Genomic DNA, 183,944 nt, shown 5'->3' on the forward strand with positions numbered 1-183,944 from the left:
GTACGCGGAGCACCGTGAACGGGCGCGGCAGATGCTGGCCGACCCCGGGCTCGTCAAGGAGATGGAGGACCACTCCCTGCTGTACGCGCATCCGGACGCCGCGCGGCGGCTCGACTTCCTCACCGGGGCGCCCGGCCGTCGCAGGCCGGCCGACCTGGGAGCCGTCACCGGTACGGATCTGACGGGCGTGCTCACCGAGATGGTCAAGCGCTATCTGGACACCGGGCTCGACGTGATCGTGATCGACCAGACCGGCTCCGAGCACCGGGCGGGCGGGTTCGCCTGTGTGAAGGTGCTGATTCCCGGCACCCTGTCGATGACCTTCGGGCACGACCACCGTCGTCTCGACGATCTCCCCCGGCTCCTGACCGTACCGCGGCTGCTCGGTCATCGCGACCGGGACCTGGCGCCGGAAGAGCTCACCTCCGACCCCCACCCCTTCCTATGACGGCCACCGCCGTACTCCGGCGCATGTTCACCTGGTTCCGTCCGCATCGGTGGCAGGTGGTGGCCTCGCTGATCATCGTGGTGATCACCGTGCCCCTGGGAGTGGCCAACCCGCTGCTGACCCGCATGGTCATCGATCAGGGGCTGCTCAACGGCGACGTCGGGCTGCTCACGCTGCTGTGCGTGCTCATGGTCGTCCTGGGAGTCACGAGCAGCGTTCTGGACGTCGGCAACGTGGCGCTCACCAACATCGTCGGCCAGCGGGTGACGACCAGCCTGCGCGCCACCGTGTACGGCCGCGCCCAATCGCAGGAACTGGCCTTCTACACCGAGGAGAGCACCTCGGAGGTGCAGGCCCGGCTGGTCAGCGACATCGAGGGGATCGACCGGTTCGTCACCGGCACCGTCCACCAGGCGCTGGGCTCCCTCACCGCGCTGGTCGCCTCGGGTATCGCGATGCTGATGCTGAGCTGGCAACTGGCCCTGCTCTCCTTCTCCCTGGCGTACGTGCTGGCGCTGCTCAACCATCGCTTCGCCAAGCGGCGCCAGGACCTGGCCAGGCAACGGCAGCGCCACGTCACCTCACTGCTGCGTTTCGCCGCCGAGGATCTCAGCCTGGGCGGGGTGATCCTGGGCCGGACGCTGCGTCGTTCCGGCCGGCAGCTCGAACGGTTCGTCGAGGTGTGCAGGCAACTGGGTGAGATCACGGTGCGGCAGCGAGTCGTGGGCGCCACCGCTTATGTGATCATCGGCGCGTCGTTCGCGTGCGTGCCGCCCCTGGTGTACTGGGTGTCCGGTACGGCGGTCTCCGGACTGAGTACAGGGACCGTGATCGTCATGGTGATCCTGCAGACGCAGTTGTCCCAGCCCATCCAATCCCTTCTGCAATTATCCAGTGGCCTGCACGTCTCGCTGGCCAAGTTCGAGCGCGTCATCCAATACCTCGACCTGCCGGAGCCGCTGCCGATCGACGAGGGCCGCGCTCCCGTGCCGGGAGCCGGGATCAGCCTGACCCTGCGCGGGGTGGGCCACCGGTACGGCGACGGGCGGGACGTGCTCGGTGGCATCGACCTGGACCTGCCCGCAGGATCGGTCACCGTGGTCCGGGGACGCACCGGGTCGGGCAAGAGCACGCTGGGGTTGATCATCGCCGGTCTCCTGCGCCCGGCCACCGGAACCGTTCAGCTTGACGGCGCCGGCGACGCGGAGTTGCGCGACGTGGTGACGATCATTCCGCAGCACACCACCCTGTTCGACGCGTCGATACGGGAGAACCTGATGTTCGCCCGCGAGGCCGTGACCGAGGAGGACATCCATCGGGTGCTCGCCGCCGTCCGGCTGGACGACCTGGTGTCCCACCTTCCGCACGGCCTCGACACTCCAATCGGCGTGGAGGGACTCCAGCTGTCGGGCGGTGAGCGTCAGCGGCTGGCGGTGGCCAGGGCGCTGCTCGCCGACTGGCAGGTGCTCGTCGTCGACGAGGTCACCAGCGCCCTCGACGGCGTCACCTCGGACGAGGTGTACGACGCCCTGCGGGTTCATTGTGCGGGGAAGACCCTGGTGATCATCGCGCACCGGCTTCCACGCATCGACCCGACAGACCAGGTGGTGCTGGTGGACCGGGGCGCCGGGACCGTTACCCCGGGGTCGCGCGCGGGCTAGGGAGGCGGCGTGGATCTGTCCTCGGAGCCGGATCGCGGCCCGAGAGTTGTCGGTGTGGTCCAGGCCGTCGGTGGTGGGGGGCAGACCACGTACGAGAGAAAGGGATAGTCATGTCGCTGACCAGGGCGATCACACGGCCCCGCCCAGTGTGCCGCACGGCCGCGATGGGTGTGCTCCAGAGCTGACGATATTCACGCAGGTGCGGAGGCGGCGGTCGTGGTGGCCCACCACTGGCGCAAGGGGGCGGCGCCGCGTCCTTTGGCGAGGGAGCCGTCGGGGTTGCGGTCGGGGCACCCAGCAGTTGGCGGGTGATCGGGTCGAGGTCGGCGCGGTGCTGGAGCTGGGGGGCGGGGTCGTCGACAGGCTGCAGCCAGCGGGGTAGCCGTACTGGAGCATGAAGGCGATGCGGGGCTGGCCGGAGGTGTTGACGCCGCTGGCGTCTTGACTCTGTCGGGAATCTTGAAAACAGGCATGTCCCGAAGGGCGACTGATCAGTAACTGTGAGGCTTCTGGGGTCGGCGAAGTCGGTCATTCCCCCGAGGTGGTCAGGTGTCTCTACCGGTTCGTCCCCGGTCCGTGAGGGTCTCCGCGTAGCCGGCGCGGGTGGTGGCCGCGGTGCGGGACTCCAGGAAGCGCTCAATGGCTGCGGCGGTCGTCGAGCCGGCCGTGCCGGGGAGAGGGGCCGGAGGCCGAGCTGGGCGGACGTCGTCTATTGATGGCCAGCGTGACAGATAATTCATCTTCTGTGTCACATCGACGGGTGCGCGCTCGTCCACTCCAGATCAAGGATGTGGCCACGTGAGATGGATGACCCGCCGGGAAATGCGCCAGCCGTCATCGGTGCGTCGCAGGTCGTCGGCGTAGACGACGCTGGCGACACCGCCGCCCTCCAGCAGGCTCAGACCTTTGGATCGGGCCCGCACCTCGTCGCCCGGGCCTTCCGACACGACGATGTTCGTCGTGTGGTGGGCTTTCGCGTGTCCGGGGGCGTTCATGAAGGTCGCGATCGCGTCCAGCCCGACGACCGGGTCGCCGCCGAAGACGCTGCCATCCCACACCGCGTCTTCAGTGAGGCATTCGCCGAGACGGTCCAGTTCATGGTCGTCCATGATGTGCGCCCACAGCGCCAGGGCCCTGCTGATTTCGACGGTGTCTTCATTCGTGGGTTTCACGTTCGGCTCTCCATTGTGTGCGTTGCTGGATCAGGCATTGGCGCCGCTCAGCATGGCCAGCACCTGGTCGTAGGCGCCGTTGGCCTCGGCGATTGACTCCTTCGCCGCAGACTGCCGGGCGCGCCCGGCAGTCTCGACTATGGGGGTGTATCGGCGGGGGCGGGAGAGGATCACATATCCATGGACCGACGATCCTCCCCAGTCGGCCACCTGGAGATCGTGCACAAGAAGGAGCTGTGGACCCTAATGTCTTGTGATCCTGAAGCATTGCTTTGAGTTGTATTGACGAGTTTCTTCACGCTGGTCTGGACGAGTCGGACCTTCGCGAGGATCTCGTCGGCGGTCGCGGTCCAGCTGAAGGGCTTCGCGCTCGCGTTCCAGGAGTCGATGTAGTCGCGGATCTGTTTGACCAGGACGTTGACGCTGGAACCCGAAGACCTCGTCACCGACCGCGACGCCGGTCACGCCCTCCCCGACCTCGTCGAGTCGCCAGGACTTGAGGCGGGCGAAGGCGCGTTCGCCTGGAGCGCGGAGACGGGCGTGGTCGCGGTTGTACTGCTGGTAGTGCTCCGGAAGTTTCACGGTGGCCGTAGTAAGGGGTGCGGACGGTGGCGCCGGCGCTTCAGTAAGGCACGATCGGGCGTAGATGAGCCACGAGACGTGCTCAACCAAGCTCGTACGGAACGTCGAGCATGGGCTGCACAGGGAGCACAGCCGGGTCCCGGGATGCTCGGCGGCGTCCAGCGCCTGGTCCAGGGTCAGCAGCGGCGCTCCAGCGGGTGCTTCCTCGCAGTCGACGGCGTGGACGACGCCCCGGCCGGGACCGCAGCCGCCGTCCAGCTTCTGCAGGACCCAGTCCGACGGTCGGCGTTCTCTTCACGAGGCAGAGACCGCCGATCCATGGATAAACCTTCCTCTCCCGCCCCAGCGCGGGCGCCCCTACGGTCGAGGCTGCGGGCGCTCACCGGCCCGCCGCAACGAAGGAGCGAGACCCCATGAAGATGACCGGCAACACGATCCTGATCACCGGCGGAACCTCGGGCATCGGCCTCGGTCTGGCCCTGCGTCTGCACGAGGGCGGCAACAAGGTGGTCGTCGCCGGCCGGCGCAAGGAACTCCTCGATGAGATAACGGCCGAGCACCCGGGCATCGACGCGCTCGTCCTCGATGTCGCGGACCCCGACTCGATTGCCCGGGCCCGTGAGACCGTGGCGGTGAGCCACCCGGGGCTGAACGTCCTGGTCAACAACGCCGGCATTCAGCTGCTGGAGAACCTCCTCGACCCGGCCGGACTCCAGGTCGCCGAGGATCACGTCGCGACCAATCTGCTCGGCACGATCCGGATGACGTATGCCTTCCTGCCGCTGCTGGCGGGCAAGGACGACGCGGTCGTCATGAATGTCACCTCCGCGCTGGCGTTCGTGCCGTTCCCGATCACGCCGACCTACAGCGCGACCAAGGCCGCGCTGCACTCCTTCTCCGAGAGCCTGCGCATCCAGCTCGCCGGTGCTGACGCCGGCGTCCAGGTGATCGAGGTGGTCCCGCCGGGCGTGCGCACGACCCTGATGGGCCAGCAGGACAACGACCAATCCATGCCGTTGGACGACTTCCTCACCGAGGCCCTCGACCTGCTGCGTGAGAAGCCCGACGCGAAGGAGATCGTCGTCGAGCGCGCCAGGTTCATCCGCGACGCGGTGGCCACCGGCACCTACGACGACGTCCTCGCCATGATCAGCGGCAGCTGACCGACCTATGACAGACACGGAACAACAGCACGCGGGCGGGTCCTGTTGGGCCACATCATGGACGAACGCGAACTGGACCCGCCTCGGTGAGGTCCTCACCGAAGACGCGGAACGGTAAGGAAGCTCCTTCGGCTTCGCCCCGGTCGTCGCGCTGGAGGCGACCGGCTCCGTCCTGAGCGCCGAGGGGCACGCGAGCGCCCGTCTGACACGGCGAACATCGTCGTGTCGGCCGGGCCGGGCGACGAGGCCCGGGGCCGGTCAAAGCGTTGGGTCCAAAGCGTTGGGTGTCCTCGACGGGGGACCGTCGCGGCGGGCCGCCTTCCATGCCGACGGCCTGCGGCGCACCGCCGACAGCCGGCGAATTTCCCAGCGGGTCATGCAGGTCAGGTGACCATCGGGTCGTCTGGCTGCCAGCGCCCTCGGAGTCGGCCGTACGAGCGGCTTCGCGCGGGCAGAAGAGGAGGGCTCAGCCATGGATCGGCGGTCTCTGGATAGCCGGGCGGGATGCGGCGAGGATGGGGGCATGGACAAGAAAGAACTGGCGGAATTCCTGCGCCACCGGCGTGAGATGCTGCGGCCCCGCGACGTCGGGCTGGTCGAGGGGCCGCGCAGGCGTACGCAGGGGCTGCGCCGCGAGGAGGTCGCGCAGCTCGCCGGCATGTCCACCGACTACTACGCCCGGCTGGAACAGCAGCGTGCTCCGCAGCCCTCAGTCCAGATCACCGCGGCTCTCGCCCGGGCACTGCGGCTGACCCTGGACGAACGCGACCATCTCTTCGTCCTCATCGGCCACAACGCCCCAGCCCGCTTCCACCGCTGCGAACACGTCAGCCCGACGCTGCTGCGGGTCCTGGACCGCCTGGACGACTCCCCGGCCCTGGTAACGACCGACCTGGTCGACACCCTCGCGATGAACCCCTTGGCCGTCGCGCTGCTCGGCGACCAGACCCGCCACACCGGTCTGGCCAGTAGCGGCTACTACCGCTGGTTCATGGACCCGGCCGAACGTCTGGTGTACCCCGAGGAAACCCACGAACGCCACGGCCGCGCCCAGGCGGCACGCCTGCGGGCCGCGCTGACAGCCGGCAGCGACACCCCCCGAGCCGCCCGGATCCTCGCCGAACTCCAGGAACACAGCCCCGAGTTCGTCCGCATGTGGGAACTTCAGGAGGTCGCCCGCTACGGCGACTGCAAGACCATCCTCCATCCCGAACTCGGCCGCATCGACGTCGACGCCCAGCTCCTGTACACCGAGAACCGCGCCCAGACCCTGGTGGTGCTGACCACTCGCCCCGGCACGGAGAGCCACAGCAAACTCGAACTGCTCTCCGTCATCGGACACCAACAGCTCACCCCCTGACGTCCTGGACCGGGGACCGGGCCGGGCTCGGCGCGGGAGGGCCCGGACAAGGACACCCTGGAATCGTGCAGCCCGCACGGCTTTGCCCTGCGCTCTACGGCCAAATATGTCGGCCCCCTGCGCTGTCCGGGCTCCGCGCTCAGGCCGCCCATTTGACCGGATGCTCCCTCCGTTTTACTCTCGAATGCGTACGGAGGCAGCATCCGTTTTGATGCGGCCGCAGGATAACGGCAGGCAGGAGGGCGCATGAGCGCCGGTGAGCAGCGGGGACGCAAGCCCCGGGCGGACGTCCAGCGCAACCGCGTGGCTCTCCTGGAGACCGCGCAGCGTCACTTCCTGCAGCACGGGGTCGGCACCTCCCTTGAGGCTGTGGCCAAGGAGGCGGGCGTCGGGCCCGGCACCCTGTACCGGCACTTCCCCACCCGGGAAGCGCTGCTGGCGGCTGTGCTGCAGACGCGCTCCGAGGAGCTGGTGGCCCGCCAGGCGGACATCGATCAGCTCGGTGACCCGGCCGAGGCGCTGGAGCAGTGGCTGCGGGCGATGGAGGAGTATTTCAGCGCCTTCAGCGGGCTGCCGGACCCGCTCATGGCCGCGGCCCGGGCGCAGGAGCCGGACAACCCGCTCACGATTCCCTGCGACATCCTCATCTCCGCCACCGATCAGTACGTGCGAGCCGCGCAGCTCGCGGGGCGCGTGCGCGCGTCGGTGCGGGGGCACGACCTGTTCCTCGCGGCCTGTTCCGTTGCCTGGATCAAGGGCACCGGCACCGAGGAGGAGTCGCTCGACCGGCTCCGCACGCTCATCGCGAGCGGCTACCGCCAGCGGGACACCCAGGCGTAAACCGCCAGACACCCAGCCCCGCCCCCGCAAGGCCAGGTGGCACCACCACACGGCCATCACATCGCGCTGTCCTCAGGGGCCGCATAACCTCTCAATGGATAAATCATGAAAATTACTGTCATAGGTGCCGGTGCCATCGGCGGGAACCTCGCTGCCAAGCTCAGCGCGGCCCGTCACGACGTCCAGGTGGCCGACGCCCGCGGTCCCGAGGCCGTCCGGGCGGAGGTGCTGGAGTCCGGGGCCCGCGCGGCAGACCTCGCCGACGCCGTCCAGGACCGGGACGTCATCGTCCTGGCGATCCCCTTCGGGGTGGCGGGGAAGCTGGCCGGCCTGTTGGCCTCGGTCCCGGCCGAGACGGTGATCATCGACACCGCGAACTACTATCCGCACCTCAACGGGCAGATCGAGGCTGTGGACAACGGCGAGGTCGAGAGCGTGTGGAACGCCGAGCAGCTGGGGCGCCCCGTGGTCAAGGCGTGGAACGCCGCCCTGGCCCAAACTCAGCGGACCCGGGGCGTTCCGGCCGGAACGCCCGGCCGCCTCGCCATCCCCGTCGCCGGCGACACCGAGGAGGCGCGGCGTGTGGCCATGCGGCTCGTGGATGACACCGGCTTCGACCCCTACGACGCCGGCGTACTGGCCGACTCCTGGCGCCAGCAGCCGAACAGCCCCGCCTACTGCACCGAGCTGACCCTCGACGAGCTGCCGGCGGCCCTGGCCGCGGCCGACCGCGTCAAGGACGCGGCCATCCGCGACAGCCTCCCGGAACGCTTCGCCGCCCTCCCGGCCAACCCCACCGTCGACGACGTCGTCGAGATGAACCGCGCCGCCCACCGCTGAGACACCCGACGCGGCTCTCGTGCACGCAACTGGCTATGTCGGTGAGCAGGGGAGGCGTTTGTCGTCCGGTACGGGAGGCGGCTTCGTGTCGCGGAGGGTGATGTTGCCCAGTTTTGACGGCACTTGGAGCCTTGCAGTGGGACGATCGGTGTGCTTCTCCCGCTGGGGGTTCGAATGCACATATCGACGAGCAAGGTCGAGCTGTACGCGGCGATCCGCCGTGACCACCGTGCCGGTCTGCCGATGTGTGCTCTGGAGCGCAAGTACGGGGTGACCTGGCGGACGATCCGCAAGGCCCTGGACTCGAATTGGCCCGAGCCCCGCAAGAAGCAGGCGCCGCGTCCGACCCGGCTTGACCCGTACAAGCCGGTGATCGACGGGATGCTGCGGGCGGACCTCGACGCGCCGCCGAAGCAGAAACACACGGTGAAGAGGATTTTCGACCGGCTGCTCGACGAGCACGCGGAGCCGTGTGACCCGGCCTCTTCGTACCACGGCCGAGAAGCTGACGGTGATGTGCCGGTTGCGGACAGCTCGCGGGCGGTGACGCCGGCGATGTGCTTGGCCGCCTCGTACGGGCCGATGTTGATGCCGCCGGTGAACACCGTCAGCGAGTACCGCCCCAGCGGGTCCTTGATCTTGGGGTCGGAGCCGGAGGCGGCGCCGTGCGCGCAGTTCGCAGGCGTCCGCGGTGACGTTGCTGGCCGCGCTGTTGGTGGAGCGGGAGCGGAAGGTCACCGATGCGCCGGCGGATCCGCTGATCGCCATGGTGCACCGGATACCTCTCATTGTGCGAGTCCTTCCTGGGTGGGTGTGCCCTTCACCGTGCTCTCGGCGACATCTGTCACGCGGGTGTGGTGCGGCCCCGCCGCCCCGGTGGGCGGAGAGGCCGTGACCTGCTGGGAACCGATCTATCCGAGCACCGGGTAGTTCGCGCGGAACACGTTGTGCGGGTCACGGGCCCGCTTGATCTCCCGCAGCCGCGCGAGCGCGCTGCCGGAGAAGGACTTCGCCGCCGTGTCACCGGGGGACAGCACGGTGTACGGCTTGCGGCCGCTGACGTAGGCCTCCAGGTCGGCCACGACCTCGGCCTGCTTGGCGCGCGTCGCATCGGCCGCGTGCGGCAGGCCGGGACCCAGCAGGCCGAGCAGGTACGGCTCAGCCACCGCGCCGCTCGCGCCGGCCCCGCCGCCCGGCTCGGCGAGCGCCCCGCCCAGCTGCCTGATCTGCACGTTGATGAGCGGTTCGACCGGCTTGGCCAGCAGGAGCTCCACCGCGTCCGCGTCCAGGCCGGTGAGCAGCTCCGCACGAGCGATGGATGGGGCCGGATCGGTGGGCTCGGCGGCGATGTCACCCAGGTCGGCAACCGGGACGACGCCGCGGCTGTCGGAGATCGCGCCCTCGATCTTGTCGATGCGTGCCAGCAGGTCCTCCCCCTGAGCCGCCTCGCCCAGGTAGGCCAGATCCAGCGTCACCATCGGCGGCGCGCCGGGTGGCTGGAGCCGGTTGATCCAGACACTGAGTTCACGCGGCGCCTCGGCGGTGATCTCCAGGAACGCGTCGTACACCTCCCTGGTTCGGTGCTCCGGCCAGATCACGCGCCCGCCGTACAGGGCCGGCGCGGGAAACAGCTCGAGTTCGAGGGCGGTCACCACCGCGAAGTCCCCGCCACCACCGCGCAGCGCCCAGAACAGCTCGGGATCGGACTCGGCGGTCACCCGGCCCGGCTCGCCATCGGCGTCCACGATGTCGATAGCCCGCACGCTGTCGGAGGCGAAGCCGTACTTGCGGCTGAACCAGCCGACCCCACCGCCCAGGGTGTAGCCGGTCACGCTGACCCCCGGCGCGCTGCCGCACAGGCCGGTCAGACCCAGCGGACCGGCCACCGCCAGCACCTGCCCCCACTTCACACCCGCGCCCACCCGGACCACGCGCTCCTCCGCGCGTATCTCCACCTCGTTCAGCAGGCCGGTACGCAACAGGATCAGGCCTTCCACATCACCCGAGGCGCCATGCCCGCTCGGTTGCGTGGTCACCGTCAGACCCGCCCGCCGCGCGTAGCGCACGAGCGCCGTCACGTCATCGGCGTCCGCGGCCTCCGCCACGGCCGCCACCGGCTGCCTGACGGTCAGGTTCCACGCGGTGGCCGCCTGTTCGAAGCCGTCGTCATCGGGCAGGAGCACGCGCCCCTTGAGGACACCGCGCAGATCGTTGATCGTCACTGTCGTCTCCCTTTTCGAGTTGTCAGAGAATGCGGACGTCAGGCGGGCTGCGCGGCGGTCGCCGGGGTGGTGCTGGTCTCGCGGAGGGTCAGCAACCCCGTGACCGCGATCAGCGCCGCGGTCAGGCCGTGGATGCCGAGCGCGGCGGCCGTGGATCCGTGGTGGGCCAGGACGTTGACCATGTCGCCGAACGGAGCGACGGCCACCATCAGCAGGACCCAGCCCAGGGCGCGGCGGTGGCCCATCACCAGCAGGATGCCCATGGCCAGGCCCATCGCGATTTCGCGGCTGCCCTTCACGATCGGGAAACCGCTGTCGCCAGAGGGCCAGTTCGGCAGGCCCGGGAAGGACGTCTCGAGGGGCAGGAGGAAGGACAACCCGAGGTAGAGGGTGAACAGGACGACGGCGGTGGCCAGGACGGTGTTGAGCTTCTTCAGCGACATGGTTGTTCTCCTTTGATGTTCAGACCGGGCAGGGTTCAGCCGCGGACACGACGGATGTGGCGGGCGTAGCGGGGGCGGCCGATGACGTGCCAGATGACGCGGACCGGGGCGGGAAGGCCGCTGAGGACGATGGCGCGCTCGGCCGGGTTCGCGTCCTCCAGGACGGCGCCGAAGAGCGTGAACAGGGTGAGCTTGGGCGTGTTGTTCACCAGGTGGTCGCCCAGGGAGGCCCACTCCTGTTGGGTGATGTGCTTGGCCACGAGGGGGAGGACGGTGGCCTCCTCGTCGTCGAGGTGTTCCAGCAGGACCGCGCGGTGCTCGCAGAGGGCGGCCGCCAGGGTGTCGCGTTCGTCGGCGCCCGCGGTGGCCTCCCAGGCGGGGAGCGCGGCGTCCAGCCTGCTCAGGGTGACCGCGACGCGCTCGTGCTGGGCCTGCATGCGCAGGACGATGTCGGCCTCCAGGTCCACCCGGGAAAGGAGCGGCGGCCACAGCAGCTCGTCCTCGCCCTCGTGATGGTTGTGCAGGCCCAGCCGGTAGACGCGGAAGTGGCCGGCGATCACCTTGGCGCGAGCGGTGTCACCCGGGGCGACGGCCGCCACGAGCTCCACCAGCAGCCGTGACTCACGGCGGAGCACGCGGTGGACGATCTCCATGTCCCGGGTGTTGACGCTCATCTGTTCCCGCCCCTTCATCGGTTGCGATGTGTTCAGGCTGCTCCTGGGTGTTTGGAGGGAGTTTGGAGGGGACTTGGAACGTCCACGTAAGATGTGCGGATCATGGTCTTCATCCGGGTGCTGGGCTCTTTCGCGGCCGAGGTCGGCGGCGAGCCCGTTCCCTTGGGCGGGCCGCGGCAGCGGGGCGTGCTGGCGTTGCTGGTGGCGGCGCGTGGGCAGGTCGTGCCGGTCGACCGGATGATCGAGGATCTGTGGCGCGGGGAGCCGCCCGCGCGGGCGCTGATGTCCCTGCAGGCGTACGTGTCCAACCTGCGCCGGTTACTGGAGCCCGGACGCCCGCCGCGCACGCCGGCCCGGCTGCTGGTGAGCGCGGCGCCGGGTTATGCGCTGCGGCTGCCACCGGAGGCGGTGGACGCGTGGCGGTTCGAGGGCCTGCTGGGCCAAGCGCGTATGGTCACTGACCCGCGCGCCGTCCAGGCTCGGCTCGCCGAGGCGCTGGGGCTGTGGCAGGGACCGGCGTTCGCCGAGGTCGCCGACGAGCCGTGGGCCGCCGCCGAGACGGCCCGGCTGAACGAGCTGCGCCTGGTTGCCACCGAGCTGCACGTCGCGGCGGGTCTGCGCATCGGCGACCCCGCCGCGGTGGTTCCCGAGGCCGAGCGGCTCACCCGCGACGAGCCCCTCCGCGAGGAAGGCTGGCGGCTGCACGCCCTGGCACTGTGGAGCAGTGGCCGCCAAGCCGACGCGCTGGCGACGCTCCGCCGCGCCCGCGGCATCCTCGCCGAGGAGCTCGGGCTCGACCCCGGCCCGGACCTGACGGCGTTGGAGGAGGCGATCCTCACTCAGCGCACAGACGTCCTACGCGCGACCGTGCCCCCGCCCCCGCTGACCGCCCCGCTGCCGCAGGTGGCCCCTCTCCCGGGGACGGCTCCGATCATCGAGGCGCCGTTCGTCGGACGCGAGGCACAACTGTCGGCACTGGTCACGGCCGCCACCCAGGCCGCCACCGACGGAGCCCGTATCGCCCTTGTCACCGGCGAGGCCGGGCTCGGCAAGTCGACGCTGCTGGAACACCTCGGCAGGCGGCTCGAACGTGACGGGTGGCTGGTCGCCGTCGGCCGCTGCCCCGAGGTCGACAGCGCGCCGCCCGCGTGGGCCTGGACTGAGGCGCTCAGAGCCGTCGCCGCGTCCACGTCCCCGGGCGAGTTCGCCGACGACCTCGCGCCGCTGCTCACCGACACCGAGCCGGTGAACGCCGATGCCACCGCTGGACGGTTCCGCCTGCGCCAAGCCGTGTGGAAGTGGCTCGCGGCGGTCGCCACGGAACGCCCGGTCGCCGTCGTGCTGGACGACCTGCACTGGGCGGACGCCACCACGCTGGAACTGCTCGGCGGCGTCCTCGGCACGCGGGCCCCGATCCTGGCCGTCGCCGCGTACCGCGCGGACGAGAGCGGGCACCTCACCGAAACGCTGGCCTCCCTCGCGCGCGCCACGCCCCTCCGCCTAGCGCTGCCGGGGCTGGACGACGAGGCCGTCGCGGAGCTCGTACGGACCGAGTGCGAGGCCGACGAGGAGACCATCGCAGGGATCGCCGAGCGCACCGGCGGCAACCCGTTCTACGTGCGCGAAAGCGCCCGGCTGCTGAACGGCGAAGGCGCGCTGGTCGCCCTCTCCGAGGTCCCCGAAGGCGTACGGGACGTCCTGCGCCGACGGCTCGCGCGCCTGCCCGAGGGAGGCGTGTCCGTCCTCCGGCTGGCCGCGGTCGCAGGCCGGGAAAGCTCAGTGGACGTCCTCGTCAAGGCCGCCGACACCGACGAGGACGGCGTGATGGACGCGCTCGACGCGGGCGTCATCGCCGGGCTCCTCGACGAGCCCGGCCCAGGACTCATCCGCTTCGTCCACGCCCTCGTCAGGGACACGCTCATCGCCGACGTCAGCAGATTGCGTGCTACCCGGATGCACGCCCGGATCGCCGCCGCTCTTGAAGGAACCGACGACATCGCGGCGCTGGCCCATCACTACGCGCGCGCCGGCTCACCGAAGGCCGTCGGCTACTGCGTCCAGGCCGCCGAGCTTGCCGAGGCCCGCTACGCCCACGAGGTGGCGGCCGACCTCCTCACCGATGCCGTCACCAACTCGACCGGACCGGACGAACGCGTCGAATTGCTCGGCAGGCTGCTGCGCGCGCAGATCCGGGCGGGGGCCGTCGCAGCCGCCCGCGAGACACGCCGTGAAGCCGTGGAGTACGCAGAGTCCCTGGGCCGCGACGACCTGATGATCGCCGCATTCACCGCGTGGACAGAGCCGACCGCCTGGCAGGCCCGTACGTACGGCACGGTGGACCGGCCCGTCGTCGACCGCCTGAGCCGCCTGCTGAAGCGTGACCTGACCCTTTCGGTGCGGTCCCGGCTCCTGACGGCGTACGCGCACGAACTGGTCGGCGAGGACGACCCGACGGTTGTAGAGGCAGCGCAGGAGGCACTCGACCTCGCCACCGAACCCCGGTTGCGGGCCGCGGCACTCGAGATCCTGGCCGAAGTCCACGGCGACGCCGAGCTCTGCCGGGAGCTCGTGGAGATCGGCACCGAGCACGACCTGCCGGTCTACCGCGTCACTGGGCTGCTCAACCATGCCGGCGTCGCCGCCGCCGCCAATGACCCGGTGACCATGCACCAGGTGATCACTGAGGCCCTGGAACTCGCGCGTACCTACCGAATGCGCGAGGCGATCTCCGTCGCCGAGATCACGCTAGCGGGCCTGGCGCTCATCGAAGGCCGATTCGCCGACGCCGAGCGCCTCTACATCAAGGCCGACGAGGGCATGCGGCGCATCGGATCGGTGCACACGGGCTTTCTCCAACTTGCCCTGGCTACGATCTGGCTGAACGAGGGCACGCTCGGTGCGCACCTGGACGACGTTCGCGCCCTCCACGCCGTGCTTGGTCCCATGGTCTCCGACCTGCTCGCGCTCGCCCTCCACGCCAACGGCCTGGACGCCGAAGCTCGCGAGGTCCGCGCGTCACCCAGCCCGATCCGCCCCGACTTCTTCTTCACCTTCCTCACAACGTTGCGCGCGATGGCCATCGTCGCCTTGAACGACCGCGATGCCGCCGAGGAGATCTACGCGACGCTGCTTCCCCATCGCAACGGCCCCCCGGCGGGCGCCGCGAGCCTGTCGTTGGCGCTGCGCCCGGTCGCCCACACCCTCGGTGAACTGGCCGTCTTCCTCGGCCGCACCGACGAGGCCGCCGCCCACTTCACCCAGGCCGCCACCATCGCCGACCACTGGAACGCACCCCACTGGGCCGCCGAGGCCCGGTTGCGAACGACCACCTAGCTCTGCCCACGGCGCCGCACATCTGTGACAGAGAACGTGCATTATCTGTCACGCTGGCTGCTATCGGGCCGTGTCCGCACAGCTCGGCGTCTGCCGCCACGACGGCGACTCGGCTCCATTATGTGTCACATCGCCTGCCCGGAGGACGTCCGTGTCCGTCGTGTCCTTCCCCGGCCCGCCGACCCCGGCCGCCGGGCCCTCGCCCGCCTGACCGCCGTGGCCGGGCCGGACTATCCGGTCGCCGCGCTGACGCCCGAGCCGTACGCCGCGGTGATGGAGCGCTGGACGAGCGCGGCCGCTGCCACCTGGAACCGGCACCTGTCCGCCCTGGTCTCCTTCACCACCTGAGCCCAGCGCCAGGACCTGCTGGCCACCAACCCCGCCCGGCGGCTGGAGCGGCGCAAGAGCGCCCGGCGCGGTGACCTCGCCATCCCGGCCGCCCGGCTGGACAACCTGTTCACCGACCCCGCGCACGCCCTGCGGGAACGCCTGCTGTGGAGGCTCCTGTACGACACGGCCGCCCGCGCCGAGAAAATCCTCACCCTCAACGTCGTCCATCACGACGACAACGACGCCCTGCGGCAGAGGCTGGCGTCCTCGGCGTGACCGCGTCCGCACCGCCGGGCGGGGGCGTACGTCAGACGGTGACGTCGGCCCCGGGATCCGGCACCGCCATGGCCCAGGTCCCCATGGCCGCCAGGACGTCGCGCAGCCCTTCGCCGAGAGGGGTGAGTTCGTATTCGACGCGGGGCGGGATCTCCGCGTAGGTGGTGCGCGTCACGATGCCGTGCCGCTCGAACTGGCGCAGCCTGCTGGTCAGGGTGTGGGGGCTGATGCCAGGCAGTGCGTCGCGCAGTTCGGTGAAGCGGTGGCGGCCGTGCAGCAGTTCGCGCACGATCAGGGTGGCCCACGGGCCGTTGAGCAGGGTGAGGAATCGGGCGACACCGCACTCGGGAAGACAGGGATCAGTCACATTTCTGACCGTATCCCATTAGTGCAGTTGATGTAACTGGTACACCGTATGCACTAATGACGTCATGACCTACGTGATTCACGGCGCCACCGGCGCCCAGGGTGCCCCCGTCGTCGCCGCTCTCGCCGCCGCGGGCAAGTCCGTGACCGCTGTGACCCGCAACCCGGACGCCGTCGTGGACGGCGCGCGCGTGGTGGCCGCCGGATACTCCTCCACGGAGGAACTGACCCAGGCGTACCGGAGTGCCGATGGGGTGTTCGTCCACCTGCCGGTGGTCTCCGAAGAAGACCGCCAGACCTACGCGCGTCACATCGTCGCCGCCGTCCGCGAGGCCCGCCCGGCCCGCGTCGTGTTCTCCACCAGCGGTTTCACGATCGACCCCGTCGGCGACGACGCAGTCTCGGCGCTGGTCAGGGGCCTGGCCGACAGCGAGGTGTCCCACGCGGTAATCGCGCCCGAGCTGTACCTGGAGAACCTGCTCATGCCGTACGTCATCGACACGGTCCGCGAACGGGGCGCGCTGCCCTACCCGATCCGCCCCGACTTCCCCGTCTCCTGGGCGTCGCACCTGGACATCGCCGACGTCGCGGTCGCCCTGTTCGACCGCCTGGAGGTCACCGGCGTAGTCTCCGTCGGACAGGACCCGGCGATCACCGGACCGGACCTGGCCGAGGCGTTCGGCACCCACTTCGGCAAGAACGTGCTCTTCGAGCAGATCACCCCCGAGCAGCTCCGCACCTCCATCGCCCCCCTGATCGGCGAGGGCCCCGCCGCCGGCGTGGCCGCGGCCTACGCGGCCATGAGCGCACTCCCGGACCGCTCGATCACGCCCGAGAACTCCGCCCAGAAGCTGCTCGGCGTCACCCCCCGCACAACCGGGCAGTGGCTGACCGACATCGGCCTCTGACCGCGACCACCGCCGGTGCTGATGTCGCGCCGCCGGCGCCTCGGAGCCGGGCCGCTTCGCCTCGCCCCTTGTCTGCACTGGCCTGCCACTTTGCGGCCTCGCGGTGGAGGTCAGCCAGTTCCTAGCGGATCGGGTCGCGCTGCCCGGCGGACTCCTCTGCCACCTGCGGCTCTCAAGACCACGACCTCTTTCTACCGCGCCACCCACGCGTGCATCGGTACGTGGTCCGACCATCGTTTCCTGGCGTAGTCGACGAAGCAACCCCGCATGCGGCCGTCGCCGGCGAACACGTAGTCGATCTTCCGCTTGCGGGTGACGTAGGTCCAGCGGTTGCGAGGGTCGCATTCGTCGCGACCCTCGTAGGCGGTGGCGGCATCGCGCGGCACCAGGTTGAGGTCGCCGCCGACGACACCCCGGCCGAGCTTGAACAGCTCGCGAAGCTGTCTGTGCCGGTAGGGCGCGCCCTTCTGCCTGTCGTCGTAGATCGAGCCGGACGAGAAGTGCGCGGTGCATAATGCTCGGTCGGCCGTACAGACCGCGTACCTGCGGGTGCCCCACGGCGGCGAGGTCAGCGCGTGCACTTCGAAGCGGGTGTCCTGCTCGGCTACGGCCAGTGTGACGCTCTGCGTCCCGCGCGCTCTGCCGTTCCAGTCGGGGGAGCACTGGTACGGCGAGCCATCCGGGTGGGCGAACCCGGCCGACTTGATGCTCCACGCCCGGCCGGTGCGTGCCTCCAGCTCGCGCTCCAGGTCGGCGTCCGCGCCCGTACAGAATTCCTGGAGGAAGACCACGTCCGCCTTGGTGGCCAGCACGGCGACGTGCCAGGCCAGCTCGGCGGTGGTGCGGCGGAAGAGGGGGCAGCTGTTGTACGTGCCCGCGCAGACATTCCACGTCATCACGTGAAGCGCAGGGGCCTGTGCGGGCAGGTTAAGGGATAACAGCCCGGCGATCACGATAAATCTGATCATCACCGGTATTTCATCATGCGTGGGCGGGAGCGTCCTCTGATTCCGTTCTCACAAGCGCGCGTGGTTCAAAGACAGCCACCTGCCAAGACTCCCTGGTCCAGTGGAAGTTGGTCGTCTGGGCGGCTGTGACGCGGGTGCCGTACACCAAGTGCGCCTTGCGCTCGGCAGGGCCGGCATCATCAGCAAGGGCAGCGTTCTGCTCCAGCGCGGCGCGATGGAGCAGACGGGTCCCCGAGCTGCTCGCCGAGATGCACCAGCACGTCATCGGCGGTCCCAGCGCCCGGTCGAGCTGAAGATCAAATAGTTGGCTGGGGTCCCGCTAACGAGGTTTTCGTTCGGATGCTCGTCATTCCCCCGCTCCGAGAGGTCAGCCGCGCGGGCGGTAGACGACCTTCTCAGTGGAGCGGCCGGGATAGACGACGATCAGGTGCTCCTCCAGTGGCGCGTCTGGGTCGTTCTCGTCCCACGGCAGCGTGCGGGCGTGGACGCGCAGGCGGTAGTGGCCTGGACCGGCGACGGCCAGGTCGGGCAGCGGCCCGGCCGCCCCGCTGTCGCCGCCCTCGGGGTACGTCGGCACGCCCAGGCGGCCGCTGCGGCTGGCGATGCCCACCTCGACCACCTTGTCCCAGCCGGTGAGCCGGAGCGGCGGGGCGCTGTCGAATGCCTTGACCGTCAGGCACATCGCCGCGTTCTCCTCGAAGGTCACGATGGCGGCGCTGCTGCCTGCGGCGTCGATGAACCCGTCCTCGATGGCGTCGAAGATGTCGGCGTCGTCGCCGTAGATGTCCCCGGGATCGCCTGCGCTGTCGTCGCGGTCGTCGAAGACGGCGTAGCCACCCCCTTCGAACAGCATGTACGCGGCCGTACCCTGCCGCCTGGCCCGCACCCCGGGCCACGAGTCGGCGCACCGGGCGTTCGCCTCGGCCTTCCACGTGGCCTCCTGCAGGTCGCGCTCGGCCTGACGGCGGTGGGCATCGGCGTTCTGCCGGGCGACGATGCCGGGGCACAGGTACTCCAGGGCCGCGGCCAGCTCGATGGCGTCCCCCGTGCCGCCCGCCCGCTCGTGCAGCGCGTTCCGTTCCTGATCGCCGGGCAGCGCGCACAGCTGTGCGCCGTAGGCGAGGACGCGCTGGTCGGCCAGGTCTTCGGGGAACATCCTGTCCGCGGCGAAGGTCTCACCCCTGGCCAGGCAGAGGAACGATCGCCGCCGCTCCTCGAACCCGAGGCCGGCCGCGGGCCGGAGCCGGTCGCGGCAGTGCTCGTCCGCAGCCGTGTAGGTGAGCCGGGCGTCCCCCTCGGCGCCGACGATAGCCATCGGCAGCACAAGCACGACGGCGGCGGCAGCGAGCAGCCGCGGCGTCCGCCCGGTGCCGGGCGCCGCGACGCCCGGGCCGGGCGCGGCGGCGAGCTCGTGCGCGGTGCGCGCCGCCCACACGACGATCAGCCCGTCGAGCGCGCGCACGGCGAGCGACAAGCCGTCGATCGTCACCCGTCCCACCTGGAGCAGCGAGTAGACCTGCGGGACCAGGAGGGCGGTCCAGCCGATGGCGACCGTGACGGCGCTGAACCGCTGGTCGCGTCCCTGCCCAGCGATGATCATCGCCTTGCAGCCGAGGGTCGCCATCGCCAGCAGGAGCGACGCCGTCAGCAGCGGGATCTCGGCGAACGGCCGCAGCGCCGCGGCCAGGACCCCGGTCAGGCCGAGCCCGAGGGCGATGATCCGGAACCGGGCCGACACCCCGGTGAGGGCCCGCACCAGCAGGAGCATGGTGGCGGTCCACACGGCCCAGCTCGCGGCGTACTCCGCGACGCCGGACAGGTCGTCGAGGAGCTCCCAGAGCAGCAGGTCACCGGCCACGTCCGCGTAGAGCAGGCGCCGCAGCCACACCACGTCGCGGGGCAGCGCCTCGGCACGCGGCGAGGCCGGGCCGCGCAGGATCTGCCACAGCGCCCACGCATTGAGCACGCCGATCGCCGCGGGCAGGAGCCGTGCCCCGTCGTCCCACAGCCAGAAATCCGCCGTCGCGACGACGGCGAACCACCGCCCGCCGTCGTACCCGGCGGCGACGGCGGCAGCAGTCAGGTAGAGCGCGACGGCGACGGCGGCCGGACGCCCGAAGCGGTAGCGGGCGACGGCGGCCCGGAGTAAGGCGATGATGCGGATGATCTTAGAGGAATACCGAGAGCCGACCGATGAAGAGTGAACTGAGTTCCAGCAGCACTTCCTGTTGCGCCGCGTCGAACTCGGCAACTGCGGCCGCCCCTACGCGACCCCCTGCCACCATGAATTCGTCCCGCGTGCTCGTGCTTGCAGGGGGTCGCCGACCGGCGTATCAACGCCGATTCCACCATGATCGGATCGGCCTCCAGCTCCTTTCGTGCTCCACCTGGCCAAACGCTCAACGTCGCCATACCGCATCACGAGGCGTCCTGGCGTCCCCTGAGCGCGCGGTCGACCTCGGCGCTCCAGCGGGCCTTCCACTCCTCGTCGAGCCCGATGCTCCGGAACGGGGCCCGGCCACGCAGGCCCGCCGGGTCGAGGCCGGGGGAGTGGTGGCTCGCTATGAGCATCTCCAGCTTCGGCAGCTCCGCGACGCTGCCGAGATCGGCAAGGGAGGGCGCGTACAGCGCGAACAGGCTCTGCAGGCACGGGAGTTCGTGGCCCGTGCCGAAGGTGCGCAGCTTGGGGCACTCGCTCGCGGAGAGGTAGTCCAGCGCGGGCAGCGGCGGCAGCCCTTCGAGGGTGGTCAGCTCCGGGCATTTGCCGATGCTGAGCTTGATCAGCGCTTCGCAGCGCGGGATCGGCGAGGCGTCCCTGAGCTGCGGGAGGTTGATGAGGTTCAGCGACTCCAGCCTCGGCAGGGTGCCCAGCACGCTCAGGTCCCGAAGCCCGGGGCAGTCCCTGAGATAGACGTACTCGATCTCCGGCAGCCCCTCGATGCCGTCGATCGAGGTGAGCTGTGCGGAGCCGTGCAGCCCGAAGAACGTCAGCCCTGTGGCGCCGGAGACGGCGCTGACGTCGAGCAGCCCAGTGCAACCGTAGAGGTTGATTCGGCGGAGTACGGGGTGGCTGCCGAGGCCGTGCAGCGAGGTCAGCCGAGTGCAGCCACCCAGGTTCAGCGCGGTAAGTTGCGGCATGTGCGCAAGGCCCTCGAGAAACTCCAGCTCGGCGCACTCCGAGGCGTCCAGCTCGGTGAGGCCGGTGAGGCTCGCAAGCGCCGCGAAGTCACGGACGGACGTCCTGCTGACGCTGAGGGAGCGCAGGTTCGACAGCGCCTTGAGCGGGCCGAGGTCGCTCACGCCTGGGCAGTTGTCGAGGACCAGCTTCTCCAGGCCAGTGAGCGCGGCGAGCGGTCCGAGGTCGGTGAGTTCGCGGCAGCCGCTCAGCACCAGGGTAGTGAGGTCCGTCATCCCGGCGAGCGGCGTCAGGTCATGGACGGCGCTGTTGTGCAGGTTGAGGGTGCGCAGCCCGGTCAGCGTGGTGAGCGGGCCGATGTCGCTGAGGCTCTTGCAACCCTCCAGGTCCAGCTCCACGAGGCCGGTGAGCGCGGCGACTCCGCCGAGCTCGGTCAGATCCTTGCGCTGGAATACGCGCAGCGTGCGCAGCGACGTCAGGTGCCGGATGCCGCAGTCCAGGGTGAGCTTCCTACCGAGCTCGAACTCGGCGCGGCCCTCGCGCGCGAAGGCGGGCGCGACGAGCAGCCGCGCGAAGGCGTCGGGGTCGGCCGCGTCGCGCCACGGCTTCAGCAGCTTCTCCGACTCCTGCGGTGCGAACTCGGTAAAACGCGCGGCCAGTTCGTACGCCTCCTGCGTCTCAGGGCCCTGGACGGCGGCGAGGTCACGGAAGGCACGCCGGGCGCGCGCGGCGGTCGGCGGTTTCTCATCTCCCAACAAGGCGTGATACGGGGCGAGTCGGGACGTCTCGTAGCTGCTGCTGGTCATTCCGGAACTGTAGCCAGCGGCGCTGACAATGCCCCCCGCGAACGCCCTCACCCCGGCCCGCCTGGCCATGCACACCGGCCCGCACCATCCAGTCGCCGACCTAACCCCTGACATGCCCCGCATTTCTGGAGGATGTAGACACGAGCGCGGCTCCCGCGAGGATCCTCGGTTCAGGGCCCAGAAAGATCCCAAGAAGTCGCGCTTCTTCGTCTCCCACCTGCGAAACGCTCAACATCGCCATATCGGATCAGAACCCGAGAACGCCGGGGCCCTGCCGAAGCAGGGACTGACGCCCAGAACGGCGCCAGTGCAGGCATCGCCACGTGTCCAGGGCTGAGCCGGTGGCGATGTCGCGGACGGCGGTGATGGCCGCCTCGGCGCCGTCGCAGAGCTCGGCGATGGCCTGGGCGCGGTCGGCGGTGAACCTGATCTGCTGCTTGTGCAGCAGCGACAGTGCCCGGGAGTCGGCCATGCGGATCTCGGCCATGGCGTGACTGAAGCGATCCGGCCCGCGTACGTCTTCTCGGTGTTGAACGCCCGACCCGCCGCGCGCAGCCCCACCAGCTCAGCCGGTTGAAGGTCGTCAAGCCACGTAAGGCAAGTAGGCTGACCTTGATCGCCTGCGACAGTGAAGGAGCCGCCGATGACCGCCGACCCCACGATGGCCCGGATCGGCCAGGGGGTGGAGTTGCATCACCACCAAGGTCAGCGTGAAGCCGCTCGCGAGTTGTTCGCGCAGATCTGGGACGACATCGGCGGCGAGCAAGGCGACCCGCTGCATGTTTGCGTCCTTGCCCACTCGATGGCCGATGTGCAGGACGACGTGCACCAGGAGCTGATGTGGGATCTGCGAGCGCTTGCCGCCGTCGGCCTGATCACTGATGAGCGGGTGGCCCAAGCCGGGGTGCCGCTTTCGGTGGCCGGCTTGTATCCGTCGTTGCACCTGAACTTGAGTGAGTGCTATCGCAAGCTGGGCGATCTCGGCCGCGCCCGTGAGCACCTCCAGCAGGCGCGGGCCGGGGTCGGCGCACTTGGCGACGACGAGTATGGGCAGCTCATCAAGGGTGGACTGGAGCGGCTGGCCGAACAGTTGGGTGAGACCGTCTGACTGCGAGCCCAGGCAAGTAGGCTGCCCGCGGCCGTCGCGTCGGCGGGCGGCCGGCGGCGGCAAGGCCAAGCTGAACTCGTTCTTAAGAAATCTGGAGCGATCTCGCAAGCGCCAAGGTTAAAGATCAAGTTGGCGGAGCGGTGCGGCGGAGCCGTGCCACCACAAAGGCGAGCAGCCCGAGGGCGGCCAGCGCGAAGACCGCGTTGCCGATGAGGTCCACATGCGCGGGTGCTGGGAAACTCGGCGGCTGCGGAAAGCCGTGCCAGGCATAGGTGACCAGGCCGGCAGCGCTCATAGGTCGGTAAGGGGACGCTGTACCACCTCGCCGGCGTTGCGGACTATCGTGCCCTGAACCTGCATCCCGGTGATGAAGAGCGCGAGCAACATCTCCTGCGCCGGCACCGGCAGGCGCAACGACATCACGCGGTGTTCCATGCCGCGATCCTACGGTTCCCGCCCGCGAGAACACTCCGCCCGGACGCGCGACCGCCTACGACGACGAGCGTACGAGGGTCCGGGTCGTCTACGCAGAACTGCGTAGACGCTGCCATCCGCTGTCGGAGGCAGCGGCGCCTCGACGGCGCGATGATCGATTCCATGAAACCGGCCTGGCGCTCGTCACCGGAGCCTCGGCCGGCACAGGCCGAGTCACCGCGCTGCACACGCTGCCGGCGCCCGTCATTCGACCGAAAGGATCCTCAATGTCCGTCCTGTTGGTGCTTGCCGCACAGGCGGCCTCGCCAGTCTGTACGACGCAGGCAGAATGCGCGGGCCAGGGTGTCGATACTTTCCTTGGGACCCCTGAGCGAATTTGGGCCAGCGCGGCCGCACTGGTGGCGCTGGGCGGCGTGGTCATCGGCTGGCTGGCGCTGCGCTCCGTCCGTCGTATCGGCAACGGCGGGAGGAGGGGAGCCATCGTGGCCCTGGTGGTGGGGCTGACCGGCGGGCTCAACGGCGCGGTGAAACTGGCTGTCGCCGACGGTGGTCTCGGCACCGGAAACGGAGTATTCGGGGCAGCCGTGGCCCTGGTACTTGGGCTGGTCGGCGCGGTCCTCGGCGGGCTGGCCCTGGCCCGCTCCCGCCGCACCGAGCTGAGCGGCTGACCGCAGCGACCACAAGCGCGATCGAGGCCCTGATGACCGTACACATCTCGATCATCGCACGGCGGCCGCTTTGTGATCTTGTACATATGGACGTACAGGCGGAGAGCTCTCCATCAACAAGTGCGGCTGCCCTACTTGTCCGACACCTACGCCAAGGCCGCGGTCGACGTCTGCCGAAAGGTGAACGCCGCGGTCGCTGCAGCAGGAGGCTGACGTGTTACACGTGATCGGCGCGGGATTCCCGCGTACCGGAACCAGATCGATGAAGGCCGCGCTGGAAAGGCTGGGATTCGGTCCCTGCTCCACATGGCCGAAATCGGGAGCAATCCCGACCACGTCGACCGGTGGCTGCCCGCCGCCTCCGGCCTGCCGCTGGACTGGGACAGTGTGCTCGACGGTTACCGATCCACCCAGGACTGGCCGGCCAGTTTCTTCTGGCGCGAGCAGGCGGAGGTCTACCCGGACTCGAAGGTCGTCCTGACCGTCCGCGATCCGCATCGCTGGTATGTCAGCATGCAGGCTCTGATCGCCACCCGCCGGGACGTGCCGCCGGATCTGCCTGAAGCGGGGGCCGCGGTACTCAGGACGATGGAGAGGCTCCGCCCAATTCTCGATCTCATCGGAGAGTCCACCTTCGGCGACACCTGGGACTTCCAGCGGGGCATGCCCGACGAAGAGATCGCGGTAGCGGCGTTCCACCGTCACGTGGCCGTTGTCCAGAAGAGCCTGCCCGCAGATCGCCTCCTGGTGTTCGACGTCCGCGAGGGCTGGGAGCCGCTCTGCCGGTTCCTGGGCGTCGACGCTCCCGCCGGTGAGCCGTTCCCGCACCTCAACGACTCCGAGACCATGCAGCGCGCGCTGCAACAACTGTTGACCGATGGCAGCATCGACTCGGCTTTCATTTCCGGCACGCATGACTGAACGGCATCACCGCGCCTTTCCACGGGACCGTCCTGCGGAGGGGCGCGGAGGTCGTCCTCGTCCCCTACCACGTGCGATGCTGGTCCGATCACCAGAGGGAGAGGACCGACGGTGATCGGGCGTGAGGCAACCGTCGTACAGGGCGCAAAGGGGCAGTGCACCCGCAGGCGTAGGGGCTTGAGCAGCAACCACCCGGCGGCATCCGCGACCAGCGCGCCCGGACGCCGCCGAGGACGATGACGCCATCTGACCTCAGGTCGCGGAGCGGGCCTCGATCACCCGGTCGGGTACCTCCTCACCCGGCCGGGCTCACGCCGAGTCGGTCGGCCTGTGGCGCCGGCGTTCCCCTGCCCAGGTGGAGAGGGCGGCTGTCCAAGTGGGATGCGGAACAGGTCGTTGCCCTGGACAGGATCTGGTGAAGGGGGCAGGAGGTCCGATGCGTTCGTGCGGCTCAGGGATTTGGCCAGAGGATGAAGAGGGGGTAGGCACCCCGGCTGGGCCGGTCGCCGATCTCCTTGATCGCCGCACGGATCTCGTGCAGGTGCCCGATGGTCATCTGCAGTGGGGGCTCGTCGGGCTGGTAGGTGGTGCGGATCGGGTAGTCCACGCCTGGCTGCCTGGTCATCTCGATGTGGCAGCCGAGCACGTGGGTGACCGGTCGGCGGCCGGAGAAGTCGATCAGGCGGTCGATGGTCTGGGCGAAGGCCGGCCAGTCCTGGATGTAGAGACGGCCCGGGTAGACCGTGTCGCCAGTGAGCAGGAACCCGGTCCACCGGTCGTAGAACGTAACCGCCGCCTCGTGGTGGCCCGGGGTGGCCAGGCACTCCAACACACGGCCTCCCAGGTCGACCTGCGCCACGGCGTCGGGATCCTTGCTGAACCCGAAGTACTCCCAGGCGGTGGCCAGGTCCGCGCCGACCACCGTGGTATCGGGGCGGTCGGTGAACTGATCGTCGCCCGCGATGTGGTCGCCATGCGGGTGGGTGTGCAGCACCAGCAGGTGGTACTCCTCCCGGGGGTGGCGGGCGAGCCAGCCGGCGACGAGCTCATCGACCACCCGGCGCAAGGGGAAGAACGTGGCGGATGCCGTGGCGCCGGTGTCGATCAGCACCGCCCATGCGTTTCCGAACAGCAGGAACAAGAACGGCGCCTCGTAGTTGATCGCCATGTTCTGCCGCAAGATGAACGTGTGCTCGTCGTACGTGTGGACCTGGATGTCCGGATCGGTGTTGTGCTTGGCCGACGGTGAGCCGTGAATCCACCGGACATCCAGTGCACAAGGCTGTGGAGTCACTCCAGTGAAATCGATCAAAGGTATGCCTGCATCCATGACGTCTCCTTGGAGTGCGTCGTCTTTGCAGGCCGGGTACGGCGCACATCTCGTCCGGGGCAAGCGCTTACGGGCTTCCGCGGCGACGGTACCACGTCAGCGATCAGCTACTCGGACCTGGGCGGCGGGCCCGGCACCGGCGAGGCCGGAGTTCGCCAAGGCGATGGAGTACGCGCGCACGATCACGACGGCCGTCCCGCACCAGCGGGTGATCTTCACCGTGCGCGAGATGAAGCGGCTGGGCCGCGGCGCGGCCGAGCTCTCGGCCATCTCCGAGGAGTTGCCCGCATGACATTCAGCTGGAGCTGCTCACCGGCCCGCTGCAGGGCGTGTACGACCCGTCCGGGCAGGGGGCGGGGGCTGTTCGCCCTTCTTCGCCGGGAGCGCGGGGTGCCAGTGCCGGAGATCGCTCGCAAGCTGATCATCCCCGCCGGTAAGAACAAGGGCAGCAATCCGTCCCTGGCCGGCGTCTACCGAGTGCCGGCCGCTGAGGGCGAGGCCGCACCATGAACACCGCTGCCGCACCTCGGAAGCGGGCGCGGCAGCGGTGAGCGTGAACGTCAAGGCTGCAGGCGGGGGATCAGTGGCTGCCGGACAGTTCCCCCGACAAAGCACCGTGCATGCGGGCGCTGGGCTGGTTCAGCCCGATGATCTGTACGGTCTTGCCGCGGGCGGCGTATTTGGCCTCGACGGCGTCCAGGGCGGCGACGGAGGAGGCGTCCCAGATGTGGGCGTCGGTCAGGTCGATGACCACGTCGTCGGGGTCGCTCGCGTAGTTGAACTGGGAAACCAGATCGTTGCTGGACGCGAAGAACAGTTCGCCGGTGACGGCGTAGACGACCTGGCGGCCGTCGGGATCGACGACGGCGGAGACCTCGGCCAGGTGCGCCACCCGGCGGGCGAAGATGACCAGGCCGGTCAGTGAGCCGACGACGACGCCGATGGCCAGGTTGTGGGTGGCGACCACGACGGCGACGGTGACGACCATGACGCTGATCTCGCCGGCGGGCATGCGCTTGAGGGTGGCCGGGGCGATGGAGTGCCAGTCGAAGGTGCCGACCGAGACCAGGATCATGACGGCGACCAGGGCGGCCATCGGGATCTGAGACACCCAGGGGCCGAAGACGATGCACAGGACCATGAGCATGATGCCGGCGGTGAAGGTGGACAGGCGGGTGCGGGCGCCGTTCTTGACGTTGATCATGGTCTGACCGATCATCGCGCAGCCGCCCATGCCGCCGAAGAAGCCGGTGACGATGTTGGCGATGCCCTGGCCGATGGACTCGCGGGTCTTGGAGGACCGGGTGTCGGTGATGTCGTCGACCAGCTTGGCCGTCATGAGCGACTCCATGAGCCCGACCAGGGCCAAGCCGAGCGCGTACGGGGCGATGAGAGTGAGGGTGTCCAGGGTGAAGGGCACGTCCGGCAGCCCCGGCACGGGCAGCGAGGACGGCAGGGCGCCGCGGTCGCCGACGGTCGGTACGGCCAGGTGGGCGCCGATGGTCAGCGCGGTGAGCGCGGCGATGGAGATCAGCGGGGCCGGGATCGCCCTGGTCAGGCGGGGCAGGAACACCATCAGCGCCAGCGCCCCGCCGACCAGCGGGTAGACGATCCACGGGACGTCGATGAGCTCGGGCACCTGCGCCATGAAGATCAGGATGGCCAGGGCGTTGACGAAGCCGACCATCACGCTGCGCGGCACGAAACGCATCAACTTCGCCACGCCGAGCGCCCCGAGCGCGATCTGGATGAGGCCGCCGAGGATGACGGCGGCGACCAGGTGGCTCAGGCCGTGCTCACGCGTCAGCGGCGCGACGACCAAGGCGATGGCCCCGGTGGCGGCCGAGATCATCGCCGGACGGCCGCCGGCGATCGCGATGACCACGGCCATGGTGAAAGAGGCGAACAAGCCGACGCTGGGATCGACCCCGGCGATGATGGAGAACGAGATCGCCTCAGGGATGAGGGCGAGGGCGACGACCAGGCCGGACAGAATCTCGGTACGCGCCACCGAGGGCTTCAGCCATTCGGGGCGGCCGGGCCGCAGGCGAGCGGCCAGGGTCGGGGATGGACGGGCGGGCACAGGCGAGCTGGACAACAGGCGTCCTTCACGGTGGAACAGCCCTCACGGGGCAGCGGGCGGCGTGCCACCGGCGGGGGTGGACGGCAGCAGGGAGGTCTCGGCCGAGCGAGGGCCGCCGGGCACGTTCGGGAGCGTGCCCGAATCGAAGAAAGGCGGCAGGCCGGGCGACGACGACGGCGGTGCTATCGCGGGCAGGTCACGGCGGGCAGCAGGCGGTGGTGATCAAAGGCATGCGCGCGTCGATGTTCCTTACCTCGTCATGGGGCGGCGCCCGGCCGGCGCCGGTGCATGTCGCTGGGGGTCGACGTGTCAGCGTGGCGATATGTCCAGTTTGCGCCGGGACGCCCCAATGCGGTCTGGCCATCCGAAACTCTACCTTAACGTTAGGGTAGAGATTCGGCGGGGGAGGGTGTGGCCGCCCGCACCGCCCTGCCTGCTGAGCAGTGAGGTCGTGCAGAAGATGGACGGATCGGCGCTTCCCGCCACCGAGGGCGAGGTCCCGGCTTCGGCGGGCAGTGGCGGAGATCACATGCATATCGGGCAGGTGGCGGCACGGACTGAGCTGTCGCTGCGGACCATCCGGCATTACGACGAGGTCGGCCTGGTGCGGCCCTCGGCACGCAGCCAGGGCGGCTTCCGCCTCTACACCGAGGCCGACGTGGCCCGGCTGATGGTGATCCGCCGGATGAAGCCGCTCGGCTTCACCCTGGAGGAAATGGGCGAGTTGCTGGCCATCACCGACCGGCTCGACAACAGCGGCGCCGGGGCCCTGAAGACGGCCGAGCGCGAGCAGCTGCTGACCCGGCTGGGCCGCTTCGAGCAGGCCACCCGCGAGCGCTGCGAGGCGCTGCGCGCCCAGCTGAACAGGGCCGAGGAGTTCGCCGCCGCCCTGCAGCGGCGCGCCGGCCAGCTGATGACCGGCGGCACGGCCTGACCGGCGTCCGAGCTCGCCTGCCGCCTTGACCTTCACTGCGATCGAGGTTCGACGACGGGCATGAGGCATCGCCCGCAGGCAGATGCGAAGGGGGCCAGGTGTGATCGAGGTATGGCCCGGCGTTGCCGCGGTCCCGGACGCCGACGGCATGGCGTTGTCGGCCTGTCGGCCTGTCGGCCTGTCGGCAAGGCTGGCCCCCCAGCCGCCATCTGTGACGTTTTACAGGTGAAGAAGGATGGTGGCAGCCGGGGACTCGGGTGGTGGCACGTGTGATCGGGTAACGGATTAGGAAGCGGCACGAGCGCCCCGGCCTCGCAACCGGTCCATCTCTCGCGTCTCCGGCCGCATCGGCCAGGTTAGCGGTGAGGGCGTAGGCAGCCCCGCAGGTCAGCAGCACCGGCGCCAGTCCTGCGGCCGCCACCGCCACTCCGCCCAGCAGCCCACCCAGAGGGGTCCCAGCCCAGGCCAACGTGTCCTTAGCCCGAGCACGGCGGGACCGTGGCCCGGCTCCTTGACCCACACCGAGCGAGCAGCGCGTCTGGCCGGAGGCGCGCATGTGACCGAGCGTCCTGGTTGGCGGCCATCGCCAACCACGTGCCCAAGGCTCACCGCGTAGGCCTGCGTCGGAACCAGGGACTACGACCGGCGATGCCAATACATCAAACGGAAAGTGGCGGCTCAGTCGTCGTGGGCGATGTGCATGAGCTGCCGCCACAGCAGCACCACGAACACCGCGGAGCCGGCGAAGGCGAACCAGAAGGGCGCCGCGACACCGAAGCGGGTGGCCAGAACACCGCCGATCAGCGTGCCGACCACCAGACCGGTGTAGACGCAGATGGTGTTGACGCTGCCCACCCGGCCCTGTAGCTCGCCCGGGACCGCGCGCTGGCGGACGGTGACCGAGGTCGTGCCCCAGATGAACGCGTGCGCGCCGAAGATCAAGAAGATGCCCCCGGCGACCCACGGCGAATGGGTCAGGGCCAGGCCCAGGTGGGTGAACGTTTCGATGATGAGCCCGATCCGCATCAGGGCGCCGAGGCTCACCCTGCGGGTGATGGCCCCGTACAGGCCGGTGCCGATCAGGCCGCCGATCCCGCCGACGGTGGTCATCAGGCCGAAGCCCAGGGCGCCGAGGCCGAGCTGCTCCTGGGTGTAGAGGACGAGAATCGACCAGGCCGCGCCGAAGGTGAAGTTGAAGATCAGGATGGTGAGCGCCAGCGTGCGGACCGCCGCGTGCCGGATGGTCCAGCTGAACCCGGCGATGAGTTCCCGTACGGTGTCGGGCTTGGGATCGGTGCCCTGTCGGCCGTGCGGCGGCAACGTGAGCCGGGAGACCAGGACGATCCCCGCCACCACCAGGAGCAACTGGCCCGCGAACGGCCAGGTGAAGCCCAGGCCGAACAGCGCCGCGCCGATCGGCGGCCCGGCGAGCTGATTGAGCGTGATGAACCCCGTCCCCAGGCGGGCGTTGGCGATGACGAGATCGTCCTTGCTGACCATCATGGGCGTCAGCGTGGCCGTCGCGTTGTCGGCGAACACCTCGGCGATGGACCGGAGCGTGAGCGCCACCAGCGCCGTCGCCACGGTCACCGTGCCGGTCGCCATGAGCGCGACGAGCGCCGCCAGCACCAGAGCCCGCACCGCGTTCGCGACGAGCACGATCCTGCGCCGGTCGTGCCGATCCGACAGCACGCCCGCATACAGGCTGAACAGCAGCGGCGGCGCCCAGCCCACCAGGGCCGACAGCGAGATCATCAGTGGATCGCGGGTCAACGTCGCGATCAGCAGCGGGCCCGCGGCGGCCGCGACCCCGTCACCGAGATTCGTCAGCCAGCTCGAGGCCAGCAACCATCGGAATCCTGTCCCCAGCCGGGCAGGCAGGACCCTCTCCACCACTGTGATCACGAGCGCTAAACCATACGTTTTGAGGGGATCTGCGGCAACACGTTTTCGCGTCTACGCGCTATGCCGGAGTGTCACGGCAGGCGCGCGGAAATCCAGCGGTATGCGCGGACGGCCTCCGTCTGTCGCGACTTCGGCCATCACCTCACCAGGTCACGCGGCCGCTCCGGAGGAACCGGCGTGAGCGCGTGCCGGGCGCTGTTCGCCCGCTACGCGCAGACGCGCCCGTGTCTGGGATGAGCCGGTGGGTGTCGGACCTGGTGTCCATGACCGAGGAGTGAGCGGGAGCCGTTGTCGATCTCGTGAGGTTTCCAGCTTGGAGGGAAGCCGGCCTAACCGTCCACCAGCCGGTCTCGTGCTCAGGGCTCCGGGAACGCAGCGAGACCGCGCCGTCGTGAGGCGGCGCCCACTGCGCGGCCCGGCGGCTCAGCAGCACGTTGTGCTGGTGCAGGTTGGTCCAGCCGGGGCCGAACGTCGGTTCCAGCGCGGCCGCGGGCAACGGCGACAGGCCGAGTCGACAGGTGGAACGGCGTGGAACGCCCAAACAGTGGGAGCTGACGTAGGGGATCGAGCGAGATCCCTGCGGAGAATTGGAGAAAAGCTTGAAATCCCGAAACTGACGGCGGCGGTGCATCTGGCCGACAAGGGTTACATGAGCGCTCACAACTTCGCACGCGCCGATCGCCGCGGCATCGAACTGCTGGGACCGATGATGCCCGACAACGCCTGGCAAAGCGCCGAGAGCAACGGCTTCGCCGTCAGCGACTTCACCATCGACTGGGACAACCGCGTCATGACCTGCCCCACTGGAGCCACCAGCCTGCCCTGGGCCAACGAAACCGACCAAGGCGGGCCGTTCACGAATAGGTCTGAGCTGGGTGAACGCGCGGGCTCTTGTGATCGTTTCCCGCAGGGAAGCCCTGGTGCCGTGATCGGGTCGAGGGCGGGGTTCATGGAAAGGCGGGGTTTTACAGGCCGGTGGCGCCGTCGATGAGTTCACGCAGGATGTCAGCATGTCCGGCGTGCTGGGCAGTCTCCTCGATCATGTGGGTGTAGATCCATCTCAGCGACACGTTGCCAAGTCGCTTTGACGGCACCGTGTCGTCGAGTGTGAATCCGGCTGCGATCTGCCGGTTCTGCTCGCACACCTTGTCGTACTCCGCGAGGAGGCTGTCGAGAGTGTCGTCGGGGCTCAACTGCCAGCTCTGGTCGTCTCCGCGGGAGTTGCCGGGGATGTCGGCGGGGTCGCGCTGCGCCAACTGGCGTTGAAACCAGTTCCTTTCTACTGCGGTCAGATGCTTGATCAGGCCTGCCAGGGTTGTCATGGACGGCACGATCCGTCGTCGCGCGTCCGCTTCGGACACCCTAGTGACCTTTGCCTTGATCTGCCGGCGTTGGCAGTCGAGGAACGCCTCCAGAACCTCACGTTCGGTGCCTGTGCTGACAAGTTCTTCGGGCCACAGCGGCGTAGACACGATCGCACCTCCGTTGTGCAGTGAACGGGACGTGCTTACGGCGCCACAAGGCAAGACCTGCGATGTCGTGCATGCGGATCAGGAAGTTGACTGGTGGTGAGGGCTTTACTGATGGCGCTGGGGCTCGCGGTCTTGGTGGCAGTGGCGCGCGCATTGTTGATCTTATTGGGATTTCGTCAGGGATGCCGGGAGTTCTGTCTGATCAGAGTTTCAGGTGTCTCGCCAGGTTGGGGTGGATTCGCCGGTGAGGCGGCGGGCCATGAGGTCGATCATGGCAACGTGAATCATGGCTTCGGAGCGGGCTGGCAGGGCTTCGTAATCGCGCGCCAAACGGCGGTGGAGCATGAACCAGCCGAGAGTACGCTCGGCCACCCAACGCCGCGGAAGGACCGCAAATCCCCTCGTGGCGGGGTCTCGGCGGACGACTTCGACGTCGATGCCGAGGGCGGCACCGCCTTCGAGGACCTTGGTGCGGTAGGCGCTGTCAGCCCAGGTCTTGGTGATGGTCGGGTTCTCTGCGGCGACCTGGGTCAGCAGGGGGAGGCCGGCGGCGCCGTCCGACACAGATCCAGGCGCGGATGAACCCGTTGACGACCAGCGGCGGCGAGGCGTCGAGCCCGGCCACGTTCAGCACGCCCTCATCCCGGGGGCGCCGAAGGTGTGACCGCTCAGGGCCAGCCTCGCACCACCGCTCGTCGTGACCGGTATCAGCCCTTGTAGTTGAAGACCTGCCGCAGCGTGTGTTGAACGGTGACGAGGTCTTTCTGGTCCTCCATGACCTGGTTGATCGACTTGTACGCCTCCGGATGCTCGTCCACCAGGGATCCTGCACGGTCGGCGTTCCACGTGCGGTCGCCCATCGCTTCGGTGAGCGAGGCGGCGGTGAGCTTCTTACGGGCCTCGGTGCGGGACATGCGCCGGCCTGCGCCGTGAGAACAGGAGTTGTAGGAGGCGGCGCTGCCCAGGCCGGTCACGATGTAGGAGCGGGTGCCCATCGAGCCGGGGATGATGCCCTCGTCCCCGGTGTCGGCTTTGATGGCTCCCTTGCGGGTGATCCACATGTCCCGGCCGTGATGGCGCTCCATCTGCGTGAAGTTGTGGTGGGCGTTGATCGTGCGCAGCGCGGAACCGTGGCCGACGACCTGAAAGAGGGAGGCCGCCAACACCTCGGCCATGCGGGCGCGCGAGGCCATGGCGTAGCGCTGTGCCCACAGCATGTCCTCGATGTAGGCGGTGAACTGCGGGGTTCCCTGGACGAGGTAGGCCAGGTCCGGGTCTTCCAGCTTGATGAAGTACTGCGCCATCAGCTTCTTGGCCTCGCCGATGTGCTTGGTGGCGAGCTGGTTGCCGATGCCGCGCGAGCCGGAGTGCAGCACCGTCCACACCCGGTCGCGCTCGTCCAGGCAGACCTCGACGAAGTGGTTGCCGGAGCCGAGCGTCCCGAACTGGGTGATGACCGTGTGCTCCTGCTTGCTCGTCAACGACGTGTGGGGCGTGCCGACCGCGTCGAGTGAGACGTCGGTGTGCGGATCGTCATGACCCTGGCCGACGCCGGCCGGGATGCGCCGCTCGATGAGCGGCATGAGCGCGGCCAGGGTGTCGGGCAGGTCGGCGGCGGTCAGGTCGGTTTCGGTGGCGACCATGCCGCAGCCGATGTCCACGCCCACGGCCGAGGGGATGATCGCGCCCTGGGTGGGGATGACGGAGCCGACGGTGGCGCCCATGCCGATGTGCGCGTCCGGCATCAGCGCGACGTGGCTGGGGACGAAGGGCAGGCGGGCGGCGCGCGCGGCTTGTTCGATGGTGGCCGGCTCGATGTCGCTCGCCCAGGAGATGAGGCCGGGTGCTACCTGCTGCGGCATGACGGGCCGCCCTTCTGCTCGATGATCTCGTGGCAGAGTATGCGACTGGAAGGTGATGATCGCTACTGGTTTGTTCGAGGAGTGTGGGCCTGAGGAAGCAACTCCTGCCGGTGCTGACCGTCCCGCGCACCCCCAGCCGGTACGCAAGAACACAGGAGCCTGCCGTCCGCGATCTGCTAGCCGACCTGCACACCCGGTGGGAGCAGGCGGCGCGGCAGCGTTCTCAGGTGCCGGAGGCCTCCGGCGAGGAGGTGAAGCCGCCGCTCACGCAGGCCGAGATCGCTGAGCTGGTGCGTCGCTATTACGAGGACCTGGACGTGCCGGTCAGGCAGATCGCCGCCGACTTCGACGTAAGCGAGGCCACCGTCTACCGCATCGCGGCCGATGCGGGCGCGCACCGTCAGCACCGCGGGGGCCGCTCTCCCCGGGTGATCACGGCCAAGCAGTAGCTCTGTGTAAGAGATGAGCCTCAGGTTCCCTGAGGTCTCTGTGGCCTCACTACCCACTGAACCTGCACCTGCACCTGGTGCTTGGGTTGCCGACATCGGTGTCCTCGATCCCGGAACCGTCAAGCGTGGCACGATTCGCGACTATGTCTCTGGTCGGCTCGTGCTGGCTACGCCCGAGGCGCTTCATTGATCGTCGAGAAAGAGCTCTTCGATCTTCAGGTTGAACAGCTTGGCGAGACGGAAGGCGAATGGAAGGCTCGGGTCGAACTTCCCTGTTTCGATCGCGTTGATCGTCTGCCTTGACACGCCGACACGCTGCGCCAGGTCAGCCTGCGTCCAGGCGCGTTCGGTCCGAAGTTCCTTGATGCGGTTCTTCATCGGTATCTGATCTTGCCGACGACGAAGGTGATCGAGTAGACGACTCCCAGGAGCACGGGGAAGAGTGCGATATTGACGTCGTAGGCGATGAGGCCGGCGGCGTCCGCGACGACGTAGGCGAATCCGCCGACCCACCCCACTCCGAGGGTGACCTCCAGCGAGTCCTGTAAGAATTTCCGTTGCAACTCATCGAGTCCTCGGAGAAAGCGCGCGAAGGCGACGATCCATCCGATGCCGACGACAAAATTGGCGCCAACTGCGGTCCAGCTCGCCACCGGTTGCTGCGAACCCCATAGGAGTCCGGGACCGAACCTGGCCAAGGCAAGGGTCGCCGCCCAGGCGAGTGTCCAGAGTCCAAGTCGAACGGTTGTCTTGATCGAGTCCCCATAGGCCCCGGTCGCGTTGTGTGCTTGCACGAGTTGCCCTTCCTGCGGCGAGAAGTCAAGTACACTTGACACGATAGAAGACGCCCGCCGCGATGTCAAGTGAACTTGACAATGGCCGAGCCGACCCTCTTTTGGGCTGGGCGGACGATCGTGGTGTGCGTTCTCGCCCCGCCGCGCTCTGCCCCGGCGGCCTACGAGACGCGCCGTGCAGGTACGGGTGCGGGCCGGGCGTGCCGAGGCCCTTGTACTCGGTGGCGACCACGGCGTACCCGGCGCGTAGCCACGCGGACAGGTAGGTGATGTCCCGGGCCGAGCGGCCGCCGACCGACTGGGCACAGCCGTCGGCGATGCCGACCGTGCCGTGCGCCCAGCTGACGACCGGCCACCCGTGCCGCGGCGCGGTGCCTTCGGGTATGAACACCGCGCCGGCCACCGCTACGGGACGGCCGGACAGGCCGGTCGAGGTGTACCGGATGCGGTGCGCGGCGGCGGTGCCGGGCAGCCACAGCGACGCCGGCAGCGGCTGCGCGGACAGCACCCGGCCGGGCTTGTGGTGGTGGGCGCCGGCCTGGGCCGGTACGGCGGGCGCAAGGGCGAGTACGGCGGCGGCCAGCGGGGCCGCCATCCATTTGACGATCACAGCGGGATCTCCGGATTCTGTTGCGGCGGCCGGTGTAGCCGGCCGGTATGCGGGTGAGCAGGCGGTCGGGGCCGGACGTGTGTGGTCACGGCGCGAACGGGTCGGTGTCGTCGCGGCAGGTAGCGCCCACAGGTGGCAGGGTCGTGCCGTCGGTCAGGTAGGCCAGGGCGGGGCCGACCAGGCACGGGTTGCCGGACGTGAGGCTCGCGTGGCCGTCGGCCTGGTAGGTGAGCAGCCGGGCGTTGCCGAGGTCGGCGATAAGCTGCCGCGCGCCGGCGTACGGCGTCGCCGGGTCGTGGGTGTTGCTGATGACGAGGATCGGCGCGGCCCCGTCGGGATAGTGGAAGCGGCCGCGGAACGCGTCGCCGTCCTCGACCGGCCATAGCGCGAGGTTGAGGTTGACCAACCCGTTCACCCACCAGAAGTGCGGGAACATCCGGTACGCGTGGACGCTGTCGCGGACGTAACCGGCCACGGGTCCGCGGGCAAATCGCTGGTCGACCGCGAGCACCGCGAACTGCTGGTCGTCGGAGCCGAAGTCATCCCGGCCGGCCAGCAGGTCGAGCATGGTCGCCGGCTGTCCGGCCGTGGTGGCGGTGAGCGCGGCGGCGAAGTCGCGCCACAGCCGCGGGCTGTACATGGCGGCCAGCGCCGCCTCGCGGACATCGTCCCCGGTGAGCCGCGGGTGTGACGGGTTGCCGGTGGGCAGCGGCTGGCGGTCCAACCGCGCCGGCAGATTGTCGAAGGCGTCCTCTGGATCGGTGCCGCCGAAGCCGCAGCGGGTTCCGGCGGCGGCGCAGCGGGCGAAGAAGCGGTCGAGCTCGTCCTCGAACGCCGCCGACTGCTCCTCGCCGCTGTCAACCGGATGGTCGCGAAGGGTTCGCACGTCGACGGCGCTGGCGAGCACCATCGCCCGGACGCGCCCGGGAAACATGCTGGCGTATGTGGCGCCGATGTCGGTGCCGTACGAGGCGCCGATGGCGGTGAGCTTGCGGTCGCCGACAGCCTGCCGCAGCAGATCGACGTCACGGGCGACGTTCGCGGTGCTCATGTGCGGCAAAATTTCCCGGTTGTGGCGCAGGCAGGACAGCCCGTAGGCGCGGGCCGCGGCGGCATACGCGTCGGCGTCGACCGCGTCAGGGCGGGCGAAGAACGACGGCGGTGTCGCACCGCAGTCGACGGCGGGTCGGCTCGCGCCGGTGCCCCGCTGGTCGAAGCCGATCACGTCGAAGCGCGACAGCAACGCCAACAGTTGCGGCGGCGAGTCGCGCAGCACCTGCACACCGGACTGTGCGGGACCACCGGGCAGTTCGAACAGCGAGCCGATGCGGTGCGCGGGATCGGCGGCCGGCTTGCGGATCAGGGCGATGGTGATCGTCGGTCCGCCCGGGTCGTCGTAGTCCAGCGGCACGCGAGCATCCGCGCATTGAAAACCGTCGCCGCAGTCGATCCAGCGCAGCACCGGAACCGGCGGCTCCGGACCCGCCGCCACGGCGGGCGCGCCCGCAGCGAGCATGCCTAGCAGGGCCGCGCAGCCGGCAGCCGCGCGACGTAACAGTGGTTTCACCGCAGTTCCTTTCTCAGTGGTTGTCGGCTCAGCCCTACCTCGAGCTCGGCGAGCAGCAGGCCGCTGGCGGCCTCGGCGCGGAGGGCCCCGCCCAGCCGGGGCGCACCGTCGGCGAACGAGCGGTCCTCGAGCACTGTGCGTATGCCGTCGGCGACCCGCGTCGGTGACGCGGCCCGCGCTACCGACAGCCCGGCGCCATGGTGGACTACGCGCGCCGCGTCGTCCGCCTGATCGCGGCCGGGCGGCAGGACCACAATGGGCACGCCGGCGACGAACGACTTCACGAGCGTGCCGTGGCCGCCGTGCGTCAGGACGAGCGCGGCGTGGCGGAGCACGCGTGTGTGGGGTGACGGCCGCCACGACCGCGACGTTGGCGGCGCCGTGTGTGCCTGGGCCGATTACCGGCCCGGTGGTGACGAGAGCTCGCACCGGGAGCTCCGCGAGGCGTCCACGACCCGCTGCCGGGCCAGCATCGCAACGCCTGCCAGGGCCGTGGTCGGCAACTGGCCGCAGGCACCAACGCGAGGTACGTCCCTCACGTCTGGTGCCGGCGACGGGGTGGTGCTCATGCTTTCTCCTCAGGAGTCGGTACGGGCGCGACGGGACGTTGGGCCGTGGGGGAGTCGTCTACCAGCAACGGCTGCCGCTGGTAGACGACCGGGACGGAGGTGATGGGCTCGTCGAGCTCGACGTCGTGGCGTCGCCGCGCGACGGCGCGGACGTAGCCGAGGTAGCGCCCCCGGTCGGCCTCGAGCGCCTGGATCTCCGGCTCGTTGTCGGGGGCCACGGCGCGTTGCCACTGCAGCCAGAGCCGCCAGCCCTCGTCCATGGCGTCGGCCCGCTCGACGTCGACGATGCCGCTGCGGGACCAGTGCCGGCGCCACCACTGGGGTGAGTGCAGGCAGGCGAGGCTCGGCTCCCACCAGTGCCGCAGGTGCGGGGGCGGGTCGACCGGGGTCTCCTGCACCACGCCGGCGCCGACGATCCCGATCTGCCCGCCGGGCTTCACCAGGCGGGCCAGGTAGCCGAGGTAGAGGTCGTCGGTGCCGTAATAGACGTAGGAGTCGACGCTGACGACGACGTCGAAGAAGTCGCGGGCGAACGGCAGGGCGCGCGCGTCGGCGTGGATCGGGAAGACGCCGTCCTCGACGCCGGCGTCCCGGATCCGCTGGGCGCGGTCGTCGACGCTGAACCACAGGTCGGTCGACCACACCTGGACGCCGAACTCGCGGTGGAGGAACACCGAGGACGCGCCGCGCCCGCAGCCGAGGTCGAGCACCCGCAGGCCCGGCCGCAGGTCGACGACCTCGGACAGCCACTCGGTGAGCCAGAGCGAGTGGGCTCCGCCGCTGACGTTCGACCGCACCCAGTCGGGGTGGTAGCGGGACGAGCGCGGGAACCGCGGCGAGTCGAGCGAGCCGGGACGGGACGTCATGCCGCACTCGCCACGGTCGCGGCCCGCTGGTCGAGGACGTCGTCGACCGCGCGCTCGAGCTCGGCCACGGCCCGAGGCACGTCGGTCACGCGGTACCACCTGGCCACCGGGACGGCGTCCGGACGCACCAGCAGCCCGCCGCCGGCGTGGAGGCCGAGCGCGTGAGCGGTGGCCCGGGGCAGCGTCACGACGTCGACCGGCACGCCGCGCTCAAGGCAGGCGACGGCTGTCCGCCAGGCGGCGTCGTCGTCGCCGACGAAGAGGGTCAGCCCGTCGCCCACCAGGTCCAGCGTCGAGACCGGCGACCGGCCGGGGGCACCCGGCGCAATCCAGGCGTGCTGGAGGCGCCCGCCGAGGTCGTGGAGGAGCTCGGTGAGGACGGCGTGGCAGCGACCCTGCGGGTCGGCGGCCCGGGCGACGTCGGCGGCCGCCAGCGGCCGCACTTCCGCCTCGTAGGTGTCGAGGAAGTAGGCCGGCGCCCAGCCCCGGAGGACCCACGCGAGGCGCCACCCGATCGCGATCCCGTCGCGCACGGCCATGGCCAGGCCGTTGCCGCCCCGCGGCGTGACCCGGTGTGCGGCGTCCCCGGCCAGGAACACACGGCCGGACGAAAAGGTCGTCGACAGCTTGGCGTCGGCCGTGAAGGCGCTCTGACGCACGATGTCGACGGCCAGATCGGGCACCCCCGAAGCAAGCCGGATCCGGTCCGCGAGGGCCTCGGGCTGCGCGAGCGCCTCCACGTCGTCGTCGGGCCCGAGGACCACGCCGAACTGCCACCGGGTGCCGCCGCCGGAGGGGATGAGCACGCCGGCGCCGTCCGGGTGGCTGATCGAGTAGAGCGCGTAGCGGTGCGGACCGAGGACCGGCCACAGCGGGGCACGGAACTCGGCGCTGATCCCGCGCATCAGCCCGTCCGGCCCCACGGAATCGATGCCCAGATGTTCGCGGGTCGGGCTGTGGGCGCCGTCCGCTGCGACGACGTACGCCGCGCTGAGCTGTTCGACCGCCGCGCTGCCGTGGCTGCCGGCGACCCTGACCGAGAGCCGCACGCCCTCCTCGTCCTGGCTGAGCCCGACGACCTCCGCGCCCCGGCGGACCGGGCGGCCGGTCAGGCGGGCGAGGTGGTCGGCGAGTACCTGCTCGAGGTGGTCCTGCGGCACCCGGGCAGAGGCCGTCGGGCTGACCACGGAGCTCTGCGTCAGGTCGGGCACGTTGATCGGCACCCGGGTGCCGTCCCCGGCATCGGCGACGGTGCGGGTCTGCAGAAGGGCGAGGTCGACCTCGTCGGTCCCGGCCCGCAGCTCCTCCTCCAGCCCCCAGCCGCGGAAGGTCTCCATCTGCCGGACAGTCACCCCCACAGCCCGGGGCAGCGCGGACACCCCGGCCCGCTTGTCCAGCACGAGCACGTCCAGGCCGTAGCGAGCCAGCTGCGCGGCGGCGACCAGGCCGGCCGGTCCGGCGCCAACGACCACGACGTCGTGGTCGTGCGACCGGGTAGTGCGGTGAGCCATGTCGGTGAACCCTTTCATAGAACACGATGTACGGTTAAAGTGAGCATGGAGGTTAGCCGGACATGCTGTCAAGTGAATATGGGTGGCGTGGAGCGGAAGCTAGGACCCGCATAGGCCGAGCGAAGCCCTGTCGTACCGGGAGTCGGAGCTTGCTGGCGGGTGGCAGCGTGGTCGTATTGAGTCGCCAGTCCTGCGAGCCGCTGTCGCCCTCTGTTATCTGGAGTGACTCCTGATAGTCAGGCATGTGCGGCAAGTAAGGTTGGCGCTCACTTCCCAGACAGATATCTAGAGGTCTTCAGGCATGTCAGCCAGGTCAGGGGTCGATAACGCATCAACGGCGCTCGGTGCGAAAGTCATCCAGTGGTCGCGGACCACGGCGCCCAACGCGTTCTTCAACATCACGGCTCCCGTCGAACTGCACGTAACCGACTGAAGCCCTCGGCGCGTTCGCGGGCCCGGCGGCGCGTTCACCCGCGCGCCGGGCCACGCCGTGGGCCTCAAGGCCGGCGCTTGGGTTCCGCAGCCATCGGATCGTGGCGAACACCTCGGCGTCGACGACCGTGCACTGGCTCGCCGCGGCGGGGGTCAAGCTGCTCGCGATCGGACCCCTCGCACGCACCAGAGCCGGGGACCGGGTCCTGGTCATATCCGGCCGGAAATTCTTGCGGGCGCTGTTCTTTGGCCATGGTCTGTCCTCTCGGCGAGGGGTGCCAACGCCACCCCGCCAGGAGTCGTCACGACCAGCAGCAGCGGAGCGGAGTCTCGTCAGCGCGATCCGGGGACCTTGTCCTCGTTGCCGCCCGCCGCGTGGGGGCGGGGGTTCGGAAGCGGGGTCGCCCTCATAGAACACCCCAGCACTCTCAGCTCTATGACTTGATCACGCCAGCGCTGCGGCTCATCGCACAGGACCGAGCGGGAGGCCGTCATCGCAGGCCAGAAGCTACTTCGTTGGATTTTCCACCAGTCCGGGATCCCTAGCGGGCTCCGCCTCGGCCTGGCTCACGCCGAAGTCTGGGAGCACGATGGCACGACGGCACGAAGGTCACCGTCGAGACGCACGCCCCAGACGGCGACAGCACCCCTGACCCGCTGCCGTTCAGCCTCGTGATGGTCTGCAGACCCGGCCCGACTGGACGTCAGGCGCCCCGGCTGCGTGCAGCCGGGGCGCCCGGCGTCCGGCACACGGCTCGCTCGGCCATGTCCACCAGGATGTCGATCGCCTCGTCGACGGTGCGGCCGCGGCCAGTCACCAGCAGGTCGAGGCTCTCGAAGCTCGTCAGCACCCACAGTGCGTCGACTGCCTTGTCGACGGTGAGCCCTTCGCGCAGCTCACCCTCCCGCTCGAGGTGCTCGGCCAGGCTCTGCATGCCAGCCCGCCGGTCGGTCTCCATGTGGCGTACGGCGCCGCCGGCGGACTCGGGGTCCAGCCGGTCCATGGCATGGAGCACACGGTAGACCGCCAACTCCTTGCCCTTCATCCGGCTGGCCGCCCGGATGCCCTCGCGCAGGTGGTCGCGCGCGCCGGTGGCGCCCACCGCCCGGCCGAGCTCGCCCAGACCGGTACGCTCCCAGAGGTCGACCACGAACGCGTCGAACAGGCCCGACCGCGAGCCGAAGTCGGCGTAGATCGTCGACCTCGACACCTTGGCCAGCTCAGCCACCCGCCCCAGGCTGGGCTGCTCGGTCGGCGCCTCACGCAGGCACTGGCCGACCGCGTCCAGGATCCGACGCCTCGTCTCCTCCGCCGCCTCAGCGCGGAGCACCTGCTCGTACTTGCGGGGTGCCATACCCCCATCATGCCATATTCATCCGACAAACAGTCTGCTCAATGGCTCCTATCGCGTGCACATCCACGACGGCTACGACGACACCGAGCTGCGCCGCGTCTACCGCTCCGGCCGCCGCTGGCAGGCCCTCGCCCCCGACGGGCGCGTCATCGTGCACCGCGCCGCCAGCCGTGCCGAGGCTGTCGACCAGCTGCTCGCCCCGCCCGACCCGCTCTTCGGCGACCCCGCCGACCCCGCGGGCTGCGTGAGAAGGCCCCGAACGAGCACCCGTTGCGGTTCCGATGAACCCTGAATCTTGGGGCTACTTGCCTTACGTGCCTGACAGGCCTACAAGCGGCTGGCCAGCTACTTCGCTTGAGAACCCCAGATAATCGAAGAACCCCGCCGTGGAGATGATGTTGACGATGACGCCGCCCTTGCCGTCCTCGGTCATCCGGCGGGCCGCCTCTCGCGACCCGAGGAACACTCCGCGAGCGTTCACGGCGAAAACTTGCTCCCACATCTCATCCAGCATCTGCAGAACGGGCGCGTTGGGGAACAAACCGGCATTGTTTACCCAGATGTCCAGGCCGCCGAGTTCCGCGACGGCACGATCGGCGGCGGCGATGACCGAAGCGGTGTCGCTCACGTCGGCGCCCGCGTGGCGAAGAAGATCCCGCGGCGAAGATTCGAGGACATCACCCTGGTGCTGACCGCGCTGGCCGCCGGCGCCCTCCTCCTCTGACCCGCCGGCCCGGACCTGCTGTCCGACAAAGGCGGGGGAAGGTGCTGCCTTTCTAGGGGAGCCTTCCGCCTGCGGAGCCCCGAACCGCGCTGTCGGTCAGTTCCTTCACCCGCCCGGCGGGCGCCACGACCCCGGGCGTCTCGAGGAACCAGCGGAACGCCTCTTCCTGGCTGACGCCCTCGGGCGCCTGCCCCGGGAAGTACGGCTGGACGTAGACCGGAGTGCCGGGTTCGCTGCGCCAGCTGTCGGCAAGGGTGCCGACGTCCACCGCGTCGTAGCCGAGCACATCCAGCAGCCGGGCCACGTCGGCCTTGGCGGCCGGGTCGTCACCGGCGATGGGCAGGGCACTGCGGTCGGCGGCGCCGGCGGGCCGGGCGCTCGTGAACAGGCGGTGGAAGTCGATGTTGTTGAACGCCTTGGCCACGCGGGAGCCGGTCAGGTGCCGCTGCACCAGGGCGCTGGAGGTCAGCTCGCCGGAGTCCAGCTCGGCGATGCGGCCGTCGCGGTCGGGGTAGTAATTCATCGTGTCGATCACGGTCTTGCCCGCCAGGGCGGCAGCGGGCAGCCGGTCGTGGGTGCCCAGCGGGATGGTGGCCACCACGAGGTCGCCGGCCTGGGCGGCCTCGGCAGGAGTGGCCGCCCGGGCGTGCTCGCCGAGTTCGCCGACGAGCCCGGCGAGGGCCTCAGGACCGCGGGAGTTGCAGGGGTTCACTGACCTGAGAGAACCCCCGCTAACGCCGGATTCCGTTCCAGATCTCTCTGACCCCCAACTCCTCGCTGTCCAGGGACTCCTGTTGGATCTCCGGCTTGAGTTTCCTCAGCAGCGCGACCGCGGCGCGGTCCAGGTCTCCGTCCATCACGCTCTCCTGTCTGCCTGCGTGCGGGCGGTGGCCGCCGCAGGCGGGTCGTCGCTTTCTAGGGCCCGGTACAGGGTGGAACGGCCGACGCCGAGTTCGCGGGCAATGTCCGGGATGGACTGGCCGCGCGCGCGGCGGGTCCGGACGGCGGCGAGCTGCGCGTCGGTGAGGGCGCGCGGGCGGCCGCCGGCGCGGCCATGCGCGCGGGCGGCGGCCAGGCCCTCGTGGGTGCGCTCACTGCGCAGGTCGTGCTCCATCTCCGGGGCGAGCTTGGCGGCCGAGAACAGCCCCTGCTCGGCGCGCGTCCCGTGGGGTTGGTGCACCCCGGCGCAGACCCCGGACAGGACCTCCAGGGCGATGCCGCGCGGGGCCAGTTCGTCGGCCAGGAAGGCCAGCAGCGTGCTCGCGTCGGGAGCCAGCTGGCTGGGCCGGGTGACGACCAGGGTGTCGCCGGCGCGCATCCGGTCGACGGTGGCGCGCAGCTGGGGCCGGTCCTGCCGAGGGCTGACGCTCTCCGTCACGATCTCCGTGCAGCTGGAAGCGCCCAGGACCTCCTCGGGGTGGTCCTGGGCGCCGGTAAGGGTGCGGGTGTAGCCGATGCGGTGTCGCTGCATGGCTCAGGCAAGGGTCTTCGCGACCGCGTGCCAGTCCACGGCGCTGTGCAACTGGTCGTCGGTGAGCGTGTCGTGGAGCTGCGTGACGTGCTCGCCGGCGGCCACATGCGCCTCGTGGCCGGGGTACTTCCAGGGGTGGTGGATGGTGTCGCGCAGTTCGAGCAGGTAGAGCCACTGATCGTTCCGGTTGTCGGCGCTGAGGGCGCGTTCGGCGCAAGTCAGGGCCTCATCGCGGAGGTAGGTGACCTCGGGCGCCTGGAGCCAGTGGATGACGTACTCGGTGGGCGTCGGGGTGTCGGCCATGGAGAAGGATCCCCAAACACAAGCGGGTCGCTCATGATTTGCGGGACCGTTGTCGATTTCAGGAGTCCTCTGCAGTGATGTCAAAAGACATCTGCAAGAGCTCGGCGGGGAGGCGGTCTACGGCGATAGAGGTCATCCGCGCGTACCTTCCCGACGACTACCGCCGCTTCCCGACCCTGGCCTCGCCCGTGCCTGGACGCCGGATCTGGACGGAGTCGCCTGACATCCGCCTACTCCGCGGGCACTTGTCACCGACAGAACCACTCCCATGGCACACCTGACTCCTGTGCCCGAGATCACTGGCGCAGTGCGTATTTGTGCGCCGACCGACCGGCCCTGCGGCGGGTGTACTTCCCGAGGCCCGCAATCCGGCGGGTTCGTTTCACTAAGGGGAATACATGTTCGAGTCACGAAGATTGAGACGTGCCGCTGCGTTCGCCGCCGCCATGTGCGTGGCCGGAATCGGTGCCGCGCTCGCCGCGCCGGCGCAGGCCGCCCCCGTGTACAAGGAGCTCGAATACCGGGGCAACGCCTCCAAGCTGGTCCTGACCGCGCAAGCGAACTTCAACGGCTCCTTCGTCGTCCTGAAGGCCGACACCAACAGCACGCTCGGCCAGTGGGAGCAGACGGCGACCGTCTCCTCGGGCGGCGGGCAGCCCGCCTTCATCTACAAGCTGCGGGCCAGCGTGGAGTCGGGCTCTCCGCTGTGCCTGACCGCCGCGAGCACCGTGGATGTGGTCGTGGCCGCATGCAACAACACCGACAGCCAGAAGTGGTTCCACCCCACCGCGGTGTCAGGTCCTGGCGGCACCCTGCCGACCAAGAACGTCGCCAACCTCCGGCACCTGGGACAGCCCCAGTCGTCCTCGGCCAGCGCGCTGTCGCTGTTCGGGCCGATCGGCGTGCACTTCTGGGCCAAGCGCACCGCCTGAGCCATCGAGGTGACCGGGCGCAGGGCCCGGCACCGCGAAAGCCCCCGACCTTGGCATGCACAAGGTCGGGGGCTTGATCGATTTGGTACGCGCGGGGTTCTTATAGGCAGTCGCTCGTGCACATGACTCGGACATCGACACCCAGCCGTGGCTCGGCGGCCAGCCGGCCGATCACCTTCGCCTGGCGTACCGCCACGTCCCACGCCTCATCCGGGGCGGTCAGCACATCCCGCTCAATGATCTGCCCCCGCCCGCCGTCCATGCCGGGGACCTCACCGTCGCGCACACGAGTACGGAACAAACGCACCGTAGCGCAGAGGACTACAGACAAGCCCGGTGCTTCACAGTCCTCTGCACGGATATGCGAAAGCCCAGGACATCCGTGCACACGACTTCGGAAAGTGACAGGGGATGACGCTCCGGTGCTGGTCAGCCGCGCCGGCGCGCGGCGGGTTATGGCTTTATTGCCAGCGAGCCAGAGCTGCTGCCCCTCGCCCCAGCTGCCGTTTTCACACCGCCAGGCGCGGCGGGACCTTATCGCCGACAGCAGTCCCCCCATGTTCCGAAGGACATCTACTTGTGGATCCGCACGACACACCCAAGCAGCCTGGGCCTGATGACGCCACGCTGCCCGAGAATACGAACCCGAACGGCTTGTCACCCAACCCTCGACAGCAGTCGTCCGGTACGGGGCAGGCGGGTAATCTGCTTGCTCTCGTCAATGGCGCCATCGTTGCCGTTGGCGGTGTCTTCGTCACCACGTCCTCCGTGGTCATCACCGTGATCGCCAGCGTGGTGGCGCTGCTCATCGCGCTGATGATCGTGCTGAGGAACTGACGCGAACATCGTGTCCCCGAAAAAATCTTGCCTTCGTCTTTCACGCTTGGTCCAGGTACTCCCACCTGCTCACCCGCTGGACCGCGCCGCGGGCCAGGTCGTGCTGCAGCACGATCCGAGACGAGCGACCCATCTCCTCCTCCTCGACCACCGAGGGGTTGGTCGCCTCCCACGGCACGCCGGCCCAGGAGGCGTTCTCGGCGATCTCGACGGCCGCGCGGTGCGCGGGCGAGCCGGGCCGGCGCGGCCCGTCGGCCAGGGGCTCCCAGCAGGAGGCGCACCGCACCCACGCCACCGCCTCCAGCTGGGCGACGTCGGTGTCGACGACCACGTCGTGCACGCGGCCGGCCGCATCGGCGGTGTTGACCAGGGCGTGGACCACCGGCCCGGTGTAGGCGACCTGCAGGAAGGAGGACTTGCAGGTGGGGCAGACCGGCGCCCGGCGCCCCTGAGGCAGTCGCTCGCCCAGGGCCTTCTCCTGCTCGCGCCGCTGCCGTTCGGCCTCCTGCTCGGCGAGGTGGCGCTGCCACACCGCGGCCGCCTCGACCGGCAGCAGCACGGCCTCGTTGCGGCCGGGGCCGCGCCGGGTCAGGGTGACCGGCTCGCCGCTGCCGGCCTGTTCGATCAGTTCGGCCAGGCGGGCGCGGGCCTCGCGAATCCCGATCATCTTGGCCTGCCAGTAGGAGTGGAACGGCGAACCGGGTTTGGTGTCACATCTGGCGACGCTGTACGGGATGATGATCGGCGGCTGCCCCGTCGTGATCTCTGGCGGGGGGTCATTGACCAGCCGATATCTCTACAGGAGAGGTGCCTGATGGCCCTGCCGGCGATGACGGCGGAGCAGCGTGCGAAGGCGTTGGAGAAGGCGGCCCAGGCGCGTACGGCGCGTCGTGCGCTGTTGACAGAGGTGGCCTCCGGCGCGGTGAGCGTGGCGGAGGTGCTCGAGCGCGGCAGGCAGGATCTCGTCGGCAGGACACGGGTGGTTCAGGTCCTGCGGGCCGTTCCCGGATGTGGGCCGGCCCGGGTCGCGGCGTTGATGGCCATCTGCGGGGTGGAGGAGAAACAGCGTGTTGCCGCGCTGAATGAGCAGCAGCGTGAGCGACTTGTGCGGGCTTTGATCAGCTGATAGCGCCGGGGCTGATCGTGTGCGCTATCGGAGCTCTTCGTTCGGGTGAGGTTGGTTCTGCAGGCGATGGCGAAGTTCGGCCTGCTCCGCTGTCAGCGCCTGGCCCGGGCGTCGGATGCGGGCCGGGCGAGGCCGGGGGATGTCTTCGCCTTGCAGGAGGGCGAAGTCGGCGTGGGCCGCTTCGACGGCTTCGGGGTAGGCCTGTGTCTTCTCGTGCTCGGCGAGGGCACGGTAGATGCTGGCCAGGGACGGGTTCTCGCCCTTGCGTTTCCCTGTCGGGATGATCAGATTCTTGCGGATGTCTTCGACGCGTTCCCCGGCTGCCCTGCGACGCAGCACGGTGTGCAGCATGTCGTCGGTGATGACCGGGGGCCGGCCGCCGTGATTGCCCTTGCGGGCGGCGGCGTCCAGGCCTTCCAGGGTGGACTCGCGGATGGCTTCGCGTTCGGTCTCGGCCATCGCGGCGAAGAACGCGAACAGCATCCGGCCCGGCCCGGCCGGATCATAGATCCCGGCCAGCGGCCCGGCGAGCATCTCCAGCACCAGGCCGTGCGCGGTCAGGTGGTCGGCCAGCGCGGTGAGCTCGGCGGCGTCGCGGCCCAGCCGTTTCATCTCATACACCGTCAAGATGACCCGGCAGTGCGGGGCGTGCGCCTTGATCTGCCGCGCCAATGCGAGCGCCGCCTCGAACTGCGGGCGCACCTTCACCCGGGTCGAGATCTTCTCGGCGAAGATCTTCTCCCGCGGAATCCCGTGTGCGGCCAGCGCGTCCAGCTGCGACTGCAGCTCCTGGGTGAGCGCGGAGCAGCGGGCGTAGCCGATCCGGATGTCGGCCGTCGGCCCATCGTCGCTGAGCGGCGCGGGCGGCGGTGTGCCCGGCCGCCACGGCTGGCCCGGGTTCCCGATCGGCGGGGGTGGGCACCCGCAGCAGCTTGGCGAGCCGTGGGATCTTGGTGAAGCGGCCGGTGTGGTAGGTGCCGGCCACCGCGCCCGAACGCGACCGGCACGGCGAACCAGGCGCGACGGCGCATCGCGGGCACGGGTGACGTTCGACCTCATCGGCGTCACGGGTGCCTTCCTCGGCGATAGCGGACAGATGGGCTGATTCGGCGTGTTTGTAGGATTCTGGGGCCTCGGCCATGCCCCAGATGCTCTCACAAACATTTCCCAGAATCCGGAGGTCCGGTTGAGGATGACCGCGCACAGGGTGTCGCGGGGGCTGGCCCGCCAGGCTACGTCCATGGTCTGGCGGACGAGAGAGGGCAGGCGTCTGGCGATCGTGAGGAAGCGGACTTCGGCCATCTTGTCAGCGTGGCCGTACCAATCGGAGATCGTGATCTCGCCCATGTCGAGGGCCTCTTCTGCCATGACGGAGAGTATGAACGCGACCACTGACAGTTTCGTTCTGGGCTGGCGCGAGGCGCTGAAGGTATGTGACTGTGCGCCGTAGGTAGCGGATGAGCGCTCTACTTGGCGGAAGATTGTCGGCGCTCAGCCGGTGCGGGCAGCCAGTCCCCCGTCCACGGGCAGGCAGACCCCGTTGATGTACGACGCGCGGTCCGAGGCCAGGAACACGGCCGCGTTGGCCACATCCCACGGGCTACCCATCCTGCCTGTAGGACTCCTGGCATCACGAGCCGCCAGCTCGGTCTCGAGGCCGGCAGGATCGTCGACGAGTTGCCGGGCCACGAGCGGGGTGTTGATCAGGCCAGGGACGACCGCATTGGCGCGAATGCCGTGTTCAGCGTAGGTGAGAGCGAGCGAAACCGTCAGCTGGTTGACTCCGGCCTTCGCCGCGCTGTACGCGGGATAGACGTAACCCGTCGCGCGGATGCTGGACAGCGAGGACACGTTGACGATGGCGCCCTTGCCCCGTTCGAGCATGCGCGGCAGGACATGGCGAACGGTGAGATAGCAGCTGGTCAGATTGACCGCCATCGCTGCGTCCCAGTCGTCGCGGGCAAGGTCGAGAACGGTCCCGCGCAGGGCAAGACCGACGTTGTTGTGCAAAATTTCAGGAGATCCCCAGTTGTCTGCGACCCTGGCCACGGCGCGGGCCACCTCTGCCTCGTCGGTCACGTCAGCCTTGAGCGCCATGGCCTTCCCGCCCTCCGCGAGGATCTCTTTGGCCACGCGCTCGGCCTCGCCGCGGTTGCGGTCCACACAGGCCACCCAGGCTCCCGCCAGTCCGTACGCGTGCGCCGTCGCCGCACTGATGCTGAGCCCTGGACCGCTCGACCCGGCGCCGAAGACGATCACCGCGATACCCGCCAACTCCGTGCTCCTGGCGGGTTTCATAGCTGTCCTCCGATGCCCGACAGACGCCGGGCGGCTCGTGATGTCCGGCGTGGATCCAGGGCATCAGCGTGAATGCCGAGGGTGACGTCCCGGCACCGTCGGAGGACGAGACTCTTCAAGGGATTTTCCTCTGTTTGTAGGATGCCGCCGTGGGACACAGCACCATCCAGGACATCGTTGACGACCTCGCGGAGCGCCTGCAGCGATCGGTGGCGGTCGACGATGCCGGTATCCGCCTGCTCTACACCAGTCCTCACTACGGTGACGAGGACGAGGTCCGGATCCGGGCCGTGCTTCAGCGCGACGCGGGAGGTAAGGCGATCGGACACGTCCTGGCGCAGGGCGTGACGAACTGGACCACGGCGGGGATCATCCCGCCCAAGCCGGAGATCGGATTCAAGGCGCGGGTGTGCGTACCGATCCGCCGGCGCAGCGAGTTGCTGGGTCTGCTGATCGTCCTCGACGCCGACGGGACCCTCACCACGTCCGAACTGGCCACGATCTCCGCCACCGCCCGCGAGCTCGCCTCCCTGATGATCGACGTCCACGGGCCGACAGTAGACGCCGCGAGCCTGACCCGCGAGTCCGCCGTGGACGGCCTGCTGGACGCGGACGCCGGCGTACGCCGGGAAGCCCTGCGGGCACTCGCGGACAGTGGCGGCACACGCCTCGGCGAGCACGTGCGGGCCGTGGCCGTGGAGGTGCGCGACGATGACGAGCCGGCGACGCCCTCCCACATCACCATCGCGCTACGACGCGCGTTGTCGGCGCAGACCCGGGCGAATCCCGGAGGGAAGATCCTTTTCTGCGTGCACGACCGCCGGGCGGCGCTGGTCCTGTGCTCCCACTCACCTGTCCCCGCGCCGGACGTGGACCGCTTCACCGACCAGCTGATCCGCCAGGTCCACGACGTCTCCGACGGCCGTTTCACCTGCGTGGCCGGGATCGGCTCGGCGATGACCGGGCTGGCCGCGGCGTGGTCCTCCTACCGTCAGGCCCAGTTGGCCTGCCGCGCCGCGGGAGCCATGGTTCCCGCACCTGTGGCCCACTGGTCCGGCCTCGGAACCCTCGGCATCCTGTTGCGACTTCCTCCTGGCGAGATCCGGCTCGAGACCCTTCCCGACGAGATGCAACGCCTGCTGGCCGTTGACCGTGACCGGCGGCTCACCGCCACCCTGCGCGCGTACCTCGACACCGGCGGCTCCGGACCGGCCGCGTCCGCAGCCCTGCACATCCACCGCACGACCCTGTACTACCGCCTGGAACGCATCGTCGAGCTGACGGGACTCGACCTGGCCGACGGCAGGACTCGGCTGACGTTACATCTGGGACTTCAGCTACTCGATCTCATCGAGAATGACTTTCGACAATGAGAGGAATTCCGCCGGTCGATTTCAGTCATCGGACTGTAGTCCCCGCGCCACGATGACCCGATGCTCATGTGACGACGCTCACACGGTCCGAGCGCCGCTGAGAAGAGGGCCGATGCCCCGTGCACCGCGAGGAGGCGGACTCAGCATGCAGAACTTCACGACACGTGACGGGTGCACTATCGCATACCGCGACACCGGCGCCGGGGAGGAAACGTTGGTCCTGCTGCACGGCTGGTCGCAGTCTCAAGCGATGTTCGACCGTCTGCTCGGCCTGCTCGGACCCGAGCTGCGGGTCATCACCTACGACATACGCAACCACGGCGAATCCGGGCGCACCGACAACGGCGCGCGCATTGCTACCCTTGCCACCGACCTGAACGAGCTGCTCGATCACCTCGGCATCAGCCAGGCCCACCTGCTCGGGCACTCCATGGGGGCCTCCGTGCTGTGGTCCTACATCGATCAATACGGCACCGAGCGCCTCCGGTCTCTGGTGATCCTCGACCAGCCCAGCGTCTGCGTGACCATGCCCTGGATGGACCCGGCCGAGATCACGCAGTCAGGCGCCATCCTTGACTTCGCCGGCGCGGAAGGGTTCGCCCAGGCGCTCCTCGGCGCCGACTCGGCCACCGCCCGGCGCAGTTTCCTCACCTCGATGCTCACCCCCGACGTCCCGGAAGACGACTTCGCCTGGCTGTACGAGGAGAATCTCAAGCTCGCGATGCCGTACGGGGCCAAGCTCCTGATCGACCACGTGATGCAGGACTGGCGCGAGGTGCTGCCCGCCATCGACGTGCCGACCCTGGTGACCGGCGGCGAAGTCAGCCACGTGGCCCCGACCTCCCAGGAGTGGATCGCGAGCCGGATACCCGGCGCGAAGCTGCGTATCTTCAGCCGCACCGAGGGCGGCGCGCATTTTCCGTTCTTCGAGTCGCCCAAGGACTTCGCCGACGTGCTCGTGGAGTTCCTTTCCAGCGCGACCGAGCGCTGACCCGGCCGCTCGAGCTACAGCCCTTGGACCAGGGGTTACAGGGCCTGACCTGGACCGGACCGGGACGGTGCCGGCAATCGTGGCCCAGCTCCAACTAACGTGTCTCGGCTCGGGGCTTGTGCCGTGACACGTTAGTTGGAACCGAGGCGTTGCCGTGAGCTGCAGCCCCAACTGATCCTCAAGAGGCCGGCGCGGCGCCGACAAGGCGTCCAGCACGCTCAGCACGTGCGGTCGCCAGCCGGTCACCACCGAATACCGCCACCCACTGCCAGCGCCGCCTCACCCGTCGCCGCGAAGCGCGTCTCGTCCCGCTCCTTGATCAAACAAGCTGGGCGGACGTCGAACAACCATCTCGAGCCGTCCTGGAAGACAGCTAGTGTCATGCGCCTGAAATTCGTCGGCAATATTTAGCGAGGGATTCGAGGATCTCTTCGGCGGTCTTGGTCCAGACGAACGGCTTCGGGTCGTCGTTCCACTGATCCATCCAGTCGCGGATGTCCTTCTCCAATGCTTGGACGCTCTTGTGGACGCCGCGGCGGATCAGCTGGTCGGTCAGATAGCCGAACCAGCGCTCGACCTGGTTGATCCACGAAGAGCCGGTCGGCGTGAAGTGCATGTGGAAGCGGGGATGGCGGGCCAGCCAGGCTTTGATCGCCGGGGTCTTGTGGGTGCCGTAGTTGTCGCAGATCAGATGGACGTCGAGTTCGGCCGGCACCGTCTGGTCGATCGTGGTCAGGAACTTCTTGAACTCGGCGGCGCGGTGCTGACGGTGCAACTCGCCGATGACGCTGCCGTCGGCGATGTTGAAGGCGGCGAACAGGCTGGTGATGCCGTTGCGGGCGTAGTCGTGGGTGCGCCGCTCGGGCATGCCCGGCATCATCGGCAGCACCGGCTGCGACCGGTCCAGGGCTTGGATCTGCGATTTCTCATCCACGCACAGCACCACTGCACGTTCGGGCGGGTCGTGATACAGCCCGACCACATCGACGACCTTCTCCACAAACAGCGGATCCGTCGACAGCTTGAAGGTGTCGGCCTGGTGCGGCTTGAGCCCGAAGTCCCGCCAGATCCGCCCGATCGTCGACTTACTCAGCCCGCTACGCTTGGCCATCGAGGCCCGCGACCAGTGCGTGGCGTTCTTCGGCGTCTCCTCCAAGGTCGCCACCACCACCTCTTCGGCCTGATCCAAGGTGATCGAGGGCGGCCGGCCCGGACGCTGCTCATCAATCAACCCGTCCAGCCGTAACCGCAGGAACCGACGACGCCATTTGGACACCGTGTCCGGATGCACCCGCAGCTCAGCGGCGATCTGCTGGTTGTCCTTGCCGTCCGCACAACCCAGCACGATCTTCGAGCGCATCGCCAAGACCTGCGAGGACTTCGCCCGCCGCGCCCACCGATGCAACACCGCCCGCTCCTCGTCGCTGACCGTCAACTCCGCCTTGGGCCGCCCCGTGCGGGCCTCATCGACCAAGGCGTCCAGCCCGCCCCGGGCAAAGGCCGCACGCCATTTGCGCACCGTGCCGACAGCGATGCCCAACTCCCGCGCCACCTGCGCGTTACTGGATCCCGGCTCCGCACAGCACAGCACGACCTTTGCCCGGATCGCCAACCGTGACGGCTCCGCGGACATGCCGATCAGCCGGGCTCGCTCAGCTTCGGTCAGATGGATCTCTACTGCCGACGGTCCTGAATGCGCCATATCCACCAGCTTATGAACTTAACCGACGAATTTCAGGCGTATGACACTAGTGCTGTGACCGGAAACGATCGCCGGGTTGGCGCGTAAGACGGTCCTGCCGGTTGGATGGTGCTGATCATGGCCGTGAGCCCGCCGGCCACAACCCCGCCAGCTCGGCCGCCTCGATCCGCTCGGCCTGCGGTCGTCAGGTGCCGGGCGTTCGCCGATGGAGTGGGACGCCATGCTTGAGCAGCCATGCTCTGAGGGCGGTCTCTACCATGTCCTGCGGGCCGGTGGCGGTGTTCAGGCAGGCGACGGTGAGCCGGTCGTTCGTCTGTTGGGTGATGCGTGGACCGATGGGCACGTCGTCGACCTCTTCTTTGGCCCGGCGGTTGCGGCTCTTTACGCTGCGTTCCCGCTTGGGGCGGGTGCCGTCCGGGTTGAGAGGCGGCTTGGCGTCGTCGGGGATGCCGAGGAAGTTGAGGTAATCGACGAGGGCGGCTTCGACGATGCCGGAGATACCGAGGCCGGTCTCTTCGTTGGCGTGGGTGAGGCGTTCGTTGGTGTGGTAGCTGATGCGGACGGCGAGGGTGGGTTTGTCCTGGCGGCTTTTGGTGCGGGGGCGAGATGCCGCTTGCTGTTCCGCTTGCTTGACCAGTGCCTTGCGGGCGGCGGTGGCTTGGGTTGAGCGGGCCATGGCGACGGTGTCTCCTTGGCGGGCGGGCGTGATGTCGCCATATACCTTTCCGTGCTTCGGTTCTTTCTGCAAGTGAGGTTGCTTGCGTGTTGAGTGGCCATGCAGGTGGTGAAGCACGGGAAGCGCCCTCCGACGTGGCGCTGAAGCGTACGCGCGTGACGCTCAGAGCGAGCGTGAGCGCTGCTGATCATGCTCGGCGCGTAGTTGATCCTTCCACGCATTGTGGCCGCTCAAAGCGCGTTTCAGCACACTCTAAGGGTCGTTGCGAAAACAGAACGAACGTGCAAGAATGGCCAAGATCCAAAAACAAGCGAGCATGAGCACTACCAACTCATGCAAGCAAAACTGATAGCACCAACAACCCAGGAAGACGGACACGTGACCACCGCCCCCGAAAAGACGCTAGAGCGCATCCGCAAATACCTCGCCATCGCGGAGCACCCCAACACCGGCCCGGAAGAGGCCGAGACCTACCGCGATCGCGCCTACAACCTCATGGCCAGCTACGGCATCGAGCGCGCCCACCTCGCTGCCGCCGGACAGATCACGGACGAACTCAGCAGTTGGGCCCTCGCCATCGACAAAACCCACCAGGCCGAGCGCATCCAGTTCCTCGCCGCCATCACCAACGCCAAGACCTGCCGCACCTTGTCGTGGAAGGTCAACGACACGACGTACCTCATGGTGTCCGGCTACCAGAGCGACCTCGAGGTCGTGAAGATGCTCTTCGCCTCCCTGTCGCTGCAATGGCCAAGGAGGTCAAGACCGTCACCCGCCGCGGGCGCACGAGCCTCGCCAGCGCCCGCAAGAGCTTCATGCTCGGGTTCGCCTCTCGCGTCGGCGAGAAGCTGCGCGAGGCCAACAAGGCCGCCACCGCCGAGACTCCCCACCACCAGCACGGGCCGCTCCACCGAACTCGTCCTACGTGACCGCCAGGCCGCCGTCGACGACTACTTCAACCGCCAGGCCCCCCACACCCGAGCCTCCAAGGGCCCGAAGATCCGCGACACGCACGCCTACCTCGCCGGTCGCGAGGCAGGCGACCGCGCCGACCTCGGCGGCGGTGCGCGCCTCGGCTCCAGCGGCCAGCGCGCCATCAACGCTTAACCCCTCGGACGGCGGGCGCCACCCAGCGCCCGCCCTTCACCCCCAACCCAACGAAGGAGAACCGTGGAGAACACGGAATCGACCTGCACCCTCTGCAAGGGCCCCATCCGGAACCAGGCCGCGGAAGGCCGCCCCGATGTATGGATCCACACCACCGTCACGGAGCCCTACTGCTACCTGCCGATGCCGCCATACCAGGTCGAGGAGGCCCTGCCGCGCGAGACCCGCAAAGAGTCGAGGAGACGGTCACCTACGACTGGGAGATGGAGTTCGAGGTCCACGTTGGAGTGACCCCGGACGAGTTGTCCTCCTACATCGCCGCTCACGAAGACCGGTGGATCGACAACATGGAGGACAACTTCCACGACTCCAGCGACCGGATAGTCCTCGACGACCACACGTTCTTCGCCGACGACGCCGGCTAACTCGCCAACCTCGCCATCGGCATCCACGAGTGCCCCAAGCAGATCATGGAGTTCCTGACCATCACCTGCCCGGTCTGCGGGCGTCCAGCCCGCCGCCGACGACACCGCACACCAGAACGTCGGCTACTTCGTCGCCATCGCCTGCAACGGCATGCGCGTCGTCAACCCCGACTGGATCGGCATGGACGGCACCGACTGGACGGACTGGACCAAGGATCAGCCCACTGTCGCAAGCGGAAAGGCTGGCGACTATGGCCCCCCGGATCGTCGTGAAGATTGAGCCGGTCGAGGTCGACGGCGAGGGGCGGCACCAGGCCGTCTGCTACACCCCCGGCTGCACGCTCGGCGTCGACGGCAAGCCGTGGGCCAGTCACCCCAACGTGGTCAAGGCCGCTTCGGAGGAACTGGCCCGCATCCACCGGAGTGACCACCGCGACCCCGCCCGGCGGCCGATCTCCACCGCCTCGGCGGCGCGGCCCGTCCGAGACACCCAGCTCCCCGACTGACCCCAGGGGTGGCCCGGCTGCGCGCCGGGCCACCCGCCCCTCAACCCCCAGGAGCGTGACCGGTGAAGTGCGTCGACTGCAGCCAGAAGAACAAGCCGTGGACCAGGCAGCACGTCTACGAAAACAGCTACTGCCAGCAGCCGATCGTGTACTCCCGGGAATGCCACGACGTCCACGACCGGACCTGCGTGAGCTACTGCCGCGCCGTCGGCCGCACTCCTGAACCCCACCCGCGCGACCTCGCCCGCCAGGCCGAGGAAGCCGCCAAACCCCGACAGCTCGACCTGTTCGCCGAGCTGTGACCCATAGAAGGGCCACTCATGAAGTACGTGTATCTGGACACAGAGACGACCACCCTCGACCCCCGATTCGGCTCCCTGTGGGAGGCCGCTGCGATCGTCCGCGACACCGACTGTCCCGACCTCGGAGACCGGGAGTTCTGGTGGCAGGTCAAGCCTGATCTCACCTACGCCGACCCCAAGGCGTTGCAGATCGGCCGGTACTACGCCAGGAGCCAGGTCTGTGACCGAGAGGCCGGCGCCGGCGTGCAGCTGGGGTGCGGGACGGAGCGCGCCGATGCCCCACCCGCGGGCAAGGTGATGAAGAACGTGACGGCGGATCAGATTGCGCTCCGCCTCGCGCGGCACCTCGACGGCGCGACGATCGTGGCGAACAATCCCCGCCACGATCGGGACTTCCTGCAGGCGTTCCTGCACGCCCACGGGCAGGCGTTCACGGCATCGCACCGAATGGAGGACATTCGGGCCACGCTGACCGGCTATGTCTACGGCCGTCCGTCCGTCTACGACGGCAAGGTGGACGAGGCGTTCGGGGCCGAGGCCGCGCCGTACGTGCACGACTGGCTCGACGGCGCCACGGACTACCTGGCTTGGGAGATCGTCGACGTCACGCAGGAACGGGAGACCAAGCACACCGCGCTTGGAGACGCACGCCTGGTGCGGGACGTGTTCGACGCCATCACGCAGGAGGTTCGTAGGTGATACCCGGCGAGGAGGAGCCTACGGACGCCCCATCTTCTGGGGCCCGGCGGCTACCTGGAGAAGGCCGTCGACCTGGCCGCGAGGTTAGATGACTTGACAGTCCTGCAGGACGACCTTGTCACGTTCGAGCGGACCAGCCCTCTGCCGATCATAGGATGGCGAGCGATCGAGTGCGTGGCTATGTCCTGCGACTCTCGCCAATCCCTGCCGTTTCGATGGGCCAGATGGCCAGCATGTAGCTTTCGCCGCGTTCCCTGGCGGCCATCTCCGGTGACAGGCGGCGGGAGCGGCCGTGTACCCGTATCCCGTAGCGTCCCGCGCCCTGCCAGGCGATGTTGAACCGGGGGGTGACGTCGTCGTCGTTGGGAATGAAGTCGCGTAACTGCATTACGCCAGTGGTGGTGATGAATTCAGCATCCTGAGATGCTTGCCAGGTCGTGGCGGGCATCCGAGGCGCTTCAGGGCTGAAGTTCACCCGAATGTGGGCGATGTCGTTCGCGACAGCGGAGATGATCATAATCATGTCGGGTGCCGTAGCCACCAACCCGTTCCCCTCAGCTTCAGGCAGGCGGTCTGGTTGCTGGTAGGGGTTGCAGATCACGATGTGTCCTTCGCGCACACGGACCTGACCGATTAGCAGGCTCGGCGTTGGGACTAGCCCTTCTAGGACATGTCCCTTCGTAGGGTGGCCGGTAGTAACGGTGGTGGTTCCTGTCAGCCTACGGACAGCGTCCTCTTGTCCGGTTGGTGCCTCATCCAGCGGCCATACCGTAAGCAGGAAATGCTCAAGAGGTTCTTCGGTCGTGTCTTGCCCATGGCTTCGGCCTTTGGCTTGGACCCGCAATCGATAGTGACCCGCCCCGCGATAAGCCAAGTTGGGCAGATCCGATGAAGGGCTGGCCATCATGCCACGTACGAGGAGGTTGCCCGTTGTTGACGTCACTGTGACTTCCTCGGTCTCCTCCCATCCTTGCGGGGAAGGGGGCGGCTCGGACTCCGCCAGTTGCACCGTCACCCCGACGACGCCCGTGTGTACGCCGGCGAGGATGACACCCGTGTCGATCCCTGCGGCGACCAAGCCGTTGGGGACACTACTTGGGTGTTCCTTGCTGGCGTTCGGATCGGTGAGCAGCAACTGCTTGTAGGACAGCCATACTGTCGCTGAAGCGGCTGCTGGGGGCGTCGTCGAGGGCGATGAGGTCATGATGAAGAGACTACCGAGGCTTTCCTAGATGGTGACGACTTGGACCCAGAACTCGTCCTTGTTGAGGATGCGGTTCTGGTCGTAGGTGGACTGCAGCAGATTAGCGCCCGCTAGGTTCTGGCTTTCCCGGATAAGCCGCCAGCTGGCGTCAAAACCGCTGGTGTATGACCCCTCGTGGGTGGAGGCAAAGGGGTATTCATCGCACTCTTGACGCTCGCCAGTGGCCGGATCCGGCGGTCGGGGAGAGGGCGCGTACTGGCAGGACTGCGTCCGGTTTTCTTTGATGTCGGCCTTATTGGTGAGACGCGATAGAGGGACATTTCCGGGAGCCCCGATTGGCCAATTGGTGGACTGAGCGTCGGCTATATGTTGCGCGAACTGGGGCATCGTGGTTTTGGGAACGCGCATAATGGGGCGATACCCGGGGAAGACGCAGCCGTGGTAGGCGTTGGTGCCTGCCGAGCGGTAATCGCAACGGATGTCCTCGACGAGTTGGACCGCGTCAGACATGTCAACTGGGAAGGTCCCGGGAACATAGAACACATGTTCGACATCGAGCGAGATCTTGGCTTTCTGGCCGATCGTCGATCCCAGCGTGTCGACGAACCAATGATAGGCCCTAGTCCACCTGGCGCCGAAATCGACCGGAACGGTGACATTTGTGGTCTGCATAGCGCACAGGCCGACACAGTCGCCATTGGCTGTCCAAGTCATCCCAGTCCATGGACCGCCAGTTGGGAACTGTGGATGGAGCCACTGCTCCCAGGTCATCCGTTCAGCATTGGGAGTGGTGACTACCATATCCCAGGTGTCAAGTTCGAGGGTGCCGATGACTTTGCCCCGCGTGTCAATCATGAGGACGTTGTAAACCCAATGGCGGCAGGCTTGGGTGCGGTTGAATTCCCAGTGCGTGGCGTCCTGGCACCATTCGGGGATCTCCGCAGGGCGCGGTAGCGCGTTGGCCAGGCGGGGCGAGATTTCGCTCGCCGGGCCCTGGCTGGCGATACACACCACGTTCTTGCCCTCTGGGACCTTCGCCAACTTGGGAGATCCTGGCTTGAACTCGTCGCAGGACCCTGCCGATGATGTGGTATCCGCCTTCTTCGTGCTGGGGATGCCTTCTTGCTTGGCAGGGTCATTAAGCGCTATGGCTTGAGCCAGCGCACTGTCATTCGCACTTGGGGTGGGAGAGGGGGACGGTGATGGTTCAGCGTTCGCGGCTGGCATGTGCAGTGTAAACGCTGCCGCACTAGCTACTGCTGCGAGGAGGAGGGTTAATCGGTTCACGAATGCGCGAATCAACTATCGGTCCTTCCGGTCGGAAATGAAAGATTATTCCGACATGTGATCCTTACTCGGAGTTCGCGACAAATCAACCCCTTGATCTTGTCAATGGCGGCATGGTAAGTGCACACCTTTGTCGCATCTCGATGACAGTGCGTGAAGCTGCCGCTTGTGCCGTTGGATTGGAGCCTCCTCCATCCCGGACGGTGGTATTAGAACATCCCAGAGATGGTGACGGCCTTCGGTTACCTGCGCGCACGCCGCGTTTGGAGGCCGTTTGTCGCTCCCGAAATAGAGCAACCACAGGACTACCTGGCAGGAACTGCACCCGCCGTACGACGCGGTGGTGGAGGCGAACGGCGTCGTCACCAGGGAGGACGTACCGTAGTCCCTTAACGAGAGCCATATTGCTAGCGATAGTGGTACGGCTTGCTATCCCTCCCGGACTTCGGAAGGACAGCGTTGACCGACACAAACTCGCTGTGCATCGGCCCTCGCTGCGGACGGGGTGAACCCCGCCAGGCAGCGAACGGGCGTCTCATCTGCGCGACCTGTACGACCAGGCTGTGTCGCGACCTGGAGATCACCCCGCTGCTCATGCAGTGGCTCGATCAGCACAAGACGCCGGCCAGGGCGGCGGGGACAAGGTGTCCGGCTCTCAGGAGGCCGGCACGCCGCCGCGGCTCGATGTGCTGTCGATGCTGCATGACGGGGCGACGCCGATCCACGGCGACGATGACGACCAGATCGGCCCGCCGTCGATCCCGTCGACCTTGACGAACTGGGCGTGGCTGATCGCTGAGTACCGTGGCCTGGTCTACCCGGAGCGGGCCGACGTCGCCGAGCTGTCGGCGTGGCTGCTGCGGCATCTGGACTGGGTGACCGGCCAGCCGTGGATTGACGGCATGATCGGCGAAATGGGGGCGTTGCGCCGGTGGGCGCATGGGCTCGCGCCGTGGGCTGTTCACGTGCAGGAACTCGTCGGGCCGTGCCGGACGTGCGGCAAGCGGGCGCTGTTCCGGGTGGCGGGGGAGCGGTGCGTCGAGTGCGACGCCCGCGAGGACGTAGGCGGGTGCGGCAGCTTGTGGACCGAGGAGGAGTACGAGGAGCACGTGGCCGAGCTGGTGGGTCGGCGCCGCCAATCTCGAAAGGTTGGAGCGAAAACGAAACGAGGCACGGCAGAATGATGTTCATGAAGAACCCCGGGCGGCTCCCCCCGAAGGAGCAGAGGATCGCGGCGGAGAAGGCACTCCTGGAGGCGGCCCGCGCCTACTACAAGGCGATTGAGGAGCCGACGAGGAAGTTCAACGAAGCCCTCGCCGCCGCGGCGGGCCCACCCGAAGGGGTGCCCGCTAGCGACAAGAAGTCCCTGGTGACCCGCCGCCGCATGGTCGAGATCACCAAGGAGGCCGACCCCCAGGGGGAGGGTTTCTCTCTCTACACCCTTCTGAAGGTCGTGTCGGAACTCACGCAGCAGGAAGAGTAGATTCCCGTTGAACTGTCGCTTGGAAGCTCCGGCCGCCGCCGGAGCTTTCTGCGTTTCAGAGCTCGACGGCGCGGAATCGCCAGGGGATTCATGGCTGGGGGTCGCGATCGAGTCCCGGATGTCGATGCCGTGCTCTAATCCGGTCGCGTACGCCAGCTTGGGGTCGCCGATCATGCGTTTGAAGGCGCGCAGCACGACCAGCGCTACGGTGTTCATGGTCACCACGATCGTGAAGCTGTGCAGCCATAGCAGGTAGACCGCGGTCATATAGAGCACGTGCGGGTTGAGGGCGACCCAGATGGTGGCGACCCCCGCCGTCATCCAGCCGAGCACGGTGACGGTCACGGACGTTGCCAAGGCGCGATCGGCGCGCAGCACACGCAGCATAGGAAATCCCCCAGTAGTTGACGTTGGATTACGGCTACAGCCAGTTTTTGGTGGCGTAATGGATCAGTTGGCCTCGGGTGGACACACCTGCCAGCTGGCGCATCCGCGCGCGATGCGGCGGCCCACGGTCCATGGGGAGGCTTCGCACACGCGGGCGATCACCTTGTCGGTTTCGCCGGCGACGACCTGCTGCAGGATCTTGCGGTCCTGCGGGTCGAGTTCTGTGGGCGCGTCGGAGACGTCGATGTTGTACGGGATCGCCTTCGCCCACTCCTCCTCGAAACGGGCGATCTGCCCGGCGATGAGCGGGGCCGACTCGATCATCAGCATGGGCAGACTGCCCCGCTCCTCCACAGGCGTGAGCGCTACCACCCTGTGGTCGGCCGCAGCGTCGTAGGAGGTGGCGTCGGCAGGGACGGCAAGGGCGACAGCGGCAGTGGCGCGTCGGGCGGCGCGGTACCGGCCGCGAAGCCGCCCGTGACACCCCGCGTGTCACGCACCCAGAAGACCGTGCCACGACGCATGCGCGTCCTGGACGAGGAGACGGCGCGCGACCTGTTCCACGAGGGCATCGAGAACGTGGAGGAGCTGCGGGAGCTGGTCGACGCGCTGTGCGCTTCGGCGTCGGAAGAGGTGATGTGAAGTCCTGCTCGCACTGGATAGGCGCTGAGGCGCGTCGTTGCAGCGCCGCCCCTGCGAGGTTCTACTTGCAGGGGTGGCGCTGTGCTGATCACACGCCGTCGGCGTTGACCGGACGGCCGGAGCCTGTGGGTACTGCGCTCCCGCGCTCCCGCGCGCTGCTACTGCTCAGTTCGTCATCGGTGTCGGCGCGATTCTGCAGATCCTCGGCCCGTTCATCGCCGGGCTCGTGCAGGTCGCGGCTCAACTCCTGGGCCCGGTCCTGGGTGCCCTGCAACTGATCGTGCAGGCCCTGGCCGGGTCGCTGCTGTCCGCGATCGTGCAGGTCACCCCGACCATCTCCCTGCTGTTGGGAGCGTCGGCCAGCTGGTCGCCGCCGTGGCGCCGCTTCTGCCTCCGCTGCTGCAGCTCGTGGCGGTGTTCGCAACGGCGTTGATGCCAGCGGTCGTGCAGGCCGTGTCGATCATCTCCGGCGCACTGGTGCCGGTGCTGGTACGGCTGCAGCCGGTCGTCGGCCAGATCGCTGCCGCGTTCGGCCAGTTCCTCCTCGCCGTGGTGCCGCTGGTCGGCCCCTTGGCGGACCTGGTGGCGCAGATCGCGTCGGCGCTGCTCCCGGCCCTGGCTCCTCTTCTGCCGCCCGTCGGCCAGGTCGCGGCGGTCCTCGGCAGCGTCCTGGTGCAGGCCCTCGGCGTGCTCGTCCAGGCCGTCACGCCGATTCTGCCGCTGCTGTCGCAGGCCGTCGTCCTGTTCGGCGTGCAGCTCATGCAATCGCTGGTCACCTTGTCGCCTGTGCTGCTGCAGGTCGTCCAGACGTTCTCTGCACTGCTGCCCGCCGTGGCGCCACTCCTGCCTCTGCTGCTGCAGCTCGGAGCGTCGATCGTGCCGCAGGCCGTACAGCTCACCTCGGCGCTGGCTCCGCTGCTCATGCAGCTCGCGGCGGGGTTCATCCAGATCCTCCAAGCTGTCATGCCGGTCCTTCCGCCTCTGGTGCGGCTGGCAGGCGCGGTGCTGCCGCAGGTCGTCAGCCTGGTGTCCCTGCTCGCGCAGGGCCTGACGTCGCTGCTGGGCCCCGCGATCCAAGCGATCACAACAGTCGTGGCCACGATGGTGCAGAGCGTCGCCACGGCGTTCGGCTGGCTGTACGACGTCCTGATCGGTCACAGCATCATCCCGGACCTGGTGACCGGGATCGGCCGGTGGATCGGCGGCACTCTGGTCGGTTTCTTCGCTGATCTGCCGGGCCAGCTCGTGCGCGCGGTCGGCGACAACGGCACGGTGATGAGCGGCGTCGGCCAGGCCGTCATGACCGGCATCTGGTCCGGCATCGTCAGTATGTACGACTGGCTGAAGAACGCCATCTACGGCTTCTTCTCCAGCATCATGCCGGACTGGGTGCGGCAGGCCCTCGGCATCTCCAGTCCGAGCCGCGTGTTCGCGCAGATCGGCGGGTTCACGATGCTCGGCATGGCCCAGGGCATGCAGCAGTCGGCCGGCGAGGTGATGCGCACGGCCCGCAGCATCGCCGGGCAGCTCACCACCGCGTTCAACCCGGACCTGTCCGCGTCGGTCAGCTCAGGCGCGGCCGCGGTCGGCAGGCCAGGCCAGGGCGGGGGAGTGGTCGTCAACCTGACCACGATCAACCCGGTCGCTGAGCCGGGCTCGCAGACGATCAACCGCGGCCTTCAGATGGCCGGTGCTATGGGGGTGGTGTGATGTCCGCGACGTACTTCCTGGACGGGGTGCCCCTGGACCACCCGGCGGGGTGCTGGCGGCTGAAGAAGGGCACGAAGCGGCGCCCGCTGCCGGGGGTGCGGACGGTGAACCTGTCCGTCCCTGGCCGGGCAGGTGACCTGCCGGTGCTCGGCCTGGACCATGAGGCGACGACGCTCGCGCTGGCGCTCACCGTCTATCCGTTCACGCCGTCCGGCGCGGACGGCGGGGCGCAGCAGATGGAGCACAACCTGGAAGCGTTGGGCGCGCTGCTCGGGACGCGACATCGGCTCATGACGCTCAAGTGGGTGACGGGGTCGATCGTCCGCGTCGCCGAGGTCACGGTCGAAGCGACCAGCGAGCCGGAGTACTTTCCGGGCGCGGCCATGGCCAGGCAGACCGCCGTGTGCAAGATCCCCGGCGTGTACTGGCGGGACGAGGCCGACGTGACGTGGACCGGGACGCTGCCGGGCGCGGGCCAGATCGTCACTCCGCTGGCGGGCAGCTCCGGCCCTATCGTCGACTCCGTGCTGCGGATCACCGGCCCGGCCGTCCAGCCGTCCGTGCGCGACGTGGCGACCGGCGGGATGGTGGCCTACACGGAGACGGTACAGGTCGGCCAGCACCTGCTCATTGACTGCGGCGGGCTGAGTGCGGCGATCGTCACCACAGACACGTGGGGCCTGACCAGCGGGACGGACGTGACCGGCGACATCAACGCGACCGGCCCCGGCAGCGCGTTCAGGTGGCTCCACCTGACCCCAGCGATGGCGCTGGGTGACCCGCACTCGCGGGCCGTCCTGGTCGACGTCACCGCGTTGGGCACGTCGGCTTCTTCGGTTCTGACGATTCGGGCCCGCCGCTCCTACCTATAGAACCTCTGCTCGTAAGAGTCCGCACGAAAGCCGAGATTGCGAACATTATCCCAGATCTCTGGGTTAGGTATCGTGGCTGCCGGGCGAGCCGCCCGGCAGCCACGAGGTCTAACGTCACCCAGCGTTGCACAGCCTGCCGACGTAGACGGCGTAATAGGCGAAGGCGTCGAGCTTCGTCAGACCCGGCTTAACACACATTTCATAATGGCCTTCGGTATACGACTCGACTCTGATGATGATGTCAGTCCGCGGGCCCTCATCGCAGTGCCCGTACCAGTTTCCGGTCGCGTCTCTGTAGTAGCCGCAGCGGATCTGGGCGGTTGTTTCTGAATCGGCGATCGTCGAAGCTGAGACCGGAGTCCCGGCTAACGCGACGGTGGCGGCCACTAAGGCTACGATCGCCGACTTCGCGATGGTGGGAGTTGCGAAGCGCATGAATCCCCCTGGGGATGCAGAAGAAGATCCGACCCAGTTAGTCAAGCGCAGGGCGCTTTCGTGTCTCTGTCGTCAAGATTCCAGATCTCTGTCGTCAAGACGTCACGCCAGTTCAGATGCGCGTTGAGACCCATTGTCCGTGGGCACGGCTCAATGGTTTATCACGCGACGCTCGCTTGTGGCGCTGCCAGAAGGGGAACCAGTGTTCGACGTCCGCATCATCGCGTACGCCCCCAACGGCGACCGCCTGGGCCTGCTGCCGCACCCGCTCGCGTGGCAGACCGGGCACCCGCTAAACGACGTGCCGTCGATGACGTTGCGGTACAGCCGTCACGCCATCGGCGCTGACCTGCTTGCGCAGCCGTGCGAGGTGGCCATCGAGTGGTCGGAGGACGGACAGACGTGGGTCGAGCCGCCGGACTCGCGGTTCCTGCGGATCAGGCGCGGCACGGCCGTCACCGACGAGTCCGGCGTCGAGACGTTCGAGCTGCCCGGCTACGGCTGGCAGCTCCGCAAGATCGTGCTCTTCCCCGGGCCAGCACCGCTGGTCGACGGCAAGAGAGCGTTCACGTCCGCGACGCCCGGCAGCATCCTGCAGACGTTCCTCGCCGAGGCGAAGGTGCGCGGCGCGCTGCCCGAGCTCGACTGGACGTTCGACACTGAGCAGGACAGCGACAACAAGCCGTGGGCGAAGATCCTGACCATCTACTACCAGCCGGGCCTGGACGCGCTGACGACGCTGATCAACCTCGCCGAGCAGTCCGTCGTGGACTTTCGCATGGTGGGCCGGACTCTCCACGTCTACAACGCCGACAGCGCGCTGGCGCGCGACCGTACGGCCGCGCCGCGTGTGGACCTGCGGCTCGGCCGTGACGTGCTCGACGCCCCGGACACCGGCACGCTGGAGGATGCCGCGAGCGCCGTCCTGGTCGTGGGCGACGAGGGGTTCCGCCGGTCGTACAGCTCCAGCGCGGTCCTGCCGTGGGGCCGGTGGGAGAACTACATCGGGCAGGGCGGCGTCTCAGACGAGGGGACCGCGTTCCTGCTCGCTGAGTCGTCGCTGCTGCGCGCCGCCCGCGAGCGGGTGCAGCACACCCGGGAGATCACGCCGTACGGGGCGCGGTGGCTGCCGTGGCGGGACTACCAGCCCGGAGACAAGATCATCGCGCCCGCGAGCGGCGGCGCGCTGGCACCCTTGCGGGTCCGGCAGATCACGCTCACCAAGGACGACAAGGGCGTGGTCGGCGGCAACGTCGTCCTCAACGACCGCTTCTTGGAGCAGTCCATTCGCCTCGCGCGCCGCACGGCCGGCATCGTCGGCGGGTCGACCGCGTCCGGCGGTTCCGGCGCGCAGCCCGCGCCGCCGTCACCGCGTGGCCGCACCGCCGCGAAGCCCGTGGGCCTGATCGTGAACCCGATCACCTACGTGGACGCGACCGGGCACGCGCAGGGCCAGATCACCGCCACGTGGGGGCCGGTGCTCCTGGACGTGAACGGCGAAGCGATCGACATCGACTCGTACGAGTTGTTCATGCGGGACAACATCGTCGGCGCGCCATGGTTCCTCGTCGCGACTACGGAGCCGGGCACTACAACGGCGACCTACTCGCCGCTGCTCGTCGGCGAGGAGTACGCCTACAAGGTCCGCGCCACCAGCCAGGGCGTCAAAGGCGTGTTCTCCGACGATTACGCCGTACTCATCGAGAACGACGACACTCCGCCACCCGCGCCGACCGCTCCTGCCCTGGCCGCACGGCTCGGCGTAATCCATGTCGGATGGGACGGGCTCGGCGTCGGCTCAGCACCGATGCCGTCCGACTTCCACCGGGTGCAGGTTTGGATGCAAGACCCGCTCGACCCCGGTGCGGCCGAGGTCGGCTATCTGCAGGCGGCCGGGTCGATCGTCGTCACCGGGCAGCCGTATGGCGCGCTGCGCGAGTTCTGGCTGACCGCCGTCGACCACGCCGGTAACGAGTCGGCCCCGTCCGGGAGCGCAGTGACCGCCGCGGTGCAGCTCGTGCAGGGCGACGCCGCTGACGAGTCGATCACGGCGGGTGCCATCGCGGCCAACGCCATCACCTCCGACAAGATCCAGGCCGGGGCGATCGAGGCGGCGCACATCGGGGCCAACCAGATCACGGCCGACAAACTGGAGGCAATCCTGGCCCTGGCCACGCGGATCGTCGCTGGCGACCCGAACGCGGCGCGGGTGGAGCTCAACGCGGCTGGGCTGGCGGCGTTCAACGCGGGTGGCACGCAGACGGTGCTGATCTCCTCGACCGGCACCGTAAGCATCGTCGGGCAGCTCGCGACGGGGCTCACCGGCAACCGGCTCGTCATCAACCCGACCGGGGCGACGCAGCCCGAGATCCGGTTCCTGCCGGGCACCGGCACGAACCCCGCGCGGATGTACGTTGACGGGTCGATGTACGCCGGTGAGGCGACCATCGTCACCGTGTCCGGCGTGGACGGGACGGGCACCGCGCAGTGCCAGGTGGTCCACGCGGCCACCGACTACCGGGTCCACATCGTCAACCCGACGACCGGCCTCGCGGGCGGAGGCTATCTGTTTGCGAAGCCGGCCGAGCTCGAGGTCGGCTACAACGACAGCTCGGCGAACTTGAACCGCTTCAAGTTCTCCGCTGCGTCGACCCAGTTCGCCGGGAAATGGAGTTTCAGCGGGGGAGAGGCGGGGCTCCTCATGCGGTCGGTGTCGCTGTCGGGCGGTTCGTCGTACACGGTGAACTGGACGTTCACGATGGTGACGGTGCCGCGCGTGGTGTTCACGGCGGACAACCCCCTGCCGGACCGGCTGAGCTTCCACATGCGGAACCCGACCACCACGAACTTTTCGCTCCGTAGCAGCGAAAGCAGTCTGGGCTCGCCGCCCGTCTTCACGGTGCAGCTGAACATGAGGGCCTGGCGGATGTGATGGCTCGTCTTCGCCCCACCGCCAGCGGCGCGGAGGGTCCGAAGACGAGCTCTCACAGGCGGGGCATGACCACTCACTACTCATGCCCGAGCCGGAACGGCGGCTTTCAGGCTCCTCACGGCTCCAGAGGCTTCCTCAGCCCCGTCGAGCTGTCTGCCAGGACGGTCTGTTTGGCGGAGGAGCCCTGCGCGGGCTCGGCCTGCGACACTGCCGAGCCGCCTGCCAGCATCAGCGCGGCGGCCAGGAGCATGCCCACCGCCAGTACCAGGGCGGAGATGCGAGGAAGGACCAGAAATCTTTGCATCGAGGTACCCCCAGGGATCGAATCGACGTACCGAACAACCGGTATTCGTCGCCCCGGCCATGAGCGGATGAAGATTCAACAACCTCAGGCGGAAGATGCACAAGGAGAGGTTCTGGGGGGAGCGATGGCGGTTGAGCAGTGGCGGATCACTGAGGTCTGCGAGGTGAGCGGCCCCGACGAGGACGCATGGCTGATCACGTACGAGCCGGTCGACGGCGACGCGGGCGCGCGGTTCGTGTCGTACGTGCCGAAGGAAGCGATCGAGGTTCGGGCAGCGGAGTACGGCCTGGCCAGCGTCGATGAGGCCCTGGAGGTGATCCTGTATGCGCCGCTGCTCGCGCCCGCTCACGCGGCTGGGGAACTGGACATGCCGGTCCCGGCGCTGGTTGACGTCGAGACTGCTCGCGCGCAGGTGACGGAGCAGCTTGCCACCTGCAAGGAGAAGTACGGCCGCGTCGTCACCGCCACGGCGGCGGCCGGGGCTGGCCGCGCGGCCAAGACCAAGGCGGCTGATCCGTTGCAGGTCATCCGAGATCAGACGCGGATCGACCCCATCAGGACGGCCACGATCCGCATGGAGATGGACCGATACCGGCTGGCCCACGCGGCAGAGTCGGAGAATGGAGGCGGCCGGTGAGCGTGATCCTGCCCGCTGATCTGCCCCGGTACGGGCTCCGGCTGGTGGCGTACGAGCCCAACGGCGACAAGCTGGGCCTGTTGCCGTTCCCGCTGAGCTTCGAGGCCGCGGCCCCGCTGAACGATGTGTCGTCGCTGCGGCTGGACTACTCATCGCACGCGGCCGGGGAGGACCTGCTCGCGCAGCCGTGTGAGGTCGCCCTGGAGTATCTGGCGGACGGCGACTGGGTTGAGCCGCCCGGCGGCCGGTTCCTGCGGATCAAGCGTGGTTCCGACGTCACCGACCAAGCCGGGAAGCGGAGCTACATCTGCCCCGGCTACGCGTGGGCTTTCAAGAAGGCCGTGCTGTACCCGACCGGGACGCTCGTCGACGGCAAGAGGCAGTTCAACGCCGTGCCGGTGGGGGCTGTGCTGCGGACCCTCATCGACGAGGCGAAGGTTCGTGGCGCGCTGGAGGGCATGACCGCCGGGTTCAGCAGCAGCATTGACAGCAATAACCAGGAGTGGGCGGCCAAGCTGACGCTCGCGCTGGAGCCCGGCGTCGACCTGCTAACCCTGTTGCTCAACCTGTCCGATCAGGGCGTGATCGACTGGCGGATGCGCGGCCGCATGCTGGAGGTGTTCAATGAGGGCACCGTGATGGCGCGTGACCGGTCGGCCGGCCCGGCGCTGGTCGACCTGCGGCTCGGCCGCGACGTTGACCAGGCCCCGGATGACGCCACCCTGGAGGACCTCTCTACCGCAATCCTTATCGCTGGCGAGAACGGCTTCACGCACGAGATCGCCAACGACCCTGCGGCGGCTCCGTGGGGCCGCTGGGAGACCTATCAGCAGCAGGGCGGGGTGAGCGACCCAGGGACGGCCGCCGCGCTCGGACAGGCCGCTCTGAGCCGCGCGTCCGGGGAGCGGGTGCAGATCACCCGAGCGGTGGTGTTCGACGCGGCGCGGTGGCTGCCGTGGGCGGATTACACGCCCGGGGACATGGTGCTCGCGCCAGGTGACGGCGGCCGGATGGAGCCTCTGCGCATCCGGCAGATCACGTTGTCGCGGGCGGGCGACGGCAAGCTGTCCGGCAACCTCGTGCTCAACGATCGGTTCCTGGAAGACGACATCAAACTTGCACGCAAAAGCGCTGGCATCCTCGCGGGCGGGGTGTCGTCGGGCGGATCTGGCGCGACGCCGGCCCCGGACTCCAGCGGCCGTGTCCCGGCCGCGCCGCCGGGCCTCATTGTGGAACCGGACGCGTATCTGGACGCGGGCGGGTACGCGCGGGGTATCGCGGTGGTGACGTGGGGTCCGGTGATTGCGGACGTCAACGGGGTCGCGCTCGACGTCGACGGCTACGAGGTGTACGCCCGCCCCAACGCCGAGGGCGAGTTGTGGTACCTGGTGGCGCAGACCGCGTCCGGCGACGTGTCGGCGAGCGTGTCTTCGCTGAACGTGGACTCCGAGTACGCGTTCAAGGTGCGTGCCGTCGGTAACGACGGCACGAAGGGCGTGTTCAGCGCCCCGGTCGCCGTGCTCATCCCGAACGATGGGACGCCTCCTCCGGTGCCGTCCGCGCCGACGCTGACGACCAGGCTCGGCGTGATCCATGCCGCGTGGGACGGCTTGGGCGTTGGCGGCGCGCCGATGCCGATCGACTTCGAGCGGGTCCGCGTGTGGATGCAGGACCCGCTCGCGCCGGGCGCGGCCGAGGTCGGGTATCTGACGGCAGCCGGTGTCGTGGTGATCCCGGATCAGCCGTACGGGCAGGCCCGCGAGGTGTGGCTGACCGCGATCGACCGGTCGGGTAATGAGTCGGCGGCCACTCCGTCCGGGGTGATCGCCACTGTGCCGCTGGTGGACACGGACCTGATCGGCGACATCATCGACGGGGCCGAGCACATCATTGACGGCACGATCCCCGGCGACGCGAAGATTACCGCCGGGACCATCACAGGCCGCCTGATCCAGGCGCTGGAGATCAAGGCCGACCACATCCAGGCGAACGCGATCGAGGCGGACAAGATCAAGGCCGGCGCGATCCAGGCGGCGCACATCGCGGCGAACGCGATCGAGGCCGACAAGATCGCCGCGAACGCGATCACCGCAGTGAAGATCGCCGCCGACGCGATCACAGGGAAGACGATCACCGGCGGCATCGTGCGCTCGGGCGCGACTGGACAGCGGTTTGTCTTGGACAGCTCAACACTCGACTTGCGCTTCTACCCGGCCGGGAACACGAACTACTCGCGTTTCTACGCCGTGGATGGCTTGTATCCCGGCGAAACGACGACCTTCATCACCAGCGGCACCAACCAGTCCAGCAGCGCACGGGCCGAACTCCAGGTCGCCGCCGGCCTGGTGCGGCTGGGAATCCGCCAGCCGTCGACTTCGACCCGCAAGGGCGGCGGCCTCGACGTGGCAGAGGGCTACGCCCAGTTCGGATACTCGACCGGGTCGCAATCGTCCGACACCTACATCTACCTGAACAACACGGGCCGGTTCTTTATCCGCGGCAGGGTGTGGGACTCGAACGTGGCCGACCCGTACGACGCGTTCCAGGCCGGATCGTGGAGCATCGGTGGCGACACCACGCCGAACTGGGCGGTCTACTACTACATCAACAGCTCCAGTTCCATGGCCGGCAACATGGGCCCCGTCGTCACCTTGAGAGACGGCTTCTCTGGCGGCGCCGACGCCTTCTTCAACACGATGCTGCCGGTCGCGTGGGCGATCACGGCGAGCACCAACCTCGGGTTCCAGATCAACCTTGCGCGCGGCTCCAGTTTTGCGTGTTACTTCTGGGCGCACCGCCACTGACCAGCCGTTCCTTCAACCAATGACACGAGAAAGGGGGCTGGTCCATGCCGCGCATTGTGCAAACCTGGGACGCCGAGCTCGGCTACTCCCAGGCCAGCATCGAGCAGCGCCCGGACGGCGGCCGGGTCGACATCGACCCCGCCACGTTCGGTGCCGAGCCGATGTGGGGAATCTGGATGACCGGCGAAGACGGCAGCACAGGCGTCGCGATCATCCCGCACGCCGTGTGGGAGGTGCGCGCGGCGGAGTACGGCATCGATTCGGACGACTGGGACACCTTGACGGACGTCGTGTTGCACGAGATCGCCATCCCGCACCCGGGCGACCCGTACGCAGGCCACGACCCAGGCCGCGAAGCTGTGCTCGAAGCGATCCGGGACCTGCCGACCGTGGACACCCCAGGCGTGAGCGAGACCGATCTGCTGGCCGCGCACCTGGAGCGGATCCGCCTGGTCAAGGAGCACCGGCTGCACGTTCAGCCCGCCGCTCAGCAAGACCGGCAGGGCGCGCTCGACTTCGTCGGCGCCGCCCGCACGGCGCCGCCCAACCCGCTGGCGCCGATCTACGAGGCCAGGCTCGACCCGATCCGGATCGCCGCCAAGAAAATGGCGCTGGGCTGGGCGCGCGAGAACCGGACGCGCTCCGCACGGCCGAGCTTCCACGCCAAGCCCGCGGCGATGTTTGTGGGCGCGGGCACCACCGGAGAGAAGGTGGCCGGTGGATGAGACTCCGAACCTGGCCTTGGCGCTGGCCGAGCTGCGCGGCGCGGTCGAGCTCGGGTTCGAGCACGCGAGCATGGGCGACCTGATCGCCCAGCACTCGCACCTGCTCGGCAACGCAGCCGTCCTGCAGGACCTCATGAGGCAGGCCGCCAGCGTCGCACAGCAGATCGCGACCGACGCGGCAGCTGCCGCCACCGCGTGACCGCTGAGGTTGCGGGTTCCCGCCACGGCGTCATCGTGGCGGGTTCCCGGAGGAGAGCGATCACTCCGGACGCTCGGAAGGGAGCGCACTCCATGGCCGCCATCGCCGCCAAGAAGAAGACCGAACCCGAGACGGACAAGCCCGAACCGCGGAATGTGCGCCGGGCCATCCGACGCATCAAGCACCGGCAGCGCAGGCGCCTGGCGTACGCCAGGCCGGTGGCATGGCTGGCCACCCTGCAGGGCACCGCCGTCCTGGCCGACGTGACCGGCCTCGGCCTGGAGCTCACCGGGTCGGCCGTCGTGCTCGCCGCTGGCCTGACCCTGGTCAAGGCGCGGCGGCGCGGCCAGAAGCCCGCCATGAAGCGGACCGTGGCGGGCTCTCTGTGGCTGCTGGTCGCCACGTTCGTCGGCCCGTACGGGCTGATGGCGCTGATCCTGTGGGTGGTCGGCGTGATCACGTCAGTGAACTACTGGTACGGCCTGCACCGGTCGACGGGCCGCCCGGCCGCCCGGCCGAAGGCCCTGCCGAAGAACACCGTGTCGGGCGTCCAAGAGTGGTGGGACGAGACCGTCGTCCCGAACCACCAAGCGTTCGCCGGTACCCATCTCGCCGCCCCGGAGCCCGTCCCGGGCGGCTTCACCGCCGTTGTCGTCAGCGTGCCTGGCAAGACCGAACTGGACAAGATGACCAAGGCGACGGGCACCATCGCGTCGGCGCGCCGCGTGTTCAAGGACCAGGTCGAGCTCGGGCCGGCCCCTGGCGGCGACTTCTCCGGCGCCCGGGTCACCGTCGTCGAGCGGGGCGACAACCTGCGGAAGGTGCGTTACCTGGAGGACGACGCCGCGGCGATCGACGTGGAGACCGGCATCGCCCGCGCCGGATACTTCTTCGACCTCAAGCCCACCCACTGGAGTTACTGGACCACGTCGGCCGGCGCACAGATGGGCATCAACGCGGGCGCGACCGGCGCCGGAAAGTCGGGGTTCGGCGCCACCAAACTGGCGCTGGTGCACCAGTGCCCTCTCGCCGTGGCAGTGCTGCTCGACGCTCAGGACGGGTCTTCGCAGCCGGACGGGAACGGTCGCACTGCGGTCAGCCGTGAGGGCGTGGAGGCGTGCTGGGAGGAGATGCAGGCGCTCGACTACGTGATGGGCCGCCGCGCCCACTTCGTCGCACACGTCCCCTGGGCCGACGAGCTGGGCCGAGAGCGGCACGGCAAGCCGTTCCTCCTGCCGGGCGACCCGGACATGCAGGGCCTCAAGCTCATGTACATCATGCTGGAGGAACTGCCGCTTCTCCTGGGCGATGCCGAGGTCGGCGCGCAGGCGACCGAACTGCTGGCCTCGGCCGCGAAGACGTGGCGGAAGCCGGGCGGCGCGATCGACGTGTTCACGCAGAACCTGGGCCTTGAGAACTTCGGCGGCAAGCCCATTTCCAACACACTCCGCTCGAACCTCAGCGGCGGAGGCAGCGTGGCCGCGTTCCGCACCGGCTCCAGCCAGGACTGGCACATGGTCGGCCTGGCGGCCGACCCGTCGACGCTGCCGGAGTTCTGGGACGGCACCCGGGAGAAAACCCACGGCTTGGGTTTCATCAAGGGCATCGACAACCGGCCCGGCGGCAAGTGGCGGGCGTCGATCTCGCGTGACCTGTACGGCATCGCGACCAGCCCCGCGGCCGCGCAGCTCGACGACATCACGCGCGGCTTCTTCGACGAGTACTACGACATGCGGCGGCGCGGCGTCGACCCGCGTGACCCGGCCGCCGCGACGTCGGCGAAGGCCTCTCCGGCCGCGCCGAAGTGGTCGTCGGCGGACGTGGAGGCCGTGGTCGAGCACGCGCTGATCAGCGGCCCAAAGGAGCTCGGCGCGATCTGCGTCGCAGCGCGGCGGCGACTTGGCGACATGCCGCTCGGCGAGGTCCCGGCCGCGTTGCGGGCGCTGGAGAAGGCAGGCCGGGTGCGGAAGTCCGGCGAGTCGTACCAGCTTGTGAAGGAGGTCCAGTGATGAGTGTGGTTCCCGCGCCGTCCGCTGGGTGGTTCGACTCCGCGCTGCGCGCGACGGCCGTGACGTTGTCGTGGCTGGCGGTTGTGCTGGCGACAGCGTTGCGGTGCCAGCCGACGCCGGGTACCGGGGTGCTGGTCCCGGTGGTCGTCGTCGTGGCGGTCGCGGTGGTCATCCTGGTTGGCCGTCCGGTGGGCGGCACGCTGGCGCTGTTCAGCACGACGCTTCTCGCGATGACCGTGTGGGGTGAGGTGGGCGGCGCGGTCCTGGTCGTGTCGACCGTCGCCGCTTTGGTGTTGCTTCCCGTTCACGCCGTTCTACCAGGCCCGGAGAGGGGCCGATGATGCCGAACACTGAGGACCTGACGTACCTGCCAAGTGAGTGGCTGACCAGCCTGTCGGACCCATGCAGCCGTGGACGCTGCGGCGGTTGCAGGTACAGCCGGTGCGGCCACGGCTGCCACGATGATTCCAATCTCGCAAGCTCTAGTGCTGGCAAGTACTCACACACACCCGAAGGAGAGACGGAATGCCCAGGAAGATGACCGGCCCGGAGCACGCACAGGCCGCTCTGGACTATCTCGCAGAAGCGAAGGAGCTCTTGGCGCGCGCGGACAAGGCCACCGTCCGGGAATGGAGAGAGACGCACTCCGCGCAGGCTTCGGCTTGCGCCCTCATCGCGGCTGCGGAGTTCCAGGCCGCTCACCTGGTCTTTCAGGTCGCCGAGGCGTCCGCGACGGGCCTCGGCGCGCGTGAGTCCAAGGAGTGGCGCAACGTCACGGGGGTGAACAGCTGATGGCGTGCCGGAACACGGAGCTGCTGCGCGCCACTCTCGCGCACATCGAGGCCAACCCCGAGCAGTGGTGGCAGGGGGACCATCGCGGCCCCGGCCGGCGCGGGGAGATCCTGGACTTCGCTGCCCGCGCCGTGGTGCTGGCAGGCGGGGTGTGGGCGTTCGGCCCGGTGCAGCACGGACCAGACCGGGCGCTGAACTTCCTCATCGAGGAGTCTGGCGACTCCGCAGGCGACGTGGAGCTGGTGCGGGGCGTCCGGGTCGTCGATGTGCGGGCGCGCGCGAAGCGCGTCCTGGGCCTGGACGAGGAGACGGCGCGCGACCTGTTCCACGAGGGCATCGAGAACGTGGAGGAGCTGCGGGAGCTGGTCGACGCGCTGTGCGCTTCGGCGTCGGAAGAGGTGATGTGAAGCCCTGCTCGCACTGGATAGGCGCTGAGGCGCGTCGTTGCAGCGCCGCCCCTGCGAGGTTCTACTTGCAGGGGCGGCGCTGTGCTGATCACACGCCGTCGGCGTTGACCGGACGGCCGGAGCCTGTGGGTACTGCGCTCCCGCGCGCTGCTACTGCCGGAATTGCCCGTGGTGGAGGCCCGGAACTCGGTCAGTGGGCCGATCAGCCGTAGTTCTGGACCCACACCCTGACCGTGTGGGACTTGGGGCTGAGAGTGACGGTGGCCCTCCACTTCTCGCCGGCCCTCGCATTGTGGGTACGGGTGTACATCTTCCCGCCCAGGCAGTAACCGCGGTCGCGCTTCATTTTCATCCACCCACCACCTCGGCCGATAGCACTGGGCCCCCATTTCCACAGGGTGGCCGTGGCCGCGGTGCCGTCACCGCCGTTCCAGCACTGGGTGACGATCTGCAGGACTTTGGCCTTGCTCTTGATCGCCCCGGTATCGATGCCCCTGGTGTTCCCGCCGCCGTCCCAGATGGTGAACCAGCGGGCCTGGCTCGCCTGCTGGACGGAGACGGCGGCCGTCGCCGGAGTCGCCGCCTGAGCGGCGGGGGCGAGAAGGGTGCCGGCCGCGAGGGCGCCTGCGGCCAGGGCCAGTGGTAGACGTCTCATCGTGCTTCCTTTCACTGGTCGTCGTGGACATTGGAAAGGTAGGCCAGCGCACGTTGAGTATTTGTTGAGTCCGGGTTGAGGCGGTGCATGAGCAGAAGGACCGGAACCAGCAGGTCGGCGGCAGGTGATACAAAAGCCACCCCTGCGAGGCAGTTCCTGCAGGGGCGGCTCGACGTAGTTAATGCTAGCGAAACAGCTAGTTTCAGGCTGCAGGGGCCGCTCTGATGGCCCGTGCTCGCTCGCGCTGGGCGCGGATCAAAGCCTCCAGGTCCTCCAAGGGGATACCCCCCGGCCGGTGTGCCAGCCTGGCCGCGCTGGCAGGGGAGAGGGCGTCGCGTTCGGCGCGAGCGCGGGCCAAGAGTTGGCCAGCTGACGCTAGCGCTTTTGCTCGCAAGGAAGTTGACGGAATGGGTTCCGAGAGAACAGGGGTGGTCACGTGCTCATGATAGATCACTGGCTCAGCGGCTCGCGGAAGGTGTCGCGGTGATGAAGATCTGCCCTAATCTCGTCGATGTGGGAAGGCCGGACGCGGGTGCAGAAAATATCGTTACTGAATTGCGCGCAGTACTTGAGCGCATCACCTACGCCAATGAGGAGACCGGCTACACCATCGCCCGGGTCGCCACCGAACGCACCGGCGCCGACCTGCTCACCGTCGTCGGACCCCTGCTCGGCGCCCAGGTCGGCGAGTCGCTGCGGCTGCACGGACGCTGGACCTCCCACCCCCGCTACGGCCGCCAGTTCGAGGTGTGGTCCTACACCACCGTGCTGCCGGCCACCGTCCAGGGCATCCGCCGCTACCTCGGCTCCGGCCTGATCAAGGGCATCGGCCCCAAGATGGCCGAGCGCATCGTCGACCACTTCGGCACCGCCACCCTGGAGGTCATCGAGCAGCAGCCCGAACGCCTCGTCGAAGTGCCCGGGCTCGGCCCGAAACGCACCAAGATGATCGCCGCCGCCTGGGACGAACAGAAGATCATCAAAGAGGTGATGATCTTCCTGCAGGGCGTCGGCGTGTCCACCTCCATCGCGGTGCGCATCTTCAAGCAGTACGGCGAATCCTCCATCTCCGTCGTCAGGAACCAGCCGTACAAACTGGCCGACGACGTGTGGGGGATCGGGTTCAAGACCGCCGACACCATCGCCCAGGCCGTCGGCATCCCGCACGACAGCCCCGAACGCGTCAAGGCCGGCCTGCGCTACACCCTGTCGCAGGCCGCCGACGACGGCCACTGCTACCTGCCCGCCCCCAACCTGGTCGCCGACGCCGTCAAAATCCTCGACGTGCCCGCCGACCTGGTCACCACCTGCCTGGAGGAGCTGGTCACCGACGAAGGCGTCGTACGCGAGCCCATCCCGGCCGGCGACAACGTCGTGCCCGCCGTTTACCTGCCGCCCTTCCACCGCGCCGAGCAGTCCCTCGCCTCCGGCCTGCTCACCCTTCTGCGCGGCGGCCACGACCGTCTCAAAGCCTTCGCCGACGTCGACTGGGAGCGGGCCGAGACCTGGTTGCACCGCCAGACCGGGGCCGAACTCGCCACCGAGCAGCGCCAGGCCGTCCGCCTGGCCCTCACCGAGAAGGTCGCCGTCCTCACCGGCGGTCCCGGCTGCGGCAAGAGCTTCACCGTACGCTCCATCGTGCTGCTGGCGCGCGCCAAACGCGCCAAGGTGATCCTGGCCGCGCCCACCGGCCGCGCCGCCAAGCGCCTGGCCGAGCTGACCGGCCACGAGGCCACCACCGTCCACCGCCTGCTGCAGTTGCGGCCCGGCGGCGAGGCCACTTTCGACCGCGACAACCCCCTGGACGCCGACCTCGTCGTCGTCGACGAGGCCTCCATGCTCGACCTGCTGCTGGCCAACAAACTCGTCAAAGCCGTCGCCCCCGGCGCCCACCTGCTGTTCGTCGGCGACGTCGACCAGCTGCCCTCCGTCGGCGCCGGCGAGGTGCTCAAAGACCTCCTGGCCGCCGACGACATCCCCCGCGTGCGGCTCACCCAGATCTTCCGCCAGGCCGCCGAATCCGGCGTCGTCGTCAACGCCCACCGCGTCAACACCGGCCGCCACCCGGTCCTGGAGGGCATGAAGGACTTCTTCCTGTTCCCCTGCGAGGAACCCGAGGAGATCGCCGCCCTGACCGTCGACGTCGTGGCCCGCCGCATCCCCGCCCGCTTCCGCCTCGACCCGCGCCGCGACGTCCAGGTCCTGGCCCCCATGCACCGCGGCGCCGCCGGCGCCGGAGCCCTCAACATCGCCCTGCAGGAAGCCCTCACCCCCGCCCGCGAAGGCATGCCGGAACGCCGCTACGGCGGCCGCGTCTTCCGCGTCGGTGACAAGGTCACCCAGCTGCGCAACAACTACGACAAGGGCGCGGCCGGGGTGTTCAACGGCACCGTCGGCATCGTCACCGACATCCGGCCCGACGAGCACAAGCTCACCATCCTGACCGACGAGGACGAATCGGTCGACTACGCCTTCGACGAGCTCGACGAGCTCGCCCACGCCTACGCCGTGTCCATCCACCGCTCCCAGGGCAGCGAATACCCCGCCGTCGTCATCCCGCTGGCCACCAGCGCCTGGATGATGCTGCAGCGCAACCTCCTCTACACCGCCATCACCCGCGCCAAGCGGCTCGTGGTGATCGTCGGCTCGCGCCGGGCGCTGGCCCAGGCCGTCCGCACCAAGGGTGCTGGACGGCGGCACACCGGCCTCACCCATCGCCTCACCCTGCGTTGACCTGCCGTGACTCGGCAGAAGTGATCTAAATGTAACCGAACTCTCCCGAATGATTCCTCGTCATACATGCAGGGACATTTAAGGTTTTGAGGTGCTTTTGAGTGCCATGGGGGAGAGGACAGTCTTGAACGTTGCGCCCGCTTGGAGGAGACCGGCCGCCTGCGTCGCCCTGCTGGCCGCGGCCGCCCTGACCGCCTCGTGCTCCAGCGCCGGCGGCGGCACCGCCCAGAACCCCGGCGCGCCCGAAGCCACCACCACGGCCACCCCCGAGGCCCCCACCATCAAGATCACCCCCGCCGAAGGCAGCGCCAAGGTCAGCCCCGACAAGCGCGTCACCGTCACCGCCAGCGGCGCCCCCCTCGAGGACGTCACCGTCTCCGCCGGAGACGAGCAGATCGAGGGCCGCTACAACGCCGACAAGACCAAGTGGGTCTCCAAGACCCCCCTCAAGCCCTCCACCGGCTACAACGTCACCGCCAAAGCCGGCGCCACCACCGCCACCAGCGCCTTCACCACGCTCAAGCCCGAACGCGCCCTGCAGGTCATCGACGTGACCCCCAACGCCAAGGGCGAGAAGGTCGGCGTCGGCGCGCCCATCATCGTCACCTTCAACCAGCCCGTCGCCAACAAGGCCACCATCGAACGCGCCCTCGATGTCGACGCCGAAAAGCCCGTCGAAGGCGCCTGGCGCTGGATCGACGACACCAGGGTCATCTACCGCACCGCCAAATACTGGCCCGCCCACCAGAAGGTCACCTTCAACGCCGCCATCACCGGCATCAAGGGCGGCAAGGGCCTGTACGGCACCAAGGACTACACCGCCACCCTGAAGATCGGCGCCAAGCAGATCAGCAAGGTCAACACGCGCACCAAAATGATGTACGTCTACAAGGACGGCAAGCGCGTCCAGACCATGCGCATCAGCGCCGGCATGGCCACCACCCGCGAATACACCACCACCTCCGGCGTCCACCTCACCATGGAACGTGGCAACCCCGTCCGCATGATCTCCCCGGGCCGCAAAAAGGGCGATCCCGGCTACTACGACGTCATGATCAACCACGCCGTGCGCATCTCCAACTCCGGCGAGTACGTCCACGCCAAGGACAACGTCTGGGCCCAGGGCGTGCGCAACGTCAGCCACGGCTGCCTCAACGCCCGCCCCGACCAGGCCCGGTGGTTCTACGACAACGTTCAGCGCGGCGACGTCGTCGACATCGTCGGCACCAACCGCGAACTGGAGTGGAACAACGGCTGGGGCTTCTGGCAGATGTCGTTCAAGGAGTGGAAGAAGGGCAGCGCACTCAACGGCAAGGCCTGACCGTTCCGCCTGGAGGAGGAGCGAATCGAGCCGCTGTCCCGGCAGCGGCTGAAGCGGACCGTCGGCTCGGCCCCGGACCAGTACGAGAAGGCGCGGACGTGTTCGCCGCGAGCCGCGAGTGCGCGACCAACCGGCTCAAGCGAAACCGGGCCGTGCCACTCGCTATGACAAGAGGTCCCGGTAGCAATGCGGAAATTCCCAACGGAAATGCGCTGACCTGCGCTAACGCAGGCGCTTGACCGTACGTGGCGGGCTGATGATCACTGCCGCTACGTTCGTTCCGGTTTCGTCCGGAAGGGCACGTGAGGGCCCTGGAGTCCTGGCCCAGACACCAGCCGCAAAGTAAAGGGCTGATCATGCACTCACGGTCGGCGCCGGCGCTCGCAGGCCGGGGCAGCTCGGTCCAGGCCGAACCCGGCTTGCGCACAGCGGGCGTCGGCACGCTGAGCACCTTGGCGAGTCGGGGCGCCAGACGCTCTTCACGCCGCCCGCGAAGGGCATCGTGTGCCACTGGTCGACTGCGGGCTTGAGGTACTCCATCAGCTCGGGCAGCTGCGGGATCAGCGTGAGGGTGGCGACGACCCGCAGCATGCCCAGGGCGTTGACGAAGCCCAGGACCTCCACGTTGAGCGGCCTCGTGCCGTTGTGCCGCGCGCCGCGGTTGTAGGCGGATTCGTGCTCGGGTCCGAGAGCGGCAAGGTCCCACTCGACGGGCCCCAGCGTGACCAGTTCGAAGTCGGCGTAGAGGTCCCCGTCCACCCCGGAGATGATGTTCGCGGGCGGGGAGTCGCCGTGGATGGGCTGGAGGCCGACACCCGGGAACCGAGCCTCGAAGGCCGTGCGTGAGCGCACAAAGGGTTCCAGGATCTGCCACTCGCGGCGGGCGCGGTCCAGCTCGGCCGCACCGATCAGGGTGGGGTGCCGGTCGAGCCGGGCAAGGCTTTCCGCGATGAACTGCGGATCGGCCGCGGACAGAAACTCCAGGCGGCCCGGGTAGGCGCGCATTGCCGCGTGCAGGTCGGCGACGCTCTCGGCGTTCGCCACGTAGTCGGGTTCCTTGTCCCGGTCCTCCGGGACGAACGGCCAGAACGTCATCGAGAAACCGTCGCGCTGCACGGGTTCCCGCGGCACGAGCGGGCTGGGCACGATCACGGGGACTCCCTGGTCGGCGAGCCAACGTGTCACGTCCAGCTCATCCTGCTGGCGGCACGCGAGGGCGACCAGGTCGTCTGGGTGCGGCAGGACGGTGGGAATCCGGGCCACGACCGGCGAGGGCGCCAGGTGGACGACGACGGAGAAGACGTCGTGCAACACCGTGGGGTCGGTGACGGTCAGGCCGAGCTTTCGCCTCCGACGGGGTCAGCACCTGCGGCCGGCACGCAGCTCCAGTTGCTCCCCCTCGAAGCTTTCGTGGAAGCCTCGGTCGTGTGACGTCATGACTACCGCCCCTGGGTACGTCGTGAGCGCCGCCTGAAGGTCCTCGACCAGGGCGAGCGCGATGTGGTTGGTCGGCTCGTCGAGGACGAGGAGGTCTGCGGGCCGGGTTAACAGGCGGGCGATCTGCAGCCGCCGCTTCTGTCCTGCGGACAGGGCGGCGACCGGGACGTGCAGGTCCTCCTCGCGGAACAGGCCCAGTGCCAGGAGCTGTTCGGCGTACTCCTCCGGCAGTCCGGGCCGCCCGGCCGCGAACGCGGCGAGCAGTGGGAGCCGCGTGGACCGCGCGGGCAGTTCCTGCGCGAGGTAGCCGATCCGGGCGGGGCGGCGTGCCGTGCCCGCGTCCGGCTCCAGGTCGCCCGCCACGACGCGCAGGAGCGTCGTCTTGCCCGCGCCGTTCTCGCCCGTGACCAGCAGCCGCTGTCCGGGCGCGATCGTGAGGAGCCCGTCCAGCCGCAGCCGCTCGCCGACCCGTACGCCGTCGAACTCGGCGAGGGGGCCCTGGGCGGGGCCGTCTGCCGCCGACAGCGCCGTCGTGAAGCGGAGCGGCGCCGGCGGCTCCGCCACCGGGTTGCGCCGCAGCTGGGCCAGGCGCTCCCGGATGGCGCGCACTTGCCCGCCGAGCTTCGCCTCGTGCGAGCGGCGGTGCTTGCCGAAACCCTGCTTCGGGTCGCGGCCGGTGGTGGCAAGCCGCCTCCCTGCGGCTTCGAGCAGCTCCTCCGTGCGGGCCACCTCCTCGGCCCAATCCGCGTACCGCTGCTCCGCGCCACGCCGGGCGGCGGCCTTCGCGGCGCGGTAGCCGGCCCAGCCGTCGCCGTACCGGAGCACCGTGCGCGCGTCCCGGTCGACCTCGAGGATCGTGGTGGCGATGCGCTCCAGGAAGCCGCGGTCGTGGGTGACCGCGACGACGGTGCCGCGGTGTGCGCGCAGGTGCTCCTCCAGCCAGCGCACGGCCGCCGCGTCGAGGTGGTTCGTCGGTTCGTCGAGGAGCAGCAGTTCGGGGGCGGCGGCCAGGACGCAGGCGAGCGCGAGCCGCGACTGCTCGCCGCCGGACAGCGAGCCGAGCAGGCGGTCGCGGGTGATCTGGGCGAGCCCGAGTCCGTGCATCGCGGCGTCCACGCGGGGGTCCGCCTCGTATCCGCCGCGTTCCTCGTATGCGATCAGCAGTTCGCCGTACGCGGCGAGATCCTCTTCCGCGGCCTCGCCGAGGGACTCCTCCGCCACCCGCAACTGGCGCTCCATGTCGCGCAGTTCGGCGAGGGCGAGGTCGACGGCGTCCTGCACGGTGCAGTCCGCATCGAGGTCGAGGGTCTGGGCGAGATGGCCGGTGCCGCCGGGGAAGCTGACGGTGATCTCCCCGGCGTCCGGCATCTCTGCTGCGGCGAGCAGCCGCAGCAGAGTGGACTTGCCGGAGCCGTTCTCACCGATGACGGCGGCTTTCTCGCCCGGACGGACGGTGAAGCAGACCTGGTCGAGGACGGTCCGGGTGCCATAGGACTTGGTGACGTCCTTGACCGACAGCTGCGCCACGGCAGCGGGGGCGACGGGGGGTACAGCGGTATGGGCGCGGTCGCGCATATGACTTTCCCTGAGCATGCGAAGGGTCTACGGGCAGCAGAAACGGCGGCATCTGCCGTGCCCGGACTCAGACGAAGAAGAGGAAAGCCATGCCCCCACCATAACAAGACGAATCGTGTCGTCTCAAATCATGCGTGTCGCGAAGTCCGTGATCCGCAGCACCCTCGTTCATCCGCGGGAGGTGAGGTCCTGGAAGCCCTTCATCGGTTCTCCGCGATGGCACGGCGGGCCAGGAGATCGCCATGATCAGGTCCAAGGTCAGCTCCGGGCCCGCGCGCTGGAGGGCGGTCGGAGGACCCGTGCTGACTTCATCGCAGGATCGCGGCGGCGAGGATCTTGTGAATCCAGCGTTCCCACTGCTCGGGCGTCCATCCGCGTACGACGGTGAGCAGGTGGTAGACCTCGAAGCTGACCATGGTGAAGATGACGTCGGCCGCCTCCTCGGCCGACAGGTCCGGGCGCAGGGCCTGCTTGTCGGCGAGTTGCCCGGCAAGGGTGTGATGGGCGATGTAGCGCTGGCCTTGGTTGGTCTCCCACTGGGCGGCCATCTCGGCATCGGCGCCGGCGGCGTCGCGGACGATCTTCATGATCGGCGCCACCCGGCCGAAGATGACGCGGCTGTTGGCCAGCCAGATCGCCAGCGCGCGGCTCCCGTCGGGCTCCTCGCGCACCTGCTCCACCCAGGGCCGGTCCAGCACCGGTACCGGCTCGTCGTCACCGACCGACAGCACGTCGATGATCTCTTTGAGGACCGTGGCCTTGTTGCCGAAGTGGAAATACACCGTCTGCACCGCGACGCCGGCCGTGGCGGCGATCTGATCCAGGGTGGTCGAGGCGTATCCCTGTCGTAGGAACAACTCCCGTGCGGCGTCGATGATGCGTCTGCGGGTGGCGCGTGCCTGGGCGGCCCGGCGGGTGCCTCGTGCGGTCACGCTCTTGACAGGATCACTCATTCGCTAGAGCCTACTCTAGAGAAACTCACTAGAGCTCACTCTAGTGAACCCTCTGGAGGTGTTCATGGATGCGGCCCTCAGCGGCTTCCACCACGTCAAACTCCCGGTGACAGAGGTGGAGCGCAGCCGCGACTGGTACGAGCGCGTGTTAGGTCTGCGCCTGTTCATCGAGTTCGTCGAAGACGGCAAGCTCATGGGTGTCGCCCTCCGGGATGCGAACAACACCGTCGATGTGGCACTGCGCCAAGATCCCGTACGGGCCGCCGCGATGGCCGGATTCGACCCGATGGCCCTGTGCGTACCCACTCTGCGTGACCTGAAGGCCTGGCAGCAGCGGCTGGACGACCTGGCCGAGCCGCACGGCGGCATCGTCGCGGGGCATGCCGGCCAGGTGCTGGTCGGCCTGCACGATCCCGACGGCATCGAGATCCGCTTCTACCACCCCGCCCCGAGCGAGCCCGAGGACGTCCGATGAGCTTCGACCCCACCGGCTACCTGCTCACCCCTGCCGACGGGCCGCACTTGTGGTTCCTGGACACCCGGATGACCGTGAAGGCCGGCGCGGAGCAGACGGGCGGCTCCTTCACCCTCATCGAGTGGTCCGCACCGGCCGGCTTCGGACCGCCCCAGCACATCCACGACCGCGAGGACGAGGCGTTCTACATCCTCGAGGGCAAGATCACCATCGACTGCGGCGACCACCACTGGACCGCCGGAACCGGCGACTTCGCCTTCCTGCCCCGCCGCATCCCGCACTCCTTCACCGTCACCGACGGACCGGTGCGCGGCCTGCAGATCACCACCCCGTCCGGATTCGAGCAGTTCATCGCCGAGCTCGGCCGTCCCGCCGAACACCCCGGCCTGCCCGCCCCCGCCCCGCCCGACATCCCTCGCCTGATCGAGGCCAGTCGGCGCTACGGCCACCAGATCCTCGGCCCGCCGCCCACGTGATTCATCGCGTCCGGCGAGGACCATGTGGTGATTTCTCTTGATCGCTGAGAAAGGGAACGTTCCATGAGAAGAATCGCGCGTGCGCCGTGGACGGCGCATGCGCACACCTGCGTCAGCGGGTACGTCTGGCGCGAGGCGTTCCCCCAGCGACGACGTCTGTGTCACCGCCACGGTCCAGGTTGTCGATGAAGCCCAAATCCTTCCGCGCCAGCGTGACCGAAGCCGCTCCATCTGCTCATCAGAGAAGAACTGGCTCGCCAACCCCCACCAACCTCCACGGAAGCGCCACAACCAGTACAAACCGTAGCTGCAAAGATCGTCAACCGTCCCAAGAAGCAGAATAACCGCAGGTCAGAGATGGGTCAGTTGGATTTTCCGCGATCGCTGCCGGGACCCCTTATCGACCGACGGCGGGGAGGTGGGCGCGGATGGGGGTGCCTTCGCCCGGCGGGCTGCGGACACCACGAAGGAGGCTGCGGACACCACGAAGGAGCACGTGTGCTCGATCGCGGTGGGCAGCCGGTGGGCGGGCACACGCCGTCTCGCTGCAGGTACGTCAATGCCCGCCCGGGCTCGCCGGTCCGGATCGTGTTCCCGGAACCGTCCACGTAGAGCCGGCCGCGCAGCAGTCCCAGCAGCAGGGCCAGCGGCCACGCGATGAGCACCATCTCGGTGGACCAGGCCAGAGCGGTCTGTACGGGGACCGGCAACCGCAGGACCGCGGCCACGTATGTCACGAGGATCGCCGCGCCGCCTCACACGACCGGTGCCAGCGCGCGCAGTCGCACGCTGCCCGCCTGCAGCCACCGGCCGACGAGCCGGACCACGAGCGCCAGAGCGAGCGCGATCACGACCGCCAGCACGACGGTGATCAGCGCGGGGGGTGGCCCCGGAGTGGGCTCCAGCCGGATGACGACCACGTCACCAGCAGGTGACCCAGCACGGCCAGGTAGAGCGTCTTCGTCGCGACGCCCGCCACACAGAGGGCCGGATGGTCGACGGCTCCGGCCACTCTGACCTACTCATCCGGCGCGGTCGAGGGCAAAGTATGCAAGATCAAATTCTTGAAGCGGCTCATGTTCGGGCGGGCCGACTACGACCTCCTCCCGAAGTTGGCACTGCTGAACTGAGCCCTCGAGATCACCCACCGTGACGGCTTCCCATCAAACGCACCAGACCCGGCTTGATGGCGTGAGTTACCCGGCGGTATTCGGCGTCTTGCTGATGGGCCGCTCAGTGGGTGCGTCGCGTTCGGGCGACGACGTCGGTGATCTAGTTATGCGAGCGAGACGGGCAGTCGTCATGGCTGACCGTCTACTTGCGCTGCGGTTCGGTAGCGGAGCGCCGGACCGAGCGCTCGCTGGCCGGCGAAAAGAGCGACCCCGGTGATCGCACACGCCGCTGCCAGAGCGGCCCGTCCGGCATGATCGAGCAGTACGGTGCCGACCAGCGGGCCGAACACGGCACCGACACTCCAGGTGGCGGAGGCGACGCCCATGTACCTGCCGCGCAGGTCTGCCGGTGCGAGGTCGGCGAAGGTGGCGCCGAACATGACGGCGATGCCGATCTGACCGAGGGTCCAGACCAGAACCGATCCCGCATAGCCGGCACCACTCTCTACGAGGGCGGTCAAACCGACGCCGGCGCCGACCAGGAGCATGGAAACAGCCAGCACCGTACTGGGATCGCGACCAGCGAGCAGCCGTACCGCCAGTGGCTGGCCTACCACGATGAGGATCCCGTTCAGGGCCAGCACCGCGCCGTACGTTGCAGGGCCGTGACCATCTGCCGTCATGACCAGCGGTAGCGTCGCGAACGTCTGCAGGAACATGGTGAAGTAGGCGACGTAGAGCAACACCATGGCGATCATCGGTCGGTCGCGCAGGAGCACCGGCAGCAGCGCTCGGCGGGGCTGTTTCGGCGTCGGCGGCCGGGTCTCGGGAACCCGGCGCCAGACGATCAGCGCCGCGATGATCGAGGCCGTGGCATTGATCCAGAACAAGAGTCCATACCCATGCTGGGCCAGGACCCCAGCGGTGACCGTGGCGACGGAGAAGCCGAAGTTGGCCGCCCAGAACAGCAACCCGAAGGCCCGGACCCGCTGACTCGGATGGAGGTCGGCCACCACAGCCGACCCGACCGGGCGGAACAGGTCCGCCATCAGCCCGACCCCGAGTGCCGCCGCCCAGATCGCCGGCACCGTATCGGCCGAGCCGAGCGCGACAAGCGTCACAGCGGTTCCCAAGAACCCCACGAGCATGGTGTGGCGCCGGCCGATCCGGTCGCCCAGCCAGCCGCCGAGCATCTGGGATCCGATGCCTCCGGCTCCAACCGCCGCTACCACCGCACCTGCGGTCGTCGGCGCCAGCTGCTGCTCCTGGGTCAGATAGAGGACGAGGAACGACTGCGCGACTCCGCCGGCTCGACTCACGAAATGAGTCGCCGCCAGGGCCCAGACCAGGTTGGGCAGGTCCAGTCGCAGGCGGGACGGTCGGTTGCCGAGCGCTGCCGCGTCCGTAAGGGATGTGCTGGAGGTCGTCATGTCAACGACCCCTAGAATCGCCGCACACATCAAGAAAAGCGATTACTTCCGATCGAGTCGATCGCCATTGGCTATGATATGGCGTTATGGCTGACGTTGAGCTGCGCCACCTGAGGACCATGGCCGCTATCGCCGAGGAAGGAACGTTCGGGCGAGCGGCGGGCCGGCTTGGTTACACCCAATCGTCGGTGAGCCAGCAGATCGCCGCGCTGGAGAAGGCCGTCGGTGGCGCCGTCTTCGACCGGCCCGGAGGTCCTAGGCCGGTACGGATCACTCCCCTTGGCGAGGTGGTCTTGGCCCACGGGCGCGATCTGCTCACGAAGGCGGAGGCGCTGGCCGACGCCGTCGATCGCTTCAGGGCCGGTAACGGCCGGATCGACATCGGCACCTTCCAGGGCGCGACCAGGTTGATCCTGCCGGCCGTCGTGCGCCGGCTGCTGAGCGAGCACCCCGGCTGCGACATCAGGCTGTCCGAGGTGGAACCGCAGGATCCGCAGATCGGAGAGCTTGACCTGTTGTTCCACTACGGCCAGATCGAAGGCGACGTCGAACACGTCGAACTGCTCGACGAGCCATACCTCCTGGTGGCCGGCGCCGGCGCATTCCCCGATGGCCCAGTACAGGTGAAGCTGCTCGACGATGCTCCCATGGTCGCCTGGCCCCCGAACTATCACCAGAAATGGCTGGAGCGGGCGCTCGCAGGCGCCGGCGCGCGGCCACGGATCGTGTTTCGAACCACCGGCCACGAAACCATCGTGTCGATGGTGCGGGCGGGCATAGGCTCGGCGGTGCTGCCATGGCTCGCCCTCCACGGATCCGATGCCTGGTCCGACGACCGGCTCAGCATCCACCACCTGCGGCCATCGCCCGCCTCCACGTGGTACCTGTACTGGCCGGCCGGACGCACCCAATCACCACTCGCGACCCGAGCCATCGACATCGCCGTCGAAGCCGCCAACGAGCTGGCCAGCCAGATGTGACATGGTCGTGCAGACTGGGGCGGAGCCGGGCACCCGCCCCATGATCTACGACCGCGTACCTTCGATCCGTCAGCAATCCACGTGCGGATCAGACTGCGTGGGTCGAGTCGGGCCGATGTCTGGTTCAGGCCCGAGCGGCTTTCCTTCCGGGTGAGTCTCCGGCTCATGCCGTGATGGCGGCCACGGGCAGGTGGGTTTCGCTGTGGGCGGGCTTACGCTCGAAGTCGATCAGGCTGCGGCGCGGATCGGTACGAGGCCAGGACCATCCGGCACAGCAACGCCGTGCTCCGCAGCTGACGACTTCTGGATCGAACGGGGTGAGGGCCCGCTGGTCAACCCCGCGCCCCAGGACGCTGCGGCGGACAGCGGCCGGCGTTGAAGACGAGCAGGATGTCCGGATCACCCGGTTGCCGTTGACGGGCCTCGATCAGCCGGATGACCAGGTCGCGGACCTGGACGCGGAAGCCCCAGCGTGCTCTGGACGGCGAGCCGGATCAGGTCGCGCCAGTGTGGCTGGATCGGTGTGCCCGCCTTTGGCGGCCTCGTGGCCCGCCGCCGCGCGGCATGGCGCGATATGTGGGGTACGTGGCGTTGACGCCATCGCCGGGCGTCGACGACGCTGAAGGAGTGACGACCCCCAGACCACGTGTCGCCTTCGTGATCTTCGAGGGCTTCCAGCCGCTGGACCTCGTCGGCCCGTACGAGGTATTCACCCATCCGGGTGAATACCTGTGCCAGATCGTGGCGTCCGAATCCGGGCCGGTGCGGTCTCACGGTGGCCTGTGCGTCCACGCTGGGCACAATGTCGACGACCTTGACCCGTGCGGCATCGACACGCTGATCGTCGTCGGTGGCACCGGTGTGGACAGGGCACGGCAGGACAGCGCTCTGATCCGGTGGATCGCCGCCGCCGGGGCATCCGCGCGGCGCGTGGCCTCTGTCTGCAGTGGCGTGTTCTTGCTCGCCGCGGCCGGCCTGCTGGACGGCCGCCGGGTCACCACGCACTGGCGCAGGGAAGATCAGCTTGTCCGGGAGCATCCCGAGGTGACCGTGGACTGCGATCCGATCTTCATCCGGGACGGTCGCGTGTGGACCTCGGCGGGGATAACCGCGGGGATGGATCTCGCGCTCGCGCTGGTCGAGGACGACCTCGGGCGGCGCGTCGCACATGACGTGGCCCGCGAGATGGTGCTGTTCCTGCGCCGCCCAGGCAGCCAGTCGCAGTTCAGTGTGCCGTTGTGGTCCGCGCAGCCGTCCAGCGACCGGATCCGTGTGGTGGTGGAGGCCATCCACGCGGATCCGGGCGCTCGGCACGGCCTGCTGGAACTGGCGGACCGTGCCGGGTTGAGTCCGCGTCACCTGCAGCGGCGGTTCGCCGCCGAACTCGGTGTGCCGCCCGCGACGTACGTGGAGCGGGTGCGGGTCGAGGCGGCGGGCCGTGCCCTGGTCGAGGGTGACGAGCCGGTGGAGGTGGTCGCCCGGCGAAGCGGTTTCGGCACGGCGGAGTCCCTGCGCCGCGCGTTCCACCGCCATCTGGGGGTCCCGCCATCCGAGTACCGGGATCGATTCCGATCTACGAAGGAGTACGCATGACGAGCTATGGGTTGCTGATCTTCGAAGGTGCGGAGGAGCTCGACTTCGCCGGGCCCTGGGAGGTGTTCACCGCTTCCGCCATGGTCCGCGACCAGGGTGACACCGCCGTGCTGATCGCCGAGCGGGAGGATCCGGTTCGCTGTGCCAAGGGCATGCGCGTCCTCCCCGATCACACGCTGAACGACCACCCGCCGCTGGACGTCCTGCTGGTCCCTGGTGGCATAGGCACCCGCCGAGAGGTGTCCAATCCGGCAGTGATCGGCTGGATCGCCAAGGTCTCCTCCGAGGCGGACTGGGTGACCAGCGTCTGCACCGGCACGCTGCTCCTGCACGAGGCAGGACCGGCACGGAACCGCCGTGTCGCCACCCATCACGGGTTCGAGGACACGCTCCAGGCCCGTGGAGAGATCACCGTTGTGCGTGACGCGCGGTATGTCGTCGACGGCAACCTCGTCACCAGTCAGGGCGTCTCCGCCGGAATCGACATGGCGCTGTGGCTGATCGGCCGCTTGCATGGCCGCGACCACGCGCGTTCGGTCCGCCGCTACATACAGTACGAGCCCGCGCCGCCGTACCTCGCCGACGAGCCCGTCGACTGAGTACCGCGATGCCGAAGATGCCGACGGCTCCGACCTGGTCGCCGGGCGCGCGCTGCTCTCTCGGTCGCCGTCGTCATCCGCTCCGAACTCGTCCGCCGAGCGGCGCCGGTTACCGATGGTCCGCATTGACAAGGCGTACGTCTTCGACGGTCCGGACGGCAGGTCGACACTGCTTGATCTCTTCGCCGAGCGTCGCCAACTCCTGGTCTATCACTTCATGTTCGACCCGGCCTGGGACGCGGGCTGTCAGCGGGTTCAACTACGACTTCCAGTCCCTCGGGCTACGCGCCGCCAGAGTCACACCCAGCAGAACGGATGCCGTGCATGCCATCACGACGGTCCTTGTCTCCTTGAGAGTACGCCCGGCATCCGTTCCCATCAGTCGATGACTTCGACGGTGACGTCTCCGCCTTCGAGGCGCTTGAGCTGTTCGAGCGGCGCGTCGTAGGTGCCGATATGGATTGTCTGGTCGGAGTGAGCGATCCCGGCGGCGTTGTAGTAGAAGCCGAGGTTGCCCCAGGGGATGAAGTAGATCAGGTCGCCGTCCTCGGGGTCGGAACCCGGGGAGCCGCTGTAGTCCAGTTTCCGTGGAAGATAGCTGATCTTCTCTTTCCCCGCGAACTCCTCGAAGGTGAGCGTGAGCGGCAGCATGGACAGGAAGTCGCGGACAGCCGCGTTGTCCTGGCCGATCGTCACGTCGACCGAGGTCGCGTTCGACGAGAACCGCACCACCGTGCCGACGATCTCGTCCGTCTCGCCGCCGGTGTCGCTCTTGCCTGAGCGGAGGAGCCCCGAAGAAGCTGCGGATGCCGAAGGGGCCGTCGATGCCGTGGGCTGGTCCGATGCGGAGGGGGCGGCGTCGGGGTCCGGCGTGCTGCATGCCGTCAGGGCGAGCAACGCCAACAGGCCGGCTGCGGTTACGGTGTCCTTCAATCGCATTGCTTCGCCTTTCCGATATGCGGGGTCAGAGGGTCGGTAGCACCCTGGTGGCGCGGCGCTCGCCCATCGCCTCGCAGCCTTCGGCGGCCTGATAGAGGGGCAGGATGAGGTCGAAGACAGTCGGTCCCGCCGTTCATGATCAGATCGATGAGCTCGGGCAGGAAACGGCGCGCGGGGCAGGGCCGGCGTGCAGGTGTTCTCCGGAGAAGCACTCCGGAGAAGCACAGCTTCTCGCCGGGCAGGTCGACGCCTTGGGCGCCGCCGAGCGTCACAGCAGGGCTTCGGCGGTGATGGGGAGTTCGCGGATGCGGCGTCCGGTGGCGTGGAAGACGGCGTTGGCGATGGCGGGCGCCACACCGACGATCACCACCTCACCCAGGCCCTTGACGCCGATGGGGTCGGCGGTGCGGTCGTCGCCGCCCAGGTAGATGGCGTTGACGTCGGGGACGTCGGCGTTGACGGGGACGAGGTAGTCGGCCATGTTCGCATTCACGATGCGGCCGTCGCGCGGGTCGGTGACGGTGTGCTCCAGCAGGGCCATGCCGATGCCGCCGACCATGCCGCCGATCGCCTGGCTTTCGGCGAGCTTGGGGTTGATGATGCGGCCCGCGTCGTACACGCCGAGCACCCGCCGGATACGTACCAGGCCGAGGCGTTCGTCGACGGCGACCTGAGCGAATACCGCGCCGTAGGCGTGCGTGGAGAACCGTTCCACCTCGTCGCCGGGGGTGTAGCCGCCGCGCGCCTCCAGGTGGGGGCGGTTGTTGCGGGCCAGCAGTTGCCGGTAGGTCTCGCCGCGTTCGAGGTCCTCGCGCAGGTGCAGGCGCCCGTTGCCGACGACGACGTCGTCGGCGGAGGCGCCGTGCAGCGGTGAGCCAGGGTCGGCGACGGCGAGCCGGATGGCCTGCCGGCGGAGCTTGTCGCAGGTGTCCTGGACGGCGGAGCCGACGCTGGCCATGGTCATGGAACCACCGTGGGGCGGCGACGGCGGCATGGTGGAGTCGCCGAGCTGGAACCGCACCCTGGGCACTTGGAGGCCGAGGGCGTCGGCGGCGACCTGCGTCATGGAGGTGTAGGTGCCCGGCCCCATGTCGGAGGTCCCGCACTGGACGATCGCGCTGCCGTCGGCGTCGAGTCTGGCCAGCGCCTGGGCCGGGGCGCGTTGGGTGTGGTAGGTGGCCACGGCGACGCCGGTGCCGATCAGCCAGTTCCCCTCGCGGGTCGAGCGCGGCTTGGGGTCGCGTTCGTCCCAGGCCACGGTGCGGGAGCCGACGCGGAAACACTCGCGCAGCCGCCGGGTGGAGAACGGTACCCCAGTGCCCGGATCCTGGTCGGGTTCGTTGCGCAGGCGTAGCTCGATCGGGTCCATGCCCAGTTCGTAGGCGAGCTCGTCCATCGCGCATTCGATGGCGTACGCGGCGGTGGCCGCCCCGGGGCCGCGCATCCAGGTGGGTGTGTTGACGTCCAGCGGTATCGACCGGTAGGTCTGGCGGACGTTGGGCGTGGCGTACGTCATCTGCCCCTGAACCATCAGCGCCTCCCGGTAGTCCTCGTAGACGGAGGTCTCGGCGCGGATGTCGTGCACGGCCGCGGTGAGCCGTCCGCGCTGGTCGGCGCCGAGAGTGAGCTTGTGTTCGGTGACGGGGCGAAAGCCCGTCCCGGTGTACATCTGCTTGCGGGTCAGCACCACCTTCACCGGGCGGCGCACCTCGCGGGCGGCCAGCGCGGCGATGGCGACGTGAGGCCAGGCCCGCAGGGCGCTGCCGAACGCGCCGCCGACGAACGGTGAGACGACCCGGACCGACTCCTCCGGGATGCCGAACACGGTGGCGAGGTCGCCCCGGGTGTTGAGGACGATCTGGGTCTTGTCCCACACGGTGAGCCGGTCGCCGTCCCAGCGGGCGATGGTGGCGTGCGGCTCCATCGGATTGTGGTGCTCACGGCCCAGCCGGTAGGTCTGCGCCAGACGGGTGCGCGCCTGCTGCAGCGCCTGGTCGACGTTTCCCCGCTGGTAGTTCTCGGGCTGGTTGGGTGAGGCGGCGGGGGAGGACATGTCGGTCGCGGGCCGCTCGCCGTCGTAGGCGACCTTCACCAGGCTCGCCGCGTGCTGGGCGATCTCCAGGGTTTCGGCCACCACGACCGCGACCGGCTGGCCGAAGAAGCGGACCCGGTCGTCCTGGAAGATGCGCAGGCGTTCCCCGCGGGCAGGGTCGGGCACGCCGCGGAAGGGCCGGTAGGGCAGTTTCGGCGCGTTCAGATGGCTGATCACCTTGAGCACGCCGCGCTGCGCGGCGGCGTCTCGGGTGTCGATGCCGGTGATCCGCCCCTTCCCGACGGTGCTGGTGACGATCACGCCGTGAACGACGCCGCGTACGGCGCCGTGGGCGTCATGCTCGGCGGCGTAGGCGGCCTGGCCGGTCACCTTCAGCCGTCCATCCACCCGGGCCAGCGGCGTGCCCGCCGCTGGCCGTGCCGCCGCTGGCCGTGCCGCCGCTGGCCGTGCCGCCGCTGGCCGTGCCGTTGTGGGCTGTGTCGTTGCGGGCTGTGTCATCGCGTGCCTCCCACAGTGCGCAGTTGACGTTCGACGGTGCGTTTGAGCAGTTCGGCTTTGAAGCCGTTGTGGCGCAGCGGGTGGGCGCCGTCCGCCGCGAGGGCGGCGGCCTGCGCCCACAGCCGGTCCGAGGGACGGGCGCCGGTCAGCCGCCGCTCCACCGCCGTCAACCGCCACGGCACCGTGCCCACCCCGCCGGCGGCTACCCGGGCGTCGCGGATCACACCGCCGGTGATGTTCAGGACGACCGCCGCGGAGGTGAGCGCGAACTCGTACGACTGCCGGTCGCGGACCTTCAGGTAGCCCGATCGCGAGGGCTGCGGATGCTGCGGGATCTCCACCGCGGTGATCAGCTCGCCCGGCCGCAGGTCGTGCTCGCGGTCGGGCGTGTCGCCCGGCCGCAGCAGGAAGTCGGTCAGGGCGAGGCTGCGCTCCCCGCCCGGGCCCAGCAGGTGCACGGTCGCGTCCAACGCCGCCAACGCCACGGCCAGGTCGGACGGATGGGTCGCCACACACGCATCCGATGTGCCCAGGATCGCGTGCGAGCGGTTGTAGCCCTCCAGGGCGGCGCACCCCGAACCGCGTTGCCGCTTGTTGCAGGCGGCGCTGACGTCGCGGAAGTAGGTGCAGCGGGTGCGCTGCAGGATGTTTCCCCCGATGGTGGCCATGTTCCGCAACTGTGCCGACGCGCTCAGCTCCAGCGCCTGCGCCACCACCGGGTAGGCGGTGCGCACCCGTGGGTGCGCGGCGACGTCGGACATGCGCGCCAGCGCGCCGATCCGCAGCCCGCCGCGCCCGCTGGCCTGCACATCCCGTAGCGGCAGGCCGCTGATGTCGACCAGCGTGCCGGGGCGCTCCACCGTCTCGCGCATCAGGTCGACCAGTGTCGTGCCGCCGGCGATGTAGCGGCCGCCGCGCGTCCCGGCGGCGAGTGCGGCGCGGGTGTGGGCGGGCTTGGTGTAGGCGAAGGGGTACATGTCAGGCCCTCCCCTGACGTGCGGCCTTCTCGACCGCGTTGACGATCTTGACGTAGCAGCCGCAGCGGCAGATGTTGCCGCTCATCCACTCCCGGATCTCCTCACGGGAGCCGGTGCGGCCCTCTCGGATGCAGGCGACGCCGGACATGATCTGGCCGGGGGTGCAGTAGCCGCACTGGAAGGCGTCCTGTTCGATGAAGGCCTGCTGCAAGGGGTTCAGCTCACCGTCGTCGGAGGCCAGGCCCTCGATCGTGGTGACCTCGGCGTCCTGGCACCGCACCGCCAGCGTCAGGCAGGCGTTGACGCGGCGGCCGTCGACCAGCACCGTGCACGCACCGCATGCGCCCTGATCGCAGCCTTTCTTGGCGCCCGGCAAGGCGAGCCGCTCGCGCAGCAGGTCCAGCAGCGACGTCCGGTTGTCGATCGTCACCTGGTGCCGCCGCCCGTTCACGGTCACTGACAGCGTGCTGCTGTGGCCGGCGGGCGCCACGGCCTGCCCGTTCGGCGCGCCGAACGAGTCCGCGGCAAGCGCGGTCGGGAGAACTCCGGCCACCGCGCCGCCGGCAGCGGTCGTCGACAGGAAACCCCGCCGGGACAACCCCGGCGGCGCTTCCTCATCGCGGCGGTCATCGTCAGGGAGCGTGTCAGACATGAATTCTCACTTCTCCTTCGATCAACGGAAGGTCCGGAAGGGTGGACGACCGGCACGGGGGCGCCGCGTCGAGCAAGCGTGTGCCGCTCGTCCTGGGCGACACGGGTGTCGCGGCGGGGACGTTCATGCGGCGCTGGACACCGAGGCCCGGCGCATGAGGTGGAACGCGGTCAGGGCGAGGGCGGCGCAGACGACCTCGACGGCGGCCATGGAAGCGGCGGTGTGGGAGCCGCCCAGGCCGGCGAGGGGCGCGGTGAGGGCGCCGGTGAGGAATTGGGCGGCGCCGATCAGGGCGGAGGCGGATCCGGCGGTGTCGCCGCTGCTGCCCATCGCCAGCGCGGTGACGTTGGGGGTGATGACGCCGATGAAGAACATCATGGCGAACTGGCTGGCCGCCACCGCGGCCAGGCCGCCGCCCACCAGGGGTGTGACCAGGGCCAGCAGGGTCAGCACGGCGGCCAGGATGCCGGTCAGGCCGAGGGCGACCGCGCGGTCCAGGGGGATGCGGCCGATGATGAGCCTGCTGTTGAGATGGGCGGCAAGGATCAGTGCGGCGGCGTTGAGGCCGAAGATCAGGCTGAAGGTCTGGGCGGAGGCGCCGAAGGTGTCCTGGACGACGAAGGGGAAGCCCGCCACGTAGGCGAACAGCGTGCCGGAGATCAGCCCGTAGGCGATCAGGGCCCCGGCGAAGCCGCGGTCGCCCAGCAGGCTCCGCATGGTGCGCAGAGTGCCGGTGAGCCCGCCGCGGTGGCGGCGGGCCGCGGGCAGGGTCTCGGGGATGGCCCAGGCCGACAGGACGGCCAGGGCCAGACCGGCGGCGGCCAGGACGGCGAAGACGCCGCGCCAGTCGGTCAGGCGCAGCAGCTGACCGCCGAAGACCGGGCCGATGACCGGCGCGACACCGCTGATCATTGCCAGGGCAGACAGGGCCCGCGCCAGCCGGCCGTCGCTGTGCAGGTCGGTGAGCACGGCGCGGGCGATGACGATGCCCGCGGCCGCGGCCAGCCCCTGGGCGAGGCGGGCGGTGATCAGCAGAGCGGCGCTCGGTGCGAGCGCGCACGCCAACGTGGCCACGGCGTAGCAGGCCAGGCCCGCCAGGAGCGGACGGCGACGACCCCAGCGGTCGCTGAGCGGCCCGATCATCAGCTGGCCCAGCGCCATGCCGGCCAGACAGGCGGTGACGCTGAGCTGGGTCACAGACGCCTGCGCGTGCAGGTCGGCGGCCACCGCGGGCAAGGCGGGCAGATACAGGTCCATCGACAGCGGCCCCAAGCCGGTCAACGCGCTCAGCAGCAGCATGATCGTCCACTGGGCGCGGCGCGGCGAAGGACCTGGCCGCGCGGGTACGGTCGCACCGGCCGGAGCAGGGGTGGCAGAGGTCATCGTCATCTCAAAGATCAACTCGGCGGGGAAAGCGCGGGCGGCGGCGCGATTCCCGCGGGGACGGACGCAGGCGATGCATGCGGTGCGTGGGCTCCTTGCAGGTGCGGAGGGGTTGCGTCCGGGGCCGGGACGGGCAGGCGCGGGCACACTCTCACTGCCGCGGCCGCCGGCTCACTGGCTGCCCGGTTGCCCTGGAGGGGTGCCGAGGCATAGAGGCCGGGTCACGGCTGAAGGAGGGTCTTGATGGCGCGGCGTTCGTCCATCGCCTTGTAGCCCTCGGCCGCCTGGTCCAGGGGCAGGGTGAGGTCGAAGACCTTGCCGGGGTCGATCTCCCGGTGGCAGATCCGGTCGATCAGGTCGGGCAGGAAGCGGCGTACCGGGGCGGGACCGCCGTGCAGGTGCACGTGGGAGAAGAACAGTTCGTCGGCGGGCAGCGCGACGTCGTGGGCGACGCCGACGTAGCCGACGTGGCCGCCGGGGCGGGTGGAGCGGATGGCCTGCATCATCGACTCCTGGGTGCCGACCGCCTCGATCACCGAGTGCGCGCCGAGACCACCGGTGAGTTCTTTGACGCGTGCCACGCCGTCGTCACCGCGCTCGGTGACGATGTCGGTGGCGCCGAACTCGAGGGCGAGCTTCTGCCGGGGCTCGTGCCGGCTCATCGCGATGATCTGCTCGGCGCCGAGCTGCTTGGCGGCCAGGACGGCGAGCAGGCCGACCGCGCCGTCACCGACGACGGCGACGGTCTTGCCCGGCCCCACCTCGGCGGCGACGGCGCCGAACCAGCCGGTGCCCAGCACGTCGGAGGCGCTCAGCAGGCTCGGGATCAGGTCCGCGTCCGGCATGCCCGGGGTGGCCACCAGGGTGCCGTCGGCGAGCGCGACCCGCGCGTACTGGGCCTGCGCGCCGGCGGCGACGGCGGGCTCCCGGTGGACGCAGGACGTCTGGTAGCCGGCCCGGCAGATCTCGCAGGTGTTGTCGGATGCGAAGAACGAGCCGACCACGAACTGGCCCGGCTTGATCGTGGTGACCTGGTCGCCGACCTCCTCGACAACGCCGACGTACTCGTGGCCCATCGGGGTCGGCCCGTTGACGGGATCGATGCCGCGATAGGGCCACAGGTCCGAGCCGCACACGCAGCTTGCGGTCAGGCGGATGACCGCGTCGGTGGGCTTGTCGATCTTCGGGTCCGGGCGGTCCTCGACGCGGACGTCGCCCGGGGCGTACAGAACTGTTCCACGCATGAGTGGATCTCCTCGCTATGACGTTCTATGACCTGCTCTGTCCGCTTGGGTCAGCGGGCCGGCTCGATCGCGAGCCTGAAGCCGTCTCCGGCCTTGGCGGTGATGTCCAGGCCGGAGTCCAGCCGGCCGATGACCGCGAACCCGGGCGAGGGAATCTGCGCCCCGTCGTCCCGGTAGTTGATCGCCGGCTCGCGCCTGGGTGCCCGGGAGCGGAGCCGTCCCGCCTCATGAGTGCTTGCGGCGAGTGGTCGGCAGCGCGCCGGGTTTCTCCCGCCCGAACAGGTCGTGCATGCGCAACGTGATCAGGTTTCTCCCCGGGCGGGCGGGGCCGGCCGAGCCCTTCGGGCCGGGGAGGCGCCGGTGCCGTCGGATCGGCCCGCCGCCGGTCCTTCCGCCGGACCTGTGCTGCTGCAGGCGGCCGGCACGACGCCTGTGACCAGCAGTATCGGCCTGACCAGCGCTGTGGCCGCGCGTGCGGCCGTCCAACCGGCCAGGCGGCGGAGCGGAAAAGCCAACATGATCGGTCTCCTGCAGATCTGATGGACACAGACGTCCCCGTCCGGGGACGACGGCACGCCATCACTCCTGGTGGCAACGATGGCAACCTCCAGGAAACCGGCTGCGTCGCTCGTGCGGGAGGTCGCGTTTATCGGGGGGACAACCTCTACCCCCTTCCACCTCCAGCGGCTCCCTACAGTGAAGATGTGCACAACAACCGGGATGAGATCCGCGATTTCCTCGCCAGCCGGCGCGCCAAGATCACCCCGCAGCAGGCTGGGCTCGCACCGGGCGGTCGCCGCCGGGTGCCGGGTCTACGTCGTGAGGAAGTCGCCGTTCTGGCCGGGGTGAGCACGGACTGGTACACCCGTCTGGAGAAAGGCCACATCACCGGCGTCTCCGACGACGTCCTGAACGCCGTCGCCCGAGCCCTGCAGCTCGATGACGCCGAACGCGCCCACCTGTTCGACCTGGCCCGCGCCGCCGGCGCCGGGCACCGCCCCCGCCGCCCCGCCCACAAGATCCGGCCCGGGCTGCAGCGGATGCTGGACGCGATGACCGACGCCCCCGCGATCATCCGCAACGGCCGCATGGACATCCTGGCCGCCAACCGCCTCGGCCGCGCCATGTACTGGCCGGTCTTCCAGACCGCGCACCCCGGCACTGGCCAGAGTCCGGCACGCAGCCGACCGGCCAACATCGCGCGCTTTCAGTTCCTCGACCCGGCCGGGCCCGGCTTCTTCCCCGACTGGGACACCTCCGCCGACGTCACCGTCGCCCTGCTGCGCACCGAAGCCGGACGCGACCCCTACAACAAGGACCTGACCGACTTGATCGGCGAGCTGTCCACCCGCAGCGCCGACTTCCGCACCCGCTGGGCCCAGCACAACGTCCGCCTCCACCACGCCGGCACCAAGACCTTCCACCACTCCGCCGTCGGCGACCTCACCCTCGACTACGAGTCCATGGACCTGCAAGCCGACCCCGGTCTGAATCTCACCGTCTACACCGCCGCCCCCGACACCCCCGCCCACGACGCCCTGCGCCTGCTGGCCAGCTGGGCCGCAACCCTCGACCAGGCCGACCAGCCGCAGGACGTCGACGCGGGACCCCCGCACAGCTGACACGCCGAGCGCTGTTCACAAGCGACCACCTACGAAACCCGGCCGCGTCCAGGGCGTTGCGGATCGTGTCCATCAGCAAGGCCGCTCGTGAGACGATCATCGGCAGGACTCGGGGACGGCAACCACCTAAAGTGACAGCGTGGACATCCGTGCAGGAAAACCCGACGACATCCCCACCGTGCTGGCCATGTTCGACAGCGCCGTCGCCTGGCTGACCGCCCAAGGACGCACCGGCCAATGGGGCACCCGGCCCTTCACCGGCGACCCCCGCCGCACCGAGCAGGTCACCCGCTGGGCCCACTCCGGCGGGATGCGCATCGCCGACCTCGACGGCACCTCCGCCGGCTGCATCGTCGTCGGTCCCGCCCACGACTACGTCACCCCCGCCCCCGAACCCGAGCTCTATGTCCAAGCCCTGGTCACCGACCGCCGCTACGCCGGTCACCAGGTCGGCCGCACCCTCCTCGACTGGGCCGCCGAGGAGGCGCGGGCCCGCGGTGCCGGCCTGCTGCGCGTCGACTGCTACGCCGGCGACGACGGCCGCCTCGTCGCCTACTACGAAAGCTGCGGTTTCACCCGCGCCCAGCCCTTCAGCGTGGGGGAGTGGCCCGGCATGCTCCTGCACCGCCGCCCCTGACGACCGACGGCAACCTCAGCACTCAGCCGCCACCGCGCCGCTCCCCGCGCAACAACGGATGCGACCGCATCGCCACCTCCAGCTCACCCGGCAACTCATCCCGGTAACGCCCCAACGTCGACAGATCGCTGTGCCCCAGCACCCGCCGCACCGCGTCCATGTCCACCGCGTCGGCCAGCAAATGCGTCGCCGTCGTGTGCCGCAGCCCATGCGGCGTCACCGACCGCCGCCGGTCCGGGTCGACCCGCGCCTGCACCCGGTCGATCACCGCCTGCACATCACCCCGCGCCAGCCGCCGCCCCCGCCACGACAACAGCAACGCCTTGTCCTCCACCGCCGGCCGCCCCCGCTCCAGATACGCCTGCAGCACCAGCGCCACGTCGTCCGGCAACGGCACATCCCGGGTCCGCCCGCCCTTGCCGAAAATCCGCCAATATCGGACCCCGTCGTTGGTGAAGAAATCCTCCACATTCGCCCGCACCAGCTCCGACACCCGCGGCCCCATCGTCGCCAGCAACAACACGATCAACCCGTCCCGCAGCTCCGTACGCTGATCACGCCGCTTGCCCTCCGCCGCCGGCGCCTCCGGCAGCGTCCGCGCCGCCCCGATCAACCCCTGCGCCTGCTCCCGCGTCAACGCCCGCCGATGCGGCCGCAGCCCTCCGCGCTCCTTGGCCGTCACCGTCGAGGCCGTCATCGGGTTGACCTGCACCCACCCCGCCAGCACCGCATGCTTGAACAACGCCGAAATCGACCGGCGAAACCGCGCCTGCGACGACGGCGACTGCCCCGCCACCCCACCTGAGCCCCCGGGCCCGCCACGCCGCGCCCCCGCCGACCGCCCATCCGGCTTGCGCGCGAACGCCAGCAAGATCGCATCCACGTCCTCGCCCGTCAGGTCGTCCAGCACCGCCCGCGGCCCCGCCAGCTCCACCAGCGTCGCCACATCGCGCGCATACACCTCCGCGGTCGACGGCGACAACGCCCCCGTCACCGTTTTGGCCCGCACCAGCTCCACATAGCGATCCGCCGCCTCCGCCACCGTCAACCGGTTGAGCTCCGCAGGCCGCACCAGCCATCCCCCTCCGCCAGCCAGACACGATCACCCCGACCGTAGCCCAGCCCACCGACGAAACCCAGGGCGACAACCTTCAGGCGACCCCTCGGACGGCCGTCAGATGTCGCGGAAGGTCTCGATCCGCGCCCCCAGCGCGTTCAGTCGCTCCGCCAGATCCTCATATCCCCGGTTGATCACGTACACGTTCCGCAGCACCGATGTGCCTTCCGCCGCCATCATCGCCAGCAGCACCACCACCGCCGGCCTCAGCGCCGGCGGGCACATCATCTCCGCGCTGCGCCACCGCGTCGGCCCCTCGACCAGCACCCGATGCGGGTCCAGCAACTTCACCGACGCCCCCAGCCGCGTCAGCTCCGTCAAATAGATCGCCCGATTGTCGTACACCCAGTCATGAATCAGCGTCGACCCCTGTGCCGACGCCGCGATCGCCGCGAAAAACGGCACATTGTCGATGTTCAGCCCCGGAAACGGCATCGGATGAATCTTGTCGATGGGGGAGACCAGCTTCGACGGCCGCACCGTCAAATCCACCAGCCGCGTCCGCCCGTTCGCCGCCGGGTACTCCCGCCCCCGATCATGATCGAGCCCCATCTCCTCCAGCACCGCCAGCTCGATCTCCAGGAACTCCACCGGCACCCGGCAGATCGTCAGCTCCGACGACGTCACCACCGCCGCCGCCAGCAGGCTCATCGCCTCCACCGGATCCTCAGAAGGGGAGTAGTCCACATCCCGTTCGATCACCGGCAGCCCGTGCACCGTCAGCGTCGTCGTGCCGACGCCGTCCACCCGCACACCCAGTTGCTCCAGGAAGAAGCACAGATCCTGCACCATGTAATTCGACGACGCGTTACGGATCACCGTCACCCCGTCATGCCGCGCCGCCGCCAGCAAGGCGTTCTCCGTCACCGTGTCCCCGCGCTCGGTCAAGACGATCGGCCGCGACGGCGAGACCGCCCGATCCACCCGCGCGTGATAGAACCCGCCCGTCGCCGTGATGTCCAGCCCGAAATGCCTCAGCGCCGACATGTGCGGCTGCACCGTGCGCGTCCCCAGGTCACACCCGCCCGCGTACGGGATCTGGAACTGCTCCGTCCGATGCATCAACGGCCCCAGGAACATGATCACGCTCCTGGTACGCCGCGCCGCCTCCGTATCCATCGCCTCCAGTTCCAGCCGCGCCGGAGGCACGATCTCCAGATCGCTGCCCTCGTTGATCCACCGCGCCCGCACCCCGATCGAGGCCAGCACCTCCAGGATCCGGTAGACCTCCTCGATCCGCGCCACCTTCCGCAAGATCGTCCGGCCTGAGTTCAGCAACGTCGCGCACAACAACGCCACGCATGCGTTCTTCGACGTCTTCACATCAATGCTGCCCGACAACCGGCGGCCGCCCACCACCCGCAAATGCATCGGCCCCGCATACCCCAGCGACACGATCTCGCTGTCGAGCGCCTCACCGATCCGGGCGATCATCTCAAGACTGATGTTCTGATTACCACGCTCGATCCGGTTCACCGCACTCTGCGACGTCGCCAAAGCGTCCGCCAGCTGCAGCTGCGTCCAACCCCGATGCTGCCGCGCATCCCGGATCAGCCGGCCGATCCGCACAAGATAGTCGTCTGCCACAACAGCAGACCATATCTCACATATGAGATGCACCCGCGTCAGCGGCGGCCGACGCGCCGGACAACTCCCGATGACGCGCCAGATGCGCCGGAGTCGCCCCCGCCCGCTGCTTGCGCACGAACGCCCGACGCGCCGCCCGGAAGCCGCTCCGGTCGTCGAACATGTCCCGGCTCATCTCCGCCAGTTCCTCCACCCGGTACGCCTCCAGCGGCCTGCGCCGCTCATCAACCTCCCGCGCCCGCCCCCGCGCCGCCAGCAGCCGATCGTACGAGGCGTCCACTGCCAGCCGCTCGGCATACTCCAGCACCCGGCGCTCGAACTCCAGCCGCGACCCGCCGAGCACCCGATCCGCCAGCCCCAGCTCCACCGCCTCGGCCGCCCCGATCGGCAGCGCCTCCTGCGTCAACCGCAGCGCCTGCTCGGCCCCCACCCGCCGCGGCAGCACATACGTCCACAACTCCGACCCGAACAACCCCATCGTCCGATAATGCGGATTCAACACCACCGAATCCCGCACGATCACCCGATCCGCGCCCAGCCCCATCATGACCCCGCCCGCGCCCGCGTTCCCGCCGATGGACGTCACCACCAGCTGCCGCGTACACCTCACGATCTCCCGGCACACCGCGTTCATCGCATTGATGTTCCTCCACGCCTCCAGCTCCGGATGCCGCGACGCCTCGATCACGTTCAGGTGGATCCCGTTGGAGAAGACCTCCCCACCCCGCACCACCAGCACCCGCGTGTCCTGCGCCACCGCATACCGCAATGCCGCGCCCAGGCGCCGGCACTGCTCCGCCGACATCGCCCCGTTGTAGAAGTCAAAACTCACCACCCCCACACCGTCACTGCGGTCATAGGTGATCTCGCTGTAACCCGGCCGCTCCACCGCACCCGCCACGCGTTCACCCAGCGCCATCGCCGCCGGCAGCTTCACCGCCCCCTCACGATCCAGCCGCACATGCCCGACCCACACCGTCCCGTCCCCGGTGTGCACCAGTACCGCGCCCTCACGCCGCGCCGCCACCCGGCCCGGCTCCCCGGCCAGCTCCGGTCCCCGATACACGTCGAACACCCGCACCGGCACATCGCACAACTCCGTCCGCCCGCCCGGAGCCCCGTCCGCGGCCCGCACCCGGCGCACGATCTCCTCGGTCGGCTCCTCCCAGCCGAACTCCCGATCCGCATGCCGCATCGCCCGCCGCAGCCGGCCGCGCACCTCGGGGGAGCGGTAATCCAGCGGTTCCGGCCGAAACCCCGTATCCGCCTTGGCCGCCACCTCCGCCACCAGCTCCACCGCCGCGTCCGCCACCGGCCCGTTGTACAACGCCGACTTCCGCGGCGCCTCCGCCGGCATGGCGAACGTGCGATACCCCCAGATCGGGCCCGCGTCCATCTCCTCCACCGCCTGCAACGCCGTCACCCCCCACTCCGGCTCGGCGTCGGCGATCGCCCAATCCAGCGACGACGGCCCCCGATCCCCGGGCGGCCCCGGATGAATGATCACCGTACGGAATCCGCGCCACACCGGCGCCGGCACCCGCTCCTTCAAGAACGGGCAGATGACCAGGTCCGGCTTGGCCAGCTCCGCCGCCTCCACCATCACCTCCTCCGACACCGCCAGCTCGACGCTCACGTCATGACCGGCCCGCCGCAACTCCAGCCACGCACGCTGGGACAGGCCGTTGAAGGAGGAGCAGAGCAGCAAGATACGCAACGCCAGACTTCTTTCCACACCAGGGGAGACGACCACAGGACCACAGGCCAGGGGAGAGGCTAACCGGCCACGGCAGGCCGCTCCCATCGGCCCCATCCATTTACGGCAGTCCCATAAGCCCTATACATGCATGCATGCTGACACGAAACTCCTACTAGCGGTAACACATGACCGCAAAAACTCGCCCCGTTCGGCCCTAATTGACACGCTTTGCCCGAAAAATCCCTGATGGTTTTCCTGAAACAGGGAAGCGGAGCGCACCCTGCCCCGCCCGAAACCGCTCGCCGGCCCCCGGCCCTCACCGCGCGGCCCCCGCCGGCGGCGACCGCACCTCACTCCGGTCCATCCCCGTCGTGTCAAGCGACCAAGGGGACGCGGCAGAGGCCCTCTTCGCAACGGCTGTGCCCGACGCATGGACTCATCGCCACCTGCTGCCTCGCCCCCAAGCCCCAGGGCCCGTCGTATAGTGACAAACGCCACGGCGACGGGCAGTGGCATCACTCCCCACGAGTGGCATACCTCGTGCGATGGCAGCGACGTCGCCACGCGATGCAGGAGCCGCGCAGGGCACAGGCGACGCTGTAACGGATCGGCTTGGTGGTGAGAGATCATCAGGGCTGTGGTGTTCCGCACGGCCGCGGTCGCCGTGCTGGCCGGCGTGACGCTGGCCGTCCTGGCCCGGCGCCGCTGGCTCGTCGTGACGGTGCGAGGGCCAAGCATGGAGCCCACATACGTCCCCGGCGACCGGGTGCTGGTGCGCCGGGCGGAGCCCGCACGGCTGCGCAGGGGACAGGTGGTGGTGTTCCAGCCACCCGGCGTCGAGGGCGCGTGGGATCGGCAGCCGCTGGTGGCCGGCAGCGTCACCGACCGCCACTGGTACATCAAGCGGATCGTGGCCGCCCCGTCCGACCCGTTGCCGCAGGAGGCCGCCGAGGCCGCAGGCGCCCCCGCCGGCACGCCCGTGCCGGCGGGGAAACTGGTGCTCTTCGGCGACGGGGAGCGCAGCGTGGACTCCCGGCGATGGGGCTACGTCCCATCCGATCGCGTGCTCGGCGTGGTCGTGAGGCGATTGGCCCCCTCGTCGTCCGCCCCGGGCTGATAACCGCTCGCCTGGACGGTGAACAGCCGGGCATAGCCGGCGCCGGCCGCCATCAGCTCGGCGTGCGTTCCCCGCTCGGCGATGTGGCCGTCGGCGAGCACGGCGATGACGTCGCTGTCGCGGATGGCGTTCAGCCGGTGGGAGATGAGCAGGCTGGTGCGGCCGGCCCGGTGCCGGCGCAGCTCGGTGCGCAGGACATGCTCGGCCGCGGCGTCCAGGCCGGAGCTCGGCTCGTCGAGCACCAGCAGGTCCCGCCGGTCGCGGAGGTAGGCGCGGGCCAGCGCGATGCGCTGCCACTGCCCGCCCGACAGCACCACCCCGGCCTCCGGATCGTCGTCGGGGCCGAGGTCGGTGAAGGTACGGCTCAGCATCGTGTGGTAACCGCGGGGGAGCCGCAGCAGGGCGTCGTGCACACCCGCCCGCCGGGCCGCCGCGGCCAGGCGTTCCTGATCGTCGAGCGCGCCGAGGTCGCCGAGGCCGATGTTCTCGGCGGCGGTGAGATCGTAGGAGACGTAGTCCTGGAAAACGGCCGAGACGCGGTCGCGCAGCTCAGCAGGATCCAGCTCGCGCAGATCGACACCGTCCCACAGGATCGCCCCGCGCTGCGGGTCGTAGAAGCGGCAAATCAGCTTGACCAGCGTCGACTTCCCCGCCCCGTTGAGCCCGACGAGGGCGACCGCCTTGCCGTAGGGGATGTGGAGGTCGATCCCGCGCAGCACCCACGGGTGGGCGTCGTCGTAGCGGAACCACACCTCGCGCAGCTCGATGCCCCGGCGCAGCCGCGGCACGGGCACCGGGGCGCGGGCGAGCGTCAGGTCGCCGGGAGAGGCGACCACGGACAGGTAGTGGCCGAAGACGAGGAGCGCCTGGAAGATCCCGGCGATCTGCCCTGCCACGGCGCCGAGCGCGCCCTGCAGGCCCGCGACCGAGGCGACGAACACCGACACGTCTCCCACGGTGAGCCCGCCGGCGGCGGCGCTGGCGACCACCCAGACCAGCCCGGCGCCGGCGACCAGCGCCCCGAGCGTGACCAGCAGGCCCTGGACGGCGAGGGTGCGGCGATCGAGTGCGCGCTCGGCCTCGTTGACGGCCCCGATCTGGTCGAGCAGCCGCCGGTGCAGGAAGGCGCCCAGCCCGAACAGCCGTACCTCCTTGGCGGCGCCCGCGCTGGTGAGAAGGCCGGCGTAGAAGAACTGCCGGCGCACGCCCGGATTGACGGCCCACACCAGGCGCGCGTGCCGCCGGCTCAACGACAGCTGGGCGGCGACCATGGGCAACGCGGCCAGCATGACGAGCGCGGTCATCACCGGGCTGATGACCAGCAGCGTGCTCACGAAACCGGCCAGCGTGACCAGCGCCTGCAGGCATCTGAGCACGGGCATGACGATCTGTGCGGCGGCCCCCTGCCCGGCCCGCTGGGCCAGCTGCAGCCGGTCGTGGAAGCTGGGGGTCTCGAACGGGCCCAGGCCGACGAACCGGTTGACCGCCGCGAACAACCTCGCGTTCGCGGCCAGGCTGACGCTGCGGCCCAGGTGGCTCTCCACGTACTGCGACAGGTGCGGCAGCGTGGCGGACAGCAGCCCGGTCACGGCGATCGCCGCCCCCAGCGCGACCACCCCCGTCACGTCAGGGGAGCCGCCGACGAGCTCGTCGATGAGGAACTTGGTCAGCCAAGCCGTCATCACCGGCCACAATCCGCCGCCCACGGCCAGCGCCGCCGCCAGCAGGGTGGCGGCCGGTCCCGCCGACCAGGCGAGCCGCCAGGCCGCGGCGGCCCGCGCCGCCAGCTCACCGGCGCCCGGACGGGCCTCGCCGCCGGCCGGTGCCGTCATGCCGGAACGTCTTCGCCCAACCCCGCGACGCTCACCGCGCCGGCCTGGACCACGCCGTCCTCGACCTGGTAGAAGGCGGGAAAGATCTCGGCGCGGAACGCCCGGGACAGCGCGCCGTTGCGGACCTCCCTGACCACGGTGGCGACCGGGCGCACGGTATCGACCAGTTCGCCACCTTCCGGAGTGTCAGGCCCAACGACGACGGCGAGCACCTGATCCGGCGCGTACCCCGACTCCTTCACCAGCGACTCCAGGTCGGGCAGCTGCCCGGCGCAGGCCTGGCAGGTGGTCGCCAGCATGGCGACGAGCCGCCAGCCGCGTTCGGAGACCTCCTCCCCGTCGATGGAGCGGGCCTCGAACACGGGCAGGCTCGCGCCGTCCGGCAGCAACCCACCGCCGCCCGCGGCGCTGAGATGCGCCAGTTTCGCCGTATGCTGCCGCAATCGGCGGATCACCGCGAGAGTGAGGACGAGGTCGAGGGCGCACAAGACCCCGACGAGGACGACGGCGGCAACAAGGAAGGGCATGGCGAGTCCTCCAGCAAGCGCGTTTGGGGGGAGGGGACAGCCGGCGCGTCGGGCACGGCTAACGCATCGGGTCGGACACCGCGAACAGCGCGGCGATGTCATCGAAGAACACGAACACGAGCGTGAGCACCGCGCCGGCAATCAGGCTCAGGGCCACCCCCGCGAGCTCCGAGCCTGCCGGCACGCCGGGCCGGGCGGCGACCGTCCCGGTCAGCGCGATGACGGTGAGCAGCACGTTGCGCAGCAGGTGCGCCGCACCAAGCGGCGCACCGGCCCTCCCGAAACAGCCGCAAGGGACGCTGACCTCGCGCCGCAGCCCCACACCGATGGCCGCGGCGAACATCGCGAGCAGGGCCGCCGCCACGACCAGGCCGGCGCGCGCAGTGCCGGGAACAGCGACGAGGACGACGGTACCCGCCTCAGCGCAGATCACCGCGACGACCACCGGGCCGGGCCGGGCCGTCCCGGCGATGCCGGACACCAGGGCGGCCAGCGCCGCCCGCGCCGACGGCCTGAGAGCCTTGCCGCACACCGCGACCAAGAAGATCGCACCGATCACGAAGCGGCAGGCCGAGACCACGTAGTCCATCGGCGCCGGACGTCAGCAGCAGCAGTCGTAACAGGTGTGCACGCAGGCCCCGTCGCTGCACTGGCGGATCTCCTCGCAGTGGGTCAGCGCGAAGAAGCGGCAGTAGTAGCAGCAGGACCCGAAGCAGCCTCTGAAGTTCCCCGGGCACACGACCGCCGCCGCGGTGGCCTTCGGCAGGAGGCGGTCGAGCATGCGGTCGCCGAGTGCCTGCAAGGTCGCGATCATCATTCCTCCCGATGGGCGATGAATGGCTATGCGGATCATCACATCGAGCGGGATAGAGGCCGTATATGCCTTGTATAGGTGTCAGCCGGCGAGGCGTTCCAACCGCTCGCGTACCGTGGCGGCCTTGGGATCGCCCAGCTGCTCATACTCGGCGAGTGCCTCCTGCAGATGGGCCGCCGCCCGTGCCGTGTCGCCCCGGGCGGCGTGGACGAGGCCGAGCGACTCATGCGCCGCGGCCCGGAGCAGGGTGTCACCCGTCCTCGTGGCCAGCGAGAGCGCCCGCTCCCCGCACGCGGCCGCTTCACCGTGCTCACCCATGTCGCGGTGCAGGACGCTCAAACTGACCAGAATCTGGGCGTTGTCCCGGTCGCCGCAGTGCTCCTCACTGATCGCCAGGGACGTGCGGTAGTGGGCCATCGCCTGCTCCAGACGTCCGGCCTGGTGGTGGGCCTCGCCGAGGTTGCTGTGAAGCAAGGCGGTGAAGTGGCGGGGCTCCGGCAGGCACCCCACCAGCGCCTCCGCCTCGCCCAGCCAGCGGATGGCGTCCTCGGGCTGATGCGCGTCGTTGTGCACGGCCGCGAGGTTCAGCAGCGCGGTGGCGGCTCCAAGAGTGTCGCCGAGACCGAGCCTGATCTCGTACGCGCGCCGGCAGGCCGTCGCCGCCTGCCCGGCGTCGCCGAGCAGGCTGTACGCGACCGCGATCCGGCCTGTGATGATGGCCTCACCCTGGGGCTCACCCGCCAGCGCCGCCGCCTGGGCCGCGACGGAGTAGAGCTCGACCCACTGGTCCCGGTGGTGACCGCGGTGCAGCCAGCCGAACATGGCGGCCGCGATCCGCCACGCGTGCGCCGGATACGACACGGCCGCCTGCCGCACGGCGGCGCCGAGATTGGCCGCCTCGTCGTCGAACCAGGCCACCGCCGCGGCGTCGTCGGCGAAATCCAGCGGCCTGGTCGCGGAGCCGAAGTTGGGGCGCTCCTTCGGACGCAGCACCCGGTCGGCCGCGTTGGCGGCATCCTGGTACCAGGTGAGCACCGCGGTCATGGCCTGCTCCCGCTCCTCGCCCGTCAGCTCGGCGGCGGCGCGTTCACCGGCGTAGATCCTCACCAGGTCGTGCATCGCGTACCGGCCGCCCGGCGCCGCCACCAGGAGATGCCCTTCCACCAGCCGGTCAAGCCATTGCGGGGCGCTGTTCGCACACACCGGGCCGGACGGGTGGACGCTCGCGAGGACGGCGGCGACGGCCGGGGACACCTCAGGTCCCGGATGCAACCCGAGCAGCCCGAAAAACCGGCGCACCGGCGCCGGCAGGGTGCGGAGCGAGGCGTGCAGGACGGCCCGGACCGAGATCTCCTCCTCATCGACGGACAGCCGGTCCAGGCGGGTGCGCTCGTCGGCCAGCTCGGAGATCAGCTCCTGCAGCGCGGACCCGGACGCTGACGTCTCCAGCCGGCAGGCCGCGATACGCAGCGCAAGCGGCAGCCGGTCGCACAACCCCGCGAGCCTGGTCACGCTCACCTCCTGCGCGGCACCGGGCAGCCGTTCGCGGATCACGGTGACCGCGTCGTCCTCCGGCAGCGGGCCGAGCGTCAGCCGCGGCACGCCGTGGGTGGCGGCCAGCCCGTCGAGACGGCGTCTGCTGGTGACGAGCGTGAGGGTGGGCGCGTAACCGGGCAGCAGAGCGCGTACCTGGCCGGCCGAGGCGGCGTTGTCTAGCACGATCAGCATGCGCCGCTCGGCCATCAGCGAACGGAACACGGCCGCCCGATCCTCCGTACCGGAGGGGATCTCCGCGGCGGGGACGCCCAGGAAGCGCAGGAAGCGCTCCAGAACCGCGCCCGGATCAAGCTCGCACCCGCTGCCGAAGCCGCGCAGGTCGATGAAGAGCTGACCGTCGCGGAACCTGCCACGCACACCATGCGCCCAGCGGACCGCCAGGGCCGTCTTGCCCACCCCTGGCGGTCCGACGATGGCCACGACCTGCGCGTCATCGCCTGACGCGGCCAGGACGCGGTCGAGGCGGGCGAGTTCTCCCGCCCGCCCCACGAAGCCGAGCGGGCTCGCGGGAAGCTGCGCGGGCACCCGCCGCGGGCGCGGCCCCCGCGTTTGCGCGGACGGGACTTCGGGGAGGGCGGGCATGCCCGCCACGGCACTGTGCAGTCGCGGGTCCTCGGCCAGGATCGCCCTCTGCATCCAGCGCAGGCCGGGACTCGGCTCAAGCCCGAGCTCGTGAACGAGGACCGCACGGGCACGGTGGTACGCCTCCAACGCCTCAGTACGGCGCCCGCACCGGTAAAGGGCGAGCATGAGCTGGCACCAGAACCGCTCACGGAACGCGTTCCCGCCGACCAGCGCCGTCAGCTCGGCCACGACAGCGGAGTCCCGCCCCAGACGCAGATCGGCCTCGACGCGGTGCTCCAGTGCGACCAGCCGCCACTCCTCCAGACGGGTCCGCTCCTCGCCCAGCGCCGCCTCGGCCGGCAGATCGGCGAAGGGCCTGCCACCCCACGACTCCAGCGCCTCACCCAGCAGCCTCCGGGCCCCGGCGGCGTCCCCGGCGGCCAGGGCGGCCTCACCATCTCGCACGAGGGCGACGAACCGGCACGCATCGATCTCGGCACAGTCGGCCACGAGCCGATACCCGCCACCACCCTCACGCACGACCCGCTCCTCGCCCAGGGCCAGCCGCAATCCCCGGGTGTAGAGCCGGACGTTGGCCGGAGCGGACGGCGGAGGCGCGGCCCCCCACAGGGCGTCGACGATACGGTCGACGGACAGCACGTCGTGCGGGTGCGCCAGCATGACCGCCATGAGGAGCCGCTGCTTGGGCGGCCCGAGCGCCACGTCGCCCCCCGGGGACCGGACGCGTGTCGGGCCCAGAACGCTGAACTCCACGGCCACACCTCCTTCGCACGCCACCTGGCTCAGTGAAGAAGATCCCGTTCACGCGAGTATGGCACCGGCGGGGCGGGAATCACACGCGCGAGACTGCCGAGCACAGGCTGTCCGGCCATTCGTCCCGCAACGCAAGCGGCGCTCGTCTTCGGCGACGACAACGCCCACACCAAAGGCTGCAACGGGCAGGCTAATCGGCCAGGCTGATTCGCACGCCGCCACCATCCGAACGGCGTGCCGCTCCAGCGATCCGCCGGACGCGTTTCTTTCAACGCTGTCCGGCGAGGAACCTCGGGCCTTCACGTTCACGCCCGGGAGGAATCGCTTCCTGACCTTGGGCGTGGTCCAAGCCTCGATCGCCTACCTGAACACGATCCTGATTCAGATCGTCATGCGCGACCCGAAGTGGCAGAAGAAGCTGACGCCGGTCGACCGTCGCCGGCCTGTCGGCTCTGTTCTGGACCCATGTGAACCTGTACGGCCGGCTGGAGCTTGACATGAGCAAGCACCTGAACCTGGACGAGCAGAACGCGGTCTGACTGGATCGTCTACCGCCTGACCAGGGGTGATGCCGTGCCCGACGAAGAAGGTTCGAACATCTCGACAGGCAGCTGGGCGCGGCGCTGTCCGAGTCGGACCCTGCCGCCGGCGGGGCCGTTGCCGGAGACGAGGACAGAGTGCGGCGGCGACCTCGTCGAGACTGAAGACCTGCAACAACTCCAGAGGCCCGGGCTCGCCGCCGTGCACCCGGGCCAGGCAGGCATACGGCGTCTTCAGCATCCCCCGACGCTTCAGGGACCGCCGGGTCTCAGGATGGAGCGCAGGGGCAGAACTTGGCCTCGGGGTAGCGCGAGGACGGCTTGTCCAGGAGGGGCTGCCGCTGCGACTTCAGGTGCTGGTCGAGGAAGGCCGCCACGTAGGTGCGGGTGAGCTCGGCGGCGCGCGCCGCGGGCAGGACGCCGGCGGTGGGCTTGATGCCGAGGGCATCGGCCAGCAGCGGGGTGTCGGTGAAGGACTGGTGTTCGGTGCCCGTCAGCACGATCCAGCGTTTCCATCCGGTGAGCAGCTTCCAGTCGCGGTCCCACGTGGGGGCGGGACCTCCGGAGACGTGCTGCGCCGAACCCAGGAACATGAACGGCCGGGAGAACCCGCTCTTGGGGATCCGGGCGTAGGCGGTGCCGTCCATGTCGATTCCGGCCCGCACGCGGAGGTCCTTCAGCATGGTCGCCATGGCGCTGGACCCGCCGATCGACTGCCCGACCATGGCGATGCGGGAGCGGTCGAACCGGCGGGAGCCTTTCCACTTCGCCGGCAGCTGGTCGAGGACGAAGGAGACGTCGGCGGCCCGGACCTGGACCAATCCCGCGCCGAAGCCGGGATCGGAGTTGCTGTCGCAGGCGAGGCATTCGGCGACCCGCCCGCCGGGGAGGGTGGTGGCGTAGCTCTCATAGGTGTGGTCGATCCCGGCCACGACGTACCCGCGGCTGGCCAGGTCCTCGGCCAGGGAGGTGAGGGTGCTCATCGGCTTGGTGAAGCCGGGGGACAGCACCACCAGCGGAAGCTTCCGCTCCGTGGGTTCGGCGTCTTTGATGGAGTTCGTACGGGTCTTGCTCAGCGTGTCGTACGGCGCGATGGCAATCTTGGTGCCTTTCAGAAGGAGTTCCGATTCCTTGGGTGCCATGTACGCAGCGCGCTGCCCGTCGCGCTGCTTGGTCGGGTACCACATGGTGACCTTGAGCTCTCTGGCCTTGGCGTCGAGGTTCCAGGGGTCGGGGCGGGAGGCGTCTGTCAGATAAAGGACGGTGGTGCCGACCGGGTGGGCGCCGGTAGGGGCGGGCAGGGTGGCGGTGCCGGCCGGTGGGGTGGACACGGCGGCGGCTCTGGGCGGGGTGGGTACGGAGCAGGCGGACATGGCGAGGACGGTCAGTCCCGCGGCCGCTGCCAGGATCTGTCTCATGGGGAGGTCCGTTCACTTGTGCAGCAAGGTGAGGGCCTTGGTCAGGGCGGGGTCGTGCCCGGCGGCGGCGTCCTTCGGGGTCAGGGGCACGTGGTGGTCGGGGGCCACGCCGATCCGGTCGATCACTTCGCGGTTGGGCCCGAGGTGGTGCCTGCTGGGGAAGCTCAGCGTGGTGTTGTTGCTGAGCAGGTATGCCTGCGCCGGGCCGGAGACGACGCCGGCGGTCCTGGTGCCGACCAGCCGGCCGAGGCGCAGATCCTTGACGGCGGAGCTGAAGTGCTCGCACGCCGAGGCGCAGCTGCGGTCGATGAGCACCGCGAGCGGCAGATCGAGCAGGTCGACGGTGTCGTCGGTCCGCAGGGTTTCGCATTTGTCGTCCACGGTGCATTGGTAGGCGGTGACCTTGCCGTGGGCGAACGCGCTCAGCAGCCGGACCGCCTCGGTGGGGCTGCCGCCGTCGTTGCCGCGCAGGTCCAGCACGACGCCGACGAGGAGCCGGTCCTCGCCTAGTCTGGCGATCGCCCGCAGGACCCGCTCCGCGGAGTCGGGTACGAATCCGGATATCCGTACGTAGGCGATGTCGTCGTCCAGCAGCTTCGATCGCACCACCTGCAGGGCCGTCAGATCCCGCTGAAAGAGACCCGGTTTGACAGTCGCGGTCCAGCGGCGGCCGGTGCTCTGCCGCAGGAGCCGCAGCCGGACCGGGCGCGCCTCCGGGTATTGCGGGTAGAGGGCGGCGATCGCGGGGATGGGCGCGCCTTTGATGAAGGGCGCCGATTCGTTGATCGATTCGATGATGTCGCCGGGGCGCAGTCCGGCGACCCGTGCCGCGCCGCCCTGCACCTCGGTGACGAACAGCGGGGGGGACGGCGACGCCGGGGTTGAGGTGCACCTGCGGGCCGTTGACGTTGGCCTGAAGGCCCAGGCCGTAGCCGTCGCCGTCATAGTAGTCGGGTGACTGCTTGACGCCGTGGGTCCAGCTGGCGTGCTTGTCGCCGATGGCGGCCACGATGGCGTCGAGGGTGGCGACGGCCAGCTTGTCGCGCAGGTTGGGGACCTGGTCGGTGACCTTGCGGTAGACGGCCTCGAAGGCGGCCCAGTCGGCTTTGCGGTCGCCGGTCAGCGCGGGCATGGTGGCCTCGGGGATGTCGCGCCCGTCGCGGTTGAGCTCCTGGGTCAGGGCGGCGAAGCCGGCGGTCAGCAGCGCGCGGGCGTTCAGGGTGGCGCTGCTGTAGTAGTTGCCGAGGATGCAGAAGTACGCCTGCTCGATGACGTCGATCGTGGTGGGGGTCTCCGCCTTGAGGGCTCCGCGCGGCGGCGCGCAGGCGGTGCCGGCGGCCGTGCTCGCCTGGCCGCGCGGCGCCGTGGGCGCCGTGCAGGCCACCGTAAGCAGGACCGCCAGGAGGAGGGCGAGCACGGCGGCCGCGGTCCTGGTGACAGTCATGACGAACCTCGCCGGATCCACCAGAAGGACAGCCAGGTCAGGACGAAGGCCAGCAGGGCGTAGATCCCGATCTCGATCCACTGGAACGGCCAGAAGCGCTCAAGGGGCTGGTAGGTCGCCTGCTGCCGGTAGCCGAGCCGGTTTACCTCGACCAGGCACGCGCTGGTGGTCACTGGTCCCCCTGCCGGTGCGCAGGGGCCCGACGTCGTGGAGACCGGGATGGACCGCGCGATCGTCGACGACGGCCCCGATCCTGCATTGCCGCTGTCGGCGACCGTACGTCCGGAGGGATCGAGGAGGTTGCTGGACAGGACCCAGGCGCCCGCGTGGCCGGGAACGGCCGACGTCCTCAGGAAAATCTGCACAGGTCCGCCTCCCTGCCCCTGCACGTGGAGCTCGTCCACGTTCGTCTGGTCGAGCTCGAAGCTCGCGCTGACCGGCGGCATCAGGTGGGGCCGGACCAGCAGCGGCATGGCGAACTGGACAGTGGCGAAGACAGCCAGGGTGAGGGCCATGGCGGGCAGCGTGCGGCGCACCAGCATGCCCACGGTCACGCCGAGGACGAAGGCGAAGGCGGCATACGCCATCGGGGCGATGCCGCGCGCGCTGAACACCAGGGGAGACATCTGGGCCATCTCCGAAACGGCCGACTTGTCCAGCGGGTCGGACCACCAGGTCACCGCGAGGCCGCACACGCCGGCGGCGGCCATGGCCGCCAGGCCGGTGAGCCCGAGCTTGACCGCCAGCCAGCGCCTGCGGGTGATGCTCTGGTTCCAGACCAGCAGGTGCGTGCCCGCCTCCAGCTCACGGGTGATCAGCGGCGCTCCCCAGAAGAGCCCGACCAGCGCCGGCAGGATCAGCACGACGAGGGTGAGGGCGAGGAAGGGGAGCTGGTACTCCTCGAAGAAGCGGTCGAAGAAGTCGTTGCAGGTGTTGTCCGGGGTGCAGCCTGCGATCCCGGCCTGGTAGGCGGTGGCCAGGCTCGGGCCGGTCAGGGCCAGCGCGCCGATGAGGACGACGAGTATGCCGGCCACCGTCGCGGCCGAGCCGCGGAATTGCCGCCAGGTCAGCCAGATCATCGTTGCGCCTCCAGGGCGGCTCGCCGGTTATCGGCGGTGCGCTGGTCCATGTAGGCCAGGACGAGGTCCTCCAGGCTGAGCCGGCTGATCGTCCAGGCAGGATCGTGGATCGGCGCTTCGCCACGGATCGTGTACGTGCTCCGCCTGTCGGCGTGCCGGGCGGAGACCACGCACTGGCCGGCGGGCAACCGGCCGGGATCGCGGCGCGGGCCGGTGAGCCGGTAATGGGTGGCCAGCAGATGGTCGGTCTTCCCGGCGATCTGGACGCGGGAGCCGACGAGCACGATGAGGAAGTCGCAGACCCGTTCCAGGTCGGAGACCAGATGAGAGGAGAGCACCACGCTCAGCTTGTGCTCGACGGCGGCCTCCATCAGGTGCTGCATGAACTCGTGGCGAGCCAGCGGATCGAGCGCGGCCGCGGGCTCGTCCAGGATCAGCAGCTCGGGCCGCTTGGCCAGGCCCAGGGTGAGGGCGAGCTGAGCGCGCTGACCGCCCGACAGCCTGCCCGCCCGCCGGGCAGGATCAAGGCCGAGCCGCGCTGTACGCTCTCGCGCCATGCCGTCGTCCCAGCGGGGGTTGAGCCGCGCACCCAGCCGCAGGTGTTCGGCAACGGTCAGCCCCGCGTAGACGGGGGTCTCCTGGGCGACAAACCCGACCTTGGCCAGCTGCGCGGGCGTGCTTCCCGGCCGACCGCCAAGAACGGCGATGCTGCCCGCGGTCGCCTGGAGTTGGCCGCTGGCCAGCTTCAGCAGCGTGGACTTACCGGCTCCGTTGGGACCCACCAACCCCACGATGTGGCCCGCCGGTATGTCGATGGTGCCCTCGCGCAGCGCCCAGCGTCTGCCGTACTTCTTGCCCAGTGCCTGGGCCTGCAGGACAGAAGTCACGCTATGTCCTCCTGAGCAGAGGTTCGAAAAGATGGTCATGAACAGCGCCTCGATCGTCGAGGCCGCCATGCGAGGCCGCGGCTGCACCGCGGCTTGGTGCCGGGAACGAAGCTAGGCGCCGCTCCTGCCGGTGCGCTTCGGCCGTGATGCCGAGATCACGTCGCGCTTGAGAACGAGGGGCCGCCAGGTCATCCCTGCGATCTAGTCCCAGAGACTGTGAAGCTCCGTCACGACGGCCGATGTGGGACGGACGGGGCAGGCGTGACAATGTGCCGGTGGAGACCAATGAACGACGGCCGTGGTGGCGGCATGTGCTCGCCCTGTGCAGCCGGCTGAACGAGGACTACTCAGATCGGGACGCGCCAGGGCGGAGCAGCGAGGGGCCTTCGAGGCTGTCTCGTCGAGCGCTCGCCGTCGACGTGGTGGTCGCGATCGTCCTGACGGTCCTCGCGGTGACCGTGGCGGCGGAGAATCCGGCGGTCGGCGCCGCCGCGCATCAGCCCGAAGTGATCGAGAGCCTGCGGCTCCGGCCTGATCCCCCGGCCGACCACGCACTGCCTCCCAGCGTCCTGTTCAACCGCCCATCCCCGCCCCTTGGCCATCCGCTTGCCCAGATTCCGTCCCACGAGGCGCCCGCGTTCCTCGTGGCGCTGACGGCGTTGCCCCTGGCGGCGCGGCGCCGGTACCCGCTCATCACCTTCTGGGTGGTGCTGGTGGCGGCGCGGGCCACCCACGAGGATGCGACCTGGATCACCGTACTGACCTGCTCCATCGCCGCGTACGGTGCCGCCGCCCACAGCCGTCACCGCATCCCGGCGATGGGCGGCCTCGTGTTCGCGGCCGGGCTCGCCGGTGCCGGGTTCGGAGACATCGCGCCTGCGCTGCCGGGCTGGATGGGGCCGTTCGTCGTCCTGCTGAGCGTCGGCGTCCTCGGGAGCTCCGTCCGTTTCTGGCGGCGACGGCTCAAGGCCAGCCGGCACCGGCTCACCGAGCTGCAGCAGGCGCAGGACGACGCCATGCGCAGGGCTGTCACCGAGGAGCGGTCCCGGATCGCCGCCGAGCTCCACGATGTGGTGACCCACAATGTCAATGTGATGGTGATCCAGGCCGGCGCGGCCCGCAGCGTGATGGACGTGGAGCCGGAACAGTCGAAGCAGGCTCTACTGGCGATCGAGTCCGGCGGCCGGGCCGCCATGGCCGAGCTGCGCCATGTCATGGGCCTGCTGGCCGGCCCGGGCGGCGAACGCCTCGACGGGCCGTCCGACGGGCTCGAACCCCAACCCGGGCTCGACCAGCTCGACGGCCTGGTGGAACGGGTCCGCGCCGCCGGAGTACCGGTGAAGGTCGCGGTGTCGCCGCCCGGGCCGCTGCCTCCCGGGATCGACCTCGCCGCCTACCGCGTCGTGCAGGAAGCCCTCACCAACACGATCAAGCACGCGCCCGGGGCCGCCGCGTCCGTGAGGATCGGCCATGACGACGATTGGCTGGAGATCGAGGTGAGCGACACCGGCGGGCCACGGAGCGCCGGGCCGCGGACCGGCGACGGCAGGGGGCTGATCGGGTTGCGAGAGCGGCTCGCGGTCTACGGCGGGACCCTGGACGCCGGCCGGACAGCCGGGGGCGGATTCCGGATCAAGGCTCGCGTCCCGTGGAGGACCGCATGACCGAGCGGTTGCGCGCCGTCATCGCCGACGATCAGGCACTGGTACGCACGGGATTCCGCATGATCCTCACCGCCAACGGCATCGAAGTGGCGGCCGAGGCCGCCGACGGGGACGAAGCCGTCGCCGCGGTCCGCCGTACCAGGCCCGACGTCGTGCTCATGGACATCCGGATGCCGCAGATGGACGGCCTCGAAGCCACACGGCGGATCCTCGCGGGCGGCAATGAGGACACCCGCGTGCTGATCCTGACCACCTACGACCTCGACCACTACGTGTACGCCGCGCTCGCCGCGGGCGCGAGCGGGTTCCTGCTCAAGGACGTCTCACCCGAGCACCTGGTGGCCGCGGTACGTCTGGTACGCTCCGGCGACGCCCTGCTCGCGCCCACCATCACCCGCCGCCTGGTCGAGCGTTTCGCCCGCCGCGACGACGTGAAGCCCACCCTCCACCGTGATCTGCACCAGTTGACGCCCCGGGAACTGGACGTGCTGCGCCTGCTTGCCACCGGCCTGAGCAACGCCGAACTCGCCGACCAGCTGACCCTCAGCGTGGCCACGGTGAAGACCCACGTCGCGAGCATCCTGTCCAAGCTCGGCCTGCGCGACCGTGTCCAAGCCGTGGTGGTCGCCTACGAGACCGGCCTGATCTCTCCCGGCGGCATCAGCTGACCTGAACCCACCTGGACAACAACTCCCGACAGACCCGGAGACGTTCCGGAGCGAATCGCGTCACCGCATTCGGCACGACGGATGATCGTCTGGATACCTATCGAATGACGAGTGGGGGGCTGAGTCGAACATTTGCGCCCCTGCATTGGGCCGGTGTCCCCGGTCCAATCGAATTCGGGCAAAACCGCCCTCGGATCCAATCCCGGCCGTGCGGACTTTCGGCCGACCTCCAGCCGGCTGCACCCCTTCAGCGGCCTGGTTTCCGCAGCCTCCTGGACGAGGCGGCCGTTGGTGACACCGTGCGCATCGCCGACGCCGCTCGGCTGTTCCCCTCCGTCAAGGATGTCCTCGACATCCGAGAGGTGCTCCGGCTTGCCGGGGAGTTCACCTGCGTGTCGCGACCGGCGCCTGGTCGGGAATGGACCTGACGGCGGACCACCCCATGACCAAGCTGTTCGTCACCATGCTGGCCGGGGTCCTGGAGTTCCAGCGGGACATGATCTCAGAGAACACGCGCGAAGGCGTGGCCGCCGCGGCCGCCGCCGGCAAGGTGCTCGGCCGCCCGGCCGCCCGTGACCCGCGACGCGCTGCGCGAGGGCTGGGCCATCCACCGCGAGCAGGGCTACTCACTGCGTGTCACCGCCCTGCTGACACTCCACCACACCATGCTGGAGCAGTGCGCCGCTCTCACCGGGGACGGCTCCACATCGGCCGGGCGCAAGGCCTACCGGGTGTATGAACACCGGATCGCCAAGGCCATGCGGATACCCTGACCAGACGCCGGACAGTCACTTCCTCAAGGGTGGGCCGTCGCCGAGATCACTGAGAGTTACTTTTCCTCTGGTGGCGTCGACCCGAGCAATGGGCCAACTGGACCGGTTCACTGCTCCTGCCGTGAACGTGTCCCGCTGCCTCTTCGAGAACGCCCTTCGGCTCAGGCGGTCGGAAGTGTGGGAGGTCCGGTGCTCTCGCGTACGACGAGTTCGGTGGCCAGCTCGACGCGGCTCTGTGGCAGTTGCTCGCCATGGGCCAGCGTCAGCAGCATCGAGGTGGCCGCGGCGGCCATCTCGGTGAGAGGCTGGCGGATGGTGGTCAGCGGTGGAATGGCCCACCGCACCGACGGCATGTCGTCGAAGCCGATCACGCTGAGATCGTCCGGGATGCGCAGGCCGAGCCGGCGGGCCGCGTGGTAGACGCCGATGGCCTGGCCGTCGTTGGTGGCGAAGATCGCGGTCGGCCGGTCGGGCAGGCGCAGCATGCGGTGCGCCTCGGCCAGGCCGCCCTCGATGAAGAAGTCCCCCCGGCCGATGAGCTCCGGGTCGACGGGTATGCCGGCCATGTCGAGGGCGGTGCGGTAGCCGTCGAAGCGGGCCCGGCTGGCCAGCGCGGAGTCGGGCCCGGTGATGATGGCGATGCGGCGATGCCCGAGCTCCAGGAGGTGGCGGGTGGCCGTGAGCCCGCCGTTCCAGTTGCCGGCGCCGACCGACGGGATGTTTCTCGCGGGAACGTCGGCCGGGTCCAGCAGGACCAGCGGGATCTCGCGGCGGGCGAGCTGTTCGTGCTGGGTCTCGGTCAGGCCCGAGAACACCGCGATCACGCCGCTCGGGCGGCGCCGCAGCACATCCGCCAGCCAGGTGTCCCCGGCGGTGTGGTCACGGCGCAGGTCCGATATGCCCACCATGAGATCGTGCTCACGGGCGACCTCCGCCACGCCTTTGGTGATCTGGACGGGATAGTCGCCCTCCAGCGCGTGGAAGACCAGCTCCACCATGGCCGTCGGTGGGGAGCGGCGGCGCTGGCGGCGGTAGCCGTGCCGGCGGATGAGCTCCTCCACGGCGGCGCGGGTTTCGGACGAGACTTCGGAACGGCCGTTCACGACCTTGGAGACCGTCGCGGTGGAAACTCCGGCCAGCTCGGCGAGCTGGGCGATGGTGAGAGGGGACGACTCCGTGGTCATGGCGGCAGTCTAGTCACGGAGTGCGGGGGGCGAGCGGTGCCGTCTTGCCAGATCGAGGGTATGGATTGTCGCTGGAATGCGAGCCTCTGGTTACCGGTGGAACTGTGGTTCCGGCATCTCTTGGCTGGCGCCCGGTCCCCGCCCCCCTTGGTGTCCGCACCAACGAGACAGCGTCCGGCGAGGCGGTGGCCCAGAGCCGCACTCCATTGTCCGCTCCGGCTGTGGGCGGCACCGGATATCGCCCCCGGCAACCTTCGTAAACCGATCGGTTTCCATTCCGATGGAATCGAGTTAACCTCGCAGTGTGACCACCAAGGCGAAGCAAAGTCCCCGGGAGCGGCTGCTGGATGCGGCGGCCGTGCTCACCTACCGAGACGGTGTCGGCATCGGCGTCGAGGCGCTGTGCAAGGCGGCGGGGGTGTCGAAGCGCTCCATGTACCAGCTGTTCGAGAGCAAGGACGAACTGCTCGCGGCGAGCCTGGAGGAACGCGCCTCCACCTACGCGGCAAGGGCCCTGCCCCCGGCGGACGACGACCGTTCACCCCGCGAGCGGATCCTGTACGTCTTCGAGCGGGTGGAACTGCAGGCGGGTGCGCCCGAGTTCCAAGGCTGCCGGTACCTGGCGGTGCAGATCGAGCTGAAGGACCGGAGTCACCCTGCGAGCCAGGTGGCACGCCGGATCAAGGGAAACCTGATGGCCTTTTTCCGGGCCGAGGCCGAACGGGGTGGCGCGAGCGATCCCGACCTGCTGGCCCGGCAGCTGATCCTGGTCTTCGATGGCGCCAGTGCCCGCGCGGGTGTCGGCGCCGACAACCTGACAGGGTTCATCGCACCCACCGTGGCCCTCCTGCTCGATGCGGCCGGCATGCGCTGACGCATCGCCTTTCCGGGGCAGGTCCGGTGACTGATGTGCCGGCTGATGCCGGTCTCGGGCAGCCGGCACGGCCCGCATGGCTTCATGCCCTTCCTCCCCGGCACTCGGGGCGAAGCTCGATGATCGTAAGGGAATTGATGAGCAGCCGGGCGCGGGGAAGGTTGTGGTCTTGTCGGCATCGGCGCCCCAGCGGCGGGGCATGTTTTCCCGGAGCCTCATCCAGCCGGCCCGGACGCTCGCTGATCTGGTCATCGCCCGCGCGTCGGTGGCTGCCGCGAAGGCGTATCCCTGCATCTGGAGCGTTTCGGGGTGCGTCGAGATCAGCTGCGGGTAAGCGATCGCCATTGGGCTGCCCATTGCGTGGGAGGGCACCGCTCGCGCCCCTTCACCGTTGCTGAGAGTCTCAGCGACTCTCGGCAATCCAGGCATTACGGCCTGGAAGGTCCGTCGCATCACCAAAGCGTGAGCGCTTCGGCTTGAGTACGGTCTCTCGTTTCCTTCTGCCGCTGCTGCGGCAGGTTTGCGCCACCTGCCCGCCCGCCTCGCCGCTTGCGCGGCTGGGCGGTGGCGCGGGTCTTCTGGTCGGCTCCACGAGGCTTCGACACCGCCGTGGCGGTGTCCTGGTCTCCGGCCACTCCGGTACCAGTCGTGCAGTCCGCCGCCACAGCGGCGAGGTTGCGTGCCGCGTTCTCGTCCTGATCGATCGACGGCGGGCAGGAGTCGCAGTCGAAGGTGCGGACGTGCGGCAATCGCCTCGGTAGAGGTGCCGCCATGCCGGCGGGCGCCGGTCAGCTCAACCTGAAGGCAGCCGGTGACGTGGCCCGGGATCAGTTCCCTGCTTGAGCTTGTGCATGGAAACCGATCGGTTTACAGTGAGGCGAAGCGAAACCGATCGGTTTCCCAGATGAGTTCGGGAGTGCATGATGACGACAAATCGGCCGGTGGCCCTCGTGACGGGCGCGTCATCCGGCATCGGCAAGGAAACCGCGCTCGCACTGGTCGCAGCGGGTTTCGACGTGGCCGGCACAGGCCGCGACACCTCACGCGTCACCCCGCTCCGGGGTGTGACGTTCCTCGACCTCGACGTGGTCAGTAACAAGTCGGTCACCGCCGCGGTCCAGCAGGTGATCGAGCGGTTCGGGCGGATCGACGTCCTGGTCAACAACGCCGGCATCGGATCGATAGGCGCGGCCGAGGAAACCTCCGTCGCGCAGGCCCAGGACGTCTTCGACATCAACGTCTTCGGGGTCATGCGCATGGTGAAGGAGGTCCTGCCGCACATGCGCGCCCAGGGACGCGGGCGCATCATCAACCTCTCTTCCGTACAGGGGTTCATCCCCGCTCCCTACATGGCCGTCTACGGCGCTTCCAAGCATGCGGTCGAGGGCTACACCGAGTCCCTGGACCACGAGGTCCGGGAGTACGGCGTCCGGGCGCTTCTCGTCGAACCCGCCTACACCAAGACCGGATTCGAGGCCAACAGCGCGAAGCCCGACACGCCCCTGCAGGCCTACGCGGATCAGCGGCACGTCTTCGACCGCCTGATGGCGGAGGCGATCAAGGACGGCGACGACCCCGCCGTTGTCGCCAAGGCGATCGTCGCGGCAGCCACCGACGCGAAGCCGAAACTGCGCTACGCCGCCGGCCCCATGGCCGGACGCGCGCGCATACTCCGCTTTGTTCCTGCATGGGCCTTCGACAGGCAGATCCGCAAGATGAACAAGCTGGCCGGCTGACACCCGCCACCCCGCAAACCCCATCGCGCCGTTGATACCGGGAGAGACCCATGTCCGAGACCCTGCACTCCGCCGCCGCTACCGTCGCGCGATGGCGCTCCGCCGAGGAACGCGGTGATGTCGAAGCCGCGGTCGCGTGCCTGAGCCCGGACGTCGTGCTCAGCTCGCCGCTCACCGACCAGTTCCCCTTCGAGGGATCTGACCAGCTGCGCGACTTCCTGACCGTGGCGTTCGCGGCGGTCAAGGACGTCCACTACCACACCCAGACCGGCGAGGGCGACACGTACGCACTGGTCTACCGGGCGCGGGTGGGTTCCCAGTCGTTCGAGGAGGTGCAGATGCTGCGGCTCGACGACCAAGCACGCATCACGGAGATCACGCTCTTCGGGCGTCCGATGCCGGCCCTCACCGCCCTGATGCACCTCATGGGTCCGGCGCTCGCTCGCCAGCAGGGCCGCCGGGGCCTTGCGACGCTCATGAGCGTCAGCACCGTACCCATTCACGCGATGGTCTCCTCGGGGGACCGCAGCATGGTTGCGAAGACCCGCCCGGCAGCCCGGCGGACCTGAGAGCACCAGGTCCACCGGGCGTTTGGCCCCGTTCCCCTTCCAGGAGTCGGCGGTAGCCGCAGGCGATGTCCTCGGCGGACACCTTCGGGTCGCAGGAACGCAGGAGGTACTGCCGTCCAGGTGGGCATCGTCGGCAACTCGCGTCGGAATCAACGTCGGTGAACGGGCAAGTCCGGAGATTTCGACAGACGTTGAGGACCCCACGCTGCCCTTGGCGCTCTGACCAGGAGGTCCGTCGCAGATGGCGGCTGTGGTTCGAGCCTTACCTGAGCCCCTGGAGGGCCGGTCGCATGAGCCGCAGCTCTGCTCGGCCGTCGCCCAGACGTACCCGCCGCGGGGAGGGCGGGTGCGGCATCGTGGGCTGGGACTGGAACACGGTTGAGCAGGAGGCGGCGGACGGAACCCGGTGGGCCGACTTCACCGTAGTCGGCACGTGGGACGGCGGGCGGTTGACGCTGACCGAGCCGCCGACGCCGCCGACGCCGCCGCGCCCGCTCGGGTCGCTCCGGACCGCAGGAGGATGTTCGCCTCTGGTGTTGAACGTCATGTTCACCGGGGATCTCGCGGACAACGAGCGCCGGTTGCGGGAGGTCTGGGCGGGTCGCCGTGCGTGTCGCGAGCGCGGTACACCGAAGAGGCGCCGGCGCTCCGCGCGGCCTGACCTGAGCACTCCTCCGCGTCACCAACCACCCACGCCCCTTCGCACCCTGCCTGACCTCTGGCGGAGGCTTATCGTTCAATTCCGGCCGGATAGTCCCCAGACACATTCGCCGAGCGATGCAGCATCTTCGTCCCTCCGGCCGTCTGGGACGTGACGACCGAAGGGACTACAAGTGGATGACGAACCCGGCTTCGACGACTTCGTGGCAGAGCAGACGGACGCCCTGCTCCGCTACGGATACGTCCTGACCGGAAACCCTCATGACGCCGCCGACCTGGTCCAGGAAGCTCTGGTACGGCTGTACGGCGCCTGGCCGAGGGTGAGACGCAAGGACAGCCCGCACAGCTACGCCCGGACCACGATGGCACGGTTACACATCAGCGTCTGGCGGCGGCACAGGCGTGAACACCTCATCGGAGAGCCGCCGGAGCGGGTTCACCACGAAGTCTTTCCTCCCGACGAGGAACAGGGTCTCTGGGAAGAGCTGGCCGCGCTGCCCCGCAGACAACGTGCCGTGCTGGTGCTGCGCTACTACGAACAGCTCAGCGACGCCGAGATCGCCAAGGTGCTCGGCATCTCTCCCGGAACCGTGCGCAGCCAGGCCTTCCGGGGCCTGGACAAGCTACGTTCCTCCCTCTCCTCCTCACCGGCGTCCCACAGGAGCATGCGATGACCGATCTGGAAGACAAGCTGAGCCGCGTCCTCTCCGGGGCGGCGCATCGTGCGCCGCAGGCGCCAGCCGGGCTGGTCGCGACGGTCAAGACGCGCCATCGCCGGCGGCGGGCGCGGACCGCCGCCGTGCACACGGCCGCGGCCGTGGTCCTGGTGGCAGGCGGGGTGGGCGCGGCGGTCAGCGCCCTGGGCTCGTCGGCCGAGCCGCACCCCGCGGTCAGCGCGACCGGCGAGGCCGAGCCGTCGGCGGACAAGATTCCGCCGCCCATCGAGAAGGTGTGGCCGCAGGCCGTACACAAGATCCCGGCCAAGCTGCCCGACGGCCGCGCGTACTACCCGCAGCTACTCCTCGACGATCACACGCTGCTGGTCATGACGGGCGTCAGTGACGGAAAGCGTCAGTTCCTGTGGAGCTACGACCTGGGCACCGGCCAGCCCAGGCAGATCGCCGAGATCCCCCCGACGAAGGGATCAGCGATCTTCGCCGACGGCGTCGCCGCCGGTGGCGGCAACATCGTCTGGTGGGCGTCCTACAAGGAGGCGGGCGGCCCGCGGGTCGCCCGGATCTGGACGGTGCCGGCCACCGGCGGCCGGCCCCGGCCGGTGACTGACGTCCCCCTCGGAAACGTCATGAAGCAGGGGCACATCAACGGGCTGACGGTGACGGGTTCGGACGTGGCCTTCGCGTACGAGAAGGGCGGGGTTTACCGGGTGCCGCTGAGCGGGGGCTCGCCGCAGCCGGTGAAGGGCGCCGAGCGGCACCACGTCCTGCAATGGCCGTGGGTGGGCATCCACCGCGGAAAGGCGATCTTCCGCGAGCTGCTGAACGTCGAGACCGGTGAGCGGCGCGACGCCGTGGTCAACGCCGACGAGGAGGTCAGGTGCGGCGTCGACCGGTGCGCGGGCGTGGCCGTGCGGTACAAGACCGTCAAGGTCAAACGCCCCCACGACCGCTCCGGCAAGGAGATCAAGTGCGGCACTCGCCGGTGCCCGGACACGGTGCGGAACCAGACCATCCTGCGTAGGTTCGTCCGCGACCGCGACGGCTCCCACGAGCGCGAACTGCCAAGCACCTTCCATCCAGGTGACGAGGCCGGCCTGGAGCGCTTCTTCAAGGTCAGGTTGAGGGGACCGGGAAGCCAGGCCGTCCTGACGCTGTATGACGCCGACACCGGCAGGTCCGCCGATCTCGGCATACGGCCGGATGCGAAGGGAAGCATGGCGATCCCCGACAGCGGCCTCGACCGGCTGATGACCTACCCGATCAAGAACGAGATGTACGTCCTGGACCTGGCCGCGATCAAGTAGGGGTGCCGTGCTTCACGGCACCCCACCATCGGAACGGAAATTGCCTGTAGAGAACGTTCCGTTCCGGCGTGATTGGCCTACGGCCGCATCTTCAAGTCGATGCACCTGCTGCACGTCGCCCATCCGGAGGACTACCGCAGGATGATGGGCGCCCAGCTGAACGTCGGGGAGGGCCGCAACGGCCTGGCGCGAGCGGTGTTCTTCGCCCACCACGACCAGCTGCGCAGGGGTTATGAACGCGGTATGGAGGACCGGTTCCATGGGACGTGCCCGTTCAACCGGCCGGAACCACCCGGCCGGTTGGGGGACCTGCGCGACCCCACCGCCGCCGACGACCCGGGGCTCCGAAGGCTGTGGGGCGCCTGTGTCACTGCTCCCTCGGTCGTGGTGCGAGCCAGTGGCGGGTGAGGTCGCGTACGGCTGTCAGCCAGTGTTGCGGCTGCTCTCCGGCGGCGATCGCGTCCGCGGCGCCGTGGAGGACGGTGAACAGGATCGTGGCCGCGATATGCGGGTCGACCCGGCGGAACGCGCCCTCGTCCATCCCGCGGCGCAGTGCCTTGGCGATGGCGGCGATGGTGTCCGGCCGCCCGTCGTCCCCGGGTGCGGGCGCAGAGTGGGAGTGGAAGACGACGGCATGGAGCCCGCCGGGCCGGGCGATGTCCTCGATGGCCGCCGCGCATTCGGCGTCGATGGTGGCCCACCAGTCGATCGGCTCGGTGGATTCGGCGAGCCGGTGGAACCTGTCCAGGTAGTCACGCAGCACGCGGTCCCGTATCGCGACGAGCATCTCCTCCCAGGAGGAGAAGTAGACGTAGAAGGTGCCCTTGGCGGCATCGGCTTCGGCGGTGACGGCTTGAACCCAGTTGGTCACGTTCTGCCCGGAGTCCAGGAGCCGGATGGCGGCGTCGATGAGTTCGCTGCGCCTGGCCTCCGGGGTGAGGCGGCGCCGGCTCCTGGAAGTGACCATCGCACCAGGTTAGCCGACCATGAGGGCCTCATCAGATGTCTCTTCAGCTTGATCATCTGAACTCGGTTGCCAGGGCCGGCGGTGCCGCGAGCAGAGTCAGGCCGCGAACACGCCCAGAGCCCAGCGGATCGCCCCCGGCATCGGCTCGGCCCCCGGGCCGCAGTGACCTGCGTGACGCCGAGTCCACGCTGCGGGTCGGTGTGCCTCGGTCCCTCATCCGGCGCCATCCTCACCTCGTCACCCCGCGTGGGCGATGAGGAGCTCACTGACGCCACGCAGGTTGAGGTGTTCCCGATACGGTGGCGGGTCGGCGATGAGCTCGGGCTCCCGGACGCGCCGGACGAACGCGGCCAACGCCAGCCGGCCTTGGAGCCTGGCCAGCGGCGCGCCGAGGCAGAAGTGCGAGCCGAAGCCGAAGCCCAGATGCCGCACCTGCTCGCGGGCCGGGTCGAACCGGTCCGGGTCCGGGTTGGCCTCCGGGTCCCGGTGAGCCGCGGCCAGCAGGAGGATGACCAGGCCGCCGGCGGGCACCGTCGCCCTTCCAGCGCGCAGGTCCTCGCCGGCGACCCGGGCGGTGAGCTGGACGGGCGGGTCGTAGCGCAGGATCTCCTCGACGACCGCGGACGCCTTGCCTGGGTCGGCGCGCAGGGCGGCGAGCTGACCGGGGTGCCGTAGCAGGGCGAGCACGCCGTTGGCGATCAGGTTGACCGTCGTCTCGTGCCCCGCCACCAGCAGCAGCACGATCGTGGAGACCAGCTCGTCATGGCTGAGCACGTCGCCACCGTCCTGCGCGGCGAGCAGTTCGGAGATCAGGTCGTCCCGTCGCGGGCTCCTGCGCCGGTCGGCGACGAGTTCGTTGACGTACCGGTGCAGCTCGACCTCGCCGTGCACCCACTGCGGGGTGTCGCCGCTGCCGTCGTAGCGGTTGGAGAAGCCGTCGAGCTGCCGGGTGAGCTGGGCGGACCATCGGTGGAAGAACCGCTCGTCGGCCTGCGGCACGCCGAGCATGCGGCAGATGACCGTCACCGGTAACGGGTAGGCGAGGCCGGACAGTACGTCGAACGTCTCCCGATCGGCCGCGCGGTCGAGGTACTCCTCGATCAGTTGCGCGATGGAGTCCTCCATCCGGGCGACGGTGCGGGCGGTGAACGCGCTGCTGACCAGGCGCCGCAGCCGGGTGTGGTCCGGAGGGTCCAGGGACAGGAACCATGGCCGCCGGATGGAGGATGGAGCGTCCGGGGGATACGGGTCGGCTGCCTGATCGACCTGAAAGAACCGGTCGCGCTCGGCGCTGAGCCGCGGGTCGCGTAGCAGCGTCTCGCAGTCGCGGTAGTTCGCCACCACCAGCGTGGACATCTCCTTGATCCATACCGGGCCGAGGGTGCGGAACTCGGCGTAGATCGGGTACGGGTCGGCCCTCGCCGCGGGGTCGAGAAGCTTGCCGACCAGGTGGAAACCGGACGTCTGGTTGTCGGTCGCCATGGGTGTCTCCGCTCCTTGGGATGCACTATTGACCTCAGGTCATTAATAGTGACCTGAGGTCAATAGTGTCAACCGTGGCGGAGTCGCCCGTGGCCATCGCGAACTTCCTCAATCACTGGGGGTCTCGGTAGCAAGGGAGCAGAATCCAACAAACCCGCCCCTGCCCTGCTGTGACGTGGCGTTCCGCACCGCAGGAGGACTCTGTCGTGACTCTTGGCTGAGGGCTGAACTGCGGGCCGGCGACGTTAGAGTCCTTGGCGGCCGGCGGCCGTGGCGGCCCGTCAGGCGTGGTTCGGTGTCGGCTCCGTCTCGGCGAGGGGCGCCGCGGCGCGTCGGGGGAGCAGCAGCGGGGTCGTCAGCAGGAGCACGCCGGCCAGGCCGATGGCCGTGCGCGGGCCGAACAGGCCGCCCAGCACGCCCCAGACGGCCGTCAAGAGCGCGGTCGAGGCCCTGGTCGTCACCGCCCACGCGGACAGCGTGCGGGTGATCCGATCGGGCGCGGTGCGCTCGAGACGGTAGGTGGCATAGACGGGATTGAAGACCCCGCAGCAGAAGATCAGCCCGAGCTCGACGCCCATCACCAGCAGCAGCCCTCCGGTCCCCGGCCCCAGGAAGACCAGCCCGACCGGCCAGATCGCGCGCAGCGTTCCGGCCACGACCAGGACCCGGTGCCGCCCGAACCGGGTGACGAGCGGTCGGGCCAGCCGCGCACCGAACAGCCCGCCGATCGCCGGCGCGGCGAAGGCGAGGCCGTACTGCCACGGTGTGAACCCGAGCCGGCCGAGCATCAGAACGGCCAGCAGCGCGTCGGCGGCCATCACCAGGCCGTTGAACAGGGCGGTGTTAAAGAACAACGGACGCAGCGTCGCGTCGGCGAGGATGTACCGCCATCCGTCGAGCAGGTCCCCGACCCGCATGCGCGCGGCCTCCCGGCGCTGGGGCCGCGGCTCCTGGCCGCCCGCCGCGCGGATGCCCAGGGCCGAGAGCAGGTAGCTGACCGCGTCGGCCACCACCGTCGCCACCGGACCGAGCAGCCCGATCGCGGCACCGCCCAGCGGCGGTCCGACGACAGTGGTCGTCCAGGTCGTGGACTCGAATCGGGCGTTGGCGACGAGCAGGTCCTCGGCCGGCAGCAGCGTCTTCAGGTACGCGCCGGAGGCGGCGCGGAAGGTGATGTCGGCGGCCGCGACGACGACCGAGACCAGCAGGAGCTGGACGAAGGACAGCACGCCGAGCGCGAACGCGGCGGGGATCGTCAGCAGCGCCGCGAACCGCACCAGGTCCATCCCGATCAGCACCAGCCGCTTGCGGCGGAACTCCACCCACGGGCCCAGCGGCACCGCCACGGCCGCGCCCACCAAAGCCCCTACCGAGGACAACGCCGCGACCTGCGCCGGCCCGGCGTGCAACACCTGGATGGCGATCAGCGGAAACGCGCCGAAGGCCAGCCACGTGCCGAGCGCGCTGGTCCCGTACGCTCCCCAGAGCCACCCGAACTGCCGCCCCAGCCGGTGCCCGCTCCGCATGCCCAACGCTCCTCGCCACTCACTCGCACAACCGATTTGCGATCGCAAGCATCAAAGCGCGCGCCATACCAGGGGATCAAACAACTGTGGGGCCGCTAGCCACAACGAACGGTTGTATCCGTAAGGTGGGTCCGCATGGAACTCGACACCATACGGACCTTCGTCGCCGCCGCCGACGCGGGACAATTCCAGGAGGCCGCCGCCGACCTGGCGGTCACCCAGCAGGCCGTCTCCAAGCGCATCGCCGCGCTGGAGCGCAACCTCGGGGTGCGGCTGTTCACCCGCACCCCGCGCGGCGCCGAGCTCACCATCGACGGGCAGGCGTTCCTGCCCCACGCCCGCGAGTTGCTGCGCGTCGCTGAGCGCGCGGTCGCGTCCGTGCGCACCGGCCGCCGTCCGCTGCGCGTCGACATGATCACCTCGCGCAGCGCGGCGTCGGGCCTGATGCGCGGCTTCCACCGCGCGCACCCCGAGATCGACCTCGACGTGGTGATGCTGTTCGACATCGAGACGGCCCTCGCCGCCATTCGGTCCGGTGCGATCGACGCGTCCTTCCGCGCCGTCGCCATGCCCGGCCGGCCTCTTCCCGAGGACATTGAGTCAGTCCGGGTGCTCGACGAGCCGCTCCAGCTCCTCACCGGCCCCGCTCACGCGCTGGCGTCCGCCCGGTCGGTGACCCTGACCCAGCTCGCCGGGCACCGGATCTGGATGCCCGGCCTCGTCCCTGGAACCGAATGGGCCGCCTACTACGACGACCTCGTCGCCGAGTTCGGCCTCACCATCGAGGCGACCGGCCCCAACTTCGGCTCCGACGCGCTCCTCGACACCATCGCCGACACCCCGGCCCTGGCCACCTTCATGGGCGGGCAGACCCGCCTCGTCTGGCCCGCCGGCCACGGCCTGCGCCGCATCCCGGTGACCGGCCCCACGCCCGTCTACCCGCACTCGCTCCTGTGGCACCGCGACAACCCCCACCCCGCGCTGGCCACCCTCCGCGCCCACCTCGCCGCCACAGCGGCCAGCCATGGCGCCGCCGGGACGTGGGCGCCGGACTGGGCGATCCCGCGCTGAACGCCGCCTCGGCGAGCCGACCGCTGGACCGGGATTCAGGAGGCAGGCGTGGCCATCGGCACACTCCGGCCCTGCCCTCCGCATGTCTCAGATGAGGCATGCTTCGGCTTCGGCCGCGGCGACCCCTTCGGTGGTCAGCTCGTTCTGCAGATCGCGCTGGGACTGCCCCACAGCGATGATCCCATTGATGAGCCGCGCGGTGGTCACGTCGTTGGCGGCCAGGTCGTGGAAGTTCGACAGCAGGCCGGACAGGACGACGCCGCGAGCCTGACACCAGTCGCGTACGGCGTGGATGTCGACCAGGTCGCGGCACAGCCGGAATGGGGTGTCGGTAAGACTCGTGCAGCCAGGTACACGCGATCAAGTTCGCCCAGTTCAGCGGTGGCCCTACTGATCGGTGGGAGATGGCTGACGGTCTTCGAGGTCGGCGTGGGTAGGCAGGGTGTAGCGGCGGGTGGTGTCGAGGCGGGTGTGGCCGAGGAGTTCGGCGACGACGACGATGTCGACGCCCGCGCGCAGGAGGCAGGATGTGGGCGGAAAGGGCGAGGGCGCCCGCGTCGTCGAGGATGTCGGCGTCGGTGGCGAGTTCGTCCATGAGCTGGTCGACCGCCCGGGCCGACAGACGCCCGCCGCGGCGATTGAGGAACAGCGCCGGGGTGTCGGCGCCGGGCCAGGAGGCGCGGTCGGTGCGCCACTCGGTGATGGAGGTCCGCGCGGTGCCGTCCAGGAGCGGGATCTCGCGGGAGGTCTCGCCCTTGCCGGAGTGGACGATGACCTTGCCTTTGCGCGCCGAGAGCGAGACGTCGTCGTCGTCCAGAGCGACGAGCTCGGCGATCCGGACGCCGGAGTAGAACAGCAGCCGGCCGATGGCGCGGTCGCGGGCAAGGGGGCGGCGTTCGACGGCGCGCAGGTAGCGCTTCTGCTGGCGGGCGTCCAGGGCGCGGGGCGCGAGCTTGGGGGCGTCGTCGCGGCGGACGACGGCGGGGCCGAGTCCGAGCTGGGTGAAGAGGTGGTCCAACGCGGTGAGGTGGGCGTTGACGGTATTCGACGCGCGGCGCAGCACGGTCTTCATATGGGTCTTGTAGTCGCGGACGGCGAAGTCGCGGTCGTGGGCGTCGGTGAGCGGGTCGCCGTCGAGGCCGCTGGCCTCCAGGCGAGGAAGGTCCGGACCCGGGAGTCGTAGGCGCGGCGGGTGTCGCCGTCCAGCGGGGCCCGCTTCAGCGCTGCGGCGTAGGCGGCGTGGATCGTGGTGAACGCCTCGGGTACCGCTTGGTGCTGCCGCCCCACATCGCCCTCGCAATATCAGAAGTTGCTCGGAAACCGGCAACCAGTGATCTTGAGTTGAACTTGCCGCAGGTGAGGTGCTGGGGCGGATCGGCGTCGGCTGCCCGACCAGGGGCGGCGATGCGCAAACGCAGCCGGAGGCCCGATCTTGTGTCACCGTTCGCAGCGGATTTCTTCGCGTACCCGCTCAGATCGGTCAACGGCGCACCCGATAGCGCAGGTGAAGCACCCGGTTGCCCTGAATCACCACGTCAGGATCCTCCAACAGGTGCTGCGCGTGGACCGACCCGAAGTAGCGCTTGCCGGACCCGAACACGACGGGTACGACGTCCATGCGCACCTCGTCGATCAGGCCCGCGGCAAGCACCTGGCCACCGACGTCGCCAGCGGCGACCTCGACCATGCGGTCACCCGCAAGCTCCTGCGCCTTGGCCACGGCTGCCTCGACGCCGTCGACGAAGTGAAACGGCGCCTCGGGGTCCCAGCCCTCGGGCATCGGCCGGTGCGTCACGACCACCACGTGGTCGACCCCGCCCGGCGGCTTCCCGTCCCAGCCGTCCGTCATGTCGAAGACGTGGCGGCCGACGATCGTGACTCCGATCTGGTCCCAGTACGGCCGGGTGTAGTCGTAGGACGTCTGCGACACCTTCACCTCGCCGCTCTCGTCCAACGGGACGTCACCGCTGGACAACCAGTCGAACAGCGGTCCGGGCTGGTCATGCTCGTCCGCGACGAAGCCGTCCACCGACACCGAGCTGTACATGACCACCTTGCCCACGGGGCTCTCCTCTGCTTTGGGGTGCCCTCAAATTAGCGTGTCGTGAGCTGTCGCTCTTGTAAGAAATCAATCGGCCGGCAGCGGCCAGCCGTCCATCACGTGGCCGGGATGTTCGCGCAGGAACCGCCGCCGGACTTCGACGTACCGGGTCGGCGTGAGCCCGGTGAACGCCCGGAACTCGTGGCCGAAGTGGGCCTGGTCGAAGTAGCCTGCGCCACCGGCGAGGTCGCCCCAGTCGATCGGTCCGGCGGGGTTGATCGCGAACACGGTGGCGGCGAAGCGGTAGGTGCGGGCCAGCCGCTTCGGCGTGACGCCGATGAGCTCCTTGAACCGCTGTGCCAGATGAGTGCTGCTGACACCGGCTGCCACGCTCAGGCCGCCGATCGCCACCGCCCCGCTGGTCGCCGCGATGAGGCTGCTCGTATGGCGGACCAGCCCCAGGCCGGCGGTCTCGCACAGCCGTCGCATCAGCTCCTCCTCGAGCAGCGTCAGCATCTCGTGCGGTCCGTCCGCCGTGGCCAGCCGGTCTCGCAGCTCAGCAATGGCGGGCCGGCCCCAAACCTGCTCTACCGTCACCGGCCGGTCACACAGCTCGGCCGCGGGCATCGGCAGGAACGGCGCCAGCCCCCACGGCTTGACGTGCACGCCGACTGACCGGGTCTCCGGCGGATAGCCGAACTCGAAGGCGCGGGTGGGCATGGTGACCACGCAGCCGTCGGCGTACTCGGCCGTCTCGATGTCGGTGCCGGCGCGGATGCGGAAAGGCGCCCCGAGGTTGAGGATGAGCAACGCCGACGGCATCGGCGGCAGCGTCAGCCGGGCGTACGGGGGCGCACCCTCCAGGTAGTAAAGGTCGTCGATCAGCCCGTCCAGCGGCGGTCTCGGCACTCTGGACACGTACTCCACGCCCACAGTATCGCCGACGCCCCGCCGGCATCGAGCGCCGGGAATCTCACCGTAGGGGGTCATGTTGGTGTGGAACAGCGGCGTGAGCCCGCGCCGGTCGGCGTCGGTGAGGACGTTCTCCCACTCGGGTAGGGCGAGGGTGTCCTGGATCATCAGCGTGTTGATCAGACCGAGGGCCGACTGGAGAATGTGCAGGCACAACATCCCCAGTTCCTGTTCTTCGCGCCGGTTGGAGGCGAGCTCTCCGCGCTTGCCGAACTTGATGTAGTCGTTGACGCCGTTGTAGTTCTCCACCACGTTCAGCCCGGATTCGGTCTCCCGCCGAAGATCGCGGTCGCGAAGCCAGCGGTCCAGGAAGACGGTGCGCTGGGCGCGGCCGACCTCCAGCATCGCGGCGTAGGCGGGGTGGGTGGTCTCGCTGGTGAACCGGCGCAGCAGGGCCTCGGTGGAGGCGGTCCGCAGCCGGATCGCGGTGGCCGAAGCGCTCGACCGCGACCGTCATCGACAAGGCGGGCGGGGGATCGGCGGGCGGGGGATCGGCGGGCGGGCCGGGGAAGGACACGACGGACACGGACGTCGTCCAGGCAGGCGATGTGACACATAGTGGAGCCGAATCGCCGTCGTGGCGGCAGACGACGAGCTGGGCGGACGCGGCGCGACGGCAGCTGATGTGACAGAACCAGCAGGCCGGGCCACGCCGGCGAGCACCACGAACCAGACATGAGCGCGATCGACCGGGCCGGGCGACAGTAAGGCGCGCCTCAGCTCGGCCACCGCCAGAATCGGCGCCAGGCCCGCCACGGTGCGATCACCTGCAGGATCACCAGGGCGGCGAAACTGCCGGCGTGCGGGGCGCAACAGCCCGGCCACGGTGCCGGGGTCCGGCCGGGTGTCACTCACCGAGGCACTCCCGGAGGAAGGCGACGATCTCCGCCCGCGCGGGCGTCGCCTGGGGCGCCATGCCCGGCATGCTCAGGAACCCGTGCCCCGCCTCCGGGTACTCGCTGAGCCGCGCGGGCGTCCCGGCCGCCTGGAGCCGCTCGGCGTAGCGGCGGCCGTGGTCGGCGATCGGGTCGCAAGTCGGTACCACCACGAGTGCCGGGGCCAGCCCGTTCAGGTCGTCGGCGTACAGCGGCGACAGCGCGCGGGCGTCGGCGCCCTCAGGAATGGCCAGCCGCTGGAAGAACCGCAGCAGCGGCACGGACAGGGTGGGCGTGTCCGCGTACTGGGTCATCGAGTCGTACGTCCAGGCCGTCGAGGTCACGTCGACCGCCGGGTTGACCAGCACCTGCGCCCGCAGCCCCAGGCCGGCCCGCCTGGCCCTGATGGCCGCCAGCGCGCTGATCAGCCCGCCGCCGCTCTCGCCGAAGACGGCGACGCGGGCCGGATCGATGTCCCACGTCCCGGCGTGCTCCACCACGTGCCGGAGCACGTCCCAGCCGTCGTCGACGGCGGCAGACAGCGGCGTCTCCCAGTCGATGAGGCGGTGCTCGACCGAGACGACGACCGCCGGCAGGTGGGCGGCGAGGTGGCTGTTGACCCAGTCGCACTGCGCGGCCGTGCCGACAAAGGCGCCTCCGTGCACGTGGATCACGAGGGGCAGGGCGCCTGCGGCCAAGGGGCGGTACACCCGGACGGGGAGCTCGCGGCCGGTCAGCGCCACCTGCTGCCAGCTGATCGTGGCACCGGGGTCCGGCTCCCCGGTGATCACCCGTGCCGCCGTGGACGCCCGGACGCGGTTCTCGGCGTCTCGGTAGGCGATCAGTTCCTCGGCCGTCACCGTGGACCAGTCCGGCTGCGCAGGCCGCATCGCGGTGATGTCGTTCATGGGCCTCTCCTCAGGTTTCGCTACCTCTGGTTTCGAATCCTACGGTAGCGCAACTCGGTATCGTGTGAGTATGACTTCGAGCACACCCGCCCGGCCGCCCGGCCGTCCGCGTTCCGGCATCAACGACGTGGTCTTCGCCGCGACGCTGAGCACGGTCCACGAGCTGGGCTACGCGCGTGCCACGGTGGAGCGCATCGCCGCTGCGGCCGGCATCGCGAAGACGACGATCTACCGTCGCTGGCCGACGAAGGGGGCGCTGGTCGTGGACTGCCTGCTCGACGCGTTCGGCCCGGTGCCGCTGGAGGGCGGCAGCCGGGCCGAGATCATGTCCTCGGCCATCCGCTGGACCGCGGGCAAGATCGGCGAGCCGGGGGTGGGCGATACGTTCGCGGGCGTGTTCAGTGACGCCGTCAGCGATCCGGAGCTGCGCGAGATCCTCTCCTCGCGGCTGCAGGACCCCTACCGGCTCGCGCTCCAGGACGCGCTCGGCGAGCCGGAGTACCGGGTCCTGTTCTTCATCGACGTCGTCGTCGGGACCTTGCTCCACCGAATGGGCATGACCGGCGAGCCGATGGTCGACGATGACGTCGAGGCGCTGGTGGAGATGGTCCTGCCGTTCTTCCGCTGACGGGACCTCCTCCAGCAGGATCGGCGCCTCGCGGCCCTGACGGCGTAGCGCGGTCTTCCCGCCCGCGCCCCTGACGTTGCGCACCCAGCCCGTGTCCGGCCCGAGCATCGAGACGAGGAAATCGGCGCCGTGTTGGCCGGTGACCGCGACAGGGACCGAGGTGAGGTTCCCGGTGCGGCGCCCCGCCACCTTGAGCACAGCGATATGGCGCGGCGACAACCACCGGGCTGCCGCCTCAAGGTCTTCAGTCCCGCCGACGACGAGACCACCAAGAAATTGGAGCGTCTGCATGCCCACGCGGCCTGACCCGTGCCGAACGACTCGGACGGCCGCGATCACACCGAGATGAACGGCTCCGTCAGATGCGGCGTCGCCAGGTACAGCGTGGTAGCGGGTTCGCGGCCGAGCATGCGCTTCCTTGCGTGCCTGGCCGCCTCACGGTCGATCTCATGCGAGCAGGCGATCTCGCGGGGTGGAGCAGCTGAAACGCGTGCACCAGGAGGTCGCCGGTGATGAGCGCCAGCTCGCGCCGTCGGCGACCAGCACGCTTTGGTGCCCGGGCGTGTGACCGAGCGTGGCGACCGTACGCCCGGCGCGTAGCGGCGTTTCCCCGTCGAGGAGCCGGATCCGACCGGCCGCCGCGAGCGGGTCGGTGAGGGTCTCGCGAAGCTGAGGTGCCGTTAACCAACGTGTCACGTGCCGCCGAACCTGGAAGATTCTTAGGCTGACCTCCCTGTAATACCCGACCGCCTAGAGCGGATCTATGGGGCATGGAGCATCCGCCGCTTGGCATGGATGAACTGATTGAGCACTGGACTGTGCTGAGCGATGAGGCCGGCCTGGTCAGCGCGAAGAAGGAAGGCACTCGTCTGGCCTTCGCGCTGCTGCTGAAGTACTTCACCCAGTACGGGCGCTTCCCGCGCGGGCGGGCGGAGTTTCCTGACGAGGTGGTCGACTACGTCGCGAAGCAGACCAAGACGCCGGTCGGCAGCTTGGGCCTGTACGACTGGTCAGGCCGGACGATCGAGCGTCATCGCGATGAGATCCGCGATCATCTCGGCTTTCGGGAGTGCTCGGTTGCCGATGCCGACAAGCTGACCGATTGGCTGGCCGTGAACGTCGCGCACGCCGAACGGGCTCCCGAGCGGGTGCGGGAGGAGCTGCTCAAGCAGTGCCGCCAGGTTCACGGCAGCTACCTGGAGCCGCCCCCGCAACGGATCCCGTCACCCGGAGTGGCAGGGCGTCCGCTAGCTCCTTCCCAGGGTGCCAATGCTCCGCATCTCCGCTGGGCGGCGCCCCGGGTTCGGCCCGTGGGGGTCAGGGTGCGGTGCGGAACCGTTCAGCATGTTCCCGCGCCCACTGGGCGAAGGTTCGCGCGGGCGTACCGGTGACGTCCTCGACGGTGGGCAGGACCACACCGCTGACGTCGGGCGGGTTCGTGGCCAGTTGGATTCCGAACTCCACGTAGTCCTCGTCGTATCCGTAGCCGCGCAGCCGGGCGCGCTCCGCGTCCTCGCTCAGGTGCACGAAGGCGATGTCCTGCCCGGTGGCCTCGGCGATGATCCGGGTGCGTTCCGCCGGGGTTAGGGCTTCGGGCCCGGTGATCGGGTAGCTACGACCCTCGTGGCCCTCGTGGGTGAGCGCGGTGGCGGCCACGGCGGCGATGTCGGCCTCATGCACCATCGCGCTGGGGAAGGTGGCGAGCATGGACACGGTGCCCTGGGAGCGGATCTCATCGGCCCATTCGAGGGCGTTGCACATGAACTCCGCCGGCTGCAGCAGGGTCCAGCGGATCGCACTGGACTCCAGGGCGCTTTCGATACTGGTGGGCGACCAGCCGCCGAGGACCGTGGCCCGAGTGATGCCGTGGCGTGCGGCGAGGTCGATGATCTCGGGGCCGTTGGTCAGGTCGCCGTCGCCGCCGAAGGTGATCAGGTGGATCGCGTCCACCCCTTCGAAGGCAGCTCCGAGCGTGGCGGCATCGGTGAGGTCGCCCGCCACCACCTCGACACCGGTCGGGAGGTCGGCTTTGGCGGGGGTGCGGGAGAGTGCGCGGACGTCGTGTCCGGCTTCGTGGAGTTGCGTGACGAGGTGCCGCCCGACCTGGCCGGTCGCTCCCGTGACGAGGATGCGCATGTTCATGGGTCCTTTCGTGCGGGTGTTGTCAGTCGGTGCCGGCGCGCAGGGCGCGAAGCCCGAGGACGAAGCCGAGGACGGCGGTCGTGCCGGCGGCGAGGAATCCGTAGCCGACGTCGGGGGTCGCGATCTGTCCGGCGAAGAGGTCGCGTTCGGCCTCGACGACGTGGGTGAGGGGGTTGAACTGCGCGAGGACGCGCATCCACTGCGGTCCCTCATCGAGGGGGAGCAGCATCCCGGAGAGGATCATCAGCGGGAAGAGGACCGTCTGGTGCACGGTCCAGAACATCCAGTCCTGCTCGCGCACGGCGATGGCGAGTGCGTAGCTGAGTGACCCGATCCCGACGCCGAGGACACCCAGGAGCGCCAGGCCCAGGACGCCGCCGCCGACATCGGGGCGGAAACCGAACGGGACCATGACCAGGATGACCACGACGGCCTGGACGACGAGTGGCACGAACTCCTTGAGCGCGCGTCCGATGAACAACGACGAGCGCGCCAACGGCGTGACCAGGAGGCGTTCATGCGAGCCGTCCTGGAGGTCGTACTGGAGGTTCGATCCGGTCCCCGCCGTTCCGAAGAGCGAGGTCATCACGAGGATCCCCGGGACGAACCACGCCCACGGGGACTGGTGTGCGGTCCCGGTCGTCGTGTCGTGCACGACCAGGGGCCCGAAGAGGAGCAGGAAGAACAGCGGCTGGATCACTCCGACGACCAGGGAGAACGGGTCACCTGCCACGGGGCGCAACTCGCGGGTCATCACGATGAGGATATCGCCTGCGACGTTGCGTCTGCGGGGCGGGGTGATGGTGCTCATGCGGCCTTCTCCGGTGTCTGGTCGCTGTCCTCGGTGCCGGTGGCCGGTCGCCCGCCGGCGTCGCGCAGGCTCCGGCCGGTGAGTTCGAGGAACACGTCATCGAGCGTGGGGAGCCGGGTATCGGCTGTGACCACGGTGATCCCCTGGTCCCGGGCGGCGGCGATCGCGCTCGGCAGTGCCGCGCGGCCGTCGCCGACCTGCCCGGTGACCGCATCACCCTGCCGGGTCACCGTCCCGACACCGTCCATCGCCGTAAGGAGGCCACGCAGGCGCTCGGCGGAAGCGCGGTCGGTTGTTTCCAGCGTCAGCCGGTCCCCGACATGACGCTGTTTGAGCTGAGACGGCGTGCCCTCGGCGATGATGCGCCCGTGATCGATGAGAGCAGTTCGGCGGCTCGGGCGCGGGCCGCGGCCCGGTCGAGGCCGTAGATGCGGCCCTGGGTGACGACCTCGTCAAGGGCCCGTTGGGTGTGCCCGGCGCCGTTGCCCTGGCCGACGTAGCCGATGCGCTCGCGCACCAGCGGAGCCTGCGTCCGCACGTCGAAGCCGGCGACACGCGCGGTGCCGCCCGTGGGTGGGAGCAGCGTCGAGAGCATCCGCATGAGCGTGCTCTTGCCCGCGCCGTTGGGGCCGAGAACGGCGACCGTTTCCCCGTGCGCCACGGAGAGGTCGATGCCACGGACGGCGCGGACCTCATCGCCGTTGGGAGCCCGAAAACTCCGGCACAAATTGGCAGTGCTGATCATGTGTCGGCCTACGCTCCATTCCGCTTCGGTGGCGGTTCCCATCATCACTGGGCTTGTGGCCGCTATATGTCCACAAGTGGGCCTAGAGTGGGCTCATGTCGACCGGCATCCGCGTCCTCGAACTCCTCGGACTGCTGCAGAACCGGCGCCATTGGCCCAGCCACGAGCTCGCGCGCCGCCTCGGCGTCAGCCAGCGCACGCTCCGCCGCGACATCGACAGCCTCCAGCAGATCGGGTACCCGATCACCGCCACACGGGGCACCGGCGGCGGCTACCAACTCAGCCCCGGCGCCTCACTCCCGCCCCTGGTACTCAGCGAGGACGAGGCCGCCGCCATCGTCATGGGGCTCCAAGAGATCGCCTCCGGCCCCTTCCCGACATCAGCCGACGCCGCGCTGAGCGCTATGGCCAAGATCGTCCAGGTGCTTCCCGTGCGGATCCGACGCCGCATCGACAGCCTCCGCGCCGTCGCCGTCCCGGCGCGAAACCCCGAGGCACGCGTGGACATCACCGATGTCGCCTCGTTGACGACCCTCGCCCTGGCCTGCCGCGACACCGAGACGGTGGAGTTCGCTTACCGCACCCGCACCGGTCAGACCGCGGCCAGGACAGTCCACCCGCACCACATCGCCCGCGTCGAGAACCGCCTGTACCTCATCGCCTGGGACCTCGACCGGGCCGACTGGCGCACCTTCCGCGTCGATCGCATCGGTGATGCGAGCCGCACCGGCACGACGTTCGCTCGCCGCGCCCTGCCCGCCGATGATCCCGTCGAGTACGTGCGCGCCCGGATCAGGGCGATGCCCGCCAGATATCCCGTCCGCGCCACGGTCGGGGCCCCCGCCGAACGGGTGCGGGAGGAGATCGCGCACTACGGGACGGTGGAACCCATAGACGACACCTCGTGCCGGGTGGAGATCGCCGCCGACTCCCTGGACTGGGCCACCTTCTGCATCGGAGCACTCGACGCCCCCGTTGTGGTCCACGGCCCACCGGAAGCCATCGCCTACATGCGCGCCTGGGGACGACGCCTCACCGCCGGCACACAAGAGCCCCCGTGACCCGCGCAACGGTCTTCAGGGGCAGAACCGGGCGGTGCCGACACGGAGTAGCGGACACGGAGTAGCGGACACGGAGTAGCGGACACGGAGTAGCGGACACGGAGGAAACACGCACCGCCCCAGGCCCCGGCCCACCCGCCACCCCTTTTGCGTCAACGCCCGGCGCCGGGCTGCATGGCCGGTGAAGGATAGACGGTGAACACCCGCTGGCCGTCGAGCCACGCGCTGAGCCGCCGCGCTTCGGCCGCCAACGCCTCGCGGGCCTGCGGGGAGACACCGTCATCAAGCAGGCGCAGCTCGACCACACCGCCGGGATCCTGCACCCATGCACCGACGACGCGTCCGTCGACCCAGGCGGTGGTCCCGGCGTTGCCCGCACTGTCGAACAACTGGGGCGCGTGCGCACCGAGGTAGAAGGCGCGTGCCTTCCAGCCCATCACGGTCGGATCGAGCAACGGCAGGAGCGCGACCCACGGCTCGGCGGCGACGACCGGGGCGAGATCGTCCGCGCGCAGCCACCCGACCGAGCCGTCCTCCAGCAACACCCGCTGCGCGCCGATGTCGTCCAGCGCGGTGCGGACTGCGGACTTGGTGGCGCCGAGCCACCAAGCGAGGTCGTCGACGGTGCCGGGACCGTAGGACCACAGCCACCGGGACACCAACTCGGCATAGCCCTGCCGCGCCGCAAGCGCCTCGGGCACCTCGTCCCCCCACCACGCCTGTGTCGTCGTCCATGTCGGGCGACTCGCGTACCAGGATCCAGCGTTGGCCGCACGCGCCACCGCGCCGTCCAGGCTCAGCTGGGTGAGCACTCGCGGAGCGATCGCGATCCGTCCTCCCCAGGACTTGTCCGGAGCCTGCTCGATGAGACCGGCGGCCTCGGGCACTTCCTCGCGTACCCGCTTCGACGTCCGCGGCACGCCGTCGGCCAGGCGTGCCAGCACCGCCTCCTCCGCAGTCGCGAGCCATGCGGCTCCCTGCCCCTCAGCGGCCGGCCCCCAGCGTTGGAGGTCCCTGACCAGTCGTTTGCGATGGGCCGCGGCCACCCGGGCCGAGGCACTTCCCCACACCGCCGGCACAAGATCGCGGGGAAACACGAACAGGGTCTCGCGCATCGACTGCTGTCGAATGAGGGAGCGTGTGTCGTAGAGCGCCCGTTCGACGTCGTCGATGTCGAGCCCGTCGACCCGTGCCCAGCAGGACAGGTGCACGCTCGGCGGGTCGGTGGCGTGCAGACACACCACCGCACGGGCGGCCTCCTCGGGAGAGGCCGCTTTGGCCGTGGGGGCGAGAGCGTGCCGCACGCCCAACCGGGCGCGGCGCTCCTCATCGGTTACCAAGCGCACGGGGCCATCCTGGCGCAGAGGGCCTCCAGATCGAGGCGCACGTGGCAACTCATCGACGATTGGGCCTCATGTCATGATGCCGCCGCCGAACGCGGTGCTCGCCCGCTTCCATTGACGCCCCTGGCGATGAGCGCGTCCGTGGGAGCTGTACCTAGGTACCAAACCATCGCTGCCGGGATGAAGGTGTCAGTCGGCGTGGTGCACAAGACCCTGACCGACGCCCCCAGCGACCACGCCCAGTGATCACCTGAACGAGCAGCCTGACGAATACCGATCACTTGAACAACGACTCCTGCCAGTCTCACCTTCGGATCCATCGACCCCGGATCAGCTACGTGGCGGCTGGAGACACGTTCAGGAGCGGAGGGCCCTCATGGTTGGCCGGAACGGCCTGTTGTATGACGTTCCGTTCGCGGTTGGAGAGGCCGAGCCGGTAGTCGCGGGCCTGCTTCGGGCCCGCCTGGTCGGTGGGCGCCAAGAGGCCGTCCCAGTGAACTGCCCAGCGCCGCACCCCGCCCGGCATGTCGTGCTGTTGGCCGTCGAGTTCTAGCGAGGCCAGGGTGTCGTTACGGAGCACGCTCACCACGGTCCCGCGATGGCCGAGCAGCCACGAGGCCGAAGCTCGTGTCCGTGCCGGGCTTGTGCAGCATGGTCACGATCTCGGCGCGGCAGCCGATTCCTGACGGAGGGGCGCTCACAGTGCCCGCTCCGCCGCTTCCTGCTCCCTCAACTGCTCGGCGAGCCGGGCGACGTCGTCGGCACGCGTCGACCCACAGCCGGCGACGGTCTCGGGTGCGTCGCTCGGTCGCAGGCCCTCCTCCGCGTGCTCACATGTCGGCGATGAGCTTGTCCACCCGCTCGTCGACGCTGCGGAACGGGTCCTTGCACAGGACGGTGCGCTGGGCCTGGTCGTTCAGCTTCAGGTGGACCCAGTCGACGGTATAGTCGCGCCGCTTCTCCTGCGCCTTGCGGATGAACTCGCCGCGCAGCCGCGCCCGGGTGGTCTGCGGCGGCACCGACTTGGCCTCGAAGATCTTGGTGTCGGACGCCACCCGCTCCACCATCCCGCGCTTCTGCAGCAGGTAGAACAGGCCGCGCTTGCGGTGCACGTCGTGGTAGGCGAGGTCGAGCTGCGCCACCCGCGGCGACGACAGCGGAAGGTCATACTTTTTGCGATAGCGTTCGATCAGATGATATTTCGTGACCCAGTCGATCTCGCGGGACACCATGTCCAGGTTCCCGGTCTCCACGGCCCGAAGCGTGCGCTCCCACAGCTCCAGCACCCTGCGCGCGATCACATCGCCGCCGCGCCGGTCCACGAAGTCCTTGGCCTTGCCCAGATACTCCTGCTGGATCTCCAGCGAGGACACCTCACGCCCGTTGGCCAGCCGCACCCGCCGCCGCCCGGTCATGTCGTGGGAGACCTCGCGGATCGCCCGGATCGGATTCTCCAGGCTCAGGTCGCGCATCACGATCCCGGCCTCCACCATGCGCAGCACCAGATCGGTCGCGCCGACCTTGAGCAGCATCGTGGTCTCGCTCATGTTGGAGTCGCCCACGATCACGTGCAGCCGGCGGAACCGCTCGGCGTCGGCGAGCGGCTCGTCGCGGGTGTTGATGATCGGCCGGGACCGGGTGGTGGCCGACGACACGCCCTCCCAGATGTGCTCGGCGCGCTGCGAGACGCAGTAGACCGCGCCGCGCGGCGTCTGGAGCACCTTGCCCGCCCCGCAGATGATCTGCCGGGTGACCAGGAACGGGATCAGCACGTCGGTCAGCCGCCCGAACTCGCCGTGCCGGTCCACCGAATAGTTCTCGTGACAGCCGTAGGAGTTGCCGGCCGAGTCCGTGTTGTTCTTGAACAGGTAGATGTCGCCGGCGATGCCCTCCTCGCGCAGCCGCTGCTCGGCGTCGACGAGCAGGCCTTCCAGGATGCGTTCCCCCGCCTTGTCGTGGGTGACCAGCTCGACGACGTTGTCGCACTCGGGCGTGGCGTACTCGGGATGGCTGCCCACGTCCAGGTACAGACGCGCGCCGTTGCGCATGAACACGTTGCTCGACCGGCCCCAGGACACGACCGGCCGGAACAGGTAGCGCGCGACCTCGTCGGGGGACAGCCTGCGCTGGCCCCTGAACGTGAAGGTGGTGCCGTACTCGTTCTCCAGGCCAAGGATGCGACGATCCATTACCTCACACTATTCTCCCCACGCTCACAGAGGGGAAGATCTTGACTGCGGGACTGGCATGACTCGTGTGCAGGGCGGCATCACCATGGGCAGGCCGTCGCGGGCCGGCGGGCGAGGCTCATCGACAAGCACAGCCGGACCACCCGGGACGACCCCCGTTGACCAGCTCAAGCCTGAAACCGAGTGCTGGGCGACGACGGTCCGACTCTATGCTTCAAAATCCCCTCATGACCGGTTTTCCCGTATCTCGGGGTGTTCCCCTCGCCTGCCCCTACCGCGTCGAGCACGGCGGCCCCGGTGGTCCCCGCCAGCGCGTCCAACGCCGTGAGACTCGCGGCACCGTTGTACGGCAGGACATCGACACCTCGCTGAACCGGATAGACCAACACGGGCGGCAACTCGGGATCGAGCATGGTGAGCGGCCCGCCGACACAGAAATACGAAGGCACGAGCAGCAGCCCGCGCCCGCGTAAATGCCATTCCTGGCCCCGATGCCCGGGAACGCATAACTCCCCGGCGGACCAGCTCATCATCGGCCGGAGGCTGGCCAGCATCCCCTCGACGCCGCCGCGGGCGAACGCGCTCGTCCGGATCCGCCGATCCCGCCCCGCAGCCGTCTCGATGACCAGCCGATGCGGTTCGACCAGTTGTTCATAACAGACTCGCAGCGCGTCGGTCCGGTCCCCGAACCACGCGTGAGAGCCGGTCAACGTGCCTGAAAAGATCATCTCGCTCTGACCTGCGAGAAGGAGCCAAGAACCCCAGATAACCATTGTGGTTGCCACTCTGGCGGGCGGTTTTGGCGGCAGCCGTGCTACTTCCCGGCGGGTGGCAGGATGGCTACAAGCCGGTGGTTGAGTCTGAACTCCAGCTCTCGATCCCGGGCGCTGCCGGTGATTTTGACGCAATCCCTGCTGGCGGTGCTCGATGAGCACGCTGCGGACCACCTCGCCGCCCGCGACATCTTCGCTCGACTCGAGCTTCCAAGGGGGCCGACATGACGAGAGGATTCGACACGCCCGCGCGGACCAGCACACCCGACAAATCGCGCGGACTGTCCACCAAGCGCAGGTCCAGACGTTGCCATCCGACACGAAACTGCGGATCCCACACCAACAACCAGCCGACGATCACGAGCGTGTGACGGCCGCTGGGCCGCTTGGGAGCGTGAGAACCGTTGTTGAGCCACACCCGGCCGCTTCGGACGGGCGTGGCTCACCCTCCCTCGATCTCCCCACCGGGGCCGGGGGAGGGTCGCACCGGGGTGCGGTCAGCAGGCGGAGCCGGTCTGGATCAGCAGGACCAGGCGCCACTGCGAGCAGCCGGTGAAGCTCACGCGGTGCCCGCGTTGTAGGTCCACTTCTGGTTGCTGCCGCTGTGGCAGCTGTACAGCTGCAGGCCGGTGCCGTTGCCGGTGCCGGCGCCGACGGCGTCAAGGCACAGCCCGGACTGTACGCCCACGATCGTGCCGTCGGAGTTGACGCGCCATTTCTGGTTGTCGCCGCCCCAGCAGGAGTAGATCTGGATCTTGGCGCCGTTGCCGGTACCCCCGGCGTCCAGGCACTTGTTGCCGTAGACCTTCAGCTCCCCGGCCGAGGTCTGCGTCCACTGCTGGTTGGTCTGACCGTTGCAGTCCCACAGGTTGACCGCGGTGCCGTCGGTGGTGCTGGAGTTGGGCACGTCCACGCAGCGGCCGGAGGCCGTGCCTTTGATCTGCCCCGCGTCGCCGCCGGGCGTCGGCGTCGTGGTGCCGCCGTTGAGCGCGTTGAGCACCGCGGTGTAGGCGGGCTTCTTGTTGCCGTTGCTGTCGAAGAGCAGCGCGGCGGCGTTGACGCCGAGCCAGGAGTCGCTGTCGCGAACCCCCCAGACCGTGATGCCGGTACAACGCGGCACCGCCAGGCAGTCCTTGACGACGTTGGCGTACGTGGTGGCCGAGCCGCCCTGGATGTCCAGCTCGGTGATCTGCACGTCGACCCCCAGCGCGGCGAAGCTCTGGATGGTCGTGCGGTAGTTGCTGTTGTAGGGGCTGTTGCTGTTGAAGTGCGACTGCAGGCCGACGCAGTCGATCGGCACGCCGCGGGCCTTGAAGTCCCTGACCATGTTGTAGACGCCCTGCGTCTTGGCCCAGGTCCAGTTGTCGATGTTGTAGTCGTTGTAGCACAGCTTGGCGGCCGGGTCGGCGGCGCGCGCGGTGCGGAAGGCCACCTCGATCCAGTCGTTGCCGGTGCGCTGGAGGTTGGAGTCGCGCCGGCCGCCGGAGTTGCCGTCGGCGTAGGCCTCGTTGACCACGTCCCAGGCGTAGATCTTGCCCTTGTAGTGGCCCATGACGCCGTTGATGTGGTTGATCATCGCTTGGCGCAGCGGGCTGCCCTCCATCGGCCGCATCCAGTTCGGCTGCTGGTTGTGCCAGGCCAGGGTGTGCCCGCGCACCCGCTTGCCGTTCTGCACGGCCCAGTTGTAGACCCGGTCCCCGGCGGAGAAGTTGAACCGCCCCTGGTTGGGCTCGGTGGCGTCGATCTTCATCTCGTTCTCGGCCGTCACCATGTTGAACTCGCGGTTGGCGATCGTGGTGTAGGCGGAGTCGCCGAGCCTGCCCGAGGCGATGGCGGTGCCGAAGTAGCGTCCGCTCTGTGCGGCGGCCGCGCCGAGCGTGTTCTCCGCGGCATCGGCCGGAATCGCCGTCGCCAGTGCCGTGATCAGGCCGAGTGCGCCGAGCGCGCCGGCGATCAGCGCCCCGCGGCGCGCGCCGAGCGGCCGTCGGGCGGTAGGTGGGGACATGGCGTTGACACGCATGCTTGTGCCTCCGTATGCGAATCATGGGGAAAGGATCGTGCGGGACACACCCGCGGGACCGACGCCGCGCCCTGGTGGGGACGCACACCACAGGCGTCGGGACGGCAGTCCCCTTGCTGAGCACCACCGGGCCGGTAGGGGAGATCACCTCGGACACTCAGTGTGGGAATATCACCGAAAATTGTCAAGGATGTAATGAAAAGTTTCGGCGAACCCTGCCCTTGCCTGTGCCGGTTGTGCTGGCTCAATGTGCACGCGTGACCTTTGAAAGTTTCGGCCCGGCTCGCTGATAGGGGCGCAGTGAAAGTTTCATGACGACGCTTCCGCTGATCGACGCGGCCAGACTCGATAATCCGAGGTGAGCGTGCCGGGGCGCTGCTTCCGCCGGCCCGCCGCACGTTAAGGCGCTCTTGACAGTACCTTTCTGCCTCGTATTTGCTCCGTCCCGCCACCACCTCCACCGGCCCGAAAGGGAGCTCGACCAGCCAGCGATTGTCAGCGCTCGCAGGGAGAGGCGAACCAATGAAGCGAAGCGAACCGCGAACGAGAAGGTACGCGGGCATCGGAGCCGCCCTGATGGCTCTGATCACGGCGGTGGCCACCGCTCTGTCCGTGTTCCTCACGGCTGCGCCGGGAGCGTCGGCGGCGGTCCTGACCGAAGTGACGAGCTTCGGTGCCAACCCCGGCGGTCTGCGGATGCACCTCTACGTCCCCGACAGAGTGGAGTCCAGGCCGGGCGTCCTGGTGGCGATGCACGGCTGCAACGGCTGGGCTCCGGCCTTCCACCAGGGCACCGAGTTCGCCTCGCTGGCCGACCGGTATGGCTTCGTCGTCATCTACCCGCAGGCGAACAAGAGCGCCAACGGCATGTCGAACTGCTTCGACGTGTGGTCCAACGAGGCCCTGCGGCACGGCGGCGGCAGCGACCCGGTGTCGATCGTCTCCATGACGAACTACGTGCTGCAACGCTACAACGGCGACCCGCAGCGGGTGTTCGCCACCGGCTTCTCCTCCGGCGCCATGGAGACCAACAACCTGCTCGCCACATACCCGGACGTGTTCAAGGCCGGCGCGCCGTTCGCGGGAGTTCCCTACGGTTGCCTCGGCCCCGCCGGCTGCGGCGACAAGACGCCGCAGCAGTGGGGTGACCTGGTCAGGAACGCCTACCCCGGCTACACCGGGCCCCGCCCGCGCGTGATGGCCTGGCACGGCACCGCCGACTCGGTGCTGCCGTACACGATGCTGCAGGAAGAGGTCGACCAGTGGACCAACGCGCACGGACTGAACCAGACCCCCGCCTCCACTGACAGCCCGCAATCCGGCTGGACCCGGCGGGTCTTCGGCTCCGGGCAGGTCGAGGCGTACACCATCACCGGAGCCGGCCACGACCTGCCGCGCACCGGGATGGCCGCGTACGCCATCCGCTTCTTCGGCCTGGACGGCGGCTCGTCCACCACGACGCCGACTCCACCCGCCGGGCAGATCAAGGGAGTCGGCTCCGGGCGTTGCCTGGACGTGCCCGGCGCCGCCACCGCCGACGGCACCGCGGTGCAGTTGTGGGACTGCAACGGGCGCGGCAACCAGCAGTGGGCCGCCACCTCGACCGGCGAGCTCAGGATCTATGGCAACAAATGCCTCGACGCGGCCGGCACCGGCAACGGCGCCGGCATCCAGATCTACTCCTGCCACGGCGGCGCCAACCAGAAATGGCGCCTGAACGCCGACGGCACCATCACCGGGGTGCAGTCCGGGCTGTGCCTGGACGCCATGGGCCAGGGCACCGCCAACGGCACCCGGCTCCAGCTCTACTCCTGCCACGGCGGCGCCAACCAGCGCTGGACCCGCACCTGACACACCGCGGCCCGCACCCATGCCCGCCCGGCTTCGGAAGGTGACCATGAAAGTCACATCCCCCCTTCGGTTCGGCGCCATGGAGAGGCGCGGTGCCATGGCGATCGTGGCGCCGCCCTGCGCCGTGACGGTGATCCCCGGCACGGCCAGGGCGGACAACCCGATCGTCCAGACGACCGCCGCCCCCGCTCCACGGGTGCACAACGGCCGGGTCCACCTCTGCACGGGACACGACGAGGACGGCTCGACGTACGTCACCATGAAGAAGCGGCGGATCTGGTCGTCCGCGGACCTGGTGAAACGGACCGACCACGGCTCGCCGATGAGCGTGGCCACCATCAGCTGGGCGAGCGCGGACGCGTGGGCGGGCCAGGCCGTCTACAGAAACGGCAAGTTCTACTGGTACGTCCCGGCAAAGGACCGGGCGAGCGGCCAGACGGCCATCGACGTCGAGGTCCCCGACAGCCCCACCGGGCCCTTCACGGATGCCATCGGCCGCCCCCTCCTCAGGAACGGCGAGATCGACCCCACACTCTTCATCGACGACAACGACCAGGCCTACCTGTACGGGGGCAACCCCTGCACCGTGCCAAGCACCGGCGGCCGGCAGACGTGGACGACGGTCACCGCCGGCGGCACGACGAGCTACCTCCAGCTCACGCCGGCCACGCCGGTGGACGGCTTCTCCATCGACGACGCCTCGTTCCAGTAGTCCCAAGCCGGCCGATGCTCTCGCCGCACAAGGGAGCAGCCAATGGTTCCTCCATCCAGATCGCATCGGAATCCGCACCAAGATCGGAGTTACGTGATGTCAGGACACGGCTCCCTTTTCACAACGATCGCGGTCGCTGCCGCGGCACTTCTCGTACTGGCCACAGGCCGTGCGGCAATGAGCAGCGACGCCGGCACAGCCGCGACGCCCGCCGGCGCCCTCGCGACGACCGCCGGATGCGGCAAGACCCCAACGCTGAGGAGCGGTACGCACTCGATTCAGACCAGCGGCAAGAACCGCTCCTTCATCCTCCGCCTTCCCGACAACTACCACAACGACACCCCCTACCGATTGATCTTCGGCTTCCACTGGCGGGGCGGCACCGCCGCCGACGTCGACTCCGGCGGAACCAGTGGGTACCCCTGGTCCTTCTACGGACTCAGGCAGCTGTCGAACAACGGCGCGATCTTCGTCGCGCCCCAAGGCGTCAACAACGGCTGGGCGAACACCAACGGCGAGGACGTCACCTTCGTCGACGACATGATCCGGCTCATCGAGGCGGATCTCTGCGTCGACACCTCGCAGCGCTTCGCCACCGGCTTCAGCTACGGCGGCGGGATGAGCTTCTCACTCGCGTGCTCACGGCCGACGGCCTTCCGCGCAGTCGCGGTCTTCTCCGGCGCGCAGCTCAGCGGGTGCAGCGGCGGAACCCAGCCCATCGCCTACATGGGCCTGCACGGCATCGGGGACACGGTGCTCAACATCGCGCAGGGACGGTCGCTGCGTGACAGGTTCGTCCGCAACAACGGCTGTGCCGCGCAGAACCCCCCCGAGCCGAGTTCGGGGAGCCGCAGCCACATCGTCACCACCTACTCCGGATGCCGGGCCGGCTATCCGGTCGTCTGGGCCGCGTTCGACAACGGTCACATGCCCGGCCCGGTGGACGGTACCTACGCCGAGAGCGGCGTCACCACCTGGACCAAGGCAGAGGTGTGGAAGTTCTTCTCCCAGTTCGGCAGCTCCTCGACGCCGACCCCCGCACCCGGAGCATGCACGGCCACGATGGAGACCGTCAGCTCCTGGTCCGGCGGTTTCCAATCCACCGTGACCGTCCACGCCGGCGGCAGCGCCGTCAACGGCTGGACGGTCGGCTGGACCTGGCCGGGCGGGCAGACGATCAGCAACCTGTGGAACGGCGTCCGCTCCGGCTCCGCAGCCGGCGTGACCGTACACAACGAGTCCTACAACGGCTCCATCGCGGCCAACGACACCACCACGTTCGGCTTCACCGCCAACGGCGCCCCGGCCACGCCCACCCTTTCCTGCGACGCCGGGGCACCTCCCGCTGCTGACCGACCCGCATAAGGAGAAGAGTCAGATGCGTAAGATCATTCGAGTGACTCTGGCGGCGATACTGGCCGCCGGCTCTCTGGTCGCGATGGGCGGCGGGGCGTCGCCGGCCATCGCGCTGGACAACGGGCTCGCCCGTACGCCACAGATGGGGTGGAACGACTGGAACACCTTCTTCTGCAACGTCAACGAGAACCTCATCCGGCAGACCGCGGACGTCATGGTCTCCAGCGGCATGGCAGCGGCCGGCTACGAATACGTCAACATCGACGACTGCTGGTCCACCAGGAGCCGCGACGCCAACGGCGACCTGGTGCCTGACCCGCAGAAGTTCCCCAGCGGCATGAAGGCCCTGGCGGACTACGTCCACGCCAAGGGGCTGAAGCTCGGCATCTACTCCTCGGCCGGGACGACCACGTGCGCGGGGTACCCGGCCAGCCTCGGCTACGAGCGGCGCGACGCCGCCCTGTGGGCGTCCTGGGGGATCGACTACCTGAAGTACGACAACTGCGGCGACCACCAGGGCAGGAGCGGGCTGCAGCGCTACACCGCCATGCGGGACGCGCTGGCCGCCACAGGGCGCCCCATCGTGTACAGCCTGTGCAACTGGGGCCAGGAGAACGTGTGGACCTGGGGGATGCCGGTGGGCAACTCCTGGCGTACGACGGGCGACATCGCCGCGAACTGGAACTCCATCATGGGCATCCTGGACCAGCAGGTCGGGCTCGAGGCGTACTCGGGACCCGGAGGCTGGAACGACCCCGACATGCTGGAGGTGGGCGTCGGCGCGCTCACGCCGACCGAGGGACGGGCGCACTTCAGCCTGTGGTCGCTGCTGAACGCGCCACTCATCGCGGGCAACGATCTGCGCGCGATGAGCGCCGAGACCCGCTCCATCCTGACGAACACCGAGGTCATCGCGGTCAACCAGGACTGGGGCGGCAGACAGGGCCACAAGATCAGCGACAACGGCAACCTGGAGGTCTGGCGCAAGCCGATGTCCGACGGCTCGGTCGCGGCCGTCCTGCTCAACCGGGGCACCTCGACCTCGACCGTCTCCACCACCGCCTCAGCCCTGGGCCTGGGCTCGGCCTCCTCCTACTCGGTGCGTGACCTGTGGGCGCACACGACGTCCTCCTCCTCCGGGACGATCAGCGCGTCCGTGCCCGGGCACGGGGCGGCCATGTACACCGTCACCGGAGGGGGCATCGTCCCCACGGTCGCGATCAAAGGGGCCGCCTCGGGCCGGTGCCTGGACGTCACCGGCGCCTCCCAGGCCAACGGCGCACAGGCGCAGATCTGGGACTGCAACGGCCAGCCCAACCAGCAGTGGACGCCCACCACGAGCGGTGAACTACGGGTCTACGGCAACAAGTGCCTGGACGCCTACGACCAAGGCACCACCAACGGCACTCAGGTGATCGTCTGGGACTGCAACGGGCAGGCCAACCAGCAGTGGCGCTTCAACGCCGACGGCACCATCACCGGAGCGCAGTCGGGTCTGTGCCTCGACGTGCCGGACAACGCCACCGCCAACGGCACCAAGCTGATCATCTGGTCCTGCAACGGCGGCGCCAACCAGCGGTGGGCCCGCACCTGAGGACCGGATCCCATGACACCGACGGCGGCAGTCGACCCGCTACGGCGAGAACACGCCGCCGCCGCGAAGGCGGTGGTGCGGTCAGGCCAATGGCCGCAGCGACATCACCGGACCAGGCCGCGGCGGCGTTGCCGTGCTCCCAGCCCACGATCTCGACGAGGAACGTCGTGCCGAGCTCCAGCCCACCGATCGAGTGTCGGATCCGCCGGGACGCCCCACCTCGGCCAGCACGCGATCGATCGGCATGCCGCTCGACAACCTGAGACAGCAGCGCGAACAGGTAGAGGAGCTTGTCCGGACGCCACTGGCCGGCAGCGAGATCAGGGCCACGCGCAGGGGGACCGCCCCTCACGAGCGTGCCGTCCGGACCACGGTGATAGCCCAGTACAGGACTTGGCGGGGGAGTCCGGCGCTAGCGTTCCTCGGCAGACGGGCCAGGATCGAGACCCACCGGCGCGACCCGATGACCACCCCCAAGCCGCAGTCCTGGACACTGATCTTGAACGAAGGAGGAAACGTCGGCGGCTGTGCCAGGGCGGCAACAGCATCTTCGGCTTCAGCCCTAATCCGCGCCGTGGCGCCGGACCCGGATCGGCGGGCACCAGCGGCCAGACCTGACTGTTGCACAAGGGCCTGACTGCCCGTGGGAGGCCAGGCAGGGGAGAACGGGCAGGGGAGAACGGGCAGGGGACTGATCCGCAATGCTGCCGGAATCGAACAGCAGACATTCGCCCTCAAGATGGGGGAGGGGCCACCGGTCCGCTGATACCACCAGCCGACTTCCGTGCATGCCCGTGCAGTCAGCTCGAACGCCTCCGCGTCCTCCGCACCGATTCGATTATCAGAACAAACGTCGATAACCAGCCCAGAGCCATCGCTCAGACGAGCAAAATAGTCGGGAGCATGCCGCCGTTCACGCTTCTCACCAGGCCAGTGCAGCCCAAACGGCTGGGAGGAGAAACGAGCACATCGGATCGAAAGTCCAACATCATCGCCACATCGCGTTCTACCCCGGACTCAAAGCCCACATGAATCCCGGTCCACGCTGACCACCATAAGCCCGTGACGTTCTTTACCCCTTGAAGGACGGAAACGAGCGGACAGATTTACCTGCTCAAAGGGCATATCCCACAGCGAAGACAGGGGAGCCGCGGATCCGCTCCCGCTGGAACCGCACTGGACGGAGCAGATCTGATGAGACAACACCCACACCCGACAGGATTGATTGAGACAACCATGATCACGGTCACCCGGCTGATCCGATGTACCATCATTTGAGCCTCAATCCGAGGAGATACCGGTGGCGCATTCCCAGCCTCGTCAAGGACCTCCCGATGTCGCGCCGCGGGCACCGCGGTGGCCGATCGCCGCGATGGCGGCCTCATGGATCATCGGCATCCTGTGGATCGTCATGTTCTACATGGACCCGACCCTCCCGGTGCTCAGCGAGCTGGGGAACTGGAACCTCCTGGTCGGTTTCGCCCTTTTCCTCCTGGGTGGCGCCTTCCTGCTGATCTTCGCGGCGCTGGCCGTCATGACGGCACGTCGCCGCAGATAGCGCCTCAAGCGGTGGCTGGTTGTCCTCAAGTCAGGCGAGACAAACACGGAACGCGAGCAGGGCATCTGAGGCGGGACAATGAGGCAGGACCTGACGCGAGACAAACGGGGACGAAAATCAACAAACACGCCATACCGGACAGAAAATGCGTTATCTAGGGAAGAACTGCTGACCTCTGTGAATGCCCCCAGCTCGGCTTGTTGATGCCATCGCAAGAACAGCGCTTCGTTGCGTCAAGCCCTCAAGGAGACAACAAAGACGCCGTTCCGTACTGGATGTGCCAGGTTCGCAAACGGGCACAGATGACACCTCTGCCGCGAGGATGTTCATGGCCGGAGCGCGGATCGCTCAGCATCTCGGCCGCCTCGTCACGACCATGCTCCTACAAGTCGGTTCTCCATATGGGTGTGCCCGGCCGTGCGACCTCGTTTGATCGCCCGGCGCAGGCGCTCTCTGTGGGTCCCAGGGCGACGGGCGGCACACGGCGGCGGGCAGGGACGGTGCAGCTCGGACGTCGCCCGCCCGCAGCTCACGGCCCCGTTCACCATGGGTCACGGCCCGCGCGCCTGGCTGGCAGCCGGGCAGGCGCTGCACCGGGTGCTGCTCACCGCGACCGCGCACGGCGTGGCGGCGTCGATGTTCAGCTAGCCGCTGGACCTGCGCCCGGCACAGCACCGCGGTGATCGGGAGGGGCCGTTCGGCACGTGCAGATGCTGGCCAGGCTCGGGTACGGGCCGCCGGTCCCGCACGTGCCGCGCCCGCAAGGGTCGGCCGGTGGAGGAGGCGGACGGGCAGCGTTGTCTGTGCAACCGCCTGCTGGCCGCGATCGGGCTCGGCCAGCATCGCGCCGACGGCCATGACGAGCCGTCGCTGCTCACGCTCGGCCAGGACATCGCCTTTCTCGAACGACCTTCCCGACGACCATTCAGCCGCCGACGTCGTCGCCCCACATCCTGCAGTGGCCCACGTATGACGAAACAGTCGGACGCCACCCAGCCGGCAGGCGTCCCCATGCGGGGGCCCGGCACATCCGTATCCCGTAAGTCCCTGAAGGTCGGGACCTTGGTCCATAGCCCGTGACATGACCTCTGAGCTGGGATGGGACAAGGACATCTTTCGTGATCCCCTGCCATGCATGTGAGGATGACATGACGAATGCACCGGCCAGTGGCCGCATGGCCGCGTTGATGCTCGGCCTGGCGACGCTGGGTTTCGCGGTGAACTTCTGGGCCTGGGCGCTGCTCAGCCCTCTGGGCCCGCGTTTCAAGGAGCTGCTCGGCCTGTCGGCGGCGCAACAGGCGTTGCTGGTCGCCGTGCCGGTGATCGTGGGCTCGCTGGGCCGCATCCCGATCGGCGCGCTCACCGACCGCTTCGGCGGACGCGTGATGTTCCCCCTCATCTCCGCCGCCACCATCGTGCCCGTACTGTTCATCGGCGTGGCCGGGCAGACCTCACTGTCCGTGCTGCTGGCCGGCGGCTTCTTCTTGGGCATCGGCGGTACCGCCTTCGCCGTCGGGGTGCCGTTCGTGAACGCCTGGTTCCCGCCGCACCGGCGCGGGCTAGCGGTCGGCATCTTCGGCGCCGGTATGGGCGGCACCGCGATAAGCGCCCTTACCACCGTCAACCTCGTCAGGACCGGCGGCGCCGCCACCCCGTTCCTCATCACAGCCGTCGCCTTGGCCGCCTACGCCGTTGTGGCCTGGCTGGTCCTGCGTGACGCCCCCGGTCGGACCGTCGCCACCCAGCCCTTGATGGCGCGCATGGCCGCCACGCTGAAGCTGTCGATCACCTGGCAGGCCTGCGTCCTGTATGCCGTCGCATTCGGCGGGTACGTCGCCTTCTCCGTCTACCTGCCCGCCTACCTGCAGACCGGCTATGGCCTGGAGCAAGCCGACGCCGCCAACCGTATGGCCGGGTTCGTGATCCTGGCCGTCGTGATGCGGCCGGTCGGCGGCTGGCTGTCCGACCGGATCGGCCCTGTGCCCGTCTTGACCGCCGTCTTCGTCGTGATCGCCGTCATGGCCGGGCTGCAGGCGCTCACGCCGGGGCTGATGCCGGTGGGCACGATTGCGTTCCTGACCATGGCCGGGGCGCTCGGTGCGGGCAGCGGCGCCACCTTCGCCCTGGTCGCCCAAGTCGCGCCCCCTGACAAGGTCGGTTCGGTCACGGGGCTGGTCGGCGCTGCCGGCGGGCTCGGCGGGTTCGTGCCGCCGCTGGTCATGGGCTTCATCTACGGGCAGTTCGGCTCGTACGGCCTCGGCCTGGCGCTGCTGGCCGTCACCGCCGCGCTCACGCTGGCCCTTACGGTGACGGTGGTCCGCTCGGTGATGACCTGCCACACCGCCGAACACTCCAGCGCCCGATGACGCCGTTCGATGGCATCTCGGGTCCGCTTTCCCGCGTCCCGGTTACGCAGCAGAGGGCGTGTCAGACGGTGGCGACATTCCCTATCCCGGCGCGCGTCCGCAAGCCCGCGCGAGCCGGGCACGTACCCGGTGGTGGATCACACGATGCGCCAGGCCGAGCGCGGCGCGCATGGTCTCTTCCAGGTGAGCGCGCGATGACGTGGTGGTCGGTGGTCAGGTTCCTGCATGTGCTGTCCGCGGCGCTGTGGGTTGGCGGGCAGCTCACAGTGTCCCTGGTGGTGCTGCCCTTGGCCCGGCGTCTCTTGGACGAGCAGCGACGAGCCGAAGTGCTGGGCGCGGTCGGCCGCCGCTTCGGGATCATCACCGCGGCGGTGTTCCTGCCCGCCCAGCTTGGCAGCGGCGTGGCCCTCGCCTGGCGCAAGGGCGTCACCTTGGCGTCGCTCGCCGATCCCGGTTACGGCGGATCCTTGCCGCAAAGCTGCTGATGTTCTGCGCCGTCATGGCCGCTGCCGGTCTGCACGGGTGGGCCAGCAGCGTGGCCCGCCACAGGCTCGCTCGCGCGATGGCGGTGACCGCTCTGACTGGATCGCTCGGCGTCGTCCTGCTGGCCACCGCCCTACCTGCGACCTGACTCCACAGTGAGCACATATCCGCGGACCGCGCAGAGGAAGGGCGATCAGTACTTCCTCCTGGCCTCAGGGTAAGTTCCCCGTGGATTGTCTCCTGATTCCGGTTGGAGTGACAGGGGCAGGACGCGGGCGCCCGAGTGCCCGTCGGCCAGTACGAGGGCGTGGACGCCGATCGAGACGTGGTCATCGACGTGGACGGTGACCCGGTCGCCGAGCGCCTGGTGGCGGAGTGCTCCCTTGACGTCGAACCGGAAGCCGCGGCTCCCAGCGTGACCGACAGTAGAGGGTGACGTCGTCGCCGATGACAGCGGTCCCGCCGATGACGACGCCGGCCCCGTGGTCGATGAAGAGTCGTCGGCAGACGCGAGCGCCTGGATAAATCTCGATCTCGTTTAGAGCGCGAGCGAACTGCGAGATCAGCTGGGGAATCGAAGGGCACGCGGCGCCGATGGAGCCGGTGGACGAGACGGTGGATCCGCACCGCCCATACGCTCGGGTAGAGGACCGCCTTCAGCTTGTGGTGGCCGTGTAGTGCTGGGTCGCGACGCATGGCTGCGTGGAGCTCTTCGAGCACGAAGGTGATGTCCGTCCGTGTCTTCGGATGCCAGGCCTGCTTGGCGGGTACGCGGATCAGGCCGCGGGACAGCGCTCATCGAAGAGGCGCCGGACGTGGAAGCCGGTCATGGGTATGCCGAAGCCCGCGGCCTCGGCCTGTGGGGCGGCCGTCGCGGAGCCCGGCGGGCGGCGAGCCGGGGGATGGGCTCCACAAGGACGACTCGCCGCCCGCTCGGATGCAGGCCCGTCATGGGCGCCACCGGTCGCGCGCCGGATGGGCGGCAGAGCTGGGGCACTCAGCGGACATGGCCAAACGGTAGAGCCTGGGACCGATCCGCCATCACGGCCGCAGGTCACCTCCTCGGCGGGACTTTGGACCCCCACATTCGGGCCGAACGGCCTTCGAGATGGGCTACCAGGCCGCTGCCAGGAATTGGTCAGGCGTGATGCGGTCCCAGGCGGCGAGCGGCAGCATGATGACGGCGGCAGGAACCAGGCCGTGCTCTTCATGATCGATGTGCTGGTGCAGCCGGTACAGGGCCTCCCGGCATCCGCGGTAGTTGAACGTGGTCACATCTCGAAGACGAGGCGGGCGGGGACGGTGCCGCCGAGGACGTCGTGGAAGGATCGGTTGATCTCCTCGAGCTTGCGGGTTTCGTAGATGACCTTGGTACGTCCCTGCGCGTGCAACTGGAACACCTCGGCCAGGTCGGTGCGGGTGCCGACGATGGAGCCGATCACGGTGATGCCGCCGAGCACGGTCTGGAAGACCGGCAGGCTCATGGCGTTGTCCTTGGGCAGGGAGACCAGCACCAGGCGACCACCGCGGCGCAGTGAGGCGTGGGCCTGCTCCAGGACGCGCGGGCTGGCGGCCAGCACGATCGCCACATCCGCCCCGCCGAGCGCCTTGATCTCGGCGACCGGATCGGCGGTTGCGGCGTTGATCGTGTGCGCGGCGCCCAGTTCCCTGGCCAGCCGCAGCTTCTCCTCGGTGACATCGACCGCGATAGTCTCCCCGCCGAAGATCTGCGCGTACTGCTGGGCCAGATGGCCGAGACCGCCGATGCCGAAGATCGCTGCGCGCTCGGACGGGCGCAGGCCAGAGACCTTGACGGCCTTGTAGGTGGTCACGCCCGCACAGGTCAGCGGTGCCGCCTCGGCGGGGGAGATGCCCTCGGGGACGGGGACGACGTAGGCGGCGTGGGCGACGGCGTACTCGGCGTGGCCGCCGTTTAGCGCATAGCCGGTGTTCTGCTGGGACTCGCACAGGGTCTCGCGGCCGCTGACGCAGTACGCGCAGGTGCCGCAGGCGTAACCGAGCCAGGGGATGGCTACGCGCTCGCCGACCGCCCGGCCGGTCACGTCGGAGCCGATCTTCTCGATGATGCCGACGCCCTCGTGGCCCGGGATGAACGGCAGACCCGGCTTGACTGGCCAGTCGCCGTGGGCTGCATGGATGTCGGTGTGGCACAGGCCACTGGCCTCGATGCGGACGAGGACCTGATGAGCGTCCGGTTCGGGGATGGGCACTTCCTGAAGCTCGACAGGCTTGTCGAAACCGGTGACGACGGCAGCGCGCATGGCCTTCTCTCCTTAGGTCTTACCCCACTTTCGCTAACGGGGCGGCGCTCCAATCAGGGCCGAAGGTCCCGAATGGACTGGCCCTCCGTCACCCATCTCGTGGGATCCGCTCAGCTCGGAAGTGCCCTGACCAAAGCCGCGGCCAGCGGGACTTCCGTCCCTACGGGCCGAGTCGGGTGAGGCGGTGTCATGGCAGGGAGAGACGAAGGAGGATCCCATGGTGCGGATCATCGTGAGGGACGTCATGACCACACATGTCGCCTCGGTCGAGGCGAGCACGCCGTTCAAGGACGTCGCCGAACTGCTCGTGCGGCGCGGGGTCAGCGCCGTGCCCGTGCTGGACGCCGGCGGGCGGGTCACCGGCGTGGTGTCCGAGGCCGATCTGCTGCGCAAGGAGGAGTTCCGCGAGCAGTACTACGGGGAGGGCTACCGGCCACGGATGCAGGCCCGGTTGCGCCGATGGCTGACCGGACGCGGCAAGAAAGCAGCGGAGAAGGCCGCGGGCGCCACTGTGGGCGAGGTGATGTCCGCGCCGGCGGTGACGGTCGGGCCGGAGGTGTCCACCGTGACGGCCGCCCAGCTCATGGACGAGTACGGCGTCAAGCGCCTGGTCGTCGCAGACGGCGACGGGCGGCTGATCGGCATCGTCAGCAGGCGCGACCTGCTCAAGGCGTACGTGCGCGACGACGCCGAGCTGAAGCGCTGGGTCGAGCAGGCCATCCCGGAGCAGGCCCGGTGGAACGACCGGACGGGGATCGCCGTCCAGGTGCAGAACGGCATCGTGACCCTGTCCGGATATACCTCCACCCGCGCCGAGGCGGCGGCAGCCGTGCGCATGGCCAAGGGGCTCGGCGGTGTCGTTGGCGTCCGCGAGAACCTCGTCTGGGAACGGTACGACCGGTTCGACATCCCCATAATCTGGGATCGGTCCTGAACCTGAGGGTCTCACAGCTGGCGGCACCCCAGGGTCACGTCCACGGACGTGGTGTATGAATCGATCTCTGCCTGATGACGGGCCCGGCAGGGCAACGTCGTCAGGCAGACGGGCGCACCAAGAACGGCGCCGAGCCGGCTGGGCTAGCCTCTGGTCAGATGCCCGAGCGGTGCCTGACCCGGTGAATCTGGCGATGATCGTGGCCCCGGTCCAGCGTTCCTGAACGTGGCGCGCGACTACGCCAAGACTGGGCCGCCGGACCAGTCGGACTTTAACCTCTGGACTCGCGAGACCGGGGCAGGGTGTCGCGGTCGCTGGGGCACAGCGGCTGCACGTGGGCGATGCCGGCATCGCGTAGCAGCACGTCGAATCCCTCAGCCATGCCTGATCTCCCATTGTGGCGTGGCAGCGCAGCTTCTATCGGCGTGAATCTCGCCACCGAGGCTCTCCGACAAACGGATGCGGCAAGCACTGGACGATTCCTACCTTGGGGCCAAGGGGCCCTGCTCATGGAGCGCGGCCAGCTGCCTCCGAAGGGCGGCGGTGAGGTCCGGCAGGTCGGGGAGGGCGTCGGGATCGGCGATGACGCTGATCGAGACCGATCCGGCGTAGGACAGGACCGCGAAGGTGACGGGCATGTTGCCGTTCTCCGAGACGGGCATCGGGATGATCTCGCCGATCAGAGATCCGCCGAGCGACATGGCCTGCTCGGGTCCGCGGACGTTGGTCACCAGGGTGTGCATGAACCGCTGATGCGCCATCCACCAGCGGTGCAGCCCGAGCCTCGTTGCCAGGAGGAAGACCGGGCCCAGCAGTGCGATCAGCGATGGATGCGTCGCCGCCTTCTTGGCCTTTCTGACGGCGACGGTGATCCTGGTCAGCCGCTGCCCAGAATCACCGTCGGCCGGGAGGGTGACGATCATGGGGTTGATCTGGTTGCCCAAGTGTCCGGTGTCGGTGGTGCGCCGGAGGGCGACGGGCATCATCACGGCGAGCTCGTCGACTGTTTCGCCACGTGCCTTCAGCAATTCGCGCAGGGCGCCAGTGACGGCGGTCAGGACGGCGTCGTTGAGGGTGCCGCCATGCAGGTGGGCGGCCGCTTTCAGCCCTGCCAGGTCAGCACGGAGCACGTTCACCCTGCGCTTGGGCCCGGTCCGCCGGGTGAGGGAGCAGCGCCGCGCGGAGACCAGGCGGGCCGCGTTGCCGTCACGCGCCGCGACGCCGGCGTCGCGCAGAAACTGCGGCAGTCGGGACACCGAGCGCAGCCGCTCGCGGAAGGCGTCGACGGCCAGGTCGGCGAGGGTGGACGCGGGCCGTGCGAGGATATCGGCTGCTGATGTCGGGCAGTCGTCGAGCAGCTCCGAAAGTACGGCGAGGCCCCCCAGGCCGTCGGTCAGCACGTGGTCGACGGCCAGGATCAAGGCCGCGTCGCCTCCGGCCAGGTCGGTGACGAAGACGGCCGACCACAAGGGCCTGGACGGCGGCAGGGGCCGGGTCACGACGGCGGCGGCTAGATCCAGTAGTGCCTGCTCGTCGCCGGGTGGGGGACAGGTCATGTGCCGCACGTGGCGGCGGCCATCGAAGCCCGGGTCGTCCAGCCATACCGGACGGCCGCATCCGGGCGGGACGGGTCTCAGCCGCTGGCGCAGCCGGGGGATACTCCGTGCCCGCTCGACCAGCAGGCGCTCGGCGGCATCCACGTCGAAGCCGCACCCGTCCAAGAGGAGTACGGCGCCCATGTGCTGCGGCACCTGCCCCCGAGCGCTGATGGCCCGCACGGTCAGATCGGCCGGTGTGGCGCGCTCGATGACCGCGATCCGGGGGCCGGATTCTCTCTGGAACATGTCGCCACCTCCCTGGTGCCACTCTCACGCAGGGGCGATTTCCCGGGCAGGGTCGAACGGAAGGGACTTTGGGCCTTCATCAGATGGCGGGGCAACAGGGTCGTGGACTCGCGCCTGCCCTCCCGCTGCGAAGCCATCCCCGCGGCTCGGGCGTAGCCGTCAGGCTTGCGGCGTCTGCAGCTCGGTGGCGGGGCGGCGTGGGCTGCGGGCCACATACGGGCCATAGCCGAGCCGAATGATCATTTGCGCATGGCCGCGCCGGTGGTGCGGGTCCTGGCGGTGGCGCATGTCGCGCAGGTCCAGCGGCTGGTTCAGGAACGACGCCGACAAGCCGTGTCTGGTCGCGATCAGCAGAACTCGCTGCAGGGCTTGCCCGGCGCGCAGCCAGTCGAGGGGCCGGTCGCCCGGTGTGGTGAGCACCGCCAGTCGAGGGCGTTCCTCGAAGCGCGCCGTCACCTGATTCCGCCCAAAGTCCCGTACCGGACCGGGCTCCCGGGCGGGGCGCGGCCCCAGCACGTAATCCGGCACGCCGTCGAATCGTGCGCCCGGCATCGTCCACGCGGCCGCCTCAGCCCGGTAGTCGTGGTCGTGAGCCAGCTCGTCCTCGGCCATCGCGGCATACTCCAGCGTCTCGGTCACGCTGTGCCGGTCGAGGAAGACCAGGCCGGCCCCCTCTCGGGAGGCCGCGATGCGCATCTCGGCCAGTGCCGACGAAGGTATGGGTTTGTCGGTGAAGGGCTGGCGGTTGGTGCGCCGTATCGGGATGAGGTCATAGAGTTCGCGTTGCTCGGCGGAGGCGGGTGCCCCCTGTGTCATGCGGAGGGCCGCCAGCAGGTCGGGCTCCGCGTCGGGGTTGGGCAGCAGCCAGACCTGCGGCCGCTGCCCGGCGGCCCGGACGGCCACGCGCAGGTTGAACAAGGCCGCACCACAACTGACGGTCTGGGACCGGCCGCGCGGGTCGCAGACGCGGAGCCGCCGGTCAGGATCGGCCAGGAGCTCGATGAACTCGCGCCGGACCACGTGGAAGCGCCACGGCTGGGTGTTGTGCACTGAGGGTGCCTGGCCGGCCGCGACGAGCAGCCTCCGGACGCCGAGCTCGGTGGCGAGTGCAGTAGACATGACGCACCTCCCACCGCCGACGCTTCCGCACCCGGCAGGCGGGGCGGCAGGGCCGGACGGCTCCGGGGCAGGTGCCAAAGGTCCCTTCATCGCAGGGTCGCTCGGCTCTACGAGGCCGCTTCGCCGTGCTCGACGCTGGCGGTTATGGATGTCTTGGACCTTTCACGCTGGCAGTTCGGCATCACGACCGTCTACCACTTTCTGTTCGTGCCGCTCACGATCGGGCTGTCGATCATCGTGGCCGGGCTGCAGACGGCCTGGTACCGGACGAAGAAGCCGGAGTATCTGCGGCTGACTCGGTTCTGGGGTCGGCTGTTCCTGATCAACTTCGCGATGGGCGTGGTGACCGGGATCGTGCAGGAGTTCCAGTTCGGGATGAACTGGAGTGACTACTCGCGCTTCGTCGGTGATGTGTTCGGGGCACCGCTGGCGATGGAAGGGCTGATGGCGTTCTTCCTGGAGTCCACGTTCCTCGGGCTGTGGGTCTTCGGTTGGGACAAGCTGCCGCCGCGGCTGCATCTGGCGACGATCTGGCTCGCGGCCATCGGGACCAACATCTCCGCCTATTTCATCCTGGCGGCGAACTCGTGGATGCAGCATCCAGTTGGCTACCGCATCAACAATGGCCGGGCGGAGCTGACCGACATCTGGGCCGTGCTCAGCAACTCCACCACCCTCGCCACCTTTCCTCATGTGATCTTCGGGGCGTTCCTGACGGCGGCGGCGTTCGTGCTCGGCGTCAGCGCCTGGTTCCTGCTGCGGAAGCGGGATGTGGCCGTCTTCCGCACCTCGGCCAGGCTGGCCCTGGTCGTCAGCCTCGTTTCGGCGATCGGGGTGTCGTTCTCCGGGCACTGGCAGGCGCAGATCATGACCGAGCAGCAGCCGATGAAGATGGCCGCCGCCGAGGCGCTGTGGGAGGACGAGACTTCGGCGGGGTTCTCGCTGTTCGCGGTGGGCGACGTCGAGAACGGCCGCAACCACGTCAACCTGCAGATCCCGTACGGGCTGAGCCTGTTGTCCACCAATACCCTGGACGGGAAGGTCGAGGGCATCAACGACATTCAGGCCCGTTACCAGGAGCTCTACGGCCCGGGTGACTACCGGCCGGTCGTCGGCCTGGCGTACTGGTCATTCCGGTTGATGATCGGGTTCGGGGCGCTGTCGGCGCTGCTGGCGTTGGCCGGGCTCTGGCTGATGCGACGCGGCAGGTTCCCGGCGGGTCGCTGGGCCTATCGGCTGGCCATCGCCGGGATCGGGCTGCCGTTCCTGGCCAACACCATGGGGTGGATCTTCACCGAGATAGGCCGCCAGCCGTGGACCGTCTTCGGCCTGATGCGTACCGCCGCCGCGGTCTCGCCCGGAGTGGACGTTGCCTCGGTGGCGATCACGCTGGTCGGCTTCACCCTCGTCTACGCCGTGCTGGCGGTCATCGAGATCCGGCTGCTGCTCAAGTTCATCCGGATCGGGCCGCATGAGCAGGCCGAGCCGGAAGCTCCCGTCCCTGCCCTGAGCTACTAAAAGGACATCGCCGTCATGGAACTGACCACTGTCTGGTTCGTGCTGATCGCCGTGTTGTGGACCGGCTACTTCGTGCTGGAGGGCTTTGATTTCGGTGTGGGCATCCTGCTGCCGTTTCTCGGCGGTGACGAGGGTGAGCGGCGCGTCATCGTCAAGACGATCGGTCCGGTGTGGGACGGCAATGAGGTGTGGCTGCTGGTGGCGGGCGGGGCGACCTTCGCGGCGTTCCCCGAGTGGTACGCCACCCTGTTCAGCGGCTTCTACCTGCCGTTGTTCCTGATCCTGCTGGCGTTGATCGTGCGTGGGGTGGCGCTGGAATACCGCAACAAGAGCGACAGCACCAAGGGCTGGGACCGGGCCTTCTTTTGGGGATCCCTGGGCCCCGCCGTCCTGTGGGGAGTCGCCTTCGCCAACATGGTGCGCGGTGTCCCGCTGGATGCCGAGCACGAGTTCACCGGCACCCTGCTCACCCTGCTCAACCCGTTCGCGCTCCTCGGCGGCGCGGCCACGCTGCTGCTGTTCACCCTGCACGGTGCGATCTTCCTGGCCCTGCGGACCACAGGCGAGCTCCGCCAAGGCGCCATCCGGATCGCTCGCACGCTGGCGCCGCTGACCATATTCGTGGTGATGGCGTTCCTGATCGCTGCTGACGGCGGCAAGCCCGTCTGGTGGGCGGCGGTGGTGCTGGCCGCGGCGGGCCTGGCCGGCGCCCTGGTCGCGACCCTGCGGGGCCGGGACGGGTGGGCGTTCGCCGCCAGTGCGGTGGCCATTATCGCGGTCGTCGCCGCGCTGTTCACCGGCCTGTGGCCGAACGTACTGCCGGCCCTCGACCCGGCCAACAGCCTCACCGTGATCAACGCCGCCTCCACTCCGTACACCCTGACAGTGATGACCTGGGTCGCCGCCATCTTCACCCCCGTGGTGCTGGCCTACCAGGCGTGGACCTACTGGGTGTTCCGCCGCCGCCTCACCGGAGTCGGCTGATGGGATCCGTTGGTCCCCCGAACGTGGGACCTTCGGCCCTGACCTGCGATGATGGACAGTGGTGTGCTGGATTCATCCGTGGAGGTGGATGCCATGAACACCCGTACAGCCGAGGAGCACGCGCTCGTCATTCACGCCGCCCTGGAGGCCGCCGCCTTGGCGCCATCCGTGCACAACAGCCAGCCCTGGTCGTTTGCCGTCTCCGGTGACGAGATCAGCGTGCGCGCCGACGTGGACAGGAAGCTGCGCTTCAGCGACCCAGCCGGCAGGCAGCTGCTGATCAGTTGCGGAGCCGCGCTGTTCAACCTCCGCACGGCGATGCGCTGTCAGGGATATGAGCCCGTCGTGCGGGTGCTGCCAGACCCGGATCGACCCGCCTTGCTGGCCACCATACGGCTGGGCGACAAGGCGGTGCCTGACGAGCACACCCAGCTGTTGAACGCCGAAATAGAGCGGCGGCGTACTCATCGGGCGGGGTTCACGAATCTGCCAGTCCCGGATCGGCTGGTGGAGGCGTTGGTCCAGCAGGCGGCCGCCGAGGGAGCCCGACTGACGCCGGTGCGCGCACCGGAAGCCGTGCGGATCGTCGCCGCGCTCACCGAGGCGGCCCAGTACGTGCAGGCTCAGGACCGAGTGCTCAGCCTCGAGGTCATCCGCTGGGCGCGCCCGCCGGGCAGTGCCCGCAAGGACGGCGTGCCCGCCGACGCCTACCCCGTCGAACCTGCTGAGACCGATCCGCCGTTCGCGCAACGCGACTACGCCTGGCGGCACGACTGGGGCACGACGGCGGACCAGGACGCTTCGACCTCCGCCGGTGTCGTGGCCCTGCTCACCACCACCGGCGACACCCGCGAGGAATGGATCGCCGCCGGACAGGCCCTGCAACAAGCCCTGCTGCACGCGTGCGCCCACGGGGTGAGCGCTGCCTTCCACACCCAGGCGCTGGAAATGCCCCATCTGCGCGAGTTCCTGCGCCAAGAGCTCTGCTCCGGCGAGTACCCGCAGATGATCATGCGGCTCGGAATCACCTTCGATGCCAAAGGCGCGGTCCGCCGTCCTCTGTCCGATCTCGTCGACTAAGAGGATGCACCCCGGGGATGGGTGTCGCGCTGTTCCGGTGCAGTCCTGGTGCGAGACTGATCAGCATGACGGAAGCATGGTTACCATGGGTTGTCAAGTGTTCTAGCTGGTCAGCCGCTTTAAGGTCGTTCAGCCACGTTAGGCAAGTAGGATGCCGCGCCGATGGATCGTCGAGAGGTGGCCCAGACAACGCTGTCACACTACGTAGCTGATTTGCTACTTGTCCGAAATTTAAGGCTGATATGCATGAGGTAACAAGCTGGCTGCTGGAGGGGGAGCCGGCTCGTGAACGGCGCGGGCGTTTGGACCTCGCTCACACGGCGTTCCCAGACGCCCATGCTCTCAGGCCAGGAGAGCCAGGAATAGCAGATCAAAGGCTCCTCGGGTCAGCTATCTGGCTGATCCGTCTGGCTCTCGTTCGGGTCGTGGCGATCTATGCATCGCCCGATGTGAGGTGACCGTGCCGCCACCCTGTCACCGGACTGATGTCGTGGTGAATGCCCAGGTGGAAGGCGCGTTGTAGGCTGGCAGGGAGATGCCTGGTCAAACTGGCCGGGTGGGAAGACCGGCCGGAAGCGCGAGTTTCGTCGGGCGTCATCGTGAGATGTCCGATGTGCGGCGATTGCTGCCGAGAACGCGACTGCTGACGCTGACCGGTCCGGGAGGGGTCGGCAAGACCCGGCTGGCGTTGCATGCCGCCCACGCGTTGCGGTCGCGCTTTCGCGACGGAGTGGCGGTCGTGGAAGTGCACCCGCTCACGCGTGACGATCTGCTCGCCCCGGCGGTGGCCGCCGCGCTGGGAGTGCGGGACCTCGACCGGCCGGTACGACGGCAGCTGGCAGAGCACCTGGCCGGCAAGCGGATGCTGCTCGTGCTGGACGGCTGCGAACATCTGGTGCAGGCGTGCGCGGAGTTGACGCAGTGGCTGCTGGGCACCGTGCCCCTCGTGCGCGTCATGACGACCAGCCGGCACCGCTTGGGCGTGCTCGGCGAGCAGGTGCTGGCGATCGGACCGCTGCCGTACGCCGACCCGCACGCGCCGGTACGCGAGATCGCCCGCAGTGATGCGGTGCGGCTGCTGATCGAGCGGGCTGCAGCCGCCGAGGCCGGCTTGAAGATCGATGCCGCCACGATTCCGGTGCTCGCCCGCATCTGCCGGCGGCTGGACGGCATCCCGCTGGCCATCGAACTGGCCGCGGCGCGCCTGCGTGCTTGCCCCCTGGAGCAGCTCGAGCGGGAGCTGGAGGACGACGGCACCGCCCTGGCCGGCCATAACTCATCACCATCCGCCGCATTCCACGACAGCCTGCGTGCCATCATCGACTGGAGCTACCGGCTGTGCTCACCCGCCGAACGGCGGCTATGGGGGCGCCTTTCACTCTTTCCGGGTGGCGCCGATCTGGAAACAGCCGAGGAAGTGTGCTCCGGTGCCGGCATCGCCGCCGAGGATATCGTCGACGTGATCGCCGCCTTGGTGGACCACTCCATCCTGTCGGCCCGGCCGTCGGCGACAGGCATGCGCTACCGGTTGCTGGACACCCTGCGCGCCTACGGGCGTCAACGCCTGACCTCCCCCGATGAGGTGCTGCTGCGCAAGCGGTACTGCGCTCACTACCGGTCCCTGGCCGAACGGCAGTCGATCGACCGGCTCGGCCCCGACCAGCTCGAGTCCTTCCGCATCCTGCAGGCCGAGTTGCCCAACGTGCGGACCGCTCTGGAGTTCTGCTACAGCAGTCCGGCCTCGGCCGAAGGCGGCCTGGACATGGCCGCCCGGCTTGGAGCCTTCTGGCTGCTGGCCGGGGCTTTGACCGAGGGCAGACATCGGCTGGATCATGGCCTCGACCTCGCGCCGGCGCGGACCCGGACGCGTATCACCGCACTGTGGGTTGACGCCCTGCTGGCGATCTACCAGCGAGATCCCGCTGCGGCCACGGCCCGGCTTGGCCAATGCCACGCCCTGGCCGAGGAGCTGGCAGATGAGACGGGCCGGACATACGCCGCCATGACGGCCGGCATCGCCGAGCTGACGGCCGGCAACACCGGGCATGGCCTGGCCCTGATGGAGGCGACGCGCGCACGCCAACGGGAGGCCGGCGACGTTGACGCCGTCGGCCTCAACCTCTATCTGGCCGCGACGTTCTGCGCCGCCGGCGATCCCGACGCCGCCGCGGCGCTCGGCCGTGAGCTGCTGGCGTTGTGCGATGTGCACGGCGCGCCGTTGTTCCGCGCGTACGCGCTGTTCCTCATCGGCGTCGCGGCCTGGAAACACGGCGACTCCCGCCAGGCCGAGAGACTGATCCAGGAGGCCACCGCGCCTTGGATGGCCGTCAACGACCACTGGGGGCTGGCCAAGGCGCTGGAGGCGCTGGCGTGGACCGCCGAAGCCCGCCATGCCCACGAGCGCGCCGCCCGTCTGCTGGGCGCCGCCGAGGCACTGTGGCAAGAGATCGGCTTCGCCCCCACCCTGCTGCCCTACCACACCCACTCCCACCAGGACTGCGAGCGCGGCGCCCGTCAAGGGCTCGGACAACAGGCGTTCGCCGCCGCCTTCCGCCGCGGAGCCGAACTCGATCTCCACACCGCGGTGGCATATGCGATCAGCCACGACGATCACAATGAACGCCGAGCGTTGCCGTGACGTTCCATGATCGTCCAGCGCCGATTCGCGGGAGGTCCTCACCATGGTGGCCGCCCGCGCTCGGCAGATGAGCGACGCAGACGTGGTTCAGACTGCTGCCGAAGCAAACAGGCGACTCGCTGATCGTCGAGATCGCTGAGCGAGTGGGCGCGGAAGACCTGTTGGGCACGAGCGTCGCGCTGTCGGACAGCCTGCCAAGCACGACATTCGCCCGGGGCGAGCCGGTGATCGAGCGGGACCTCCAGGACGCCTCCCATCCCGACACACCGCTTCGCCGGATGGGCTACGGTCCCGGCCTGATGGTTCCGCTGGGCGTGGCACCCGCGCGTGGTGTGCTCTCGCTGGCCAAACGGACACGTTCAGCTCGGCCGACCTGCACATGCTCCAGGCGTTCGCGTGCCAGGCGACGATCGCGCTGGAACTGGCCGAGGCACGCCGAGACGCCGAGCGCCTCAGTCGCCTGGAAGACCGCGACCGCATCGCCAAGGACCTGCACGGCGTGGTCATCCAGCGGCTCTTCGCCACCGCGATGATGCTGATGAGCACGGTCCGGTTGGTGGAACAGCCCAGAGGCCTCGAACCGGCTGCAGAACGCCATCGACGAGCTGGATGAAACCATCCGTCAGATCCGCTCGACGATCTTCGCCCTGCAAGGAGCCCGCGAGGCGACCGGCCCCAGCCTGCGCGGGCAGATCGTGAACATGGTGGAGTCCTCACGCGGCCACCTTGGTTTCATGCCACTCCGCGAGGCACTGTCCAACGTGGTCCGGCACGCCAAGGCCACCAGGCGGACGTCTCGGTGGAAGTGGCGGGCGACCGGTTCGTCCTGGCCGTTCAGTACAACGGAGTCGGCGTGCCGCTCGCCGACAGGCGCAGCGGCCTGCGCGGGCCGGAGGAATGGGCCGCAGGTTTGGGCGGCTCCTTCGACGTCACGTCTGCGGACGAAGGGGGGACGCTGTTCCGTTGGAGCGTGCCCGTGTGATCCGGCGGCCGGACACCTGCTCGGCCTCCACCAGGATGTAGTGATCCCTGCTCCCTGGCGCCCACGGTTCCAACGGCAACGTGGCCAGCCGCGCGATCTCTTGGGGAGCCTCCACGGCACGCGCGTGTCCGACAACGGTCACCGACCAGCCCGTACGCATCTCCGGATCCAACTCGTCGACCTCGAACGCCACCACCGCGCGCCGGGTGGCAGCGGCTAGTTTGGAGCCAATGGTGGTACGGATGACGATGGTCTCGCCGTCCAGGTAGAAGTTGACGGGTTGCACCGCCGGCAGGGCGCGATCAGTGAAGACGATCCGCCCGATTGGCGCGGAAGCCAGCAGGCGCAGGCACTCCTCAGGTGAGAGCACCTGCAGTCCAGACGAATCGAGTTTCATGCTTCTAGAGTCACCGCTCGACGAGGCCAAGACGTAGGGACGAAAGTCCCATTTCCTCCGCCGATCAGCCTGCAGCGGGGCGTGTGCCTTGTGGCGCACGGCTCATGCCTCGACGCTATCTGGCCTGGGTCGGCGGTCAGGGTCGAAAGTTCCGACCGGAGCGCGGTCGTCCACCTGTGCGGTCCGGTGCCGTTCACGCGCGACATGCGCGGTCGGCTGCTGCGGGCCGGGATGGTGCCCCCGCGACATCCACCATGAAGTGTTCGGCCCGGACCTGTGACTGAGGGTCGGATGATGGTCCATCGGGCCAGCGGCAAGGGACTTTGGTCCCTGCCGTGGATGGGCGGCGAGCGCGAATCTGGAGCCATGTCCGCTGTTGCCGCCGTGGCGAGGAAGACCTGTGACTGATATCGACTCCACCCCTGGCATGGGGCCGTTGCTCGCCGCCCGTGCGTTCTTCACCAAGTCCGAGGTATCGGCGGACGGCCGTACCCTGCACCAGATAGACCCCAGCGGCTGGGATCGCTTCTACCGGGACCGGTGGGCGCACGACAAGGTGGTTCGCTCGACGCACGGCGTGAACTGCACGGGCTCGTGCTCGTGGCAGGTCTTCGTCAAGGACGGGCTGATCACCTGGGAGCACCAGGCGACCGACTACCCGTCGGTGGGGCCGGAGTCGCCGGAGTACGAGCCGCGCGGCTGTCCGCGTGGCGCGTCGTTCTCCTGGTACACCTATTCGCCGTCGCGAGTGCGTTACCCGTACGTGCGGGGCGTGCTGCTGGAGATGTGGCGCGAGGCAAAGGCCAGGCTGGGTGATCCGGTGCTGGCGTGGGCGGAGCTGACCGGCGACCCGGAGCGGGCTCGCGCCTACAAGCGGGCGCGGGGCAAGGGCGGGTTCGTGCGCTCCAGCTGGGACGAGGTTGTCGAGTTGATGGCCGCCGCGCACGTGCACACGGTCAAGCAGTACGGCCCGGACCGCGTGGTGGGCTTCTCGCCGATCCCGGCGATGTCGATGGCGTCGTTCGCGGCCGGGACGCGGTTCCTGTCGATGATCGGCGGCACGCTGCTGTCGTTTTACGACTGGTACGCCGACCTGCCGATCGCCTCGCCGCAGGTGTGGGGTGACCAGACGGATGTGCCCGAGGCCGCCGATTGGTGGAACTCCCGTTACCTGATCATGTGGGGGTCCAACATCCCGGTCACTCGCACCCCGGACGCCCACTTCATGACCGAGGCCCGCTACCAGGGCACCAAGGTGGTGGCGGTCAGTCCCGACTACGCCGACAACGTCAAGTTCGCCGACGACTGGCTGGCGCCGCACCCGGGTACGGACGGCGCGCTGGCCATGGCGATGGGCCACGTGACGCTGACCGAGTTCTTTCGCGACCGCCAGGTCCCGTACTTCACCGACTACGTCCGGAAATACACTGACCTGCCGTTCCTGGTGACGCTGGAGCCGCGCGGCGACGCGTACGTGCCGCGCCGCTTCCTGACCGCCGCCGACCTGGGGGAGCAGAGCGAGAACGCCGAGTTCAAGACCGTCTTCCTGGACGAGCAGACGGGTGAGGCGAAGGTGCCGAACGGTTCGCTGGGCTTCCGCTGGGGCCAGGAGGGCGAGGGCCGCTGGAATCTCGACCTGCACGGCGCGGGCCCCGCGCTGACCCTGTTCGACCGGTCCGGGCGCGCGGTCGCCGTGGACCTGCCGCGTTTCGACGAGGGCGCCACCGAGGGCGGCTCCGTCATGCGCCGCGGCGTGCCGGTCACCGAGGTGGCCGGCAAGCTCGTCACCACAGTCTTCGACCTGCTCATGGCCCAGTACGGCGTGGCCCGCGACCTGCCGGGGGAGTGGCCGGAGTCGTACCTGGACGCGAGCCAGCCGTACACGCCCGCGTGGGCCGAGGAGATCACCTCGGTGCCCGCCGCCACGATCGCCAGGATCGCCCGCGAGTTCGCCCGCAACGCCGAGCGCACCCAGGGCAAGTCGATGATCGCGATGGGCGCGGGCACCAACCACTGGTTCCACTCCGACCAGATCTACCGCTCTTTCCTGACGCTGGTGCTGCTGACCGGCTGCCAGGGCGTCAACGGCGGCGGCTGGGCGCACTACGTCGGCCAGGAGAAGGTCCGCCCGATCACCGGCTTCCAGCACCTGGCCTTCGCCTTCGACTGGCAGCGGCCCACGAGGCACATGGCCGGCACCGCGTTCTGGTACCTGGCCACCGACCAGTGGCGTTACGAGCAGTTCGGGGCGGGTGAACTCGCCGGCCCGCTCGGCTCCGGCGCCTTCGACGGCAAGTCGTTCGCCGACTGCAACGCCCAGGCCGCAAGGCTCGGCTGGCTGCCCTCGCACCCGACGTTCAACCGCAACCCGCTCACCCTCGCCGACGAGGCCGCCGCGAAGGGCGTCCCGGTGGCCGAGCACGTCGTGAACGAGCTGAAGTCCGGAAATCTCCGCTTCGCTGCCGAGGACCCGGGCGACCCGGCCAACTTCCCGCGCGTGCTGACCGTGTGGCGGGCCAACCTGCTCGGCTCCTCCGGCAAGGGCAATGAGTACTTCCTGCGCCACCTGCTCGGCACCGACGCCGAAACCCGTAACCAGGAAGGGCTGCACCCGGCCGAGGTGACCTGGCGCGACGAGGCCGCCGAAGGCAAGCTCGACCTGCTCACCGCGATCGACTTCCGCATGACCTCTACAGCGCTGTTCTCCGACGTCGTGCTCCCGGCCGCCACTTGGTATGAGAAGCACGACCTGTCGAGCACCGACATGCACCCGTTCGTGCACGCCTTCAACCCGGCCATCGCCCCGCCCTGGCAGACCCGCAGCGACTACGACGCCTTCCTCAGCCTCGCCGACCGCTTCTCCGAGCTGGCCGCCGATCACCTGGGCAAACGCACCGACGTGCTGGCCGTCCCGCTCACCCACGACACCCCCGACGAGCTGGCCCAGCCGGGCGGCCGGGTACGCGACTGGAAACACGGCGAATGTGAGCCGATCCCCGGCAAGACCATGCCGAAGATCATCACGATCGAGCGCGACTACGCCGCCGTCGGCGAGCGCATGCGCTCCATCGGGCCGCTCTTCGCCGAGTTGGGGCTGACGACCAAAGCCGTGACCTACCGGGTCGGCCCGGAGCTCGACTATCTGGCCGGCAAGAACGGCACCACCGGCGAAGGACGCGTCTCGCTGGACACGGCCGACCGGATGTGCGAGGCCATCCTCGCGTTGTCGGGCACCACCAACGGCCGCCTGGCCACCCAGGGGTTCGAGAGCCTGGAGCGGCGCACCGGCACGAAGCTGGCCGACCTGGCTGCCGAGCACGAGGGCAAGCGCATCACGTTCGCCGACACGCAAGCGCGGCCGCAACCGATGATCACCTCGCCAGAATGGTCCGGATCGGAGACCGGCGGGCGCCGCTACTCCGCCTTCGTCATCAACGTCGAGCGGGACAAGCCCTGGCACACCCTGACCGGGCGCCAGCAGTTCTTCCTCGACCACGACTGGATCATCGAGCTGGGCGAGCAGCTGCCCGCCTACCGGCCACCGCTCAACATGAGCCGCCACTACGGCGAGCAGGGCGACGGCGACGGAGCGGCCGAGGTCACCGTGCGCTACCTGACCCCGCATTCGAAGTGGTCGATCCACTCCGAATACCAGGACAACGCCTACATGCTGGCCCTGTCGCGCGGCGGCCCCGACATCTGGATGAGCGTCGAGGACGCCGCCAAGATCGGCGTCGCCGACAACGACTGGATCGAGGCCTACAACCGCAACGGCGTGGTGGTGGCCCGGGCGGTCGTCTCGCACCGCATGCCGGCCGGGACCGTGTACATGTACCACGCGAAAGACCGCAACGTGAACGTGCCGCTCACCGAGAAATCCGGGCGGCGCGGCGGCGTGCACAACTCCCTCACCCGGCTGCTGCTCAAACCCAACCACCTCATCGGCGGGTACGCGCAGTTCACCTACGCCTTCAACTACTACGGCCCGACCGGCAACCAGCGTGACGAGGTCACGGTGATCCGCCGCCGCGGCCAGGAGGTGACCTACTGATGCGCGTCATGGCACAGGTCGCGATGGTCATGAATCTGGACAAGTGCATCGGCTGCCACACCTGCTCGGTCACGTGCAAGCAGACCTGGACCAACCGGGACGGCGTCGAGTACGTCTGGTTCAACAACGTCGAGACCAAGCCCGGCGTCGGCTACCCCAAACGCTATGAGGACCAGGACCGCTGGCACGGCGGCTGGCAGCTGGATGGGCGCGGCCGGCTCAAGCTCCGCGCCGGCGGCCGCGTCAAGCGGCTGCTCAGCCTGTTCGCCAATCTGGATCTGCCGGATCTGGACGACTACTACGAGCCGGCCACCTACGACTACGACACCCTGATCAACGCACCTGCCGGGCCGCACGTCCCGGTCATCCGCCCCAAGTCGGCCATCACGGGGAAGGACATGGCGATCACGTGGGGCGCGAACTGGGAGGACGATCTGGGCGCGGCCCCCGAGCACGCCCCGGCCGACCCCAACCTCGCGGCCATGGCCGAGAAGGTGAAGATGGAGTTCGACAAGACCTTCATGTTCCACCTGCCGCGCATCTGCGAGCGCTGCCTCAACCCGGCCTGCGTCGCCGCCTGCCCGTCCGGCGCGATGTACAAGCGCGAAGAGGACGGCATCGTCCTGGTGGACCAGGACCGCTGCCGCGGCTGGCGCATGTGCGTCTCCTCCTGCCCGTACAAGAAGGTGTACGTCAACCACAAGACCGGCAAGGCCGAGAAGTGCACCTTCTGCTTCCCCCGCATCGAAGCCGGACAGCCGACCGTGTGCGCCGAGACCTGCGTCGGCCGGCTGCGCTACATCGGCCTCATCCTGTACGACGCCGACGCCGTCCTGGACGCCGCCCGCGTCGCCGACCCGCGCGACCTGCTGGAGGCCCAGCGCAAGGTCTTCCTCGACCCCGACGACCCGGAGGTGGCCGCGGCCGCCCGCGCGGGCGGCATCAGCGAGGACTGGATCGCCGCGGCGCGGCGCTCGCCGATCTACCGGCTGGCCATGCGCTACCGGGTGGCGCTGCCGCTGCATCCCGAGTACCGCACGCTGCCCATGGTCTGGTACATCCCGCCGCTGTCGCCTGTGCTGGACGCCGTCACCGGCGTGGGCGCCGACGCCGACGACCCGGACAACGTCTTCCACGCCATCACCGACCTGCGCATTCCCCTCGAATACCTGGCGAGCCTGTTCTCGGCCGGGGACACCGAGGTCGTGGCCGGGGTGCTGATGAAGCTGTCGGCCATGCGCTCCTACATGCGGGCCCGCACCATCGACGGCACCGTCGCCGAGGACCTGCTGGAGTCGGCAGGGATGACGGCGGCCGACATGGAGGAGATGTACCGGCTGCTGGCTATCGCCAAGTACGACGAGCGCTACGTCGTGCCCGCCGCCCACCGCGAGGACGCCGCCGCGCTGTCCACCCAGGCCGACGGATGCAGCCTGGACGGCGACGGCGGACCGGGCATGAGCGAGTTCCACCCGGCCGGCGTGACCGGCCGCCGCAGCGACGGCCGCTTGGGCCTGAAGCTCTTCGTCGGTAAAGGAGGCAGGGCGTGAAGCTTTTGTCCTGGCCCCGCCAACACACGCCTGCCCAGCGCGCCGACCAGGCCAAGCCCGTCGGGAGCGGGCGGCCCGAGCTCGAGCCCGAGGAGCGGGCGATGCTCCTGCGCCTGGTGTCGCTGCTCCTGCAGTACCCCGACACCGATCTGATCGCCGCCCGGGACCAACTGGGCGAGGCGGTGAGCAAGCTGCCGGAGTCGGCGGCGCGCGAGTCGTTGACGCGGTTCGTCGAGTGGTTCCGCGACACCGGGCCGATGGCGCTGGCCCGCGCCTACGTCGAGACCTTTGACCTGCGCCGCAGGTCCAGTCTCTACCTCACCTACTACCTGCACGGCGACACCCGCCGCCGCGGCATGGCCCTGCTCACGCTCAAGCAGCGCTACCGCGTGGCCGGGCTCACCCCACCCGAGGGTGAACTGCCCGACTTCCTGCCGGTGGTCTGCGAGTTCGCCGCCCTGGCCGGACCCGCCACCGGTGAGGCGCCGCTGCGCCAGCACCGCAAGGGCCTGGAGCTGATCCGTACCGCGCTACACGACAACGGCTCGCCCTACTCGCGAGTCCTCGACGCCCTGTGCGCGGAGCTGCCCGACCTGTCGGCGGCCGAGCGCGTCGCCGTCGCCGACCTCGCACTGGCCGGACCGCCCGCCGAGGAGGTCGGCCTGGCCCCGTACGGTCCGCCCCTGAACGAAATGGAGGTAAGACCGTGAACGTCGCTCTCTGGGTCGTCGTCCCCTACATCGCTCTGACGATCTTCGTCGTCGGTCACGTCTGGCGCTGGCGCGTCGACCAGTTCGGCTGGACCACCCGCACCACCCAGGTCCTGGAGAGCAGGCTGCTGCGCCTCGGCTCCCCGCTGTTCCACCTCGGCGCTTTCGCCGCCATCGGCGGCCACGCGCTCGGCCTGCTGGTGCCCAAGAGCTGGACCGAGGCGATCGGCGTCGACGAGCACCTCTACCACGTGGTGTCAGTAAGCGCCGGGACCGTCGCCGGGGTGATGGTGGTGGTCGGACTGGGGCTGCTGCTGGCCCGCCGCTTCACCAGCCCGCGCGTACGCCGCACCACCACCCGCGCCGACAAGCTTCTGTTCGCCGTCCTGACCGTGGTAATCCTCCTCGGCATGACCGCGACCGTCGGCAAGAACCTGCTCGGCGGCGGCTACGACTACCGCGCCACCATCGCCGTCTGGTTCCGCGGCGTCCTCACCTTCCGCCCCGACCCCGACCTGATGACGGATGTGCCGCTGATCTTCCAGCTGCACGCGATGTCGGCCTGGCTGCTCGCCGCGATCTGGCCGTTCACCCGGCTCGTCCACGTCTGGTCGGCGCCCATCGCTTACCTGTGGCGACCCTACGTCGTTTACCGGCGCCGGACCCCACGCGCCGTCGTCCCAGGCGTTTCCACGGGAGCAAGGAAATGAGCGTCATCACGCTGCCGGCAGTGGTGCTGCTGGGCGCCGCCGGTGCCGCCCTGCTCACTACGAGCACCGCGCTCGGCTTCGCCGGGTACTGATCATGGATTCGCGACACGAAGGCAGAAGGCCACGCCCGCTTCCAGCACCCTACGACGGGATACTGACCGCGTACGCGGTCGCGCTGACCGGCTCCTCTTTGGCCGCATCCAGTAGAGCAGCCTACTTTCGCCGGGTTCGCGGCTACCTGGCATGGATGGCGGCGGTCTCGGCCGACGGCCCGCTGGCGAGCGAGCCGCTGGCCGACACGATCGCGGCCGTCCGAACCGCACACGCCTACCACGGCCAGATGCGTGCCCGCTACGCTCCCCGCACGATGAACGGCCTCCTTGCCGCCGTCGAGGACTTCCACGACCGTCTCCGGTTGGGCCCGACCGGTATACCGCGCGAATCACCCACCCGTCGGCTGGTATCTCCGTGAGGATGACCGGCGGTCAGTTTCCTGATCGGGAGAGCCGATAGGCCTGTAGCAGCACCTGGCCGTGCTGCCGCGCGAAGCCGCCATCACCGCCATGCTCAGGCGGTGATCACGCCGTGCGCGCGGAACTGTGCGTGGACCCGGCTCAGCAGCGCGTGGTCCGGCGGTGCGACGTCGGCGAGTGGGAAGCGAATGCCGAGTCGCCGGTACTTGGCGGCGGCCATGCGGTGGAAGGGCAGTACGTCCACCCGCTCGACGTTGTGCAGGCCGGACACGAAGCGGGCGAGCCCGTCGACGTTGCGTGGGTCGTCGGTGAGGCCGGGAACCAGGACGAACCGGATCCAGGCAGGCTGGCCGAGATCGGCGAGGCGGCGGGCGAAGCGCAGTGTGGGCTGAAGCGGGCCGCCGGTGACGTGCCGGTAGGTGGCCGGGTCGAAGGACTTGATGTCGAGCAGGACCAGATCGGTGTCGGTGAGCATGGCGTCAGTGGCGTTGGCGCCGAGCAGACCGGAGGTGTCCAGCGCGGTGTGGAGGCCGCTGTCGTGGCAGTGGCGTAGCAGGTCGGCGGTGAAGCGAGGCTGCAGGAGCGGTTCACCGCCACTGAGCGTCACGCCGCCGCCCGCAACGCTGATGAAGCGCCGATACTTGTCGATCTCGGCCATCACCTCGTCGGTGGTGACCTGGCGCCCGTCGCGCATCCGCCAAGTCTCCGGGTTCTGGCAGTACAGGCAGCGCAGGGAGCAGCCGCTGGTGAAGAGGACGAAGCGGGTGCCGGGGCCGTCCACGCCGATGGACAGGTCCCACGAGCTGATGACGCCCGTGCCCGGTGCTTGCAGCGGGTGCCGCAAGCACCGGGCGGGCTGCGTGGTGGTGTTCACAGCGATCCGTGGAAGGTGCGGTTGACGACGTCGCGCTGCTGTTCGGGGGTGAGGCGGACGAAGTTGACCGCGTAGCCGGAGACGCGGATGGTGAGTTGCGGGTAGCGGTCGGGGTGTTCCATGGCGTCCAGGAGCACAGCGCGGGTCAGCACGTTGACGTTCATGTGGAAGCCCGCGGCGTCGAAGTAGGCGTCCAGGACGCCGACCAGATTGTCCACGCGTTCGGCCGACGTGCGGCCGAGTCCTTCGGGGGTGGTTGTGGTCGTCAGGGAAATGCCGTCGAGTGCCTGGTCGTAAGGGAGTTTGGCGACCGACAGGGCGGATGCGATCATTCCGTGGCGGTCGCGGCCGTTCATCGGGTTGGCACCGGGGGCGAACGGCTCGCCGGCGCGGCGGCCGTCCGGGGTGTTGCCGGTGTGCTTGCCGTAGACGACGTTGGAGGTGATGGTGAGCACTGACTGGGTGTGCTCGGCGTCGCGGTAGGCAGGGTAGCGGCGGACCTTTTGGCCTGCCAGTAGGAGTGGAACGGCGAACCGGGCTTGGTGTCACATCCGTTGACACGGTAGGTCTGACCAGGCCAGTCTTGCCCGATGGCGGATTCCGAGGGTGTGGCGTTCCTGCGTGCTGATGTTGATCGTTTTTGCCGGGAGATCGCCGACCTGGCGCCTGCGGTACGGCTGCGCCGGTTGGCGGAGCTGCGCGCGATGCTGGAGGAGGTGACCGGCGCGGCGCTGATGGTGGCGATGGCGGACGCGCGGGGTGAGGGGTGGGGCCTGCGCAAGATCGGTACGAGCGCTGGGATCTCGCATGAGCAGGTACGCCGGATGCTCGCCGAGGGCCTTCCGGTTCGGGAGCATCCGGCGCGCTGAATGCGAGGGTGGGGTTACTCGGCCGGCGGGGGCGTGCGCAGCGGCCGCAGTTGTCCGTCGCGGACCAGGTCGGGCAGGGAGAAGCTGTAGCGGCCGAGCATGTTGAGATGCTCAAAGCCCAGGGGTGAGAGTCGGGCGATGTCGGCGGCGGAGATCTTCTTACCCTCGGCTCGCATTTCTTCCAGGGCGCGGGCCGTATAGACCGTATTCCACAGAATGCAGACGTTGGTCATGAATCCCAGTGCGCCGAGTTGGTCTTAACCGAAATGATCTTGAAGCTCTCTGGCATGTCGGATGGCGGGAGCAGCTCACGCTTCGTGACCGGGAAGAATCTTGGTTCTGTGGTC

General features: G+C 69.1%; 180 protein-coding genes, 7 pseudogenes and 1 riboswitch (1 of these 188 running past the window's edge). Of the genes and pseudogenes, 92 read left to right on the plus strand and 95 right to left on the minus strand.

Translation table 11 applies throughout. The features are described from left to right. Both ACIBX3_RS40885 and ACIBX3_RS40890 read left to right on the plus strand, forming a co-directional pair. A protein-coding gene (locus ACIBX3_RS40885; protein WP_397125948.1) for a TOMM precursor leader peptide-binding protein crosses the window boundary here: on the plus strand, nt 1–448 show its end. The gene continues 1,460 nt to the left of window position 1, outside the view; only the last 448 of its 1,908 coding nucleotides appear in the window; its start codon lies off the left edge, out of view; the stop codon is at nt 446–448. A 23-nt stretch (nt 449–471) separates the two neighbouring features. Beyond that, the gene (locus tag ACIBX3_RS40890; RefSeq protein ID WP_397125949.1) at nt 472–2,109 is read left to right on the plus strand and encodes an ABC transporter ATP-binding protein; all 1,638 of its coding nucleotides are present in this window, start codon (nt 472–474) and stop codon (nt 2,107–2,109) included. Nucleotides 2,110–2,891: 782 nt separating this feature from the next. On the opposite strand, the gene ACIBX3_RS40895 is transcribed toward ACIBX3_RS40890, so the two are convergent. The 4 genes and pseudogenes from ACIBX3_RS40895 to ACIBX3_RS40910 all read right to left on the minus strand — a co-directional run. Continuing rightward, nucleotides 2,892–3,281, minus strand: coding sequence for a nuclear transport factor 2 family protein (locus ACIBX3_RS40895; RefSeq protein WP_397125950.1), 390 nt, complete (start codon nt 3,279–3,281; stop codon nt 2,892–2,894). Nucleotides 3,282–3,311: 30 nt separating this feature from the next. After that, nucleotides 3,312–3,491: a hypothetical protein gene (locus ACIBX3_RS40900; protein WP_397125951.1), complete on the minus strand. Its 180-nt coding sequence runs from the start codon at nt 3,489–3,491 to the stop codon at nt 3,312–3,314. 273 nt (nt 3,492–3,764) lie between these two features. Continuing rightward, nucleotides 3,765–3,900 (minus strand): annotated as a pseudogene (locus ACIBX3_RS40905) (IS5/IS1182 family transposase); the annotation flags it as partial. Nucleotides 3,901–3,986: 86 nt separating this feature from the next. Beyond that, nucleotides 3,987–4,130: pseudogene (locus tag ACIBX3_RS40910) on the minus strand (DUF6233 domain-containing protein); the annotation flags it as partial. Between the two features lie 146 nt (nt 4,131–4,276). Here ACIBX3_RS40910 and ACIBX3_RS40915 point away from each other — a divergent pair. The 5 genes from ACIBX3_RS40915 (at nt 4,277) to ACIBX3_RS40935 (ending at nt 8,996) form a co-directional block, all read left to right on the plus strand. Next, nucleotides 4,277–5,026 carry an SDR family oxidoreductase gene (locus tag ACIBX3_RS40915; RefSeq protein WP_397125952.1) on the plus strand — a complete coding sequence of 250 codons (750 nt, stop codon included), beginning with the start codon at nt 4,277–4,279 and terminating at the stop codon, nt 5,024–5,026. Nucleotides 5,027–5,549: 523 nt separating this feature from the next. Then, nucleotides 5,550–6,386, plus strand: a complete 837-nt coding sequence (locus ACIBX3_RS40920; RefSeq protein ID WP_397125953.1) for a helix-turn-helix transcriptional regulator — start codon at nt 5,550–5,552, stop codon at nt 6,384–6,386. Between the two features lie 246 nt (nt 6,387–6,632). Next, complete coding sequence (locus ACIBX3_RS40925) at nt 6,633–7,226, plus strand: TetR/AcrR family transcriptional regulator (RefSeq protein WP_397125954.1); 594 nt, start codon at nt 6,633–6,635, stop codon at nt 7,224–7,226. A gap of 105 nt (nt 7,227–7,331) precedes the next feature. Further along, the gene (locus ACIBX3_RS40930) at nt 7,332–8,066 is read left to right on the plus strand and encodes an NADPH-dependent F420 reductase (protein ID WP_397125955.1); all 735 of its coding nucleotides are present in this window, start codon (nt 7,332–7,334) and stop codon (nt 8,064–8,066) included. A gap of 150 nt (nt 8,067–8,216) precedes the next feature. Then, entirely contained in the window at nt 8,217–8,996 is a 780-nt protein-coding gene (locus ACIBX3_RS40935; RefSeq protein ID WP_397125956.1) for a hypothetical protein, read from the plus strand. Here the strand turns inward: ACIBX3_RS40935 and ACIBX3_RS40940 are convergent. The 3 genes from ACIBX3_RS40940 to ACIBX3_RS40950 are packed head-to-tail and all read right to left on the minus strand — an operon-like array spanning nt 8,978 to nt 11,405. Continuing rightward, nucleotides 8,978–10,288, minus strand: coding sequence for an FAD-binding protein (locus ACIBX3_RS40940; protein ID WP_397125957.1), 1,311 nt, complete (start codon nt 10,286–10,288; stop codon nt 8,978–8,980). The two genes, ACIBX3_RS40935 and ACIBX3_RS40940, sit on opposite strands and share 19 nt — an antisense overlap. 38 nt (nt 10,289–10,326) lie before the next feature. Beyond that, nucleotides 10,327–10,731 (minus strand): DUF4267 domain-containing protein, encoded by a 405-nt coding sequence (locus ACIBX3_RS40945; RefSeq protein WP_397125958.1) that lies wholly within the window; start codon nt 10,729–10,731, stop codon nt 10,327–10,329. 35 nt (nt 10,732–10,766) lie between these two features. Then, a complete protein-coding gene (locus ACIBX3_RS40950) occupies nt 10,767–11,405 on the minus strand; it encodes a hemerythrin domain-containing protein (protein ID WP_397125959.1) in 639 nt (212 codons plus the stop codon). Between the two features lie 102 nt (nt 11,406–11,507). On the opposite strand from ACIBX3_RS40950, the gene ACIBX3_RS40955 reads away from it, so the two are divergent. Together ACIBX3_RS40955 and ACIBX3_RS40960 are read left to right on the plus strand one after the other, a co-directional pair. Further along, nucleotides 11,508–14,738, plus strand: a complete 3,231-nt coding sequence (locus tag ACIBX3_RS40955; protein WP_397125961.1) for a BTAD domain-containing putative transcriptional regulator — start codon at nt 11,508–11,510, stop codon at nt 14,736–14,738. A gap of 120 nt (nt 14,739–14,858) precedes the next feature. Further along, nucleotides 14,859–15,086, plus strand: coding sequence for a hypothetical protein (locus ACIBX3_RS40960; RefSeq protein ID WP_397125962.1), 228 nt, complete (start codon nt 14,859–14,861; stop codon nt 15,084–15,086). 289 nt (nt 15,087–15,375) lie between these two features. Here the strand turns inward: ACIBX3_RS40960 and ACIBX3_RS40965 are convergent, their stop codons facing one another. Continuing rightward, the gene (locus tag ACIBX3_RS40965; RefSeq protein WP_397125963.1) at nt 15,376–15,711 is read right to left on the minus strand and encodes a winged helix-turn-helix transcriptional regulator; all 336 of its coding nucleotides are present in this window, start codon (nt 15,709–15,711) and stop codon (nt 15,376–15,378) included. 64 nt (nt 15,712–15,775) lie between these two features. Between ACIBX3_RS40965 and ACIBX3_RS40970 the strand changes: the two genes are divergently transcribed. After that, entirely contained in the window at nt 15,776–16,618 is an 843-nt protein-coding gene (locus ACIBX3_RS40970; RefSeq protein WP_397125964.1) for an NmrA family NAD(P)-binding protein, read from the plus strand. 191 nt (nt 16,619–16,809) lie between these two features. On the opposite strand, the gene ACIBX3_RS40975 is transcribed toward ACIBX3_RS40970, so the two are convergent. The 4 genes from ACIBX3_RS40975 to ACIBX3_RS40990 all read right to left on the minus strand — a co-directional run bounded on the left by ACIBX3_RS40975 (nt 16,810) and on the right by ACIBX3_RS40990 (nt 22,015). Further along, nucleotides 16,810–17,514, minus strand: coding sequence for an endonuclease/exonuclease/phosphatase family protein (locus ACIBX3_RS40975; protein WP_397125965.1), 705 nt, complete (start codon nt 17,512–17,514; stop codon nt 16,810–16,812). Between the two features lie 439 nt (nt 17,515–17,953). After that, the gene (locus tag ACIBX3_RS40980) at nt 17,954–19,837 is read right to left on the minus strand and encodes a hypothetical protein (RefSeq protein WP_397125966.1); all 1,884 of its coding nucleotides are present in this window, start codon (nt 19,835–19,837) and stop codon (nt 17,954–17,956) included. 167 nt (nt 19,838–20,004) lie between these two features. Further along, complete coding sequence (locus tag ACIBX3_RS40985; protein ID WP_397125967.1) at nt 20,005–21,528, minus strand: leucine-rich repeat domain-containing protein; 1,524 nt, start codon at nt 21,526–21,528, stop codon at nt 20,005–20,007. A 247-nt stretch (nt 21,529–21,775) separates the two neighbouring features. Next, nucleotides 21,776–22,015: a hypothetical protein gene (locus tag ACIBX3_RS40990; RefSeq protein ID WP_397125968.1), complete on the minus strand. Its 240-nt coding sequence runs from the start codon at nt 22,013–22,015 to the stop codon at nt 21,776–21,778. A gap of 156 nt (nt 22,016–22,171) precedes the next feature. On the opposite strand from ACIBX3_RS40990, the gene ACIBX3_RS40995 reads away from it, so the two are divergent. Next, nucleotides 22,172–22,636 (plus strand): hypothetical protein, encoded by a 465-nt coding sequence (locus ACIBX3_RS40995; protein WP_397125969.1) that lies wholly within the window; start codon nt 22,172–22,174, stop codon nt 22,634–22,636. 124 nt (nt 22,637–22,760) lie between these two features. On the opposite strand, the gene ACIBX3_RS41000 is transcribed toward ACIBX3_RS40995, so the two are convergent. Further along, nucleotides 22,761–22,931, minus strand: a complete 171-nt coding sequence (locus ACIBX3_RS41000) for a hypothetical protein (protein WP_397125970.1) — start codon at nt 22,929–22,931, stop codon at nt 22,761–22,763. Beyond that, the gene (locus ACIBX3_RS41005; RefSeq protein ID WP_397125971.1) at nt 22,928–23,071 is read right to left on the minus strand and encodes a hypothetical protein; all 144 of its coding nucleotides are present in this window, start codon (nt 23,069–23,071) and stop codon (nt 22,928–22,930) included. Before ACIBX3_RS41005 ends, ACIBX3_RS41000 begins: the two co-directional genes overlap by 4 nt. Nucleotides 23,072–23,337: 266 nt before the next feature. On the opposite strand from ACIBX3_RS41005, the gene ACIBX3_RS41010 reads away from it, so the two are divergent. Next, entirely contained in the window at nt 23,338–23,739 is a 402-nt protein-coding gene (locus tag ACIBX3_RS41010) for a DUF6223 family protein (RefSeq protein ID WP_397125972.1), read from the plus strand. Between the two features lie 262 nt (nt 23,740–24,001). Next, nucleotides 24,002–24,660, plus strand: a pseudogene (locus tag ACIBX3_RS41015) (sulfotransferase family protein). A 451-nt stretch (nt 24,661–25,111) separates the two neighbouring features. On the opposite strand, the gene ACIBX3_RS41020 reads toward ACIBX3_RS41015, so the two are convergent. Next, on the minus strand, nt 25,112–25,990 hold the full coding sequence (locus tag ACIBX3_RS41020; RefSeq protein ID WP_397125973.1) for an MBL fold metallo-hydrolase: 879 nt from the start codon (nt 25,988–25,990) through the stop codon (nt 25,112–25,114). Nucleotides 25,991–26,003: 13 nt separating this feature from the next. After that, nucleotides 26,004–26,071, minus strand: a riboswitch (guanidine-III (ykkC-III) riboswitch). An 82-nt stretch (nt 26,072–26,153) separates the two neighbouring features. Between ACIBX3_RS41020 and ACIBX3_RS41025 the strand changes: the two genes are divergently transcribed. Beyond that, nucleotides 26,154–26,282 carry a hypothetical protein gene (locus ACIBX3_RS41025; protein ID WP_397125974.1) on the plus strand — a complete coding sequence of 43 codons (129 nt, stop codon included), beginning with the start codon at nt 26,154–26,156 and terminating at the stop codon, nt 26,280–26,282. Then, nucleotides 26,279–26,500, plus strand: a complete 222-nt coding sequence (locus ACIBX3_RS41030) for a hypothetical protein (RefSeq protein WP_397125975.1) — start codon at nt 26,279–26,281, stop codon at nt 26,498–26,500. Before ACIBX3_RS41025 ends, ACIBX3_RS41030 begins: the two co-directional genes overlap by 4 nt. Before the next feature lie 70 nt (nt 26,501–26,570). Here ACIBX3_RS41030 and ACIBX3_RS41035 read toward each other — a convergent pair whose 3' ends face one another. Then, nucleotides 26,571–28,088: a SulP family inorganic anion transporter gene (locus tag ACIBX3_RS41035; protein ID WP_397125976.1), complete on the minus strand. Its 1,518-nt coding sequence runs from the start codon at nt 28,086–28,088 to the stop codon at nt 26,571–26,573. Between the two features lie 514 nt (nt 28,089–28,602). Between ACIBX3_RS41035 and ACIBX3_RS41040 the strand changes: the two genes are divergently transcribed. Then, on the plus strand, nt 28,603–29,007 hold the full coding sequence (locus tag ACIBX3_RS41040) for a MerR family transcriptional regulator (protein ID WP_397125977.1): 405 nt from the start codon (nt 28,603–28,605) through the stop codon (nt 29,005–29,007). Between the two features lie 678 nt (nt 29,008–29,685). Here ACIBX3_RS41040 and ACIBX3_RS41045 read toward each other — a convergent pair. Beyond that, complete coding sequence (locus tag ACIBX3_RS41045; protein WP_397125978.1) at nt 29,686–30,912, minus strand: MFS transporter; 1,227 nt, start codon at nt 30,910–30,912, stop codon at nt 29,686–29,688. 625 nt (nt 30,913–31,537) lie between these two features. Here ACIBX3_RS41045 and ACIBX3_RS41050 point away from each other — a divergent pair. Beyond that, nucleotides 31,538–31,903, plus strand: a complete 366-nt coding sequence (locus tag ACIBX3_RS41050) for a hypothetical protein (protein ID WP_397125979.1) — start codon at nt 31,538–31,540, stop codon at nt 31,901–31,903. On the opposite strand, the gene ACIBX3_RS41055 is transcribed toward ACIBX3_RS41050, so the two are convergent. From ACIBX3_RS41055 to ACIBX3_RS41065, 3 genes are all read right to left on the minus strand, one after another. Next, entirely contained in the window at nt 31,878–32,384 is a 507-nt protein-coding gene (locus tag ACIBX3_RS41055) for a DinB family protein (protein WP_397125980.1), read from the minus strand. The genes ACIBX3_RS41050 and ACIBX3_RS41055 overlap by 26 nt on opposite strands. 210 nt (nt 32,385–32,594) lie before the next feature. Beyond that, nucleotides 32,595–32,948 carry a transposase gene (locus ACIBX3_RS41060; RefSeq protein WP_397125981.1) on the minus strand — a complete coding sequence of 118 codons (354 nt, stop codon included), beginning with the start codon at nt 32,946–32,948 and terminating at the stop codon, nt 32,595–32,597. 143 nt (nt 32,949–33,091) lie between these two features. Continuing rightward, nucleotides 33,092–34,246: an RtcB family protein gene (locus ACIBX3_RS41065; protein WP_397125982.1), complete on the minus strand. Its 1,155-nt coding sequence runs from the start codon at nt 34,244–34,246 to the stop codon at nt 33,092–33,094. Nucleotides 34,247–34,329: 83 nt separating this feature from the next. Here ACIBX3_RS41065 and ACIBX3_RS41070 point away from each other — a divergent pair, with 83 nt between their 5' ends. After that, entirely contained in the window at nt 34,330–34,695 is a 366-nt protein-coding gene (locus ACIBX3_RS41070) for a helix-turn-helix domain-containing protein (RefSeq protein WP_397125983.1), read from the plus strand. 183 nt (nt 34,696–34,878) lie between these two features. On the opposite strand, the gene ACIBX3_RS41075 is transcribed toward ACIBX3_RS41070, so the two are convergent. From ACIBX3_RS41075 to ACIBX3_RS41110, 8 genes and pseudogenes are all read right to left on the minus strand, one after another. Further along, complete coding sequence (locus tag ACIBX3_RS41075; RefSeq protein ID WP_355563645.1) at nt 34,879–35,073, minus strand: helix-turn-helix transcriptional regulator; 195 nt, start codon at nt 35,071–35,073, stop codon at nt 34,879–34,881. Then, nucleotides 35,070–35,258, minus strand: coding sequence for a hypothetical protein (locus ACIBX3_RS41080; protein ID WP_397125985.1), 189 nt, complete (start codon nt 35,256–35,258; stop codon nt 35,070–35,072). The genes ACIBX3_RS41075 and ACIBX3_RS41080 overlap by 4 nt, the downstream gene beginning before the upstream one ends. A 256-nt stretch (nt 35,259–35,514) precedes the next feature. Further along, the gene (locus tag ACIBX3_RS41085) at nt 35,515–36,099 is read right to left on the minus strand and encodes a hypothetical protein (RefSeq protein ID WP_397125986.1); all 585 of its coding nucleotides are present in this window, start codon (nt 36,097–36,099) and stop codon (nt 35,515–35,517) included. A gap of 85 nt (nt 36,100–36,184) precedes the next feature. After that, nucleotides 36,185–37,666, minus strand: a complete 1,482-nt coding sequence (locus ACIBX3_RS41090; protein ID WP_397125987.1) for an alpha/beta hydrolase — start codon at nt 37,664–37,666, stop codon at nt 36,185–36,187. Further along, a pseudogene (locus ACIBX3_RS41095) lies at nt 37,663–38,010 on the minus strand (glycosyltransferase); the annotation flags it as partial. The pseudogene ACIBX3_RS41095 and the gene ACIBX3_RS41090, both read right to left, overlap by 4 nt. A 221-nt stretch (nt 38,011–38,231) precedes the next feature. Then, complete coding sequence (locus ACIBX3_RS41100) at nt 38,232–39,101, minus strand: SAM-dependent methyltransferase (protein ID WP_397125988.1); 870 nt, start codon at nt 39,099–39,101, stop codon at nt 38,232–38,234. Then, nucleotides 39,098–40,612, minus strand: a complete 1,515-nt coding sequence (locus ACIBX3_RS41105; RefSeq protein ID WP_397125989.1) for an FAD-dependent monooxygenase — start codon at nt 40,610–40,612, stop codon at nt 39,098–39,100. The genes ACIBX3_RS41100 and ACIBX3_RS41105 overlap by 4 nt, the downstream gene beginning before the upstream one ends. A 1,136-nt stretch (nt 40,613–41,748) precedes the next feature. Continuing rightward, nucleotides 41,749–42,399: a TetR/AcrR family transcriptional regulator gene (locus ACIBX3_RS41110; protein WP_397125990.1), complete on the minus strand. Its 651-nt coding sequence runs from the start codon at nt 42,397–42,399 to the stop codon at nt 41,749–41,751. A gap of 55 nt (nt 42,400–42,454) precedes the next feature. On the opposite strand from ACIBX3_RS41110, the gene ACIBX3_RS41115 reads away from it, so the two are divergent. Beyond that, nucleotides 42,455–42,691: a hypothetical protein gene (locus tag ACIBX3_RS41115; RefSeq protein WP_397125991.1), complete on the plus strand. Its 237-nt coding sequence runs from the start codon at nt 42,455–42,457 to the stop codon at nt 42,689–42,691. 18 nt (nt 42,692–42,709) lie between these two features. On the opposite strand, the pseudogene ACIBX3_RS41120 reads toward ACIBX3_RS41115, so the two are convergent. The 5 genes and pseudogenes from ACIBX3_RS41120 to ACIBX3_RS41140 form a co-directional block, all read right to left on the minus strand. Then, nucleotides 42,710–43,033: pseudogene (locus ACIBX3_RS41120) on the minus strand (SDR family NAD(P)-dependent oxidoreductase); the annotation flags it as partial. Between the two features lie 142 nt (nt 43,034–43,175). Further along, nucleotides 43,176–43,835 (minus strand): NADPH-dependent F420 reductase, encoded by a 660-nt coding sequence (locus ACIBX3_RS41125; RefSeq protein WP_397125992.1) that lies wholly within the window; start codon nt 43,833–43,835, stop codon nt 43,176–43,178. Nucleotides 43,836–43,854: 19 nt separating this feature from the next. Further along, complete coding sequence (locus tag ACIBX3_RS41130; RefSeq protein ID WP_397125994.1) at nt 43,855–43,980, minus strand: hypothetical protein; 126 nt, start codon at nt 43,978–43,980, stop codon at nt 43,855–43,857. After that, nucleotides 43,980–44,594, minus strand: coding sequence for a recombinase family protein (locus ACIBX3_RS41135; protein WP_397125996.1), 615 nt, complete (start codon nt 44,592–44,594; stop codon nt 43,980–43,982). Before ACIBX3_RS41135 ends, ACIBX3_RS41130 begins: the two co-directional genes overlap by 1 nt. Nucleotides 44,595–44,597: 3 nt before the next feature. Next, on the minus strand, nt 44,598–44,897 hold the full coding sequence (locus ACIBX3_RS41140; RefSeq protein WP_397125997.1) for a hypothetical protein: 300 nt from the start codon (nt 44,895–44,897) through the stop codon (nt 44,598–44,600). Nucleotides 44,898–45,313: 416 nt separating this feature from the next. On the opposite strand from ACIBX3_RS41140, the gene ACIBX3_RS41145 reads away from it, so the two are divergent. Next, nucleotides 45,314–45,829 (plus strand): hypothetical protein, encoded by a 516-nt coding sequence (locus ACIBX3_RS41145; RefSeq protein WP_397125998.1) that lies wholly within the window; start codon nt 45,314–45,316, stop codon nt 45,827–45,829. A 100-nt stretch (nt 45,830–45,929) separates the two neighbouring features. Here the strand turns inward: ACIBX3_RS41145 and ACIBX3_RS41150 are convergent, their stop codons facing one another. Next, complete coding sequence (locus ACIBX3_RS41150; protein WP_397125999.1) at nt 45,930–46,115, minus strand: hypothetical protein; 186 nt, start codon at nt 46,113–46,115, stop codon at nt 45,930–45,932. Between the two features lie 293 nt (nt 46,116–46,408). Here ACIBX3_RS41150 and ACIBX3_RS41155 point away from each other — a divergent pair, with 293 nt between their 5' ends. Next, a complete protein-coding gene (locus tag ACIBX3_RS41155; RefSeq protein WP_397126000.1) occupies nt 46,409–46,666 on the plus strand; it encodes a hypothetical protein in 258 nt (85 codons plus the stop codon). A 40-nt stretch (nt 46,667–46,706) separates the two neighbouring features. On the opposite strand, the gene ACIBX3_RS41160 is transcribed toward ACIBX3_RS41155, so the two are convergent. Further along, a complete protein-coding gene (locus ACIBX3_RS41160; protein ID WP_397126002.1) occupies nt 46,707–47,333 on the minus strand; it encodes a type II toxin-antitoxin system Phd/YefM family antitoxin in 627 nt (208 codons plus the stop codon). Nucleotides 47,334–47,480: 147 nt separating this feature from the next. Between ACIBX3_RS41160 and mihF the strand changes: the two genes are divergently transcribed. Beyond that, nucleotides 47,481–47,792, plus strand: a complete 312-nt coding sequence (gene mihF, locus ACIBX3_RS41165; RefSeq protein ID WP_397126003.1) for an integration host factor, actinobacterial type — start codon at nt 47,481–47,483, stop codon at nt 47,790–47,792. A gap of 24 nt (nt 47,793–47,816) precedes the next feature. Here the strand turns inward: mihF and ACIBX3_RS41170 are convergent, their stop codons facing one another. Beyond that, nucleotides 47,817–49,139 (minus strand): recombinase family protein, encoded by a 1,323-nt coding sequence (locus ACIBX3_RS41170; RefSeq protein ID WP_397126004.1) that lies wholly within the window; start codon nt 49,137–49,139, stop codon nt 47,817–47,819. A 144-nt stretch (nt 49,140–49,283) separates the two neighbouring features. Beyond that, on the minus strand, nt 49,284–50,066 hold the full coding sequence (locus tag ACIBX3_RS41175) for an SDR family NAD(P)-dependent oxidoreductase (RefSeq protein WP_397126005.1): 783 nt from the start codon (nt 50,064–50,066) through the stop codon (nt 49,284–49,286). A 173-nt stretch (nt 50,067–50,239) separates the two neighbouring features. On the opposite strand from ACIBX3_RS41175, the gene ACIBX3_RS41180 reads away from it, so the two are divergent. Continuing rightward, nucleotides 50,240–51,463: a PucR family transcriptional regulator gene (locus ACIBX3_RS41180; RefSeq protein ID WP_397126006.1), complete on the plus strand. Its 1,224-nt coding sequence runs from the start codon at nt 50,240–50,242 to the stop codon at nt 51,461–51,463. 145 nt (nt 51,464–51,608) lie between these two features. Next, nucleotides 51,609–52,454, plus strand: coding sequence for an alpha/beta fold hydrolase (locus ACIBX3_RS41185; RefSeq protein WP_397126007.1), 846 nt, complete (start codon nt 51,609–51,611; stop codon nt 52,452–52,454). A gap of 379 nt (nt 52,455–52,833) precedes the next feature. Here ACIBX3_RS41185 and ACIBX3_RS41190 read toward each other — a convergent pair whose 3' ends face one another. Together ACIBX3_RS41190 and ACIBX3_RS41195 are read right to left on the minus strand one after the other, a co-directional pair. Further along, nucleotides 52,834–54,156, minus strand: coding sequence for an IS630 family transposase (locus ACIBX3_RS41190; protein WP_397126008.1), 1,323 nt, complete (start codon nt 54,154–54,156; stop codon nt 52,834–52,836). Nucleotides 54,157–54,340: 184 nt separating this feature from the next. Next, nucleotides 54,341–54,949 carry a hypothetical protein gene (locus ACIBX3_RS41195; protein ID WP_397126009.1) on the minus strand — a complete coding sequence of 203 codons (609 nt, stop codon included), beginning with the start codon at nt 54,947–54,949 and terminating at the stop codon, nt 54,341–54,343. A 261-nt stretch (nt 54,950–55,210) separates the two neighbouring features. On the opposite strand from ACIBX3_RS41195, the gene ACIBX3_RS41200 reads away from it, so the two are divergent. The 6 genes from ACIBX3_RS41200 (at nt 55,211) to ACIBX3_RS41225 (ending at nt 57,871) form a co-directional block, all read left to right on the plus strand. Continuing rightward, nucleotides 55,211–55,939 carry a DUF2786 domain-containing protein gene (locus ACIBX3_RS41200; RefSeq protein WP_397126010.1) on the plus strand — a complete coding sequence of 243 codons (729 nt, stop codon included), beginning with the start codon at nt 55,211–55,213 and terminating at the stop codon, nt 55,937–55,939. Between the two features lie 263 nt (nt 55,940–56,202). Further along, nucleotides 56,203–56,364 carry a hypothetical protein gene (locus ACIBX3_RS41205; protein ID WP_397126011.1) on the plus strand — a complete coding sequence of 54 codons (162 nt, stop codon included), beginning with the start codon at nt 56,203–56,205 and terminating at the stop codon, nt 56,362–56,364. A 151-nt stretch (nt 56,365–56,515) separates the two neighbouring features. Next, a complete protein-coding gene (locus ACIBX3_RS41210; protein WP_397126012.1) occupies nt 56,516–56,644 on the plus strand; it encodes a hypothetical protein in 129 nt (42 codons plus the stop codon). Continuing rightward, a complete protein-coding gene (locus tag ACIBX3_RS41215; protein WP_397126013.1) occupies nt 56,634–56,870 on the plus strand; it encodes a hypothetical protein in 237 nt (78 codons plus the stop codon). The genes ACIBX3_RS41210 and ACIBX3_RS41215 overlap by 11 nt, the downstream gene beginning before the upstream one ends. A 62-nt stretch (nt 56,871–56,932) precedes the next feature. Continuing rightward, entirely contained in the window at nt 56,933–57,172 is a 240-nt protein-coding gene (locus ACIBX3_RS41220; RefSeq protein WP_397126014.1) for a hypothetical protein, read from the plus strand. Between the two features lie 18 nt (nt 57,173–57,190). Continuing rightward, the gene (locus tag ACIBX3_RS41225; RefSeq protein WP_397126015.1) at nt 57,191–57,871 is read left to right on the plus strand and encodes a hypothetical protein; all 681 of its coding nucleotides are present in this window, start codon (nt 57,191–57,193) and stop codon (nt 57,869–57,871) included. Nucleotides 57,872–58,049: 178 nt separating this feature from the next. On the opposite strand, the gene ACIBX3_RS41230 is transcribed toward ACIBX3_RS41225, so the two are convergent. Both ACIBX3_RS41230 and ACIBX3_RS41235 read right to left on the minus strand, forming a co-directional pair. Beyond that, on the minus strand, nt 58,050–59,075 hold the full coding sequence (locus ACIBX3_RS41230) for a hypothetical protein (RefSeq protein ID WP_397126016.1): 1,026 nt from the start codon (nt 59,073–59,075) through the stop codon (nt 58,050–58,052). A gap of 24 nt (nt 59,076–59,099) precedes the next feature. Beyond that, entirely contained in the window at nt 59,100–60,116 is a 1,017-nt protein-coding gene (locus ACIBX3_RS41235; protein WP_397126017.1) for a hypothetical protein, read from the minus strand. Between the two features lie 845 nt (nt 60,117–60,961). On the opposite strand from ACIBX3_RS41235, the gene ACIBX3_RS41240 reads away from it, so the two are divergent. After that, nucleotides 60,962–61,546: a hypothetical protein gene (locus tag ACIBX3_RS41240; RefSeq protein ID WP_397126018.1), complete on the plus strand. Its 585-nt coding sequence runs from the start codon at nt 60,962–60,964 to the stop codon at nt 61,544–61,546. 5 nt (nt 61,547–61,551) lie between these two features. Beyond that, nucleotides 61,552–61,845 (plus strand): hypothetical protein, encoded by a 294-nt coding sequence (locus ACIBX3_RS41245; RefSeq protein WP_397126019.1) that lies wholly within the window; start codon nt 61,552–61,554, stop codon nt 61,843–61,845. 450 nt (nt 61,846–62,295) lie between these two features. Here ACIBX3_RS41245 and ACIBX3_RS41250 read toward each other — a convergent pair whose 3' ends face one another. Further along, nucleotides 62,296–62,562 (minus strand): hypothetical protein, encoded by a 267-nt coding sequence (locus ACIBX3_RS41250; protein ID WP_397126020.1) that lies wholly within the window; start codon nt 62,560–62,562, stop codon nt 62,296–62,298. A 180-nt stretch (nt 62,563–62,742) separates the two neighbouring features. On the opposite strand from ACIBX3_RS41250, the gene ACIBX3_RS41255 reads away from it, so the two are divergent. Beyond that, a complete protein-coding gene (locus tag ACIBX3_RS41255) occupies nt 62,743–62,874 on the plus strand; it encodes a hypothetical protein (RefSeq protein ID WP_397126021.1) in 132 nt (43 codons plus the stop codon). 88 nt (nt 62,875–62,962) lie between these two features. Here ACIBX3_RS41255 and ACIBX3_RS41260 read toward each other — a convergent pair whose 3' ends face one another. Beyond that, nucleotides 62,963–63,118 carry a hypothetical protein gene (locus ACIBX3_RS41260; RefSeq protein ID WP_397126022.1) on the minus strand — a complete coding sequence of 52 codons (156 nt, stop codon included), beginning with the start codon at nt 63,116–63,118 and terminating at the stop codon, nt 62,963–62,965. A gap of 131 nt (nt 63,119–63,249) precedes the next feature. On the opposite strand from ACIBX3_RS41260, the gene ACIBX3_RS41265 reads away from it, so the two are divergent. Together ACIBX3_RS41265 and ACIBX3_RS41270 are read left to right on the plus strand one after the other, a co-directional pair. Further along, nucleotides 63,250–64,584, plus strand: coding sequence for a hypothetical protein (locus tag ACIBX3_RS41265; protein WP_397126023.1), 1,335 nt, complete (start codon nt 63,250–63,252; stop codon nt 64,582–64,584). Then, nucleotides 64,584–65,456: a hypothetical protein gene (locus ACIBX3_RS41270; RefSeq protein ID WP_397126024.1), complete on the plus strand. Its 873-nt coding sequence runs from the start codon at nt 64,584–64,586 to the stop codon at nt 65,454–65,456. Before ACIBX3_RS41265 ends, ACIBX3_RS41270 begins: the two co-directional genes overlap by 1 nt. Nucleotides 65,457–65,570: 114 nt before the next feature. Here the strand turns inward: ACIBX3_RS41270 and ACIBX3_RS41275 are convergent, their stop codons facing one another. Further along, nucleotides 65,571–65,891, minus strand: coding sequence for a DUF6355 family natural product biosynthesis protein (locus ACIBX3_RS41275; protein ID WP_397126025.1), 321 nt, complete (start codon nt 65,889–65,891; stop codon nt 65,571–65,573). A gap of 202 nt (nt 65,892–66,093) precedes the next feature. Between ACIBX3_RS41275 and ACIBX3_RS41280 the strand changes: the two genes are divergently transcribed. After that, entirely contained in the window at nt 66,094–68,823 is a 2,730-nt protein-coding gene (locus tag ACIBX3_RS41280; RefSeq protein ID WP_397126026.1) for a hypothetical protein, read from the plus strand. A gap of 115 nt (nt 68,824–68,938) precedes the next feature. On the opposite strand, the gene ACIBX3_RS41285 is transcribed toward ACIBX3_RS41280, so the two are convergent. After that, entirely contained in the window at nt 68,939–69,127 is a 189-nt protein-coding gene (locus ACIBX3_RS41285; protein WP_397126027.1) for a hypothetical protein, read from the minus strand. Between the two features lie 124 nt (nt 69,128–69,251). Between ACIBX3_RS41285 and ACIBX3_RS41290 the strand changes: the two genes are divergently transcribed. From ACIBX3_RS41290 to ACIBX3_RS41325, 8 genes are all read left to right on the plus strand, one after another. Then, nucleotides 69,252–69,764, plus strand: coding sequence for a hypothetical protein (locus ACIBX3_RS41290; protein ID WP_397126028.1), 513 nt, complete (start codon nt 69,252–69,254; stop codon nt 69,762–69,764). 44 nt (nt 69,765–69,808) lie between these two features. Then, entirely contained in the window at nt 69,809–72,568 is a 2,760-nt protein-coding gene (locus tag ACIBX3_RS41295; protein WP_397126029.1) for a hypothetical protein, read from the plus strand. A 44-nt stretch (nt 72,569–72,612) separates the two neighbouring features. Next, a complete protein-coding gene (locus ACIBX3_RS41300; RefSeq protein WP_397126030.1) occupies nt 72,613–73,293 on the plus strand; it encodes a hypothetical protein in 681 nt (226 codons plus the stop codon). Then, nucleotides 73,286–73,492: a hypothetical protein gene (locus ACIBX3_RS41305; protein ID WP_397126031.1), complete on the plus strand. Its 207-nt coding sequence runs from the start codon at nt 73,286–73,288 to the stop codon at nt 73,490–73,492. The genes ACIBX3_RS41300 and ACIBX3_RS41305 overlap by 8 nt, the downstream gene beginning before the upstream one ends. A gap of 92 nt (nt 73,493–73,584) precedes the next feature. Further along, complete coding sequence (locus ACIBX3_RS41310; RefSeq protein WP_397126032.1) at nt 73,585–75,501, plus strand: hypothetical protein; 1,917 nt, start codon at nt 73,585–73,587, stop codon at nt 75,499–75,501. Continuing rightward, complete coding sequence (locus ACIBX3_RS41315; RefSeq protein WP_397126033.1) at nt 75,501–75,842, plus strand: hypothetical protein; 342 nt, start codon at nt 75,501–75,503, stop codon at nt 75,840–75,842. The genes ACIBX3_RS41310 and ACIBX3_RS41315 overlap by 1 nt, the downstream gene beginning before the upstream one ends. Nucleotides 75,843–76,026: 184 nt before the next feature. Continuing rightward, on the plus strand, nt 76,027–76,293 hold the full coding sequence (locus ACIBX3_RS41320; protein ID WP_397126034.1) for a hypothetical protein: 267 nt from the start codon (nt 76,027–76,029) through the stop codon (nt 76,291–76,293). Then, nucleotides 76,293–76,700 (plus strand): hypothetical protein, encoded by a 408-nt coding sequence (locus ACIBX3_RS41325; protein ID WP_397126035.1) that lies wholly within the window; start codon nt 76,293–76,295, stop codon nt 76,698–76,700. Before ACIBX3_RS41320 ends, ACIBX3_RS41325 begins: the two co-directional genes overlap by 1 nt. 202 nt (nt 76,701–76,902) lie before the next feature. On the opposite strand, the gene ACIBX3_RS41330 is transcribed toward ACIBX3_RS41325, so the two are convergent. Continuing rightward, nucleotides 76,903–77,355, minus strand: a complete 453-nt coding sequence (locus ACIBX3_RS41330; RefSeq protein WP_397126036.1) for a hypothetical protein — start codon at nt 77,353–77,355, stop codon at nt 76,903–76,905. 555 nt (nt 77,356–77,910) lie between these two features. Here ACIBX3_RS41330 and ACIBX3_RS41335 point away from each other — a divergent pair. Further along, entirely contained in the window at nt 77,911–80,088 is a 2,178-nt protein-coding gene (locus tag ACIBX3_RS41335) for an ATP-dependent RecD-like DNA helicase (RefSeq protein WP_397126037.1), read from the plus strand. A gap of 124 nt (nt 80,089–80,212) precedes the next feature. Beyond that, entirely contained in the window at nt 80,213–81,409 is a 1,197-nt protein-coding gene (locus ACIBX3_RS41340; RefSeq protein WP_397126038.1) for an Ig-like domain-containing protein, read from the plus strand. Nucleotides 81,410–81,763: 354 nt separating this feature from the next. Here the strand turns inward: ACIBX3_RS41340 and ACIBX3_RS41345 are convergent, their stop codons facing one another. From ACIBX3_RS41345 to ACIBX3_RS41355, 3 genes are all read right to left on the minus strand, one after another. Next, nucleotides 81,764–82,723, minus strand: a complete 960-nt coding sequence (locus tag ACIBX3_RS41345; protein WP_397126039.1) for a phosphotransferase — start codon at nt 82,721–82,723, stop codon at nt 81,764–81,766. A gap of 45 nt (nt 82,724–82,768) precedes the next feature. Continuing rightward, entirely contained in the window at nt 82,769–84,421 is a 1,653-nt protein-coding gene (abc-f, locus tag ACIBX3_RS41350; RefSeq protein WP_397126040.1) for a ribosomal protection-like ABC-F family protein, read from the minus strand. 308 nt (nt 84,422–84,729) lie between these two features. After that, nucleotides 84,730–85,374 carry a helix-turn-helix domain-containing protein gene (locus ACIBX3_RS41355; protein ID WP_397126041.1) on the minus strand — a complete coding sequence of 215 codons (645 nt, stop codon included), beginning with the start codon at nt 85,372–85,374 and terminating at the stop codon, nt 84,730–84,732. A 64-nt stretch (nt 85,375–85,438) separates the two neighbouring features. On the opposite strand from ACIBX3_RS41355, the gene ACIBX3_RS41360 reads away from it, so the two are divergent. Beyond that, entirely contained in the window at nt 85,439–85,849 is a 411-nt protein-coding gene (locus ACIBX3_RS41360; RefSeq protein WP_397126042.1) for a VOC family protein, read from the plus strand. Next, nucleotides 85,846–86,325: a quercetin 2,3-dioxygenase gene (locus ACIBX3_RS41365; protein ID WP_397126043.1), complete on the plus strand. Its 480-nt coding sequence runs from the start codon at nt 85,846–85,848 to the stop codon at nt 86,323–86,325. The genes ACIBX3_RS41360 and ACIBX3_RS41365 overlap by 4 nt, the downstream gene beginning before the upstream one ends. 755 nt (nt 86,326–87,080) lie before the next feature. Here the strand turns inward: ACIBX3_RS41365 and ACIBX3_RS41370 are convergent. Beyond that, nucleotides 87,081–87,245: a hypothetical protein gene (locus ACIBX3_RS41370; protein WP_397126044.1), complete on the minus strand. Its 165-nt coding sequence runs from the start codon at nt 87,243–87,245 to the stop codon at nt 87,081–87,083. A 380-nt stretch (nt 87,246–87,625) separates the two neighbouring features. Next, on the minus strand, nt 87,626–88,867 hold the full coding sequence (locus tag ACIBX3_RS41375) for an MFS transporter (RefSeq protein ID WP_397126045.1): 1,242 nt from the start codon (nt 88,865–88,867) through the stop codon (nt 87,626–87,628). Nucleotides 88,868–88,953: 86 nt separating this feature from the next. Between ACIBX3_RS41375 and ACIBX3_RS41380 the strand changes: the two genes are divergently transcribed. The 4 genes from ACIBX3_RS41380 (at nt 88,954) to ACIBX3_RS41395 (ending at nt 92,487) form a co-directional block, all read left to right on the plus strand. Beyond that, nucleotides 88,954–89,847, plus strand: coding sequence for a LysR family transcriptional regulator (locus tag ACIBX3_RS41380; protein WP_397126046.1), 894 nt, complete (start codon nt 88,954–88,956; stop codon nt 89,845–89,847). Between the two features lie 627 nt (nt 89,848–90,474). Continuing rightward, nucleotides 90,475–91,440, plus strand: coding sequence for a GlxA family transcriptional regulator (locus ACIBX3_RS41385; RefSeq protein ID WP_397126047.1), 966 nt, complete (start codon nt 90,475–90,477; stop codon nt 91,438–91,440). Further along, nucleotides 91,437–92,039 (plus strand): DJ-1/PfpI family protein, encoded by a 603-nt coding sequence (locus ACIBX3_RS41390; RefSeq protein ID WP_397126048.1) that lies wholly within the window; start codon nt 91,437–91,439, stop codon nt 92,037–92,039. The genes ACIBX3_RS41385 and ACIBX3_RS41390 overlap by 4 nt, the downstream gene beginning before the upstream one ends. Beyond that, nucleotides 91,954–92,487 (plus strand): DUF899 family protein, encoded by a 534-nt coding sequence (locus ACIBX3_RS41395; protein WP_397126049.1) that lies wholly within the window; start codon nt 91,954–91,956, stop codon nt 92,485–92,487. Before ACIBX3_RS41390 ends, ACIBX3_RS41395 begins: the two co-directional genes overlap by 86 nt. On the opposite strand, the gene ACIBX3_RS41400 is transcribed toward ACIBX3_RS41395, so the two are convergent. From ACIBX3_RS41400 to ACIBX3_RS41425, 6 genes are all read right to left on the minus strand, one after another. Beyond that, nucleotides 92,418–92,978, minus strand: a complete 561-nt coding sequence (locus tag ACIBX3_RS41400; protein WP_397126050.1) for a cyclophilin-like fold protein — start codon at nt 92,976–92,978, stop codon at nt 92,418–92,420. The genes ACIBX3_RS41395 and ACIBX3_RS41400 overlap by 70 nt on opposite strands. Nucleotides 92,979–93,246: 268 nt before the next feature. Beyond that, entirely contained in the window at nt 93,247–95,418 is a 2,172-nt protein-coding gene (locus ACIBX3_RS41405; RefSeq protein WP_397126051.1) for a xanthine dehydrogenase family protein molybdopterin-binding subunit, read from the minus strand. A 107-nt stretch (nt 95,419–95,525) separates the two neighbouring features. Then, complete coding sequence (locus ACIBX3_RS41410) at nt 95,526–96,506, minus strand: FAD binding domain-containing protein (protein ID WP_397126052.1); 981 nt, start codon at nt 96,504–96,506, stop codon at nt 95,526–95,528. A 1-nt stretch (nt 96,507) separates the two neighbouring features. After that, a complete protein-coding gene (locus ACIBX3_RS41415; protein ID WP_397126053.1) occupies nt 96,508–97,158 on the minus strand; it encodes a 2Fe-2S iron-sulfur cluster-binding protein in 651 nt (216 codons plus the stop codon). Between the two features lie 123 nt (nt 97,159–97,281). Further along, nucleotides 97,282–98,547, minus strand: a complete 1,266-nt coding sequence (locus tag ACIBX3_RS41420; protein WP_397126054.1) for a multidrug effflux MFS transporter — start codon at nt 98,545–98,547, stop codon at nt 97,282–97,284. 215 nt (nt 98,548–98,762) lie between these two features. Then, nucleotides 98,763–99,785, minus strand: a complete 1,023-nt coding sequence (locus tag ACIBX3_RS41425; protein ID WP_397126055.1) for a zinc-dependent alcohol dehydrogenase family protein — start codon at nt 99,783–99,785, stop codon at nt 98,763–98,765. A 360-nt stretch (nt 99,786–100,145) separates the two neighbouring features. Between ACIBX3_RS41425 and ACIBX3_RS41430 the strand changes: the two genes are divergently transcribed. The 3 genes from ACIBX3_RS41430 to ACIBX3_RS41440 all read left to right on the plus strand — a co-directional run bounded on the left by ACIBX3_RS41430 (nt 100,146) and on the right by ACIBX3_RS41440 (nt 102,044). After that, nucleotides 100,146–100,325 carry a hypothetical protein gene (locus ACIBX3_RS41430; protein ID WP_397126056.1) on the plus strand — a complete coding sequence of 60 codons (180 nt, stop codon included), beginning with the start codon at nt 100,146–100,148 and terminating at the stop codon, nt 100,323–100,325. Between the two features lie 164 nt (nt 100,326–100,489). Further along, nucleotides 100,490–101,407 (plus strand): helix-turn-helix transcriptional regulator, encoded by a 918-nt coding sequence (locus ACIBX3_RS41435; RefSeq protein ID WP_397126057.1) that lies wholly within the window; start codon nt 100,490–100,492, stop codon nt 101,405–101,407. A gap of 139 nt (nt 101,408–101,546) precedes the next feature. Next, a complete protein-coding gene (locus tag ACIBX3_RS41440) occupies nt 101,547–102,044 on the plus strand; it encodes a GNAT family N-acetyltransferase (RefSeq protein ID WP_397126058.1) in 498 nt (165 codons plus the stop codon). 22 nt (nt 102,045–102,066) lie between these two features. On the opposite strand, the gene ACIBX3_RS41445 is transcribed toward ACIBX3_RS41440, so the two are convergent. From ACIBX3_RS41445 to ACIBX3_RS41455, 3 genes are all read right to left on the minus strand, one after another. After that, entirely contained in the window at nt 102,067–103,116 is a 1,050-nt protein-coding gene (locus ACIBX3_RS41445) for a tyrosine-type recombinase/integrase (RefSeq protein WP_397126059.1), read from the minus strand. Between the two features lie 102 nt (nt 103,117–103,218). Continuing rightward, a complete protein-coding gene (locus ACIBX3_RS41450) occupies nt 103,219–104,748 on the minus strand; it encodes a helix-turn-helix domain-containing protein (RefSeq protein ID WP_397126060.1) in 1,530 nt (509 codons plus the stop codon). 16 nt (nt 104,749–104,764) lie between these two features. Beyond that, a complete protein-coding gene (locus ACIBX3_RS41455) occupies nt 104,765–106,465 on the minus strand; it encodes an enoyl-CoA hydratase-related protein (protein WP_397126061.1) in 1,701 nt (566 codons plus the stop codon). Between the two features lie 619 nt (nt 106,466–107,084). Here ACIBX3_RS41455 and ACIBX3_RS41460 point away from each other — a divergent pair. After that, nucleotides 107,085–107,564 carry a S26 family signal peptidase gene (locus tag ACIBX3_RS41460; protein ID WP_397126062.1) on the plus strand — a complete coding sequence of 160 codons (480 nt, stop codon included), beginning with the start codon at nt 107,085–107,087 and terminating at the stop codon, nt 107,562–107,564. Here the strand turns inward: ACIBX3_RS41460 and ACIBX3_RS41465 are convergent. The 9 genes from ACIBX3_RS41465 to ACIBX3_RS41505 all read right to left on the minus strand — a co-directional run bounded on the left by ACIBX3_RS41465 (nt 107,492) and on the right by ACIBX3_RS41505 (nt 118,999). Further along, nucleotides 107,492–109,396 carry an ABC transporter ATP-binding protein gene (locus tag ACIBX3_RS41465; protein ID WP_397126063.1) on the minus strand — a complete coding sequence of 635 codons (1,905 nt, stop codon included), beginning with the start codon at nt 109,394–109,396 and terminating at the stop codon, nt 107,492–107,494. The two genes, ACIBX3_RS41460 and ACIBX3_RS41465, sit on opposite strands and share 73 nt — an antisense overlap. Then, nucleotides 109,393–109,923 carry a hypothetical protein gene (locus tag ACIBX3_RS41470; protein WP_397126064.1) on the minus strand — a complete coding sequence of 177 codons (531 nt, stop codon included), beginning with the start codon at nt 109,921–109,923 and terminating at the stop codon, nt 109,393–109,395. The genes ACIBX3_RS41465 and ACIBX3_RS41470 overlap by 4 nt, the downstream gene beginning before the upstream one ends. 58 nt (nt 109,924–109,981) lie before the next feature. Further along, nucleotides 109,982–110,512 (minus strand): MauE/DoxX family redox-associated membrane protein, encoded by a 531-nt coding sequence (locus ACIBX3_RS41475; RefSeq protein WP_397126065.1) that lies wholly within the window; start codon nt 110,510–110,512, stop codon nt 109,982–109,984. A gap of 12 nt (nt 110,513–110,524) precedes the next feature. Further along, nucleotides 110,525–110,737, minus strand: a complete 213-nt coding sequence (locus ACIBX3_RS41480; RefSeq protein WP_397126066.1) for a hypothetical protein — start codon at nt 110,735–110,737, stop codon at nt 110,525–110,527. 81 nt (nt 110,738–110,818) lie between these two features. Then, entirely contained in the window at nt 110,819–113,632 is a 2,814-nt protein-coding gene (locus ACIBX3_RS41485; RefSeq protein ID WP_397126067.1) for an AfsR/SARP family transcriptional regulator, read from the minus strand. An 808-nt stretch (nt 113,633–114,440) separates the two neighbouring features. Then, entirely contained in the window at nt 114,441–115,589 is a 1,149-nt protein-coding gene (locus ACIBX3_RS41490) for an alpha/beta hydrolase family protein (protein WP_397126068.1), read from the minus strand. 12 nt (nt 115,590–115,601) lie between these two features. Further along, nucleotides 115,602–116,534, minus strand: a complete 933-nt coding sequence (locus ACIBX3_RS41495) for a S41 family peptidase (RefSeq protein WP_397126069.1) — start codon at nt 116,532–116,534, stop codon at nt 115,602–115,604. A gap of 495 nt (nt 116,535–117,029) precedes the next feature. Continuing rightward, the gene (locus tag ACIBX3_RS41500) at nt 117,030–118,112 is read right to left on the minus strand and encodes an ABC transporter permease (protein WP_397126070.1); all 1,083 of its coding nucleotides are present in this window, start codon (nt 118,110–118,112) and stop codon (nt 117,030–117,032) included. Then, nucleotides 118,109–118,999, minus strand: coding sequence for an ABC transporter ATP-binding protein (locus ACIBX3_RS41505; protein WP_397126071.1), 891 nt, complete (start codon nt 118,997–118,999; stop codon nt 118,109–118,111). Before ACIBX3_RS41505 ends, ACIBX3_RS41500 begins: the two co-directional genes overlap by 4 nt. A gap of 275 nt (nt 119,000–119,274) precedes the next feature. On the opposite strand from ACIBX3_RS41505, the gene ACIBX3_RS41510 reads away from it, so the two are divergent. The 4 genes and pseudogenes from ACIBX3_RS41510 (at nt 119,275) to ACIBX3_RS41525 (ending at nt 122,104) form a co-directional block, all read left to right on the plus strand. After that, nucleotides 119,275–120,663 (plus strand): sensor histidine kinase, encoded by a 1,389-nt coding sequence (locus tag ACIBX3_RS41510; RefSeq protein WP_397126073.1) that lies wholly within the window; start codon nt 119,275–119,277, stop codon nt 120,661–120,663. Next, on the plus strand, nt 120,660–121,331 hold the full coding sequence (locus ACIBX3_RS41515) for a response regulator (protein ID WP_397126074.1): 672 nt from the start codon (nt 120,660–120,662) through the stop codon (nt 121,329–121,331). The genes ACIBX3_RS41510 and ACIBX3_RS41515 overlap by 4 nt, the downstream gene beginning before the upstream one ends. 388 nt (nt 121,332–121,719) lie before the next feature. Further along, nucleotides 121,720–121,869, plus strand: a pseudogene (locus ACIBX3_RS41520) (recombinase family protein); the annotation flags it as partial. 34 nt (nt 121,870–121,903) lie between these two features. Beyond that, on the plus strand, nt 121,904–122,104 hold the full coding sequence (locus ACIBX3_RS41525) for a hypothetical protein (protein ID WP_397126075.1): 201 nt from the start codon (nt 121,904–121,906) through the stop codon (nt 122,102–122,104). 161 nt (nt 122,105–122,265) lie between these two features. Here the strand turns inward: ACIBX3_RS41525 and ACIBX3_RS41530 are convergent, their stop codons facing one another. Continuing rightward, nucleotides 122,266–123,288: a LacI family DNA-binding transcriptional regulator gene (locus ACIBX3_RS41530; RefSeq protein ID WP_397126076.1), complete on the minus strand. Its 1,023-nt coding sequence runs from the start codon at nt 123,286–123,288 to the stop codon at nt 122,266–122,268. A 304-nt stretch (nt 123,289–123,592) separates the two neighbouring features. On the opposite strand from ACIBX3_RS41530, the gene ACIBX3_RS41535 reads away from it, so the two are divergent. The 6 genes from ACIBX3_RS41535 to ACIBX3_RS41560 all read left to right on the plus strand — a co-directional run bounded on the left by ACIBX3_RS41535 (nt 123,593) and on the right by ACIBX3_RS41560 (nt 129,516). Then, the gene (locus tag ACIBX3_RS41535) at nt 123,593–124,162 is read left to right on the plus strand and encodes a TetR/AcrR family transcriptional regulator (protein ID WP_397126077.1); all 570 of its coding nucleotides are present in this window, start codon (nt 123,593–123,595) and stop codon (nt 124,160–124,162) included. A gap of 923 nt (nt 124,163–125,085) precedes the next feature. Next, nucleotides 125,086–125,898 carry an oxidoreductase gene (locus ACIBX3_RS41540; RefSeq protein ID WP_397126078.1) on the plus strand — a complete coding sequence of 271 codons (813 nt, stop codon included), beginning with the start codon at nt 125,086–125,088 and terminating at the stop codon, nt 125,896–125,898. Between the two features lie 50 nt (nt 125,899–125,948). Further along, the gene (locus ACIBX3_RS41545; protein WP_397126079.1) at nt 125,949–126,467 is read left to right on the plus strand and encodes a nuclear transport factor 2 family protein; all 519 of its coding nucleotides are present in this window, start codon (nt 125,949–125,951) and stop codon (nt 126,465–126,467) included. A gap of 833 nt (nt 126,468–127,300) precedes the next feature. Then, a complete protein-coding gene (locus ACIBX3_RS41550; RefSeq protein WP_397126080.1) occupies nt 127,301–127,801 on the plus strand; it encodes a SigE family RNA polymerase sigma factor in 501 nt (166 codons plus the stop codon). After that, nucleotides 127,798–129,108 carry a TolB family protein gene (locus ACIBX3_RS41555; protein ID WP_397126081.1) on the plus strand — a complete coding sequence of 437 codons (1,311 nt, stop codon included), beginning with the start codon at nt 127,798–127,800 and terminating at the stop codon, nt 129,106–129,108. Before ACIBX3_RS41550 ends, ACIBX3_RS41555 begins: the two co-directional genes overlap by 4 nt. Nucleotides 129,109–129,180: 72 nt before the next feature. Then, the gene (locus ACIBX3_RS41560; protein WP_397126082.1) at nt 129,181–129,516 is read left to right on the plus strand and encodes a Tn3 family transposase; all 336 of its coding nucleotides are present in this window, start codon (nt 129,181–129,183) and stop codon (nt 129,514–129,516) included. Here ACIBX3_RS41560 and ACIBX3_RS41565 read toward each other — a convergent pair. From ACIBX3_RS41565 to ACIBX3_RS41575, 3 genes are all read right to left on the minus strand, one after another. After that, the gene (locus ACIBX3_RS41565) at nt 129,476–130,075 is read right to left on the minus strand and encodes a TetR/AcrR family transcriptional regulator (protein ID WP_397126083.1); all 600 of its coding nucleotides are present in this window, start codon (nt 130,073–130,075) and stop codon (nt 129,476–129,478) included. The genes ACIBX3_RS41560 and ACIBX3_RS41565 overlap by 41 nt on opposite strands. 237 nt (nt 130,076–130,312) lie before the next feature. Further along, on the minus strand, nt 130,313–131,557 hold the full coding sequence (locus ACIBX3_RS41570) for a cytochrome P450 (protein WP_397126084.1): 1,245 nt from the start codon (nt 131,555–131,557) through the stop codon (nt 130,313–130,315). Between the two features lie 281 nt (nt 131,558–131,838). Further along, nucleotides 131,839–133,083, minus strand: a complete 1,245-nt coding sequence (locus tag ACIBX3_RS41575; protein ID WP_397126085.1) for an MFS transporter — start codon at nt 133,081–133,083, stop codon at nt 131,839–131,841. Between the two features lie 135 nt (nt 133,084–133,218). Here ACIBX3_RS41575 and ACIBX3_RS41580 point away from each other — a divergent pair, with 135 nt between their 5' ends. Further along, nucleotides 133,219–134,154 carry a LysR family transcriptional regulator gene (locus ACIBX3_RS41580; RefSeq protein WP_397126086.1) on the plus strand — a complete coding sequence of 312 codons (936 nt, stop codon included), beginning with the start codon at nt 133,219–133,221 and terminating at the stop codon, nt 134,152–134,154. A gap of 622 nt (nt 134,155–134,776) precedes the next feature. On the opposite strand, the pseudogene xerC reads toward ACIBX3_RS41580, so the two are convergent. The 4 genes and pseudogenes from xerC to ACIBX3_RS41600 all read right to left on the minus strand — a co-directional run. Next, nucleotides 134,777–135,226 (minus strand): annotated as a pseudogene (xerC, locus tag ACIBX3_RS41585) (tyrosine recombinase XerC); the annotation flags it as partial. Between the two features lie 408 nt (nt 135,227–135,634). Next, on the minus strand, nt 135,635–136,216 hold the full coding sequence (locus ACIBX3_RS41590) for a dihydrofolate reductase family protein (protein ID WP_397126087.1): 582 nt from the start codon (nt 136,214–136,216) through the stop codon (nt 135,635–135,637). A gap of 66 nt (nt 136,217–136,282) precedes the next feature. Continuing rightward, on the minus strand, nt 136,283–137,590 hold the full coding sequence (locus ACIBX3_RS41595) for a Tn3 family transposase (RefSeq protein WP_397126136.1): 1,308 nt from the start codon (nt 137,588–137,590) through the stop codon (nt 136,283–136,285). A 424-nt stretch (nt 137,591–138,014) separates the two neighbouring features. Continuing rightward, entirely contained in the window at nt 138,015–138,950 is a 936-nt protein-coding gene (locus ACIBX3_RS41600) for an alpha/beta hydrolase (protein WP_397126088.1), read from the minus strand. Nucleotides 138,951–139,020: 70 nt separating this feature from the next. Between ACIBX3_RS41600 and ACIBX3_RS41605 the strand changes: the two genes are divergently transcribed. Next, complete coding sequence (locus tag ACIBX3_RS41605; protein ID WP_397126089.1) at nt 139,021–139,578, plus strand: TetR/AcrR family transcriptional regulator; 558 nt, start codon at nt 139,021–139,023, stop codon at nt 139,576–139,578. Between the two features lie 447 nt (nt 139,579–140,025). Here ACIBX3_RS41605 and ACIBX3_RS41610 read toward each other — a convergent pair whose 3' ends face one another. Continuing rightward, the gene (locus ACIBX3_RS41610) at nt 140,026–140,274 is read right to left on the minus strand and encodes a hypothetical protein (protein ID WP_397126090.1); all 249 of its coding nucleotides are present in this window, start codon (nt 140,272–140,274) and stop codon (nt 140,026–140,028) included. 74 nt (nt 140,275–140,348) lie between these two features. On the opposite strand from ACIBX3_RS41610, the gene ACIBX3_RS41615 reads away from it, so the two are divergent. After that, nucleotides 140,349–140,969: a DUF4158 domain-containing protein gene (locus ACIBX3_RS41615; RefSeq protein WP_397126091.1), complete on the plus strand. Its 621-nt coding sequence runs from the start codon at nt 140,349–140,351 to the stop codon at nt 140,967–140,969. Here ACIBX3_RS41615 and ACIBX3_RS41620 read toward each other — a convergent pair. Genes ACIBX3_RS41620 through ACIBX3_RS41635 form a run of 4 tightly spaced genes read right to left on the minus strand, consistent with a single transcriptional unit; the run spans nt 140,896 to nt 143,192 of the window. Next, on the minus strand, nt 140,896–141,720 hold the full coding sequence (locus tag ACIBX3_RS41620) for an NAD(P)H-binding protein (protein WP_397126092.1): 825 nt from the start codon (nt 141,718–141,720) through the stop codon (nt 140,896–140,898). The genes ACIBX3_RS41615 and ACIBX3_RS41620 overlap by 74 nt on opposite strands. A 22-nt stretch (nt 141,721–141,742) precedes the next feature. Next, a complete protein-coding gene (locus tag ACIBX3_RS41625; RefSeq protein WP_397126093.1) occupies nt 141,743–142,531 on the minus strand; it encodes an ABC transporter permease in 789 nt (262 codons plus the stop codon). Further along, complete coding sequence (locus ACIBX3_RS41630) at nt 142,528–142,908, minus strand: DUF4162 domain-containing protein (protein ID WP_397126137.1); 381 nt, start codon at nt 142,906–142,908, stop codon at nt 142,528–142,530. The genes ACIBX3_RS41625 and ACIBX3_RS41630 overlap by 4 nt, the downstream gene beginning before the upstream one ends. Continuing rightward, a complete protein-coding gene (locus ACIBX3_RS41635; protein ID WP_397126094.1) occupies nt 142,836–143,192 on the minus strand; it encodes an ATP-binding cassette domain-containing protein in 357 nt (118 codons plus the stop codon). Before ACIBX3_RS41635 ends, ACIBX3_RS41630 begins: the two co-directional genes overlap by 73 nt. A 179-nt stretch (nt 143,193–143,371) precedes the next feature. On the opposite strand from ACIBX3_RS41635, the gene ACIBX3_RS41640 reads away from it, so the two are divergent. Then, complete coding sequence (locus tag ACIBX3_RS41640) at nt 143,372–144,337, plus strand: helix-turn-helix transcriptional regulator (RefSeq protein ID WP_397126095.1); 966 nt, start codon at nt 143,372–143,374, stop codon at nt 144,335–144,337. A gap of 152 nt (nt 144,338–144,489) precedes the next feature. Here ACIBX3_RS41640 and ACIBX3_RS41645 read toward each other — a convergent pair whose 3' ends face one another. The 5 genes from ACIBX3_RS41645 to ACIBX3_RS41665 form a co-directional block, all read right to left on the minus strand. Beyond that, nucleotides 144,490–145,683 carry a winged helix DNA-binding domain-containing protein gene (locus ACIBX3_RS41645; RefSeq protein WP_397126096.1) on the minus strand — a complete coding sequence of 398 codons (1,194 nt, stop codon included), beginning with the start codon at nt 145,681–145,683 and terminating at the stop codon, nt 144,490–144,492. A 331-nt stretch (nt 145,684–146,014) separates the two neighbouring features. After that, nucleotides 146,015–146,260, minus strand: a complete 246-nt coding sequence (locus tag ACIBX3_RS41650; protein WP_397126097.1) for a hypothetical protein — start codon at nt 146,258–146,260, stop codon at nt 146,015–146,017. 250 nt (nt 146,261–146,510) lie between these two features. Continuing rightward, nucleotides 146,511–147,869 (minus strand): Pup--protein ligase, encoded by a 1,359-nt coding sequence (gene pafA / locus ACIBX3_RS41655; protein WP_397126098.1) that lies wholly within the window; start codon nt 147,867–147,869, stop codon nt 146,511–146,513. A 167-nt stretch (nt 147,870–148,036) separates the two neighbouring features. Continuing rightward, entirely contained in the window at nt 148,037–148,597 is a 561-nt protein-coding gene (locus ACIBX3_RS41660) for a hypothetical protein (protein ID WP_397126099.1), read from the minus strand. Nucleotides 148,598–149,201: 604 nt separating this feature from the next. Further along, nucleotides 149,202–150,662 (minus strand): endo-1,4-beta-xylanase, encoded by a 1,461-nt coding sequence (locus ACIBX3_RS41665; protein WP_397126100.1) that lies wholly within the window; start codon nt 150,660–150,662, stop codon nt 149,202–149,204. A gap of 576 nt (nt 150,663–151,238) precedes the next feature. On the opposite strand from ACIBX3_RS41665, the gene ACIBX3_RS41670 reads away from it, so the two are divergent. The 10 genes from ACIBX3_RS41670 to ACIBX3_RS41715 all read left to right on the plus strand — a co-directional run bounded on the left by ACIBX3_RS41670 (nt 151,239) and on the right by ACIBX3_RS41715 (nt 161,018). Then, the gene (locus ACIBX3_RS41670) at nt 151,239–152,513 is read left to right on the plus strand and encodes a PHB depolymerase family esterase (RefSeq protein ID WP_397126101.1); all 1,275 of its coding nucleotides are present in this window, start codon (nt 151,239–151,241) and stop codon (nt 152,511–152,513) included. Nucleotides 152,514–152,559: 46 nt separating this feature from the next. After that, nucleotides 152,560–153,225: a family 43 glycosylhydrolase gene (locus ACIBX3_RS41675; RefSeq protein WP_397126102.1), complete on the plus strand. Its 666-nt coding sequence runs from the start codon at nt 152,560–152,562 to the stop codon at nt 153,223–153,225. Between the two features lie 177 nt (nt 153,226–153,402). Next, on the plus strand, nt 153,403–154,590 hold the full coding sequence (locus ACIBX3_RS41680) for a cellulose binding domain-containing protein (protein WP_397126103.1): 1,188 nt from the start codon (nt 153,403–153,405) through the stop codon (nt 154,588–154,590). A gap of 13 nt (nt 154,591–154,603) precedes the next feature. Further along, nucleotides 154,604–156,175, plus strand: coding sequence for a glycoside hydrolase family 27 protein (locus tag ACIBX3_RS41685; protein WP_397126104.1), 1,572 nt, complete (start codon nt 154,604–154,606; stop codon nt 156,173–156,175). A 1,300-nt stretch (nt 156,176–157,475) separates the two neighbouring features. Beyond that, nucleotides 157,476–157,733, plus strand: coding sequence for a cell division protein CrgA (locus ACIBX3_RS41690; protein ID WP_397126105.1), 258 nt, complete (start codon nt 157,476–157,478; stop codon nt 157,731–157,733). Nucleotides 157,734–158,150: 417 nt separating this feature from the next. Then, nucleotides 158,151–158,381: a hypothetical protein gene (locus ACIBX3_RS41695; protein ID WP_397126106.1), complete on the plus strand. Its 231-nt coding sequence runs from the start codon at nt 158,151–158,153 to the stop codon at nt 158,379–158,381. A gap of 500 nt (nt 158,382–158,881) precedes the next feature. Then, on the plus strand, nt 158,882–160,099 hold the full coding sequence (locus ACIBX3_RS41700; RefSeq protein ID WP_397126107.1) for an MFS transporter: 1,218 nt from the start codon (nt 158,882–158,884) through the stop codon (nt 160,097–160,099). A gap of 194 nt (nt 160,100–160,293) precedes the next feature. Then, entirely contained in the window at nt 160,294–160,584 is a 291-nt protein-coding gene (locus ACIBX3_RS41705) for a hypothetical protein (RefSeq protein WP_397126108.1), read from the plus strand. Between the two features lie 14 nt (nt 160,585–160,598). Then, the gene (locus tag ACIBX3_RS41710; protein ID WP_397126109.1) at nt 160,599–160,730 is read left to right on the plus strand and encodes a hypothetical protein; all 132 of its coding nucleotides are present in this window, start codon (nt 160,599–160,601) and stop codon (nt 160,728–160,730) included. A gap of 135 nt (nt 160,731–160,865) precedes the next feature. Then, nucleotides 160,866–161,018 carry a hypothetical protein gene (locus tag ACIBX3_RS41715; RefSeq protein ID WP_397126110.1) on the plus strand — a complete coding sequence of 51 codons (153 nt, stop codon included), beginning with the start codon at nt 160,866–160,868 and terminating at the stop codon, nt 161,016–161,018. Between the two features lie 677 nt (nt 161,019–161,695). On the opposite strand, the gene ACIBX3_RS41720 is transcribed toward ACIBX3_RS41715, so the two are convergent. Together ACIBX3_RS41720 and ACIBX3_RS41725 are read right to left on the minus strand one after the other, a co-directional pair. After that, nucleotides 161,696–161,857, minus strand: coding sequence for a hypothetical protein (locus ACIBX3_RS41720; RefSeq protein ID WP_397126111.1), 162 nt, complete (start codon nt 161,855–161,857; stop codon nt 161,696–161,698). Continuing rightward, on the minus strand, nt 161,854–162,864 hold the full coding sequence (locus ACIBX3_RS41725) for a zinc-dependent alcohol dehydrogenase (RefSeq protein WP_397126113.1): 1,011 nt from the start codon (nt 162,862–162,864) through the stop codon (nt 161,854–161,856). Before ACIBX3_RS41725 ends, ACIBX3_RS41720 begins: the two co-directional genes overlap by 4 nt. Nucleotides 162,865–163,081: 217 nt before the next feature. On the opposite strand from ACIBX3_RS41725, the gene ACIBX3_RS41730 reads away from it, so the two are divergent. Further along, nucleotides 163,082–163,798 (plus strand): CBS domain-containing protein, encoded by a 717-nt coding sequence (locus tag ACIBX3_RS41730; RefSeq protein ID WP_397126115.1) that lies wholly within the window; start codon nt 163,082–163,084, stop codon nt 163,796–163,798. A gap of 482 nt (nt 163,799–164,280) precedes the next feature. Here the strand turns inward: ACIBX3_RS41730 and ACIBX3_RS41735 are convergent, their stop codons facing one another. After that, on the minus strand, nt 164,281–165,642 hold the full coding sequence (locus ACIBX3_RS41735; RefSeq protein WP_397126116.1) for a wax ester/triacylglycerol synthase domain-containing protein: 1,362 nt from the start codon (nt 165,640–165,642) through the stop codon (nt 164,281–164,283). Between the two features lie 159 nt (nt 165,643–165,801). Next, nucleotides 165,802–166,761: an Acg family FMN-binding oxidoreductase gene (locus ACIBX3_RS41740; protein WP_397126118.1), complete on the minus strand. Its 960-nt coding sequence runs from the start codon at nt 166,759–166,761 to the stop codon at nt 165,802–165,804. A 144-nt stretch (nt 166,762–166,905) separates the two neighbouring features. On the opposite strand from ACIBX3_RS41740, the gene ACIBX3_RS41745 reads away from it, so the two are divergent. The 5 genes from ACIBX3_RS41745 to ACIBX3_RS41765 all read left to right on the plus strand — a co-directional run bounded on the left by ACIBX3_RS41745 (nt 166,906) and on the right by ACIBX3_RS41765 (nt 173,594). Next, the gene (locus ACIBX3_RS41745; protein WP_397126119.1) at nt 166,906–168,279 is read left to right on the plus strand and encodes a cytochrome ubiquinol oxidase subunit I; all 1,374 of its coding nucleotides are present in this window, start codon (nt 166,906–166,908) and stop codon (nt 168,277–168,279) included. 15 nt (nt 168,280–168,294) lie between these two features. After that, nucleotides 168,295–169,263, plus strand: coding sequence for a cytochrome d ubiquinol oxidase subunit II (gene cydB, locus ACIBX3_RS41750; protein WP_397126120.1), 969 nt, complete (start codon nt 168,295–168,297; stop codon nt 169,261–169,263). 93 nt (nt 169,264–169,356) lie between these two features. Then, nucleotides 169,357–170,343 carry an Acg family FMN-binding oxidoreductase gene (locus ACIBX3_RS41755; RefSeq protein WP_397126121.1) on the plus strand — a complete coding sequence of 329 codons (987 nt, stop codon included), beginning with the start codon at nt 169,357–169,359 and terminating at the stop codon, nt 170,341–170,343. 604 nt (nt 170,344–170,947) lie between these two features. Next, the gene (locus ACIBX3_RS41760) at nt 170,948–172,981 is read left to right on the plus strand and encodes an ATP-binding protein (protein ID WP_397126122.1); all 2,034 of its coding nucleotides are present in this window, start codon (nt 170,948–170,950) and stop codon (nt 172,979–172,981) included. Between the two features lie 379 nt (nt 172,982–173,360). Further along, a complete protein-coding gene (locus ACIBX3_RS41765; RefSeq protein WP_397126123.1) occupies nt 173,361–173,594 on the plus strand; it encodes a histidine kinase in 234 nt (77 codons plus the stop codon). Nucleotides 173,595–173,910: 316 nt separating this feature from the next. Here ACIBX3_RS41765 and ACIBX3_RS41770 read toward each other — a convergent pair whose 3' ends face one another. Further along, nucleotides 173,911–174,360 (minus strand): pyridoxamine 5'-phosphate oxidase family protein, encoded by a 450-nt coding sequence (locus ACIBX3_RS41770; protein ID WP_397126124.1) that lies wholly within the window; start codon nt 174,358–174,360, stop codon nt 173,911–173,913. Between the two features lie 427 nt (nt 174,361–174,787). On the opposite strand from ACIBX3_RS41770, the gene ACIBX3_RS41775 reads away from it, so the two are divergent. The 5 genes from ACIBX3_RS41775 to ACIBX3_RS41795 all read left to right on the plus strand — a co-directional run bounded on the left by ACIBX3_RS41775 (nt 174,788) and on the right by ACIBX3_RS41795 (nt 181,853). Further along, entirely contained in the window at nt 174,788–178,411 is a 3,624-nt protein-coding gene (locus ACIBX3_RS41775) for a nitrate reductase subunit alpha (protein WP_397126138.1), read from the plus strand. After that, on the plus strand, nt 178,411–179,961 hold the full coding sequence (narH, locus tag ACIBX3_RS41780; protein WP_397126125.1) for a nitrate reductase subunit beta: 1,551 nt from the start codon (nt 178,411–178,413) through the stop codon (nt 179,959–179,961). The genes ACIBX3_RS41775 and narH overlap by 1 nt, the downstream gene beginning before the upstream one ends. Then, entirely contained in the window at nt 179,958–180,671 is a 714-nt protein-coding gene (gene narJ / locus ACIBX3_RS41785; protein ID WP_397126126.1) for a nitrate reductase molybdenum cofactor assembly chaperone, read from the plus strand. Before narH ends, narJ begins: the two co-directional genes overlap by 4 nt. Further along, nucleotides 180,668–181,381: a respiratory nitrate reductase subunit gamma gene (gene narI / locus ACIBX3_RS41790; RefSeq protein ID WP_397126128.1), complete on the plus strand. Its 714-nt coding sequence runs from the start codon at nt 180,668–180,670 to the stop codon at nt 181,379–181,381. Before narJ ends, narI begins: the two co-directional genes overlap by 4 nt. Nucleotides 181,382–181,628: 247 nt before the next feature. Further along, the gene (locus ACIBX3_RS41795; RefSeq protein WP_397126129.1) at nt 181,629–181,853 is read left to right on the plus strand and encodes a hypothetical protein; all 225 of its coding nucleotides are present in this window, start codon (nt 181,629–181,631) and stop codon (nt 181,851–181,853) included. A gap of 95 nt (nt 181,854–181,948) precedes the next feature. Here ACIBX3_RS41795 and pflA read toward each other — a convergent pair whose 3' ends face one another. Together pflA and ACIBX3_RS41805 are read right to left on the minus strand one after the other, a co-directional pair. Continuing rightward, entirely contained in the window at nt 181,949–182,728 is a 780-nt protein-coding gene (gene pflA, locus ACIBX3_RS41800) for a pyruvate formate-lyase-activating protein (RefSeq protein WP_397126130.1), read from the minus strand. Beyond that, nucleotides 182,725–183,183, minus strand: coding sequence for a glycine radical domain-containing protein (locus ACIBX3_RS41805; RefSeq protein ID WP_397126131.1), 459 nt, complete (start codon nt 183,181–183,183; stop codon nt 182,725–182,727). Before ACIBX3_RS41805 ends, pflA begins: the two co-directional genes overlap by 4 nt. Nucleotides 183,184–183,318: 135 nt before the next feature. Here ACIBX3_RS41805 and ACIBX3_RS41810 point away from each other — a divergent pair, with 135 nt between their 5' ends. Further along, complete coding sequence (locus ACIBX3_RS41810) at nt 183,319–183,597, plus strand: hypothetical protein (protein ID WP_397126132.1); 279 nt, start codon at nt 183,319–183,321, stop codon at nt 183,595–183,597. A 14-nt stretch (nt 183,598–183,611) separates the two neighbouring features. On the opposite strand, the gene ACIBX3_RS41815 is transcribed toward ACIBX3_RS41810, so the two are convergent. Continuing rightward, on the minus strand, nt 183,612–183,839 hold the full coding sequence (locus ACIBX3_RS41815) for a Tn3 family transposase (protein WP_397126139.1): 228 nt from the start codon (nt 183,837–183,839) through the stop codon (nt 183,612–183,614). Nucleotides 183,840–183,944: the final 105 nt, after the last annotated feature.

The organism is Nonomuraea sp. NPDC049480 (genome assembly GCF_044465905.1).
In the GTDB taxonomy this organism is placed as follows: domain Bacteria; phylum Actinomycetota; class Actinomycetes; order Streptosporangiales; family Streptosporangiaceae; genus Nonomuraea.

Coding starts and splice junctions, on each gene's coding strand:
- ACIBX3_RS40890 (WP_397125949.1), top strand. CDS start 472: ATGTTCACCTGGTTCCGTCCGCATCGGTGGCAGGTGGTGGCCTCGCTG.
- ACIBX3_RS40915 (WP_397125952.1), top strand. CDS start 4,277: ATGAAGATGACCGGCAACACGATCCTGATCACCGGCGGAACCTCGGGC.
- ACIBX3_RS40920 (WP_397125953.1), top strand. CDS start 5,550: ATGGACAAGAAAGAACTGGCGGAATTCCTGCGCCACCGGCGTGAGATG.
- ACIBX3_RS40925 (WP_397125954.1), top strand. CDS start 6,633: ATGAGCGCCGGTGAGCAGCGGGGACGCAAGCCCCGGGCGGACGTCCAG.
- ACIBX3_RS40930 (WP_397125955.1), top strand. CDS start 7,332: ATGAAAATTACTGTCATAGGTGCCGGTGCCATCGGCGGGAACCTCGCT.
- ACIBX3_RS40945 (WP_397125958.1), bottom strand. CDS start 10,731: ATGTCGCTGAAGAAGCTCAACACCGTCCTGGCCACCGCCGTCGTCCTG.
- ACIBX3_RS40950 (WP_397125959.1), bottom strand. CDS start 11,405: ATGAGCGTCAACACCCGGGACATGGAGATCGTCCACCGCGTGCTCCGC.
- ACIBX3_RS40955 (WP_397125961.1), top strand. CDS start 11,508: ATGGTCTTCATCCGGGTGCTGGGCTCTTTCGCGGCCGAGGTCGGCGGC.
- ACIBX3_RS40960 (WP_397125962.1), top strand. CDS start 14,859: ATGTGTCACATCGCCTGCCCGGAGGACGTCCGTGTCCGTCGTGTCCTT.
- ACIBX3_RS40970 (WP_397125964.1), top strand. CDS start 15,776: ATGACCTACGTGATTCACGGCGCCACCGGCGCCCAGGGTGCCCCCGTC.
- ACIBX3_RS40975 (WP_397125965.1), bottom strand. CDS start 17,514: ATGACGTGGAATGTCTGCGCGGGCACGTACAACAGCTGCCCCCTCTTC.
- ACIBX3_RS40985 (WP_397125967.1), bottom strand. CDS start 21,528: ATGACCAGCAGCAGCTACGAGACGTCCCGACTCGCCCCGTATCACGCC.
- ACIBX3_RS40990 (WP_397125968.1), bottom strand. CDS start 22,015: ATGGCCGAGATCCGCATGGCCGACTCCCGGGCACTGTCGCTGCTGCAC.
- ACIBX3_RS40995 (WP_397125969.1), top strand. CDS start 22,172: ATGACCGCCGACCCCACGATGGCCCGGATCGGCCAGGGGGTGGAGTTG.
- ACIBX3_RS41000 (WP_397125970.1), bottom strand. CDS start 22,931: ATGAGCGCTGCCGGCCTGGTCACCTATGCCTGGCACGGCTTTCCGCAG.
- ACIBX3_RS41005 (WP_397125971.1), bottom strand. CDS start 23,071: ATGGAACACCGCGTGATGTCGTTGCGCCTGCCGGTGCCGGCGCAGGAG.
- ACIBX3_RS41010 (WP_397125972.1), top strand. CDS start 23,338: ATGTCCGTCCTGTTGGTGCTTGCCGCACAGGCGGCCTCGCCAGTCTGT.
- ACIBX3_RS41020 (WP_397125973.1), bottom strand. CDS start 25,990: ATGGATGCAGGCATACCTTTGATCGATTTCACTGGAGTGACTCCACAG.
- ACIBX3_RS41025 (WP_397125974.1), top strand. CDS start 26,154: ATGGAGTACGCGCGCACGATCACGACGGCCGTCCCGCACCAGCGGGTG.
- ACIBX3_RS41030 (WP_397125975.1), top strand. CDS start 26,279: ATGACATTCAGCTGGAGCTGCTCACCGGCCCGCTGCAGGGCGTGTACG.
- ACIBX3_RS41040 (WP_397125977.1), top strand. CDS start 28,603: ATGCATATCGGGCAGGTGGCGGCACGGACTGAGCTGTCGCTGCGGACC.
- ACIBX3_RS41065 (WP_397125982.1), bottom strand. CDS start 34,246: ATGCCGCAGCAGGTAGCACCCGGCCTCATCTCCTGGGCGAGCGACATC.
- ACIBX3_RS41075 (WP_355563645.1), bottom strand. CDS start 35,073: ATGAAGAACCGCATCAAGGAACTTCGGACCGAACGCGCCTGGACGCAG.
- ACIBX3_RS41100 (WP_397125988.1), bottom strand. CDS start 39,101: ATGACGTCCCGTCCCGGCTCGCTCGACTCGCCGCGGTTCCCGCGCTCG.
- ACIBX3_RS41105 (WP_397125989.1), bottom strand. CDS start 40,612: ATGGCTCACCGCACTACCCGGTCGCACGACCACGACGTCGTGGTCGTT.
- ACIBX3_RS41110 (WP_397125990.1), bottom strand. CDS start 42,399: ATGGCACCCCGCAAGTACGAGCAGGTGCTCCGCGCTGAGGCGGCGGAG.
- ACIBX3_RS41130 (WP_397125994.1), bottom strand. CDS start 43,980: ATGGACGGAGACCTGGACCGCGCCGCGGTCGCGCTGCTGAGGAAACTC.
- ACIBX3_RS41135 (WP_397125996.1), bottom strand. CDS start 44,594: ATGCAGCGACACCGCATCGGCTACACCCGCACCCTTACCGGCGCCCAG.
- ACIBX3_RS41140 (WP_397125997.1), bottom strand. CDS start 44,897: ATGGCCGACACCCCGACGCCCACCGAGTACGTCATCCACTGGCTCCAG.
- ACIBX3_RS41160 (WP_397126002.1), bottom strand. CDS start 47,333: ATGATCGGGATTCGCGAGGCCCGCGCCCGCCTGGCCGAACTGATCGAA.
- mihF (WP_397126003.1), top strand. CDS start 47,481: ATGGCCCTGCCGGCGATGACGGCGGAGCAGCGTGCGAAGGCGTTGGAG.
- ACIBX3_RS41170 (WP_397126004.1), bottom strand. CDS start 49,139: ATGGGCGAGATCACGATCTCCGATTGGTACGGCCACGCTGACAAGATG.
- ACIBX3_RS41185 (WP_397126007.1), top strand. CDS start 51,609: ATGCAGAACTTCACGACACGTGACGGGTGCACTATCGCATACCGCGAC.
- ACIBX3_RS41190 (WP_397126008.1), bottom strand. CDS start 54,156: ATGGCGCATTCAGGACCGTCGGCAGTAGAGATCCATCTGACCGAAGCT.
- ACIBX3_RS41205 (WP_397126011.1), top strand. CDS start 56,203: ATGGAGTTCGAGGTCCACGTTGGAGTGACCCCGGACGAGTTGTCCTCC.
- ACIBX3_RS41210 (WP_397126012.1), top strand. CDS start 56,516: ATGCGCGTCGTCAACCCCGACTGGATCGGCATGGACGGCACCGACTGG.
- ACIBX3_RS41225 (WP_397126015.1), top strand. CDS start 57,191: ATGAAGTACGTGTATCTGGACACAGAGACGACCACCCTCGACCCCCGA.
- ACIBX3_RS41230 (WP_397126016.1), bottom strand. CDS start 59,075: ATGACCTCATCGCCCTCGACGACGCCCCCAGCAGCCGCTTCAGCGACA.
- ACIBX3_RS41245 (WP_397126019.1), top strand. CDS start 61,552: ATGAAGAACCCCGGGCGGCTCCCCCCGAAGGAGCAGAGGATCGCGGCG.
- ACIBX3_RS41250 (WP_397126020.1), bottom strand. CDS start 62,562: ATGCTGATGATCGAGTCGGCCCCGCTCATCGCCGGGCAGATCGCCCGT.
- ACIBX3_RS41270 (WP_397126024.1), top strand. CDS start 64,584: ATGTCCGCGACGTACTTCCTGGACGGGGTGCCCCTGGACCACCCGGCG.
- ACIBX3_RS41275 (WP_397126025.1), bottom strand. CDS start 65,891: ATGCGCTTCGCAACTCCCACCATCGCGAAGTCGGCGATCGTAGCCTTA.
- ACIBX3_RS41285 (WP_397126027.1), bottom strand. CDS start 69,127: ATGCAAAGATTTCTGGTCCTTCCTCGCATCTCCGCCCTGGTACTGGCG.
- ACIBX3_RS41290 (WP_397126028.1), top strand. CDS start 69,252: ATGGCGGTTGAGCAGTGGCGGATCACTGAGGTCTGCGAGGTGAGCGGC.
- ACIBX3_RS41300 (WP_397126030.1), top strand. CDS start 72,613: ATGCCGCGCATTGTGCAAACCTGGGACGCCGAGCTCGGCTACTCCCAG.
- ACIBX3_RS41310 (WP_397126032.1), top strand. CDS start 73,585: ATGGCCGCCATCGCCGCCAAGAAGAAGACCGAACCCGAGACGGACAAG.
- ACIBX3_RS41315 (WP_397126033.1), top strand. CDS start 75,501: ATGAGTGTGGTTCCCGCGCCGTCCGCTGGGTGGTTCGACTCCGCGCTG.
- ACIBX3_RS41320 (WP_397126034.1), top strand. CDS start 76,027: ATGCCCAGGAAGATGACCGGCCCGGAGCACGCACAGGCCGCTCTGGAC.
- ACIBX3_RS41325 (WP_397126035.1), top strand. CDS start 76,293: ATGGCGTGCCGGAACACGGAGCTGCTGCGCGCCACTCTCGCGCACATC.
- ACIBX3_RS41330 (WP_397126036.1), bottom strand. CDS start 77,355: ATGAGACGTCTACCACTGGCCCTGGCCGCAGGCGCCCTCGCGGCCGGC.
- abc-f (WP_397126040.1), bottom strand. CDS start 84,421: ATGCGCGACCGCGCCCATACCGCTGTACCCCCCGTCGCCCCCGCTGCC.
- ACIBX3_RS41355 (WP_397126041.1), bottom strand. CDS start 85,374: ATGAGTGATCCTGTCAAGAGCGTGACCGCACGAGGCACCCGCCGGGCC.
- ACIBX3_RS41360 (WP_397126042.1), top strand. CDS start 85,439: ATGGATGCGGCCCTCAGCGGCTTCCACCACGTCAAACTCCCGGTGACA.
- ACIBX3_RS41365 (WP_397126043.1), top strand. CDS start 85,846: ATGAGCTTCGACCCCACCGGCTACCTGCTCACCCCTGCCGACGGGCCG.
- ACIBX3_RS41375 (WP_397126045.1), bottom strand. CDS start 88,867: ATGACGACCTCCAGCACATCCCTTACGGACGCGGCAGCGCTCGGCAAC.
- ACIBX3_RS41380 (WP_397126046.1), top strand. CDS start 88,954: ATGGCTGACGTTGAGCTGCGCCACCTGAGGACCATGGCCGCTATCGCC.
- ACIBX3_RS41390 (WP_397126048.1), top strand. CDS start 91,437: ATGACGAGCTATGGGTTGCTGATCTTCGAAGGTGCGGAGGAGCTCGAC.
- ACIBX3_RS41395 (WP_397126049.1), top strand. CDS start 91,954: ATGGCCGCGACCACGCGCGTTCGGTCCGCCGCTACATACAGTACGAGC.
- ACIBX3_RS41400 (WP_397126050.1), bottom strand. CDS start 92,978: ATGCGATTGAAGGACACCGTAACCGCAGCCGGCCTGTTGGCGTTGCTC.
- ACIBX3_RS41410 (WP_397126052.1), bottom strand. CDS start 96,506: ATGTACCCCTTCGCCTACACCAAGCCCGCCCACACCCGCGCCGCACTC.
- ACIBX3_RS41415 (WP_397126053.1), bottom strand. CDS start 97,158: ATGTCTGACACGCTCCCTGACGATGACCGCCGCGATGAGGAAGCGCCG.
- ACIBX3_RS41420 (WP_397126054.1), bottom strand. CDS start 98,547: ATGACGATGACCTCTGCCACCCCTGCTCCGGCCGGTGCGACCGTACCC.
- ACIBX3_RS41425 (WP_397126055.1), bottom strand. CDS start 99,785: ATGCGTGGAACAGTTCTGTACGCCCCGGGCGACGTCCGCGTCGAGGAC.
- ACIBX3_RS41465 (WP_397126063.1), bottom strand. CDS start 109,396: ATGACGGCACCGGCCGGCGGCGAGGCCCGTCCGGGCGCCGGTGAGCTG.
- ACIBX3_RS41470 (WP_397126064.1), bottom strand. CDS start 109,923: ATGCCCTTCCTTGTTGCCGCCGTCGTCCTCGTCGGGGTCTTGTGCGCC.
- ACIBX3_RS41475 (WP_397126065.1), bottom strand. CDS start 110,512: ATGGACTACGTGGTCTCGGCCTGCCGCTTCGTGATCGGTGCGATCTTC.
- ACIBX3_RS41480 (WP_397126066.1), bottom strand. CDS start 110,737: ATGATCGCGACCTTGCAGGCACTCGGCGACCGCATGCTCGACCGCCTC.
- ACIBX3_RS41490 (WP_397126068.1), bottom strand. CDS start 115,589: ATGAGACAGATCCTGGCAGCGGCCGCGGGACTGACCGTCCTCGCCATG.
- ACIBX3_RS41495 (WP_397126069.1), bottom strand. CDS start 116,534: ATGACGGCGACGGCTACGGCCTGGGCCTTCAGGCCAACGTCAACGGCC.
- ACIBX3_RS41500 (WP_397126070.1), bottom strand. CDS start 118,112: ATGATCTGGCTGACCTGGCGGCAATTCCGCGGCTCGGCCGCGACGGTG.
- ACIBX3_RS41515 (WP_397126074.1), top strand. CDS start 120,660: ATGACCGAGCGGTTGCGCGCCGTCATCGCCGACGATCAGGCACTGGTA.
- ACIBX3_RS41530 (WP_397126076.1), bottom strand. CDS start 123,288: ATGACCACGGAGTCGTCCCCTCTCACCATCGCCCAGCTCGCCGAGCTG.
- ACIBX3_RS41540 (WP_397126078.1), top strand. CDS start 125,086: ATGACGACAAATCGGCCGGTGGCCCTCGTGACGGGCGCGTCATCCGGC.
- ACIBX3_RS41545 (WP_397126079.1), top strand. CDS start 125,949: ATGTCCGAGACCCTGCACTCCGCCGCCGCTACCGTCGCGCGATGGCGC.
- ACIBX3_RS41555 (WP_397126081.1), top strand. CDS start 127,798: ATGACCGATCTGGAAGACAAGCTGAGCCGCGTCCTCTCCGGGGCGGCG.
- ACIBX3_RS41565 (WP_397126083.1), bottom strand. CDS start 130,075: ATGGTCACTTCCAGGAGCCGGCGCCGCCTCACCCCGGAGGCCAGGCGC.
- ACIBX3_RS41570 (WP_397126084.1), bottom strand. CDS start 131,557: ATGGCGACCGACAACCAGACGTCCGGTTTCCACCTGGTCGGCAAGCTT.
- ACIBX3_RS41575 (WP_397126085.1), bottom strand. CDS start 133,083: ATGCGGAGCGGGCACCGGCTGGGGCGGCAGTTCGGGTGGCTCTGGGGA.
- ACIBX3_RS41580 (WP_397126086.1), top strand. CDS start 133,219: ATGGAACTCGACACCATACGGACCTTCGTCGCCGCCGCCGACGCGGGA.
- ACIBX3_RS41600 (WP_397126088.1), bottom strand. CDS start 138,950: ATGAACGACATCACCGCGATGCGGCCTGCGCAGCCGGACTGGTCCACG.
- ACIBX3_RS41605 (WP_397126089.1), top strand. CDS start 139,021: ATGACTTCGAGCACACCCGCCCGGCCGCCCGGCCGTCCGCGTTCCGGC.
- ACIBX3_RS41615 (WP_397126091.1), top strand. CDS start 140,349: ATGGAGCATCCGCCGCTTGGCATGGATGAACTGATTGAGCACTGGACT.
- ACIBX3_RS41620 (WP_397126092.1), bottom strand. CDS start 141,720: ATGAACATGCGCATCCTCGTCACGGGAGCGACCGGCCAGGTCGGGCGG.
- ACIBX3_RS41625 (WP_397126093.1), bottom strand. CDS start 142,531: ATGAGCACCATCACCCCGCCCCGCAGACGCAACGTCGCAGGCGATATC.
- ACIBX3_RS41640 (WP_397126095.1), top strand. CDS start 143,372: ATGTCGACCGGCATCCGCGTCCTCGAACTCCTCGGACTGCTGCAGAAC.
- pafA (WP_397126098.1), bottom strand. CDS start 147,869: ATGGATCGTCGCATCCTTGGCCTGGAGAACGAGTACGGCACCACCTTC.
- ACIBX3_RS41660 (WP_397126099.1), bottom strand. CDS start 148,597: ATGATCTTTTCAGGCACGTTGACCGGCTCTCACGCGTGGTTCGGGGAC.
- ACIBX3_RS41665 (WP_397126100.1), bottom strand. CDS start 150,662: ATGCGTGTCAACGCCATGTCCCCACCTACCGCCCGACGGCCGCTCGGC.
- ACIBX3_RS41670 (WP_397126101.1), top strand. CDS start 151,239: ATGGCTCTGATCACGGCGGTGGCCACCGCTCTGTCCGTGTTCCTCACG.
- ACIBX3_RS41675 (WP_397126102.1), top strand. CDS start 152,560: ATGAAAGTCACATCCCCCCTTCGGTTCGGCGCCATGGAGAGGCGCGGT.
- ACIBX3_RS41680 (WP_397126103.1), top strand. CDS start 153,403: ATGAGCAGCGACGCCGGCACAGCCGCGACGCCCGCCGGCGCCCTCGCG.
- ACIBX3_RS41685 (WP_397126104.1), top strand. CDS start 154,604: ATGCGTAAGATCATTCGAGTGACTCTGGCGGCGATACTGGCCGCCGGC.
- ACIBX3_RS41700 (WP_397126107.1), top strand. CDS start 158,882: ATGACGAATGCACCGGCCAGTGGCCGCATGGCCGCGTTGATGCTCGGC.
- ACIBX3_RS41705 (WP_397126108.1), top strand. CDS start 160,294: ATGACGTGGTGGTCGGTGGTCAGGTTCCTGCATGTGCTGTCCGCGGCG.
- ACIBX3_RS41710 (WP_397126109.1), top strand. CDS start 160,599: ATGGCCGCTGCCGGTCTGCACGGGTGGGCCAGCAGCGTGGCCCGCCAC.
- ACIBX3_RS41725 (WP_397126113.1), bottom strand. CDS start 162,864: ATGCGCGCTGCCGTCGTCACCGGTTTCGACAAGCCTGTCGAGCTTCAG.
- ACIBX3_RS41730 (WP_397126115.1), top strand. CDS start 163,082: ATGGTGCGGATCATCGTGAGGGACGTCATGACCACACATGTCGCCTCG.
- ACIBX3_RS41735 (WP_397126116.1), bottom strand. CDS start 165,642: ATGTTCCAGAGAGAATCCGGCCCCCGGATCGCGGTCATCGAGCGCGCC.
- ACIBX3_RS41740 (WP_397126118.1), bottom strand. CDS start 166,761: ATGTCTACTGCACTCGCCACCGAGCTCGGCGTCCGGAGGCTGCTCGTC.
- ACIBX3_RS41745 (WP_397126119.1), top strand. CDS start 166,906: ATGGATGTCTTGGACCTTTCACGCTGGCAGTTCGGCATCACGACCGTC.
- cydB (WP_397126120.1), top strand. CDS start 168,295: ATGGAACTGACCACTGTCTGGTTCGTGCTGATCGCCGTGTTGTGGACC.
- ACIBX3_RS41755 (WP_397126121.1), top strand. CDS start 169,357: ATGAACACCCGTACAGCCGAGGAGCACGCGCTCGTCATTCACGCCGCC.
- ACIBX3_RS41760 (WP_397126122.1), top strand. CDS start 170,948: ATGTCCGATGTGCGGCGATTGCTGCCGAGAACGCGACTGCTGACGCTG.
- ACIBX3_RS41765 (WP_397126123.1), top strand. CDS start 173,361: ATGCTCCAGGCGTTCGCGTGCCAGGCGACGATCGCGCTGGAACTGGCC.
- ACIBX3_RS41770 (WP_397126124.1), bottom strand. CDS start 174,360: ATGAAACTCGATTCGTCTGGACTGCAGGTGCTCTCACCTGAGGAGTGC.
- ACIBX3_RS41775 (WP_397126138.1), top strand. CDS start 174,788: ATGGGGCCGTTGCTCGCCGCCCGTGCGTTCTTCACCAAGTCCGAGGTA.
- narH (WP_397126125.1), top strand. CDS start 178,411: ATGCGCGTCATGGCACAGGTCGCGATGGTCATGAATCTGGACAAGTGC.
- ACIBX3_RS41795 (WP_397126129.1), top strand. CDS start 181,629: ATGGCGGCGGTCTCGGCCGACGGCCCGCTGGCGAGCGAGCCGCTGGCC.
- ACIBX3_RS41810 (WP_397126132.1), top strand. CDS start 183,319: ATGGCGGATTCCGAGGGTGTGGCGTTCCTGCGTGCTGATGTTGATCGT.